General features: G+C 69.9%; 213 protein-coding genes and 2 pseudogenes (2 of these 215 cut by a window edge). 114 read left to right on the forward strand and 101 right to left on the reverse strand.

Features of this window, described 5'->3' with window-relative positions:
* The 4 genes in view from BUB75_RS21250 to BUB75_RS21265 are tightly spaced (each overlapping or abutting the next) and all read right to left on the reverse strand, a layout consistent with a single transcriptional unit that may run on beyond the window.
* Window positions 1–1,015, reverse strand: partial view of a Dyp-type peroxidase gene (locus BUB75_RS21250; protein ID WP_073259438.1) — the 5' portion only. It extends 602 nt beyond the left edge of the window; 1,015 of the gene's 1,617 nt are visible here — the first part of the coding sequence; its start codon is at window positions 1,013–1,015; the stop codon falls past the left edge of the window.
* Window positions 1,012–2,181 (reverse strand): hypothetical protein, encoded by a 1,170-nt coding sequence (locus BUB75_RS21255; protein WP_143175338.1) that lies wholly within the window; start codon window positions 2,179–2,181, stop codon window positions 1,012–1,014. Before BUB75_RS21255 ends, BUB75_RS21250 begins: the two co-directional genes overlap by 4 nt.
* On the reverse strand, window positions 2,132–4,330 hold the full coding sequence (locus tag BUB75_RS21260) for an NACHT domain-containing protein (protein WP_073259442.1): 2,199 nt from the start codon (window positions 4,328–4,330) through the stop codon (window positions 2,132–2,134). Before BUB75_RS21260 ends, BUB75_RS21255 begins: the two co-directional genes overlap by 50 nt.
* On the reverse strand, window positions 4,327–4,650 hold the full coding sequence (locus BUB75_RS21265; RefSeq protein WP_073259444.1) for a hypothetical protein: 324 nt from the start codon (window positions 4,648–4,650) through the stop codon (window positions 4,327–4,329). Before BUB75_RS21265 ends, BUB75_RS21260 begins: the two co-directional genes overlap by 4 nt.
* Window positions 4,651–4,751: 101 nt before the next feature.
* Between BUB75_RS21265 and BUB75_RS21270 the strand changes: the two genes are divergently transcribed.
* The 5 genes from BUB75_RS21270 (at window position 4,752) to BUB75_RS21290 (ending at window position 11,448) form a co-directional block, all read left to right on the forward strand.
* Window positions 4,752–6,293, forward strand: a complete 1,542-nt coding sequence (locus tag BUB75_RS21270; RefSeq protein ID WP_073259446.1) for a peroxidase family protein — start codon at window positions 4,752–4,754, stop codon at window positions 6,291–6,293.
* Between the two features lie 79 nt (window positions 6,294–6,372).
* A complete protein-coding gene (locus tag BUB75_RS21275; protein WP_218617683.1) occupies window positions 6,373–7,257 on the forward strand; it encodes a gluconate 2-dehydrogenase subunit 3 family protein in 885 nt (294 codons plus the stop codon).
* A gap of 3 nt (window positions 7,258–7,260) precedes the next feature.
* Window positions 7,261–9,054 (forward strand): GMC oxidoreductase, encoded by a 1,794-nt coding sequence (locus BUB75_RS21280; RefSeq protein WP_073259450.1) that lies wholly within the window; start codon window positions 7,261–7,263, stop codon window positions 9,052–9,054.
* Window positions 9,055–9,057: 3 nt separating this feature from the next.
* The gene (locus BUB75_RS21285; RefSeq protein ID WP_073259452.1) at window positions 9,058–10,200 is read left to right on the forward strand and encodes a cupin domain-containing protein; all 1,143 of its coding nucleotides are present in this window, start codon (window positions 9,058–9,060) and stop codon (window positions 10,198–10,200) included.
* A gap of 12 nt (window positions 10,201–10,212) precedes the next feature.
* On the forward strand, window positions 10,213–11,448 hold the full coding sequence (locus BUB75_RS21290) for a cupin domain-containing protein (RefSeq protein WP_073259454.1): 1,236 nt from the start codon (window positions 10,213–10,215) through the stop codon (window positions 11,446–11,448).
* A gap of 3 nt (window positions 11,449–11,451) precedes the next feature.
* Here the strand turns inward: BUB75_RS21290 and BUB75_RS21295 are convergent, their stop codons facing one another.
* The 3 genes from BUB75_RS21295 to BUB75_RS21305 are packed head-to-tail and all read right to left on the reverse strand — an operon-like array spanning window position 11,452 to window position 14,808.
* The gene (locus BUB75_RS21295) at window positions 11,452–12,492 is read right to left on the reverse strand and encodes a hypothetical protein (RefSeq protein ID WP_073259456.1); all 1,041 of its coding nucleotides are present in this window, start codon (window positions 12,490–12,492) and stop codon (window positions 11,452–11,454) included.
* 2 nt (window positions 12,493–12,494) lie between these two features.
* Window positions 12,495–13,400, reverse strand: coding sequence for a carboxymuconolactone decarboxylase family protein (locus BUB75_RS21300; RefSeq protein ID WP_073259458.1), 906 nt, complete (start codon window positions 13,398–13,400; stop codon window positions 12,495–12,497).
* Window positions 13,401–13,443: 43 nt separating this feature from the next.
* Window positions 13,444–14,808 (reverse strand): (5-formylfuran-3-yl)methyl phosphate synthase, encoded by a 1,365-nt coding sequence (locus BUB75_RS21305; RefSeq protein WP_073259460.1) that lies wholly within the window; start codon window positions 14,806–14,808, stop codon window positions 13,444–13,446.
* A 171-nt stretch (window positions 14,809–14,979) separates the two neighbouring features.
* Between BUB75_RS21305 and BUB75_RS21310 the strand changes: the two genes are divergently transcribed.
* From BUB75_RS21310 to BUB75_RS21320, 3 genes are read left to right on the forward strand one after another with little or no spacing between them, the layout of a single operon-like run.
* Window positions 14,980–15,597 (forward strand): RNA polymerase sigma factor, encoded by a 618-nt coding sequence (locus BUB75_RS21310; RefSeq protein ID WP_218617684.1) that lies wholly within the window; start codon window positions 14,980–14,982, stop codon window positions 15,595–15,597.
* Window positions 15,594–16,514 carry a maleylpyruvate isomerase family mycothiol-dependent enzyme gene (locus BUB75_RS21315; protein WP_073259462.1) on the forward strand — a complete coding sequence of 307 codons (921 nt, stop codon included), beginning with the start codon at window positions 15,594–15,596 and terminating at the stop codon, window positions 16,512–16,514. Before BUB75_RS21310 ends, BUB75_RS21315 begins: the two co-directional genes overlap by 4 nt.
* Before the next feature lie 9 nt (window positions 16,515–16,523).
* The gene (locus tag BUB75_RS21320; protein ID WP_073259463.1) at window positions 16,524–16,922 is read left to right on the forward strand and encodes a YchJ family protein; all 399 of its coding nucleotides are present in this window, start codon (window positions 16,524–16,526) and stop codon (window positions 16,920–16,922) included.
* 10 nt (window positions 16,923–16,932) lie between these two features.
* Here the strand turns inward: BUB75_RS21320 and BUB75_RS21325 are convergent, their stop codons facing one another.
* A complete protein-coding gene (locus BUB75_RS21325; RefSeq protein WP_218617685.1) occupies window positions 16,933–17,808 on the reverse strand; it encodes a YihY/virulence factor BrkB family protein in 876 nt (291 codons plus the stop codon).
* A gap of 203 nt (window positions 17,809–18,011) precedes the next feature.
* Window positions 18,012–19,784 carry a flavin-containing monooxygenase gene (locus tag BUB75_RS21330; RefSeq protein ID WP_084741559.1) on the reverse strand — a complete coding sequence of 591 codons (1,773 nt, stop codon included), beginning with the start codon at window positions 19,782–19,784 and terminating at the stop codon, window positions 18,012–18,014.
* A gap of 107 nt (window positions 19,785–19,891) precedes the next feature.
* On the opposite strand from BUB75_RS21330, the gene BUB75_RS21335 reads away from it, so the two are divergent.
* The 4 genes from BUB75_RS21335 (at window position 19,892) to BUB75_RS21345 (ending at window position 24,061) form a co-directional block, all read left to right on the forward strand.
* The gene (locus tag BUB75_RS21335) at window positions 19,892–20,593 is read left to right on the forward strand and encodes a phosphatase PAP2 family protein (protein ID WP_073259469.1); all 702 of its coding nucleotides are present in this window, start codon (window positions 19,892–19,894) and stop codon (window positions 20,591–20,593) included.
* 56 nt (window positions 20,594–20,649) lie between these two features.
* The gene (locus BUB75_RS48180; RefSeq protein ID WP_281248344.1) at window positions 20,650–20,781 is read left to right on the forward strand and encodes a hypothetical protein; all 132 of its coding nucleotides are present in this window, start codon (window positions 20,650–20,652) and stop codon (window positions 20,779–20,781) included.
* A 144-nt stretch (window positions 20,782–20,925) separates the two neighbouring features.
* Window positions 20,926–21,108: a hypothetical protein gene (locus tag BUB75_RS21340; protein WP_073259471.1), complete on the forward strand. Its 183-nt coding sequence runs from the start codon at window positions 20,926–20,928 to the stop codon at window positions 21,106–21,108.
* Between the two features lie 178 nt (window positions 21,109–21,286).
* Window positions 21,287–24,061 (forward strand): helix-turn-helix transcriptional regulator, encoded by a 2,775-nt coding sequence (locus BUB75_RS21345; protein ID WP_178379945.1) that lies wholly within the window; start codon window positions 21,287–21,289, stop codon window positions 24,059–24,061.
* 6 nt (window positions 24,062–24,067) lie between these two features.
* On the opposite strand, the gene BUB75_RS21350 is transcribed toward BUB75_RS21345, so the two are convergent.
* Complete coding sequence (locus tag BUB75_RS21350) at window positions 24,068–25,759, reverse strand: ABC transporter substrate-binding protein (RefSeq protein ID WP_073259475.1); 1,692 nt, start codon at window positions 25,757–25,759, stop codon at window positions 24,068–24,070.
* Window positions 25,760–26,072: 313 nt separating this feature from the next.
* Between BUB75_RS21350 and BUB75_RS21355 the strand changes: the two genes are divergently transcribed.
* Together BUB75_RS21355 and BUB75_RS21360 are read left to right on the forward strand one after the other, a co-directional pair.
* Window positions 26,073–26,579, forward strand: a complete 507-nt coding sequence (locus tag BUB75_RS21355) for a SigE family RNA polymerase sigma factor (protein WP_073259476.1) — start codon at window positions 26,073–26,075, stop codon at window positions 26,577–26,579.
* An 11-nt stretch (window positions 26,580–26,590) separates the two neighbouring features.
* On the forward strand, window positions 26,591–27,664 hold the full coding sequence (locus tag BUB75_RS21360; protein WP_073259478.1) for a hypothetical protein: 1,074 nt from the start codon (window positions 26,591–26,593) through the stop codon (window positions 27,662–27,664).
* 12 nt (window positions 27,665–27,676) lie between these two features.
* On the opposite strand, the pseudogene BUB75_RS21365 reads toward BUB75_RS21360, so the two are convergent.
* The 5 genes and pseudogenes from BUB75_RS21365 to BUB75_RS21380 all read right to left on the reverse strand — a co-directional run bounded on the left by BUB75_RS21365 (window position 27,677) and on the right by BUB75_RS21380 (window position 30,008).
* Window positions 27,677–28,281 (reverse strand): annotated as a pseudogene (locus tag BUB75_RS21365) (phosphotransferase).
* An 81-nt stretch (window positions 28,282–28,362) separates the two neighbouring features.
* Entirely contained in the window at window positions 28,363–28,944 is a 582-nt protein-coding gene (locus BUB75_RS21370) for a GNAT family N-acetyltransferase (RefSeq protein ID WP_073259480.1), read from the reverse strand.
* Between the two features lie 31 nt (window positions 28,945–28,975).
* Complete coding sequence (locus tag BUB75_RS21375; protein ID WP_073259481.1) at window positions 28,976–29,464, reverse strand: hypothetical protein; 489 nt, start codon at window positions 29,462–29,464, stop codon at window positions 28,976–28,978.
* 1 nt (window position 29,465) lies between these two features.
* Entirely contained in the window at window positions 29,466–29,639 is a 174-nt protein-coding gene (locus BUB75_RS46390) for a hypothetical protein (RefSeq protein ID WP_178379946.1), read from the reverse strand.
* A 63-nt stretch (window positions 29,640–29,702) separates the two neighbouring features.
* Window positions 29,703–30,008, reverse strand: coding sequence for a hypothetical protein (locus BUB75_RS21380; protein WP_073259483.1), 306 nt, complete (start codon window positions 30,006–30,008; stop codon window positions 29,703–29,705).
* Between the two features lie 200 nt (window positions 30,009–30,208).
* Here BUB75_RS21380 and BUB75_RS21385 point away from each other — a divergent pair, with 200 nt between their 5' ends.
* The 3 genes from BUB75_RS21385 to BUB75_RS21395 are packed head-to-tail and all read left to right on the forward strand — an operon-like array spanning window position 30,209 to window position 33,487.
* Window positions 30,209–30,748: a DUF1269 domain-containing protein gene (locus BUB75_RS21385; protein WP_073259485.1), complete on the forward strand. Its 540-nt coding sequence runs from the start codon at window positions 30,209–30,211 to the stop codon at window positions 30,746–30,748.
* A gap of 34 nt (window positions 30,749–30,782) precedes the next feature.
* Window positions 30,783–31,472 (forward strand): CPBP family intramembrane glutamic endopeptidase, encoded by a 690-nt coding sequence (locus BUB75_RS21390; protein ID WP_084741561.1) that lies wholly within the window; start codon window positions 30,783–30,785, stop codon window positions 31,470–31,472.
* Window positions 31,472–33,487 carry an alpha/beta-hydrolase family protein gene (locus BUB75_RS21395; RefSeq protein ID WP_073259487.1) on the forward strand — a complete coding sequence of 672 codons (2,016 nt, stop codon included), beginning with the start codon at window positions 31,472–31,474 and terminating at the stop codon, window positions 33,485–33,487. The genes BUB75_RS21390 and BUB75_RS21395 overlap by 1 nt, the downstream gene beginning before the upstream one ends.
* Window positions 33,488–33,508: 21 nt before the next feature.
* Here BUB75_RS21395 and BUB75_RS21400 read toward each other — a convergent pair whose 3' ends face one another.
* The 3 genes from BUB75_RS21400 to BUB75_RS21410 are packed head-to-tail and all read right to left on the reverse strand — an operon-like array spanning window position 33,509 to window position 35,673.
* Window positions 33,509–33,832 (reverse strand): DUF4190 domain-containing protein, encoded by a 324-nt coding sequence (locus tag BUB75_RS21400; protein WP_073259488.1) that lies wholly within the window; start codon window positions 33,830–33,832, stop codon window positions 33,509–33,511.
* Window positions 33,833–33,862: 30 nt separating this feature from the next.
* Complete coding sequence (locus BUB75_RS21405; RefSeq protein WP_073259489.1) at window positions 33,863–34,510, reverse strand: response regulator transcription factor; 648 nt, start codon at window positions 34,508–34,510, stop codon at window positions 33,863–33,865.
* Window positions 34,507–35,673, reverse strand: a complete 1,167-nt coding sequence (locus BUB75_RS21410; RefSeq protein WP_073259491.1) for a sensor histidine kinase — start codon at window positions 35,671–35,673, stop codon at window positions 34,507–34,509. The genes BUB75_RS21405 and BUB75_RS21410 overlap by 4 nt, the downstream gene beginning before the upstream one ends.
* 38 nt (window positions 35,674–35,711) lie before the next feature.
* Here BUB75_RS21410 and BUB75_RS21415 point away from each other — a divergent pair, with 38 nt between their 5' ends.
* On the forward strand, window positions 35,712–36,296 hold the full coding sequence (locus BUB75_RS21415) for a CDP-alcohol phosphatidyltransferase family protein (protein WP_073259493.1): 585 nt from the start codon (window positions 35,712–35,714) through the stop codon (window positions 36,294–36,296).
* Entirely contained in the window at window positions 36,293–36,763 is a 471-nt protein-coding gene (locus tag BUB75_RS21420; RefSeq protein ID WP_073259495.1) for a VTT domain-containing protein, read from the forward strand. The genes BUB75_RS21415 and BUB75_RS21420 overlap by 4 nt, the downstream gene beginning before the upstream one ends.
* A 9-nt stretch (window positions 36,764–36,772) precedes the next feature.
* On the opposite strand, the gene BUB75_RS21425 is transcribed toward BUB75_RS21420, so the two are convergent.
* A complete protein-coding gene (locus BUB75_RS21425) occupies window positions 36,773–38,170 on the reverse strand; it encodes a hypothetical protein (RefSeq protein WP_073259496.1) in 1,398 nt (465 codons plus the stop codon).
* A 328-nt stretch (window positions 38,171–38,498) separates the two neighbouring features.
* Between BUB75_RS21425 and BUB75_RS21430 the strand changes: the two genes are divergently transcribed.
* From BUB75_RS21430 to BUB75_RS21450, 5 genes are all read left to right on the forward strand, one after another.
* Entirely contained in the window at window positions 38,499–38,894 is a 396-nt protein-coding gene (locus BUB75_RS21430) for a hypothetical protein (RefSeq protein WP_073259498.1), read from the forward strand.
* Window positions 38,895–39,049: 155 nt separating this feature from the next.
* Complete coding sequence (locus tag BUB75_RS21435) at window positions 39,050–39,958, forward strand: ABC transporter ATP-binding protein (protein WP_073259500.1); 909 nt, start codon at window positions 39,050–39,052, stop codon at window positions 39,956–39,958.
* 11 nt (window positions 39,959–39,969) lie between these two features.
* A complete protein-coding gene (locus BUB75_RS21440; RefSeq protein ID WP_073259502.1) occupies window positions 39,970–40,710 on the forward strand; it encodes an ABC transporter permease in 741 nt (246 codons plus the stop codon).
* 3 nt (window positions 40,711–40,713) lie between these two features.
* Window positions 40,714–41,994 (forward strand): sensor histidine kinase, encoded by a 1,281-nt coding sequence (locus BUB75_RS21445; RefSeq protein ID WP_073259503.1) that lies wholly within the window; start codon window positions 40,714–40,716, stop codon window positions 41,992–41,994.
* Window positions 41,991–42,620, forward strand: coding sequence for a response regulator (locus BUB75_RS21450; RefSeq protein WP_073259505.1), 630 nt, complete (start codon window positions 41,991–41,993; stop codon window positions 42,618–42,620). The genes BUB75_RS21445 and BUB75_RS21450 overlap by 4 nt, the downstream gene beginning before the upstream one ends.
* 10 nt (window positions 42,621–42,630) lie before the next feature.
* On the opposite strand, the gene BUB75_RS21455 is transcribed toward BUB75_RS21450, so the two are convergent.
* Window positions 42,631–43,293, reverse strand: coding sequence for a TetR/AcrR family transcriptional regulator (locus BUB75_RS21455; RefSeq protein WP_073259507.1), 663 nt, complete (start codon window positions 43,291–43,293; stop codon window positions 42,631–42,633).
* Between the two features lie 100 nt (window positions 43,294–43,393).
* Here BUB75_RS21455 and BUB75_RS21460 point away from each other — a divergent pair, with 100 nt between their 5' ends.
* Entirely contained in the window at window positions 43,394–44,665 is a 1,272-nt protein-coding gene (locus tag BUB75_RS21460; protein ID WP_084741562.1) for a DUF4386 domain-containing protein, read from the forward strand.
* Between the two features lie 21 nt (window positions 44,666–44,686).
* On the opposite strand, the gene BUB75_RS21465 is transcribed toward BUB75_RS21460, so the two are convergent.
* Together BUB75_RS21465 and BUB75_RS21470 are read right to left on the reverse strand one after the other, a co-directional pair.
* Window positions 44,687–45,553, reverse strand: a complete 867-nt coding sequence (locus tag BUB75_RS21465) for an ABC transporter permease (protein WP_073259511.1) — start codon at window positions 45,551–45,553, stop codon at window positions 44,687–44,689.
* A complete protein-coding gene (locus BUB75_RS21470) occupies window positions 45,550–46,506 on the reverse strand; it encodes an ABC transporter ATP-binding protein (protein WP_073259514.1) in 957 nt (318 codons plus the stop codon). Before BUB75_RS21470 ends, BUB75_RS21465 begins: the two co-directional genes overlap by 4 nt.
* Before the next feature lie 132 nt (window positions 46,507–46,638).
* Between BUB75_RS21470 and BUB75_RS21475 the strand changes: the two genes are divergently transcribed.
* The gene (locus BUB75_RS21475) at window positions 46,639–46,869 is read left to right on the forward strand and encodes a DUF5708 family protein (RefSeq protein ID WP_073259516.1); all 231 of its coding nucleotides are present in this window, start codon (window positions 46,639–46,641) and stop codon (window positions 46,867–46,869) included.
* Between the two features lie 136 nt (window positions 46,870–47,005).
* Window positions 47,006–48,388: a flavin monoamine oxidase family protein gene (locus BUB75_RS21480; RefSeq protein ID WP_073259518.1), complete on the forward strand. Its 1,383-nt coding sequence runs from the start codon at window positions 47,006–47,008 to the stop codon at window positions 48,386–48,388.
* A gap of 131 nt (window positions 48,389–48,519) precedes the next feature.
* Here the strand turns inward: BUB75_RS21480 and BUB75_RS21485 are convergent, their stop codons facing one another.
* From BUB75_RS21485 to BUB75_RS21500, 4 genes are all read right to left on the reverse strand, one after another.
* Window positions 48,520–49,158 (reverse strand): flavodoxin, encoded by a 639-nt coding sequence (locus tag BUB75_RS21485; RefSeq protein ID WP_084741602.1) that lies wholly within the window; start codon window positions 49,156–49,158, stop codon window positions 48,520–48,522.
* A gap of 39 nt (window positions 49,159–49,197) precedes the next feature.
* On the reverse strand, window positions 49,198–49,779 hold the full coding sequence (locus BUB75_RS21490) for a dihydrofolate reductase family protein (RefSeq protein ID WP_073259520.1): 582 nt from the start codon (window positions 49,777–49,779) through the stop codon (window positions 49,198–49,200).
* 66 nt (window positions 49,780–49,845) lie between these two features.
* The gene (locus tag BUB75_RS21495) at window positions 49,846–50,691 is read right to left on the reverse strand and encodes a helix-turn-helix domain-containing protein (protein ID WP_073259522.1); all 846 of its coding nucleotides are present in this window, start codon (window positions 50,689–50,691) and stop codon (window positions 49,846–49,848) included.
* 36 nt (window positions 50,692–50,727) lie between these two features.
* Window positions 50,728–51,357 carry a TetR/AcrR family transcriptional regulator gene (locus BUB75_RS21500; protein WP_073259524.1) on the reverse strand — a complete coding sequence of 210 codons (630 nt, stop codon included), beginning with the start codon at window positions 51,355–51,357 and terminating at the stop codon, window positions 50,728–50,730.
* A gap of 81 nt (window positions 51,358–51,438) precedes the next feature.
* Here BUB75_RS21500 and BUB75_RS21505 point away from each other — a divergent pair, with 81 nt between their 5' ends.
* Window positions 51,439–51,999 (forward strand): anthrone oxygenase family protein, encoded by a 561-nt coding sequence (locus BUB75_RS21505; RefSeq protein ID WP_084741563.1) that lies wholly within the window; start codon window positions 51,439–51,441, stop codon window positions 51,997–51,999.
* Window positions 52,000–52,060: 61 nt separating this feature from the next.
* Here BUB75_RS21505 and BUB75_RS21510 read toward each other — a convergent pair whose 3' ends face one another.
* Entirely contained in the window at window positions 52,061–53,287 is a 1,227-nt protein-coding gene (locus BUB75_RS21510) for a cytochrome P450 (RefSeq protein ID WP_073259526.1), read from the reverse strand.
* Between the two features lie 213 nt (window positions 53,288–53,500).
* Between BUB75_RS21510 and BUB75_RS21515 the strand changes: the two genes are divergently transcribed.
* The 7 genes from BUB75_RS21515 (at window position 53,501) to BUB75_RS21545 (ending at window position 61,577) form a co-directional block, all read left to right on the forward strand.
* The gene (locus BUB75_RS21515) at window positions 53,501–54,682 is read left to right on the forward strand and encodes an ABC transporter ATP-binding protein (RefSeq protein WP_073259528.1); all 1,182 of its coding nucleotides are present in this window, start codon (window positions 53,501–53,503) and stop codon (window positions 54,680–54,682) included.
* Window positions 54,679–56,463, forward strand: coding sequence for an ABC transporter permease (locus BUB75_RS21520; RefSeq protein WP_073259530.1), 1,785 nt, complete (start codon window positions 54,679–54,681; stop codon window positions 56,461–56,463). Before BUB75_RS21515 ends, BUB75_RS21520 begins: the two co-directional genes overlap by 4 nt.
* A complete protein-coding gene (locus tag BUB75_RS21525) occupies window positions 56,463–57,386 on the forward strand; it encodes a PaaX family transcriptional regulator (protein ID WP_073259532.1) in 924 nt (307 codons plus the stop codon). The genes BUB75_RS21520 and BUB75_RS21525 overlap by 1 nt, the downstream gene beginning before the upstream one ends.
* Window positions 57,383–58,579: a cytochrome P450 gene (locus tag BUB75_RS21530; RefSeq protein WP_073259534.1), complete on the forward strand. Its 1,197-nt coding sequence runs from the start codon at window positions 57,383–57,385 to the stop codon at window positions 58,577–58,579. The genes BUB75_RS21525 and BUB75_RS21530 overlap by 4 nt, the downstream gene beginning before the upstream one ends.
* Window positions 58,580–58,627: 48 nt before the next feature.
* Window positions 58,628–59,668, forward strand: a complete 1,041-nt coding sequence (locus BUB75_RS21535; protein ID WP_073259536.1) for an ABC transporter substrate-binding protein — start codon at window positions 58,628–58,630, stop codon at window positions 59,666–59,668.
* 196 nt (window positions 59,669–59,864) lie between these two features.
* Complete coding sequence (locus BUB75_RS21540; protein ID WP_143175339.1) at window positions 59,865–60,719, forward strand: PaaX family transcriptional regulator; 855 nt, start codon at window positions 59,865–59,867, stop codon at window positions 60,717–60,719.
* A 117-nt stretch (window positions 60,720–60,836) separates the two neighbouring features.
* Complete coding sequence (locus BUB75_RS21545) at window positions 60,837–61,577, forward strand: hypothetical protein (RefSeq protein WP_143175340.1); 741 nt, start codon at window positions 60,837–60,839, stop codon at window positions 61,575–61,577.
* Here BUB75_RS21545 and BUB75_RS21550 read toward each other — a convergent pair.
* Window positions 61,574–62,503 (reverse strand): LysR family transcriptional regulator, encoded by a 930-nt coding sequence (locus BUB75_RS21550; protein WP_073259539.1) that lies wholly within the window; start codon window positions 62,501–62,503, stop codon window positions 61,574–61,576. The genes BUB75_RS21545 and BUB75_RS21550 overlap by 4 nt on opposite strands.
* A gap of 72 nt (window positions 62,504–62,575) precedes the next feature.
* Between BUB75_RS21550 and BUB75_RS21555 the strand changes: the two genes are divergently transcribed.
* The 4 genes from BUB75_RS21555 to BUB75_RS21570 all read left to right on the forward strand — a co-directional run bounded on the left by BUB75_RS21555 (window position 62,576) and on the right by BUB75_RS21570 (window position 68,513).
* Complete coding sequence (locus tag BUB75_RS21555) at window positions 62,576–63,589, forward strand: DMT family transporter (protein WP_084741565.1); 1,014 nt, start codon at window positions 62,576–62,578, stop codon at window positions 63,587–63,589.
* 105 nt (window positions 63,590–63,694) lie between these two features.
* Window positions 63,695–63,853, forward strand: coding sequence for a hypothetical protein (locus tag BUB75_RS46395; protein WP_178379947.1), 159 nt, complete (start codon window positions 63,695–63,697; stop codon window positions 63,851–63,853).
* Window positions 63,854–64,726: 873 nt separating this feature from the next.
* Entirely contained in the window at window positions 64,727–68,008 is a 3,282-nt protein-coding gene (locus BUB75_RS21565) for an NACHT domain-containing protein (RefSeq protein WP_425430896.1), read from the forward strand.
* 52 nt (window positions 68,009–68,060) lie between these two features.
* A complete protein-coding gene (locus BUB75_RS21570; RefSeq protein ID WP_218617691.1) occupies window positions 68,061–68,513 on the forward strand; it encodes a hypothetical protein in 453 nt (150 codons plus the stop codon).
* 42 nt (window positions 68,514–68,555) lie between these two features.
* Here BUB75_RS21570 and BUB75_RS21575 read toward each other — a convergent pair whose 3' ends face one another.
* On the reverse strand, window positions 68,556–71,603 hold the full coding sequence (locus tag BUB75_RS21575; RefSeq protein WP_073259542.1) for an NACHT domain-containing protein: 3,048 nt from the start codon (window positions 71,601–71,603) through the stop codon (window positions 68,556–68,558).
* A gap of 174 nt (window positions 71,604–71,777) precedes the next feature.
* On the opposite strand from BUB75_RS21575, the gene BUB75_RS21580 reads away from it, so the two are divergent.
* Entirely contained in the window at window positions 71,778–71,975 is a 198-nt protein-coding gene (locus BUB75_RS21580) for a hypothetical protein (RefSeq protein WP_073259544.1), read from the forward strand.
* A gap of 142 nt (window positions 71,976–72,117) precedes the next feature.
* Here the strand turns inward: BUB75_RS21580 and BUB75_RS21585 are convergent, their stop codons facing one another.
* The gene (locus BUB75_RS21585; RefSeq protein ID WP_073259546.1) at window positions 72,118–73,044 is read right to left on the reverse strand and encodes a quinone oxidoreductase family protein; all 927 of its coding nucleotides are present in this window, start codon (window positions 73,042–73,044) and stop codon (window positions 72,118–72,120) included.
* Between the two features lie 83 nt (window positions 73,045–73,127).
* On the opposite strand from BUB75_RS21585, the gene BUB75_RS21590 reads away from it, so the two are divergent.
* Entirely contained in the window at window positions 73,128–73,568 is a 441-nt protein-coding gene (locus tag BUB75_RS21590; RefSeq protein WP_073259548.1) for a MarR family winged helix-turn-helix transcriptional regulator, read from the forward strand.
* 52 nt (window positions 73,569–73,620) lie between these two features.
* Entirely contained in the window at window positions 73,621–75,132 is a 1,512-nt protein-coding gene (locus tag BUB75_RS21595; protein WP_073259550.1) for an Hsp70 family protein, read from the forward strand.
* Window positions 75,133–75,175: 43 nt separating this feature from the next.
* Here BUB75_RS21595 and BUB75_RS21600 read toward each other — a convergent pair whose 3' ends face one another.
* Window positions 75,176–75,604 (reverse strand): DUF4259 domain-containing protein, encoded by a 429-nt coding sequence (locus BUB75_RS21600; RefSeq protein WP_073259552.1) that lies wholly within the window; start codon window positions 75,602–75,604, stop codon window positions 75,176–75,178.
* Window positions 75,605–75,666: 62 nt separating this feature from the next.
* On the opposite strand from BUB75_RS21600, the gene BUB75_RS21605 reads away from it, so the two are divergent.
* Window positions 75,667–76,461: a maleylpyruvate isomerase family mycothiol-dependent enzyme gene (locus BUB75_RS21605; RefSeq protein ID WP_073259554.1), complete on the forward strand. Its 795-nt coding sequence runs from the start codon at window positions 75,667–75,669 to the stop codon at window positions 76,459–76,461.
* Here the strand turns inward: BUB75_RS21605 and BUB75_RS45370 are convergent.
* Together BUB75_RS45370 and BUB75_RS21615 are read right to left on the reverse strand one after the other, a co-directional pair.
* Complete coding sequence (locus BUB75_RS45370) at window positions 76,394–76,774, reverse strand: MFS transporter (protein WP_143175341.1); 381 nt, start codon at window positions 76,772–76,774, stop codon at window positions 76,394–76,396. The two genes, BUB75_RS21605 and BUB75_RS45370, sit on opposite strands and share 68 nt — an antisense overlap.
* Window positions 76,771–77,007 carry a hypothetical protein gene (locus BUB75_RS21615; protein WP_073259558.1) on the reverse strand — a complete coding sequence of 79 codons (237 nt, stop codon included), beginning with the start codon at window positions 77,005–77,007 and terminating at the stop codon, window positions 76,771–76,773. The genes BUB75_RS45370 and BUB75_RS21615 overlap by 4 nt, the downstream gene beginning before the upstream one ends.
* A 194-nt stretch (window positions 77,008–77,201) precedes the next feature.
* Between BUB75_RS21615 and BUB75_RS21620 the strand changes: the two genes are divergently transcribed.
* Window positions 77,202–78,692 (forward strand): alpha/beta hydrolase, encoded by a 1,491-nt coding sequence (locus BUB75_RS21620; RefSeq protein ID WP_073259560.1) that lies wholly within the window; start codon window positions 77,202–77,204, stop codon window positions 78,690–78,692.
* Window positions 78,693–78,735: 43 nt separating this feature from the next.
* Here the strand turns inward: BUB75_RS21620 and BUB75_RS46400 are convergent, their stop codons facing one another.
* Window positions 78,736–79,086, reverse strand: a complete 351-nt coding sequence (locus BUB75_RS46400; RefSeq protein ID WP_178379948.1) for a bifunctional nuclease family protein — start codon at window positions 79,084–79,086, stop codon at window positions 78,736–78,738.
* A 138-nt stretch (window positions 79,087–79,224) separates the two neighbouring features.
* Between BUB75_RS46400 and BUB75_RS21630 the strand changes: the two genes are divergently transcribed.
* Window positions 79,225–82,833 (forward strand): serine/threonine-protein kinase, encoded by a 3,609-nt coding sequence (locus BUB75_RS21630; RefSeq protein ID WP_073259564.1) that lies wholly within the window; start codon window positions 79,225–79,227, stop codon window positions 82,831–82,833.
* A gap of 4 nt (window positions 82,834–82,837) precedes the next feature.
* On the opposite strand, the gene BUB75_RS21635 is transcribed toward BUB75_RS21630, so the two are convergent.
* The 6 genes from BUB75_RS21635 to BUB75_RS48185 are packed head-to-tail and all read right to left on the reverse strand — an operon-like array spanning window position 82,838 to window position 88,575.
* Window positions 82,838–84,031: a sensor histidine kinase gene (locus BUB75_RS21635; RefSeq protein WP_073259566.1), complete on the reverse strand. Its 1,194-nt coding sequence runs from the start codon at window positions 84,029–84,031 to the stop codon at window positions 82,838–82,840.
* The gene (locus tag BUB75_RS21640) at window positions 84,031–84,711 is read right to left on the reverse strand and encodes a response regulator transcription factor (protein ID WP_073259568.1); all 681 of its coding nucleotides are present in this window, start codon (window positions 84,709–84,711) and stop codon (window positions 84,031–84,033) included. Before BUB75_RS21640 ends, BUB75_RS21635 begins: the two co-directional genes overlap by 1 nt.
* Window positions 84,712–84,717: 6 nt before the next feature.
* Complete coding sequence (locus BUB75_RS21645) at window positions 84,718–85,596, reverse strand: S1C family serine protease (RefSeq protein ID WP_073259803.1); 879 nt, start codon at window positions 85,594–85,596, stop codon at window positions 84,718–84,720.
* Between the two features lie 11 nt (window positions 85,597–85,607).
* Window positions 85,608–86,582: a VWA domain-containing protein gene (locus tag BUB75_RS21650; protein WP_073259570.1), complete on the reverse strand. Its 975-nt coding sequence runs from the start codon at window positions 86,580–86,582 to the stop codon at window positions 85,608–85,610.
* Entirely contained in the window at window positions 86,579–87,559 is a 981-nt protein-coding gene (locus tag BUB75_RS21655) for a DUF58 domain-containing protein (protein ID WP_073259572.1), read from the reverse strand. Before BUB75_RS21655 ends, BUB75_RS21650 begins: the two co-directional genes overlap by 4 nt.
* A complete protein-coding gene (locus BUB75_RS48185; protein ID WP_073259574.1) occupies window positions 87,556–88,575 on the reverse strand; it encodes an AAA family ATPase in 1,020 nt (339 codons plus the stop codon). The genes BUB75_RS21655 and BUB75_RS48185 overlap by 4 nt, the downstream gene beginning before the upstream one ends.
* A 221-nt stretch (window positions 88,576–88,796) precedes the next feature.
* On the opposite strand from BUB75_RS48185, the gene BUB75_RS21665 reads away from it, so the two are divergent.
* Together BUB75_RS21665 and BUB75_RS21670 are read left to right on the forward strand one after the other, a co-directional pair.
* The gene (locus BUB75_RS21665; protein WP_073259576.1) at window positions 88,797–89,828 is read left to right on the forward strand and encodes a Gfo/Idh/MocA family protein; all 1,032 of its coding nucleotides are present in this window, start codon (window positions 88,797–88,799) and stop codon (window positions 89,826–89,828) included.
* Entirely contained in the window at window positions 89,825–90,310 is a 486-nt protein-coding gene (locus BUB75_RS21670; protein WP_073259578.1) for a heme-degrading domain-containing protein, read from the forward strand. Before BUB75_RS21665 ends, BUB75_RS21670 begins: the two co-directional genes overlap by 4 nt.
* Window positions 90,311–90,335: 25 nt before the next feature.
* On the opposite strand, the gene BUB75_RS21675 is transcribed toward BUB75_RS21670, so the two are convergent.
* A complete protein-coding gene (locus tag BUB75_RS21675; protein ID WP_073259580.1) occupies window positions 90,336–91,826 on the reverse strand; it encodes an MDR family MFS transporter in 1,491 nt (496 codons plus the stop codon).
* A 78-nt stretch (window positions 91,827–91,904) separates the two neighbouring features.
* Here BUB75_RS21675 and BUB75_RS21680 point away from each other — a divergent pair, with 78 nt between their 5' ends.
* Window positions 91,905–92,558: a TetR family transcriptional regulator gene (locus tag BUB75_RS21680; protein WP_245806294.1), complete on the forward strand. Its 654-nt coding sequence runs from the start codon at window positions 91,905–91,907 to the stop codon at window positions 92,556–92,558.
* A 42-nt stretch (window positions 92,559–92,600) separates the two neighbouring features.
* Here BUB75_RS21680 and BUB75_RS21685 read toward each other — a convergent pair whose 3' ends face one another.
* On the reverse strand, window positions 92,601–93,380 hold the full coding sequence (locus tag BUB75_RS21685) for a SigB/SigF/SigG family RNA polymerase sigma factor (RefSeq protein WP_073259584.1): 780 nt from the start codon (window positions 93,378–93,380) through the stop codon (window positions 92,601–92,603).
* A 47-nt stretch (window positions 93,381–93,427) separates the two neighbouring features.
* Here BUB75_RS21685 and BUB75_RS48880 point away from each other — a divergent pair, with 47 nt between their 5' ends.
* A complete protein-coding gene (locus BUB75_RS48880) occupies window positions 93,428–93,793 on the forward strand; it encodes an MmyB family transcriptional regulator (protein ID WP_178379957.1) in 366 nt (121 codons plus the stop codon).
* A gap of 61 nt (window positions 93,794–93,854) precedes the next feature.
* On the opposite strand, the gene BUB75_RS21695 is transcribed toward BUB75_RS48880, so the two are convergent.
* Window positions 93,855–94,253: a cupin gene (locus BUB75_RS21695; protein WP_073259588.1), complete on the reverse strand. Its 399-nt coding sequence runs from the start codon at window positions 94,251–94,253 to the stop codon at window positions 93,855–93,857.
* Window positions 94,254–94,320: 67 nt separating this feature from the next.
* On the opposite strand from BUB75_RS21695, the gene BUB75_RS21700 reads away from it, so the two are divergent.
* Entirely contained in the window at window positions 94,321–94,968 is a 648-nt protein-coding gene (locus BUB75_RS21700; protein WP_073259590.1) for a TetR/AcrR family transcriptional regulator, read from the forward strand.
* Window positions 94,969–95,086: 118 nt separating this feature from the next.
* On the forward strand, window positions 95,087–95,821 hold the full coding sequence (locus BUB75_RS21705) for a DUF4386 domain-containing protein (protein ID WP_084741569.1): 735 nt from the start codon (window positions 95,087–95,089) through the stop codon (window positions 95,819–95,821).
* Here BUB75_RS21705 and BUB75_RS21710 read toward each other — a convergent pair.
* The 4 genes from BUB75_RS21710 to BUB75_RS21725 form a co-directional block, all read right to left on the reverse strand.
* Entirely contained in the window at window positions 95,779–96,390 is a 612-nt protein-coding gene (locus BUB75_RS21710; RefSeq protein ID WP_073259804.1) for a YdeI/OmpD-associated family protein, read from the reverse strand. The genes BUB75_RS21705 and BUB75_RS21710 overlap by 43 nt on opposite strands.
* A gap of 61 nt (window positions 96,391–96,451) precedes the next feature.
* Window positions 96,452–97,063 (reverse strand): FMN-binding negative transcriptional regulator, encoded by a 612-nt coding sequence (locus tag BUB75_RS21715; protein ID WP_073259592.1) that lies wholly within the window; start codon window positions 97,061–97,063, stop codon window positions 96,452–96,454.
* 214 nt (window positions 97,064–97,277) lie between these two features.
* Window positions 97,278–98,234: an SDR family NAD(P)-dependent oxidoreductase gene (locus BUB75_RS48885; RefSeq protein ID WP_218617693.1), complete on the reverse strand. Its 957-nt coding sequence runs from the start codon at window positions 98,232–98,234 to the stop codon at window positions 97,278–97,280.
* Entirely contained in the window at window positions 98,234–98,989 is a 756-nt protein-coding gene (locus BUB75_RS21725) for a zinc-binding dehydrogenase (protein WP_073259594.1), read from the reverse strand. Before BUB75_RS21725 ends, BUB75_RS48885 begins: the two co-directional genes overlap by 1 nt.
* A gap of 619 nt (window positions 98,990–99,608) precedes the next feature.
* On the opposite strand from BUB75_RS21725, the gene BUB75_RS21730 reads away from it, so the two are divergent.
* The gene (locus BUB75_RS21730; protein ID WP_073259596.1) at window positions 99,609–101,978 is read left to right on the forward strand and encodes an Hsp70 family protein; all 2,370 of its coding nucleotides are present in this window, start codon (window positions 99,609–99,611) and stop codon (window positions 101,976–101,978) included.
* 99 nt (window positions 101,979–102,077) lie between these two features.
* Here the strand turns inward: BUB75_RS21730 and BUB75_RS21735 are convergent, their stop codons facing one another.
* Window positions 102,078–103,400, reverse strand: a complete 1,323-nt coding sequence (locus BUB75_RS21735) for an erythromycin esterase family protein (RefSeq protein ID WP_073259597.1) — start codon at window positions 103,398–103,400, stop codon at window positions 102,078–102,080.
* Window positions 103,401–103,769: 369 nt separating this feature from the next.
* Between BUB75_RS21735 and BUB75_RS21740 the strand changes: the two genes are divergently transcribed.
* The 5 genes from BUB75_RS21740 (at window position 103,770) to BUB75_RS21765 (ending at window position 106,990) form a co-directional block, all read left to right on the forward strand.
* Complete coding sequence (locus BUB75_RS21740) at window positions 103,770–104,597, forward strand: FAD-dependent oxidoreductase (RefSeq protein WP_073259598.1); 828 nt, start codon at window positions 103,770–103,772, stop codon at window positions 104,595–104,597.
* 14 nt (window positions 104,598–104,611) lie between these two features.
* On the forward strand, window positions 104,612–104,902 hold the full coding sequence (locus tag BUB75_RS46410) for a hypothetical protein (RefSeq protein WP_178379938.1): 291 nt from the start codon (window positions 104,612–104,614) through the stop codon (window positions 104,900–104,902).
* 546 nt (window positions 104,903–105,448) lie between these two features.
* Window positions 105,449–105,664 (forward strand): hypothetical protein, encoded by a 216-nt coding sequence (locus BUB75_RS21750; protein WP_073259600.1) that lies wholly within the window; start codon window positions 105,449–105,451, stop codon window positions 105,662–105,664.
* An 862-nt stretch (window positions 105,665–106,526) separates the two neighbouring features.
* Window positions 106,527–106,763, forward strand: a complete 237-nt coding sequence (locus tag BUB75_RS21760) for a hypothetical protein (protein ID WP_143175343.1) — start codon at window positions 106,527–106,529, stop codon at window positions 106,761–106,763.
* Window positions 106,760–106,990 (forward strand): hypothetical protein, encoded by a 231-nt coding sequence (locus BUB75_RS21765; RefSeq protein ID WP_143175344.1) that lies wholly within the window; start codon window positions 106,760–106,762, stop codon window positions 106,988–106,990. The genes BUB75_RS21760 and BUB75_RS21765 overlap by 4 nt, the downstream gene beginning before the upstream one ends.
* 163 nt (window positions 106,991–107,153) lie before the next feature.
* On the opposite strand, the gene BUB75_RS21770 is transcribed toward BUB75_RS21765, so the two are convergent.
* Window positions 107,154–107,789 carry a TetR/AcrR family transcriptional regulator gene (locus tag BUB75_RS21770; protein WP_084741571.1) on the reverse strand — a complete coding sequence of 212 codons (636 nt, stop codon included), beginning with the start codon at window positions 107,787–107,789 and terminating at the stop codon, window positions 107,154–107,156.
* Window positions 107,790–107,924: 135 nt separating this feature from the next.
* On the opposite strand from BUB75_RS21770, the gene BUB75_RS21775 reads away from it, so the two are divergent.
* The 6 genes from BUB75_RS21775 to BUB75_RS21800 all read left to right on the forward strand — a co-directional run bounded on the left by BUB75_RS21775 (window position 107,925) and on the right by BUB75_RS21800 (window position 114,919).
* Window positions 107,925–109,139: an amidohydrolase family protein gene (locus BUB75_RS21775; RefSeq protein ID WP_073259604.1), complete on the forward strand. Its 1,215-nt coding sequence runs from the start codon at window positions 107,925–107,927 to the stop codon at window positions 109,137–109,139.
* On the forward strand, window positions 109,140–109,982 hold the full coding sequence (locus BUB75_RS21780; RefSeq protein ID WP_073259605.1) for an amidohydrolase family protein: 843 nt from the start codon (window positions 109,140–109,142) through the stop codon (window positions 109,980–109,982).
* Window positions 109,979–110,764: an enoyl-CoA hydratase/isomerase family protein gene (locus BUB75_RS21785; protein WP_073259606.1), complete on the forward strand. Its 786-nt coding sequence runs from the start codon at window positions 109,979–109,981 to the stop codon at window positions 110,762–110,764. The genes BUB75_RS21780 and BUB75_RS21785 overlap by 4 nt, the downstream gene beginning before the upstream one ends.
* 4 nt (window positions 110,765–110,768) lie before the next feature.
* Window positions 110,769–111,836 carry an acyl-CoA dehydrogenase family protein gene (locus tag BUB75_RS21790; RefSeq protein WP_073259607.1) on the forward strand — a complete coding sequence of 356 codons (1,068 nt, stop codon included), beginning with the start codon at window positions 110,769–110,771 and terminating at the stop codon, window positions 111,834–111,836.
* Window positions 111,833–113,089 (forward strand): acyl-CoA dehydrogenase family protein, encoded by a 1,257-nt coding sequence (locus BUB75_RS21795; protein ID WP_073259608.1) that lies wholly within the window; start codon window positions 111,833–111,835, stop codon window positions 113,087–113,089. Before BUB75_RS21790 ends, BUB75_RS21795 begins: the two co-directional genes overlap by 4 nt.
* A gap of 105 nt (window positions 113,090–113,194) precedes the next feature.
* Entirely contained in the window at window positions 113,195–114,919 is a 1,725-nt protein-coding gene (locus tag BUB75_RS21800) for a class I adenylate-forming enzyme family protein (RefSeq protein ID WP_178379949.1), read from the forward strand.
* A 36-nt stretch (window positions 114,920–114,955) separates the two neighbouring features.
* Here the strand turns inward: BUB75_RS21800 and BUB75_RS21805 are convergent, their stop codons facing one another.
* Complete coding sequence (locus BUB75_RS21805; RefSeq protein WP_178379939.1) at window positions 114,956–115,204, reverse strand: hypothetical protein; 249 nt, start codon at window positions 115,202–115,204, stop codon at window positions 114,956–114,958.
* Window positions 115,205–115,265: 61 nt separating this feature from the next.
* Here BUB75_RS21805 and BUB75_RS48555 point away from each other — a divergent pair.
* From BUB75_RS48555 to BUB75_RS21820, 4 genes and pseudogenes are all read left to right on the forward strand, one after another.
* Window positions 115,266–115,337, forward strand: a pseudogene (locus BUB75_RS48555) (recombinase family protein); the annotation flags it as partial.
* A gap of 385 nt (window positions 115,338–115,722) precedes the next feature.
* Window positions 115,723–115,998 (forward strand): DUF6247 family protein, encoded by a 276-nt coding sequence (locus tag BUB75_RS21810; protein WP_084741573.1) that lies wholly within the window; start codon window positions 115,723–115,725, stop codon window positions 115,996–115,998.
* Window positions 115,999–116,259, forward strand: a complete 261-nt coding sequence (locus tag BUB75_RS21815) for a hypothetical protein (RefSeq protein WP_073259611.1) — start codon at window positions 115,999–116,001, stop codon at window positions 116,257–116,259.
* 208 nt (window positions 116,260–116,467) lie between these two features.
* Window positions 116,468–117,133 (forward strand): response regulator, encoded by a 666-nt coding sequence (locus tag BUB75_RS21820; protein ID WP_073259612.1) that lies wholly within the window; start codon window positions 116,468–116,470, stop codon window positions 117,131–117,133.
* Between the two features lie 48 nt (window positions 117,134–117,181).
* Here BUB75_RS21820 and BUB75_RS21825 read toward each other — a convergent pair whose 3' ends face one another.
* Window positions 117,182–118,342 carry a monooxygenase gene (locus tag BUB75_RS21825; RefSeq protein WP_073259613.1) on the reverse strand — a complete coding sequence of 387 codons (1,161 nt, stop codon included), beginning with the start codon at window positions 118,340–118,342 and terminating at the stop codon, window positions 117,182–117,184.
* Between the two features lie 305 nt (window positions 118,343–118,647).
* Here BUB75_RS21825 and BUB75_RS21830 point away from each other — a divergent pair, with 305 nt between their 5' ends.
* A complete protein-coding gene (locus tag BUB75_RS21830; RefSeq protein WP_073259614.1) occupies window positions 118,648–120,780 on the forward strand; it encodes an MMPL family transporter in 2,133 nt (710 codons plus the stop codon).
* 99 nt (window positions 120,781–120,879) lie between these two features.
* Here BUB75_RS21830 and BUB75_RS21835 read toward each other — a convergent pair whose 3' ends face one another.
* The 9 genes from BUB75_RS21835 to BUB75_RS21875 all read right to left on the reverse strand — a co-directional run bounded on the left by BUB75_RS21835 (window position 120,880) and on the right by BUB75_RS21875 (window position 131,952).
* Window positions 120,880–122,331: a HAMP domain-containing sensor histidine kinase gene (locus tag BUB75_RS21835; RefSeq protein ID WP_073259615.1), complete on the reverse strand. Its 1,452-nt coding sequence runs from the start codon at window positions 122,329–122,331 to the stop codon at window positions 120,880–120,882.
* Window positions 122,328–123,020 (reverse strand): response regulator, encoded by a 693-nt coding sequence (locus BUB75_RS21840; RefSeq protein WP_073259616.1) that lies wholly within the window; start codon window positions 123,018–123,020, stop codon window positions 122,328–122,330. The genes BUB75_RS21835 and BUB75_RS21840 overlap by 4 nt, the downstream gene beginning before the upstream one ends.
* 181 nt (window positions 123,021–123,201) lie before the next feature.
* Entirely contained in the window at window positions 123,202–124,509 is a 1,308-nt protein-coding gene (locus tag BUB75_RS21845; protein WP_073259617.1) for a C-glycoside deglycosidase beta subunit domain-containing protein, read from the reverse strand.
* Window positions 124,510–124,513: 4 nt separating this feature from the next.
* Window positions 124,514–126,052 carry a GMC oxidoreductase gene (locus BUB75_RS21850; RefSeq protein ID WP_073259618.1) on the reverse strand — a complete coding sequence of 513 codons (1,539 nt, stop codon included), beginning with the start codon at window positions 126,050–126,052 and terminating at the stop codon, window positions 124,514–124,516.
* On the reverse strand, window positions 126,049–126,786 hold the full coding sequence (locus BUB75_RS21855) for an ABC transporter ATP-binding protein (protein WP_073259619.1): 738 nt from the start codon (window positions 126,784–126,786) through the stop codon (window positions 126,049–126,051). Before BUB75_RS21855 ends, BUB75_RS21850 begins: the two co-directional genes overlap by 4 nt.
* A complete protein-coding gene (locus BUB75_RS21860) occupies window positions 126,783–127,532 on the reverse strand; it encodes an ABC transporter ATP-binding protein (RefSeq protein ID WP_073259620.1) in 750 nt (249 codons plus the stop codon). Before BUB75_RS21860 ends, BUB75_RS21855 begins: the two co-directional genes overlap by 4 nt.
* The gene (locus BUB75_RS21865) at window positions 127,529–129,541 is read right to left on the reverse strand and encodes an ABC transporter permease (protein ID WP_073259621.1); all 2,013 of its coding nucleotides are present in this window, start codon (window positions 129,539–129,541) and stop codon (window positions 127,529–127,531) included. The genes BUB75_RS21860 and BUB75_RS21865 overlap by 4 nt, the downstream gene beginning before the upstream one ends.
* A gap of 27 nt (window positions 129,542–129,568) precedes the next feature.
* Window positions 129,569–130,843, reverse strand: coding sequence for an ABC transporter substrate-binding protein (locus tag BUB75_RS21870; protein ID WP_084741574.1), 1,275 nt, complete (start codon window positions 130,841–130,843; stop codon window positions 129,569–129,571).
* A gap of 44 nt (window positions 130,844–130,887) precedes the next feature.
* Window positions 130,888–131,952: a Gfo/Idh/MocA family protein gene (locus tag BUB75_RS21875; protein WP_073259623.1), complete on the reverse strand. Its 1,065-nt coding sequence runs from the start codon at window positions 131,950–131,952 to the stop codon at window positions 130,888–130,890.
* 221 nt (window positions 131,953–132,173) lie between these two features.
* On the opposite strand from BUB75_RS21875, the gene BUB75_RS21880 reads away from it, so the two are divergent.
* Entirely contained in the window at window positions 132,174–133,448 is a 1,275-nt protein-coding gene (locus tag BUB75_RS21880) for an ROK family transcriptional regulator (RefSeq protein WP_218617695.1), read from the forward strand.
* Between the two features lie 44 nt (window positions 133,449–133,492).
* Window positions 133,493–133,678: a hypothetical protein gene (locus BUB75_RS21885; RefSeq protein ID WP_073259625.1), complete on the forward strand. Its 186-nt coding sequence runs from the start codon at window positions 133,493–133,495 to the stop codon at window positions 133,676–133,678.
* A gap of 381 nt (window positions 133,679–134,059) precedes the next feature.
* On the opposite strand, the gene BUB75_RS45390 is transcribed toward BUB75_RS21885, so the two are convergent.
* From BUB75_RS45390 to BUB75_RS21915, 6 genes are all read right to left on the reverse strand, one after another.
* Complete coding sequence (locus tag BUB75_RS45390; protein WP_143175346.1) at window positions 134,060–134,557, reverse strand: hypothetical protein; 498 nt, start codon at window positions 134,555–134,557, stop codon at window positions 134,060–134,062.
* A 243-nt stretch (window positions 134,558–134,800) separates the two neighbouring features.
* Window positions 134,801–134,956 (reverse strand): hypothetical protein, encoded by a 156-nt coding sequence (locus BUB75_RS21890; RefSeq protein ID WP_218617696.1) that lies wholly within the window; start codon window positions 134,954–134,956, stop codon window positions 134,801–134,803.
* A gap of 38 nt (window positions 134,957–134,994) precedes the next feature.
* A complete protein-coding gene (locus BUB75_RS21895; RefSeq protein ID WP_073259626.1) occupies window positions 134,995–135,597 on the reverse strand; it encodes a TetR/AcrR family transcriptional regulator in 603 nt (200 codons plus the stop codon).
* 6 nt (window positions 135,598–135,603) lie between these two features.
* The gene (locus BUB75_RS21900) at window positions 135,604–136,734 is read right to left on the reverse strand and encodes a hypothetical protein (protein ID WP_073259627.1); all 1,131 of its coding nucleotides are present in this window, start codon (window positions 136,732–136,734) and stop codon (window positions 135,604–135,606) included.
* Window positions 136,731–138,233: an FAD-dependent oxidoreductase gene (locus BUB75_RS21905; RefSeq protein WP_073259628.1), complete on the reverse strand. Its 1,503-nt coding sequence runs from the start codon at window positions 138,231–138,233 to the stop codon at window positions 136,731–136,733. Before BUB75_RS21905 ends, BUB75_RS21900 begins: the two co-directional genes overlap by 4 nt.
* Before the next feature lie 441 nt (window positions 138,234–138,674).
* Complete coding sequence (locus tag BUB75_RS21915; RefSeq protein WP_073259630.1) at window positions 138,675–139,943, reverse strand: hypothetical protein; 1,269 nt, start codon at window positions 139,941–139,943, stop codon at window positions 138,675–138,677.
* 144 nt (window positions 139,944–140,087) lie between these two features.
* Between BUB75_RS21915 and BUB75_RS21920 the strand changes: the two genes are divergently transcribed.
* Window positions 140,088–143,567, forward strand: coding sequence for a WD40 repeat domain-containing serine/threonine protein kinase (locus tag BUB75_RS21920; protein WP_073259631.1), 3,480 nt, complete (start codon window positions 140,088–140,090; stop codon window positions 143,565–143,567).
* A 422-nt stretch (window positions 143,568–143,989) separates the two neighbouring features.
* Here BUB75_RS21920 and BUB75_RS21925 read toward each other — a convergent pair whose 3' ends face one another.
* The gene (locus BUB75_RS21925) at window positions 143,990–145,126 is read right to left on the reverse strand and encodes a serine hydrolase domain-containing protein (RefSeq protein WP_218617697.1); all 1,137 of its coding nucleotides are present in this window, start codon (window positions 145,124–145,126) and stop codon (window positions 143,990–143,992) included.
* A 394-nt stretch (window positions 145,127–145,520) separates the two neighbouring features.
* Here BUB75_RS21925 and BUB75_RS21930 point away from each other — a divergent pair, with 394 nt between their 5' ends.
* The 8 genes from BUB75_RS21930 (at window position 145,521) to BUB75_RS44355 (ending at window position 157,187) form a co-directional block, all read left to right on the forward strand.
* Window positions 145,521–146,291: a recombinase family protein gene (locus BUB75_RS21930; protein ID WP_073259633.1), complete on the forward strand. Its 771-nt coding sequence runs from the start codon at window positions 145,521–145,523 to the stop codon at window positions 146,289–146,291.
* 32 nt (window positions 146,292–146,323) lie between these two features.
* Window positions 146,324–147,907: an APC family permease gene (locus BUB75_RS21935; protein WP_073259634.1), complete on the forward strand. Its 1,584-nt coding sequence runs from the start codon at window positions 146,324–146,326 to the stop codon at window positions 147,905–147,907.
* Entirely contained in the window at window positions 147,904–148,749 is an 846-nt protein-coding gene (locus BUB75_RS21940; protein WP_073259635.1) for an urea amidolyase associated protein UAAP1, read from the forward strand. The genes BUB75_RS21935 and BUB75_RS21940 overlap by 4 nt, the downstream gene beginning before the upstream one ends.
* The gene (locus tag BUB75_RS21945; RefSeq protein ID WP_073259636.1) at window positions 148,746–149,411 is read left to right on the forward strand and encodes an urea amidolyase associated protein UAAP2; all 666 of its coding nucleotides are present in this window, start codon (window positions 148,746–148,748) and stop codon (window positions 149,409–149,411) included. Before BUB75_RS21940 ends, BUB75_RS21945 begins: the two co-directional genes overlap by 4 nt.
* 68 nt (window positions 149,412–149,479) lie before the next feature.
* Window positions 149,480–153,067: an urea carboxylase gene (uca, locus tag BUB75_RS21950; RefSeq protein ID WP_073259637.1), complete on the forward strand. Its 3,588-nt coding sequence runs from the start codon at window positions 149,480–149,482 to the stop codon at window positions 153,065–153,067.
* Window positions 153,064–154,725, forward strand: a complete 1,662-nt coding sequence (locus BUB75_RS21955; RefSeq protein WP_073259638.1) for an allophanate hydrolase — start codon at window positions 153,064–153,066, stop codon at window positions 154,723–154,725. The genes uca and BUB75_RS21955 overlap by 4 nt, the downstream gene beginning before the upstream one ends.
* Window positions 154,726–154,745: 20 nt before the next feature.
* Window positions 154,746–155,450, forward strand: a complete 705-nt coding sequence (locus BUB75_RS21960; protein WP_073259639.1) for a TetR/AcrR family transcriptional regulator — start codon at window positions 154,746–154,748, stop codon at window positions 155,448–155,450.
* An 825-nt stretch (window positions 155,451–156,275) separates the two neighbouring features.
* Entirely contained in the window at window positions 156,276–157,187 is a 912-nt protein-coding gene (locus BUB75_RS44355; RefSeq protein ID WP_178379950.1) for a DUF6518 family protein, read from the forward strand.
* A 77-nt stretch (window positions 157,188–157,264) separates the two neighbouring features.
* Here BUB75_RS44355 and BUB75_RS21970 read toward each other — a convergent pair whose 3' ends face one another.
* The 5 genes from BUB75_RS21970 to BUB75_RS44360 form a co-directional block, all read right to left on the reverse strand.
* Window positions 157,265–157,684 carry a hypothetical protein gene (locus BUB75_RS21970; RefSeq protein ID WP_073259641.1) on the reverse strand — a complete coding sequence of 140 codons (420 nt, stop codon included), beginning with the start codon at window positions 157,682–157,684 and terminating at the stop codon, window positions 157,265–157,267.
* 62 nt (window positions 157,685–157,746) lie between these two features.
* Window positions 157,747–158,154 (reverse strand): (R)-mandelonitrile lyase, encoded by a 408-nt coding sequence (locus BUB75_RS21975; protein ID WP_073259642.1) that lies wholly within the window; start codon window positions 158,152–158,154, stop codon window positions 157,747–157,749.
* A 9-nt stretch (window positions 158,155–158,163) separates the two neighbouring features.
* A complete protein-coding gene (locus BUB75_RS21980) occupies window positions 158,164–158,544 on the reverse strand; it encodes a DUF2255 family protein (RefSeq protein WP_073259643.1) in 381 nt (126 codons plus the stop codon).
* Window positions 158,541–159,788 carry a multidrug effflux MFS transporter gene (locus tag BUB75_RS21985; RefSeq protein ID WP_073259644.1) on the reverse strand — a complete coding sequence of 416 codons (1,248 nt, stop codon included), beginning with the start codon at window positions 159,786–159,788 and terminating at the stop codon, window positions 158,541–158,543. Before BUB75_RS21985 ends, BUB75_RS21980 begins: the two co-directional genes overlap by 4 nt.
* On the reverse strand, window positions 159,788–160,129 hold the full coding sequence (locus BUB75_RS44360) for a cyclophilin-like fold protein (protein ID WP_143175348.1): 342 nt from the start codon (window positions 160,127–160,129) through the stop codon (window positions 159,788–159,790). Before BUB75_RS44360 ends, BUB75_RS21985 begins: the two co-directional genes overlap by 1 nt.
* 275 nt (window positions 160,130–160,404) lie before the next feature.
* Between BUB75_RS44360 and BUB75_RS21995 the strand changes: the two genes are divergently transcribed.
* Complete coding sequence (locus tag BUB75_RS21995) at window positions 160,405–161,271, forward strand: helix-turn-helix transcriptional regulator (protein WP_073259645.1); 867 nt, start codon at window positions 160,405–160,407, stop codon at window positions 161,269–161,271.
* 21 nt (window positions 161,272–161,292) lie between these two features.
* The gene (locus BUB75_RS22000; protein WP_073259646.1) at window positions 161,293–162,315 is read left to right on the forward strand and encodes a zinc-dependent alcohol dehydrogenase family protein; all 1,023 of its coding nucleotides are present in this window, start codon (window positions 161,293–161,295) and stop codon (window positions 162,313–162,315) included.
* A gap of 3 nt (window positions 162,316–162,318) precedes the next feature.
* Here the strand turns inward: BUB75_RS22000 and BUB75_RS22005 are convergent, their stop codons facing one another.
* Window positions 162,319–163,266, reverse strand: a complete 948-nt coding sequence (locus BUB75_RS22005) for an NADP-dependent oxidoreductase (protein ID WP_073259647.1) — start codon at window positions 163,264–163,266, stop codon at window positions 162,319–162,321.
* The gene (locus BUB75_RS22010) at window positions 163,263–163,655 is read right to left on the reverse strand and encodes a nuclear transport factor 2 family protein (protein WP_073259648.1); all 393 of its coding nucleotides are present in this window, start codon (window positions 163,653–163,655) and stop codon (window positions 163,263–163,265) included. Before BUB75_RS22010 ends, BUB75_RS22005 begins: the two co-directional genes overlap by 4 nt.
* A 164-nt stretch (window positions 163,656–163,819) precedes the next feature.
* Between BUB75_RS22010 and BUB75_RS22015 the strand changes: the two genes are divergently transcribed.
* A complete protein-coding gene (locus BUB75_RS22015) occupies window positions 163,820–164,719 on the forward strand; it encodes a helix-turn-helix transcriptional regulator (RefSeq protein ID WP_073259649.1) in 900 nt (299 codons plus the stop codon).
* A gap of 20 nt (window positions 164,720–164,739) precedes the next feature.
* Window positions 164,740–165,768, forward strand: coding sequence for a zinc-dependent alcohol dehydrogenase family protein (locus tag BUB75_RS22020; protein ID WP_073259650.1), 1,029 nt, complete (start codon window positions 164,740–164,742; stop codon window positions 165,766–165,768).
* Window positions 165,769–165,821: 53 nt separating this feature from the next.
* Here the strand turns inward: BUB75_RS22020 and BUB75_RS22025 are convergent, their stop codons facing one another.
* Complete coding sequence (locus BUB75_RS22025; protein ID WP_073259651.1) at window positions 165,822–168,281, reverse strand: glycoside hydrolase family 2 TIM barrel-domain containing protein; 2,460 nt, start codon at window positions 168,279–168,281, stop codon at window positions 165,822–165,824.
* 84 nt (window positions 168,282–168,365) lie between these two features.
* On the opposite strand from BUB75_RS22025, the gene BUB75_RS22030 reads away from it, so the two are divergent.
* A complete protein-coding gene (locus BUB75_RS22030) occupies window positions 168,366–169,037 on the forward strand; it encodes a TetR/AcrR family transcriptional regulator C-terminal domain-containing protein (RefSeq protein ID WP_073259652.1) in 672 nt (223 codons plus the stop codon).
* 32 nt (window positions 169,038–169,069) lie between these two features.
* Here BUB75_RS22030 and BUB75_RS22035 read toward each other — a convergent pair whose 3' ends face one another.
* Window positions 169,070–170,308 (reverse strand): PucR family transcriptional regulator, encoded by a 1,239-nt coding sequence (locus tag BUB75_RS22035; RefSeq protein ID WP_073259653.1) that lies wholly within the window; start codon window positions 170,306–170,308, stop codon window positions 169,070–169,072.
* A 140-nt stretch (window positions 170,309–170,448) separates the two neighbouring features.
* Here BUB75_RS22035 and BUB75_RS22040 point away from each other — a divergent pair, with 140 nt between their 5' ends.
* From BUB75_RS22040 to BUB75_RS22075, 8 genes are all read left to right on the forward strand, one after another.
* On the forward strand, window positions 170,449–171,738 hold the full coding sequence (locus tag BUB75_RS22040; protein WP_073259654.1) for an ABC transporter substrate-binding protein: 1,290 nt from the start codon (window positions 170,449–170,451) through the stop codon (window positions 171,736–171,738).
* A complete protein-coding gene (locus tag BUB75_RS22045) occupies window positions 171,739–172,683 on the forward strand; it encodes a carbohydrate ABC transporter permease (protein ID WP_073259655.1) in 945 nt (314 codons plus the stop codon).
* Entirely contained in the window at window positions 172,680–173,477 is a 798-nt protein-coding gene (locus tag BUB75_RS22050; RefSeq protein ID WP_073259656.1) for a carbohydrate ABC transporter permease, read from the forward strand. The genes BUB75_RS22045 and BUB75_RS22050 overlap by 4 nt, the downstream gene beginning before the upstream one ends.
* Complete coding sequence (locus tag BUB75_RS22055; protein WP_073259657.1) at window positions 173,455–174,849, forward strand: GH1 family beta-glucosidase; 1,395 nt, start codon at window positions 173,455–173,457, stop codon at window positions 174,847–174,849. Before BUB75_RS22050 ends, BUB75_RS22055 begins: the two co-directional genes overlap by 23 nt.
* Window positions 174,850–174,942: 93 nt before the next feature.
* A complete protein-coding gene (locus BUB75_RS22060; protein WP_073259658.1) occupies window positions 174,943–175,401 on the forward strand; it encodes a MarR family winged helix-turn-helix transcriptional regulator in 459 nt (152 codons plus the stop codon).
* Window positions 175,394–176,782: an MFS transporter gene (locus BUB75_RS22065; protein ID WP_218617698.1), complete on the forward strand. Its 1,389-nt coding sequence runs from the start codon at window positions 175,394–175,396 to the stop codon at window positions 176,780–176,782. The genes BUB75_RS22060 and BUB75_RS22065 overlap by 8 nt, the downstream gene beginning before the upstream one ends.
* 31 nt (window positions 176,783–176,813) lie before the next feature.
* Window positions 176,814–177,509: a GntR family transcriptional regulator gene (locus BUB75_RS22070; protein ID WP_073259659.1), complete on the forward strand. Its 696-nt coding sequence runs from the start codon at window positions 176,814–176,816 to the stop codon at window positions 177,507–177,509.
* A 7-nt stretch (window positions 177,510–177,516) separates the two neighbouring features.
* A complete protein-coding gene (locus tag BUB75_RS22075) occupies window positions 177,517–178,260 on the forward strand; it encodes an SDR family oxidoreductase (RefSeq protein WP_073259660.1) in 744 nt (247 codons plus the stop codon).
* Here BUB75_RS22075 and BUB75_RS22080 read toward each other — a convergent pair.
* From BUB75_RS22080 to BUB75_RS22115, 8 genes are read right to left on the reverse strand one after another with little or no spacing between them, the layout of a single operon-like run.
* A complete protein-coding gene (locus BUB75_RS22080) occupies window positions 178,241–179,626 on the reverse strand; it encodes a CoA-binding protein (protein ID WP_073259661.1) in 1,386 nt (461 codons plus the stop codon). The two genes, BUB75_RS22075 and BUB75_RS22080, sit on opposite strands and share 20 nt — an antisense overlap.
* A complete protein-coding gene (locus BUB75_RS22085; protein WP_073259809.1) occupies window positions 179,623–180,426 on the reverse strand; it encodes an enoyl-CoA hydratase/isomerase family protein in 804 nt (267 codons plus the stop codon). Before BUB75_RS22085 ends, BUB75_RS22080 begins: the two co-directional genes overlap by 4 nt.
* A gap of 27 nt (window positions 180,427–180,453) precedes the next feature.
* Window positions 180,454–181,200, reverse strand: coding sequence for an SDR family oxidoreductase (locus BUB75_RS22090; protein WP_073259662.1), 747 nt, complete (start codon window positions 181,198–181,200; stop codon window positions 180,454–180,456).
* Window positions 181,197–182,411: an acetyl-CoA C-acetyltransferase gene (locus BUB75_RS22095; RefSeq protein WP_073259663.1), complete on the reverse strand. Its 1,215-nt coding sequence runs from the start codon at window positions 182,409–182,411 to the stop codon at window positions 181,197–181,199. The genes BUB75_RS22090 and BUB75_RS22095 overlap by 4 nt, the downstream gene beginning before the upstream one ends.
* A complete protein-coding gene (locus BUB75_RS22100) occupies window positions 182,411–183,574 on the reverse strand; it encodes an acyl-CoA dehydrogenase family protein (protein ID WP_073259664.1) in 1,164 nt (387 codons plus the stop codon). Before BUB75_RS22100 ends, BUB75_RS22095 begins: the two co-directional genes overlap by 1 nt.
* The gene (locus tag BUB75_RS22105; RefSeq protein WP_073259665.1) at window positions 183,567–185,498 is read right to left on the reverse strand and encodes an AMP-binding protein; all 1,932 of its coding nucleotides are present in this window, start codon (window positions 185,496–185,498) and stop codon (window positions 183,567–183,569) included. The genes BUB75_RS22100 and BUB75_RS22105 overlap by 8 nt, the downstream gene beginning before the upstream one ends.
* Window positions 185,495–185,965: a MaoC family dehydratase gene (locus BUB75_RS22110; RefSeq protein WP_073259666.1), complete on the reverse strand. Its 471-nt coding sequence runs from the start codon at window positions 185,963–185,965 to the stop codon at window positions 185,495–185,497. Before BUB75_RS22110 ends, BUB75_RS22105 begins: the two co-directional genes overlap by 4 nt.
* Before the next feature lie 11 nt (window positions 185,966–185,976).
* Window positions 185,977–186,861: an HpcH/HpaI aldolase/citrate lyase family protein gene (locus tag BUB75_RS22115; protein WP_073259667.1), complete on the reverse strand. Its 885-nt coding sequence runs from the start codon at window positions 186,859–186,861 to the stop codon at window positions 185,977–185,979.
* Window positions 186,862–186,972: 111 nt separating this feature from the next.
* Between BUB75_RS22115 and BUB75_RS22120 the strand changes: the two genes are divergently transcribed.
* Complete coding sequence (locus BUB75_RS22120) at window positions 186,973–188,151, forward strand: CaiB/BaiF CoA transferase family protein (protein WP_073259668.1); 1,179 nt, start codon at window positions 186,973–186,975, stop codon at window positions 188,149–188,151.
* Here BUB75_RS22120 and BUB75_RS22125 read toward each other — a convergent pair.
* Complete coding sequence (locus BUB75_RS22125) at window positions 188,111–189,535, reverse strand: MmgE/PrpD family protein (RefSeq protein WP_073259669.1); 1,425 nt, start codon at window positions 189,533–189,535, stop codon at window positions 188,111–188,113. The genes BUB75_RS22120 and BUB75_RS22125 overlap by 41 nt on opposite strands.
* A gap of 53 nt (window positions 189,536–189,588) precedes the next feature.
* Here BUB75_RS22125 and BUB75_RS22130 point away from each other — a divergent pair, with 53 nt between their 5' ends.
* Both BUB75_RS22130 and BUB75_RS22135 read left to right on the forward strand, forming a co-directional pair.
* On the forward strand, window positions 189,589–191,076 hold the full coding sequence (locus BUB75_RS22130; RefSeq protein WP_218617701.1) for an aldehyde dehydrogenase: 1,488 nt from the start codon (window positions 189,589–189,591) through the stop codon (window positions 191,074–191,076).
* On the forward strand, window positions 191,073–191,390 hold the full coding sequence (locus BUB75_RS22135) for a carboxymuconolactone decarboxylase family protein (protein WP_073259670.1): 318 nt from the start codon (window positions 191,073–191,075) through the stop codon (window positions 191,388–191,390). The genes BUB75_RS22130 and BUB75_RS22135 overlap by 4 nt, the downstream gene beginning before the upstream one ends.
* On the opposite strand, the gene BUB75_RS22140 is transcribed toward BUB75_RS22135, so the two are convergent.
* The 10 genes from BUB75_RS22140 to BUB75_RS22185 form a co-directional block, all read right to left on the reverse strand.
* The gene (locus tag BUB75_RS22140) at window positions 191,371–192,201 is read right to left on the reverse strand and encodes an LLM class flavin-dependent oxidoreductase (protein WP_073259671.1); all 831 of its coding nucleotides are present in this window, start codon (window positions 192,199–192,201) and stop codon (window positions 191,371–191,373) included. The genes BUB75_RS22135 and BUB75_RS22140 overlap by 20 nt on opposite strands.
* A gap of 3 nt (window positions 192,202–192,204) precedes the next feature.
* Complete coding sequence (locus BUB75_RS22145; protein WP_073259672.1) at window positions 192,205–192,960, reverse strand: enoyl-CoA hydratase family protein; 756 nt, start codon at window positions 192,958–192,960, stop codon at window positions 192,205–192,207.
* The gene (locus BUB75_RS22150) at window positions 192,957–193,709 is read right to left on the reverse strand and encodes an SDR family NAD(P)-dependent oxidoreductase (protein WP_073259673.1); all 753 of its coding nucleotides are present in this window, start codon (window positions 193,707–193,709) and stop codon (window positions 192,957–192,959) included. The genes BUB75_RS22145 and BUB75_RS22150 overlap by 4 nt, the downstream gene beginning before the upstream one ends.
* Window position 193,710: 1 nt before the next feature.
* Window positions 193,711–194,277 carry a cupin domain-containing protein gene (locus tag BUB75_RS22155; RefSeq protein ID WP_073259674.1) on the reverse strand — a complete coding sequence of 189 codons (567 nt, stop codon included), beginning with the start codon at window positions 194,275–194,277 and terminating at the stop codon, window positions 193,711–193,713.
* Between the two features lie 21 nt (window positions 194,278–194,298).
* The gene (locus tag BUB75_RS22160) at window positions 194,299–195,345 is read right to left on the reverse strand and encodes an ABC transporter permease (RefSeq protein WP_073259675.1); all 1,047 of its coding nucleotides are present in this window, start codon (window positions 195,343–195,345) and stop codon (window positions 194,299–194,301) included.
* On the reverse strand, window positions 195,342–196,883 hold the full coding sequence (locus BUB75_RS22165) for a sugar ABC transporter ATP-binding protein (protein ID WP_073259676.1): 1,542 nt from the start codon (window positions 196,881–196,883) through the stop codon (window positions 195,342–195,344). Before BUB75_RS22165 ends, BUB75_RS22160 begins: the two co-directional genes overlap by 4 nt.
* 2 nt (window positions 196,884–196,885) lie before the next feature.
* Window positions 196,886–198,010: a sugar ABC transporter substrate-binding protein gene (locus tag BUB75_RS22170; RefSeq protein ID WP_178379951.1), complete on the reverse strand. Its 1,125-nt coding sequence runs from the start codon at window positions 198,008–198,010 to the stop codon at window positions 196,886–196,888.
* A gap of 125 nt (window positions 198,011–198,135) precedes the next feature.
* Window positions 198,136–199,317: a CaiB/BaiF CoA transferase family protein gene (locus tag BUB75_RS22175; protein WP_084741578.1), complete on the reverse strand. Its 1,182-nt coding sequence runs from the start codon at window positions 199,315–199,317 to the stop codon at window positions 198,136–198,138.
* Complete coding sequence (locus tag BUB75_RS22180) at window positions 199,305–200,141, reverse strand: enoyl-CoA hydratase/isomerase family protein (RefSeq protein WP_073259678.1); 837 nt, start codon at window positions 200,139–200,141, stop codon at window positions 199,305–199,307. The genes BUB75_RS22175 and BUB75_RS22180 overlap by 13 nt, the downstream gene beginning before the upstream one ends.
* A gap of 174 nt (window positions 200,142–200,315) precedes the next feature.
* A complete protein-coding gene (locus BUB75_RS22185) occupies window positions 200,316–201,065 on the reverse strand; it encodes a FadR/GntR family transcriptional regulator (protein ID WP_073259679.1) in 750 nt (249 codons plus the stop codon).
* A 191-nt stretch (window positions 201,066–201,256) separates the two neighbouring features.
* On the opposite strand from BUB75_RS22185, the gene BUB75_RS22190 reads away from it, so the two are divergent.
* The 6 genes from BUB75_RS22190 (at window position 201,257) to acs (ending at window position 209,107) form a co-directional block, all read left to right on the forward strand.
* Window positions 201,257–203,041, forward strand: a complete 1,785-nt coding sequence (locus BUB75_RS22190; RefSeq protein WP_073259680.1) for an acyclic terpene utilization AtuA family protein — start codon at window positions 201,257–201,259, stop codon at window positions 203,039–203,041.
* Window positions 203,041–204,222 (forward strand): acyl-CoA dehydrogenase family protein, encoded by a 1,182-nt coding sequence (locus tag BUB75_RS22195; protein WP_073259681.1) that lies wholly within the window; start codon window positions 203,041–203,043, stop codon window positions 204,220–204,222. Before BUB75_RS22190 ends, BUB75_RS22195 begins: the two co-directional genes overlap by 1 nt.
* Window positions 204,222–205,448, forward strand: coding sequence for an acetyl-CoA hydrolase/transferase family protein (locus BUB75_RS22200; protein WP_073259682.1), 1,227 nt, complete (start codon window positions 204,222–204,224; stop codon window positions 205,446–205,448). Before BUB75_RS22195 ends, BUB75_RS22200 begins: the two co-directional genes overlap by 1 nt.
* 58 nt (window positions 205,449–205,506) lie before the next feature.
* Entirely contained in the window at window positions 205,507–205,983 is a 477-nt protein-coding gene (locus tag BUB75_RS22205; protein ID WP_143175350.1) for a lipocalin-like domain-containing protein, read from the forward strand.
* Between the two features lie 37 nt (window positions 205,984–206,020).
* On the forward strand, window positions 206,021–207,049 hold the full coding sequence (locus tag BUB75_RS22210; RefSeq protein ID WP_073259684.1) for an alpha/beta hydrolase: 1,029 nt from the start codon (window positions 206,021–206,023) through the stop codon (window positions 207,047–207,049).
* 120 nt (window positions 207,050–207,169) lie between these two features.
* The gene (gene acs, locus BUB75_RS22215) at window positions 207,170–209,107 is read left to right on the forward strand and encodes an acetate--CoA ligase (protein ID WP_073259685.1); all 1,938 of its coding nucleotides are present in this window, start codon (window positions 207,170–207,172) and stop codon (window positions 209,105–209,107) included.
* Here the strand turns inward: acs and BUB75_RS22220 are convergent.
* The 4 genes from BUB75_RS22220 to BUB75_RS22235 form a co-directional block, all read right to left on the reverse strand.
* Window positions 209,062–209,760 carry a response regulator transcription factor gene (locus BUB75_RS22220; RefSeq protein WP_143175352.1) on the reverse strand — a complete coding sequence of 233 codons (699 nt, stop codon included), beginning with the start codon at window positions 209,758–209,760 and terminating at the stop codon, window positions 209,062–209,064. The genes acs and BUB75_RS22220 overlap by 46 nt on opposite strands.
* A gap of 132 nt (window positions 209,761–209,892) precedes the next feature.
* Window positions 209,893–210,921, reverse strand: coding sequence for a helix-turn-helix domain-containing protein (locus tag BUB75_RS22225; protein WP_073259687.1), 1,029 nt, complete (start codon window positions 210,919–210,921; stop codon window positions 209,893–209,895).
* Between the two features lie 87 nt (window positions 210,922–211,008).
* Window positions 211,009–212,031, reverse strand: coding sequence for an alpha/beta hydrolase (locus BUB75_RS22230; RefSeq protein WP_073259688.1), 1,023 nt, complete (start codon window positions 212,029–212,031; stop codon window positions 211,009–211,011).
* Between the two features lie 123 nt (window positions 212,032–212,154).
* Window positions 212,155–212,754, reverse strand: coding sequence for a TetR family transcriptional regulator (locus BUB75_RS22235; RefSeq protein ID WP_084741580.1), 600 nt, complete (start codon window positions 212,752–212,754; stop codon window positions 212,155–212,157).
* Between the two features lie 98 nt (window positions 212,755–212,852).
* Between BUB75_RS22235 and BUB75_RS22240 the strand changes: the two genes are divergently transcribed.
* The 6 genes from BUB75_RS22240 (at window position 212,853) to BUB75_RS22265 (ending at window position 218,713) form a co-directional block, all read left to right on the forward strand.
* Complete coding sequence (locus BUB75_RS22240; RefSeq protein WP_073259690.1) at window positions 212,853–213,770, forward strand: SDR family NAD(P)-dependent oxidoreductase; 918 nt, start codon at window positions 212,853–212,855, stop codon at window positions 213,768–213,770.
* Window positions 213,767–214,624: an SDR family NAD(P)-dependent oxidoreductase gene (locus tag BUB75_RS22245; protein WP_218617703.1), complete on the forward strand. Its 858-nt coding sequence runs from the start codon at window positions 213,767–213,769 to the stop codon at window positions 214,622–214,624. The genes BUB75_RS22240 and BUB75_RS22245 overlap by 4 nt, the downstream gene beginning before the upstream one ends.
* The gene (locus tag BUB75_RS22250) at window positions 214,621–215,295 is read left to right on the forward strand and encodes an NAD-dependent epimerase/dehydratase family protein (protein WP_073259691.1); all 675 of its coding nucleotides are present in this window, start codon (window positions 214,621–214,623) and stop codon (window positions 215,293–215,295) included. The genes BUB75_RS22245 and BUB75_RS22250 overlap by 4 nt, the downstream gene beginning before the upstream one ends.
* A gap of 99 nt (window positions 215,296–215,394) precedes the next feature.
* Complete coding sequence (locus BUB75_RS22255) at window positions 215,395–216,813, forward strand: sensor domain-containing diguanylate cyclase (protein WP_073259692.1); 1,419 nt, start codon at window positions 215,395–215,397, stop codon at window positions 216,811–216,813.
* A gap of 79 nt (window positions 216,814–216,892) precedes the next feature.
* On the forward strand, window positions 216,893–217,738 hold the full coding sequence (locus BUB75_RS22260) for an SDR family NAD(P)-dependent oxidoreductase (RefSeq protein WP_073259693.1): 846 nt from the start codon (window positions 216,893–216,895) through the stop codon (window positions 217,736–217,738).
* A 75-nt stretch (window positions 217,739–217,813) separates the two neighbouring features.
* The gene (locus BUB75_RS22265) at window positions 217,814–218,713 is read left to right on the forward strand and encodes an NAD-dependent epimerase/dehydratase family protein (protein WP_073259694.1); all 900 of its coding nucleotides are present in this window, start codon (window positions 217,814–217,816) and stop codon (window positions 218,711–218,713) included.
* Window positions 218,714–218,760: 47 nt separating this feature from the next.
* On the opposite strand, the gene BUB75_RS22270 is transcribed toward BUB75_RS22265, so the two are convergent.
* Together BUB75_RS22270 and BUB75_RS22275 are read right to left on the reverse strand one after the other, a co-directional pair.
* Entirely contained in the window at window positions 218,761–219,276 is a 516-nt protein-coding gene (locus tag BUB75_RS22270) for a nuclear transport factor 2 family protein (protein ID WP_073259695.1), read from the reverse strand.
* 84 nt (window positions 219,277–219,360) lie between these two features.
* Window positions 219,361–219,609, reverse strand: coding sequence for a ferredoxin (locus BUB75_RS22275; RefSeq protein WP_073259696.1), 249 nt, complete (start codon window positions 219,607–219,609; stop codon window positions 219,361–219,363).
* 259 nt (window positions 219,610–219,868) lie between these two features.
* On the opposite strand from BUB75_RS22275, the gene BUB75_RS22280 reads away from it, so the two are divergent.
* The 7 genes from BUB75_RS22280 to BUB75_RS22310 form a co-directional block, all read left to right on the forward strand.
* On the forward strand, window positions 219,869–221,116 hold the full coding sequence (locus BUB75_RS22280; protein ID WP_073259697.1) for a cytochrome P450: 1,248 nt from the start codon (window positions 219,869–219,871) through the stop codon (window positions 221,114–221,116).
* A gap of 104 nt (window positions 221,117–221,220) precedes the next feature.
* Window positions 221,221–222,696, forward strand: coding sequence for a FadR/GntR family transcriptional regulator (locus BUB75_RS22285; protein WP_073259698.1), 1,476 nt, complete (start codon window positions 221,221–221,223; stop codon window positions 222,694–222,696).
* Window positions 222,697–222,742: 46 nt separating this feature from the next.
* Window positions 222,743–223,894, forward strand: a complete 1,152-nt coding sequence (locus tag BUB75_RS22290) for an acyl-CoA dehydrogenase family protein (protein WP_073259813.1) — start codon at window positions 222,743–222,745, stop codon at window positions 223,892–223,894.
* Complete coding sequence (locus tag BUB75_RS22295) at window positions 223,891–225,999, forward strand: acetate--CoA ligase family protein (protein WP_073259699.1); 2,109 nt, start codon at window positions 223,891–223,893, stop codon at window positions 225,997–225,999. Before BUB75_RS22290 ends, BUB75_RS22295 begins: the two co-directional genes overlap by 4 nt.
* Window positions 225,996–226,355, forward strand: a complete 360-nt coding sequence (locus tag BUB75_RS22300; protein WP_073259700.1) for an SCP2 sterol-binding domain-containing protein — start codon at window positions 225,996–225,998, stop codon at window positions 226,353–226,355. Before BUB75_RS22295 ends, BUB75_RS22300 begins: the two co-directional genes overlap by 4 nt.
* Window positions 226,352–227,203, forward strand: coding sequence for an alpha/beta fold hydrolase (locus tag BUB75_RS22305; RefSeq protein WP_073259701.1), 852 nt, complete (start codon window positions 226,352–226,354; stop codon window positions 227,201–227,203). The genes BUB75_RS22300 and BUB75_RS22305 overlap by 4 nt, the downstream gene beginning before the upstream one ends.
* Window positions 227,200–228,562, forward strand: partial view of an NAD-dependent succinate-semialdehyde dehydrogenase gene (locus BUB75_RS22310; RefSeq protein WP_073259702.1) — the 5' portion only. It continues 59 nt past the right edge of the window; only the first 1,363 of its 1,422 coding nucleotides appear in the window; the start codon lies at window positions 227,200–227,202; its stop codon lies beyond the right edge, outside the window. Before BUB75_RS22305 ends, BUB75_RS22310 begins: the two co-directional genes overlap by 4 nt.

The following is a 228,562-nucleotide window of genomic DNA, read 5'->3' on the forward strand; positions in this document are numbered from 1 at the left end:
CGCGCCCCAGCGCCGGGTCGTCGGCCTCGGGACTGCGGCTGATCGGGGCACCCGACGGCCAGCGGCCGACGAGCAGCGCCGCGAGCCGCTCCGACGAAACCCCCGGCATCGCGAGCGCGGCTGCCGATTCGCGGCAGAAACGACGGAACGCGTCGACGTCCTGGGACAGCCGCCGGATCACCAGAAACGAGCCGTTCACCGCCCAGGACGGCCCCGTGCGCCAGGCCGGGGCAGGCTCCCCCACCCGGGCCGGCGATTGGCGCGGCAGACCGAGGACGAACTCCCCCGGCCAGACCAGGGGCGAGCCGGGGCGCGCGAACGCTTCCGCGCGCGGGTCGTCGGGATCGAGATAGCGCGGTGAGATCAGCGCACCGCTCGACAGGCGGCCGCGCGGTGCCGGCTGGGAGATGCCGTCCCGGAACCCGAAGTGCTCGTGGCCCGGCTGCTCGCGGCGGGTCGCACACGGCTGGTCGTGCACAAGGGTCCACCCACCGGGCCGGGCGGTCAGCAGCGCGTCGACGTATTCGTGGGTGGCGCTGAGCACGCGCGGGTCGTCGGCGGCGATCGTCACGACCGCGTCGACCGGGCGGCCGCCGCCGAAGAGCCACCGGTTCGGGTGGCCCGGCGCGGCGGTGTCCTCGGCGTCACCCAGCGACCTCGACTGCTTCCGCATGCCTGCCTTGAACGCGCTGTCCGCGAACGCGTCGACGTCGGGCTCACCGGCCAGGGCCGCCAACCCGGTCCGGGAGAACGCGACGTTGATCCAGACGGCGGTCATCGCACCGGCCGGTTCGCCGCGGCGCGACCGGGCACGCCGGAACGCCTCGTTGAACGCCGCGACGTCGGCCAGCGGCGAGATCCGCGGCAGCAGCGCGGCCAGCGACGCCTTCGCCGCGGCTACCGCCTCCAGGCGATAGAACAGGTACCGCGCGTGATCCTTCCGGAACCCCGCCAGGACGTCGCCCTGGATGTCGCCGTCGGGCAGCAGCGGCTCCTCGGTCACCGGGGCGTTCAAGCGCGGGTCGGGATGCCGGGCCAGCTCGGGATCCGGTCGGCCCCGGAGGGCGCGGCGAAGCTCGCGAAGCCGCGGCAGCCGATCGGCGGCGCCGGACGGAACCCCGGGACCGCGCTGGCGTAGAGCTTCATCGTGATGTGCTCGGCGATCTGGCCGGCGTACTCGATCGGGACCCCGGCGATCTCCACGTCGCTGACCGTCCAACGGCTGCCGGCCGGCGGCGCGAACCGCGCTCGCAGAATCATCTCCGGCGTGCCGCGCTCGATCCGCCACCACGCGGGATCCAGCGCCTGCCCGTCCGGCGTGGTCCAGCCGTCGAGGTTCACCGAGTCGATGTAGAGCCCGACCGGCGCACGCAGCGTGACCGCGTTCCCCTCCCGGACGGCGGCGTTCACGGTCGCGCCGATGTTCGGATCGCTCGACCGGCCCGGGTCGCCGTACCCGGCGCAGTTGATCAGGTCGACGGAGTCGGTCAGCAGGTTCCCGTTCCGCTGACGCAGGATGCTGGCGCGGGCGGCGAGGTTGACCTCGGCACCGAGGGTGTTGGCCGGATGCGTGAGGTGCATCGCGCCTCCGCTGACGTTCCACTCGTTGGACGGGTCGTAGACGCCGTCGACGAGCAGGTCGTCCAGCTGCACCTCCGGGCTGACGTATCGCCGGTAGAGCCGCAACAGGACGTCGTGACTCCCGCGGGCCGGCGGGAGGTCCAGGCCCGCCTCGCGGATCCGGTACGGATATCCCTCCGCCAGCGCTTCCCAGTACTCGGGGCCCTCGCAGGTGAAATCGACAGCGTGGACGACGCCCTCGGGATCGCGCGTGGTGTGCCACTCGAGATACTCGTCCTGCTCGCGCCACCGCCGTCCGGAGGCCTCCTCGATGCGCTCGGCCTCCTGATACCGCTCCTCGCCACCGAACGCGTCGGCGATGCGCTTCGGGAAGCCGTTCCACGGGATCATGACCGTCGCCGCGCCGGCGAGCGGTCGCGCGGAGAACGCGTTGGGACGGCCGGGCCCGCCGAGCTCCTCCTGCACCAGCTGCGTTTGCCTGCTCATAACGGCCTGCATGAACGCGTCCCACGCGGCTAGCTGCCCCGGGATCTCCCGGAAGTCCGGGGCCTCACCCGGTGGGCCGAAGACCCGCAGCCCCGCCCGGCTCTCGGTGGTCACGCTCGTCATCATTCGTCCCTCTCCCGTTGGCTGCTCCGGCCTGACCCGGTCGGGCCGGCCGTGTCGTCCAGGACCACACCCGGGGAGCAGGCGCTGCAGCCGGCAGCCCCGGGCGGGTCAGGTACTTGACCAGGCAGGCGTGCCGGAACTCGTAGACACCCCCGACTTGGCGGAGGACGCCGCGGCGGCGGGCGTCTTCGAGCAGGGTCAGCACCTTGAGCGGCGCCAGCCCTCGAGCGGCGAGCCAGAGCCGGGTCGGGCCGAGCAGACCCCACTCGCTGCACGCGAGGCCGACGGTTGCCCCCGCGGCGACCGCCGGGACGAGGTAGAGGCTCCACGCGGCGGCAGACGGCAGCCCACCGGCGGGCTCGTCGAGCCCGGCCAGCTCGAGCAGGCCGCCGACCGCGGCCGCGAGGGCCGCGGTGACTACACCGGCGAGCGCAGCGGCCACCACGCCGACCAACTGGCCGCGGCGGCGGTCGCCGATCAACGTGGCGCGCGGCGTGGTCACCGCGGTCGGTAGCACCGGCTGTCCCAGCCCGCTGACGATCGTCAGCAGCACACCGATCACGATGCCGGCGGCGAGGACCTCACCCTCGAAGCGCAACAGCAGCCCGGCGACGATCGTCGCCACCGCGAGCGCGGCCACGGCCGCCGCCGGTCGCCACCGCAAACGCAGACCGAGGTGCCGAGGGCGGCATCCGGCCGCCACCACACGGAGGCTGAGCCAGCAGGCCAGTCCGACCGTCGTCCCGATCGCGACGCCGAACGCGAGGCCGTATCCCAGCCCGAGTCCGATGCCGTGGCGGTCCGCGGTGGCCCACCCGATGAGCACGCCGTGGCAGAGCGCGGCGACCAGACCGACCGCGGCGGCCAGCGTCGGCAGCAGCCGCGGCACGGCGGCCCGGAGCCGCCACCAGGCGATCGCCCCGTTCTGACTGCTGGCGTGCACGGCGAGGAAGCGCAGCCACGGCGTGACGACCGGGGCCGTCCACGGGCTCTCGTCGCCGGCGACGCGCCGGTAGGCCGCTGGCAGGAAGGCCTCCAGCAGGTGCGCCTCGATGCTGACCGTCGTCGGGAATCGTTCGCTGTCGAGCAGGTCGCCGGGGTCGGCTCGGGTGTCGCTGTACGCCACCCGCGCGAGCCCGATCATCAGCGGCGTTCGCAGTACCTGTGCCACTCGGCCGGCCGCGGTCTCCTGCTCGGGCTCTTGCTCCGGGTCCGCGGCCCGGATCGCCTCCAGCGCCGGTGTCCACTTCGATGTCAGGTCCGCCGCGGTACCGGTGGTCCGCGGCAGGTAGTCGACCAGGTCGTCGACCGTGACGTCCCGGAGCTGGACACAGATCGCGCGGAGCAGCGGGCCCGTGCTCTCGACCGTCTCGGCATAGGCTTCGGGCCGGCAGGTGAGTACGACCGGGCAGGGCCCCTCCAGCTCGCGCAGCGCGGCGACGCGGTGGGCCGGTGGCAGCTCGTCGAGGCCGTCGAGTACCGGCAGGATCCAGTTCCCCTCGACCAGCCGCCGGGCGCCGGAGGGCTGGTTGTTCCCCGACGTGAGCGCGAGGAACGGGTAGTCGAACGACAGCCGGCGGATCAACCAGCGGGTCAGGGTCTCCTGCTCGGGATTCCAGCCGGAGAGCGTGAGCAGTACCGGCACGCGCCGCGGGTGCCCGTCGTCGTGCTCGGCGTCCGTCGTCCACCAGCGGTCGATCAGATCGAGGGTGAGCCGCAGGACCATCACGGTCTTGCCGGAGCCGGGTTTGCCGAGCAGGACGGCGCGGCCGGTCGACAGGGCCGCGTAGCGCTCGACGATGTCGTCCAGGCACCCGTCGACCAGCGGATGCTCGTCGCCCCCGTCGCGGCGGATGTTCGCCCAGCGGTCGCACAGCCGCGGGTCGGCGGCGGCCCAGCGCAGCTCGAGCGGCCGGGGAGCCCGGATGCGCCGGAGCCGCTCCTCCTCTGTCCACTGGGTGCGGACGGCACGGGCCAGCTCAGCGGCCAGCTTCGCCGCGTCGTCCGAGCCGCCCTGGCGGCGGGAGCGCAGGAACATCCAGACACCGAGCGTGGTCGTGACGAACGTCAGCAACGTGCCGACCACGCCGAGGATCTCCTTGACCCCCAGACCCGCGACGGCCGGTTCGGCGCTCGTCATTTCTTGCCGTGCGTGATCCCGCAACGGTGGAGGAACTTGTGTTGCCAGCCCTGTCCCTTCTTGTGCTTGCTGTCGTTGAAAGACCTCAGGGTCCGGCCGAAGGCGTCGCGATCACGCGCGTCCATCGTGTGCTGCTCCTCCTCCTCGAAGCGGGGCCGGCAGTCGTTGAATGCTTGGCGCAGCACCTCCGGGCCGGGAGGCGTCGAGGGCAGCAGATGCTCGTCCGGATCGTCGGACAGCGCGACGACGGCGCGAACCTCGCGTTCGTAGAGCGCGAGGAGGTCCTCGTCGCTCGGATTCTCGGGCAGCTGGTCGCTCATCGTCCCCTCCGTTCGTCAACCTCCTGCATTAGACCATTTTGGCCTATTTCATGCTATCTGTAACAAAGTTACTTTCCGACGGGACTTGCCGGGAGGCACGCATGACCGACGTCTCGAGCCGCGAGCGTGCCGCGCCACCACCGCCCGTGGACACCGACACCGCAGCAGCCGCCGTCCCCCGCGACACCTCCCGCGACGGACAGCTCCAGCGGATCGAGGCCTACGCCCTCTCGCACGGCGCGCCTCTCTGGAACGCCCTCCGGCGGGTGCCCCCGCTGAACGCCGTGGTCAACCGCGCGCTGATCAACCGCGCGATCCTCACGATCCCGCCGCGCCCCAACCCGCTGAGCACGATGGCGTCCTACACGTCCTGGCCGTCGCTGACCGACCGCACCTTCGACAGCCGGCACCTGCCGCCGTCCCCCGCCCCCTCTGCCCTTCCCGACCTGGGGGCGGCCACCGCGCTGTTCGCACGCACCGCCACCCGGCCGTGCCCCAAATCCACGGTGTTCTTCGCGTACTTCGCGCAGTGGCTCACCGACGGCTTCCTGCGCAGCGACCGCGGCGACCCGCCCGACCCGCGCAAGAACACGTCCAACCACGAGATCGACCTGTGTCAGGTCTACGGGCTGACCGAGTCGGTGACCCGGCTGCTGCGCTCCGGCGACGGCGGGCTGCTGAAGGCTCAGGACATCGACGGTGAGGAGTACCCGCCGTTCCTCTGCTCCGGCGGGGTCGTCCGGCCGGAGTTCCGCGGGCTGTCGGTGGTGGGTTTCGACGAGCTGACCGCCTCCCAGCGCGACCGGTTGTTCGCCCTCGGCGGCGACCGGTCCAACTCCCAGCTGGGCTACACCGCGATCAGCGTGCTGTTCCTCCGCGAGCACAACCGCATCGCGCGGCTCCTCGCCGCGGAGTACCCGCGCTGGGACGACGAACGGCTGTTCCAGACCGCCCGCAACGTCCTGACGATCCTCCTGATCCGGATCATCATCGAGGAGTACGTCAACCACATCACGCCCTACCACTTCCGGTTCCGGCTCGACCCGACGGTAGGGCGGGGCAGCCACGGCATGGGCCGGATCCTCGTCGAGGCGTCCGGCCAGCGCGCCGGGCGCATCGCGCTGCACAACACCGCCCCGGAGCTGCTCCACCTCGAGCGCGCCAGCCTCCAGCAGGCGAGGACCGTCGAGCTGGCCCCCTACAACGCCTACCGCGCGATGATCGGCGTTCCGCGTGCGACCTCCTTCGCGCAGCTCACCGCCGATCGCACGATCCAGCGGCAACTGCGCGAGCTCTACGGGCACGTCGATCGCCTGGAGTACTTCGTCGGCCTGTTCGCCGAGGACCTGCGACCGAACTCAGCGCTACCGAACCTCGTCGGGCGGCTGGTGGCCGCCGACGCGTTCTCCCAGGTGCTGACCAACCCGCTGCTGGCTCCCCGCGTCTTCACCGAGCGGACGTTCTCCCCGCTCGGCATGCGGCTCCTGCGCCAGCCCTGCACGCTGGGCGAACTCGTCCGGCGCAACGTCGGCCGCACCGAAGCGCAAGCCCTGCGTACCGGCACGATCACGATGACCTGGGCCGGCTGGCGCCGCCAGGCCGAGACGGGGGTGACTCGTGGCGGACGTCGTCCCGACGCGTGACGATCAGTACGTTTTGAACCACTGCACGAGATTTCTCGCGAGGGACGTCGGAGTACCGTCCGAACCGTTTCACTTCCCGGTGATCGACGCTCACTGGGACGGGCAGTCGTATCAGTTCAACGACGTGACGTTCGTGTACGACGCCCGCGCGGACCCCGCCCGCTCGGTGGGCGTCCTCGGGACGTTCGCCGAGCTCTACGCGCCGGTGCCGCTGCGCGAGGTGGCGTTTCTCGGTGAGCCGACCGGTCTGTGGGCCGTCACCATCCGGGTCCCGAAAGGACAGACGCATGTCTACCGCTACACGGTCGACGGCACGCTGCGAACCGACCCGATCAATCCGCAACGCGAACTCCGCGACAACGGCGCCGAATGGTCGCGGTTCTTCACCGACGGGTGCGCGATCCCGATCCTGTTCGAACGCTGGGAGTGGCAACTCCTCGAACGGCTGATCAACACGCTGCTCCCGTTCCAGGTCGCCGAGAACCGTCGATTCCTCGCCGAGACGTACAACCGGCTCGACCGGTCGGCGCGCGACGGCCAGTTCCCGTTCGCCTACCGGCTCGACGAGGCGATCGGCACCGTGAATTTCATCGACAAACTCCTGGCCCGCCGGGAGGCGCACAATCTGTCGAGCTACCGGGTCTGCCTCCGCCAGATCGACCGGATCCTGCGCGATCGTCACCCCGATCAGGAGCCGTCCGAGCTCGGGCGTCAGGTGTACGTCGACCTGTACGACGAGCTGGCCGCCAACGCGGTCGCCGGGTGGGATCACAGCGCCTACGCCGATCCGTCCTACTTCCTGCTGCTGCTGCGGCGTCACGCGATGACGGGCGCGTTCGCCCACCCCAAGCACGGCGGCAACGCGGGCGCGGCCGGCTGGGCGTACCTGAGCGAGCGGTTCCCGTTCGACTGGGCCAACGCGGTCGAAGCACCGCTCGGCCGCAACACCGACTACCGGGGCTGATCGATGGCAGACGAGACGTTCGACGCCGTCGTCATCGGCAGCGGGGCGGGCGGCGCACCGGTGGCGCACGCGCTGGTCAAGGCAGGCAAGCGAGTACTGGTCCTGGAGAAAGGACCGTTGTTCCAGCCGCAGTACAGCAGCCCCAGCGGGCTGAGCGACTTCAAACGCGACGAGGAGTTCGCGACCGGCCCGGAGAAGAAGCTCACGGTGCCCGGGGTGGCCAACACCGGTAGCTCGTTCTACTCCAGCCACGTCGAGCCGGACCTCAACGACGAGCCGCACGTCTATCGCAACACCGACGGCCTTGACTACGTCACGATCGAGGGTTACACCGCGCAGGTCGTCGGCGGCGGAACGCAGCTCTACGGCGGGGTGTCGTTGCGCTACCCGCCGTCCGACCTGCGGCTGGCGTCGGCCAACGCAGGGCGCACCGACCTGCGCGCCGACCCCGCCGGTGACGTTCGGCGCGAGGCCCGCGACTGGCCCGTCCGGTACGAGGACCTGGAGCCCTACTACACCCGCGCGGAGGAGCTCGTCGGCCTCAACGGCACCAGGGACGGGCAGCTCAAACCCGCCAGCCGGGATCACTACCAGCCGCCACTGGAACCCAACTCGATCAGCGAGCACGTCAAGACCGGCCTGGAGGCGCTCGGTTACGCGTACTACCGGACGCCGCTGGCCGTCATCACCCGCGACCACGGTCCGAGCGGCCGGACCGTGCCCGCCGACCACGAGTCGATCCGCACCGCGTTCGTCAACCGGTACGGCGACCCGCTCGGCTTGAAGTCGAACACCTGGGTGTCGCTCCTGCAGCCGATCAGCACGTCGTCGAACTTCGAACTGCGTGCGAACTGCGTGGTGACGCACCTGTCCGCGACCGGCTCGCGGCTGTCCACCGTCCACTATCGCGATCCGGTCGGTCGCGCCCGCACGGTGAGCGGGACCGTGGTGGTCGTCGCGTGCAGCGCGATCGAGACGGTTCGGCTCCTGCAGCTCTCGGCCGCTGCCGACGACGCGCTCGCCGCGCGTCTCAACGGAAACGACCTGCTCGGCCGGTACTTCCTCACGCACTGCTTCGGCGGCGCCTCGGCACGGGTGCCCGGGCGGCACGACAAGTCACGGACGCTCGACTCCGACTACGCCACCGACGCCTGCGCCGGCGACGACTTCGTCCGGGCGAACGGTCTGTGGGCCGGTGGCGCGATCTACAACAACACGTCCGACGCCGCCCTCCCGATCAGCATGGCGCGCACCTGGGCGGCCAACGACATGGACACGATCTGGAAGGGTTACCTCTACGACCCGGAGATCCGTGGCAGGTCGTTCGAGGAGTACCTCACCCGCAACTTCGGACGCTTGCTGTCGGTGGCGTTCATGGCCAACCAGGTTCCGCTCCCCACCAACCGGATCAGCCTGCACCCGACGGTCCGCGACAAGTGGAACCGGCCGGTCGCGTACATCACCAAAGGCTGGCACAGCCACGATCTCGCGGTGATGGACACGCTCGCCGCCCAGTGCCTGGCCATCCTCGAGCGGGGCGGTCCGGGCATCGAGATCGTGGGATCCGGGCACGTGGGGAACGACGTCCGCCGCATCGCGAACCACGTTCTCGGCGGCGCGCGGTTCGGCACCGATCCCGCCGACTCGGTGCTCGACCCCGACTGCCGGGCGTGGAACTTCGACAACCTCTACGTCACGGACGGGTCGTTCATGCCGACGTCCGGCGGTGCGAACCCGACCCTGACCATTCAGGCCAACGCCTTCCGCGTCGGCGAGTTGCTCACCGCGAGGGTGTGACCGATGGATCCGGCATTCGACGACATCCAGACGCAACCGGAGAACGAGATCTTCCGCGTGGTGTTCTTCCCCGACCGCATCTACCACGCCCGCTACCTCTCCGCGACGCGCAGCCCGCGGTACCGGTACGACGTCGACGAGGTGCGCAACGGTCCGGACATCCTCGCGGCGAAGGGCAGCGTTTATCTCGACGGGCGGCGGTTCGCCGGGGTGTTGCGAGTGGAGTACCGGGCCGGGCGGTTGGTGGAGCTGGCCCGGGAACGCGGGCGCACGCTCGGCATGTCGATCAACGTCTGGACGAGGGTCCACCCCGCCGACACGAGCCTGACCGCCGACGCCACGGTCACGGCCCGGTACGACCCGCTGGTGGACGCCTACGCCGTCGAGATGTGGGACACGCTCGAACCGCCCGACGGCACCTCCCACGACCATCGTGTCCTTCCGCTGATGGGCGCGAACGCACCGATCACCAGGCCGCCCGCCCTCGCGCCCGCGCTGGCCGACATCCGCGGCGTGCGCCGGCTGGAGCTGGCGTTCAGCGAGGTGGGCCGGGCGAGCCCCACCGGCGCTCTGCTACCCGACGTGCAGTGGGACAACAACTTCCTGCGGTCGTACCAGGCGCCGAACACCCCGGAGCCCAGCTCGTCCCAGAACACCGTGTCGGTGCTCAACTACCTGCTCGACTATCAGCGCGCGTTCTTCTTTCCGAACGCGTCCGACACCCTCCCGGTGCGGTACCGCAACGCGATGATGGACGAGGACAACCCCGACGCCGTGCCCGGCGACGCCAACGTGCTGGAGATGCGCTGGCTCCTCCAGCGGGAGCTCGGCGGGGACCTGGTGTTCTTCCACGAGGTGACGATTCCGCCCGGCGTGGTGGAAGGCACCCACCGGCACATCGGCTCGGAGGAGCTGTACTACGTGGTCTCCGGGAGAGGCCGCGTCTACCTGGGCGTCGACGACGATCCGACGCTCGCGTCCGCACCCACCGTGACGAAGCAGATCTACGGGATCGGGTCCCGGCCGTGCCGCGAGGTCAGCGTCGGACCCGGCAGCACGCTGCTCACGAAGAGCGGTGGCATCCACGGAATCCGGAACGACGGGGACGAGCCGCTGAAGTTCGTCGCCTTCCTCTACCAACCCTAGGGGCCCAGCAGTATGCAGATTGTGCACTCCGACGCGGTGTACCGGGTCGAACCGGGCACGGTGCCGGCGTACTCGTCCAACAATCCGATCGAGCGGCTCCTCACGGTCGCGCAGTCGGTCCGGCTCGCCGCCGACCGCGAGCAGTACGCCCCCGCCGCGCTCCAGTACCTGCTGCCGCACAGCTGGCTCGCCCTGTACGGCCCGAGCGCCCCCAACTCGGACGTGTCGGACCCGGCCGCGCAGGACTTCAAGACCGACTTCCAGAAACAGAACCTCGCCGACTTCCGCCTGGCCGACACCCAGGCCGTTCGTGGTTGGGCGCTCGCGCAGGACTGGACCGGTCCGTTCCTGCACGTCTCCTACCGCGGCGGTCCCGACAGCACGCTGTCCGCCGCGACCGGTCACCGCCTCGGCGATCGGCTCGTGCTGCGGCTGGCGATCGAGAACGGCGGCGCGGCGGACGTGCCGGCGATCTACGATCCGGCGAGCGACCGCTACGTGGCGGAGCTGTGGGGCTACCGCGGCGACGGTCTCGTCGACCGGCTCGGGCCGCGGGGCCGGGAATCGTTCGAACGCGGGGTGCTCCAGGCGCGGCCCGACCTCGCGCGCGGTGAGGCGATCACGTTCGCCCGGGAGAACCTGCTAGGGCAGGACGTCCGGACCGTCGCCACCGATCACCTCCTCCACCCGCTGCGTCCGCTGCGGTTCACCGTGCAGTGGCGCACGCCGGACGGCGCCGCCGCCGACCCGCCGCTGCAGCTCGCTTTCGAGATGGTCGTCCGCGGCTGGGACAGCTACCTCGAGGTGGGGCGGAGCCCCAATCCGCACGGCGGTGTCGGTGCTCTCGAGTATCGGAACCTGCTGTCGAACTACTTCCGCTACGCGGGCTCGGACGAGTTGGGACGCCACCTCGAGACCCACAATCTGGACGCGTTCGGCCGCCGCGCCGCCGCCGGAGCCTCCGAGCCGTTCCTCGCGGTCGACTACCTGGACCTCCACGTCATGGACCCGGGTTCCGGCATCGGGCTGCACCGCCACCGCGACAACTCCGAGGCGTTCCTGATGCTCGACGGCGAGGGCTGGATGGTGATCGGCGACTGGGCCGACAGCGGTCGCCGGGCCCGTTCGTTCGAGGTTCGGATGCTGCAGTCGGGGCATCTGGCGCTGCTGAAGGGCGGCAGCTTCCACGGGCTGACCAACCCGATGGCCCGGCCGGCGTCGCTGTTCATGTTCGGCGGGTACGACTGACGCTCAGGCGTCCACCTCGGCTGCCCGCTGCCCGGCGGTGGCGGGCATTCCGTTCGGCGAGACGGGCACGGCCGCGACCTCGTACCCGATCGACGTCTCGGCTTCGGCCTCGGCCAGGCCGCAGGGCCCGGCGGCGAAGTACGCGGCGATCTGCTCACCCGGCCCGTACGCGGGGTCGGCGACCCGGGCCCGGTTCAGCCGCGCCATGAGGTTCCACTCGTCGTGGCTGCCGAGGCTGTACGCGGCGCCGGCCCGAACCGTGTAGTAGCGGACGAACTCCTTGCGGCGGGCCTCCCACAGCCGGGCGTCGGAGGGGTTGGTGAGGTCGAGCAGCCGGGTGGCGCCGTCGCTGTCGGGGCCGGCCGCGAAACTCACGAAGAACTCCGGGTCGATCGCGTACTTGCGGGCGAAGTACTCCTCCACCTTGGACGCCAGCGTGCCACCGTCGGCGCTGCCGCCGCCGGTCCTCCCGCCGGAGGTCCGGCCGCCCGCGCCGAAGAACTCGTGCATGTCGTCCGGCCCGAGGAAGTAGTACGCGTCGAACAACCCGCCGAGATGCCGCCCGCTCCGGGAGCGCCCCGGCGGGTCGGCGAGGTACCCGTCCTCGACCAGTACCCGGGTCCACATCCGCATGTAGTCCCCGCCGCCCGGCTCTGCCTGCGCCCGCAGTCCGTCCAGGGTCAGCTCCCGGCCGGTCTCGCGGGCCAGGTCGGCGATGTGCCGGACGATCAGCCCGGTGCCCTCCTTCGACTCCAGCTGGTACGCGGCCGGGTTGACGACGAAGAACCGCTCGCCCCACTGGCTGGCCAACCGGCGCGCGACGAAGTTCGCGATCTCGATGTTGGTGCCGAAGTGGCCACCGCCCCGGGAGCTGATCGGGCAGCTCAGGTAGACGACGATGCGGTCCTCGGCCTGGGCGCGGGCGATGTCCGACTGGATCAGCGCGACGTGCCGCTCGAAGATCTCGAACCAGTCCCCCGCGTGCCAGCGGAACCGCATGATCGGGCGAGCGGGGACCGGGTAGCCGGTGGTGAGGTCGTCCATGTTCACCGTCCCCAGCCGGTCGTGCCGAGCACGGCGTTGTTGCGGACCTTGATCCGCTCCGGGACCTCGCGGTTGTACGTCTCGACGAAGTTCACTCCGTCGGCGTCCACATCGATCTCGTCCATCACCCGCAGCACGGTGAACCACGTGTTGAGCAGGCCGTCGAAGTGGGCGATGCACCAGGTCAGCTCGGTGAGCATGCCGTTGACGTACGCGTCGAGATACGCCGGTGTGCCGGCGTCGGGCGTCTTGGCCAGCGGACCGGTCGTGATCGCCCGATCGGCCTCGCCGCGCAGCACCTCACGCAGCTCGGCGAACTGCGCGTCGGTGACCGCGTGCGGGTCGTCGTGGATCGTCTCGGCCAGCCGCAGGCTCAGCAGCTGCACCTCGGTGTAGAGCGGCTCCCCGGCCTCGCCGTACGTCCGGCGCTCGTAGGCGGGGCGGCCCTCCGCGTCCACCAGCCGCAGCAGCATCTCCTCGGCCCGCAGGGCCCGCTCGGCCGGATCAGGGTGCGGCAGGTCCCGGCAGAGCGTCGTGTACCCGATGAACGCGTGGTGGGTGAGCGAGTACCGGCTCCGGTTGAGCAGGCTGACCAGGTTGATCACCAGTTCCTTGGTGACCCGATCGAGGAACCCGGTCTGCGGGAACAGCACACAGCCCGCGACCGGGTCGCCGTCCGGCTGCGGCCGGTTGCCGTAACTGACCGGGTCGAAGATGAACGAGTTCGCGTAGTCGACAAGGGTCCGGGCCAGCCCGGGCTGCCAGGCCGTGGTCCGGATGAGGTTGTTCGGGATGCCCCAGGTCCGCACGCTCTTGTCGTACGCGGCGAGCACGTACGGGTCGGCGCGCTCGGGCGGGAGCGGAGGCACCCGGGAGCCGGGCACGCTGGGCAGGATCAGATCAGACATGAGGGATCTCCCCGGAGGCAAGTGAATCAGTGCGGCCGGATGCTCAGCTGACCGGCGTGAGGCGGCCGTGCTTGTCGGCCCAGAAGCAGGCCAGCCCGGGATAGCGGGCGAGCGCCTGGTCGACGGCCTCGACGGCAGTGCGCTTCATCTCCTCCGGCAGCCAGAGGTAGCCGTCCTGCTCCGGCGGGAGGAGGCCGCCGACCAGGGCGCGCTTGATCACGCGGTCACGGCGCGAGTCCTCGCCGACGTCGTTCGGCCGCGCCGGGTCCGACGTGACCGCCGAGGCGCCGCCGCGGGTGGAGACCTGGTCGACCTCGGGCACCAGCCGCCAGATCTGCTGGGCGTGATAACTGGTGAACGAGCCCGCCAGGTTCGCCTCCAGCCCCCGGTAGTGGCAGTACTCCACGAAGAACCGGATCTCGTCGAGGGAGAGCACGCCGCGCCGCTCCAGCCCGGTGACCTCGTCGATGTCGAGCGAGTTGAAGTCGATCATCTGCGGGCTGCGCTCGGTGGCGACCAGGCTGACCCGGGAGACCTTGAGCAGGACGCTGGTGTCGAGCATGATCGCGTCCGCGCCGGCCCGCGCGGTCGCGTCGACCATGTTCTTGATGACCTCGCGGTCGGTGCGCCGGGACCGCGGATCGCTGGTCAGCCCGAAACTCGCGTGCGGAAACAGGTCGTTGAGCGCGATCCGGGTGTGCCGCGCGTCGTCGGGCAGGACGCCATTTTCGATCAGCGACTCCAGGCTGACCTCACCCGGGTCGGTGAACAGCAACCGGCCGTCCTCGCCGCGCAGTGTCCCCACCGCGTACTCGGTCAGGTCGAAGTCCTGCTCGCCGCCGCCGTCGCTGGTGTGGAACTCGCGCAGGCTGACCAGTGCCCGACGGACGTCCGGCCGGGACCGGCGCTGCTCCCACAGATCCAGGTCCTGGGCGAAGAGCACCGACATGACCTGGGTGTGCGAGAACTGCTCGGTGCGGTCGAGGGTCTGGACGCACTCGCGCAGCACGTCGGTCAGGATGTCCAGCGGCATGCCGTCCAGGCCGACCTTCACGATCGTGCAGGGGTGCACCCGGTTGCCCATCGCGACCGCGACGCCGAGCGCCGCCTGCGCGGCCTTGCCGGCGATCTCGTAGGGCGACTTCTGGATCGCCTGGCCGTTGGCCGAGCGGTCGAACAGGAGTTGATCCTCGCCGATGTTCGTGGAGAGCTGGACCTCCAGGTCCCGCCGGTAGTTCAGGACGGCATCGCTGATCGCCATGATCTGCTGGGGCTTGATGTTGCCGAGCGCGCTACGAGGATCCTCGCTGTCGACGATGCGCGCACCGCCGAGTACTGCTTCTCGCGCTTCTTGGGCGTTGAACACGCTGACCAAGAGTTTGTGATTGTTCGTCCGGTCAGCAGGCATGAGGCTCCCCTGTGGCTCGTCGGCGCGCTAGTCGCCACCACCACCAGGTTGCGCGTTTAGTTCGTTAATGTCCAATATGTTGCTGTTGCGCTATGGTGAAACCTTTTCCAGTTCGAACTCCCCACAACCGGCGTAGTCGAGGGCTCCCGGTTGAACGGGCGGGCGAGGATGATGTCAGCCGCATGGTCGTGGACCCGGAAGGACGTCATGGGAGCCGAGGTCGAGGATCGCCAACGCACGGGCCTGGCCGACGACAGGAGCATCGCCGAGCGGCTGGTCGCCGGGGACGAGTCGGCCCTGGACGAGGTCTACGACCTGTACTCGGCGCTCGTCCACGGCGTCGCGCTCCGCACGACGCGCGACCGGATCGCCGCCGAGGACGTGACCCAGGAGGTCTTCGTACAGGTCTGGGAGAAGATCGATCGGTTCGACGCCGAGCGCGGCTCCTTACGGGCCTGGATCGCCACGATCGCTCACCGGCGGTCCGTCGACCACGTACGCCGCGAGACCGCCCGCACACGCGTCGCCGTCACGGCCGTCGGCAGCACGCACCCCAGCGCGGAGGACGAGGCTGTCGTCGTCATGCTCGCCGACCGGGTCCGCGCCGCGGTCGACCTGCTACCCGAGGCACAGCGGGAGGTCGTACGGCTGGCTTATTATGAAGACCACTCGCTTGTGCAGGCGGCCGTCAAGCTCGGCATCCCGGAAGGTACGGCCAAGTCGAGGATGCGTCACGCGCTCATGCGCTTGTCGGACTCGCTCACCGGCGAAGGGATGAGGTCCAATTGAACGACCATCTCGACGCCGACGGCAGCCTCCGCCTGCTGAGCGACGTGGCGGAGCTAGCCGCCGAACGTCCGGCGCCCCGGGTCCGTCAGGGCGTGCTCGCCCGGATCCGCGCGCTGACCGCCGAGCTGCCGGTGCCGTCGGAGGCGCCCACCGCTGCCGAGCCCTACGCCGCCCAGGTGGCCGGCCTCGACGCGCTGCTCGCCCGGGCCCCGGAGGAGCAGTGGCGCACCCCGACCGTGACGGGCTGGGACGTGGCCGGCCTGGTCGCCCACCTCACCGCCGTGGACGCGATCGCCGCCGAAACCCTCGGGTTGCCGATCCCACCCGAGCTCGGCGCGGGGCCCGACGTCGAACTGCGCACTCAGGTGGTCCAGCGCGCCTACGCCGACCGCCCACCGGCTGACCTGCATCGCGCCTGGCGTGGCCAGGCGATCACGCTCCTGCGCTGGGCCAGCGCGAACGCCGACCGGCTCGAGACCACCGTCCCCTACTTCGGTCTGCCGCTGACCCGGGCGGAGGTGCTCGCCGACCGCGGCGTCGAGACGTGGATCCACGCCGAGGACGTACGGACCGCGTGGGGCACCTCCCTGCTGCCGCCGACCGGGGCTCAGGTGTCGGTCCTGACCGGCGCCGGCATGCGTGTGCTCGCCACGGTCTGGGGCGGCCTGAACGTCTCGGACGGGGTTCTCGTCCACCTCACCGGGGCGGGCGGAGGCGACTGGCTCCTCGACCCGGGGGGAACCGCCGCGCCCGCCGGCCACGGCCCCTTCGGGGCCGAGATCAGCCTCGACGCCCTCGAGTTCTGCTACCTCGTCGTGGGCCGACGCTCCGCGGACGACGTCGCCCACGCCGCCGACGGTGACCGCGCTCTCGCTGCCTCGGTGCTGACGACCGCCGCTCTCCTCGCGCGCCTGTAGCGTCCTCGCATGAGCGTCGACGATCGGTGTCCGTGCGGCTCCCGCCGGGGGTACGGGGAGTGCTGCGAACCGTTCCATCTCGGAGCCGCGGCACCGACCGCCGAAGCGCTCATGCGATCCCGCTACAGCGCCTTCGCCCGCGGGCTGGCGCCGTACCTGCTGCGCACGTGGCATCCCTCGACGCGCCCTGCTCGCCTGGACCTGGACGCCGGCCTGACCTGGCGCGCCCTGCAGATCGTCGACACCGTGAGCGGCGGACCGGACGACGACACCGGCGTCGTGGAGTTTCGCGCGATCGCGCGCTCGGCGGAGGGCGAACGCCAGGTGCAGCACGAGCGCAGCACGTTCACCCGCGTCGACGGCCACTGGCTCTATGTGGACGGCGGGACAGGACCGCTCGTCCGGTGATCGCAGGGCGCTAGGCCGAGCCGGTGGCGGGCCCGACCTCGTCGGCCTTCTGTGCACCGCGTTGACCGATCGGCTGGCCGGGACCGGTGGTGGTGTCCTTGCGGGTCTGCGCCTCGAGCTCGGCGTTGAGCTCCGCGCCGAATAGGATCACCAGGCACGAGAGGTAGAGCCACAGGTTCAGCACGATGACGCCGGCCAGCGCGCCGTAGGTCTTGTTGTAACTGCCGAAGTTGTTGACGTAGAACGAGAACCCGGCCGACGCGGCCAGCCAGAGCAGGGTCGCGATCACCGCACCCCACGACACCCACTGGATCCGCGGGTTGTCGCGGTCCGGCGCGTACCGGTAGAGGATCGCCAACCCGGACATCATCAGCAGCGCCAGCAGCACCCAGCGGGCGATACCCGCGACGGTCGTGGCGACCGAGCCGAGGTTGAGCGCCTCCAGCGCCGGCGGCAGCACCGCGACGAGCAGAATCGCCACCACGAACGCGACGATCGCGCCGAGCGTCAGCAGGATCGCCAGACCGCGCTTCTTGACGAAGTTCCGGTCGTCACCCTCGTCGTAGGCCGTGTTGACGGCCTGGATCATGCCGTTCATGCCACCCGACGCGCTCCACAGCACGGCGGCCAGCGAAATGATCAAGCCGATCGACAGGCCCCGGCCGCCGGCGTTGGTCGCGGAGCTGATCGGGTCGGTGATCACCGACTTCACGTCCGCGGACAGGCTCGCGGTGAGCTCGTCGATCTGGTTGGCGATCTGGTCCGGGCTGGCGACCAGGCCGTACATCGTGATCGCACCGATCGCCGCGGGGATCAGCGCCAGCCAGGCGTAGAACGCCGCCGCGGCCGCCGCGGTCGGGATGTCGTCGTCCTTGAATTCCTTCACCGTCCGGACCAGGACGTCCTTCCATCCCCGCGCGGGGATCTGCCGAGGAGTACTCGCTTCTCGTCCTCTACTTGCAGCCGCGGTCATTCCGGTCTCCCCTCGACGGATCAGCTCGCCGGGCGGTACCCGTCCGCCACTGTGAGTAATCCCGCGGTGCCGGAATATCCCGAGAACGCCTCAGCGAGCTGCGCCGTCGTCCGCGATCAGGACGTGTGGTGCACCTCCTGGAGCGCGTAGACGGGCGTCGGGATGCCCACCTGCCGGGCCTTGAGCTGCAACGCGAGGTAGAGCGAGTAGTAGCGCGACTGGTGCAGGTTGCCCCCGTGGAACCACAGTCCTTCCTGCTGGGTGGGCTTCCACATGTTGCGCTCCTCGCCCTCCCAGGGCCCCGGGTCCTTGGTGGTGTCCGAGCCGAGTCCCCACACCTTGCCGACCTTGTCCGCGATCGGCTGCCCGACGACGTCCGCGGCCAGGCCGTTCATCGAGCTGTAGCCGGTGGCGTAGACGACGACGTCGGCCGGTAACTCCTGACCGGTGTCGAGCTTCACGGAGCCTTCCGTCAGCTCGACGACCTGGCCCTGCGCCAGCTTGACCTCGCCGTCGGCCACGAGGTCCGCAGCGCCGACGTCGATGTAGTAGCCCGATCCGCGGCGCAGATACTTCAGGAACAGCCCGGACCCGTCGTCACCCCAGTCGTGGCGGAAACCGGACTTCTCCAGGCGGGCGTAGAAGTCCTTGTCGTGCTCGGCGATCGCCTCGTAGGTCGGGATCTGGACGGTCGGCAAGATCCGGTACGGCAGCGAAGCGAAGATCGTGTCGGCCTTGTGCGTGGTGACGCCCGCGGCCACGGCGCGCTCGGAGTAGAGGTCCCCGAGCGCGAACTCCATCAACGACTCGGACCGCACGATGTGCGTCGAGCTGCGCTGCACCATCGTGACGTCCGCCCCGGCCTCCCACAGCGCGCCGCAGATGTCGAACGCCGAATTGTTCGACCCGATGACGACGATTGTGGAGTTCCGGTAGGCGTCCGGGCCGGGGTGTTGCGCGCTGTGGTGCTGCTCGCCGGCGAACACGTCCTGCCCGGGGATGACCGGAACGTTGGGCTTGCCCGAGACGCCGAGGGCGAAGACGAGCTGCTGGGGACGCAGCACGACGTCCTCACCCGCGCGGTCCAGAGTGACCGTCCACTCCTTGTCGACGTCGTCCCACGTCGCGCTCTTCGCGGTGGTGGAGCCCCAGTAGTTGACCTCCATCACGGCTGCGTACATCTCCAGCCAGTCGCCGATCTTGTCCTTCGGCGCGAACACCGGCCAGTTCTTCGGGAACGGGAGGTAGGGCAGGTGGTCGTACCAGACCGGGTCGTGCAGGCACAGCGACTTGTAGCGGCTACGCCACTGGTCACCGGGTCGCTCGTGCTTGTCGACGACCACATGGGCGACGCCGAGCTGGCGCAGCCGCGCCCCCAGCGCGATGCCGCCCTGCCCGCCGCCGATCACCACGACGTAGGGGCGGGGATCCTCGATCTCGGCGGCACGCTGCTCTTTCCAGGTGACGCGGTCCTTGCGGGCGCCGTGCCCCACGCCCTTGGGGCGGCTCTCCTCGTAGCCTTTCAGCTCGTCGAGGGTGGTGAGCACCGTGAACGCGCCCTCGCCGGTGAGCCGTAACAGGCCGGAGCCCCGCCCGACCGCGGTCTCGAACGTGAAGTAGGCCGTGGTGACGCCGTCGGCCTCGTCAGGTTCTTCGCCCTCGGCGAGGCGGAAGTTCGACGCGTCGGTGGTTTCCGCGGTCGCGGCCACCAGGTCCCGCACGCCGTCGGGGTTCTCGACCGTCGTGATGTTCCAGGTGAACGCGGTGAGGTCGCGCCAGAAACTGGTCGGCGCGAACAGCTGCGCCGCCCGTTCCGCGTCTCGAGCGGCGAGCGCGGCTTCGAAGTTCTCGAGCCATTGGGTGGTCTTTTCGGACGCCGTTCGAGACATGAGACTCCCTTGTTTCATGCGCTCAGTTGCCTGTCGGGCCGTCTCTCGACGTTCGTCCTTCGACGCGGATTGGTCAACGGGCGAGCCGGCGGCGGTAGTTTCGGCCGATGCCGCCCTCCGCCGCCGCACCGCAGCGCGGTTTGACGCCGCCCCGGCCCGTGCCGCCCGGCTGGTGGGTGGAAGGGCTCCTGCTCGCCGGCTTCGTCGCGCTCACCGCCGCCCTCGTCTGGTGGCCACCGCTGCTGGACGTCGACCGCGCCGTCCGGGATTGGTGCGACGCGCACCGGCCGCCCTGGCTGCACACGGTCGCCGTGGGGTTCGACCTGCTCGGTCAGCGCGGCCTGCTGCTGCCGCTGGTCCTGGTCGTGGCGATCGTGCTGGCGGTCCGGTGGCGCACGGTCCGCCCCGTCCTGCTGGCCGTCACGGCCGCGACCGTCAACAGCGTGGTGGTCGAGGTGCTGAAGCAGTGGACGTCGCGCGGCGCACCGCACCACGGATCGATCTACATGTTCAGTGGTGACCCGGCGGTGGAGTATCCATCCGGGCACGTCAGCAACAGCCTCGTCTACTACGCGGTGCTGGCCTTCCTCCTCGTCGGCTCCCTGCGCCCGGCCGTCCGCAGGCTGCTGCGGTGGGCGCCCAGCGTCCTCGTCTTCTTCGCGACCGTTTACCTGGGCTGGCACTGGCTGACCGACAGCATCGGCGGGTACCTGCTCGGCGTGCTTCTGGTCCGCTTGCTGTCCCGGTTGCCCTGGGCCACGATGCCGCTCCCCCGGTGGCTACCGGACACGAATCGGCATTTCGTCTGATATCTATTTTCAAACCACGGCCCAGCGGCTCTGGGCCGAGGCCCGACGGGCAGATCATGCGGGACGCGGCGGTGGTGCCGCTGGTCTTTCCGCGGACGACGTACCTGGCGGGAAGCCAGGTCGGGAACTTCTCCACGCACTTCGGCGCGCTCAACTATCTCGCCAGGACCGGGGCATGGACCGAGTGAACTGCGTGACCGGGCCGGGTACCCCAAAACTCCGCGATCAAAGGGATGAATCCTAGGTTTTTCCCCGATTCGTCCGCGCCCGCCGTCGGCGTTCACTTCGGCTGGTCAGCTACCCGACCAGGGACCCGAGAAAAGAGAATCGTCATGAAGAAATACCTGTTTGCGCTGATGGCGGCCGCGCTGTTCACGCTGGGCCCCGCGGCGGGCGCCAGCGCGTCGACGACGGCGACGTCCGGAGCCGAGGTGCGTGCGTCGGCCACCAACCCCGACCACGACCGCGAAGAAGCCATCGCGGATGAACCCAAGCAGGTGTCCGGGGCATTCTGAGCGGAACCGTGCCGTCATTACCCCTCGGTAGTACCGCGCTCCTCGGTAGTACGGCGGCCCGGCCGGTGCGAAGCACCGGCCGGGCCCTAGATCGGGACAGCCCACCCTCCTACTAAATGGGTAGAATGCCCTATTCTGGGGTTTACCGGACCGGAATCAGGGGAGGGTGACCGAACGAGTGCCAGCCACCTTGCCGACCGCTTCGAGCCGGGGCGCCCTCGTCGGCAGGGCTCGTGAGCGTGAGTGTCTCGAGGAGGCACTGAACGCTCTCCCGACGTCCGGTACGGCGCTCCTGCTTCGCGGCGACTCCGGTGTCGGCAAGACCACTCTGCTCGACTACGTCGCCCGGAAGGCGTCCGAACGCTTCCGGGTACACCGGGTCAGCGGCGTGGAGACCGAAGCGACGCTGCCCTTCGCGGCCCTCGGGGAGCTGGTGATTCCGCTCTCCGACCACCTCCGCGCCTTGCCCGAAGCGCAGCGGGAGAGCCTCGAGGGGGCGCTGGCGCTGGGCAGCCGGCCCGCGTCGGTCAATCCGTACGCGGTGTGCGTCGGCGCCTTGAACCTCCTTTCGTCGGCCGGCCAGCAGACGCACCGCGTCGTCCTCGTCGACGACCTGCACTGGGTGGATCCGGACTCCGAACAGGTGTTCCGGTTCCTCGCCCGGCGGGTCGCCGCGGAGCGCATCATGTTCGTCGCCGCGAGCCGCGAGCCCCTGCGGACGGCACCCGGCATCGCGACGATGGAGGTGGGCGGCCTCCCGGAGAATGACTGCCTGCGGATTCTCGAAGCGCGTGGGCTGGCCCTCGCTCCAGCGGTCTTCGACACGCTGATGGAGATGTCCCGTGGCAATCCGCTGATTCTGCTGGAGACGGCCTCGCGGCTGACCCTGGCGCAGCGGTGCGGAGAGAGCGCGCTGCCGATCTCCCCGGACTTGGGCGGCCAGGCCGAACAGGGGTGGGCGGGCCGGCTGCGGGCCTTGCCCGCCTCGACTCAGCAGGCGCTCGCCGTGGTGGCGGCCGCCGGCGACGTGACGCTCGATGTTCTGGAACGCGCGCTGAAGCACGCCGGCCTCTGCCTCCGCGACCTGATCCCCGCGGAGGAAGCACGGCTGGTCCTCGCCGGCAACCGCGGCTACGAGTTCGTGCATCCGATCCTGCGTGGAGTCGCGCTCAACGGCGTGCCGGTGTCGGTTCGCCGGGACGCCTACCGCGGGTTGGCCGAAGAGTCCACCGGCGGTAGGCGTGCCTGGTATCTGGCCGCCGGCGTGGTGACTCCGGACGAGACCATCGCCCGGGAACTCGCGGAGGCAGCGACGGAGGCCCGGCAGCGCGGCTCGTACCTGGCGGCGGCCCAGGCCTGGCATCGGTCAGCGGAGCTGACCCCGCACCCAGACCTGTCCACGACACGCGTACTCCAAGGTGCGACCGACGCCTTCCGCGGAGGGGCCTGCGACGACGCGGCGCGCTGGTGCGAGGCGGCCCAGCAGACCTCCGAGGACCCACGCCGGCGCGCCGACCTGGCGTTGCTCCGTGGCCGCGCTCTGACGTGGTTGGGGCGAGTCGGCCAGGCACACCGCCTCCTGACCGCGGCGGCGGACGAGGTCGCTGCCACCGATACCGGCCGAGCGCACCTGCTGCTCAGCGAGGCGGCACTACCGGCGGCCATGCATCTTGACCTGGCCGGAGCGATCCGCGCGGCTCGTCGCTGTCAAGAATTCCCACCATCCGACGCCGCCGCCGCCGTCAACGGTCCGCTGTTCCTGTCCTTGACCCTCGCGCTCACCAACGACATTCCCGAAGCCAAGAGCGAAATGCGGCGGGCCCTCGCCATGCTCGCCGACGCGGACCCTCTCGAAACCGTGATGGAACTCGGTCTGCTCGGCCAGGTGTGCAACTTCCTGGAGTTCTACGACGACGCCGCGCGCCTGCTCCACACCGTTCTGGACGGAGCGCGGCGCACCACGAATCCCGCGGCGTTCGCGTACGCCAGCGGTGCCCGCGCCGAGCTCTCGTGGTGGCTCGGGCAGTGGCCTGCCGCATACGCCGACGCGCTGGAATCGGCCGCCAAGGCGAGGGCCCTGCGCCAGCCCGGAACCGCCGCGTTCGCGTTGCTCGCGCTGGCGCGCATCGACGCCGCCCGCGGTGATCGGGCCGCATGCGCGCGGCACGCCGCGGAGGCCGTGGAGGCTGCGGACTTCACCGAGATCCGGTCGATGCCGATCATGCGGGACGCCGCGCTCGGTTTGGACTGTCTGAGCCAGGGCGCGTGTGAGGAGGCGGTGGCCCACCTCGACCAGGCGTTCCTGGCCTTCACCCGCCTGGGACTGGGCAATCCCAACCTCAGTCCGTTCGCAGCCGACCTCGTCGAGGCTCACGTGCGGGCCGGCAATCCGCTGGCCGCCAAGGAGGTTCTCGCCTGGCTGGAGGACGCCGGGAAGCGCACCGGCCTGATGTGGCCGTCGGCCGCGGGTGCCCGGTGCCGTGCCGTGCTGGCCGAGGATCCCGAGGAGGCAGCCGCCGGGTTCGAGGCCGCGCTGATCGAGCACGAGCAGCACCCGGCGGTCTTCGAGCGGGCCCGGACCCTGCTCTGCCAGGGCGAAGCGCTGCGCCGGGCCCGGCGCAAGAGCCGGGCCCGGGCGCCCCTGCTGGCCGCCCATCGGATCTTCACCATGCTCGGGGCGGCCCCCTGGACACAGCGCTGCCTCACCGAACTGGCTGCCACCGGACACCAGGTGCCCGGCGAGGCGCCGCGTGCCGAGGGCCTCGAGCGGCTCAGCCCGCAGGAACTCCAGGTAGCCCGGATGGTGGCGGACGGACTCAACAACGTCGAGGTCGGTGCGGCGCTATTCATCTCCACCAAGACCGTCGAGATTCATTTGACGCACATCTACCGCAAGCTCGGGCTGCGGTCGCGGACTGGTCTGGCGCGGCTCGTGACCGCCGCCGGCCTCTGACGACTCTCATCCCCTAGGATCTCCTGGCCGGACCGAGATCCCGCGGTAGCCGGGAAAGCCGAGGAACGTGGAGAACGCGACCCTGCTCCCGTGGAGATACGAGCGCTTCTCGAACGCCAGCGGCACCCCGGCCGCGTCCCACATGATGCGCCGGTCGACTGCGGTCCACCGCTCTCCGGCCTTCCGCGGATTCATCTCCGCTGCGGCCTGATCGATCATCGCATCGGTCTCCGGGCTCTCGTACCGGGACAGGTTGTAGCCATTGCCCCCGATGGAGCGGGAGTGAAACAGCGGAGCGAGCGTCCCCCCGCCGGACGGGTAGTCGACTCGCCACCAGGCGACCGCAATGTCATAGCCGGGGTTGTCCTCGCTCTGCGAGGCCTTCATCGTCGCCACGTTGACGTATCTCACCGTCACGGTGATGCCCGCGCGTTGCAGGCCCCGCTGGAGCGCGTCGACCTGGGCGCGCCCTGACAGTTGGTACCTCCCGATCGTCGAGTCGTCCAACGCCCACAGCGTGAGCCGCAGCCCAGTCGCACGACCGGCTTGCACGAGTAGCCGCTTGGCCTGCGTCACGTCCCCGGAGCTGCCCGCGCGATAGGGGTCGATCTCTTCCCGCCCGGGAATGCCCGGCGGGTTCAGATTCGTCGCGGGCACCGCGACCTGGTCGCCACCCAGCGCCGTCCGGAACGCGCGCCGGTCGACCGCGTACTGAATCGCCCGCCGCACGGTGACGTCGGTGAGGGCGCCGCGCCGCGTGTTCAGCGCGAGCATCCAGAGGATCGGAACCGGATTGGTGACCAGGCGCGACGCGGCGTCGCGATCACGGTTGACCACCGCGAGCTCCCGAGGGCCCAGCGTCTCGCCGTTGAACGCGAACTTGGCGGCGCCCTCGTCGTCGATCAGCCGCCGGGTCATCGCGGCACGATCGCGGACCTCCTCAAAAACGATCTCGTCCGGTCCTGCGGTCCGCACCGGGTCGGTCTCCGCATTCCAGTGCCGGTTGCGGACCAGCCTCACCGGTCCGCCCGCGGGATTGGACCGCACCTGATACGGCCCGGTTGCGACCGGATTCCTTCCGTAGGCCCGCGGATCACCTTTTCCCTCGGGCACCGGAGCGAACGAACCCAGCCCGGCGATCCAGGGCCACTCGCTGGAGGCTCTGCGCAAATGGAAGATGATCGTCTTGGCATCGGGGGTTTCGACGGACGCAAGCGACTTCCCACCGCTCGGGCCGGTATAGGTGTCCCCGCCGATCAGCAGCCGTTTGTGGAAGTCGGACGAATCGACGAACTGCGGGTCGAAGGAACGCTCGACGGCGTACTTGATGTCGCGCGACGTGACCGGGCTACCGTCCTGGAAAGCGATCCGGTCTTTGAGCCGGTACGTCCAGGTCTTGCCGCCGTCCGTCGTGGTACCGGTGTTCGTGGCCAAATCGGGCACCACGGCCGGCGGCTTCCCGCGTTCGGAGACCCACGTGGTCAACCGCCGAAAGAGCCAGCCGTGCGAACCGGTCGGGTAGATGAAGCCGTTGGACGGTTCGAACAATCCGCTGACCGACCCGGCGTACATCGTCAAGGTTCCGCCGCCGGCACGCACGTTGTCCGCCGACACGCCGCCGACCCCGGCCACCGCACCGCCGGCGAGTCCAACCGTCACCGCGGCCGCGAAGGCGGCCACGCGCAGAGGCCTGTTCATCGGTCGCCACGCTCCTGTCCCGGAGATGTCACTCCCCCGCGTTCGCGCGCGGGTTTGCCCGGCCTCCAGCGAAGTGGACGACCGAGGCCAGGCGGTATCCGGGGAAACCTGTGTGGCACTCGCTCAACGCCCGCCGGATTCGGACGAGCGACCGACCTGACCGCCCTGCGCCCGCCCGGTGTTCTTCGCGCGTGGCGCGTACGCGAATAGGGGGATTCCCCTACCCGCCCGGCCGTCGGCGTTGCTGCACCACTCCACGAATCGCAGTCCGACCGCGTTATAGGGGTGAAGCCGGTCAGACGAGAGGGAGACTGTGCCGAGCAAACCCGACGCCGCGGCGTTCGACGGGTTCGTGGCCGACCACGGAGGCACGTTCCTACGGTTCGCCTACGTGCTGTGCGGCGACTACCACCTGGCGGAGGACCTGGTCCAGGAAGCGCTGGTGCGAGTGCACCCACGCTGGCCGAAGGTGCGACAGCAACAGCCCAGCGCCTACGTCCGAAAAACGATCCTGCGGCAGTACCTGTCGTGGCGTCGACGGCGTGCGTCAGCGGAGGTGCCTGACCTTCCCGACGCCGACGCGAACCAGGACCGCCGCCCCGACCACGCCGACAGGCTGGCCGATCGCGACGCCCTCCGGATCGCGCTCGCCGGTCTGCCCCCACGGCAACGAGCGGTGCTGGTGCTCCGCTTCTACGAAGACCTCGACGACGACGAGATAGCCGAGCTCATCGGCTGTTCGACGACGACCGTCCGGTCGCACGCCAGCCGAGGGCTGGCCCGTTTACGCGGCGACGCCCACGTCGTCCCCATCGCGTGAGGAGGAGCTCTATGAACGACCTCGAAACCGAGATGCGCTCTATTCTGTCGGACCTCGCCGACGAGGCTCCGCCCTCGACCGGCCTGGTCGACGCCGTCCACACCCGGGGACGCCGGAAGCGGCGCCGTCGGCTGACCGTGACCGCCGCCGCGGTAGCGGTAGCGGTGCTGGCCGCCGGCGCCGTCGTCGGCGCCGTCGGGCGCGGTGAGCCGGAGGCCACCCTGCAGGTCGCCGAGCCGCCGCCGAAGACCCATCGTGGATTACCGCCTGCACCGGTGCACCTCGGCACACTGCCGAGCGGTTTCAACAGTCCCAGGGTGACGATCTTCGACTCGGTCGGGTGGGAGATCTGGTCGACTCGCACGAAGCCGGACGCGCAGTTGTCCGTCGGGATCGAACCGACGAAGCCGAGCGGCGGCGGCTGGCCCGGCGTCGTGTCCAAGGACGTGACGTTCAACGGCCGGCCGGCGACCCTCATCACCGCGCCGGTGAATCAAGGCGATTCCCTGGCCACTCTGAGGTTCCAGCGCAAGTCCGATCAGTGGATCTCCGTCACGGTCTTCACCAAGCTCACCAGCGATCCCTTCAGTGTGGTCAGTGAGACCGAGCTCCGCGCCGTCGCCTCCGGCCTCACCGACGAGCCAACTCCCGTGGCGGAACTACTCCGGATCGGGTCGGTTCCCGATTCGCTGGAGGTCTGCGGGAGCCATGACGGGTCCGGCCAGGAATACGACACGTCGCAGATCGCTCTCTGCGACCCAAGTGTGAAAACGATGCCGATACAGCTCAACGGAACCCTGCCCGCCGTGCCGGACAACGCGGCCATCCAGCTGTACTGGCAGCACATCAACGGCAAAATATGGCGCGACCTGAAGAGCGGCACAAACCGGACGCCGTTTGAGGTGGACGGCCGCGAGGGAGAAATCGCCGAAGCCGGTATCGCGTCGCAACGCCGCTGGTACGGGTGGATTCGGCTGACAAACGGCGTCGTCGTGAACCTCGAGATGAGGCAACCGAACCTGTTCACACGGGACCAGGTCATCGAATTCCTTGGCAGCATCAGCCCCGGCGAAGCGCTCAAGTAGCCCGGCTGCGACTCACGGCCGGGATCTCCTCAGCACGGCGATCTCGGGCGACGGGTCGAAACCGTGCTCGACCAGCCAACGGACCGCTAGCAGGCTTCGCAACGACCACCACGCGCGGATCACGTCGAGGTCGACATCGGTGCCGTAACCGGCGATGACGTCCTCGACGTGCTCCTCGTGTCCGAGCGTCAAGCTGGCGAGGTCGTAGAGGGCGTCACCCGGACCTGCCTCGGACCAGTCGAGCACGCCGGTGACCTCGTGACGAGCCACGCGCATTCGGCGTCGAGCGGGGCGGCCCATTCGTCGCGGCTCCGGCCAGGCCACGGTGGCAGCGGTGCGTCGTGCAGCAACCGCGCGGCGGCGCCCGCCGCGGCCCACGCCGCCGCGGACGCGCTCGACGGCTCGCCGAGGCGGCCGAGAGCCGTCCCGGGGAGGGCGGCGAGCGCGAGCACGGGCGGCTTCCGCCACAGGACCGCCGGAGTGGGGATCGGCGCCCTCGCCATCGCCTCGACCTCGACGTCGGTGCGCGTCTGATCGGCGTCGATCTTCAGGAAGACGTCGCCGACCCGCAGGGTCGCCCGCTCCGAATGGGCGACGACGACCTCGAGCTCATCCATGTCGGCGCGCGCTGGACTCACGACCGCGGGATGGCCGCTGCCTGGCGATAGCGGTGGCAGAGCGGTCGATGGCCAACGTCCTCAGTCGGTTCGTGGGGCGCGGGTCATCATCCAGAATTCCGGCAGGCCGGGCGCGGTGACGTGGCCGGCGACGGTGAAGCCGAGCCGCTGGTAGAACGCGAGGTTCCGTTCGCTGAGCGTCTCCAGATAGCACAGGTGACCGGCCGCGTCGGCCTCCGCGAGGACCGGTGCGACGAGCCGAACGCCGACGCCTTGGCCCTGCACGGACGGGTCCACGCCGAGGATGAACAGATGCCAGTACGTGGTCCCGTGCACCGTCGCGGCCGACTTCTCGAACGCGGACGTCAGCCGGGTGAACCGGCCGAACGCGGACGGCCCCAGGCGGATCGGCGCCAGCGCGAGGCCCGAGCGCAGCAGCGCCCCCGGGCCGAGCGACGTCCGGCCGGGCGGCAACCAGATCACCGCCGCACGGCCCGCATCGGTGTCCACTCTGCCCTGCTGGTCACCCAGCCGGAGCGCGGCGCCGAAGAACCACGGCAGCACGCGCCGACGACGATCCGCGGACGGCGCGATGAACGTGAACATCGGATCATCGTGGAAGGCGCGGGCGAGCACCTGCGCCTCGGCTCTCTTCGACGACATGCGCTCATCATCTCCGCTGCGTCGTCCGCGCTCAGTAGCGCGCGTGGATCTGCGTCACCCGATGCCCAAGGACGCTCCCGGCCGCGGCGAGTTCCTCGTCGCTGAGTACCCAGGTGCTCCGGGCCCAGTTCCGGACGCTGACCGCGAAGCGCGCGAATCCGATGGGTGCCTCGAAGCGCAGCTCGGGCAGCGTGAGCGCGGCCCCGCAGCACGGGACCGTCACGTTCAGGTCGTCGAAGATCGGGTCGCCCACAAAGCCCGCGCCGTTCCGTTCCCGCAGCAGGTCCCAGAACCAGTCCAGCCCGATCGAGGCATCACATCGGGGGCAGAACACGTCCTCCATGTAGCTGCCGCCGTCGATCAGCGTGACGCGCTCGTGGAACACCGGCTTGACCTCGTCCGCGGAGTCGCCGGGACCGGCGAAGAGGCTCGCGATGTAGCGCGCTGCACCGGCGGCGGCCTCGGCCGAGGGTTGCCATCCCGGGTCCGTCGGTATCACCTGGATGTAGCGGGCGCTCATTTCACCTCTGGGTTACCTCGGCCACCCAGTAGATCTGCCTGTGGCCGCGCGCCTCGAGCGTCGCCGCGACTTCTTCGGCCTCCGCACGCGAGTCCTTCCGGACGACCTCGTACCGGTTGCCGTTGTCGTCCTGTCGCCAGACGACCCATCGCACGGACGGACCTTCGATGGACACGGGGACATGATGCCCGAACCGCCACGGCCGCGGCACCTGTTCCGCGGAGCGCCGCCGGGCACCTCATCCGCACGCCTCGGGGAGCCGCTCGCCCGGCGCGTAGGTGCGGGCCTCCTCCGCGGTCAGCGACCGGCCGGCGGACCGGCACACCGCCGCGTACGGATCGTCGGGCATCCCGATCTCCCACAGCCAAGCGGACGTATTGACGCTCACCAGCGTCCGGCCGTCGGGGCTGAGCGCCATCGTGTAGGCGGCTGGCCCCGGCTCACCCCGCTGGGACAGCGTGGTGGCGTGGAACAGCGCGTGCCCGGCGTCGTCAGTGGGCGCGACCAGCACCACCGCGGTGACCCACCACGTCCTGCCTCGCATCGGCCCTCCCGGGGGCTCCGCTGGGACCTGAAATGGTGGCCTATCGGGACAAGGGGGTCAGGACGCGAGGTGAGCCGTCGCGGCGACATCCGTCCGCCAGGGATGAGGCGGCGACCGCCGTCGGCGCGCGACGCTACGCGCGCACCTCAGCGCCACGAACCCGAACGGTCCGGATGCGGATGAGCACGAGGAGGACGGAAATGGCTTTCGACACCTTCATCGCCTACGTCGGGGTGTATCGCAAGGTCGAGGACGCCGAGGCGGACTACGACCTGGTGAAGGATCTGCACCACAAAGCGGGCTTGATCGACGCCTATGACGCCGCCGTGGTGGAACGACGCGCCAACGGCAAAACGAAGATCGTCAAGAAGCACGAGACCCCGACCCGCGTCGGCGGGGTGCTGGGCAGCGGCTTCGGCCTCGCCACCGGCCTGGTCGTCGCGCTGTTCCCGTTCGCCGCGATCGGCGGCGGCCTCCTCGCGGCCACCACCGCCGGGGGCGCCGCGCTGGGGGCGCTGGCCGGCCACGCCGCGGCCGGGATGAGTCGCAACGACCTCAAGGAACTCGGCGAACACCTGGACGCCGGAACCGCCGGGCTGGTGGTCATCGCCGTGTCCGACATGGCGTCGAAGGTCGAGCGCGAGATGCGCCGCGCCGAGAAGCTCGAGGCCAAACAGCTCAAGGCCGACACCGCCGAGATCGAGCAGGACGCGAAGGCCGCCGGCGCCGGGCAGGGTTAGCGCAGTGCCCGGCTGGCGACCGGAAGCTATCGCGGTGGCTGTTCTCGCGGCGCACAACGTCGTCGGCCACCGGCTGTTGTCGGCACCGGCCGACGCCGCGTCGAACCTGGCTTCGGCCGCCGGGCTCACCGCTTTCGCCCACCGGAGCGGGTGCAGCCGGGGCGATCTGGGCATCGACCGTGCGGACGTCCGCAGCGGGTTGCGGACGGGCCTCGGCGCGGCCGCGCTGGCGACCGGAATGGTCGCCGCGGCGGTCGCGTTGCCGGCCTTCCGCCGGTTCTTCGACGACGCCCGCGTCCGCGACGTCAGGCGCGCGGAGGCCGCGTACCACCTCGTGGTCCGGATCCCGCTGGCGACCGCGCTCGCCGAGGAGTTGCTGTTCCGCGGAGCGCTGCTCGCGCTGTTCCGGCGACGACGTTCGGACACGGCGGCGGTGGTGTGGACATCGCTGCTGTTCGGCGCCTGGCACGTGCTCCCGACGTTGGACCACTACGACGGCAACGCCGTGAGCGAGACGATCGCCGACCGTGCGCGGGGGCGGCGGCTCGCCGTGGCGGCCACCGGGTTGTCGACCACCGGCGCGGGCGTCGTCTTCGCCGTGTTGCGGCTGCGTTCGCGGAGCGTGCTGGCTCCGGTCCTGACGCACGCGGCGATCAACATCGCGTCCTATCTCGCGGCCCGAACCGTGACCCGGGCCCATGGCTTGACTGACGGGGGCCGGTGATGCGGCGATTCAACGGCAAGCTCGCCGAGGTGAGCTGGGCGGATGGTGCGCGACGCGTGGCGCGGTGGCTCAATCCGCTGGTGGCCTCGCCGGCGGCGCCGCTGGAGACCGTGGCGGCCTTGAACGGCTTGGGTCCTTCGCTCATGCCGCGGACATCGGCGCTCGCGGGTACGGCGATGGGGCTCAGCACGCTCGGGGCGCGGGTGTGCGCTCTGGCCGCCGAGCAGCTTACTCGAGCGGTGGCGCCGGACGACGCCGCGTTCGGCCGGCGGCTGGTGGCACGGGCCGTGATCGGCGCGACGGGGGCGGCGCTGGCGGGGCTGCCGCAGCGAGACGGTCAGCGGCTGTGGGTGGCGTCGCTGCGGTCGGCGGGGTGGCTGCTGGCGGCGGGGGCTGCTGGTGGCGCCGTCCACGACCTCGGCCGACGCGTCCAGGAGGTGTATCCGGCCAGCCGTGCGATCCGGCCGGTGGCCGTCAGCAGCGCCCTCACCGGTGGGCTGCTGTGGTGGGGTACCCGGCGGCTGCGAGCGCGGGAAGCTGCCGTGGCGCATTGGCCGGTCCCGCAGACCACTACCGTCCCGTCGACCGTCGCCAGTTTCCTGGCGGTGACGTCGGTGGCGACCGGCCTGTCCAGAGGATTCCTCTACACCCGTGGCGCGCTGGAGTCGTACTTCGGACCGGAGCCCTCCAAACGAGTCGTGGCCCGCTTGGTCAACGCCGGTCTGTGGACTGCGGGCGCGAGCGCGCTCTACAACGCCGGGGTCGCCTGGGTCGGCCGCGCCAACGAGAAGGTCGAACCGGCCTACGCGACGCCGCCGGGCACCGCGCTGGTGTCCGGCAGTCCCCCCAGCCTGCTGCCGTTCACGGACCTCGGCATGCAGGGCCGCCGCCACGTCACCGACGTGGTCACCCCGACGCTGATCCACGAGGTGATGGGAGAGGAGCCTGCGGCGCACCCGATCCGGGTCTACGTCGGATTCAACAGCGAGCCGCTGTACTCCAGCGGTCGGGCCGAACTGGCCCTGGCCGAGTTGGAGCGGACCGGCGCCTTCGACCGCTCCCACCTGTTGCTGATCTGCCCGACGGGCACCGGGTGGGTCGACCCGACGCTGGTCGAGGCCGCCGAGTTCCTGACCCGCGGCGACCTGGCCACCTGCAGCATCCAGTACGGCCGCTCCCCGTCGTTCGTGTCGATCCAGAAGCTGGCTCTCGGGCGGCATCAGTTCCGCCTGTTGCTGTGGGGAGTCAAACAGCGGCTGGCCGAACGCCCGCCGGAACGGCGTCCCCGGGTGCTGATCTTCGGCGAGAGCCTGGGGGCCTGGGCCAGCTCAGACGTGGTGATGTTCCAGGGTGTCGGCGGTCTCGACCACTACGGGATCGACCGCGCGCTATGGGTGGGCCTGCCGTGGCTGGCCAAGTGGTCCCGCAGCGGCATGATCCGCGGGAGCAGCACGCTGGTGCCGGCCGGAACCGTGGGCGTCTTCGACTGTCACCAGCAGCTCGCCGACCTGGACGACGAGCAGCGCGCCCGCTTGCGGGTGACGATCCTGTCCCACGACAACGATCCGATCGCCGTACTGGGATCCGACCTGCTGGTCGAGCGGCCCTGGTGGCTGGCCGACGGGCAGCGGGGCCGTGGCGTCCCCCAGCAGATGCACTGGCGGCCACTGGTGACGTTCGTGCAGACCGCGGTCGACGCGGCCAACGCGATGGTCTGCGTGCCCGGCGAGTTCGGCTCGTTCGGGCACGACTACCGCGCCGACATGGTCCGCTTCGTTCAGCACGCCTACCAGCTCCGCCCGAGCAGCGAGGAGCAGATCAGCCGGGTCGAACGAGCGCTGCGATCCCTCGACCTGGAACGCGCCCGGCGGATCGACGCCGCCCATCCGCATGCCGCCCCGCTCCCGCCGGTGCGCCGCGCCGCCGATCAGGACGCCCCCGACGGTGTGCCGCTCCGCGCACGCCGCACCCGCGGTGCCCAGTGGCTGGCCGGCCGACGACACGCCCCGGCCTGACGCCCCAGGTGCTGTCGGCGATCAGCGGCCGGACGTCAAGAACCCGACGACGTTGACGACCACGATGATCCCGCAAACGATGCCGAACGAGATCCAGCCGATCTTGATGCCGACCCGCGCGAGGCCGTCGCCGTCCTCCCCGGTCTCACGGATCTGCTTCCGCGCGACGTGGCCGAGTATCGCGCCGACGAAGCCGAACAGGCCCAAGCACATCGTGACCGACACGATCGAGGCGATCAGCGACGCGAGGGCCAGCTTGTTCTTCGGTCTCGGCGCGTAACCCGGAGGCGGATAGCCGGGTGGCGGGGCGTCGCTGGGGTGGCCCGGTGGGGGTTGGTAGGTCACCGCGACTGCATATCACAGCCTGCGGCGGCGTCATCGGGACAAGCCGGCTTTGATCGCGAGGATGGCGGCGCGCACACGATCGCGGCTGCCGGTCTTGGCCAGCACGTTGGCGACGTGAGTCTTGACCGTGCTCATCGACAGGTGGAGCTGCCGGGCGATCTCGTCGTTGTTGAGCCCCGACCCGATCAGGGTGAGCACGTCGGTCTCCCGGGCGGTCAGCCGGTACGGCGTCAGATCGACGCCGGTCGCCGGACCGGTCGAGCGGATCCGCTCCAGCACCGCCCCGGTGACCTCGGCGGAGAGGATCGCCTCGCCGGCCTCGACGGCGCGCACCGCGGCGATCAGGTCACGGGCACTGCAGCGCTTGAGCAGGAACCCGCGCGCGCCCGCGGCGATGGCGTCCAGCACGTACGTGTCGTCGTCGAAGGTGGTGACGATGATGACGTCGGGAGCGTGCGGGATGCCGGCCAGCTCGCGCGTGGCCGCCAAGCCGTCGAGGACCGGCATCCGGATGTCGACGAGGGCAAGGTCGATCCGGGAGTCACGGCGGACGGCGTCGAGGAGCTGCCGGCCGTCGGCGACCTCGGCGGCGACCTGAATGTCCGGCTGGGAGCGCAGGATCAGGCTGAAGCCGTCGCGAACCAGCTCCTGGTCGTCGGCGATCGCGACACGAATCATGATTTCGCCACCGGCAGGCTGACCTCCAGGAGCGTGCCACCCCCGGGCCGCTCGGTCTGTTGCCAGCTACCGCCGAGAGCGCCGACGCGTTCGGAGATGCCGAGCAGACCCGAGCCGCGTGCCGGTGCCTCGGGTGGGCCGACGCCGTCGTCGCTGATCCGCAGGCGGGCGTTGGCGCCGACGCGCACCAGTTCGACCCAGGCAGCGGTGGCGCCGGCGTGCCGGGCGACGTTCGTGAGGGCCTCTTGGGTGATGCGGTACGCGGCCAGCGCGCCGACCTCGTCCAGGCCCGGCTCGGCGTCCAGATGGACGTGCACCGTCACGCCTTGATGCCGTAGCGGCTGAGCGAGCAGTTCGTCGATGTCGGACAGGCGCGGCGGTTGGCTCACCGCGATTGCCGCGCTCGGGTCGCGCAGGTGCACGACCAGCGTGTCGAGGTCTCGCAGTGCGGTGCGGCCGCTGTCCGCGATCCGCTGCAGCGCGACTGCCGGGTCGGAGCTCAGCTGGCCGGCCTCGGCCTGGACGACCATCGCGGTGACGTGGTGGCCGACCACGTCGTGCAACTCACGGGCCAGGTTCGTGCGCTGTTCCAGCCACGCCGCCTGACCGCGCAGCTCGGCCGCTTCCCGGGAGACGGCGTAGCCCCGCGACCACGATCGCAACAGCGTCGCCGCGAGGTAGCCGACCACGACGAAGACGAACGGCTGCTCGTACAGTCCGCGCTGATGAACCATCGCGATGGCGAGCGCACCGGCGGCGCCGGCGAATCCGCCCACCCACCCCAGCCAGGGACGCCGGGCAGGGTCCCGGCCGGTCGACAGGAACACGAAGGCCGCCACCGCCGTGCCCAGCTGCACGGACTCGCCGGTGCTCACGAGGGCCACGAACGCGGCGCAGGCCGCGAAGATCAGCGCCTGGTAGCCGGGGAGCACGGCCACGGCCGCCACGCTGGCGGGTAACACGAGCCACAACCAGACTGTCGGTACCGACACTCCCCCGTCGACGGTCGAGATCACGGCCACGACGATCAGGCCGGCCGCCAGGTAGGCGACCGTGCGTACACGCTCAGGGGTGAGGACCACCCGTTCAGTCTCGGCGATCGGCGCGAGCGTCGACCAGGTACCGGGGTACCGGATCGCGCGGACCGATCGGCACCACAGCACGTTCCCTCCGCACGGCCCGGAGCACGACTGTTCAGAGCATGACTCTTGTCGACGCCCCGTCCCTCCTCCGGGTCGGTCCTCTCCTCACCGTTCCCAACGGCATCACGGTCGTCCGCACGCTGGCCGCCGTGGTTGCCGGTGTCGTCGCCGTCGTCTGCGCCTCGATGACGCTGCTCGTCGTGGCCTACGGCGTCTACTGGCTCGGCGACATGCTCGACGGCTGGGCCGCCCGCCGGCTCGACCAAGAGACCAGGGCGGGCGCTGTCCTCGACATCGTCAGCGACCGCGCGTGCACCGCCGTGCTCTGCGTGGGCCTGGTCGTCCTGGTGCCCAATACGGCGGTCGTCGCTTCGGTGTTCCTGCCCTCGTTCATGGTGCTGGACACCATGCTCTCGCTGGCGTTCCTGTGCTGGCCCGTGGTCAGCCCCAACTACTTCCACCTGGTCGATCGGCGCGTGTGGGCGCTGAACTGGTCGCCGGCGGCGAAGGCCCTCAACACCGCCGGGGTCATCGGCGCGGTCGCAGTCGGGCAGTACCAGTGGGCGCTGGTGCTGGCGCTCGCGGTGCTCGTGGTCAAGCTGTGGTCCGCCGTCGCGGTGGCCAGGCTGCTCGACCGGCCGTGACCGCTCTCCTCGAGGCGATGACGACGCTCGGCTACGGGCTCGCCTCGGCTCTCGTGCCGGTCGTGAACGCCGAGGCCTACGCTGTGCTCGCCGCGCACCACACCGGCCACACCGTCGTCCTCATCGTCGAGCTGGCGTTCGGGCAGACCGCAGGCAAACTGCTGCTGTTCGAAGCCGCGCGGCGCGGAACGGGGCGACTGAACCAGAGGCTCGCGCGGCGGGCCCGATCGGGCCGCGCGCGGGCCCGCGCCGCTCGATGGACCGAACCGCTACGGCGCTGGCTCTCCGGCCGCCGCACCGGCCTACCGACCGTGTTCGTCTCCGCTGCGGTCGGGGTTCCGCCGCTCGCCCTCGTGAGCCTCGCCGCAGGGCCCGCGGGCCTTCGCCGCTGGGAGTTCGCCACCGCGTGCTTCGTGGGACGGGTGATCCGATTCGCCGCCCTCGTCCTGCCCACAACTCTCGTCTGACGCCTGAGGTCAGGGCGCCAGGTCGAGATAGGCCGCGCCGTCGCCGATCAGCCGTCGCAGCGCGTGGAAGCCCGCTGTGGTCAGCAACTGCTCAGGATCCGTGTCCCGCGGGCTCGTGCGCCCGATCCGCTCCAGGTGCCCGCTCAGCGCCGCGACGGCGTCCCACAGGGATCTCCACTGCCCGGCGGCCTGCCAGAACAGGCTGTCGTGCGGGCCGAGCAGCGTGACCTCACGATGCCCCGGCACACCGAGGAGGTACATCAGGCGATCGTTCGGGTAGTCACCCAAGCCGTGCAGGAGCGGCTGCAGCCGATACCGGGCGGCAAACGCGCGGGCCTGCGTCGTGCCGGGCCGCACGTCGAGGATCAGGCCGCGCTCGATCAACGAGTCCAGCGTCCGCCGGGCGTCGGGCACGCCAGCGCCGACCGCCTCCGCGGCCACCGCGTCCGAGGTCAGCAGACGGTGGGAATCGCCGGCCTCGAGGCCCCGGGCGAGATCCCAGAGACGCGCCTCGCCGGGAGTGAGCAGGTGCTCGTCGGCGCCCACCCTGACCTGCCGGCCGAGCAGGTCGTTGCCCGCCGGCCCGTAGAGCGGGCCACCGTCGTGGCCGACCGCGAACAGCCACCCGTGTGCGCCCCGATGGCCGGGATCGGCCACCCACCGGACGACGCCGGCGGTCGGTCCGGTCGGGTCGTCCGGCCGCACCAGAAATCGCAGCACCTCGTGCGGGTCCTCGGCGGTGGCCGGGTCGATCGGCTCGGCCGGCGGCAGCGCTCTCGGTTCCCGCGGCACCACCGCTTCGTCCGTGGCCGGCTGCAGCGCGGCCGACCACGAGCTGATCAACTCGGGTAGCGCCTGGACCGTCATGGCCAGGCGGTGGCCGTCCTCGTACGGGATCACGGCCTCGACCTTCGGCACCGACTGCGGGGCCAGCACCGCCGCGGCCAGCGAGGGGGTAGCGCCCGACCATCGCCAGATCTCGTAGGCGATCGCGGGCACGGTGATCCAGGCCCTGTTCAGGTCGGCGAACAGGCCGATCCGGCCGGGCAGTCCGATCCGGAACTGCGACCACGGGCCGGTCGGCTGGTTGCCGAGGCCGTGCGCCAGCGGCACCAACCGGTGGCGGTAGGCAAAATCCGGATAGTCGGCCGGGTCGGTGGGCAGCGGCACGAGCAGCCCACGCTGCCGCAACCGGTCAACCGCGCGGCCCGCGTCGGGCACCTGCTCAGTAGCGGCCAGCTCGGCTTCGGTGTGCAGGGCGGTGCCGTTGCCGCTAGCGCGGTGGGCGAGCAGCCAGACCGCGTACTCCGCGGCGTCCACCACGACGGTGCTGGTGCCGAGTCGGAGCTGGATGACCGGCTCGGCGCTGTGCAGTGGGCCGTGATGGTGCCCGACCGGCGCCAGCACGGGCTCACGCCCCCCCGTTGTCGGGAATGCGCTCTTCGCGGATCTCCAGGTCGAGGGCCAACCAGGTCTGGAACTCCTCAGCCGAGTGCATCCGCATCCGGTTGAGCAGGTTGCCGGGCATGAGTGACGCTCCTCCGCGATCAGGTACCGCCGGCCGCTCGAGCACGACCGTCCGAACCCTAATCCTCGATCGGCGAGACGGCCGCTCGTCGCACGCTCGCCACCTGAGCCGACGGGCAAGGTTCCCGCAAGGTCGATCGCGCACACTGCGCCCGGCGGAAGCCTCGGCCCTCAGCCCGGAACTCGTCGACCGACCGGAGGACCACCCATGTCACTGCGCAGCAGGATCCTCACCGCGCTCGCCCTCGTCGCCGGCCTCGTCGGGAGCTCACTCCTCGGCTCCCCGGCGTCGGCGGCCCGGGCGGACTGCTACAACTACCCCGGCACGATCTGCCTCACCGAGAACAGCAGCTGGGGAGGTCAGGTCTGGCGGCAGTACCCGTCCCAGATCGTCGGCTGCCGGAGCCTGGCGCCGGACGGATTCAACAACGAGGCCACCCTGGCGGCCAACCTGACCTCCAGCAGCATCGGCCTGTACCTCTACGACAACTCCAACTGCACGGGAGCGAGCCGGTACCTCGCCTCGGGTAGCTCGGCGAATCTGGCCGCCGCTTCGGTGAACTTCAACGACAAGGCCAGCTCGCTCCGCGTCGTCTACTTCTAGACCCTGGGTTTCCCGGGCGGCCAGCCCGTCGCCTACCGGGGCGGCGGGCTGACCCGGCATCCATCAATCGGTTGATCGGCGAGCCCACCTCGCCTCGTGCCGGGCGTAACTGCGTGGTCGATTCGGCGCCGGGCCGTGGACGAGACGCTTCTGGCATGGCAATCATCGAGGTAGACAGCCTCGTCAAGCGCTACGGCGACCACACCGCGGTGGACGGGGTCAGCTTCGCCGTCGAGCAGGGCGAGATCTTCGGCATCCTGGGTCCCAACGGGGCAGGCAAGACCACGACCGTCGAGTGCGTCGAGGGGCTGCGCACCCGGGACGGGGGCGCGATCCGCGTCTGCGGCATCGACCCGCAACGAGACACCGGCGAGCTACGGCAGCTGCTCGGCGCACAGCTCCAGGAGAGCGAGCTGCCCGACAAGCTCACGGTCGGCGAGGCGATGGAGCTGTACAGCTCCTTCTACCGGGAGTCGGCCGACTGGCGGGAACTGCTCGACACCCTGCGCCTCACCGACAAGCTCGGCACCCAGTTCCGCCGTCTCTCCGGCGGGCAGAAGCAGCGGCTGTCGATCGCCCTCGCGCTGATCGGCAATCCGAAGGTCGCGGTGCTCGACGAGCTCACCACCGGCCTCGACCCCCAGGCGCGACGCGACACGTGGGACCTCATCGAGGGCATCCGCGACCACGGCGTGACGATCCTGCTGGTCACGCATTTCATGGAGGAGGCGGAGCGGCTCTGCGACCGGCTCGCCGTGATCGACTCCGGCCGCCTCGTCGCGATCGACTCCCCGGCCGGGCTGGTCGCGAGGGTCGACGACCGGCAGCGGATCCGGTTCCGGCCGTCCGCGCCGCTCGACCACGCCGTACTGGCCGCGTTGCCCGAGGTCACCTCGGTCGCGCGGGCCGGCAGCCAGCTCGTGGTGACCGGCACCGGAAACCTGCTGCTCGCGGTGGTCACCGAGCTTGCCCGTCACCACGTCACCGCCGCCGACCTGCGGGTCGAGCAGACCTCGCTCGACGACGCGTTCGTCGCGCTCACCGGCCGCTCCCTCGACGACTAAAGGAGACCACGATGTCCGCACTGGCCCGACTCACCGCTACCGAGACCAAGCTCTTCTTCCGCGAGCCGATGATCGTGTTCTTCGCGCTCGGTTTCCCACCGATCCTGCTCGTCATCCTCGGTGCGATCCCCGCCTTCCGCGAGCCCGACGATTCCCTCGGCGGTCTGCGGGTCATCGACCTCTACGCGCCGATCATCGTCGCGATGGGCGTCGCGGTGTTCGCGCTCAACACCCTGGCGCAGCTGTTCGCCACCTACCGGGAGAAGGGCGTGCTGCGACGCATGCGGACCACCCCGGTCAAGCCGAGCGTCATGCTCGGCGCGCAGCTGCTGATGTCCACCATGCTGTCCGTGGCCACGATGGTGATCGTGCTCGCCGTCGCACGGCTGGCGTTCGACGTGCGGCTGCCCCGGCAGCTGCCGGCCTACCTGCTGGGCTATCTGCTGACCGCGCTCGCGATGTTCGCGATCGGCCTGCTCGTCGCTTCGATCGCGCCGACCGGCAAGAGCGCCGGCGCGATCGGAACCCTGCTGTTCTTCCCGGTCGTGTTCTTCGCCGGTCTGTGGATCCCCCGCAACAGCATGAACGACGCGCTTCGGACGATCAGCGACTTCACACCGCTGGGCGCCGGAGTGCAGGCGCTCCAGGACGCTACCGCCGGTGACTGGCCACAACCGCTGCATCTGGCTGTCATGCTGGGGTGGACGGTCGTGGCCGGTGGGCTGGCCGCGCGGTATTTCCGCTGGGAGTAGGTCGTGAACATCGAGGCCGAGCTGCGTGCGGAGTCCGATCGCTGGGAGCGCAAGGAGAACGCGGCCCTGCAGGTTCTCCCCTACCTGCTGTTAGCGCTCTGCACGCTCATCGCGGTGCTGCTGCCGCTCTGGGGCGTTTCGCTGCACCTCCCGGCGATCCTCGGGCTCTCGATCGCGGCCACGGTCTGGCTGCTCTCGTTCCACACGTTCAACCCGGAATGGCGCCAGAACGCCCCGTTGATGGGTCTGTACTACACCGGACTGATCGCGTTGGCCGCCGGCCTGGTGGCGACCGCACCCTGGTACGGACTCTTCGCGTTCGCCGGCTACCCCCAAGCCTTCCGGTACCTGAAAGGCCGCTGGCGGTACGTCGGCGCCGCCGCCACGTCGATGGTCATGGCGGTGTCGTACCTCGGTGGCGCGGCCACCCTCGTCGGTGGCTTCTGGTGGGCGTGGGCCGCGATCAGCCTGGTCAGCACCGTGCTGGCCTGGGCGTCCTCGTACCTCGTCGAGATGGCCGACCAGCGCGACGACAAGCAGAAACTGGCCCTCGCCGAGTTGCACGAGGCCAACGTCAAACTCGAGGCGGCACTGGAGGAGAACGCCGGTCTGCACGCTCAGCTGCTGGTCCACGCGCGCGAGGCCGGGGTGATGGACGAGCGGCAACGGATGGCGCGCGAGATCCACGACACCCTGGCACAGGGCCTGGCCGGCATCCTCACCCAGCTTCAAGCCGCCGAGCAGACGCTGGACGAGCCGCCGACGCTGCGCCGTCACCTGACGACCGCGATGAACCTCGCCCGGGAGAGCCTCACCGAGGCCCGCCGCACGGTCCACGCGGTGGAACCGGAGGTGCTCGCCGAGGCCCGGCTCCCGGACGCGATCAGCGACGTGGCGCGGCGCTGGTCGGAGGTCAACCGGATCGACGCGGTGCTGACCACCACCGGGCACGCCCGGCCGATGCACGCTGACGTCGAGGTGACGCTGCTGCGGGCCGCGCAGGAGGCGCTCGCCAACGTGGCCAAGCACGCGAAGGCCAGCCGGGTCGGCCTGACCCTGTCGTACATGGAGGATCTGGTGACGCTGGACGTGCGCGACGACGGGGTGGGCTTCGAGCCCACCGCCAAACGTGTCAACGGTTCCCCCGACGGTGGGTTCGGGCTCGCCGGCATGCGGCAGCGCGTGCAGCGCCTGGCCGGCCGTCTGGACATCGAGTCGGAGCCGGGTGGCGGCACCGCGATCTCGGCCTCGGTGCCGGCGATCCCGGCCGGAGGCGGCCGGTGATCTCCATTCTGATCGTCGACGACCACCCCGTGGTGCGGGACGGGCTGCGGGGGATGTTCAGTGCCGACCCGCGCTTCGAGGTCCTCGGCGAGGCCGACGACGGCGCGGAGGCCATCGTGGCCGGCGAGAAGCTCCGGCCCGACGTGATCCTGATGGATCTGCGGATGCCACGGACCGACGGCGTCACGGCCATCAGGGAACTGGCGAGACGCGGGGTGCCGGCCCGCGTGCTCGTGCTCACCACCTACGACACGGATCAGGACGTGCTCCCCGCCATCCAGGCCGGTGCCACCGGATACCTGCTGAAGGACGCACCGCGGGAAGAGCTGTTCCGGGCGGTGGAGGCGGCCGCGCAGGGGCAGGCGGTCCTCTCACCGGCGGTCGCGGCCACGCTCATGGGGCAGATGCGGCAGCCCGCCTCGGAGCCGCTGTCGCAACGTGAGCTGGAGGTCCTGGAGCTGATCGCCGGCGGCTCGACCAACCGCGAGGCCGCCAAACAGCTGTTCATCAGCGAGGCGACCGTCAAGACACACCTGCTGCACGTGTACGCGAAACTCGGCGTCAACGACCGGGCGGCCGCCGTCGCCACCGCGTTCCACCGCGGCTACCTGTCCCGGCGCGGCTGACGCCCGGGATTCACGACGGACGTGGAACGCCGGCGTGCACGGCCAGCCCGTCGAGAATCAGATCGAGGCCGAACTCGAACTGCCCGCCGAAGTCGTAGCCGGGCTGCTGGACGTGCTGCGTGGCGAACTCGACCAGGTGCGGGTAGTCGCCCGCCGCGAAGGCCTCCATGATCGAGTCCGCGACCGCGCCCGCGGAGCCCGCGCCGTCGAACGGCAGCGACGCCTCCTGCAGCACGAAGCCGTAGACGTAGGCGTCGATCGTCGCGTATGCGTGGGCCGTCATCTCCAGGGAGAAGCCCTCGGCCCGCAGCACGCCCAGCATGGCGTCGTGATGGCGCAGGGTGGCAGGCCCAGGACTGGTCCGGCTCTCGACCAGGGCCAGCGCCCAGGGATGCCGGGCGAGGACCGTCCGGGCTGAGAGAGAGCGCCGACGCACCTCGGCGCGCCAGTCGCCGCCCGCCTGCGGCAGTTCGATCTCGGCGAACACGCCGTCGACGAGGGCGTCGAGCAACTCGTCCTTATTGCGGATGTAGTAGTAGAGCGACATCGGCTTGGTGTGCAGTTCGGCGGCGAGCGACCGCATCGTCAACGCTCCCAGGCCCTGCGCGTCGGCGATGCCGACCGCGGCCTGCAGCACTCGCTCGCGGCTCAGCTGCCGCCCTTGTTCGCCCACCGTTCGGTTCCCGTCTCCTCGGCGCCGCGTTGACCAGCCACCCCATTATGCCTATCGTACTTAGTACCACTTACTTAGTACGAAGGCCGGGAGGCAAACGATGTCCCTCCGCACGAGCGGCAGATACACCGGCGCCATGTTCCTGTTGGCGTTCGTCGCCTACGGCGCAGGCAGCGGGATGGCCGGGCAGTTCCTCGGGTCAGCGCTGGTGGTACTCAACTCCGCGATGGTGGCGGCCATCGGCGTCCTGGCCTTCCGGGCGCTGCGCCGACCGCATCCGGCGATCGCCTGGACGTACCTCGTCGCGCGCGGCGCGGAGGCGTTTCTGCTCACCGCCGGGATCGTTTTGCTGGACGCGTTCGGTGACGGCGCGGCGGATATCGCCTACCAGGCGGCCATGCTGTTGTTGTCGCTGGGCAGCCTGCCGTTCTGCCTGGCCCTCTACCGGCAGCGCTGGGTGCCGGGCTGGCTGGCGATCTGGGGGTTCGCCGGATACGCGTTGCTGGCGACGGGCAGTGTGGCCGAGCTGATGGGGGCCTCGATCGGGCTCGCGCTCGCGATACCGGGCGGCCTGTTCGAGATCGTCTTCGGTCTGCTGTTGCTCACTCGCGGCTTCGCGCCGTCCGGTGCTGCGCGGCCGGAAAACGCTCCCGACGAGGCCGCCGTGGACGGCGACGCCCAGGCTCGAGGTGCGGCGCTGGGTGCCGGTGCCGGTCTTCTCGTCATGGCAGTTCTCGCCGGCCTCGCGAACTTCGGCGTCGTGGAACGGCTGGTCTCCACCGACGCCGCCGAGACCACCACCCGGCTGCTGTCGAATCAGACGGCTTTTGTCCTCGCGATCGTCGCCCTGCTGGCGGTGGCCTTCCTGGACGTGTTGGTCGCCTGGGCGTTGCGGGCGTTCTTCGGCGACGCCCACCGCGCGGTCGCGCGGCTCTCGGCCTGGTGTCGCACTGTGTACGCGGTCGTCTTCGCCGTCGCGATCACCCACCTGATCGCCGCCGCCGGTCTCCTGCACGACGCTGCGGCGACCGACCGGCTCAGCTCCCGCGTGTACGCACAAGTCACTGCGTTCGAGGAGATCTGGAGCCTGGGCCTGATCCTGTTCGGCGTCCACCTGCTGCTGATCGGGTGGCTGGCATGGCGGTCTCGCACGGTGCCGACCTGGCTGGCTGCACTCGTCGCGATCGCCGGGGCGGGTTACCTCGCCGACTCGATCGGCGCGCTGGTCTCGGCCGCGTACACCGTCCAGGTCGCCGCGGTCACGTTCGTCGGTGAGGTGGCCCTCCTCGTGTGGCTGCTCGTGTTCGCGCGGTCGCGCGGCGACCGGCGGACCACCGTGAAGGTCGACGTCCGGCAGAAGCAGCCCGCGTGAGAGCGGGCGGCGCCTACCCGGCTACCGCACCCACTGAACGGCTTCCTGACGAGCGGCCTCCACTTGGGAACCCGACTGCCTCCGGGCCATCCGGCGCAGCACGATCGGGGCGACCAGGACGCCGACGATGGCCCAGGCGCTGAGGACGCCGACCGTCTCCAGCGTGCGCCACGATCCACCGACCTCCAGGGACGCCGCGGATTCCGGCAGGAAGGCGGAGCGCATGCCGAGCCCGAGCCAGTAGATGGGGAAGAGTTGGACGATGACCTGAACCCAGCCCCACAGCATCGTGATCGGGAAAAAGATGCCGGAGAGGCCGGTGAGCACCATGACCGGGAGCATGCCCCAGGTGCTGACCTTCTGGACGTTCGGCACCAGCGAGCCGATGATGATGCCGATCGGCATCGTGGCGAGGAGCCCGAGGAGCAGCACCCAGATCACGGTGAGCCACCCCTCCAGACCACGATGGGCCAGATTGTCGAAGAGCAGGAAGCTCGGGATCAGGATGGTCAGCAGGGACGGGAACAGGTTCAGCGAGTGGTAGAGCACCTGGCCGCTGACGTAGCCGAGGATCCCGCGCGGCACCGCCTTGGCGCGCAGGAGCGTGCCGTCTTCGCGCTCCATGGCGAGCGCGTACGCCGGGCCGATGATCACGCCGAACGCCACCAGCGCGCCGAGGATGCTCGGCATCGCGACCGACGGCAGCAGCAGCGAGGTCCCTTCGACCTCGGTGTCGCGCCGCAGGAACAGGTAGCCGACGATCGCGACCGCCGTGAACAGGTAGAAGCCTTGATCCTGCGGGCTGCGGATGCTCAACATGAACTCGGTCCAGCCGCGGGCGAGGCCGACGCGGACCGCGTGCACCGTGCGGTGCCGGCTGCTGTTCATCGGGCGTCCTCCGTCTCGGCCTCCGCGTCGGCCGGTCCGAACGCCGTCGCCGCTTGGTCGGCGCGGCCGGACTCGTGCTGCTGGACCATCGTGAGGTAGGTGTCCTCGAGGCTGGCCCGCCGCACTTCGAGATCGGTGATCTTCCGGCCGTGGCGGGTGAACAGGTCCCAGACGAACTCGGTGGGCTCTGCTGTGGACTGCACGTGGCGCTGGCCGTCGAAGCTCCACCGCACCTGGCCTTCGGCCGCGACCTGCCTGGCCAGTTCGTCGGCGCTGCCGTCGGCGACGATCCGGCCGCCGGCCAGGATCAGGATGCGATCGGCCAGCTTCTCCGCCTCGCTCAGGTCATGGGTGGTGAGCAGGACCGTCGTTTCTTCGAGCTCGGTCAGGCGCTGGATCAACTCGTGGAACTCGCGACGGGCCTGCGGGTCGAATCCCGCCGTCGGCTCGTCGAGGAAAAGCAGTTCGGGACGGCCGATGATGCCGATCGCGACGTCCAGGCGGCGGCGCTGCCCGCCCGACAGGGTGCGGATCTTCTGGTCCGCCTGTTCGGCCAGCCCGACCATCGCGATCAGTTCCTCGACGCCGTACGGCCGGCTGCGCTCGGGCGTGGAGTACGGCACGTAGTAGCGACCCAGGTGGGCGAGGAGTTTCCGGGGGGTCCAGCGCGCGTGGTCGCGCCAGGACTGCAACACCACACCGGTGCGCGCACGCCAGTCCTCGTCGCCCTTGGCCGGATCGGCTCCCAGTACGGTGACCGTGCCGTCCGAGGGCAGGCGGAACCCTTCGAGGATTTCGATGGTGGTCGTTTTGCCGGCCCCGTTGGGCCCGAGAAGCGTGACGACCTCACCGCTGCGTACGGTGAAATCGACCCCCTTGAGCACATCGGTGGACCCGTAGCGCATCCGCAGACCGCGCACGTCGATGATCGATTCGCCTTCGACCGGCCGCATGGTGCGACTATAAACGCCTCGAACACGCCCCGAGTTTTCTTGGCGATCCTCGCCTCGTGCTCCGAAAGATGTAATCCGGCTTCGTCAGCGCGCAGGACGTGCAGCCGCCGAGCGCCACCTACCGTGGGGCGCATGGACGCTCAGAAACACAGTGGACTCCGGAACGCGCTCCTCACCGAGAAGAAGGCGCTAGTCAGCGGCCTGGTCACGTTCGTGGTCGGCCTTGTGCTGTGGCTGTTCGGCTCCGACAACCACGTCGTCCTCTTCACCCCCTCGAAGGTGGGCATCGTCCTAATGGTCCTCGGAGGGCTGGAGGCCCTGTGGGCTCTGTTCAAAGCCGCGCGCCGACAATCGGCGGCGTGACCGATCGCCGGCAGTTGGATATCGTGGTCGGGCTCGATCGTTCCTAAATTCCCAATCAAGTCGGCGCCGTGGTGGTTGGTGGGTGCGCTGACGAGTTCGCCGTGCGGCGAACGCGTCTACCACCACGGAGAGATTGATGATCCATCAAACGTCCCCTTCCGCCGACGTCGTTGTTGTGGGCGCCGGTCTGGCCGGTTTGTCGTGTGCCCGTGAGCTCCTTCGCGACGGCATTGACGTGCTGGTCTGCGAGGCCCGTACCCGGGTCGGCGGCCGCGTCGAAAATGTTGAGGTCGATGGTGAGGCCGTCGATCTCGGCGGACAATTCCTCGGCCCGGGCCAGGACCGCGCCTATGCGCTGGCCGGCGAATTGGGCGTCCCGGTCTTTCGCATGTACACCAGCGGGACCCACCTCGCCGAGGACCTGTCCGGCCGAATTCGACGTTTCCGGGGCACGGTCCCTCGCCTAAGCCCCGTCGCCCTGCTGGACTTCGCACAGGCCGAGGCGCGCTTCGAGCATCTGGCCCGGACCGTCGACACCGAGGCGCCCTGGCGCACGCGTGACGCGGAGCGGCTGGATACCCAGACGCTGGCCGGGTGGATCCGCCGCACGCTGCGGACCGCGAACGGGCGGCGGTTGTTCGCGCTGGCCGCTCGGGTGCTGTGGGCGTGCGAGCCGAGCGAGCTGTCGCTGCTGCATGCGTTGTTCTACGCCCGCTCGGCCGGCAGCCTGCGGGCGGTGATGGCCACCGAGAACGGTGCGCAGCAGGACCTGCTCGTCGGTGGTGCGCACCAGCTCGCGGCCGGGCTCGCGGATCAGCTCGGCGAGCGCGTCCGGCTGGCGATGCCGATCCGACGCATCGTGCAGCAGGACGACGAGGTGCGCGTCGTCGCCGAGTCCGGGCAGAGCGTCCGGGCGGCGCGGGTGGTTGTGGCCATCCCGCCCACCCTCGCCGGCCGGATCGACTACGACCCTCCGCTGCCGCCCGGCCGGGACGGCCTGACCCAGCGCCTGGCGATGGGCAGCACGATCAAATGCATGATCGTGTATCCCGAGCCGTTCTGGCGAGCGACCGGGCTCAGCGGTCACGCGCTCAGCCTGCGTGGCCCCCTGGCGGCCGTGGCAGACAGCAGTCCGCCGCCGGCTCGGCGGGGTGTGCTGGTCAGCGTGCTGGAAGCTGGTGTGGCGCGACGCCTGGGGACGAACACCGTCTCCGAGCGGCGGGCGCTCGTGCTCGACGAGCTGACCCGGCTGTTCGGTCCGCAGGCCGGCAATCCGTCCGCCTACCTCGAGCGGGACTGGAGCGCCGAGCCGTTCACTCGCGGCGCGTACTCCGCGTTGTTCCCGACCGGCGCGTGGACCCAGTACGGGCCGGCGCTCCGCGCGCCCGTCGGCCGCATCCACTGGGCCGGCAGTGAAACCGCCACGCGATGGTACGGCTACATCGACGGCGCGATCCGCTCCGGCGAAGCCGCCGCCGACGCGGTACGCGCCGACCGAACCGCCCCCCTCACAACCTGACTCCCGCGGAGAACACTCCCCTCATGGCGGCGAGATCGTGCGTGCGGCCCACCGCGAGGTCGCCGGTGGCTGAGGGCGTGGGAATGCGACCCCTAGCCCGGGCACGGAGCGGCCTGTGCACCGGACGGCGGTCATCCGGGTAGCAGGGCGATTCGGCGTAGCCAGGCTTCGATGTCCGGTCCACCCTCGGCGGCTTTCTCGCCTTGCACGGCGAGGCCTTCGCCGAGGGTGGCGCCCCGGCAGGAGGCGGCGTAGTCGCGTTCGGTGTTGCCCAGCCCGCTCATCGCGTGCGTGGTGAACGGGTGGACGGTCTTGCCGGTGAAGTCGAGGCCCTCGGTGAACGTCGTCATGATCATCGGCGCGCGAATATTCCAGATCGGGCTGCCCAGCAGCACGGTCCGGTACTTCTCGATCGACGTCAGAGGATTCGCGATCGCCGGGCGCGCGTCGGCGTTCTGTTCGCGGACGTTGCGTGCCACCGTCGGGTCGTACGCCGACGGGTAGGGATCCTCGGCTTCGATGCGGTGGACGTCGCAGTCGACGAATCCGCTGATCAGGTCCGCGACGACCTGGGTGTTGCCGACCGTCAAGTTCCGGCGTCCGCCGTAGTAGTAGTTCTCGCCCGCGCGGGAGAAGTACGCGACCAGAACCGGCCCGGAGGCAGCGGCGGAGCCGCTGGACGACGCCCGGGGCGCTTCGCGGTCGGAGCCGGACGCGGTGCAGGCGCTGACCAGCGCAGCGGCACCCAGTAGTACGGCGCGGCGAGTGATCACGAGATCTCCTACTCCGACCGGTCCGCCTCGGATCGGTCAACGGCGCACCCGATAGCGCAGGTGAAGCACCCGGTTGCTCTGAATCACCACGTCAGGATCCTCCAACAGGTACTGCGCGTGGACCGACCCGAAGTAGCGCTTGCCGGACCCGAACACGACGGGGACGACGTCCATGCGGACCTCGTCGACCAGGCCGGCGGCAAGCACCTGGCCACCGACGTCGCCGGCGGCGATCTCGACGATGCGGTCACCGGCGAGCTCCTGCGCCTTGGCCACGGCTGCCTCGACGCCGTCGACGAAGTGAAACGGCGCCTCGGGGTCCCAGCCCTCGGGCTTCGGCCGGTGTGTCACGACGACCACGTGGTCGATGCCGCTCGGAGGTTTCCCGTCCCAGCCGTCCGTGATGTCGAAGACGTGGCGGCCGGCGATGGTCGCCCCGATCTGGTCCCAGTAGGGGCGGGTGTAGTCGTAGGAGGTCTGCGACACCTTCACGTAGCCGCTCTCGTCCAACGGGACGTCACCGCTGGTCAACCAGTCGAACAGCGGTCCGGGCTGATCGTTCTCGTCCGCGACGAAGCCGTCCACCGACACCGCGCCGTACATGACCACCTTGCCCACGGGGCTCTCCTCTGCTTCGGGGTGCCCGCAAAGTAGCGCGTCGTGAGCTGTCGCTCTTGTACGAAATCAATCGGCAGGCAACGGCCAGCCGTCGAACACGTGCCCGGGATGTTCGTGCAGGAACCGCCGCCGGACTTCGACGTACCGGGTCGGCGTGAGCCCGGTGAACGCCCGGAACTCGTGGCCGAAGTGGGCCTGGTCGAAGTAGCCGGCGCCACCGGCGAGCTCGCCCCAGTCGATCGGTCCGGCGGGGTTGATCGCGAACACGGTGGCCGCGAAGCGGTGAGTGCGGGCCAGCCGCTTCGGCGGAACGCCGATGAGTTCCTTGAACCGCTGTGCCAGATGAGTGCTGCTGACACCGGCCGCCGCGCTCAGGTCGCCGATCGTCACCGCCCCGCGGGTCGCCGCGATGACGCTGCTCGTGTGGCGGACCAGCCCCAGGCCGGCGGTCTCGCACAGCCGTCGCATCAGCTCCTCCTCGAGCAGCGTCAGCATCTCGTGCGGTCCGTCCGCCGTGGCCAGCCGGTCTCGCAGCTCGGCAACTGCGGCCCGGCCCCAAACCTGCTCCACCGTCACCGGCCGGTCACACAGCTCGGCCGCGGGCATCGGCAGAAACGGCGCCAGCCCCCACGGCTTGACGTGCGCGCCGACGGACCGGGTCCCGAGCGGGTAGCCGAACTCCCACGCGCGGGTCGGCATGGTGACCACGCAGCCGTCGACGTACTCGACCGTCTCGACGTCGGTGCCTGCGCGAATGCGGAACGGCGCCCCGAGGTTGACGATGAGCAACGCCGACGGCGCCGGCGGCAGCGTCAGCCGGGCGTACGGCGGCGCGCCCTCCAGGTAGTAGAGGTCGTCGATCAGCCCGTCCAGCGGCGGTCGCGGCACTCTCGACACGTACTCCACGGCCACAGCATCGCCGACCTCGCGCGCCGGGCCAACCCCCCGTCAAGCGTCACTCTCCGCCGCCCCCACGAGCGTGATCAGCCTCGACACGGCGACGCGGGCCTCGTCGTCGATCTGCTCGATGCCGGGAGGCTCCTCGCCGAGCAGGACACGGATCTGCCAGTCGCGGACCACCAGGCCGTAGAACAGCTGAAAGGTCTCGGCCGGGTCCGACGCCACCAGGAACCCGCGCTGGTGCAGGCTCTCCAGGTAGGCCTCCACCAGCGGGCCGGTGGTGTGCCGCCCATGGCGCAGCAGGAGCGCGGCGAGCTCCGGCGACGACATCGACGCCCGGTTGAGCGCCACCGAGGCCGGACCGACCAGCAGCCGCAGCAGACCGGTCGCGATCGTGGTCAGCGCGGCTACCGGGTCGGCCGGGTCGTCGAGGGCTGATTTGACCGCCGCGTTCGTCGCCGCCGACTGCTGCTCGACGAGTGCGGCCAGCAGGCCCTGCCGATTGCCGAACCAGGTGTAGAGGCTCTCCTTCGAGCTGCCGGCCCTGGCGGCCACCGCCTGCATCGTGGTGCGTTCCAGGCCGCTCTCGGTCAGCTCGGCGAGCGCGGCCTCGAGCACCGCCCGGCGACGCTCGAGGTGTTCACCGGCGCGCGGACGACCCCGCCTGCTGGACGGCATGCATCTCTCCTTCTGGACTCTAATCGAACTTGCCGGTACGGTTTTAATCGTACCCAGCGGTTCGAATATACTGGAGTCCACATGTCGCAGGCCCTGGCTTCCTCCGTCTCACCGGACGACACCCTCACCCCGGACGCCCGACGCCTCTCCCTCGCCCGTGTGTGGTTACTCGGCGCGGCCACGCTGACGACCGGCCTGATCGCCGGGTTCTTCTACGCGTACGCCTGCTCGGTCATGCTCGGACTGGACCGGGTCGACGATCGGACGTTCATCGCGACGATGCAGGCGATCAACGCCACCGTGCGCAACACGTGGTTCGCGCTGAGCTTCTTCGGCGCGCTGCTGCTGACCGCGGCCGCGGCACTCGTCCATCTCGGCCGTTCCGGTCGTCGCGTGCTGCCGTGGGCGGCCGCAGCCTTCGTGCTCTACGCGATCGCCTTCGGCATCACGATGGGGATCAGCGTCCCGCTCAACCAGGAGCTCGCCGACGCGGGCGCCGCGGCGACCCTCACCGACCCGGCCGGCGTCCGCGCCGCTTACGAGGACGACTGGAACAACTGGAACCTCAACCGGACGTTCGCCTCGATCGCCGCCTTCGGCTGCCTGGTCCGCGCCCTGATCGTGAGCCGCCGCCCAGCGTGACGCTAGTGCCGGCTGCGGTTGGCCGTCGCGATCCGCTCCAGGATCCGGCGGCGCGACGAGCTCAGGCGCGGACGAAGTCCAGCGGCACCGAGCGTGTTCCCCACTCGGCCCAGATCGCCATCTCCGGTTCGCCTGCCGGCCGGAACGCGGTGCTGCGCGCGAGGGCCTCCTCCAGCGTGATCCGCATCATCATCCGGGCGAGTGGGGCGCCCGGGCAGCTGTGCGTGCCCCGCCCGAACGAGATGTGCTGCGCGATGTTCGGCCGGTGGAGCACGAAGTTGTCTCCGTCGGGGAAGACCCGCTCGTCGCGGTTGGCCGAGGTGTAGACCAGCGCGATCGGGTCGTCCTTGCGGATCAGCTGTCCCGACAGGACGACGTCCTCGCGCGCGGTGCGGGCCATGCCCCGGTAGGGCGAGTAGAGCCGGAGGAACTCCTCGATCGCGGCCGGAATGAGCTGCGGCTCGGCCCGCAACCGGTCCTGGAGGTCGGTGTCCCGGCTCAGGTGCACGAACATGTTTCCGGTGAACACGCTCGGCGCGACCATCCCGGTGACGATGAGCTGCCGCACGCAGCCCAGCACCATCGCCTCGGGCAGTGGTGCGCCCTGGTACTCGGCGGCGAGCAGGGCCGCGGTGAGGTCGTCGTCCGGGTCGTAGTCGCCGGCGCGTCGATCGTCGATGATGCCCTGGGCGATCTCGTAGAGACGGCGGCTCAGCCGGATGACCACCTCGTGATTCAGCACCTGGATCGCGTCGACGTACTCGCCGCTGACGTCCTTGATCTCCGCGGAGACGGCGACGTCGAGGTTGAAGAAGTGCGCGAACACCGCCGCCGGGAACTTGTGCGCGTACTGCTTGCAGACGTCGACCCAGCGCGCGTCGATCAGGGGGTCGAGCAGGTCGACCGCGACCGCACGCGCCTTCGGCTCCATCGCGCGCATCTTCGGTGGGGTGAAGAACGCGTTGATCACCCGCCGGTAGGCCAGGTGCTCGGGCGGGTCCAGGTGTAACGGCGGCCGGACGCCGGTGAACGCGAACTTCGGGATCGCGTTCTGCTTCGACGTCGTGAAGTGCTCGATGTCGGTGATGACCGAGAGCACCTCGTCGTAGCCCAGAGCCGCCCAGAACCCGCCGTACTCCTGGCTGCGCGCGATCGGGCAGCGGGGACGCAGCTGCGCGAACTCCTCGTGGGCGCTGGTGAACGTCTCCCCCGGGCGGACCGGGTCGAAGTCGTGCGCCGCCCGTCGGTCGTCACCCTCGGGACCGGACTCCGGATGCTGGCGGGTCATGACGGTCCTCCGAGAGCTGACGGGCTGAACGGCACGATCGGACGTTAGCCGAGAGAGGTCAACCTTCGCCAGATCGTTGACGGCAGTAGCGAAGTAGAAGAACATGGGGTCGGCCGATTGACGTGACTCCGGTCACCCGGCTCCTCTCGATCGACGGATCCGCCCTCGAAATGCGAGTTCAGACGTGGTGCGGAGAAAGGCAAGGTCGATGCAATGACGCCCGGCACGCCAACGGATTCGACGACACCGATCATCGAGGTGCGTAACCTCGTCAAGCGCTTCCGCCGCGAGAGCGGCGCGGTGGTCCACGCGATCGACGACGTGTCGTTCACCGTCGGCACCGGTGACTTCGTCGTCCTCCTGGGCCCGAGCGGCTGCGGCAAGACGACGCTGTTGCGCGCGATCGCCGGCCTGGAGACGCCCGATCAGGGCACGATCCGCATCGGCGGCCGCACCCAGTACTCGTCGGCCGAGCGCATCGCGGTCCCGCCGGAGCGCCGCAACATCAGCATGGTCTTCCAGTCCTACGCGCTCTGGCCGCACATGACGGCGTTCGACAACGTCGCGTACCCGCTGCGCAGCCGCCGGGGCCGTCCGGGCAAGCGCGAGATCGCCGAACGGGTCCGCGCCGCGCTCGAGCTCGTCGGGGTCGGCGAGCTGGAGCGCCAGTACCCCGGTCAGCTCAGCGGCGGCCAGCAGCAGCGGATCGCGCTGGCCCGTGCGCTGGTCAGCAACGACGAGCTCGTGCTCTTCGACGAGCCGCTCTCCAATGTCGACGCGAAGGTCCGCGAGCAGCTGCGCTTCGAGCTGTTGTCGATGCAGCGGAAGCTGGGCTTCTCCGCGCTGTTCGTCACCCACGACCAGACCGAGGCGATGGAGCTGGCCCACCGGATCGCCGTGCTCGACAGCGGCCGGATCGTGCAGTTCGGTACCCCGCAGGAGATCTACGCCCGCCCGGCGACGCGCTACGTCGCGAAGTTCATCGGCGCGATCAACGAGTCGCTCGGCACGGTCGCCGTCATCGAGGGGAACGTCGCCACCGTCGACACCGACCTCGGGCGCGTCGTCGGGCGAACCCACGGACGCACCGCCACGGTGGGCGAGCGTGTCGCGGTGATGTGGCGCCCGGAGCGTGCGGTGCTGACCCGCGACGAGCCGTCCACGGTCAACCGATGGCCGGGTTCGGTCACCGCGTCGCTGTTCGTCGGCTCCCACACCGAGTACGTGGTCACGCTCGCCGACGGCGACGCGCGGTTGTGGAGTCCCCGGTCGGACGTGGTCGCACCCGGCTCGTCCGCATGGGTCTCGGTGACCGAGGAGGACGTCCTCGTCCTCCCGGTGGACGACGACGCGCCGGCGCCGGTTCCCGACGCAGTGCTGGAGACGGCGTCGTGACAGCCGCACCCACCACCGACGCCCCCGCCCAGGCCGGTGGCACGGCACCACCCGACCGTCCCGGCCGCGGGGCCCGGCGGCTACCGGGGCCGTTCGACGCGCTGACGCTGCTCCTCGCGGCGGCGCTGATCGGCATCGTGGTCATCCCGCTCGGCCGCGTGCTGGTGGGGATGTTCTGGGTCGACGGTGCGCTCACCCTGGCCCCGGTCCGCCGGACGCTCGCGATCCCGGACCTCGGCAGCCTGCTCCTGGACACGCTCATCCTCGTCGTCGCCAGCGCGGTGCTCGCGTTTGTCATCGGCACGGCACTGGCGTGGCTCAACGAGCGGACGAACGCCCGGATGGGCCTGCTCACCGACGCGCTGCCGCTGCTGCCGTTCCTGCTGCCTCCGGTGGCCGGTGCGGTCGGCTGGACGATGCTGCTCTCCCCCCGCGCCGGTCTGCTCAACAGCTGGATCCGCGACGCACTGGCGCTGTTCGGCGTCGAGATGCGCGAGGGCCCGTTCGACATCAACTCCTGGTACGGGCTGATCATGGTGATGGCGTTCTACGCTGTGCCGTTCGTCTTCCTCAACGCCTCGGCCGGGCTGCGCAACCTCGACCCGGCGCTGGAGGAGGCCTCCCGCCTGTCCGGCGCAGGCACCTTCCGGACGCTACGGAAAGTCACGCTGCCTGCGGTGGCGCCCAGCCTCGGTGCGGGTTTCCTGCTCGCCATCTGGTTCGGCATCGGCATGTTCAGCATTCCGGCGATCATCGGCACGCCCGCCGACATCGACGTGCTCTCGGTCCGGATCGTCGAACTGCTCACGTTCACCTACCCGCCGCGCACGGACCTCGCGATCGGCCTCTCCGGTTTCGTCGTCCTGTTCGTCGGGCTGGCCTACTGGCTCCAGCTGCGGATCCTCCGGCGCGGCCGGTACGCCACCGTCACCGGCAAGGGCGCCCGCGCGACGACGCTCGACCTCGGCGCGGCGAAGTGGCCGGCCCGCGTGTTCGTGCTGGCCTACGTCCTGGTCTCCACCGGGCTGCCGATCGTCGCGCTGGTGCTGGTGTCGCTCAACGGCTACTGGACCCCGAACATCGCCTGGGACAACCTGAGCTTCGCCGCGGTCACCGAGGCGGTGTTCGAAGACCAAGCCACGCTCACGGCGCTCCGCAACAGCCTCGGCCTCGGCGTCGTCGGCGGTTTAGTCGGGATCCTCGGTGCGGCGCTGATCGCGCTCTACGTCGCCCGCCGCCGCACGCTGCTGGCCAAGGGCATCGACGCGGCGGTCAAACTCCCGGCCGCGATCTCGAACATGGTCATCGCCGTCGGCATCCTCCTGCTGCTCGCCGGCGCCCCGTTCCACCTGAGCGGGACGCTGCTGATCCTGCTCATCGGCTACCTCGCGCTCTACCTGCCGCAGGCATCCATCGCGGCCGACGCGGCGGTCAGCGGCGTCGGCGCCGAACTGCCGGAGGCCGCGGCGATCTCCGGGGCGACGCCGTTCCGCACGTTCCGCACCGTCTACCTGCCGCTGATGACGCCCGGGCTGGTCGCCGGCTGGGCGCTGCTGTTCATCCGGATCGTCGGTGACCTCACCGCGTCAGCGATCCTGGCCGGTACCGGCAACCCGGTCGTCGGGTTCCGCATCCTCGAGGTGTTCACCAGCGGCTCGTTCGCGCTGCTCGCGTCCCTCTCGACGGTGCTGGTCGTGATCACCGCCACCGTGCTGATCGCGGTGCTGGCCTACACCCGGCGCGCGTCGAAGCTCGGCGTGAGCGCCCGGATCGGCGCCTGATGGCCGTCCTGCAGGAAGCCGAGGTTCCCCTGGACGGAGGGCTGCGCCCGGAGAGCCTGCTGCTCACGTTCTTCGGTGCGCACGTCCTCGGGCGGCCGCTGCTGGTCGCCTCGACGAGCGTGCTGGACGTCATGCAGCGCGTCGGGGTCTCGCCGCCCGCCACCCGCTCGGCGCTGGCCCGGATGGTGCGCAAGGGCCTGCTCGTCAGCGAGCGGCGGGGACGGCCGGTCTACTTCGGCCTGACGCCACGGTCGGAGGAAGTGCTCAACGACGGCGCGGTGCGCATCTGGCGCAGCGGCGCGGTCAACCGCCACTGGGACGGCCAGTGGACGCTGCTCAGCTTCTCCCTCCCGGAGTCCTGGCAACGCGAACGCCACGACCTCCGCTCCCGGCTCCTCTGGGCGGGGTTCGGCCCGCTCCAGGGCGGCCTGTGGATCGCGTCCGGCACGATCGACGTCGCCCACCTGCTGGACGACCTCCCCGCAGCGCAGCACGTTCGCGCGTACTCGGCGTCGCCGGTCGCGGGTACCGACATCGCCGCGATGGTCGCCGACGCGTGGGATCTGTCGGAGCTCGCTGCGCGCTACGAGACGTTCCTCGAACGGTGGGAGGGCGGCGTCGCCGACCGGGCGTACGTCGATCCGCTCGCCCGCCAGCTGGCGCTGCAGGCCGAGTGGCTGCGCGCGATCCGCACCGACCCGCGCCTGCCGGTCGAGTGGCTTCCCGCGCCCTGGCCGGCCGAGCGGGCGCAGGAGCTGTTCCATCGCCTGCACGCCGAGGTCGAGTCCTCGGCCCGGTCCACCGCCGCCGCCCTGCTCCGGACGATTCCCCAGCCTGCCGGATCCCAGCCTGCCGGATCCCAGCCTGCCGGGGCTCAGCCCGCCGGATCGGCCGCCGACGACGGATCGGCGGTCCTGCGATGACGGCCACGGATGATCGGCCGTTCGCCGACTTCGACCCGCTGGAGTCCGACGCGCCGGACAACGCGCTGGCCACCTACGCGCGGCTCCGCGCGCAGTGTCCGGTGGCCCGGACCGACGCCTACGGCGGGTACTGGGCCCTCACCCGGCACGCCGACGTGACGGCTGCGGCGTCGGACTCCCGGACGTGGATCTCGTCGGTCCGCGCGGTCGTGCCCAGCGATCCGCGCGGACTGCGCCGGCCCCCGCTCAACTTCGACGCGCCCGCCCACACGCCGTACCGGCGGGCCCTCGACCGCACACTCCAACGTGCCCGGATCACCGCGTTGGAGCCGCGGTTACGCGCCCACGCAGCCCGCGAACTCGCTCCGATGCTGGCCCGGGGCGGCGGCGACGTCGCCCAGGAGTTCGGCGCCCGGTTCCCGGCCTGGGTCACGACCGAGTGGCTCAACCTGCCCGACGACGTCGCTCCGCGGCTGGCCGACACCGCCACGGCCTGGGTGCGGGCCTGGCGCCGGATGGACGGCCCGGTCGTCAACGCGATGAGCGAGCGCATGTACACGATCGCCCGCGACCTCGTCCGCGACCGGCGGGCCTCGCCGTTACCGGTCGAGTCCGATCCCGCCAGCTCGCTGCTCGCCGAGCGACACGAGGGCGCCCCGCTCGACGAGGAGCACCTGGTCGGCGCGCTGCGGCAGAGCCTCGTCGTCGGGATGGTCGCGCCGCCGATCCTCCTCGGGTCGATCTGCGTCCACCTCGCCCAGGACCACGACCTGCAGGAACGCCTGCGCGCGGCACCAGAACTCCTGCCCGACGCCATCGAGGAATTCCTCCGGCTCTACACCCCGTACCGCGGCTTCGCCCGCACGGTCGCGCACGACGTCGAACTCCACGGCCGACAGATCCGCCCCGGCGAGCCGGTCACGCTCGTCTACGCCTCCGCCAACCGCGACGCCGAGGTCTTCGACGATCCCGACTCGTTCGTCCTCGGGCGTCCCAACATCGCCGCCCACCTCGGCTTCGGACGCGGCAGGCACCGGTGCGCCGGGGCGCCGCTCGCCCGGTTGGCACTGCGAATCGCGCTCGGTGAGTTACTTGCCGCCACCAGCGGTTTTGTCCTGGACGGACCGCTGGAGGGCGCCCGCATGCCGGAGATCGGCTACGTCTCCGTCCCCCTACGTCTCACCCCCGCTTGAACCCCACCCCGGCTGACCGCGGCCCGCCGCGGAGAGAAAGGACCGGACATGCGCAGACGGAAGAGCATCGTCGCTCTCGGCGCGAGCCTCGCCCTCACCCTGACCCTCGCCGCCTGCGGCGATGGAGGTAGCGACAACCGTGCCGACGTCGCCGCCCCGACTCTCTCGGACTCCCCCGAGCTCCAGCAGCTCGTCGCCGACGCGAAAAAGGACAACTGCCTGACGCTCTACGGCGTCCCGGACGAGTCGACGCTCAAGGCCGTCACCGCCGCGTTCACCAAGGAGTACGACATCCCGGTCTCGTTCACCCGGCTGGTGTCCGCTGACCTGTCCCAGCGTTTCTCGACCGAAGCGGCCTCAGGTGCTCCGGCCGCGGACGTCATCCTGCTGACGCACTCGCCGTTCTACAAAGACGCCCTGGCCAAGGGCTGGCTCAACCCGGTGGACAAGGCAGGCGTACCCGCTTACCCCGGAACGTTCCCCACCGGCTACACCGCCGACGACGGCGCGACCCCCGTCGTCCAGCTGGTAGCGACCAGCCTGGCGTACAACTCCGAGCTGGTGAAGACCGCGCCGGACTCCTGGGAGGACTACGCCGACCCGGCGTACAAGGGCGAGCTGCTGTTCGCCGAGCCGACGTCCTCGCCGGCGAACGTCGCTTTCTGGCAGCTCATGCGCGACACCTACGGCGACGACTTCCTGACCAAGGTCGCCGCGAACAAGCCCAAGTGGTACAACAGCGCGGTTCCGGCGACCCAGGCCGTCGCGGCGGGCGAAGGATCGCTCGCCTTCCCCGGCGTCACGCCGATCGTCAACAGCCTGAAGGGTTCAGGTGCACCGGTCGAGCTCGCCAAGCTCTCGCCGACGACCGGCCCGGAGATCGCCCTGGGTCTGACCGCGAAGAGCAAGTGCCCGAACGCGGCGAAGCTGTTCGCCAACTACCTCCTGACCGAGGAAGGCAACACGTACCTGAACAAGCTCTCCGGCGACATCTCGCCGTTCGCGCCGAACGCCAAGGACTTCGTCCGGCCGAAGCCGGTCCCGGATGCCCAGGCGCAGGAGATCAGCCGCCTGCTCGGCGCGCCGTGATCGTCCTCGCCGTAGCGAAGGACACCGACACGTTCGTCAGCGCACCTGGCCACCGCACGGTCAGCGCCGCGGTGCTGCGGCCCGGTCGCGCCGAGAGGGTGTGTCCCGGACAGCCGTGACGATCGCGTCCGGCGGCGTCGAGCGGCGCCGCCGGGCACCGGGTCCGAACCGTCCGCGCATGGGCGAGGATGTCTGCATGAGCACGCCGAGCGGTGACGAGTCGGACGAGGTCGCGCTCCGTCCGGAGAGCCTGATCCTCACCCTTTTCGGCGCCCACGTATTCGGCCGGCCCGTGCTGCTGGCCGGCACCAGCATCATCGACGCTCTGCAGCGCGTCGGCGTCTCACCGCACGCCACCCGCTCCGCCCTCGCCCGGACGGTGAAGAAGAACCGGCTGACGAGCCGGCGCAAGGGACGCCAGGTCTACTACGGCTTGACTCCGACGTCGATCGAGGCGCTCAACGACGGCTACGTCACCATCTGGCGGAGCGGCGCGGTCAACCGTCACTGGGACGGCCGGTGGACGCTGCTCAGCTTCCGGCTGCCGGAGTCCTGGCAGCGCCAGCGGCACGAGTTGCGGACACGCCTGCTCTGGGCCGGATTCGGACCGCTCCAGGGTGGCCTGTGGATCGCACCCTCCGAGCCGGACCTCGAGCAGATCCTCGCCGGTCTGGAGGCAGCCGAGCACGTGCGCGCCTTCGTCGCCCGGCCGCACTCGGGTCTTGATGTCGCGGCGATGATCCACGACGTCTGGGACATCCCCAACCTGGCGCACCGCTATGAACGCTTCATCCGGCGCTGGGACGGCGGCGTCGCCGACCGGGCACACACCGATCCGCTCGCCCGCCAGCTGGCGCTGCAGGAGGAATGGCGTCTTGCCCTGCGCCAGGATCCGCAGTTGCCGGTCGAGCTGCTCCCCGCGCCCTGGCCGGCCGACGAAGCGCAGCGGCTGTTCCGCCGGTTGCACGCCGAGGTCGAGATACCGGCGCGCGCGGTGGTGACTTCGGCGTTCGACACCATCCCGGCCCCTCTTCCCGATCAGGCGGACTGACGGGCTCGCTTCCACCGCCTCGTCGTCGACCGTGGCGGGGCCTGACGCCGGCACTTGATACCGAATCGACATGCGTACCCACTCCAGCGGACGTTGGCCGTCAGTAACGTGCCGGGCGTGTCCGAAACGCGCGAGAGCCTGCCGCGAGCCGGGCGCCCACCGCGCCGAGCCCTTCGGACGCTCCTCGTCGCTCTGCTTCTCATCGCGCTGTGCGGTAGTTGCTGCGTCGGTTGCCGAGAAGCGTTGGTCGGCGACGTCTTCGTCGCGGGCAGACCGGACCTCGACGACTCCGCGATCAGGACCGCTCACGCCGAGGCGGAGACGCGGATGGACCGGAACCTCGCCCTCGCGAGACCGCCCGGAGTGACCGTGATCGCCGACGCACGGCAAGCGGGGTGTTACCCCGGCGAACAGTCGATCAAGTTCACCACGCCCTACGACAACATCTGCCTGAGCCGTCGCGTCGTCTACCTGGCGGTTCGTGGGACGAAGGCGCTGGAGACGATCCACGGGCAGCTGGCCGATCGGAACTGGACGGCGCAACGGCTCGATGGCAGCGCCGACCGGCTGATTCTGCTCCGCGGCGCCGAGAATGCCGCGATCGACTCCGATCACCCGCTTCACGAAGCCGAGTACACGCGCGACGAGGATCGCTTGAGTTTTCGATTCGGGCCGCCGACCGCCGACGCACTGAACGACGCAGCAGCCTGGCAGGACGTCACGATGTACGCGTTCACCCCGGCGTACTGGTCCGAACAGCACCGGACCACCGCTGCCGAACTCGGTGCTGCCGTGCGCAACGCCGGCGCGGACACCGTGGTCGCGATGGCGAGCGAAGAGACCTGGTTCCGGAACTAGGCGAGCAGCGAAGCGTGCTGACGAGCTTGCTCCGTCACGGCCGCGAGGAACGCCGTGAGCGCGGGAGCTGACGGGCCGTCCCGAAGGACCACCACGAGCCGACGCCCCAGCCGCTGCTCGGCGATGTTCCGGATCACCAGAGCCGGATCCGCCCCGGAGGGCAGCGTCAGAGCAGGCAGCAGAGCCACCGCTCCCGTGCTGCGCACGAACTCGAGCTGCACGTCCGCGTCGCTGGATCGGTGCCGCACGTCCGGCTCGTAGCCGCCGAGGGACCGACAGCTGCCGACCACCATCTCGTGATGGCCGGTCCCCTGGTCCGAGGCCACCCAGACGTCGTCCCGGAGACCGGACAGGGCGACCGGACCGTCGGACCCGGCAAGCCGGTGGCCGGACGGCAGAACCACCTTCAGCGGTTCCACGAGCAGCAGCGTGAACCGCAGTCCGGCCGGACGAGGGCGGGGATGCCCGTCGTACTCGTCGCTGATCACCAGGTCGAGCGATCCGAGCCGCAGCCCCGGCAACGCTTGCTCCAGTTCGAGCTCGCTGACCTCGGTCCGCACCCGGGGATGGTCCGCCATCATCCGTGCCACCGCGGGTATCAACAGCCGGCGCGTGGCCGACTGCAGACCGCTGGCGCGCACCGTGCCTCGCACCTCACCACCCAGCGCGGCCAGGTCGGTGGCGGCGGCCTCGGCCGCTTTCAGCAACACCCCCGCGTGCTGCGCGAGCAACCGGCCGGCGTCGGTGAGCCGTACTCCGCGTCCGGCCTTCTCCAGCAGACGCGCGCCGGTTTCCTTCTCCAAGACGCTCAGCTGCTGGGACACCGAGGAGGGGCTGTAGCCCAAAGCCGAGGCCACCGCGCCCAGGGTCCCCCTCACTTCGAGCTCGCGAAGTAGCCGGAGTCGTCGGAGGTCCAGCTCGATCATTCGGAAAACCTACCCGATTAACCCCAGGAATCGTCGCTAGACGTGAAGTATTCGATCGTCGAAGCTCGAAGCATGGGTGTCGCACTGTGTCTTCTGTCCGCCGCGGGCTTCGGCGCCATGGCGATCTTCGGCAAGTTCGCCTACGCCGCGGACGTCTCGCCCGGAGCGCTGCTCCTGGTGCGCTTCGGTCTCGCCGCCGTCCTGCTCTGGCTGCTGTTGTTCCTGCGGCCCGCGCTGCGCCGGGGCCCGGCGGACGCCGAGCGAGGTGCGGGCGGAATGACGTTCGCGCTCCTGGTGACGGCCCTCGGTCTGGGCGCCGTCGGCTACGCCACCCAGGCGAGCCTGTACTTCTCCGCCTTGGAGATCATGGATGCCTCGGTACTCGCGCTGATCTTCTACACCTACCCGCTGCTGGTCACGCTGGGGGCCGTTCTGCTCGGCCGGGACCGCTTGACACCTGGTCGCTGCGCGGCGCTGATCGCCGCGTCCGGCGGAACGCTGCTCGTTCTCCTCGGCACCGGCGAGGTCGACGTCAACCCGCTCGGCGCGGCCCTGGCGTTCGGCACCGCGGTCAGCTACACCCTCTACATCCTGGTCGCGGACACCGTCGTGCACCGGCTGCCGCCGGTGGTGCTGGCCGCGCTGGTGATGACCGGAGCCACCCTCACGCTGTCCGGACGCGCGTTGATGACCGGCGGAGTGGATCTCGGCTTCGGATGGAGCGGATGGTTCTGGCTCGCGTGCATCGCCGTCGTGTCGACCGTCGTCGCGATGCTGACGTTCTTCGCCGGCCTGCGACGAACCGGCCCGTCGACCGCCGCGATCTCCTCGACGTTCGAGCCGGTCGTGACGACGGCGCTGGCGGCGCTGACGCTCGGCGAGATCCTCACTCCGCTGCAGCTGACGGGCGGGCTGCTGGTCCTCTCGTCCGTCGCCGTCCTGCAACTACGGCGGGGCCGCGCCGAACGTCCGGGCGCTGTTCCGGGGCCGGACGTCGAGCCGCTGCACCAGCCGGTGACGGTCGGTGCTGCGCACGCGCCGATCAACGCGAACGCCTCTCCCCCGGTGGCGCAGAGCCGGTGCTAGCGCGGATGACGCACCCCGCGCTCGTCGTCGCTATCACTGGCGGCGGCGGAGAGCGGCCGTTCGTCATCGCCGCGGGGCTCTAGTGTGTCCGGCGTGGGGAGCCTGGTGTCAGCCCGAAGAACCGAGGAACGCGTCTTTCGCGGGCTGGCCGCGACCCTGCTGGGCGCCGCACAGCCTCACCTCGTGACGTCCCTGGCGTTCTGTTTGGTCGTCGACCTGGCGTCGATCGCGGTGCTTGCCGGCGCGTGGGCGATATCGCGCTGACTGCCGCCGCCAGTCGGCGGGACCGCCGGTCGCGTGGGCGGGGTCATCGGCGGGGACCTGGGCTTCGCACTGACCTTCGGTAAGAACCACGGGGCAGGCGCCGCTAGGCCGGGGTGGGGGTGTCGAGGGCGGTGCCGGCGTCCGGCCGGTCGGGCGTCTCGAGGGCGGTGGCGGCGACCCGGACGAGCGCAGAGTCGGGGCTGTCGCGGCGGGCGGCGTCGAGGTACCGCGCCGCACCGGACCGGCTGCCGTTGGCCGCGCACGCCAGCGCGGCGATCGCGTAAGAATCGGCGCGGTGGCCCGGCGGGTGCCTGCGAGCGGCGCGGACGCTGCGGTTGATCGCCAGGCGCCAGGCGCCGTCGAGGTAAGCGACCTGCGCCGCCAGCGCCTCGGCTAAGCCCGCCGACCGGGCGTAGGCCGCGTTCCTCGGTCACGGTGTACGGCACCGCGCGCACCTCGACGAACCGGCCGGTCGCGAACTGGTGGTACCACATCCGCGGGCCCGCACCGACCACCACTGCGAAGACTGCGCCGCCCGTCAGGGCCCAGACAACGCCGCCGAGCGGTGAAAGGGCCGCGCCCCCGGCCAGCAGTCCGAGCGCAGCACCGACGGTCACGCCCGGGTCACCCTCCGTGGCCTCGAGCAGGCGAGCGATCGCGGCAGCCAACAGGACGAACACGACCGTCATCAGCCAAGGGCGCAGTTTCACGGCGGCAGTATGACCTACTCCCTGAGCTGCACTTACGTCGCAGTCTCACCCGGAGCGCGGTGAATACGCGCCCCCGGCGGTAGGCCGGTGGGACACTGAGGTGACGCCTCTGGTGTCCATCCGTTGACGGGGGTTCGATGCCGTGGAGGCCGTAATCCTGCGGGTGGGCGGCTCCGTTGTCCAGTCCGCAGTCAAGGCATGGCTGTCCGATCGAAAAAGCCGGCGTGAGCGGTCGATGGGCCTCTCTGAGCTGGTGAACGTTCGGTTCGGTGACGACTTCCGACGCAGACGGTTCAGCCGTGAGGTGGAGGCAATGGCCGACGCCGTGGCGCAGCGCCTGCTGCCGTTGTGCAGACAAGAATTGAGCGGCCTCGACGTAGGTGAACGCAACGCGGCTCTCAGTGCCGTAGCGGCGAGTTTTGAGGCGACCGACCTGTCGGATGCTTCACTGTTCGCGATCGATGTCGATGCGATGAAGCTTGCTCAGCGACTGCGGGCTCACCTGCCAAACGCTACCGAAAGCGCTCGCCTGAGTGAGGCGGGGAGCAGGTTCTACGACGTTGTTCTGGACGAGTGTTGTGCCTGTTATGTGGAGTTGATTGTTCACCTGCCGCCGTTCACCGCACGCGCCACGACAGAGGTGCTCGGCCGCATGTCCAGGCTCGCCGAGCAGGTGGACGTGGCGCTGCAGCGGCTACCAGCTCGAACGCTCCTGGCTCCGCACGGCACCGCGCACGACGAGGAGTTCCGACTTCGGTATCTGCGCCTGGTCAGCGAAACTCTGGACGAGATGGAACTGTTCGGGGTGGACATCCGGAGCTACCGCCCGCGAACGACGTTGAGCGTCGCTTACATCAGTTTGTCCGTCACGACTCGGGTGCTGGGCCGACGCATCGATCGGACGAGACCCTACGATTCCGCGCAATGGCGTGCCGGTGCCGCCGCGTCGCCGCGCGATACCACCGTTCGGGTCGAGCAAGCGTTGGGCAGCGCCACCCGCATCCTGGTTCGCGGTGACGCCGGGTCGGGTAAGTCGACCCTACTCAAATGGCTTGCGATCAACTCGGCTCGAGGCACCTTCAGCGGCGATCTCGCGCAGCTCAACGGCCACACTCCCTTCTTGATCAAGCTTCGGAGCTACGCCGGAAGGTCGCTGCCGAAGCCGGAGGAGTTCCTCGACGACCTGGCAGACCCGCTCGCCGCGTTGATGCCAGAGGGGTTCGCGCACCGCCGCCTTGCGGCGGGCACCGCGCTCGTACTCGTCGACGGTATTGATGAGCTTCCGGCCGACGAGCGTCGTCGGGTCCGGGACTGGCTGCGCAAGCTGGTTCGCACTTTCCCCGATAGCCATATCGTGGTCACCTCTCGCCCCGCCGCCGCCGCTGATGCGTGGCTGGAGGCAGAAGGCTTCGGGTCGGCCTTTCTCGAGCGCATCAGCTCCAGCGACATTCGGACGCTCATTCGGCGCTGGCATGACGCCGTGCGCGACGCCGACAGCCTTCCGTGTGACCCACGAGAGCTACCGCGATACGAGGCCGCGTTACTCGGTAGGCTCGACGGAAGCGCCGATCTGAGAGCTCTCGCGACGATTCCACTGCTGTGCGCGATGCTCTGCGCACTCAACCTTGACCGGCGCACCTACCTACCCCGAGACCGGATCGCCATCTACCACGCCGCGCTGACCCTGCTGCTGGACAGGCGTGATGCCGAGCGGCAGATCCCTAGTGCTCGCACACTGGACCTCGGCCCCGAGGACAAACGCCAGCTGCTGCGGCACCTCGCGTGGCGGCTGACGGTGAACGGTCGTTCGGAACTTTCACGATCCGAGGCGGTGCGACGGATCGCCGACAAGTTGGCCGCCTTGCCGCACCTGCGCTGCGACGCCGACGGAGCCCTCGATCACCTGGTTCACCGCAGTGGTGTCCTGCGAGAACCGGCCGCAGATCGCATCGACTTCGCGCATCGCACCTTCCAGGAGTACCTGACTGCGGAGGAGGCCGCAGACCAAGGCGATATCGGTCTCCTCGTTCAGAACGCGCACCTGGATCTCTGGCGCGATGTCGTTGTCATGGCCGCCGGACTTGCGAATTCACCGTTGCGCCACGAACTCATTTCGGGCCTGCTCGATCGCGCTGAAGTCGAGCCACGGAACCGGCGTCGACTGAGACTTCTCGCAGCGTCCTGTCTGGAGACCGCTCCCGCCCTTGCCCGCGAGTTAGCGAACCGCGTGGAAAAATGCATGGCGGAGCTACTACCAGCACGTGCGACCGCCGAAGCCCGTTCTCTGTCCTCAGTAGGCGCCAGCCTACTGCCGCGGATGCTCGTGGAACCTCAGGATCTGAGCGAGGCCGCCGCAGCAGCCACCATCCGCACCGCCGCCCTGATCAACGGGTCAGAAGTGTGGCCCGTATTGGAACGATTCGCCGCAGACCCGCGGCATCGCGTGCAAAGCGAACTCATCTCCGTCTGGGAATACTTCGACCCCGATGAATATGCCGATCGGATATTAGCCGATGCGCCTCTGCTCAACGGCTCCGTAACGATCCTCAATCCAACTCTGCTGACTGCTCTCACCCGGCTGCGCCGGCTCACTGAGCTGCACGTCAGACTGCACGACGTGACAGACTTGGAATCGCTTGCCGGGCTACCACACCTGAGAGGTCTCTTCATTGATGGCGATTTCGAAGACCTGACAGCGCTTGCGCCGCACACAGAACTGGAAAGCGTCCTGGTGGGGACAAAAAGGCGACTGGATCCAGAGCCCCTCACCCGCCTGCCAAAGCTTTCTCGGCTATTCTACTATCCCGGCCACGTGGCAGACCTTGAATTCATCCGCTCCATGGCCCTTACTGTCTTCGCCGTCAGCGAGACCCGCGAGGTAACCGACCTGTCCGCACTCGGAACTCAACAGCGGCTCACCTCCCTCTATCTGTACGGCTACGCAGACAACGTCGATCTCAGTGCGATCCGCGAGCTGTCGGCTCTGCGGAGCCTCGAACTCGGCCGCACAGGAACAGGAAGCGAGCTCAACGCGGTATTGCGTCCTAGGATCGCCCAGCTCGCCGCCCTCGCACCCGCGCTCAACAGCCTGGGCTTCCTTTGCCTATCGATCGCCTCCGAACTGCCGGAATTGGCAAGATTCAAGGAACTCGATTCTCTCTCCATTCGCTCCTGTGATGTCTCGGACTACTCTCCGCTATCGAAAGTTCCTTCGCTGACGAGATTAGAAGTAGCGCCCACCGGTGGCGATCTCTCCTTCCTGGCCGGGCTTCGATCTCTCGACCGCCTGGCCGAGCTGACGATTTTGTCGAGTCCGGACGATGCGTGGAAGGTCGATTTATCGCCACTCGGAAACCGTCCGTTGACAGTCCGTCTTTATCGCGATCTCCACCGAGTCGTCGGAGTCGGCAAGGGTGTGCGCGTGAAATGGATCGACATCGAATAGTCGGGCAACCTGCTCGGTAGTCCGCGTGCGCGAGGCTGCCACACTCGCGAACGTGAACGTCCTCGCGTCGTCGCCGCCCCGTCCACTGCCGACGAAACAGCCGCCGGGCCTCCGGGCGCTGCTCGGTGCGGTGGCCGTCGTGGCGGTGCTGACCGCGGTGGTCGCGCTCTGGTGGCCGCGCTCGTCGGTGGTCGCCGTGCACCGGCAGCCCGCCGACGTCGTCTACGCCGATGGCCACAGCCATGTCGCGGTGCTCCGCCACGTGCGCGCGCCGATCGCCGCGCTGCGGCTGGCCGACGACGCGTCGGTGGCGGAAGACCACTACGTGCTGGTGCTCGGCAGCGATCCCGCCGGCGCGTACGGGCACATGGTGCGCCTCGACGCCGGGACCGCCACCGACGCCGAGCGGCTCACCGTCGTCTGGACGCCGGAGGGCGCGGAGATCACCTACGGCTCCGGCCACCGGCTGTTCGTCCCGGCGGCCCTGTTCACCGGCGGTCGCTGAAGGCTCCTCGGTGGTCCGCCACCCCGATGGAACCGCGCCGCGTCAGCGGAGGTCGAGGTAGTTCCGCACGACTGCGATGAAGTCGGGCGGGAGGCGTGCCTGATCCTCGACGAACATCGTCGTGACCACGTCCCGGAACCGCTGCCCGACGGGAAAGCCGCGCAGCGGGGCATCGTGCGCGAACGGCAGGCATGCGACGTAGGCGGCGATCAGTTCGTCAACCGAAGCGATCTCGCAGCGGACCAGCCACAGCGTGAGCAGCGCGTGGAGACCGGAGACCGGTACCCGTGGTACGCGGACGGCTACCCTCTCCGGAGCCTGCGCGAGGTAGTGCCGGAGCGCGTCCTCCTTCGCGGGGTCGACGAACGTATTGAGCGCCGCGGTGCCGAGCGTGTCGAACAACGGCGCCAGAGCGTGCACCAGCGTGTCCAAGCCCTGGGCGGCGGCGAAGGTGGTTCCGGCCACCACCTCGTCGCTCTGGTAGCCGACGAACCACAAGGCGGTGGTCGACGGACCGAGATCGTGGAACCAGCGTGGATCCAGGATCCAGACGTCGCCGCGATCGGCCGGGTTCGCTCGCGCTCGCACCCGAACCTGGCGACGATCGTCGACCCGGCCCCGCTCCACCGCGAGTGACTCGGCCACCGTGCCCCACAGCCGCACCTGCGACCGCCACAGCAACGCCAGGTCACGCCAGCCGTCCACGGGCGAGTCGCTGTCCGGGAACAGCTCGTCGCTGGTGACCTCACCGGCGGCCAACACGGTGAGCAGCACCAGGTTCGCCGAGTAGGTGGCGCAGCGAGCCGGGAGCGACGCCTGCCACGGCTGATAGTCGCGGTGCCGGTCGTCGTGCCTGGCGTCCAGCGAGCGGCGGAACAGCCCGAGCAGCACGTCGCGAAGCGTCTGCCGGCTCGCGTCGTCCAGCGTCCGCAGCCGCTCGGACACGAAGGCGGCCGTCGTCGCGCGGCTGGTGAGCGGCGCGAACGACAGCAACGCGTAGAGCAGCGCGTCGTCGGCGAGCGGAAAACGGCCGCGGCGCGCGGCGTGCCGGACGGCGTCGATCAGCTCGTCCAACTCGCGGGTGACCAGGCGCGCCACCAGGTATTCGCCGAACGTGGCGTGGAGGAACTCGTACGTGCGCAGCCGGGTGTCGTCGCGGGTGGCGCGGGCCTCATGCACAAAAAAGAACCGCCCGACGACGACGTCGGCCGCGGTCAGCCGGGCCCGTAGACTCCGTCCGGGCACCTCGGCGGACGGCGGTTCCGGCAACAGCGCGGCCAAATCGGCGTCGAGCTCCGCACCGGTCACCCACTGCTGGCCGCGGTTGAACATCGCGAACGCCACCACCGCGAGGCGGGTCAGCTCCTGCTCGATCGCGTGCGAGTCGTCCGGATAGGTACCGGCCTTCTCCAGTTCCCGCTCGACGAACCGGATCAGCAGCCGTTCGTACAGCTCCGCGGTGTGCAATTGGTCGGCGGAGCGCAACGCGTCGCTTTCCGCGTCGTACAACGCGAGCATCAGCAACAGCAGGGGCTGAGAGGCGAGCTCGCCATGCGCGAGCAGTGTCTCCGCCGTCAGCGGTTCACGGTCAGCCAGCGCGAGCGCGTTGTGGCCGTTCCAGATCTCGAGCCAGCGCGCGACCTGACTCTCGCCGAAGGGTTCGAGCCGGACCGCCACCATGCCGGTCACGGGCCGGGCACGGTCGGCCACCGCGGTGCGGGTGGTGACCAACACCGCGACCGGACGTCCTTGATCGGCCTCGCGCTGCTGGAACGCCGCCACTCTCTGCAGGTAGTCGGATTGGCTGACGCCGGTCGCCTGGAGCAGCTCGTCGAACCCGTCGAGGATGACGACGCCGAGTGCGCCGTCGGCGGTGCGGGCCAGCGCGGGCCACGGCAACTCCTCGCCGGTGGCCGCGCGAATAGCGTCCTCGATCTGGGCTTGTAGGTCAGCGTCCGCAGGGACATCGCGTAACACCACCCGGACCACCAGGAATTCGCCCGCGGGAAGGCTCCCGGCCAGCATCCGGGTGAGTACCGACTTACCGGATCCGGGCTGGCCGAGGACCAGCAACGGCGCCTCGGTCGCCGCAGGGGTGGTGAGGAAACCGGCGAGGAAGTCCTCGAAGTCGTTACGGACCGGCACGTCGTCCCACCACGACTCCTGCGCGATCTGGCCGTCGCGCCACGCCCGGACAGCGCGAAATCGCGGGGTGACGTAGCCGGCCAGCAGCGAGGGCAGCCGGAGCCCGTCCGGAATGTCACCGGTGGAGGCGATCGCGCGGTCGAGGTCGGCACGGTAGGCGCGGGTCAGTGCGTCCCGCCGTTCGTCCGGCAGCCGTCCGGTCGCCAGCGCGAGCAGCGTCTGTTCCAGCCGGTCGAAGCCCTGCCTCACCACGACACGGGTGGCCTGGTGGTCGACGAGGTTGAGCCAGAGCCCCACCTCGGGGCAGTCCAGGGCCAGCTGGCGCACACGGTCCTCGTAGCGGACGAGTGCACGCGCCGGGAGCGCATCGGTGAGCTCGGAGGTACACGCCGCTTTTTCGGTGTCGTTCAGGCCGTCCCAGATCGCGAGGCCGCGCACGAATCCGGCGACAGCTCCGGAGAGACTCCGGTAGCAGGCACGGAGGGCCTCGAGCGTTGCCTCGTACGACTGATCCGGGCCGGGAAGCGGAACATCGGCCCGCAGCAGCGCGGCCGCCACGTGGTTGCGCCGGTCGCTGTCGCTCGGGCTGCCGGCCAGGCTCAGCTGGTCCAGCGTGGACAGCCGCATCTCCTCGACCGCGAACGGCATCGGTGCGGCTGCCAGTTCTTCGAAGTACGCGGACAGCACCACGATCGCGTGCGCCGCAGCGAGGCGTTCGCTGCGCTCGAAGCGGCTGAGCCCGCTGACCCGCTCGCTGAGCCCGGTGACCAGCGACCCGCTCAGTCGCGCCAGCTCACCCTTCGCGTCGAACAGGCTCAGCGCGAGCGCCGAGCCGCCGGCTGACGCCGCGAGCAGCGCGCCCCCGGCCAGAGCGTCCAGTGCGGACACGACCTTGCTCTGCCGGCCACCGAGCAACAGCACCGCGTCGGCGTAAGTCAGTCCCAATGCGCCTCCCCGTGGGCCGGGCCAGAGTAGTCCGGTGCGGTACGTGGCGCGAGATCGGCGAGCAGCTCCGCGCCCCGTAGCGGCTGACGACGCCAGCGTGGCTACGCGTCTGCGCAGGTCGGTTTGTTAGGGTCTGACGTGGCACATCCGAACGATTCCCCGCGGGAGCAAGTGATGGCTGACGATACTGAGCCGCAGGACGCGCCTGAGGGTACCGAAGCGGAGCCGGAGCAGTTCCTGAACCGGGCCGCCCGCCGGGCCAAGGGCAAGGGCGCCGCCGCCACGAGTCAGCCGGGCTCCGGCGCGAGCAAGATCGGCAACCGGGGACCCGTCGCCGGCAAACGCCAGTGGGCGAACCGGCGCAGCGGCTGACCTCCGAGCCCAGTACTGCCGGCTTCGCCGGATGACGGGTTCTCGGGCTGTAACAGATGCTTAGAGGCCTGTTTCGCGGGTAGCGGCGTCGAGCTACTGACTCAGGGCGGGTCGGCGCCCGCGGGGTGTCGCCGGTCGAGTACTAGGGAACGAAGACGACGCGCTCGTCCCCGTCGGTGGTCCACGCCTCCGCGATCTGCGCGAGCGGCACGGCACGGGCTCGGACGTCGATCCCGCCCTGGCTGATCACTGACGCCAGCTCCGGTAACTCCGCGACGAAGTCACGCGCGGGAACCGAGCCGATGCCGCTGCCGATGATCGATAGCCGGGCAGCGCGCAGGGCCGCGGACGGGATCGGCGCGGTCTCGCCTGCCATTGATCCGAGCTGGATCCAGGTCAGCGGAGAAGTGCGGTCGGCGCGGGCGGTGAGCAGGGGAATCATGGTGCGGGCCGAGGGCTCCCCCCACACGTAATCGAGGACGACGTCGACGTCGGCCGCGCGTTCGGCCTGGTCGTAGGTGATCGTCTCGTCCGCACCCAGCGCGGGCAGGGCGCTCAGACGGGTCACGTCGCGCCCGGCGGCGATGACGTGGGCGGCGCCGAATCGTTTGGCGATCTGGACCGCCATCCGCCCGGCGTTGCCGGTGGCGCCGAGCACCAGGACGCGCTGGCCCTCGGCCGGCTCGATGCGGCGACGCAGCGCGACCCAGGAGGACATCGCCGGGTTCATCGCGGCGGCGATGTCGACCGGGTCGACGCCGTCCGGCAGGGCCACGCTGCGGCGGAGGTCGATCACGGTGCGCTCGGCGAACGTGCCGAGGTTCGTGTCGTCGAGGACCGCGTACCGGAGCGTGCCGGACTCGTCGCGCACGACACCGTCGACGCCGGGGACGAGCGGGAACGCGCCGGCGCTGCTGTAGTGCGCGCCGTAGGCCTTCGATCGGGTCAGGTGGTGCAGCCCGGCCGCGAGCACCTCGACGACGATCGCGTCCTCGTGTGACTTCACCGGCTCCGGGTGTTCGCGGTAGAGCGGCGGGGTGCCGGGGGCGGTGATGACGGCAGCGCGCATGGCTGTCTCTCCAGACTTTGTTTGTAATACGAACTAACCTCAGGATGGTTTGTAATACGAACCATGTCAAGTAGGATCGCCGCATGACTTCCGACGCCGGACCGGACGCTCTGCTGGACGCGCTCGTCCGGAGCTCGTTCCTGGTGATGGGTGTGCTCACCCGCATCGGCGCGGAACACGACCTGTCGCTGACCCAGCTGCGGGTGCTCGGGATCCTCCGCGATCGCCGGGCTCGGATGAGCGAGCTGGCCGCCTACCTGGGCCTGGACAAGTCGACGATGTCCGGCCTGATCGACCGCGCCGAGCGCCGAGGGCTGCTGGCCCGGGGCAAGAACCCGTCGGACGGCCGGGCGGTCGACGTGTTCATGACGCCGGCCGGGCTCGAGCTCACCGAACGCGTCGAGGACGCCGTCCGACGCGCGCTGGCACCCGCGACCGGCCGGCTCGCTCCACCAGAACGCGATCAGCTCACCCAACTGCTCGAACTCGTCCTACTACCTGCCGCTGACGCCCGGCCGCACTGAGCTTGAGCGTGCCGCGCGCGCCGATCGTCACGGGCAGGAGATACTGCTCCGTGTGTCAGGCTCTAGCGAGCAATCGGCGTTATGCCCCGCCGCGTCCGGGCCGCTTCTCGGTGTCGACGTCGGGCTGACGAACACCGTCGCGCTGCTGCGCAGGCCCGACGGGCGCAGCAGCCCGTTGCTGTTCGACGGCGAACCGGTCCTGCCGTCCGGCGTGCTACTCGACGCCGACGGCACGGTCCTGGTCGGCCGGGAGGCCGAGCGGGCCGCAGCCACCGACCCCCACCACTTCGAGCCCGCGCCGCGGCGGCACATCGCCGAGCAGAAGTTCCGGCTCGGTGAGCGCGACACCACCCCGACCGACCTACTCGCCGGCGTTCTCGGCGCGGTCGCGGCATCCGCCATCGCCACGCTGGGCACTGTGCCTCCCACCGCGCTGACCTACCCGGTGCGGTGGGGAGCGGCCGAGCAGAAGACACTGCGGGACGCTGCCCTGCACGCGGGCTTCACGGACGTCACGCTGATCCCGGAACCCGTCGCGGCGGTCGCCGCGGTCGGCGCGTCAATGGCGGTCGAACGCCGCCTCGCGGTCGTTGACATCGGCGCGCGCGGCTTCGACGTTGCGGTGCTGGCCCCGGTGTCGGGGCGGCTCGCCGTCGTCGCGGTCGGCGGTGACCCCACGATCGGCGGGCGCCGCATCGATGCCGCGATCGCCGCGCACATCGCCGCAGCCGCCGGACGGCAGCGCCGGGACATCTGGCGTGCGATCGACCGCCCCCGTACCGTCGATCAGCGTCGCGCGCAGCGGCAGTTCTGGGCCGACGTCCGCGCGGCGAAAGAGGCGCTCGACGAGGCGGCGTTCGTTCCGGTCTCGGTCCCGGGCACCGCCGACATCGTGCCGCTCGCCCGGGCCGACATGGAGCGCTTCGCGGGACCGGTGGCCGACCGGGTGGCCAGGGTGACCGCACGCGTGCTGCGCGAAGCCGGAGTGAAACCGCAAGAACTGGACGCCGTCGTGCTGGTCGGTGGCTCGGCGCCGCTGCCGACGCTGTGGACGACGATGCGCGACACGCTGGGGGTCGAACCGGTCCAGCCCGAACCGCCGGCGTTCGCGATGGCCGGTGGCGCGCTCGGACGGCTGGCCGCGGACCTCGCGCTGCCGGTCGGTAGCCCGCTGGCGACGGCTGCGATGGGAGTGCCGCACCCACCCCGGGTCGTGCCGCCGCCGCGCCTTCCGGTCGCCGGCGGTGCGTTCACCCGCGTCGCGAAGGCCGCCGCGCGGCTCGTCCGGCGTCCGGTCGCCGAGATCGCCGCGCCGCCCCGACGGGCCGCTCTGCCCGGCCCTCGGCAGCCGGAGGACGGTCTGCCCGGCCTCTCCGCCCTTCCGGCGCCACGCCGGGCGCCGGCTGTCCCTGAGCCGCGCCGAGTACAGCACGTGCCCGCGCACCGCGACCCCTCGCAGCCGTACGAGCGCGCCACCGTGGCCTGGACGCGGTTCGGCTGGGCGCTGGTGCTCGTCGCGATCCTCGCCGTGCTCTGCGTCGCCATGGCTGTTCTGCTGGGGTAGCCGGCTGATAGTCGCTGAGGCCGCATGAGACGCGGTCAGTCGATCACATCTCGAAGAGCGTCTCGGCCTGCGGTGGATCGAGGACCCGGCGAAGGTCGCTGATCGTGCGTCGCCATGCCGCACCGCCGTCCTTCCAACCAGCGGTCATCCAGGACGGCTCGGTGACCAGCCGGTCCAACGCCCGGAGGGCCAGCCGCCGGTAGTCAGCCGGGAAGTCCGGCGTGGGCGCGGTGGGCCCATGAGGCGACGGAACCGGCTTTCCGCCCGGGCACTGCGCCGCGACCAACGCCGCGGCCGCCACGGCTCGCGGCGCATCGATAGGCGACAGGTCATCGGTGAGGCTGCTGGTGGCAACGCGCTCCAGCACGGCGCCGACCATCTCGATACGCGCCTCGCTGTTCGCGTCGTCCAGACCGAGGGCGAAGTCCGCAGCGTCGTCGTTCCCGAACGGACTGGCGTCCCAGAATCCCATTGCCCATCATCCTGTCAAGCGCGGGCGTCCTCCGTGACCCGCCCTCCGGAAAGGACCAGCGAATGACCGACCTGACCGCAGACCATGCCCAGCGAGCGATCGTCGACTACACCGGACGTCTGGCGGAGTCAGCCGCTGCGGCCGGACCCGACGCCGCCGTGCCGACCACCCCGGAGTGGACCGTGACCGACCTGGTGGCACACGTGGGCCAGACCCAGCACTGGATCGCGGAGATCATCGAACGGCGCATCACCGACCCCACCCAGCTGCCCACCGCGATGGCTGTCCTCCCCACCGATCCCCGCGAGTGGCGGGCGTGGCTGTCGGAGTCGGCCCAGCGGGTCGCGAACGCCTGCTCCGACGACGCACTCGACGCGCCGGTGTTCAACGCCGCCGGAGACGAGCGCACCGGTACACGATTCTGGATGATCAACGTCCTCAACGAGACGGTCGTTCACGGCTTCGACGCAGCTACCGCGGCCGACCGACCGACCGACATCGACGCCGACGTCGCCGCCGCGCTCATCAGCCACCACCTCGCGATGCTCACCTCCCCCACGTGGGAGATGCTGCGGTCCGAGTCCGCCCGGGCCCTTCGCGGCACCGGCCAGAGCTTGCAGTGGGTGGCCACCGACACCGAGGGCGCGTGGTTCGTCGAACGGCGTCCCGACCGGGCGACCTGGCGGCTCGGAACCCAGGACGCCGATGTGACGGTGACCGGCCCGGCACAATCGCTGTTGCTGACCCTGACCCGACGGCTCCCGCTCACCGACCGCGGAGCCACCGGCATCACCGTCGACGGCGACGCCGACCTCGCCCAGCACTGGCTCGACCACACCGCCCATGTCGGCGGCTGACCCGGCGTGCCCAATGAATTCCGATACCGCGGAGCACGGTCCCGGCTGCGAACGCGACCGGCAGACCGATGCTCTCCGCCGCGAAGCCGACCATCGGTGGTCCGGTCAGGTACGCGAGGTACCCGACGGCGCTGACCCGTGCGGTCATCGCCGCCGCCGTACCCCCTGACCGCCCGGCGCGATGCACGGCGAGCGGGAACACCGGCCCGAGCGCGAGACCGGTGACACCGATCGCCACGACCATGCCCAGCGCCTCGCCGACGGCGCTCGCCACGGGGACCAGGCAGCACAGCACCACGGCGACGACGGTCAAGACCTGAAGAGCAGCGCCGTCCCCACACAGACCGCACCGGACCGCAGGCTGCGGAGCAGCCGCGCCGTGAGCAGCAACGCGGGGACCGAACCGGCCGCGACGCCGAACAAGGCGAGGCCCAGCGCACTGTCGGTGAGTTGGAGGCGCTCCTGGACGTCCGGGATCCGCGGAGCCCAGCTCGAAAGAACAGCGCCGTTGACGAAGAACACGATCCAGAGCGACGTGACGCGCATGGCGGCCCTCGGGCCGCCCTGACGAGAAGCCGTCTCCGTCCCCGGACGGTCAGGGCGGTGGCCGTTAGTCGTCGCGTCCCACCCTACGGCGTCCCGCCGCGACCCGCCGATGAGAGGCCCGGATGCGACATCGGTGGGATGGAGAACAAGCCCCGACTATGCCTCCGGTCGTACGCGATCGCGACCCGGGACAGATGTGGCGCCGCATGCCCCGCCGTGACGATGAGCGGGTGACCGAGATCATCGCGGGGCCGCACCTGTCCCTTCTGGAATTTCTTGCCGTGCTGGGCGCCATCGCGTTGGTGACTGCGCGCTGGCTTCCGCCCGCGCACCGCCCTCGCGTCACGATCGCGGCGACGACGGTTCTCGTGCTCTCGGTGATCGTGCTGAGTCTGATGGGGATCCGCTGGCAGATGCTGCCGGTACTGGCAGGCGCTGCCCTCGCGTTGCCGTTCGCCCTCTCCCCGCTGCTTCGGCGCCGAACCGGCCGGCCGGCGTGGCGGGCCCGATGGTGGCTGGCGTTGCCGGGCTCGGTGACCTGCGTCGGCCTGATCGCCACGGCTCCGGTGGCCGCCTGGGCCTTTCCGGTACCCGTGTTCCCCGAGCCGTCGGGCCAGTTCGCCGTGGGCACCCGCGTGGTGCAGTGGACCGACCCGCAGCGCTCCGAGACCTTCACCGCCGATCCGCACGACCGGCGCACCGTTGTGGTCCAGCTCTGGTATCCCGCGCAGGAGAGCCCCGCAGGGACGCAGCGAGCCCAGTACCTCGGACGCACGGAGCACGAGGCGCGCACCGTTTCCGCGGCCCTCGCCCGCCAGGTCGGTTTGCCTGGCTTTCTGGTCGACGGCGTCCCGCGTGCCCGCACCCGTTCGGTCGTCAACGCCCCGGTGGCCGGTGGGAGCGGACGGTTTCCGATCGTGCTGTTCTCCCCCGGGTCGGGCGGAGTGCGTACCCAGAACACCGCTTGGGCAGAGGAACTGGCCAGCCACGGCTATGTGGTCGCCGCCCTCGACCACCCGTACGACTCCGCCGCCGTCGTCCTCGCCGACGGCCGAACGATTTACGCCACGATTGCCTCCACCGGAGACCAGGACAAGGACGAGAAGCTGTCGGTCGGCTGGACGGCTGTTCGGGCCGCCGACCTCCGCTTCGTCCTCACCCAGCTGGACCAGCTAGGTCGAGGTGAGACGACCGGCCCGCTGACCGGACGCCTGGACACCAGCCGGGTCGCGGTCACCGGCCACTCCATGGGCGGCGCAGCGGCTCTGCAGGCAGCGCGGCAGGACCGCCGGTTCGACGTCGTCATCGATCTGGACGGCTACCCCCACGGCCCCACATCGCCCTCCCTCCACCAGCCGACGCTCGCGCTCACCCAGGCCCTCACCGCCGGCACCGACCCGCGGTACCTACCCCGCCTCACCGAGGTCCTCGAGCTCAGCACCGCGACGACCTACCGGCTCACCATTCCCGGCGCCGCGCACCTCACGTTCATGGACGGCCCCCTGTACCTGCCGCCGGTGCCCTCGATCGTCGGGTCCCTGGGCCGCACCGAGAGCCCGCGCGTCGTCGCCGCAGCCACTCTCGCCTTTCTGGACACCACCCTGCGGCACGGACCCGGTGACCTGGCCGGTGTGCTGTCGGACTACGGCGACCTCAGCATCTACCGCCCGGACCACAGCCGCTGATCTGTTGCCGCGGCAGGCGGCGCGGCCGCCGGGCGAGGTCGTCTCACTGCAGCGTCGCGCCGGTCCGGTCGAGCAGTTCCGCGCTCGCGTAGATCGGAGTGTCGGTACGCAGCGCCGGCGTGATCGCGTCCGACGGCCGGGCCCGCAGGTCGCCGCCGCCGTCTGAGTTCCGGCCGGTGTCGATCACGGCCTTCTCCACCGGCAGCCGCATTGTCCGCAGCAGGTCGAGGAGCAGCGCGTACGGAGGAAAGCCGGAGTTCTCTCCTCCCATCACCCCGGCCAGCGGGGCGGCCTCGTAGTGCTCGAGGAGGAGCTCCAGTCGCCGGTCTCCGTCGGCCTCCCGGAGCACGACGATCCGCTGATCCTCCTGGCCACCGCCGGGGGTGGTCGTCACCTCGAGCACGGTCAGCCGTCGGTGGGTCGCGAAGTCGCCGACGACATCCAGTCTTCGCTCACGCGCAGCAGAGTAGTCGGCGGTTGGTAGCGTGGCCGGACGCTGGAGCCTGCCGGGACGCGGACGGGAGTATCGCGCGTGGACGACGGCGAGTGGGCGGCCGGTGACACGATCGCCGGACGTTATCGAGTGGTAGCGATCAGCGGCCGGGGTGGGATGGGGCTCGTTTACCGGGTCCACCACCTGGAGTGGGGCGTCGACCTCGCGATGAAGAGCCCGCAGCCGCGTCTGTTCGGCACGCCGGAGGACCGCGAGCGGTTCGTCGTCGAAGCCGAGACCTGGGTGTCGCTGGGTCTCCATCCGAACGTGTGCGCCTGCCACTACGTCCGCACGATCGACGGCATCCCCCGCATCTTCGCCGAGTACCTGCCCGGGGGCAGCCTGCGCGAGTGGATCGACGATCGTCGCCTCTACCGTGGCGACGAGCGCACGAACCTGGCGACGATGCTTCGCATCGCCGTGCAGTTCGCCTGGGGCCTGCACCATGCCCACGAGCATGGGCTGGTGCATCAGGACGTCAAACCCGCCAACGTGCTGATGGACGACGAATCGACGGCGAAGATCACCGACTTCGGGCTGGCCAAAGCGCGGGCGACCGCCCGCGGATCTCGTCCGCTGCGCAGCGACGGCACCGATACCAGCGTGCTGGTGTCCGGCCGGGGGTACACCCCCGCGTACGCCTCGCCGGAGCAGATGGAGCGCCGGCCGCTGGGGCGACGCTCGGACCTCTGGAACTACGCGGCCTCGGTTCTGGAGATGTTCACCGGCGGGGTCTCCTGGTCGGTGGGCCCGGCAGCCGGAGCCGCGCTGGCGCAGTACCGGCACAGCGGACCGCCCCGCCCTGACCTGCCGTCGATGCCGGAGCCCGTCGCCGACGTCCTCGACCGATGCCTGCGCCCGGACCCGGCCGAACGCCCGGCGAACCTCACGGAGGTCGCCGACGTTCTGATCGCCGCCCTGGAGCGGACGACCGGCCGCCCCTCTTCGCGGACGCCACCGCCCGCTGCCGTGCTGCGCGCCGACGGCCTGGTCAACCGCGCGGTCTCACTCTTCGACCTGGAGCGGCCACAGCAGGCGGAGCAGACGCTCAGCGAGGCGCTGAGCGTGGACCCGCACAATCCGCACGCGCTCTACAGCACCGGCTTACTGCGCTGGCGGCGTGGCGAGATCAGCGACACCGACCTGCTCGACTCGCTCGAACACACACGGCCGGGCGTCGCCGACCCGACCGCGGTCGACGCGTTGCTGGTCCCGGTACAGCTCGAGCGCGGCGCGCTGGTCGGGCACGGCGAGGGAACGCGCCCGCCCGACCTCGACGGCGAGTTCGACGGCGAGCTGGATCACTCGCGCCTGATCCGCCTCGTGGGCAGCGGTCCGCTGGCGCTGGTCGGGCCCGCGGTCCACCCCGACGGTAGAAAGAACCGGCTCGACCGGGAGGACGAGACTTTCCAGGTCCGCGATCTGCGGACCGGCACCGTGACCGCGACGCTCGTGGGCCACACCGGAGCGGTCTGGGAGATGGACGCCACGCCCGATGGGCGGTGCGCGGTCTCGCTCGGCCTCGACGAGCAGATCCGCGTCTGGGACTTACCGGCCGGCGAGTGCCGGCACGTGCTGCCCGGCGGGTCTACGTACCAGCCGATTCGGATCAGCGCCGACGGTCGTCGAATCGTGTTTCAGGGCAACGACGGTGTGCTCCGGATCTGGGACGCCGCGAGTGGACACTTGGTCGCACGCTTCGAGAGCGGCTGGGAACACGAGGCGTACACGGACAACCTCGCGGTCAGCGCCGACGGCCGCGTGGTCCTCTCCGCGGCCGTAGCCTTCCGGTCGAGCACTGACCGCGCGGCGCCGTGGGTCGAGTTCCCGGGCGGCGTGCGGCTCTGGGACACCGTCGCGGGCCGGGAGCTCCCGGGCGCACCGCTCGAACACGTCCACAGCGTCGCGGTCAGTGCCGACGGTCGGGTGGCGGCGTGCTACGACAACATCTCGCAGAGCATCCGGGCGTGGCGATTCGACGGGGAGCCCAGCCTCGCCGGCGAGCCGAGCCTGGTACTGCGCACGCCGACGAGCGACCCACAGGGCGCCGTGGGGCATGTGGCGCTCAGCGCGGACGGCCGGTTGCTGGCCTCCGGCACGGAGTTGGGCACGGTGCGCCTCTGGGAGACCGCGACCGGACGCTGCCTGCGCACGTGTGTGCCGCAACCGAGTCCGGACCGAACGACCTTCATGGCCCCCCGGTGGGTGCTGCGTTTCGGCGCCGACGACCGGCAGGTGGTCTACACCGACGTGTGGCACCACCGCTTCTGGGCGGTGCCCACCGGGTACGTCGCGCCGTGGCTCCCCAGCCGGCCGCGGTCGCACGCGTTGCTCCTGGCGGCGGCGGAGCGCGCCCACGACCTGCTGACCGAAGCCGGCCGGGCCTTCACCGAGGAGCGGATGGCCGACTCCCTGGCGCTGCTGAGCCGGGCCCGCTCCGAGCCCGGGCACGAGCGGGACGCCCGCCTGCTGCACGCGTGGCGGCGACTGGCCGAACGGTCGGTCCGAACCGGGGTCCGCGCGATCTGGGCGCTCCCGCCGCTCGTCGGTCATGAGGGCCGGGTCAATCGGTTGGCCGTCGGCCCGGACCCGCGCTGGGCGGTGACCGGCGGAGCGGATGGCACCGTACGACGCTGGGACGTCGAGCGCGGAGAACTCGCGGCGCGCTTGGAGACCGGCGGGCCGGTGCCCGCGGTCGCGATGGGCCAGGGCTCGGACGTCTACTTCCTTCGTGCGGCCGGCCCGGACGGCTCTCCCGGCGAGCAGCAGCTACAACGCTGGCGCTCCAACAACGTCACCGGGTTGATGCGGAAAGTCGACAGGTGCCTGGAGGTGAGTCCGGACGGGCGGGTGGCGGTGATGATGGACCGCGGCGGAGTGCACACGGCCGTGCTTCTCGAGAAGCCGGCCCTGCTCGCGAACCTGGCCTCCGATTCCGAGCCGTCCCAGCCGGTCCGCATTCCGCTGGACGCCAGGATCTCGCTGTCCCTGTACCTGGGGCAGCTGCGGATCCACCACAACGAGACCGGCGCCCGGCTGGGCGAACACAGCGTCGGTGTCGGCATGGCGCTGGCCGTCGCACCGGATTCCGACCACGTCCTCACCATGTACGGAGGGGAGAACGCACTGCGGCTCTGGCGCCTGACGGACAACGCGACGGTGCACCTCCTGCGTTCCGAGGACGACGGCAGGATCCAGGGGGCCGTCTTCGCCCCGGACGGCCGTTTCGCCCTGTCCTGGAGCCGCAACTCGATTCGGGCCTGGAACCTGGAATCTGGAACTTGCCTGCGGACGCTCCACGTCGCTCCGCGTTCGCTCACGAATGCCGTGATCAGCGCCGACAGCCGTTTCATCCTGGCCGGCACCACCGACGGCTCGGTACTGCGCTGGGAGGTGGACTGGGCCCTGGAGGCCCGTGCGCCGGCGAACTGGGACGACGGCGTCGTCGGAATCCTCACCGGCCTGATCGGCGCCGGCGCCGTCAGCGGGGTGCCGCTGACCTATCCGGAGATGCTCCGGTGGATTCGGCGAGCCGGGTACGGCTGGGTGCGACCGGCCGCCATCTTCAGCTGGTTCGACGAACACTGGGCGAAGACGCTCGAGGGGACGTCGTCGACCGCCCCGCGCGGCATCCCGTCCGGCAGCTGAGCGATCAGGGCCACGGAGAAATCGTCGGGGGCGGATCCTCGTTCTCGCGGTCGGCGGCCGGGAGCCAGAGGACGAACGTGCTCCCGATGCCGACGGTGGAGAACACGGCGACCGTACCGCCGTGGGACTCGACGATCTGCCGAACGATCGCCAACCCCAGTCCGGTGCGGCGCTCGCGCGACGTCTGCTGGCCGTTCGGACCGCGCCAGAAGCGATCGAAGACGCGAGGCAGGTCCGCCGGGGCGATTCCCGGGCCCTCGTCGGCCACCGCAACCCAGAGCCACGACCTCGACCGCCCGGTGGCGACCGTCACCGTGGAGTCGTCCGGGGCCAGCCGTAGCGCGTTGGACAGCAGATTGCCGATCGCGCGCCGCAACGCGTCCGCATCGCCGACCAGATGCAGACCCGGCACCGTTGTGCAGCGCACGCCGACCGGACGTTCTGCCAGCGAGGCATCCTCCCCTGCCTCGCGCGCGACAGCGCTCAGGTCGACATCGGTCTCGACCGCCGTGTCCGCTTCTCGGCGTGCCGTCGCCAGCAAGTCCTCGACCAGCCGCGCCATCCGTGCCGTCGCACGATCAACGATCGCGACCGCCCGCTGCCGCTCCTCCGGTGTCGCCTCCGGGTCGGTCAGCGACGCGTCGAGGTGAGTACGGATGATCGCCAGCGGGCTGCGTAGCTCGTGGGAGGCATCGTCGATGAGCTGCCGCTGCGCGGAGAACGCGTCCTCCAGACGGGCGAGCATCGAGTCGATCGTGTCCGCGAGGTCGCGCAGCTCGTCGTGCGGTCCGTGCAGCCGGATGCGGCGGGACAGGTCCGTGGCCTGGATATCCCGCGCGGCATGGGCGATCGCGCCGACCGGCCGCAGCACCCGCCCGGAGAGCACCCAGCCGATGCCCAGGCTGGCCACGAACAGTCCACCGAGGGCGATCAGCGAGTAGGTGCGCAGATTCTGCAGCGTGTTGTAGTTGACCGCTGCCTCGATCTCGCTGACCTCGGCCACGGTGGCAGTTCCGAGAAACTCCCACTCCTCGCCGTAGACCTTCGCGGTCCGCTGGGTGATCGGCTGCGGCTCGGTGGTTTGCGCCACCGCCAGGTAGGTCACGCCCAGGGCGGTGGCGGCCAGGGCGAACAGCAGCGTCGAATACATCACGGTGAGCCGGAAGCGGATCGACCGGAAGACCTCAGGCCGTCGCATCAGGCAGCGTCCCGGAGGCGGTAGCCACGCCCGACCACAGTCTCGATCCATCCGTCGCCGAGCTTGCGCCGCAGCGTCCCGACCGTGACGCGAACGGTCTGGGTGAACGGATCGGCGTTCGCGTCCCAGACGTGTTCGAGCAGTTCCTCGCTGGACACGACGTGTCCCGGCCGAGTCATCAGGTACTCGCACACGCCGAACTCCTTACGGGTCAGCGTCAGCGATTCGCCGCGCAGCATCGCGGAGTGCCGGGCGGTGTCCAGCATCAGCTCCCCGATCGTCAGCGTCGCGGTGTTACCGCTGGTGTCCCTACGCAGGAGCGCCCGGACTCTGGCCTGCAGTTCGGCGAGGTGGAACGGCTTGACCAGGTAGTCGTCCGCACCCTCGTCCAGGCCGCGGACGCGGTCGGGAAGGCCCCCGCGAGCGGTGAGGATCAACACCCGTAGCTCGCCGTCACCCGGCGTGACCACGTCACCGGCGCGGAGGGCCCGGCACAACTCGAGCCCGTTCCCGTCAGGCAGATTCAGGTCGAGCAGCATCAGGTCGTACGCGTGGAGAGTGAGCCGGTCGTACGCCTCGGCGACGTCGGCGGCGACATCCACGGCGTAGCCGGCGCGCGAGAGCCCGACCCGCAAGCCCTCGGCCAGGTCTTCTTCGTCTTCGACGACCAGCAACCGCATGGTCCATCATCCCCCGGCGATGAGCGTGGTGGCGACCTGCCTGACCCGGTCGACCGGGATCGCGAACCCGATACCGATCGAGCCACCGCCCTCCAGCGTCGCGATCGCGGTGTTGACGCCTACCACCGCGCCGGCGGCGTTGACGAGCGGGCCTCCCGAGTTGCCAGGGTTGATCGATGCGTCGGTCTGCACGGCGGTTTGGCGCACCGCACCGCCGAGCCGCACCTGCCGGTCCAGGGCGCTGACGATGCCGGCGGTCACCGTGCCGGACAGCCCCAGCGGTGAACCGACCGCCAGAACCGGTTCTCCGACCCGCGTCCGGTCCAGGTCGGCGAGGTCGAGCGGGCGTAACGCGGACGATGGGTCGACCCGCAGGACGGCGATGTCACTGCTCGGATCCGTGCCGACCACCTCGGCTCGAAGCCGACGTCCGTCGGAGCCGACCACCATCACCGGGCCACCACCTTCAGCGGTGACCACGTGGCTGTTCGTCACGATGTGACCGCGGTCGTCGAAGACGAACCCCGAGCCGGATGCGCCGCCGGATCCGGTGCGCACCTGCACCGACACGACGCCGGGCAGCGCACGGCTCGCGGCAGCAACCAGATCGGACGGAATGCCGGAGGTGGCGGTAGCCCCCGGCGGTGGGCTCCCGTCGTGCCCCGTCAGGTAGCCCGCGGCGCCGCCGGCACCGGCCGAGAGCACGACGACGGTGAGGGCGCCGGTCACCACCAACGGCCATCGACGGCGCCGTCCAACCGGCGCGACCGGCGCGACCGGGCCGACCGGCGGCCACGGGCCGGGCGGCGGGAACGGCCCGAGCGGCGGTGCCTGGAGATGCGGGGAGCGGAACTCCGGTCCCCGCGGGTAACCCAATCCGGACATGAACGGTCCCTTCACGGAAGACGCGCGAACCAGAGCAGCGAGGCCAGCGCCGCCAGAACGGCGAGTACCAGTCCGGCGCCGGTGAACCGTGCCGAGACGTCTTGCAGCTCGATCTCGTAGCCGACCAAGCTGCCGATGTCGGAGTAGGCCTCGCGCAGCTCCTCGGCGTTGCCGGCTTGGTAGTACTGGCCGCCGGTCGCCCCGGCCACGGTCTCCAGCGTCTGCCCGTCGACCGGCACCGGCTGCTGCGCTCCGTAGGTCCCCCCGTTGCCGGCGTCGATCACCCCATCGGACGTACCGAAGGCGATCGTGTCCACCGGAACACCCAGCTGGGAGGCGAGCCGAGCCGCATCCTCGGGGCTCTGGCCTGCGGTGTTCGCGCCGTCGGAGAGAACGACGACCCGCGCGGGCGGCACCTCGTCTTCCGCGTCGCCGGATGCCGATCGGATCTGGTCGAGGGAGGTGGCGATCGCGTCGCCGATCGCGGTGCCGGGCTGGCCGACGCTGCGCTCGGTGAGGCGGCCGATCCCGGCGTCCATCGCGGCCTGGTCAGTCGACGGAGGCACGAGCACCACTGCGCTGCCGGCAAAGCCGATCAGCCCGACGTTGAACTGCTCGGGCAGGCCGGCGACGAATTCGCGAGCCGCGTCCTTCGCTGCGGTCAGCCGGTCCGGCGCGACGTCGGAAGCGAGCATCGAACGAGACACGTCGACGGCGACCAGCACGGTCGCCTGCTCCCGGGGCACCTGCGTCTCGGCCTGCGGCCGGGCGAGACCGACGACGAGCAGCACCAGCATGACGAGGAACAAGCCGGCCGGGACGTGCCGACGCCAGGCCGGGCGCTGCGGCGCGACCCGGTCGAGCAGCCGAAGGTTGGTGAAGCGGACGGCGTACCGGCCGCGGCGTCGCTGCGCGAGCACGTACGCGACGGCCAGCGCGGCGACGCCGAGCAGCAGCCAGAGCCGCTCCGGGGAGAGCCAGTTCATGCGGTGACGCCTCCCTTCAGAACGGGTCGATGGGCGCCGCGGCCGAGGCGACGCTGCGCGTACACGTGCCGCACGATGTCCGCGACCCAATCGCGGTCGGTCCGCAGGACGAGGTGGGCGGATCCGGCCCGCCGCAGCGCCGCGGCGATCGCTGCCTGCTGCTGCCGGGCAGCCTCCGCGTAGCGCTCCCGCAGCCCACGAGCGGCGGTCGCGATCTCCCGCCGGGCTCCGGTCTCGGGGTCGACGACCGGAAGGACGCCGACGTCCGGCAGCTCCAGTTCACGCGGGTCCGTGACGTGCACCGCGAGGACTTGGTGGCGCGCGGCGAGCCGCCGTAGCGGCTGTTCCCAGGCAGGTGGCGCCGGTCCGAGCCCATCCTCGTCGAGGCCGTCGAGGAAGTCGGAGACCACGACCACCAGTCCTCGGCGGCCCGCGGCGCGGTTGAGCTGGACGAGCGCGTCCGGGAAATCGCCCGGATCTCCCGACGCTGGGCACCGGGGTGCGGCCAGCAGCGCCCGCAGGATACCGAGCAGGTGCGTGCGGCCGCTGCGGGCCGGAAAGCGGCGGACGCCGTCCGCGCGCACCAGCGACGCGCCCAGTCGGTTGCCCGCACTGCCGGTGAGGAATCCGACCGCGGCCACCGCGGCGACCGCGAGCTCCCGCTTCTCCAACTCTGCGGTGCCGAAGTCCATGCTCGGAGATCCGTCCGCCAGGACCCAGGTCGTCAGCTCACGGTCGGCATCGACGGTGCGGACGTGCGGCGTCGTGGTGCGGGCGGTCACCGCCCAGTCCATGCGTCGCACCTCGTCCTCACCGGGCCGGTACTCCCGGCTGCCGGCCGGCTCGCTGCCGAGTCCCGGCAGCAGGCCGAGGTAGGAGCCGTGCAGCAGCCCGTCGAGCCGCCGGGTGATCGTCAGCTCGAGGCGGCGAAGCCGTTGCTCCGGGGTCAGTTCGGCCAGCGACGCGCCGGCGGTCACGCGGCCACCCCGAGGCCCGGGCCCTGCGTCTCCTGGGCGGGTGCGATCGTCGGGCGCGGCACCGTGTCGACGATCCGCTGCACGATCGTGTCCGGCGCGACGCCGTCGGCGACCGCGTCGAAGGCCAACACGAGTCGGTGGGACAGCACGTCCGTAGCGACATCGTGGATGTCGCCCGGCAGGACGTAACCGCGGCCCCGCAGCAGCGCCAGCGCACGCCCGGCGGCGACCAGTCCGAGGGTCGCCCGCGGGCTCGCACCGTAGGCCAGCTGCCCCGCCACCTCGGCCAGGCCGAAACGCGCCGGGTCGCGGGTGGCGAACACCAGCCGGACGACGTACTCGGCGAGCGCGTGGTGCACGAACACGTCCCGTGCCCGGGCTTGCAACCGGAGCAGCGTGGCGGTGTCCAGGACCGGCGACGCCACCGGACGGACGCCCCCCATCCGGTAGAGGATCGCCAGCTCCTCCCGCTCGTCCGGATAACCGACGACCACCCGCATCAGGAAGCGGTCGCGCTGGGCCTCCGGAAGCTGGTAGACGCCCTCGCTCTCGATCGGATTCTGGGTGGCCAGTACGAGGAACGGCTGCGGCACCGGGTAGGTGCGGCCGCCGATGGAGACGTGGCCCTCGGCCATCACCTCCAGCAGCGCCGACTGCACCTTCGCCGGCGCGCGGTTGATCTCGTCCGCCAGCACGAGATTCGCCATCACCGGCCCCAGCTCGACATCGAAGGACTCTTGGCTCGGCCGGTAGATCCGAGTGCCGATGAGGTCCGAGGGCACCAGGTCAGGAGTGAACTGGATCCGGCGGAACGACCCGCCGACGGCGACCGCCAGTGTCTCGGCGGCGAGCGTCTTGGCGACTCCGGGCACGCCCTCCAGAAGACAGTGCCCTCCCGCGAGCAACGCGGTCAGCAATCGCTCGACCAGGCGGTCCTGCCCGACAATCACCTTCTTGACCTCGAACAGCGTCTGCTCGAGGAGCCGCGCGTCGGCCTCCGGCGTGTGGTCTGTCATGAAACTCCCTCGCTGCGCTCAGGGTCTGTCTCGGGGCGGACGCCCGACGGAACCGGGCCGACCGGACGCCCGCCTGTCGCCCATGACAGCAACCGGCATCGAAAACCGAGCGAAGGAAACAGACCGACCATCCTCGGGGCGGGCGTCCGCGAGCAGGAAGCGGCTGGTTGGATCATCAGAATGAGAAGCCGGGCCACGTTCGACAGGGCAGAGGTGCGCGCATGACTCCAGTGCGATTCGGTCTTGTCGGGTACGGCTTCGGGGCCCGGTACTTCCACGCCCCGCTGCTCCGCTCCGCGCCGGAGTGCGACCTGATCGCGGTGATGTCCTCCGCACCCGAGCGCCGCGCGCTCGTCAACCGTGAGATCCCCGGCGCCGCGACGGTGGCGAGCTTGACCGAACTGGTCGACCTCGGCGCCGAGGCGGTCGCGATCTCCACGCCGGCCCCAACCCACAGCACACTGACCGAAGAGGCGCTCCGGTTGGGGCTGGCTGTCGTCTGCGACAAACCGTTCGCGCTCGATGCCGAAGCCGCCCGCGCGACGGTCGACCTCAGCGCGCGTCTCGGGCTGGCGCTCAGCCCGTATCAGAATCGCCGGGAGGACTCGGACTTCCGCACGGTCCGGGCCCTGGTCGACAAGGGCACGCTGGGCACCGTCACCCGGCTGGAGTCCCGCTTCGAGCGTTACGCACCGCAGGCGGGCCCCGGACCGGCCGGCGGCGGGACGCTCCTGGACTTCGGCAGCCACCTCGTCGATCAAGCCCTGTTCCTGCTCGGTCCTGTCCACGCCGTGTACGCGGAACTGCGGACCCGCGAATCCGGGCTGGACGACGACGTGTTCGTCGCCCTGACGCACACGTCCGGCGCACGGTCGCAGCTGTGGGGCAGCTGGAGCCAGTCCGCGCCCGGCCCCCGGTGGCGGGTGACCGGCACCGAGGGCACCTATGTCCTGGCCGCCGGAGACAGCCAGGAAGACCAGCTCGTCGCCGGCCACAGCCCGGCCGACCTGGGCGAGGCCTGGGGTGTGGAGCCCGCGGAGAGTTTCGGCACCGTGTATTCCGGCGACTCCGCAGGCCGTCACCCGACCGAGCGCGGCCGCTGGGACCTGTTCTACCCGCGCTTCGCCGCGGCCGTCCGGGGCGAAGGTCCGCCACCGGTCGAGGCGGCCGACGCCGTCGCCACCGCAATCGTGCTGGACGCCGCCCGCACCAGCGCCCGCACCGGGGCGGTCGTCTCGGTGGAGGCACGATGAGCGACGACGAGCAGCTCTCGACGCTCCTGGCCCAGGAGCAGCGCCTGGTCTTCGCCCGCTTCGACGAGCACACCGCCTGGGACCTCGGTAGCGCGCTGCGCTCCGCCGCGGACGCCGAGCGCCTTCCGGTGGCGATCACGATCCGGCGCGGCCGGCAACAGCTGTTCCACACCGCCCTACCCGGCGCGTCGGCAGACAACGACGGATGGCTGGAGCGCAAGGCCGCGGTCGTCGACCGATACGGCCATTCCAGCTACTACGTCGGCTGCCTGTTCCGCGCCGGAGGCGGCGACTTCGACACCGACTCGCGGCTGGACACCGCGCTGTTCGCGGCCCACGGCGGAGCCTTCCCCCTGACCGTCGCGGGCAGCGGCTGCATCGGCTCGATCGCGGTCTCCGGACTCCCCCAGGTCGACGATCATCGCTTCGTGGTCACTCACCTGGAGCACTACCTCCGGCGGAGCGGCCAGCTCTCGGACTGAGCCGCCGAATCCGCACCGCCGCCGGTCAGTGCGTCGGGGCGTGCTCTCCGGCGGGCGCCGCGGTGCGACGGACCAGCAACGCTGCCGCCACTGCGGCGAGCGAGACGATCCCCCCGGCGACGAAGGCCGCTTGCACACCGTCGACATTTGCGGTTGCTTTGTTCGCGCCACCAGCGAGTTCGGAAGCCGTCACCCGGGACAGAACCGTGATGAACAGCGCCGTGCCGGCCGCGCCGGCGAGCTGCTGCAGGGTGCTGATGACCGCACTGCCATGGCCGTAGAGGTCGGCGGGGAGGCTTCCGAGAGCGGAGGTCATCAACGGCGTCACCATCAGCGCCAGTGCCGACATCAGCATGACGTGAAACACCACCACGATCCCGATCGACGTCGTCGGCCCGACGGTGGCGAGCAGCCAGAGCGCGCCGCTGAGCACGACCGCACCCGGGATGACCAACGGCCGCGGTCCGAATCGGTCGAAGAGCCGCCCGACCAGCGGGGACAGCACACCCATGGCGAGACCACCAGGGAGTACCAGCAGGCCCGCGGCGACCGTGCTCACGCCGCGGACGGTCTGCAGGTAGATCGGCATCAAGATCAGACCACCGAACAGCGCGACGAAACCGGCCAGCGTCACGAACGTCGAGACCGTGAAGTCACGCCGGCCGAAGACCCGTAGGTCCAGCAGCGGGCCGCGCCCACGCTGCAGCGCGCGCTGGCGCCAGACGAACAGCCCGAGCGCGACGAGACCGACCAGCACCGGGATCCACGGCGCGACCGGGGCGTGACCACCACTCTCACCGAGGCTGGACAGCCCGTAGATCAAGCCGCCGAAGCCGACCGCGGAGAGCAGCAACGACAGCACGTCGAGATGCGCGTGCCGAGGCGTGGTGACGTTTCGAACCTTCCACACGCCGAGCGCCAAGCTGAACAGGGCGATCGGGAGGACGAGGAGGAACAACCACCGCCAGCTCGCCCGGGACAGGACCAGGCCGGAGACGGTCGGGCCGATCGCCGGTGCCACCGAGATGACGATCGAGATGACGCCCATGACTCGGCCACGGCGGCTCGGCGCGACGAGGCTCATCGCGGTCGTGATCAACAGGGGCAGCATCACCCCGGTGCCCATCGCCTGGACGATGCGGCCGGCGAGCAGTACCGGAAAACCGGGTGCGACAGCGGCGATCAGCGTGCCCGTGCTGAACAGCGTCATCGCGGCCACGAAGACCTGCCGCACGCTGAAGCGCTCCATGATGAAGCCGGTCGCCGGAATGACTACGGCCATCGTGAGAAGGAACCCGGTCGTCACCCACTGAGCCGTTGACGCCGAGATCCCCAGATCGCTCATCAGCCGCGGCAAGGCCAGGGACATGACGGTCTCGTTGAAGATCACGACGAACGTCGAGATGAGCAGCAGGCCGATGAGGGTGTGGTCGGCCCGGGTCAACGGCCGATCGCCGGCGTCAGGTAAGGCTGTCGGTGGTGCCTCGGTCTGCGTGGTGTCGGCTGCGGGGGCCAAAAGAACTCCTCGGTGCTCGTGCTCAGGCTCAGCGTAGTGGCACTCACTGCCATATCGGCACGCGCTAGCATCGATACCGTGAGTGACATCACTGACCTCCGGTGGCGCCGCCGACAGACCACCTCGGCGGAGATTGAGGCTGCCGCGTTCGATCTCTTCACCCGCCACGGGTCGGAGCACACCACCGTGGACGACATCGCCGCCGTCGCCGGGGTCTCCCCACGAACGTTCTTTCGGTACTTCCCGACGAAAGAAGACGCCGTGCTCGGCGTCAAACGCGCCTTCTACGAGACGGTCAGTCAGCACATCCCGCGCGCCGCGCCCGAGGGCGTCACCTTCGGTGACCTCATTCATGCCACCGCACAGGCCCTCGCCGCGTTCAGCGCGGGCGACCGAGCGCCCCTGCACCGAATGATGCGCGTCCGCTGCCTCTGCCGGGACGATGACAACCTTCGTCACGCCTCCTTGCTGCTCGACTCCGAGCAGTGCCGGCTCCGGCAGCACGAGGTCGCGGCCGGCAGCGGCGCGCAGTCGGAACTGCGCGCCAGGATCCTGGTGGAGACCCTCAGCGTCGTGTTGAGCGCAGCGCTCGACGACTGGGCGGCCCGCTGCGCGGCCGGCGAGGACGCCGACTTGGTCGAGATCTTCCGCGGCACCTGCGAGATGCAACGGCGACTGTGCGGGGATACGCCTACCGCCGTCCGCGAGCAGAGCGGCCTGCGGGTGCGGTGAGCCGAGCTCACCGCGGAAGGAACTTCAGCCCGACGCCAGGCCTCATTTCGTCAGGAGCTGGGCTCGTAGCTCGGCCAGGACCTTGCCGAGCAGGCGCGACACCTGCATCTGGGAGACGCCGATCTCGCGCGCGATCTGGCTCTGGGTCTGGTTGTCGAAGAACCGCAGCGCGAGCATCGTCCGCTCCCGGGGACGCAGCGCGGCCAGCGCGGGAAGCACCGCGTGCCAGTCCTCGAGCCGATCCAGCGCGGGATCGTCGGCGCCCAGTGTGTCGACCAGGCGCGGCGACCCGAGGTCCGCGGAGACCGGCGCGTCCAGCGGGACGAAGTGATATGCGTTCGCGGCCTCCAGGCCGATGAGCACGTCGTCCTTGGTCACCCCGAGGTACGTCGCCAACTCGCCGGCCGTCGGCGCCCAGCCCTGCCGGGAGAGCTCGTCGACGGCCGACTTGATCAGCTGGTGCAACTCCATCAGCCGACGCGGAATCCGCACCGCCCAGCCGTGGTCGCGGAAGTGACGGCGGACCTCTCCCATCACGGTCGGCACCGCGAACCCGAGGAATTCGACACCGCGGAACGGGTCGAAGCGGTCGACGGCCCGGATCAACCCCACCGTCGCGACCTGGGTCAGGTCTTCCAGCGGTTCGCCGCGGTTGACGAACCGGCGGGCGATGTTCGCGGCCAGCGGCGCGTGCGCGGTGATGAGCCGTTCACGCAGGACGCCGCGCTCGGGATCGCCGGCGTCGAGACTCGCGTGCCGTTCGAAGAGCGGCGCCACCGTCGAGTAGTCCTCGTAGTCCAGCCGTTCCGCGATGGTTGTCATGACATCGAGCGTGCGGCCCACTCCGCCCGGCTGAATCCGACGAATGACTGCCTAGTCGTGATCGGTCCTGGGCGCGACACGACATCCGGCGCGGCGGCAGCGAGATCAGCCTCATCCGGCATCCTCGCGTCGGCGACCTGCGCCTGCGTCGCGAGAAGCTGGCCATCGTCGGCACCGATCTGCAGATCGTCCTGTACCACGCCGAGCCGAGCACACCGTCGGCCGACGGCCTGACGCTGCTGGCCACCCTGGCGGTCACCGACGACGTGCAGCCTTCCGACGCGTCGCGACCTGATTCGCATCGGGCTGAGACGCACGCTCGGTCTCGCCCCGCGATCGCCGACCACATCTGGAACCTGCGCCGCGACCGGGAGGGCTTCCGGCACTTCCACACGCCCCTGCCCGAGCACTGACCCGCAGAGTGGCCGCGACCTGACGCTGGGTGTCGACGCCTGGCGGGCACAGTTGCGCCCGCTAAGAGGCCTGGTCCACCGGCTGGAACTGGGTGAGCTTGTCGGCGTGTGGCGAGTCGAGCGTCGCTTGCGTCCAATGCGGATACGTGACGTACACCAATTCGGTGTCCTCCTCCGCGACGTACACCAGCGGTGTGCCCGCGTACAGGTAGAGGACTTCACCGGATCCGGCCGACAGTGATCGCTCGGCGGTGCGAACGGTAAAGCGACCCTTGGTGATGATCAACGCCTCGTCGTAGGAGACCGTCCACTCGTTGGACTCGTCCCGCCCGTACCGCGCGAAGCCGACCGTCATCGCCGCGTCGGCGGTGGCATCCACGGCGTCGGCGAGAAAGATGTTCTGCTCGCCGCGCCGATACCAAGCCAGCGTTCCGTCGCTGGTGACCTTCTCAATGCGCACGCGGACCCCCTTGTCACTTAAGCGGAACCAGTTCCGCTTAGAGCCGAGTGTACGGCGGCCGGTCGCGATGCGCGAGGTCAATCGGAACCTGTTCCGGTACGCTCGGTCGGTGGGTTCGCAGCTACCGCTGGTGGGCGCCGTACCGGCGGAACGCGCCGACGCAGCCCGCAACCGCGAAAAAATCCTCAAGGCGGCGGCCCAGCTCATGGCCGAGCACGGGCCCGAAGGCCTGGCGATGGACGACGTGGCCGCTCTCGCCGGGGTCGGCGTCGGCACGATCTACCGCCGCTTCGGTGACCGGGCCGGGCTGGCGCAAGCGCTGCTCGATCGGGCCGAGCAGCGGTTCCAGGCCGGATTTCTGCACGGTCCGCCCCCGTTGGGCCCGGGCGCGCCTGCCGACCAGCGGCTTCGGGCGTTCCTGCACGCCTACGTCGACCGCCTCACGGACGAGGCGCCGCTGCTGCTCATCGCGGAAACGAACACGCCGATGGCCCGCTTCACCAACGGCGCGTACGCGCTGCATCACGCCCATCTGATGGGGCTGATCGCCGAACTGCGGCCGGACGCCGACGCGGTATACCTCGCCGACGCGCTGCTCGCACCGTTGGCCGCCGCCGTCTTCCTCCACCAACGCGCCGGCCACCGGATGCATCCTGAGCGGATCAAGGCGGGAATCGACGGTCTGCTCATCGGGCAGTTGGACCGACTCAGCTAAGAGCCGGCCGTCACGCGATACGCCTTGCCTGCCGCCAGGCTCCCTTGACTCGTGCTCGTACCTTACACAGTATGGTTACCTTACGACGTAAGATGAGTCGGCCTGGTCGAGGCGCACGATGCATCCCCTGATCCGTACCGCTCGCGTGACCGGTCTGCTCTACCTCTGCCTCGCCGTCGCGGGTGGGCTCGGATTCTTGTTCGTCCGGTCCGAACTCTTCGTGGACGGCGACCCCGGCGCGACCCTCGCCAACCTCGTCGAACACGAGTCACTCGCCCGCCTCGGCGTCGCCCTCGAGCTGCTCACCGTGCTCACCAAGGCCCTCGCAGCCGTATGGTTCTACCGGCTCTTCCGCACTGTGGACCAGGTCGCCGCCGCCAGCATCGCCGCATTCGGCCTCGTCAACGCGGTCGTGGTCCTCTGCAGCGCGGCGCTGCTGGGCACCGCCATCGGCCTCGCCGCGGACCCGGTCGGGGACACCGCGTCCGACGTCCAGCTGCTGTACCTGGTCAGCGGTGAACTGTGGAACGTCGGCACGATCTTCTTCGGCCTGTGGCTGATCCCCATGGGATGGTGCGTGCTTCGCTCAGGCTGGATGCCCCGCGCCCTCGGCTGGATCCTCGTCATCGGCGGCGCCTGCTACGTGCTCGGCGCGTTCGCCCTCTACCTCGTCCCGGGCATGCCTGCACTCGCCGACGCGCTGTCCGTCCCGGCGACCGTCGGCGAGCTGTGGATGATCGGCTACCTACTCGTCCGCGGCGTCCGCCGGCACGCCCTCGGTGCATCACGCGGATCCCGGCAGGCACCCGGTCACGACGTCGGCGGGTCCGCCGGCCTGGCTCGCTGCGGGTAGATCGTCTCGTGCCGGGCCAGCATCGCCACGCACTCGGCGATCTTCCGGGTCCGCGTCTCGGCCCGCTTGACCGCATTGACCCGGCCGATGAGGGCGAAGCGGTTGGTCTTGGTGAGCACATCGAACATCGCCTGCGCCGCCGGGTCGGCGGCGATCGCGGCTCGCAGGTCGGCCGGGACCTCCGCTTCCGACGGCGGAGCATAGGCGGCCGCCCACCGCCCGTCGGCCTTCGCGGCGTCCACGGCGGCGCGGCCGGGGGGCAGCATCAGGCCCGCTGCCTCCAACCGGGCCACGTTGGCGACGTTGCGTTGGGACCAGATGCTGCGGGGCCGGCGCGGGGTGAACCGCCTCCAGGAACTTCCCTCGTCGCGCTTGCGGGCCTGGCCGTCGATCCAGCCGAAGCACAGCGCCTCGTCGACCGCCTGCTGCCAGGTCAGCGTGGTGACGGAGCCGCCCTTCCTGGTCAGGGCGAGCCACACGCCAGGCGAGGTGGTGTGATTCTCCACCAGCCACGCGCGCAGCGCCGCGCCGTCAGCCACGATCAACTCGTCCAGTTCGGCTCCGGCCACCACCGCAGGCTAGTCCCGCGATCCGATGCTGCGGACCGTCGGGGTAACCGGCGCGGGGCTCTCAACCGTCGGAGAGGGTTCGCTGCATCTCCGCAGCCAGCCGCGGATTGGAATAGGCCCCTGAAGCGCGGAGCGCGCTGATCACCCGCCGCTGCGTCTCGCGGTCCTTGTCCTGGCTCATCTTGACCTTGCACTCGAAGCGGCTGATCGGCAGCCGGAGCCCGACTGTGCCCCTGGCGATCGGCTTCGCCCACTCGAGATCCAGCAGCATCGGGCTCTCGACGTGACGCTCGAAATGCTCCACCAGCCGCGCCAGCGTCTCCAGGTTCGCCTCCTCGTCGAGGATCTCCGGAACCCCGTAACAGTGGACCGCGGTGAAGTTCCACGTCGGCGCCCGCAGAGCTCCCGGCGCGTACCAACTCGGAGAGACGTAGCCGTGCACACCCTGAACGATGAGCACGACTTCCCGTTGGCCGAAACCGTGGAGCTCCTCATCAGGCCGGCCCACGTGCGTGAAAACCGCGAGCTCGTCACAGTCCTCGTCGAGGATCACCGGATAGTGCGAGGCCACGAGGCCGTGCTGATCGCTCACCAGGATCGCCCACGGGTTCTCCTGGATCAGCCGCCGGACCAACTCGGGATCATCGACGAAGTGGTGCGGGTTGTGACGCATCGGCGTCTCCCTCTCGATCGGAGACGCCCTTACAGCACCCTGCGAGTCCCGAGCGTGGCGGAAGACTCCGTCGCAGCGTCCCTCGGGCCCACAGCGACCGTACAACAGCGCCTCCACGTCACTCGCTCAAGACCTCATCCAGCGGCCATCCGCCGCCGGCAACTCCCTTGGGTCCGCTGACCGCCCGACCTGGCGACCTGCACCCGCGGCAAACTCACCCACCATCGGCAGTCGTGAGCGCCTGCGCAGAGCAGAGATCAACCAGATCGTCAGTGCCCTGACCGACGTCATGCAGGTGATCCGCAATGCCGACGCCCGCGAGGGCTACGGGTGCGGGATGAGCTCGGCATCGTCTATCAGGAGCACGGCGGTCCCCTGCCGAGAATGCCAGGACTACGGGACGCCCGTCACTTACCGGATCGTCGACCCTCTCACCGGCGACGTACCGGCCCCGGTCGCCTCCGGGTGGGGGAAGTACCGGAGGCGAGCCCGGACCGCGGGCCCGCGTCGCGATCTTCCACCATGCGGCGCGCAGCGCCAGCTTCTCGGCGTAGGCGGTTCGGGGCCCCGAGGGGCCCCGACCGGTCACGCTGTGTAGAGGTGCTCGGCTTCCCGCCGCCGGGTGTACAGCTCCCAGTAGGTCTGCGCGATCGCGGCGGGCTCGGCGGCGGCGCAGGGCCGCCGCGGCCGCGTTGACGTTGCCCATCGGCGGGATCGGAGTCACCGAGCCCGCGCCGGTGGTGAACAGGAGCGTGCCGGCGCCCGCCGCGAGCATGGCCGGCAGCACCGCCTTCGCCGCGGTGACCGCCCCGTACAGGTAGTACTCCAGTTGGGGCTGGAGGTTCTCCGGTGTCACGTCGACCACGTCGACCACGTCGGCCATGGCCAGGCTCGGGGAGGCGGTGTGGGGCGCCGGCGAGTACTCCAGCACGTCGATCGTTCCGAACCGCTCGGCCGCGGCGGCGAGCGCGGCGGTCAGCGAGGGCCGGTCGAGGACGTCGGCGGCGAAGCCCGCGGCCCCGATCCCGGCCTCGCTCAACCGGGCCGCGAGTCCGTCGAGTTTCTCCTGGTTCCGCGAGATCAGCGCGACCCGGAATCCGTTGCGGCCGAAAATTTCGGCGATGGAGAGGCCGAGGCCCGGTCCGGCGCCGACGATGGCGAGCGTCGGCATCAGGCGACGTCGATCGCGAGCTTGCCGAGCGCGCCGGCGCCGAAGTCGGCGAACGCGGTCGCCGCGTCGTCGAAGGCGTACCGGCGGGTGACCGGCACGCGCAGCCGTCCCGCGGCGGCGTCGGCGGCCAGCCGGTCGAGTGTCTCCCGGGTCGGCGCGGCCATGACTGCGGTGGCGGTGACCTCCGCCTCGGGCGCGAAGCCCAGCGTCGAGGCCAGCCGACCGCCCTTCTGGAGCAGCGCCGCCAGCGCGGCGCCGTCACCGGCGAAATGCAGCACGACGTCGACGGGCTCGCTGACCTGCGCGGCCAGGTCCGCGGTGTAGTCGACGATCTGCACATCCGTGCCGCCCAGGTCGCGGACGAATTCGGTCTCGGTGCCCGGGCGGGCAGTCGCGATCACCCGCGCACCCGCGGCCACCGCGTACTGCAGCGCGATCGCGCCCACGCCCCCCGTGACGTACTCGCCGTGCGACCCGGTCCCGAGAAAAGACTTCGTGACGACGCCGAAGACCTGGTCACCGACGGCGAAGTCCTCAGCGGCACTCTCCACCACACCCGCGAAGTCTTTGCCGGTCACCAGCGGGAACCGGTGCTCCATCATCCCTTGCACATAACCGGCGGCCGTCGCGGCGTCGAAGCCGTTGATCGACGTCGCGACCACCTTCACCAGCAGCTCACCGGCCTCGGGCTGCGGTGTCGGGAGGTCGGTCAGCACCGGGGTCGCCGGTACGGCGTCCACAGCAAGAGCGCGCACGTCGAGATCCTTTCTCGGGCTTCAAGTGAAGACATGGTCGTCGCCGACACCACCATTCACCACGGGGGCGCCCGGCCCAGCCGACTGGTGCTGCCGATCATCGCGCGCTGACCCACGGCCCCAGGTCCGCGCCCGCTAATCCGGAAGCGGGCCTGGGACCGAACCCGCGGGCGATCAACCACCCAGGCGTCGCCTCAGCGAGCCACGCCCGCGCCCGACGGAGCCAGCGAACCGCAACTGCCAGCGGCAATACCGCCCCACCTAGATCCTCAACCACCTCGACGAGCTCGCTGCACCGGGCGTGACGCTGAACCCGGACGACAACAGCTACGGCACTGCCTCACTGACGGCGGAAGCCCGCCGCCGGTGACCTGAGTACGAACCCCAGCTCGCAGGAATAGAACACCCTGCCAATACCGCTCGCTGCCAACGCGTACGCCGACTACTTCGACGACGCCGAGGGCTGGGAAGTGGGCTGGGGCAGCGGCATCCGGCACCCGCACCCACCTCGGTCGGCCCGGCCCCGCGGCGACGGGTAGGCGGGTATCGCGCGAGCCCAGCGCCGCGGGTCTATCGGTGCGGATGATCGTGCCGGTCGGCGGGACGGTACCTTCCGTGCGTGGCGTACGGGTTGGGGATCGACTACGGCACTTCCCACACGGTCGTCGTCGTGGAGCCGCAGGGCGGTAAACCGGAGCCGATGCTGTTCGACGCGTCGCTGCTCCTTCCGTCCGGTGTGTACGCGCCGGACGCAGGTGGTTTGGTGGTCGGCACGGACGCGGAGCGTGGCGCGCGGATCGACCCCGGCCGGTACGAACCGAATCCCAAGCGGCACATCGACGAACGCGAGTTGCTGCTCGGAACGGCGGAGGTGCCTGTTGCCGCGGCGATCGGCGCGGTACTCGCACGGGCCGCCGGCGAGGCGCAGCGGACGATGGGCGGGCCGCCCACCCGGGTCGTACTGAGCCATCCGGCCGAGTGGAGAACGCACCGGCGGGCCGTACTGCTGGAAGCCGCTGCCAGGGCAGGGCTCGAGGAGCCCGAGCTGGTGCCCGAGCCGGTGGCCGCCGCCGCGCACTTCACCGGGGTTCTCGGTCAGCGGGTCGACCCGGGCTCCACCGTGGTGGTCTATGACTTCGGCGGTGGAACGTTCGACGTGAACGTGCTGCGCCGCCGTCCCGACCAGGGCTGGGAGGTCCTCGCGACGGCGGGCTTGGACGATGTCGGCGGCGTCGATCTGGACGCCGCGCTGGTCGCGCACGTGGGTGCGGTCGCGGCGGCACGGGACGCGGACGGCTGGCGGCGCATCGACCGTCCGGCGACGGCCACCGACCGGAAGTACCGCCGGCTGCTCTGGGCGGACGTCCGGGCGGCGAAAGAGCAGCTCAGCCGCGCCAGCTCGACGCTGATCCCGGTTCCGGTGCTGGAGATCGACGTGCCGGTGACGCGCGAGGAGTTCGAGGCGCTGGCGCGTCCGTGGCTCGATCGGACGGTGGCGCTGACGACGTCGACGCTGTTCGGCGCCGGCGTGAGCGCGAAGAACCTGGCCGGGGTCTTCCTCGTGGGTGGATCCTCGCGGATTCCGCTGGTGGGGACGTTGCTGCACCGGGCGCTGGGGGTGCCGCCGGTCGCGTTGGAGCAGCCGGAGCTCGTGGTGGCGCTGGGGACGCTGCGGGTGGCCGCGGTCCAGGCGGGCGCGCCGTCGCCCCCGACCCCGGCCCCGAGAGGCCCGGTCCCGAGCGTCGCAGGCCCGGTCCCGAGCGTCGCAAGCCCGGCCTCGGGTGCGGCAGCGCCGGTCCCGAATGTGGCAGGCGCGGACCGGGGCGGGGCGTCGTCTGCACGCGCGAGCGCACCCCCCGAAGTGGGGATGCCGACGCACCCGGGGATGACGCACGGCGGGACGGCAGGGCCAGCGCCCGCGGGAACGAGTGCACACGCGGTCGCCGCGGGCGGGGCGGAAGGCCGTCGGGCGCGGCGGCTGATCCCGCACCCGGGGCTGCTCGCGATCGTGGTGCTAGTCCTGGTGGCGGGCGCGGCACAGGCGATCCAGATCGGGCTGCTGTCCGCGCACCAGCTGGCGGCGGACCCCGAGGTGTACGCCCACGGGCTGAGCCTGACCGGGCCAATGCCCTTCTGCGCCCTGTACGCGGCGATCGTGGCGACAGCCGCGCGCCGATGGGTCTGGGCCGGGGTCACGGCGGCCAGCCTGATCGGGCTGGTGCTGCTCCGCGTGCTCTCGAAGCTCGAGCCGGGTCTCACCTCGTGGCCGTGGCTGGGATGGGCGTTCCACGCCGACCGACTCGAATCCCTGACCCGGCCGGCGACCGGATCGTTCTTCGCCCTCGCGTTGGCGGCCCTGCCACTCCTCGCCTTCGCCGTGCGGGGGCCTCGGGCCCCGGTCACGTCCCCGCGGCTCGCGGACGCCCGTCCGGCCCGGGCCCTGCTGACGCTCTCGGCGCTGTGCGTGATCCTCACCGTCGGCGGTGTGCTCTCCCTGGCGTTCCGAGATCGCGGGGCCCGCGCGACGTTCACGTTCCGGCTTTTCCGGTCGGCGGTCGAGCGTGTCGAATCGAACTACACCGAGTACACGCCGACGGTCCCCACCGTCGGGCTCGGCAACCTCGCGTCCTCGTGGGTCACCGACTGGCCTGCCATCAGCTTCTGGAGCGCGGGCTGGATGCTCGGGGTCGGTGTGGCCGTCGTCGCCATGGCCCGTTCGATCGCTTTCGCGCAGCTGCGGTGGACCGCGGTGGTGGGCGCGACCACGGCGCTGTCGCTCGCTGTCGGCGCGGGCCTGGACGCTGCGTCGACGAGTACCGGATCGTTTCCGCTCGCGGGTCTGGCCCTGATGGGCACTGTGCTGGTGGTCGGCCCGATCGCGTACGCCGCGCAGGAACTCTGGAGGACGTCGCGAGCCTCCTCACAGGAGTCCGACGGCGGCCCGAGCCAACCGGCGGACCCCCACCACGCGCAGCATGTTGCCCGGTGATCGGTAATACGTGAGGGAGTCGCGCCTCGACGTCGATGCGCGGTCAGCAGAGGAGGTGGTCAACCACCGCCCTGGCGGGCCAGGGCGGTGGTTGACCAGCTAGCCGGCGCTTACCGGAGTGACGACATGACGGTGAACGACGACGTCGAACCACTGCCGTGGTGTTCCGCCGGACAGGTAGGACGCGAGTCCGTCCTCCGGGACGCCGCGGGTCCGGGTGGGTGCGTCGAGCCACGTGTGTACCGGACCGGGAACGCGCCCCCGCAGGTCGAGGGAGAACTGGTCGGCGCGGACGGCTCGGAACGGGGCTTCCAGCCAGTCGGGCGCAGCCGGCGGCAACGCCACGGCCTGCCCGTCGGGGGCCGCGCTGCCGCGGTCGAGCGTGAAGCCGATCGACAGGTAACGACGCCCGTACCAGTCGCGGATGAAGGAGCCGACGCTGGCGAACTTCGAGGCCAGATACTGCGCGTAGGTCAACTGCAACGCTGCGCCATCGACGGTATGCCCGCTGGCCGCCCAGTAGGCGACCTTGTCGCCGAAGAACTGTTGCGTCCACCGCAGGTTCTTCGCGGCGTGCGCGTCGCGGTAGGCGAGCGGGTTGGAATCCGCGAACTGTTCGTAGAAGCCCACGATCTGCCGGGCGTGCTGCAGGTGTAGTTCGTGCCTACGGTCTCCGGGCTCATGTGGCACCGAGGTGACCAGCCGGTACAAGTCCCGAGCGTGCCGAACGTAGGGCGCCTTGTCGCGGACCTGCTGCGCGTACCACTGCGCATGGACCCGCATGTCGTCGCTCTTCGGCGTCAGCGGCCTCAGGTGGGTGCGTACCTGGGCCAGCCGGTCGGGCGCACGCTCGGCAACGTAAGCCTCCACCAGCTGGTAGACCGCCGGACGGGTCCCGTACCCCTCGACACCCACGAACGTCACGTCGTCGTGGTGACGGACGTTCCAGGCACGGATCCACCGCAGTACGTCCGCGACGTCCGTGGATCGCCAGGCAGTGCTCATTGCGCCCACCAGGCCCGCCAGGTCGCCCTCGCCGGTCCGCAGATACTGATTGATCCGCAGACCGAGGCTCCAGTCCTCCTCCCAGGCGATGGTCCGGTAGCCGAGGCCCTCCACTAGGAGCCGGAGTACTCGGTGCTTCAGCGCCGTGATCTCCGCGGCGCCGTGCACCGCCTCACCGAGCCCGACGATCTTCGCGTCGGCGATCGCACGGCGAAGGTGTCCGAGATCGGTGAGCGGAGCCGCCGGATCGATCGTCGTCAGTGGCCGGGCCGCGTGTTGCGCCCATTGCGCCACCGCGCGGTTGTCATCGCCGGTCCCGGCCTGGGCGGGCAGGGCTCCGACGGAGAGGGTAGCGATCGCGAGGATGCTCGCGAATGCGCGGACCAGAACCGTGCGGCGCTGCCTCCGTGCGTACATAGGAATCCTCCTCGGGTCTCGCCTACACCCTGTCGGTCCGAGAACGCCTCTTCGTCATCCCTGTGACGTCATCCGTCGTACGTCGACGCGCGTATATGGACCCGCCGACGACCCTCGGTAGGCGACGCCCCCGAGACGCCAAAAAGGACCAATCCGAGGCGGACGCGCAGCCCTGCGCCGGTACGCCCGCCGAGCTAGTCACCGGCCGTCGCGGCACGCATCCCGCGCCTACGCACCGACGCGTACGTGCGATGCCGTCGAGCGACTGACGCGCCGGGTGCGCGTGAAGAGGATCGTCGAGTCGCGGAATCGCAGTTCGCGGCGCGCATCCGGTTCGCCGCGATCACGGCCCGGGAATGCGGGGAAATCATGGACGTGCTCGTCGTCGGCGGCGGAATCGGCGGGCTGGCACTGGCTCACGGCCTGCTCATCGACGGTCATCGAGTCACCGTGCTCGAGCGCGGTGACGGCCCGGCAACGGGCGGCGCGGCGGTCAGCATCTTCAGCAACGGGGCGGCGGCGCTGGCCGGGCTGGGCGTGGACGTCTCCGACCTCGGTAGCGAGTTCGAAGTGCTGCGCACGACGAGCGCCTCCGGCCGCCCGATCATGGAGGTGGACCTGGCACCGATGCGCGCACGTACAGGCTTCGGAGTCCGCGCGATCGCCCGGGCCGATCTGATCGGCCGGTTGACCGATGGACTGCCGGCGGAGGTGATCCGCTACGGCGCTCGGGTCGAGTCGGCACGGGTCGACGGGCCGCCCGCGGCCGTGCTGACCGATGGCGAGGCCGTGCGGGCCGATGTCATCGTCGGCGCGGACGGATACCGTTCGGTCGTCCGGCGGAGCGTGCTCGGGCCGCCGGAAGCCAAGCCAGTCGGCTGGGACACCTGGCAGGGCCTCACCCGTATTCTGCCCGGCTTCGCCGCTGGCCGGATCGGACGCATCGTCGTGGGCAGAGCCGGGATGGTCGGCTTGCTGCCTGCCGGTGAGGGGCGATGCCAGTGGTGGTTCGACGTGCGAGTCGGCGACCTCGCACCGGGAACCGGCGTCGCCACCCAGTTACGGAAGTATTCGCCGCCTACACCGAGCCAGTTCCGGAGCTCCTGGACGGGATCCGGGACGCGGACATCGGCCGCTACCCACACCTGCTGCACGAGGTACCCCGGCGCTGGGGCACCGGCACGGTCACGCTGCTAGGGGACGCCGCCCATGTGTTCCCTCCGTCCCAGGCTCAGGGCGCCAACCAGGCGATCGAGGACGCCTGGCTGTTGACGCGCGCCCTGCGTCACGCTGCCGTCGAGCCGGCACTGCGCGGCTACGAGGCCCGGCGCGCCCGCCGGGTGCGCCTGGTCGCCAGGCTGGCCGCCAGCGAGAGCACGAACCGGGTGCCGCCCTCTCCGCTCGCCGCGCTCTCCCGGTCGCTCCGGCCGAGCCTCGCGGGGCGCCTCTACACCCACCTGCTCTACCGGTACAGCAGCGTCCTCCACGACGAGCAACCCTGACGACCGACGTCGGCATCATGCTCAATACGTGGCAGGTGCTGTCCGGCGGACGTGCCGATATGAGGGCGCAACCCGAGATCACTCAGCGTGACCTGCGAACAGATCCGAAGGATAGCCGCGCAGGGTGACGCTGGATGCTCAGGTTGGGGCGAACATGGCCGTGGATGCCGAAGGGGATGCCTCAGCAAAGGTCCGCAAGGTCCCCCGGCGGACGAGCTGAGCTACTACTCGAAACTGCCGAGGGCGTCGTCTACCTGTATGGCGCCGGGCGGGACTGAGGGATTTCGTCGGTGGGGGGTGATCCGACAAGCTGGAGGCCGCCCTCACGCTAAATCCGTTCGGAGACCGCGTCTCCGACGAGCTGTACGCCGGGGCGGCCGTCAACTACGACGATAAGCACCCCGCGGATCCCCGCTCGGCTCGCTCGCCGCCGCGACAGCCAGAACGTTCGCCCGCGAACGCTGGCGACGACGAAGGGCTTCCGCAGCGGCCGCCGCAGCACGCATTCAGGCGTGGCCTGCCGCGCGGACGGGTAAGGGGGCGGACATGAGAACAGAGCACAACGCCGGACAGGTCAACTGGTCCCGTCGGGTCGCGCGAATCACGCTCGGCGCGTTCGTCGGCGCCGTCGCGGGTCTACTCGCCGGCTTGGCTCTGCTCCTGCTGGATGCGACCGACAATCCTTTCTGGACCGCGAGCGTCGGCCTCGGAGTCGGCGCCGTGGCGTCGGCGACCTGGGACCTCTTCGCGACCAAGCCATGACTGCGTTGGGTCACACCTTCGCGCAGCAACCGGCCACTTCTTCCCGCTGACGCATCACGATCGAGCCCGCCCAGCAAGTCCGGTGTGCCACCGACCGCCTTGACCAGGCCGACGGGCCGCCGCGGCCGCCGCCCTCCGCGACGCCGACTGCCGCTACCGCGGCGGAAGCGGCCTTGCGACACGCCGATCAGAGGACAGACGGGATCGATTACGCGCACCGCGACCACGCTGACTCGCGCGTCCCACCTGCAACGGAGCGGCGGTTCGACGGCTATTGCGCCCGGGGAAGCCCTACCGGCAGTTGCGCCTCGCCGCTCGGGTCACCGTACTCCCGCTGGGCGCGACCGCCGGGCAGGAGAATTACAAGACGGTCGGCGGGAGACCTTACGCTGTCGCTGTGGACGTCGCCGAGAGTGTCGCTGTACCTGATGAGGTCCAGCCGGTGACCTGCGACGCTCCAGGTGGTGGCTTGTGAAGGAGTCCTTTGACGACTTCTATCGCAAGCACTTCCGCGCGGTCAGCCGGATGCTCGCCCCGCTTTGGGACCCTCAGCCGGTACCGCGTTTCCGGATCGCCCCGTGGCACATCAACGCGAGGCTCGCCGCGGCGCATGCCCGTATCGCTTCGCTTCTCCAGTGGGTTCGGGTGCGAGGGCTGCGGGCTGCGATAGGTCAGGGCGGGGCCGCACCGCCATCGGAGATGCTCGCCTCCTCCGTCCGGCTGGTGCGCGGACCGACCCCCGTAGGGCGGCTTCAAGGCCCCTACGGGCGTTTCGCGCTGATCTGACGCCGCCGCAGCGCGATTCGTCCTCTCCTCGTCCGAGAGGCAAATCGTGTTCCTCCTTTTGTATGCCCTGACCACCATGTCCACACCGGTCGTCTACTGGGTGTGCGGCGTGACCTTCGTGGCTGCGCTCTTCGTCGGCGTCGCCCTGTGGGTGGCCCTGTTCAGCAAGGACCCGGCGCGGGCGCGCCGGGCGCACTCGCTCGTTCGGGATCTGCTGCGATGGAACCCCGACGGCGAGGCGACCGAGCAGCCGAAGTCGACGCGCCGTCGGCGTCCTGCCCGGCGGCGCCGGTCGTCCGGCGGCTCCAGGTGAGCGGTCGCCGGGCAGGCCGGAAACGGTCCTGCCCGGACGAGGTGGTCCGGAAGGTCGTCGAGCTGCACCGGTCAGGTCTTCGCCCCCAGGCGATCAGTGACGCGATGAACGCCGGCGGCTACCTCACTCCGAGCGGCAAGGGCCGTTGGTCGAGGTCGACCGCGTACCAACTGCTCGGCACTTGGGCCGCGCGTGACCTGCTGAACGGCGACGAGGGCACCGCGTAAGCGGTAGCTCGTTACGAGGTCCCGCACCTGCGTGTTGAGGTGCGGGACCTCTCGGCCGGGCCGTCGGTACGGGAGCGCAGCGAAGACCGTGATCGACCTCATGCGGCACGACGACAACTCGGGGGCAGTAAGGGCAGGAGCGTATCCGCTCCGGTCACCACGGCTAGGTGAGGCCGTCGATCGCGTACCGCTGCACGAACGAGGCAACCGACGCCGGATCGTCCGCCGCATACGCGATCGAAGCCTGGAAGACCGTGAAGGAAAGGATGATCCGGGCCAGCCACTCGCTGGCATCCGCAACGTCGAGATCGGACCGCACCTCGCCGTTCCGGCGCGCGCTCTCCAGGAACGGGCGCAGAAGCCGCGCCGTCCGCACCAGCGCATGCGCGCCCTGGGTGGCGAGCATGCGAACCATGGCCACCCGATTGGCCTCCGGATCGTCGACGTCCGGATGGATCGCCCTCACCATGAGCTCAGACAATGCGCCGAGCCGGGCGGAGAGCGTCGGCTGCGGCTCCATGAGGGCCGCAGCCTCGGCGAAGAACCGGTCCGCGCCGCGGTTGGACAACGCGTCGAGCAGGACTTCTCTCGATTCGAAGTACCGATAGAGGGTGCCGCGCGAGACCCCCGCCCCTCGCGCGACGTCCGCCATGCTCGTTTTGCCCGCACCGATCTGCTGCACGAGCCGGTCGGTCGCGTCGAGCAGTCGATCGCGGATCGCCCCCTCCAGTGGCACGCCACCACCGGTCCCACTGCGCAGCGGAATCACATCGCCGTTCCAGCCGGCGCGGTCGGCCATCCGAGTCCCTCGCTTCACCCGCCGAGATCGTCGGCGCAACCACTGGACACTTGAACAGATTGTGTCTTACCGTTTCGGCGACCGCAACGGCGATCCCGCACGGGGCGAGGGTTGCCGATCCACGGAGGTGTTCCCATGACGTTGACGGCTTCGGAGCAGACGACCAGCACAGTGGTTTATGACCGCCCGTTCGACAGCGACAACCACTACTACGAGACGCTGGACGCGTTCACCCGGCACCTCGACCCGAAGTACAAGGATCGCGGGATCCGCGTGATCCAGCGCGGCAAGCGCACCGAGTTGCTGGCCGGTAGCGAGCTGTTCGAGTTCGTCCCGAACCCGACGTTCGACCCCGTCATCGTTCCCGGCTGCCAGGACCTGCTCTTCCGCGGCCAGATCCCGGAAGGTGTGAGCCCTCGCGACCTGATGAAGGTCGAGCCGCTGAACCCGGCCTACCGCGACCACGACGTACGGCTCAGGATGATCGAGGAGCAGGGGTTGTCCGGCATCCTCATGCTGCCGACACTCGCCTGCGGGGTCGAAGAGGCGCTGAAGAAGGACATCCCCGCACTGATGGCCAGCGCCAGTGCATTCAACCGCTGGCTCGACGAGGACTGGGGTTTCGCCTACCAGGGCCGGATCTTCTCCGCCCCGATGCTCTCGTTCGCCGACCCCGACGCGGCGGTCAAGGAGCTCGATTGGATCATCGAGCGGCGTGCACGCGTCGTCTACGTCCGCCCGGCCCCGATTCCGGCCGGGTACGGCCGCTCGAAGCCGTTCGGCGCGCCGGAGTACGACAAGGTGTGGGCGAAGCTGGCCGAGGCCGGCATCGCGGTCGCCTTCCACCTCAGCGACAGCGGCTACAACACGTTCGCCGCCGCCTGGGGCGGCCCCGAACGGTTCGTGCCGTTCAGGAACCCCAGCCCCCTAGCCAGCGTCCTCGTCTCCGACCGGGCCATCCACGACACGATCGCCAGCGTCATCATCGGCGGTGTCCTGCACCGGCACCCGACGCTGAAGATCGCCAGCATCGAGAACGGCTCGGACTTCATCCACCTGCTGATCAAGCGGCTGCGCAAGCAGGCCAACCAGAGCCCGCACATGTTCCACGAGGACCCCGCCGACACGATCCGCAAACACCTCTGGGTGACTCCGTACTACGAGGAGGACATCCGCAAGCTCGCCGACGTCATCGGCGTCGACAGGGTGCTGTTCGGCTCGGACTGGCCGCACGGCGAGGGGCTCGAGACCCCGACCGACTTCCTCAAGGAACTCCACGCCTTCGACGAGGCGGAGAAGGACCAGATCATGCGCACCAACGTCCTCGACCTGCTCGGCCTGGAGTACTGAATGCCCGACGCTCGCCGGGTCCACGACTGCCTCATCAACGTCCACTTCGGTGATGAGCAGCAGGCCGAGTACATGCACCGCGTGAAGAACGAGTACTTCAAGCGAGCCGACTCCATTTTCGACCCCTGGGACATGGCGTCCGTCCTCGACGAGATGGACGCCAACGGCGTGGAGCGGGCGGTGCTCACCGCCGACGTCCGCAAGCCGGGTGGGTCGCCGTACAAGTTCGTCGAAGCCCGCCCGGACCGGTTCTCGCTCGCGCTGGGCGGTCTGGACCTGCTCAAACCGATGCCGACGCTGCGCACGCTGCAGTCGATGGTCGCCGACTACCCGGTGACCTCGGCCAACGTCGGACCGGCGTTCTGGGGCGACGGCCGGTACAACCCTGAAGACGCCGTGTACTTCCCGCTCTACACGAAGTGTGCCGAGCTGGAACTGCCGCTCTGCATGAACACCGGGCTCCCGGGCCCGCCGATCCCCGGCGAGGCGCAGAACCCGATCTACCTCGACCGCGTCTGCGTCCGCTTCCCGGAACTGAAGCTCTGCATGATCCACGGCGCCGACCCCTGGTGGGACACCGCGATCCGGCTGCTCGGCAAGTACCCCAACCTCCGTCTGATGACGTCGGCCTGGGCACCCAAGTACCTGCCCGAAAGCCTGCTGCACTTCATGCGGACCCGCGGCAAGACCAAGGTCATCTTCGCGTCGGACGCACCGGTGCTTTCGATCACCCGGACCGTCGGCGAGGCGACGAAGCTCTACCTACCGCCTGAGGTCATGGACAACTACCTCTACGGCAACGCCGAGGCGTTCTTCTTCCAGAAGGTAGGGGGCAGCGCATGAGCGAACTCATGGTCGAACGTTCCGACGGGCTGGTCACGGTCACGTTCAACCGGCCGCAGAAGAAGAACGCGATCAACGCCGAGATCTGGAACGCCCTCGACGACGTCCTGACCGAGGTCCAGTACGAGCCGGCCGACCGCGCGCTGCTCCTCACCGGCTCCGGCGGGAACTTCTCGGCCGGCGCGGACCTGGGCGGCAGCCCGAGCGGCACCGGGCTGACCGGCCGCCCGCTCCAGGCGATCGTGCACGAGATGCGCGCCGCCGGCGAGATCATCCATCGCCTGCAGCGTCTGCCGAAGCCGACGATCGCCGCGGTGGACGGCGTCGCGGTTGGGGTGGCCCTGGGCCTCGCGCTGGCCTGCGACCTGATCGTCGCGTCCGACCGGGCCCGCTTCGCCGAGGTCTTCGTCAAACGCGGGCTCGCGCTCGACGGCGGAACGTCGTGGACGCTCCCCCGCCAGATCGGCCTGCGGCGCGCGAAGCAATTGGCGTTCTTCGGGGACTTCCTCGACGCCCGGCAGGCGGAGCAGTGGGGATTGGTCAACAACGTCGTTCCGGCCGACGATCTGGCGAAGACCGCACAGGACTGGGGCCGACGGCTCGCGGCCGGGCCGACCACCGCGCTGAGCCTGATCAAACGCCTGCTGGATGCCGAAGGGAGCTTCGAGCAGGCCCTCGAGAACGAGGCGCGGGCCCAGCACATCGCGTACACCACCGACGACATGAAGGAAGGCATCCAGGCCTTCCTGGAACGTCGCGACCCGAACTTCACCGGTGCGTGAGGCCATGACCGTCGATCTGATCCCGGCTCCCACCGAGGAGCAGACGATGGTGCTCGACGCCACCGTCCGGTTCATCCAGAACGAGTTTCCGCTCAGCAGGGTCCGGGAGCGGGTCGACGGCCGGGAGGGCGTCGACAGCGGATACCGGAAAGGGGCGGCCGGGCTCGGCTGGTTCGGCCTGCTCGCCGACGAAGCGCACGGCGGCGGCAGCGCGTCGGACAACGGTCTGGTCGACGCCGCGATGATCGCCGCGGAACGCGGTGCGGTCCTCCAGCCGGGGCCGTACGTGGGACACAGCGTGGTCGTCCACGCACTGTCCACCGCGGGCGGTGACCCGCGGCTCGCGGACCTCCTGCAGGGCAATGCGTGGGCGACGTGGATTCCCGGCGGCGTCGAACTACGGGGGCAGGCGCTGCACGGCGTCGTCGGGGCGGCGGCCGAGATCGATGACTGCGCCTGGCTGCTGGTCACTGCCCGATCACCGGAGGGGCCCACTCAGCTGCTCGTACCGACCGACGCGCCCGGGATGACGGTCCACCCCCTCCACGGTCTGGATCTGACGCGTCGCTGGTTCCGCGTCGAGTTCGACGGAGTGATACCGGCCGCGGACCCGGTCATCGGCGGTCCCGGTCCGGAGACCGCACGGGCTGTCGCGCGGCAGGAGCAAATTGCCGCTGTGCTCTCGGCTGCCGAAGCCGTCGGCGCGATGCACGCGAATTTCGCGCTCGCCCTGGAGTACGCGAAGTCGCGCATCGCGTTCGGACGGCCCATCGGGTCGTTCCAGGCGATAAAGCATCTGCTAGCCGATACCAGCCTGTGGCTCGAGATGTCGAAGGCGATCGTGGTGGCCGCGGCGGAGGCAGGCGAGGGCCCCTTGGCCCACGCCGCGAAGTCGTTCGTCGGCGAACGTAGCGCCGAGCTGACGCAGAACTGCTTCCAGGTCTTCGGCGGGATCGGCTACACCTGGGAGCACGATCAGCATCTCTACCTGCGTCGGCTCGCCGCCGAGCGGGTCGCGTTCGGCTCACCGTCCTGGCACCGCGAACAACTGCTGAAGCTGGGGAACCTATGAGCGAGGACCTGGATGCCTACCGGGCACGAGCCCGGGAGTGGATCGCCGCCAACCTGGAACGCCGCGCGCCCAGCGGCCGTAACCCGATGTTCGGAAGTGATCACCGCACCGACGCGTACATCGCGCAGCAGCGCGCCCTGCAGCGGCGCCTGTGGGAAGCCGGCTACGCCGGCATCACCTGGCCGACGGAGTACGGCGGGCAAGGGCTGGGGCCGGAGTACCAGCGCGCCTTCGACGAAGAAGCCAAGGGCTACGCTCGCCCCGATTTCGGCGTCATCGGCGGCACCACGTTCGGCGTCTGCGCGACGACCATGCTCGCCCACGGATCACCGGAATTCCTCGAGCGTCACATTCCCCGGGTGCTGGCCGGCGACGAACTCATCGCGCAGTTCTTCTCCGACCCAGAAGCCGGTTCCGATCTCGCCGGCGTGCGCACTCAAGCGGTGAAGGACGGGGAGCGCTGGATCCTCAACGGCTCGAAGATCTGGAGCAGCGGCGCCTACCACGCCGACTACGGCCTCTGCCTGGCCCGTACCAACTGGGACGCACCGAAACACCGCGGCCTGACCTGGTTCGCAGTACCCACGAACGCCAACGGTGTCACCGTCCAGCGGATCAAGCAGATCAACGGCGACGCCGAGTTCTGCCAAGAGTTCTTCGACGACGTCGAACTGACCGATGACGACGTCGTCGGGCAGGTCGACGACGGCTGGACCGTCACGCAAACGATGCTGTTCTTCGAGCGCGGCGGCGGCGGTGGGTCCGCGACGCCGCCCGCGAAGCCCAGCGTGATCGCGCCCGACCTGGTGGACCTCGCCACGGCAGCCGGCCGTCTCGGCGATCCACACGCTCGCGATCTCCTCGCCAAGGCTCACGTCGACGACCTGGTTCGCGCGGCCATGGCGCGCCGGGTGGGCGCGCTCATGGCAACAGATCCCGCCCGGGGCGCCAACATCGCCTCGTACGGCAAGCTCATGTCCGGCGTCTTCGATCCGCGCCGGGCCGCGTTCGCGATGGAGATCGCCACCGACCACGCAGTCGTCTGGGACAGCACCGACTCACCCGCCGCCGATGCCGCCACTGGGCTGCTGAACGGCAGGTTCATGGCGATCGCGGGCGGAACCTGCGAGATGCAACGCAACTCGATCGGCGAACGCGTGCTCGGACTGCCCCGCGAGCCGTCGTTCGACTCCCGCAAGCCATTCCGCGACGTCCTCCGGGACGCCCAGAACTGGTCCGGCCGGGTCGGCTGACCCGAACCCCCCGCCGCTGCCGGCCGCCCTCCGCAGCCGGCAGCGGCTCCTTCGACGTGCTGTCGCTCCCCAATGTCGTCGTGCAGTCAGCGAGGTACCGGACCCATGCCCCTGAACGAATCGAAACCCACAGCCGACGAAACGGTTACCACCCTGCTACGGCAGGCCCGTCAGACGCTCACCGCGCCCGGTGCCCCGTTCGAGATCATGGAAGAGGACGTCCGAGGGAACCCGATGCCGGTGTTCCGCCATCGCATTCCCTCGCTGCGCGACCTATTCCAGACCTCGCGACGCCACGACACCCGCACGTACCTCGTCGATGGCGACGTACGACTCGACTTCCGGACGCACGCGGAGCTGGTCGACGCGCTCGCTGCCGCCCTGCAGACCGAGTTCCGCGTACGGCCCGGAGACCGAGTCGCGCTCTACGCCGCCAACCGCTGGGAGTGGATCGTCTCCTTCTGGGCGATCACCGTCGCGGGCGCACTTCCGACCGCCTTCAACGGATGGTGGACGGTCGACGAGTTCACCGCGGCCGCCCACCTGGTGGAGCCGGTCCTAATGATCGGCGACGGACCTCGTCTCCAACGCGCCGCCGAGTCAGGGCTGGCGCTCCCCATGCTCCGAATGGACGAGGACCTCCCGGCCGTGCTGGATCGGCACCGCCGGCTCAGTCCCGCGCCGACGCCGGTCAGCGAAGACGACCCGGCGATGTTGATCTTCACCAGCGGCACGACCGGCCGGGCGAAAGCGGTCACCGTGCCCCACCGGGCGGTGTCCGGACACCTCCAGCTGGTCGGCCTCGCCGAGACCGCGGCCCGGGTCGCGTTCTTCGGGCAGCCGGTGCCGGCCGCCGACGACCCGGTTCCCGCGAGCGACGACGTCGTCTTGGTGACATCCCCGCTGTTCCACGTCTCGATGTTGTACGGCGCGGTCTTCCCCGCGCTGGCCAAGGGATCCGAGATGGTCCTCGTCCCCGGCCGCTTCGACCCGGAACGCGTCCTCCGCGTGATCGAGCAGGAGCGGGTGACCATGTGGATGGCGCTCGGCAGCGCCGCCCCGCGCCTGTGCGCGTCTCCCGCTCTCGGACGCTCCGACACCAGCAGCGTCCGCGTACTCGGAGTCGGCGGCGCCCCGGTCAGCCCGGCGGTGCAACGCAGCCTGCGGGACGCGTTCCCCAGTGCGTCCCACGCACTGGGCATGGGGTACACCAGCACCGAGGCCGGCGCCACGGTCGCGAGCATCAATGGGCCGGAGTACGCCGCTCATCCCACCTCGACCGGCCGGGTCTTCCCCACCACAACGGTCGAGCTGAGGGATCCCCTCGGCGCACCCGTACCGGAGGGTGAGCTCGGCGAGGTCCACGTCCGCAGCCCGTACCTGATGCTCGGCTACTGGAACGACCCGGCTGCCTCCGCCGCAGTGCTCAAGCCCGGAGGCTGGCTGGCGATGGGCGACATGGCGCGCCTCCGGAGCGGTCTGCTCTACATCGACTCCCGCGCCAGGGACATGATCCTCGTCAGTGCCGAGAACGTGTCCCCCACCGAGGTCGAGTACCGGTTGGACGAGCATCCGGACGTGCTGGAAGCCGCCGTCTTCGCGGTCGACGACGACGTCACCGGCGACGCGGTGTGCGCCGTCGTGGTCACCGAGCCGGCGAGCTCTGTGGGTACCGCAGAGCTGACCGAGTGGTGCCGCAGCGGCCTGGCCCACTACAAGGTGCCGACGCAATGGCACCTCACGTCGGAGCCACTGCCACGGACCGCGAGCGGGAAACTCGTCAAAAGCGTCCTACGGGATCAGGTCACGGACACGACGATCGACAGCTGACCACGGCGGCGGCCCGGCGACGGGTCGCCGCCGGACTCACGCCCCGGTCAGGCCATCGATGGCGTACCGCCGCACGAACGAGCTCACCGACTCGGGATCGTCCGCCTCGTACGCGATCGAGGTCTGGAAAACCGTGAACGACAAGAGCATCCGGGCCAGCCATTCGCTGGCGTCATCGACGTCGAGGGCCGTCCGGACCTCGTCTCGTTCCCGTGCGGCTTGGATGTAGGGCCGCAAGAATTTCGACGTGCGGCGCAGCGCCTGGGGGCTCAGGGTGATCAACATCCGGATCATCGCCGTCCGGCTGCCGAACTGATCCGGAACCGACCGCAATCCTCACCGCGACGGCGGCCCCTGGACGGTGCAGACCGTCGCGAGCATCCTGGCCAACCCCCGGTACACCGGACGGCAGGTCTGACACCGGCAAGGCCGCCACCGCCCTGACCCCGCCGCAGGCGAGCTGGGCGAGCGTCGCCGGAATCCGGCGGAGAATGGACCTTCTGTCCTCACCTCACGCACCCGGGCCGGTCAGCAGAAGCAGTGCATTCCCGCATTAAGCAGGTATACATACGGTTGATATACCGATTCCCAAGCCGTGGCCACTCCCCTTCTGGCTACCGGAGAGCACTCGCAATTCAATAGACGGTGCCGGTGATGAATATCGTCGGATCCCACGCCGTCAGCTCCTGCCAGCCGGACGCTCTGGAACCGTCGTGGCGTCGACAGCGATCGAGTCGGCAGCCGCCTGTCGTGGTTTATCGTGGCGCATGCCCGCACCAGCTCCAGCACCTGACGAGCCGGGAATGCCCGCCGCCAGCCCGAACCCGATCCGGGCCGCGTTGCTTCCAGAGGAAGCCGGTGACTTCGACCGGGAGTACCGCCAGGCGATGAACGAGGCAGTCGAGACCCTGGAGCTCACCGGCGTCCTGGCGCTACTTCGCCGCTGGCAGCGGGTCGCGTGGTCCTCCCGCGACGAACGCGCCCATCGACGGATGCTCGAACGCGCCGAGCAACTGTCAGCCGGTGAGACAGTGGCGACTGAGCCGTGGCCGGTGACCCGCGCGAGGCTCGGCCGGTAGGTGTACGCCGTCGAAACCGACACCGAGGTCGTGGAGCAGATCGCCGCCTTGCCAGCTTCCGCACTGCCGTCTTACGCGGAACTCATGGCGCTGCTCCCCCAGCGTCCCGCCGATCCGGTCGCGCGCCCACCCCACCGTGGCCGCCGCGACCGGGGCGATCCGGAGCCGGTGCGGGGGCCGCCCGGCGATGTGCCGACGGGAGCCAGCGACCTGCGCCGCGCCGCCGACTTCGCCACATACCAGGCACTCAGAGCGGCGTGATAGCGGGCCGATCACCGGATCCCTGGCACGGATCTCGGTCTCCCCGCACGACCCGCGTACGTTTTAACAGTCGTCTCAGGATCGCTCAGTATGAAGTTAGGCATCGCCGGGCGACGCGTCTCGGCATCGCCGAACGCGCCGCGCTTCACAGCGGCACGGTCAGCGCCGGCCCGTACCGGACGGCCGCGCCCCTGAAAGGCAGCCATTCATGATCTCTGTGCTCGTGGCGGACGCCCAGCCGCTGCAGCGCTTCGGCTTCCGCATGCTGCTGGAGCACACCCCCGACACCGAGATCGTCGGCGAGGCCGAGAACGGCGCCGAGGCCGTTCGGCGGATCACCGAACTGCGTCCCGACGTGGTGCTGATGGACATCCGCATGCCGGGCGTCGACGGGATCGAAGCCACCCGGCGCATCGTCGCCACCGGTGGGCGTTCGCGGGTGCTGGTGCTGACCACGTTCGACTCGGATCGGTACGCGTTCGCCGCGCTGCGGGCCGGGGCGAGCGGTTTCCTGCTCAAGGACATCCGCCCGGAGGAACTGCTCGCCGGGATCCGGGCCGTCGCCGCCGGGGACGCGGTGATCGCGCCGGCGCTGACTCGGCGGCTGCTCGACGCGTTCGCCGACCAGCTCGAGGATGACCTCTGCGGGCCCGTGCGGGAGGATCCCCGGCTGGACTTCCTCACCGACCGTGAGCGCGAGGTCCTCGTCGCCATCGGCCACGGCCTCACCAACGGCGAGATCGCGCAACGGTTCACGCTGTCGGAGTCGACGGTGAAGACCCACGTCGGGCGGGTCCTCGCCAAGATCGGCGCACGGGACCGGATCCAGGCCGTCATCCTCGCCTACAACCTGAGACTCACCCGGCCGGTTTAGCATTGCATCTCCCGCGTCCGTCGAAGGCGCGACCGTAGTTCCGCTTCCTCAGGACTTGCGGGGGGAGACCGTCATGATGCCCGTGCACATCTCGTCGCTGGTGCCGTCGCCCCAGACCACGTAGCGCGGCGGCAGCTTCTTCAGCTGCGGCAGCTGTTTGCGCAGCCCTGCGTCGTGCGTACACGTGACCCGCAGCGTGTCCCCCGGACCGACCTCCACCGGCGACGGCAGCGTCATCAGCCGCTGGTTGTCGAAGTCGAACTGCGGCACGTCCAGCACGACCTTGGCCTTCGGGGTGCCTGGGTTGAGTTCGACCTTCAAGGCCCGCCCGAGCATGTGCATGTGGCCGAAACCGGCGAACAGCGTCATCGGCTCCTCCACCGGGTGGTCGCAGGTCTGGGTGTTACCGGGCTTCGGCGTGCCCCCGCTGCACTCCTCCACCTGACGGTCCGCCATTTCGCCGACGTCCGGCCCGAACCGCTTCGTCACGTCGGCGATCGAGGCCGCCCGATCACAGAGCGGACCCGACTCGTCGGCGGCGCAGGGCAGGTCGGTCGGCGCGTCGACCGACCAGGTTTCGAGTTCCCGGGTCTGCGGCGTGCCGTCCGTCAGCCGCAGCCGCACCGCGGAGCGGTCCGACCCGACCGGCTTGCCGTCGGTCGCGAGCAGGTTGTAGTGGATCTGGAGGACGAGCAGGCTGCCCGGCTCCAGCTTGTAGCCGGCGTCCTGGTCGAGCAGCGTCTCCGTGGCGCCCGGCGCCCAAGTGTCCACCCACGCCGCATCTCCCTCTTCGACCTCGGCGCCGGCCACACCGGTCCCGCCGAAACACTGCCAGCCGAGACCAGGGGTCTTCGCGTCCTGCTCGCGCACCGCGGCAGCACCGGCCGGCGGCACCGCGTACACGATGGCGTGGTGCGCGATGGCGACGTTCTCCGGTGCGAATTGGGTCCCGGTCAGGAATGCCGCCTTGGTCAGGCCCGGATCGATCATCTGGCACCGGTACTCGTCCGTGCCGCCCTCCGGCGGCGTGGGCGTGTAGGCCTCGGCCATCGTCAGGTCCAGGAACCGCTCGCCGGCGCGCAGCGGCTGCGGTGGAGCCGACGACACGCCCGTGTGCGTGCTGTGCGGGCCGGCCGCCGGGGGCGACGCACCGTTGTCGGCGTCCGACCCGCACGCGGCGACGGCAGCGAATGCCGCCACCAGCGTCATGGTGACCGCCCCGAGCCTCCACCGTGGACTGTCAGGTTTCCTCATGGCCCGAACGCTAGGACCGATTCCGTCCTGTTTCGTCGTACCGCGGTCGTCATCCTCGGGAAGGCGGTGGTACCGCGGTACCACGCCCGGAGCGCCGCTCGACACCCGCACGAGAGCCGTGCCGCGGTGCTCGTCCGGCACGGCGGCTGTGTCGGCTGGGTCTTGCCAACCGGGCTGAGCGGCGGTTTTAACGGTCGTCCCAGATTCGCTCGGTACGAAATGGCCTCGGACAAGCGCTGAAACTCGTCAGGAGGCTATTGATGTCAGTCAACGTAGCGCCGCCCGGTCGGTTGGCCGGCCGGTGGGTGCCGTGGCTGGTGATCGGCTTGTGGGTGGCGCTGGCGGTGGTGATGGTGCCGTTCAGCGGGAAGTTGAGCTCGGTCACCACCGACAAGGCCGTGGACACCCTGCCGGCCAGCGCCGAGTCCACCAAGGTGGCGGTGCTGGAGGACAGTCTCCCCGGCGGTGAGGACAACACGTTCGCCTTCGTGTACCACCGCGCCGGCGGCTTGACCGACGCCGACCGCGCGACGGTCGAGCGCCACTACGACACCCTGGCCAAGCGGTACCCGCCGAAGACGGCGACGGCCGGCGAGGAAGACGACGGCCCACCGACGAGGCTCTCCACCGACGGCAAGGCGATGGTGTTCACCCTCGACGTGAGCACGACCTACGGCGCACCGGAGGCCCTCGTCGGCCCGTTGCGCGACGCCGCGAAGGACCGCCCCGCGGGCCTGAAACTCGAGGTGACCGGCCCGGCCGCGATCGACGGCGACATGGACGAAGTCTTCGACGGTATCGACCTGCAGGTCCTGCTCACCACCGTCATCGTCGTCACGCTCCTGCTCATCCTCACCTACCGCAGCCCGGTGTTGTGGTTCGTCCCGCTGGTGGCTGTGGGCGCGGCCGCAGTGACCGCGATGGCGACCGTCTACCTGCTCGTCAAGGGCTTCGGCATCGTGGTCAACGACCAGAACTCCGCACTGCTGACGATCCTGGTGTTCGGCGTCGGCACGGACTACGCGCTGTTGCTCATCGCTCGATATCGGGAGACTCTGCACCACCACGAGAACGTCCGGGTCGCGATGGTTCACGCGCTACGCGGGGCGGCGCCGGCCATCGTCGCGTCCGCGGCCACCGTGGTCGCCGGCCTGCTCTGCCTGCTCGCCGCGGACCTGAACAGCACCAGCGGGTTAGGCCCGATCGGTGCAGCCGGCATCCTGTGCGCGCTGGTGGCCATGCTGACGCTGTTCCCGGCGGTGCTCGTGGTGCTCGGCCGGCGGATCTTCTGGCCGGCCATCCCGCGGTTCAGCGCCTCCGTGGTGGAGAAGCCGGGGCTGTGGGGACGGCTCGGCACCGCCATCAACCGCCGCCGGTGGGTGGCGACGCTCGGCTCGCTCGGAATCCTCGGCGTGCTCGTCCTCGGGCTGTCGGGCAACACCGGCGCCCTGCGGGAGCAGGACCAGTTCCTGAACGCGCCGGAGTCGGTCACCGGCTTCACCGTTCTGCGCCAGCACTTCCCGGAGCTCGGTGGTCAGCCGATGACGATCTACGCGCGGCCGGCTCAGCAGCAGCGGGTGCTCGACGTCGTCAAGGGCACTCGCGGCGTGGCCATGGCCGTCCCGGGTCAGGCCAGCGGCGGCTGGACCGAAATCTCGGTGTTCCCGAAGAACGCGCCGGACACCGACGCGGAGTACGACACGATCAAGCGGGTCCGTACTGCCGTGCACGCGGTGGACGGGGCGGAAGCGATCGTCGGCGGGCCGAGTGCGGAGCACCTCGACACCGAGGTGACCACCAGCCGCGACGAGAAGCTGGTGATCCCGCTGGTGCTCGCCGTGGTCCTGATCATCCTCGGGCTGCTGCTGCGGGCGATCGTGGCCCCGCTGGTCCTGATGGCCACCGTGATCATCTCGTTCGCCGCAGCCTTCGGCGGCAGCGTGTTCGTCTTCGACTCGATCCTCGGTTTCCAGGGTGTCGACTATTCGGTGCCGCTGCTGGCATTCCTGTTCCTGGTGGCGCTCGGCGTCGACTACAACATCTTCCTGGCCAGCCGGGCCCGGGAGGAGACCGTACGTCTCGGCACCGAGGAGGGCATGCTCAAAGCTCTTTCCGCCACCGGTGGCGTCATCACCTCGGCCGGCCTGGTCCTGGCGGCGACGTTCGCGGTCCTCGTCTCGCTGCCGCTGGTGATGCTGATCGAGGTCGGGTTCCTGGTCGCGTTCGGCGTGCTGCTCGACGCCCTGCTGGTGCGGTCGGTCCTGGTGCCCGCCCTCACCCTGCTGATCGGACGGCGGATCTGGTGGCCGAGCCGGCTGTCCCGTCCGAGGGCGGAGCCGCCGAACGGGCGACACTCGCGCGCCGACGACCAGGAGCTCACGCTGCACCGGTGAGCGCGGCTGAGATCCGGGACGGGCCCAGGCCCGTCCCGGATCTCGTCGTGGACCCGACCGTCGCCGGCCGGTGGCCCCGCGCCGCGCCGCCCGGCGGGGTCAGCGGGCCGCGGTGTCCTCCCCCGCGGTGCGCCGCGCGATCGGGGCGGGTGGGGTTGCGGCCGGAAGTTCGACCCGGAGCAGCGCGCCACCGCGTGCGGAGCGGCCGACGGTAGCCCGGCCACCGTGGGCGTCGACGACGCGCTGCACGATCGACAGCCCGAGACCGGATCCCGGCAACGCCCGGGCGCTGTCGGCACGGTAGAACCGGTCGAACACCCGGGGTACGTCGGTGGCGTCGATGCCCGGCCCGGCGTCGTCGACCTCGAGCACCGCCGACGCGTCCTCGGCTCGGAGCCGGACGTGGACCGGCTGGTCTGTGGGTGACCATTTGCCGGCGTTGTCGACGAGGTTGAGCACCGCCCGCTGGAGCGCAGCGGGACGCCCGCTCACCCACACCGAGGTCACGTCGAGTGCGACCTCGATGTCGGGCACGCGGGACCGCGCCTGGGTCGCGGCGGCGACCACCACGTCGGCGAGGTCGAGCAGCTCGGTGCTCTCGTCGCTGACGTCACCGCGTGCCAGGTCGGTCAGCTCGGCGGCGAGGGTGCTCAACTCGGCCACCTGGGTACCGAGATCGTTGAGCAGCCGGGTCCGGCTCTCCGCCGAGAGGGCAGTGTCGAGGGTGCCACGCCGGTCGAGCCGGACCAGCAGCTCGATGTTGAGGCGAAGACTGGTGAGCGGGGTCTTGAGCTCGTGCGCGGCGTCCTCGGCGAGCAGCCGCTGGGCCTGCCGGGAGTCCCGGAGCGCGGCGAGCATGTCGTTGATCGCCTGGATCAGCCGCCGGATCTCTCCACCGCCCTCATCCGGGATGTCGGCGTCGAGACTCCGGGTGTGCGCGACACGGACCGCGGCGGCGGTCAGCCGGTCGATCGGTGCCAGCCCGGTCCGCGCCACGGTGCGCCCGACCAGGGCGCCGCCGACCACGCAGAGCAGCCCGATCAGCAGCATGCCGAACCCGAACTGGTTGATCGGGCTGTCGTCGGTGACGCCGGCGACCTGGACCGCGCCGTCGCCCGCCCGCAGCGTGTAGATGCGGTAGCCGTCGTCGTCGCTGTCGTGGGACTCCATCAGGTCGGCCGACGCGCCCCGCGCCACGCGCCCGGCGTGCTCGCTGACGGGGGGCAGCGCGGGTTGGCCGGCCGGCGTCCGGGTCGAGCCGTCGGGCAGGACGACCCGCACCAGCCGACCGGATCCGGTGTACGGCGATAGCTGGATCTTCGCCAGACCGGCGCGCTCCGCGTTCGTCGCCAGGACGCGGGCGTCGGCGCGCAGCTGATTCTCGGCGGTGTCCTGCAGTTCCCGGTCCAGTAGCTCGCTGGCCACCTGGAAAGACACGAACACGCTGACCGCGATGGCCGTCGCCGCGATCACCGTCAGCCTGGTCCGCAGGGACCGCCGGCGCCACCACCGGGTCAGCCGGCGCGGTTCCCGGCGGGCGCGCCTGCTCACGGAGGAGTCTCCCGCAACGTGTATCCCAGGCCGCGCAGCGTGTAGATCAATCGCGGCTCGCCCTCGGCCTCCATCTTGCGGCGCAGGTAGCTCACGTACACCTGAAGGTTGTTGGCGGTGGCGCTCATGTCGAAGCCCCAGATCGCCTCGAACAGCGCGTCGCGGGTCAAGACCCTGGTCGCGTTGCGCATGAGGATCTGAAGGAGGGAGAACTCGGTCCGGGTCAGGTGCAGCGGCCGCCCGCCCCGCGACGCCTCGAACCGGTCGGGATCGAGCCGGACGTCGGCGAAGGACAGGATCTGCGGCTCCTCGTCGGCCGGCGTGCGCCGGCGCAGCAGGGCCCGCACCCGGGCCAGCAACTCCTCGGTGGCGAACGGCTTGGGCAGGTAGTCGTCAGCGCCCGCGTCCAGCCCCGCGACCCGGTCCGAGACCTGGTCACGAGCGGTCAGCATCAGCACCGGCAGATCCCGGCCCGCAGCCCGCAACCGCCGACAGGTCTCCAACCCGCCGAGGCGGGGCATCCTCACGTCGAGGATCAGCAGATCCAGCATGTCACCACCGGCCCCGCCGATCCCGTCGAGCACGGCGAGACCGTTGGCGACGGTGGTGGTGTCGTAACCCTCGACCTGGAGCACCCGCTCCAGCGACTCACGGATGGCCGCCTCGTCATCCGCGATCATGATCCGCACGCGGGCCCACCCCTCCATCGATACTTTGCCGCTCACTCTCCCCGATCAACCTGAAGCCAGTGTTAGAGCCGTCGCCGGTGTGTGCCCGCGGCCGTACTCCAGCCGATGCTCGCACCCTCCCGATCTCCGGCCGAGTAAATGAAACGGCTCGCGCTCGGGTACGGCCGCCGGTCGCAACGCCTCACCGCCCCGCCTCGAGCTCGGTCTGCAGGGATCGCAGCAGCGCGTGCTGCCGCCGCACCTGGTCGCGTCCGCGGTAGGGGTCGCGGCGGCCCTCGTACTCGCTGGAGAGCCAGCCGCTCCATCCGGCGTCGAGCAGCGTGCGGAGGATCTCCCGCCACGGCACGTGCAGATCGACCAGATCGTCGTCGATCTCGAAGAACTTCGCCTGGATGAAGTGGACGTGCGGCAGGATCTCCGCGAGGTCGGCCATCGGAACGGCGAGCGGCTCGAGGAACGCGGGCCGCTTCTTGCCCTTCTCCGCTTGGACGCCCTCGTGGCCGTCGTCCACGGGTGCGGTCTGGAAGATGCCGGTGTCGATCAGCAATTTGAAGTGCTCGCTGCCGGTCTTCTCGATGAAGTCGAGATAACCCTGGGTGACCGGGTGGCGGATCGGTGTCGGGCTGTGGATCTCCGGGCAGATGACGACGTCGAGCTCGGCGGCGAGGTCCAGGCACCGTTCGACCACGCCGGTCCAGATCGGGTGCGGGTCGAGGTCGAAGGACGTGACGCCGAACTTCGGCCGCACCGAGGTGAAGGCCAGGCGGTGCGCCAGCCGCAGATCCCGTGCGAGGTGGGCCGCACCCTCCTCCGCGGTCAGGTCCCGATCGCGCCACATCGCGGTGTCCACCCAGGACCCGTAGTTCGTGGCCGTGAGCCCGTAGGTCTGCAGCAGCCCGTGCCAGCGGTCGATCCAGGCCGGATCCGGGTCGGGGTAGCCGGGGACGTTGCCCTCGCCGAGAATCTCGATGCCGGTGGCGCCGAGGTCAGCGACGTCCGCGAGGGCGTCTTCGAACGTCATCGACGTGTTGAGGTCACCGGAATAGCTGTAGGTCGAGACGGCGTAGCGGAGGCCGCCGTCCGGGGCCGGTGGCACGATCACGGTCCGGGCGGAAGCCGGGAACGCCGACCGCGACACCGCAGGCGGGAAGTACGGGCGGCGCAGGTAGACGACCACCTCGACGTGGTGGACCCCGACCGCGAGCCCGCCCGGCTTCGGCACGGTGATCGTGACGGTCTCGTCCAGCGCCCAGCGGACGTCGGTGGTCGCGCGCAACTGGTCGAGCGTGTAGGTGCGGCCCCGCACGGTCCAGACCGGGACCTCCCCGTCCCACTTCTCGCCGTCGACGACGACGTCCACACCGTCGAGCAGGCTGGCTGCCGTCCCTCGGTAGTTGGGGTTACGGAGCCGGAACTCGAAGCCGGTGACCTCGCCATTTTCGACGACGTTGCGAACGCCCCGGCCCTGGATGACGTTTCTCTCCAGCACGACGTCAGTTCCTTTCCGCGGCGAGAGCGCCGGCGATCGTCCGGGCGCCGGCGACGGCGAGCGCGACGGAGGTGAGCGTGGGGTTGCAGGCGGTGGCGGTGGGGATGACGCCGTTGCCTGCCACGTACAGCCCGGCCACATTCCACACCTCGCTGTTGGGTCCGCAGACCGATGTTCCGTCGTCGGTCTCCCCCATCCGGACCGTGCCCTGGTAGTGCAGGGACGCACCAGGGGGAAACGTCAGCGGTTCGGCGTCCAGCGGGTCACCGAGGGCGTCCGCGGCGCGGCGGACGGCGTCCCGCGCGGCGGCGATCGACGCGTGGTCGGTCTCGGTGAGCCGGTAGTGGATCCGCATCGCGGGCAGGCCGTAGGCGTCCACCTCGACGTCGTCGAACGCGACGCGATCGGATTCCTGGACGTCCTTGGCGCAGAACCATCCGAGGCCGACGATCGTGCCCGGCGCCGGCTCGTCGGCGTCAGCGAGCGGCACGGGCGAGGCGTCGAGCTGCATGACCTGGCCGTGGAACGGCTCGGCATCCGTGAACGGCACCCAGCTGACGCCGCTCTGCGGCACGATCGCCGGCTCGTCGCCGCCGGTCGGCGCAGCACCGGACGCCACGTCCCGCAGGCGCACCGCGAAGACGGTCTGCGGCTGGTCGTTGAGGTAACGACCGAGCGCGGCGGGGCGAATGCCGGAGGCCCAGAGCAGCTGCGGTGTCCGTAGCGCGTCGGCGGCAACGACCACGTGGTGCGCGCGCACCTCGTGCTCCGTGCCGTCTCGCTGATCGCGGATGACCACTCCCTGAACCCGGCCGTCCGCCACCAGGGCCCGGGCCACCAGCGTCTCCGGGAACAACTCGAAGTTCGGATTCGCACGGGTCACGTCGCCGAAGACGACGTCCGCGCCCGACCAGGTCACCCGTCTGTCGGAGTGCGTGACGACGGCGAGGGGCATCGGCCCGACCCGGCGGTCGTCGGGCCGGCCGGGGTCGAGCGCCGCGCCGAGTCGCTTGCGGACCTCACCACTGAACGGCGCGTCGTCGAACGCGTGCGCGTCGACGTGCAGCAGCCGCTCGGCCTCGGTGAGCAGTTCGTCGAGGTCGTTCACGAACGGGATGCGTTCGCTCCCGCCCGGGCGTGGGCAGGCGCCGGTCCAGTGCGCGCCCATGCCACCGACGTTGCTGGACATGGCGGCGCCGGGCAGCCCGTCCTCTCCGGGCTGGCGGTACCCGTCGGGTAGGAGGAACGTGCCCGGCCGGACGAGCCGCGGTGCGGCGTCGGCATACCCGTCGAGGGTGTCGACCGGCGTGTCGTCGGCCGCCGGTCGCGGCCCTTCCGACGCGCGCTGCGCGCGGGCCCGGGCGTCCGGGTCGACGATGTTCTTCACGTGGACGCCGGGCGGGTCGGCGAGCAGCGGACCGACGTCGAACGCGGCGATCGTCGCTCCGGGTGCCTGTTCGCTCAGGATGCGGGCGTAGGCGGCACCGCACGGTCCGGTACCGACGATCGCGACGTCGACCTGCCGGGGGAATGTCCTGCTCATGTGCTCTGTGCCTGTTCGTGGTCGAGGTTCTCGTTGGAGCCGAGGTAGCTCGCGGTCAGCAGGTGGCGGTCCCGGAGCAGCTGCTCGGCGGGTCCTTCGACGACCAGGTCGCCGTGTACCAGCACGGAGCCGCGGTCGGCGATCGAGAGCGCCATCTGCACGTGCTGCTCGATCAGCAGCACACCGGCGTCGGCGTCATCGGCGAAGCGCCGCAGGATCGGCAGCAGGCGCTGGACGATCACCGGCGCCAAGCCGAGGCTCAGCTCGTCGACCATCAGGACCCGCGGCCGCCGGGCGAGGGCCCGTCCGAGGCCGAGCATCTGCTGCTCGCCACCGGAGAGCAGTCCCGCTCGTCGTTTGGCGAGCTTCCGGAGCGCGGGGAAGTAGTCATAGGCGAGGTCTCGGTCGAGCGTCTGCCGCCGGTGGCGGAGCCGGAAGTGCTCCTCGACGGTGAGGCCGCGGAACACACTCCGCGCGTCGGTCATCTGGACGAGCCCGGCGCGGGCCACCTGCACCGGGTTTCGTCCGGCCAGGTCGGCGCCGTCGAACCGGATCGTGCCGGCCATCGGCGTCAGCAGCCCGGAGGCCGCGCGCAGGGTGGTCGTCTTGCCGGCGCCGTTGGGGCCGAGCAGCGCGACGACCTCCCCCGCCTCGACGGCCAGCGACAGGTCGCGTACCACCGGCGACGAGCTGTATCCGAGCGTGACGTGGTCGAACTCCAGCAAGGGCGTCATGCCGGTACCTCCTCGCCGAGATAGGCCTCGATGACCGCCGGTGAGCGGCGGATCTCGTCCGGCGTCCCTTCGGCGATGAGACGGCCGAGGTCGAGGACGTAGACGCGGTCGCAGACGCCGAGCACCAGACCCATGTCGTGGTCGACGAGCAGCAGCGAGGTGCCGCCGTCCACCAACGACCGCAGCCGGTTGCCCAGCTCGAGGCTCTCGTCGGAGTCCAGGCCGGCCGCGGGTTCGTCCAGGCACAGCACCTGGGAGCCGGCGGCCAGCGCCCGGGCTACGTCCACGGTCTTGCGCTGGCCCTGCGACAGGTCCTCGGGGAACGTGTCGAGGACGTCGTCGAGTCCGAGCAGCGTCACCGCGGCGGTCGCGGCCGGTGAGGGGGCCGACCGGCCGGTGAGCAGCTCACGGAAGGATTGGCTCCAGGTGGGCCGGTGCGCTCCGACGTCGAGGTTGTCGCGCACCGTGAGGTCGTCGTAGAGCTCCGCGCCCTGCCAGGTGCGGCCGAGACCGCGGCGGGCGCGCTGGTGCGGCTTGGCGCGGGTCAGGTCGGTGCCGTCGAGCACGACCCGGCCGGTGCTGCGGGTGAAGCCGGTCAGCGCGTCGATAAACGTGGTCTTACCGGCGCCGTTGGGCCCGATCAGGCCGACCAGTTCACCGGCGCCGATCCGCAAGGACACCCCGTCCAGGGCCAGGTTCCCGCCGTAGCGCACGGTCAGGTCGGTGGTGGTGAGGACGTCGTTCACCGGTGCACCTCCACGAGGTCGGGCGCCGGTGCCTGCGCGCCGCGGAGCCGCCGCCACAGCCGGCTGGGCCAGCGCGGTGGCGGTGCGAGCGCGATCCCGTCCGGATTGGTGATGACGGTGACGACGAGCAGGACACCGGCGAGGATGAGCTGGAACGTCACCGAGATGCCCAGGTAGGTGTTGAGGACGTAGCTGAACAGGCCCTGGGTGATGAGCAGGCCCCCGAGCACGGCGCCGCGGACCGTGGTGATGCCGCCGAGGTAGGCGAACGCGACCAGGCTCAGCGTGTTCAGCACGGTGAAGCGGGTCGGGTCCAGCGAGCCGAAGTTGTAGCTGTAGAGAATTCCGGCCAGTGCCATGATCACGGTCGCGAGTGCGAACGTGACGAGCTTGATCCGGGCCGGCGAGATACCGACCGCGGCGGCCGCTCGCTCATTGGAGCGAACGGCGAGCATCCGCTTGCCGAGGCTGCCGCGCCGGATGTTGGCCACCAGCACCGCGCAGGCGATCAGGACCAGCAGGACTCCGGCGCCGAAGAGCGGGCTCGGCCGGGCGCCGTCCAGCCCACGCACCGCCGAGTCGGTTCCGAGGGAGAACCCGAACACGGAGGGCTGCGCGACCGGCGCCCCGGACGCCGGCACACCCCAGGTGGAGTTGCCGAATCCGAAGCTGTTGAGCACCACGGCCCCGGCGAGCGTGAGGATCGCGAGCTGGACGCCGCGGACTCGCAGCGCGGGCAGCGCCATCAGTAGCCCGAGCACCACGGCTCCGACGACGCCGATCAGCGGTGCCCACGGCCAGCCCAGGCCGGTGTGTGCGGTGAGCTTGGACAGGATCAGCCCGGCGACTCCGGCGAGGCCGAACTGGAACAGTGAGACCTGGCCGACCAGGCCGGTCAGCAGTACCAGCGACAGGCACGCGACCGCGCCGATCAGCGACAGGATCAGCGCCTGCCGCAGGTCGTAGGGAAGGACGAACAACGCCACCAATGCGACGCCGCCGGCGAGCACGGTCGGGCGCAGCACCCGCTCGGGCGCCGGTGCCTTCGGGAGCCGCGGTTCGACCAGCGTGCCCCGGTCGGGCAGGCTCTGTCCGCGCCACAGCAGCGCGACGACGATCACCAGGAAGTAGAGCAAGTCGGTGACGCCGGGCCAGGCCACGCCGTCACTGGTCGGGAACCACGAGTACGTCTGCGCGACGGTCACCAACGACGCGAGGATGCCCATCCCGAGGCCCGCCACCGCAGCGATCAGGAAGCTGGTGAACCGGGCGAGCAGTGCGGCGCCGAGCGCTGGGACGACCGCGAGCGCGATCGTGCTCGGGTCCAGCTGCGTCAGCGGAGCGACGAAGATGCCGAGACCGCCGGCGATGACGGCCGAGATCACGGTGTTGGCCAGCGCGAGCCGCCCGGCGTTCAGACCGGACAGCGCCGCCTCCGCCTCGCTTTCCTGCGCCGCGCGGGTCGCCAGCCCGAACCGGGTGTAGCGGTACGCAGCCGCGAGGACGATCGTGAGCACGATGACTAGCGCCAGCAAATGGAGCCGGTTGCTGGGGACGGCACCGCCGAACATCGTCACGGGGGTGGTCGGGAGCACGTCCGGCGCGGGTAGTCCCTGCGAACCGAAGACCAGCAGGACGTACGCCTGGACGATCAGCAGCACGCCGACCGTGGCGACGAGCGTCGCCAGCGGCGCTTGCCGGCGCAACGGCCGGAGTACCAGGTAGTGCAACGCCACCCCGGCCAGAGCGCAGACCACGAGCGTCAGCGCGACGGCCGGGAGCAGCGGCACCACCATCCCCTCTGATCCGGCGATCCGCACCGGAGGGAAGAGGAGGTAGCCCTGGGCGCGCAGGCCGTAGAACACGTACGCCCCGAACATCGCGAGCGCACCGGTGGCGATGTTGATCGTCCCCGACCCGCGGTAGGTCGCGACCAGGGCCAGGGCGAGCCCGCTGATGAGCGCACCGGTGCCCAGGCCGAGCGCGGTGAACAGCAGGATCTGCTGCATGACGGCTACCTCCTCCTCGTCAGCCGATTACTGCGGCAGGCCCTGCCACGGCGTGGACGCCCACTTGCCATCGCCGGAGTAGGTGTAGAAGCGGTCAGCAGTGCCGGACAGCGTCGGCATGCCCCGCTCAGCCATCGAGCCGAAGGCGACCTTCGGCGTGCCGAGCAGGACACCGCCGGTGTAGGCCGCGAGCGCGCTCGACACCGAGGCTGGGGTGACCTTGTCGGGGCCGACCATGTTGAGGACGTTCGCGAGCAGGAACGCGGCACCGAACGCCTGCGGGGCGCTGATACCCAGCTGCGCGTCCTTACCGGCGTACTTGCTCATCACGGCCTTGTAGAAGTCGAGCTGTCCGGTTTCGTCCGGCGCGTACAGCGACAGGACGGTGGACTCGTACGCCCACTTGGGGAAGTCGCCGAGCGCGGTCTTGATCTGGTCGGTGAGGCAGAGCGACGACGCGACGATCGGCACTGTGCTGCCGATCGACTGGAGTGCCTTGGCGGTGGCGGTGCACCCGGCGGTGGTGGTGTCCAGCGGCGCGATCGCGTCCGGCTTCGCCGACAGGGCGGCGGAGTAGGCGCTGGTCAGGTCGGTGCTGCCGCTCGGGTACGTGGTGACCTTCGACGTGATGCCGAAGCCGTTGAGGATTCCCTGCGCGGTCTGGGCGATCGAGAGGCTACCGGCGTCGCTGCCCGAGACGATGCCGATCGACTTGTAGCCCTTGGACTTGGCGTAGGTGGCCAGGCCCGGCAGAGCGGCGATGACGCTGGGGTTGACGGCGAACGCGTTCTTCGCGCTCAGGTCGGTACCCGGGTTGGCGAGCGCGATGACGTCCGGCTTGGCGCCGTTCAGCGTCTGGTGGACCGCGTCGGTGCCGACGTTGAGGCCGCCCTGCATGACGACGTCGATCGAGGAGTCGTTGAGGAACTTCTGCGCGCACTGCTGCGCTGACTCCTCCGACGAGGTGACCTTGCAGACCTCGACCTGGAGCGGGTGGCCGCCGATGCCGCCCTGTTCGGCGTTGATGTACTCGAATGCCGCCCGGACCGCGGCGGACGCCTCCGGGTTGGAGATCGTCCCGCCTTCCTGGTTGATCAGCCCGACCTTGATCGGCGACTGAGAGTCCGATGCCTTACCGGGCTTGCCACCGCTGAACTGCGTGCCGATGGCACTGTCGATCGTCGTCGGGGTGGAGGTCGCGGAGGTCGCGGTCGAGTCGGTGGCGGCCTCGCCGCAGCCGGAGACGAGCAGCGCCAGGGCGGCCGTGACGCCCAGCGATCTCGCCATGAGGGAACGCTTCATGATCACCTCGTTGTGGTCGGAGGGGGTGGGGGTAGAGCGGGGTCTTATCGGGCGACGTCGACCCAGCCGCCGTCGCGAGCGGAGGTCAGTACGGCTTCGGTCAGCCGGGCGGCGCGAACTCCGTCGGCGAAGGTCGGCAATCCGTCGGGCAGTTCGCCCGTGAGCGCGGTGTAGGTGTCCGCCACGAACGCGTCGAAGCAGTCCTGGTAGCCCTGCGGGTGGCCGGGCGGCAGGATCGAGTAGGGCGCCTCGGCGCCTCGGAGTGCGATCCGGTTGACGTCCCGACCGCCGATCCAGAGGCTGTCCGGGTTCTCCTGGTCGAACTGGAGGCTCTCGACACCGGCGTCGATGGAGAACCAGAGCCGGTTCTTGCGGCCCGGACTGACCTGGCTGACGGTCAGGGTCCCGGCCGCGCCGCCGTCGGTCTCGAACAGCAGAAGCGCGGCGTCCTCGGTGCCTACCGGGCGGTCGCCGCGCACCGGGACCGCGGTCACGGTGCGGGCGGTCAACCGGACGATGCGGTGCCCGGTGACGAACTCGACCAGGTCGCACCAGTGCACGCCGATATCGCCGAATGCCCGGGACGGTCCACCTACCGCCGGGTCGACCCGCCAATCGTCGTCGCTCTCGGCGGCCAGCCAGTCCTGCAGGTACGAGCCGTGCAGCAGGCGGATCGGGCCGGTTGACCCGGCGGCGACGCGGGCGCGGGCTTCGCGCACGGTCGGGTAGAAGCGGTAGACGAACGGCACGGTCGCGGTCACGCCCGCAGCGGTGGCCAGGTCGAGCAACTCCTGTGCGTCGGCCGCGCTCACCGCCAGCGGCTTCTCGCACACCACGTGCTTGCCGGCCGCGAGCGCCGCCCGCACCAACGGCGCGTGGGTGACGTTCGGCGTGCAGATGTGGACGACGTCCACGTCGTCGGCGGCCAGCAGTTCCTCGACCGTCTCGGTGGCCAGCTCGGGACGTAGTTTCTCAGCCGCCCGGCGCGAGGAGTCAGGCGAGGCGCCGACGACGCGGCTCAGTACACCGCCGGCCTGACGGATCGCCCGCGTGTGGACGGTGCCCATGAAGCCGACGCCGATGACGCCTGCTCGGATCCGGTCGGTCACGCGTCCTCCTCGACGGCACCATCCTGTAACTGGGACCACATACTTCTGCCGGTGACCGGAAAAGGTCAATGCCTCGCAGACATAAGATCTTGGATGGTCAGCATTCACACCAGTGATAGGCCCGGCATAGCCCCGGAGAACGCATGCGGACTGGCGCGACTTTTGCTTACAGTCGGCAGAAGTTTAGGATGGTCGGACAGGCCCAACACGAGGAGAAGCGCGTGTCGACGGAGCGGATCGAGGGCTTGGCAGCCGTGCTCACGGCCGTGCGCAACAGCGAGGGGATGACTCAGCCGCGCCTGACCCAGCACGTGGGCCTCGGTCGCAGCGTCGTCGCCCAGCGCGTCGCCGAGCTGGAGTCCGCCGGGCTGATCACCGATGACGGCTACGGTCCCTCCACCGGCGGCCGTGCCCCTCGCCGGCTGCGGATCCGCGCGGAGGCCGGCTACGTCGTCGGCGTCGATATCACCGCCCAACGGTTGGTGGTCGGGGTCGCCGACCTCGCCGGGACGCTCCTCGCGCAGTTAGAGGAAGTGGTCGACGTCGCCGACGGGCCCGACGCCGTGCTCACCACGGCCGAACGCCTCATCGACGACCACCTCGAGTCGATCGGACGTATCGCCCGTGTCTGGGCGATCGGTATCGGTGTTCCCGGGCCGGTCGAGTTCCGGACCGGTCAGCCCGTCGCACCGCCGATCATGCCGGGCTGGGATCGCTACCCCGTTCGGGACCGGCTCGCTCAGCGCTACGGCGCGCCGGCCTGGCTCGACAACGACGTCAACCTGCTGGCACTCGCCGAGTTGCGCACCAACCCCGCAGCCTCCGCGGCCCGGAACATGCTCTACATGCGGGCCGATGTCGGCGTCGGCGCGGGTCTCGTCGTCAAGGGTGAGCTCTACCGCGGCGCCAACGGATCAGCCGGGGACATCGGACACGTGGCCATCCCCGAGGGTGGCGACGCGATCTGCCGCTGCGGCAACACCGGGTGCCTCGAGGCCGTGGCCGGCGGCGCCGCCCTCGCCCGCGAGGGTCGTATGCTCGCCGACACCCGGCAGAGCCCCGCGCTGGCCGCGACCCTCGCCGAGACCGGAACCGTCCGCCCTCTCGACGTCACGCTCGCCGCCGAGAAGGGCGACCCTGCCGCCCGCGCTCTGCTGCAGCGGTCGGCGCACCTCCTCGGCGGGATGCTCGCGACGCTGGTCAGCTTCTACAACCCGAACCTGCTCGTCATCGGCGGCGGCATCGTCCGTGCCCGAGCACACGTCCTGGCCGCGATCCGCGAGGCCATCTACCGCCGGTCGCTCCCCCTGGCGACCCAGGACCTCCGCATCGAGATGTCGAGCCTGCCCGACGACCTCGGCGGCGTCACCGGCGCCGTCCACCTCGCCCTCGACGAGGTCTTCTCCCCCGGCCGGCTCGCCCGCTGGCTGGACGCCGGCTCACCCGCCGGCCAGCCCTACATCGCAACCGACGACATGCTCGAACGACCAGCCTGACCACGACGCCGCGAAGTCACTCGGTCTAGTGCTGGCTCGCCGCCATGATCGCCTCCGCCGTCACCGACGCCCACGCGATCGAGCCGGTCGGCGACGTCAACGGGCAGGACCTCGTCCGATACTCCGACGGCTCCTGGACTCTGTATCTGGCCGCGGAAGCGCCGCATGCCCTGGTCTACCTCGAGGGCCCCGTCACACCCGGATCCCGCTCGCGCCCGCCGCCGCGCTGAACCCACCCGACTCGGCTCCGTGCCGCCGGCACCTGGACACTCGGGTACGACACCTCGGCCACCTACCTGTTCGAACTCGACGCCGCAGGCGTGAGACTCGACGCCCCGCCGCACCCGCACCGCTGAAGGTCATCCCGTGGCCAGCACACACGCCGACGCGTTTCCTCCAGCCGCCTCGTCTGTCGCAATGCCGATCAGGCCGCACCCGCGCGGAAGTCACGGAGGCCGGCGCCTGGGTGACGGTGCCGACCACCCCGTGGCGGCCGAGAGTATCGCCGCTGAGCAGGTGCGCCTCGACGACGCGGGCGGCCGCCGCGCAGGCCGCGCGGACGGCGACGGCCAACTCGCAGGCCATCACCAACCGCGGGCCGGTACATTAGCTCACACGCAGTTGCGCGTGCCGCCCTTCACCCGTCGAGGGATCGCGGTGGTGAGGCCGTTGATTGGCTTGTAGATACGAATGCCTAGGCAGTCACCGGCCCGGTCGTACCGATTTGCGGCGAGAGCGAGTATCGCAGCGGAAGGCGCGATTGCCGCACCGCAGACAGGGGCCAGAGGGCCGCTGACGGTCGCACAGCCGCCGCCGATGGCCGCCAGAACTCCTGCGGCATCAGTTGCATCCCGTGTCGTCTGGTGGTTGAAGCGGATGGTGCACGAGAAGCGACCGCAGTCAGCCTGGAACCGCGGTGATGCTTCGGCTGGGGCCCCTCCCAGGAATGTTCCCCCAAGAATCGCCGCGACTACCCCGGTGATCGCCAAACGCTTTGTTTTCACGGTTCCCCCTAATAAGTCACTGACTGTCCAGATCGCCCCTTCGTGCGAGAGGGTTTCTGATTTCCGGCGCGCGTTCAATCCCGCCGAGGAGGGCTCGTGCTTCATGTAGGGGACGCCGGGCGGCGTCGTGTAACGCCGCCCGGCCCGTCACGTAGCTGCCCCGACGCTTCCGCGTGACCTCCACCGCCGCGTCTGCGGCAACTGCCGCACCGCCGATCATGCTGAGCACGTGGCCGACGCTGAACTCGGTCACGAGGGCGCCAGGCGAACGGGAACGTCAGCAGGCTGTGGCCTGCCGGTGCAGCGGTGACCCGCCAGGCCCGGTCGGCGGTCCCCCGTCGAGGGGTGTCACGCGCCGACCGGATAGCTGCCATAGACGCGGCGGGTGCCGGCGCTGACCGCCGCCGACACCACTGGCACGTACTCGGCGAATGTCGGCGCCGGACTGCGCTCCGGCGCCGCGTTCAGCAAGTCCGCAGGCGAGACGCCGAGCCGCTCCAGCAACGGATCGCGATCGTGGCGGCACGCGCCGGAGCCCTACCTCAGCTCGGGGCCGATAGAGCTGGTCCGAGCCACCGGCGCACCAGATCACGCAGTTCGTCCTCAGAACGTGGCGGGTCTGCCGGGTACTGGAGAAACGAGATGAACAACCGGATCAAGATCTCAGCCAGACCTTCGAGCTCGTCGTCGCCGACCCCGATCTCGCTCCAGTCGACCGGGATGCGCCGGAGAATGTCGGCACCCATCGAGAACGCGTCCGCCGACGTGGCGGCACGGCTGAAGACGTCCGTCTCGCCCGCCTGGAAGAGCGCACCGATATACGGCTCCCGAGGGATCGCCTGAACGGCGAACACAATCGACTCGATGGCAGCGTCGGTCGGGGTCGCGCAGGCGGAGAGATGCCGCTCCATCCGTTCCGCGAAGTCATCGACGCCGGCCTGCGCAACCGCGCTGAACAGCTCACCGAGGTTCCCGTAGTAGCGATACACGGTTTGCCGCGTGACCCCGAGCTCGCCGGCCACATCGGAGAGGGTCGTCTTGGTGGGCCCGAACCTCTCGACGCAGGCCGCGGCGGTGGCGATGATGCGCTGGCGTGCCTCGTCCTCTGTCCGCGGCGGGTTGCCGTTCCAACCGTGATGACCCACGTCGGGTCAGCCTACCGGGGCAGGGTTCGCGACCGGTGACCTGCGCCGAGCGGTGTACAGCGCGGCCAAAACCGCGATCGCCGCGGCGAAGCAGGCGATCGTGTACCAGCCGCTCCCGATCGGCGTGCCGTTGCTGGTGACGCCGTCGTCCGCGTCCAGGAACGCCGGAAGCGCGCCCAGCCACAGCACCGCCATGCTCAGCAGGTAGACCACGGGATAGATCCGCGCGAACGGCGTCATCGGCTCGATCTGTTCGACGCCGCGCCGCCGAACGCTGGTGATCAGGATCCAGATTCCGGCCAGCCAGAGCACGCCCAGCTCGACCCCGAGCACCCACGCCTGCGCCGTGACGTTGGGGGTGTCGCCGCCGAAGATCGCCGAGGGGATGCCGAACAGGGCCATCGACAGCGGCGTCAGCACGCCGGCGAGAGCGATCCGCCAGGTCAGCGACCAACCACGGCGGGGCCCACCGTCGGCTGCCTTCGATCCGGCGAGCGTGACGACCAGGAAGGTCATCACACCGAAGGACACCGACGCGAAGAGCAGCATGCTGTTCATCGGCACCGAGGCGAGCGCCGGATGGTTGACGATGTCGTTCGCGTCGTTCCAGGCCCACCACTGCAACTGTGGCCCGAGCTGGTCGAAGATCTCGTAGTACACCTGGCAGACGAACGCCACGGCGATCGATCCGATCAGCGCGCCGCGGTGCCGGAACACTCCGAGCACGCGCACCGACTCGTACGCCAGCTGACTCAACGCCGGGTAGATCGCGATGATGTAGAGCGGCAGCCGGTCCCACATGAACTGCACCGTGAAGATGTTGTGGGCGAAGATGAAGCCGTACCGGTCGTCGAGGCCGAACCATTCGGGGAAGTAGAGCGGCGGCTCGGTGACGAATAGGTAGATCAACGACGCGATCCACAGGGCCAGGTTGACCGGGTCGCCGGCACGGAACCGGCGGACGGCGTGCACGAGGGCGAAGACGGCGCCCGCGATGATCACCAGCTCCAGCACTGGCATCGTCCAGTTGGCGAGGCTGAACGGATCGTTGACCGACACGACCGGGCTGACGTCGTGACAGTCGAAACCGAGGTCGCGGGTGACCTGCTCGGCGGCCTCGTCGCAGGTGGCGCTCATCGCGGCGTCCCCAGTGCCGCGTCCGCCCCGACGGCGCCCGGGGTCCAGTCGGTGCCAGGCGGATCCTGTGTCGGGTCGAACCCGAACGGCACCCTGTTCCGTCCGAGTGCGGCGTTGACCTTGTAACGCAGCAGCCCGGCGAGGACACGTGGGCTCTTCATCATGTCGGCCATCGACTCATCGAGGTTGAAGACACGGGCGAAGTGCTCGTCCACGACCGGATCCTCGCGTGCGGCGCCGATGATCAGATTGAAGGCCGGCCACGTCATCGACGCGAGGATCTTGCGTCGCCACGCCGGTAAGACCTCGGTGCCGGTCGCGCACTCGTAGCCGCGGTCACGCGCCATCGCCATTCCCCACGGCACCCGGAGGGCCGCGCGCTGCTCGACCAGGAACCGTGTGAAAAACCGTTGATCCAGCTGCGTCGCCGACCGCAGCGCCTCCCGCAGGAGCAGCGCGGAACCCGCGGCGGAACTGATGCCCTGGGCGTAGAACGGGTTGAACGCACAGATCGCGTCGCCGATGGAGACGATGCCCGCCGGAGCGTGCGGCAGGAGGTCGTAGCGGCGCCACTTGTTACCCGTCGACCGGGTCAGGTGGACGTCGGAGAGCGGCTCGCACCTCGCCATCGCCGCGGCGAACAGCGGCGTCCGCACCCGCTCGGCCGAGGCGACGAAGTCCTCGGTGGTGCGGGGCATGTCGATTCCCCACGACCCCATGCACGCGATCGTGCGGCCACCTTCGATCGGGAAGAAGTTGACGAGGAACTCGTGCTCCTCGGGGTGCTCGCCCTTGTCCTGGGTCGGCATGATCACCAGGTGCTGCCACCACCACGGCTCGGGACGATCCTCTGGAGCCGGTAGCTCGTACCACCGCGAGGTGTAGGTGACCTTGGCGTCGAGCGTCATCGCCGGTGTCTCCGGCCACCCCGCCGCCACGAGCCAGTCCGAGATCGACGAGCCGCGCCCCATCGCGTCGACGACGAGATCGGCGTCCATCTGCTCGTTGCCTGCGGTTGCCGTGGAGAACGACACCCCGGTGACCCGGCCCTCCGCGGTGCCGCCTGCGACGACGTCGACCCCCCGGACTGAGACTCCCTCCCGGATGGTGACGTTGCTCAGCTGGCGTACTTCGTCGCGCAGCACCCGCTCGATCAGGATGCGCGAGCTATAGACCATCGTCATCGACGACCGCTTACGCGAGGACCAGCCGCTGGCCTCGAGGTACGCCGCGTCCATCGACGGCATCAGATGCAGTCCGCCTGCGGCGATCAGGTCGTCCTCGAAGCCGGCGAAGAGCTCACCGATCGCGCGGCGTCCGGAGTTGAGCAGGAAATGCGGGTGCTTGCTCTGCGGCACCCCGCGCCGATGCTCGGCATCGGCCGGCAGCTCATCTCGCTCCAGGACGAGCACGCGGTCGAAGTACGGAGCTACCGCCCCCGCAGCGCACAAACCCGCCACGCTGCCGCCGAGCACCACTGCTGTTCTGCCGAACCTCATGAGGCGACCCCATTCATTCATACAGAAGATGGATGAATGTATGATCGCCGTCTGGGGATGTCAAGGATGGCTTCAGGCCGGCCCGCTGACCCCCGACCAGCAGCGGCGGCCCGGCTGCGCCCGGCCGCCGCTGCTGGTTGGGGGTTACTTGATCTGGTCGCGCGATCCGAGACGACGGCGATCAGCTGGTCCTTGGTCACGACCTGTCCCTCCGGGTGGAGTGGACCCATCTCCTCCCGGTCGAAGACGTCCTTCCGCAGAGCATGCTCACCTCCCGCGTCCGCTTCGAATGGCCCAGCGTCCAGCCAGCCGGAATGCCGGTGCGATGTAAGGCCGAGGATCAGCTCGCCCAAGCGTGGAGCGAACACTTGGACCGCTTCCGGCCCAGCAGGTAGCGGCCACCGCAATGCAGCCGGACGCTCCTCGGACTCCCAAGAGAGTTCACCGGAGCCACAGCGCCGGATCGACGTCGGCGATGTTCGTGAAATGCCACGCGTAGTAGCTGGCGTTCGCCGACGTATGGGCGTCGACCGGCCTGCCGTCGAGTGCCGCCAGACGGTCGGCCAGTGCCCCCTCGGCGCGGGAGGAAACCCGGATCACACCGGACGCGTCGACCCCGAGGTAACCAAGCTCGAACAGCGCGTCGCATCCGAACACGCACGCCAGCATGGCGATGTTCGCAAGGTCGCGGCGTTCCTCGTCCGAGCAGACGGCACGCCGTTTGATGTGCGCCGCACGGAGAAAAGCCGCAGGGTAGCGGTTCCCACACAACGCGCAGTCGGCGTCGGTGGCTCCACGTAGCAGGTTCGCGCGGAGCCGGGTCTGCTCACCGCGGCTCAGACCGCCGGCCGCACGATTGAGCACACCGGAGAACAGTTCGGTTCCGGTGTGCTCAATCGTGTCCAAGTCGCCCGTTGCGCTGTCGGCTGGCGTGCTCGCGCCTCGTCGAGTCGTGACGGCGGCGGGCGAGCTGCCGCTGATCGTCACGCCGTCCACCGACCGCAGTACCGCGCCGAGGAACGCGGCGCGGTACTGCGCCTCCTGCGGGTCCACGGTCACGGAGCCCTTCGCATACAAACGCACGAGGACCGCCTGAACCCGCGCGATCGGAACGGGTTTCCCTCCCGGCGAACGCCCGCTCCGCACGATCGCGTCCGTGTCGGTAACCTCGACGATCGTGGTGGTACCGCCGTCGGGCGTCCGTAACTCGATGCCGATCAGGCCCTTCAGTAGCCGCGCGGCCTCATCCGGGCCGTCCGGGCCGCGGCTCGCCAGCATCTGCAGGTGGTCTTTCCACAGGACATCGAGGACGCCGTCCGCGGGCGGCTCGACCTCCTGGCCCGAGTTGTAGAGATCGTTCCAGCGGTAGGCCGGCATCGCGTCGAGAAGGTCGACGATCGGTAGCCGATCCCCGAGCGGCAGCACCGTGTCCCACTCGACCTGTGCGTAGTGCTCCGACTTGCCCGGCTGCTGCCAATGAGCCTCCACCATCAACTGCGAGTCCGTCAGCCGACCGCGTCCGACAAGACCACGGTCGGTGCCCGTCCGGAGCAGGTACACCACATCACCTACCTGCAGGCCATGACGTCGCGCGGTGGACCACCGCGCCGGCACGGTGCCGCCCGCCGCTGTCGTCGCGATGTCCGCCGCGTAGGCCGCGGACGGATAAGCCACGTCAGTGCCGCTCCACAGGAAGACGAACGTAGTCATGGGCGGCAGTGTCCCGCACGCCACCGGCGCTCGATGACGGACGGCTACGCGAAAGTCGCCGCTGCCAGACGTCCACTGCGGCCTCTCTCATGGTTGCCCACCGGGACATGCGCGACGGCGTGACGCCGTCGTTACGCTGCCGGAATGTGGCGAACCGGAGATACCGTCCTCGGGCTCTACGACGTGCGTGACGTGGTCGCCAGCGGCGGCATGGGGCTGGTGTACCGCGTCCACCATCGGCAGTGGGGCATCGACCTCGCGCTGAAGATCCCCCGGGAACAGCTCTTCGCTGACGCGGCCGGTCAGCGGGCATTCCAGGCCGAAGCCGAGTCCTGGGTGTCGCTCGGAGCGCACCCCAACATCGTCAACTGTGCCTACGTCCGTCGCATCGATCAGCTTCCCGCGGTCTTCGCCGAATGGGTCGACGGGGGCAGCCTCGCCGATGCGGTGCGCCACCGGCGGCTCTACGACGGCGGGCCGCAGGCGGCGTTACGACGGGCCATCGACGTGGCCGTGCAGATGGCGTGGGGGCTGGACCATGCCCACCGGCTGGGGCTCGTGCATCAGGACGTCAAGCCGGCCAACGTCATGCTCACCGCTGACGGGACCGCCAAGGTGACCGATTTCGGTCTGGCCAAAGCGCGGGCAGCCGCGGGCGAGCTGATCGCCGCCGCACCCGACGCCAGCGTGCTGGTCAGCGCCGGAGGCATGACGCCTGCGTACTGCTCACCGGAACAGGCCGCAGCGCTGGCCGGCGAGCAGATCCGGCTCTCCAGAGCGACCGACGTGTGGTCCTGGGCGTTGAGCGTCCTTGAGCTCTTCGCCGGCGGCCCGCCGGCACGGTACGGCCCGGCGGGAGCGGCGGCCCTCGATGCGTTCCTCGCGGAGAGCATCGACGATCCGGATCTTCCTCCGGTACCCGCGGGCATCGGCGACCTGCTGCACCGCTGCCTGAACGCCGACACGCGGGAGCGTCCGCACGACCTCGCCGCGCTCGCCGACGAGTTGGCCGACATCCACGCGGCCGTCGTCGGAGAACCGTATCCGCGCGCTCGGCCGGAGGCCGCTACGCACCGCGCCGACGGCCTGTCCAACCAGGCGCTGTCGATGCTGGACCTGGGACGCGAGGCCGCGGCCGAGACGCTGTGGCAGCAGGCGCTGGAAGCCGATCCTCACCATGCCCACACGGTATTCAACCGCGGTCTGCGCCGTTGGCGCACCGGCCAGTACACCGACGCGCAGCTCCTAGCCGACCTGCAGGACCTGGGCCCGCGGCCGGGAGAGGAAGGCCTCGGCGAGTACCTCACCGGCCTGGTCCACCTCGAGCGCGGCGACACGGCCGCCGCGTTGCGCGCGCTGGAGGCGGCGCCGGACACACCCGAGGTGCGCGCCGCGCTCGACCGGGCCCGCCGACTCGAACCGGAGCAGCCGCCGGTCGCGCTCAGCGGCCACACCTCCTGGGTGACCCAGGTCGCGTTGAGCCCGGACGGCTCACTGGCCGCCACCGGCAGCGAGAGCAACCGCTGGCCCAAGCTCGAGGGCGACGACGGTGGAACGGTCCGGATCTGGGACACCACGACCGGCGCCTGCATCCGCGAGTTGCAGGCTGACCCGGAAGCCTGCACGGCGCTCGCCTTCAGCCCCGACGGTCGGCGGATCGCCACCGGCGGCAAGGGCGAGCACGCGATCGTCTGGGACGTGGCGACAGGCCGGCCGCTCGCGGACCTGAAGCAGCACCTCGAGCCGCTACAGATCGCTCTGACCCGCGACGGTACCGGGCTGGCTGTCCTGACCCGGGACGGCCGCGTGTCGATGTGGAACCTGCGGAAGGGGAGGATGACGGCGCGGCTCGAGGTGCCGGGCCCCGATCGTGATCACGAGCGCGGTGGCATCGCGTACACGACGGACGACCGGCACCTGTTGAGCTGGGTGTGCGGGACGCCCCGTGCGGGCTGGCTGCGAGCCAGCAAGGCCCGAACCGGACGTACTGTTCACAGCGACCAGATGCGAGGTCCCGCTCTATTCGCCGGCGACGCCATGGTCGTCGTCGAGCCCGACCGCATCACGGCGGCCGACATGGTCAACCTCCGGCTCTCGGTCGTGAACTCCAGCACGTGGCCGGCAGCCACGACATGGACCGGTTGGACGCCGCTCGCGTCGACTCCGGACGGGCGGTGGGCGCTCGCACGGGACGGCCGGTCCGCGGCGCAGTGGGACGTGGCCGCCGGACGATGCGTGCGGACCCATCCTGCCCATGGTCACGACGTGCGGGCGGTGGCGGTGAGCGCTGACGGCCGGCTCGGTCTCAGCGGCAGCACGGACCGCACCGCCTGGGTGTTTCCGCTCGCGGTCACCGGCCCGGAGGCACCGTGGAGCTACGCGCGGCCGCGGGCAGCGTCCGAGCTCGCTTCGTCCGCCGGTCTCGTCGTCGGCGCGATCGCGCGCGCGAAGAAGGCGATAGCCACCGGGCGGTATGCCGACGCCATCGCCGACCTGCGCGCCGCGCGTGCCGAGACCGGGTTCGAACGTCACCCGGAGCTGGTCGAGCTGTGGGCCGAGGCAGGAACACGCGCACGGCGCACCGGGGTGCTCGGCATCCGGGAGACCGCGCGGATGCCGTCGCGCGACCGGCCGTACCTCACCGCCGGCGGCGGTGTCCTGGTCGATCATCCGCGTGGCGGCAAGCAGATCCATGACGTCGCGACCGGCGCGGAACGACACTGGCTCGACGTCTGGGACTTCCAGGTCGCAATCGGAGCCGGCGGACGCGTCGCGGCCGGCCTGACACCGGAGACGCGCGACGACGAGCAGTTCAACACCGTCACGATCTGGAACGTCATCGACGGTCGCCGCCTGCACCGGCTGGAGAAGGGGCCGTACGGGAGTTCTGCGGTCGCCATCGACCCTTCCGGACGCTGGTTCGCGACGGTCGACGAGGACGAAGGCGTGGTGTTCCAGGACCTGGCGGACGGCAGCGTTCTCAGTCTCTCGCAGCACATCGGCGGCCGCATTGTGTCGTTGGTGCCGTCTGCGGACGGACGGTGGCTGCTGGCCACGCAATTCGACAACCCGAGTTGTGTGCTGGATCCAGCGACCGGTGACTGCCGTACTCACGTCACGGACGGGACGGTCTCTCCCGGGCGGGTGGCCGTCCTGGCCGGCGGGCGGACCGTCGCTGTCGGACGATCCGACGACACGACGGTGCGGGTGTGGACCGCGACCGGTGACGAGAGCACGCTCGCCGGGCACAGCGACGCGGTGCGGGTGGTCCTGGCGTCCGCTGGGGACCGGATTCTCTACACCGGCGGTGACGACGGCACCGTCCGGAAATGGGACGTCGCGACCGGCAGCTGTCTTCAGGTGCTCGGCGGTCACGACGGAGCGGTCAGGGCACTCGCCGCGACCGCCGACGGCCGATGCACGTTGTCGCTTGACGAAACGGGCACTCTGCGCGTGTGGGACGACGACACCGGCGAGTGCCTGCGGACCGTGGCCGTGGCCGATCCCGATCCCGAAAGCCAGTTCGTTCTGGAGCTCGCTGCCGACGACTGCACGCTGCTCACGTGGGTCTATCTGCAGCCGGCCCGGTGCTGGCGAATCGATTGGGACTTCGCCGCCGGATGACGTCAGGCTGCGGTGGCCGGTGGCGGCGGCGACCCGGTCCGCTGCCCCTGGCCGCTCGGCCACCACCGCTCAGAGTCGAGCCCGGGACGCCGACCGCAACGACTCTGGCGTAGACCCGGCCGCACTAGTCGGCGCCCCAGGCGCCTTACGCTCTGCTTGGGGTCTGTGCCGCTGGGAGATGCGACGCGGCTGCAACACTTCGTTGACGGTCGGCGCTCCGGTCTCGACGCGGGGCGGAGGACGCTGATGCGGGACGGCCAGTCGGCCGACGCAACGAACGCGGCGCTGACGCCCGCTGTTGGTGGTGCGGGTCGAGTGGATCGAGCCGACCGGCAACGGACGCCACCACAACAAACGCCCTCCGCGCGTTCGAGCTGCTCCCCCTGTCTCGCGGTCACAAGGCGGGTATGACTGGGATCCCTTTATCCGGCGATGAGGTTCCGCTCTTTATTGATAACTGTCTCGATGTCGATCTGGTCGTAGTTGCAGAGGATGATGCCGACCCAGTCCAGGTCGCGGTAGACGGTCCAGTTCGTTGATTCGCCCGCCGCGCCGCCTCCGTGTCCGAAGAGTAGGTGGCCGTTCCATACGGGTGCGGGCGCCCCGTAGGCGGTGAAACTTCGGACGGTGGGGTCGACGGCTCCGCGGGGGCGGTTGGGGAACTTCGGACTCATGAAGAGCTCGGTGTAGGTAGGGCTGAGCAGCTCGCCGCCCTGCAAGGCGCGCGCGAAACGAACCAGATCCCCGGCGGTGGAGAACCCATTGCCGCCTCCGGTTCCGATGAACATGCGCGCCGCACCCTCGCCGGCGCGTAGAGCATCGACACGTCGGCCGGCGGGGTCGACCATGTAGGGGTGGGCGATGCGTTCGTCGGCCAACCATTGCGTTCGCGTGTAATAGTCGGTGCGGGTCATGCCGGCTACCGCGAAGATGTGTTCGCGGACGTAATCGTAGAAAGACTGCCCCGCGACCTGCTCGACGACCGCGCCGAGGACATCGTAGCCGTTGTTGCTGTAGCTGTTCTTGGTGCCCGGACTGAACAGCAGCGGCTCTTTGCGAATGATCTTTATGGTCTCGTTCATGACCTCGGCGGCGCTGGACCAGGTTCCGGCCTCGTCCAGGAACTCCTGGTTCTTGAGGAGATCGCCCATTCCGGAGGTGTGGGTGAGCAGGTGATGGATGGTGACGGTATTCGCGATCTCGGCGGGAAATCCGCTGAGGTACCTGCCGAGTGTCTCGTAAAAGTCGATCTTTCCCTGCTGTGCGAGTTGGAGGATCGCCAGTGCGGTAAACGGCTTGGAGGCCGAGGCGAGCGCGAAAATGGTGTCCGACCGGTTAGGTATCGACTTGACCTTGTCGGCCATGCCGTAGGCCCTAGCCAGGACGGTCCGATCCCTGTACGCGAGAAACACCGTTCCAGAGAATTTGTCCTCAGCGGCAAGTTGGCCGATGAGCCGGTCGTACGCCCCACCGGGTTGTAGGTCTTGCGGTATCCGTTGGGGCTGGAGAGCGAGGTCAGCGCCGGTTGCGGCACGGGCGGTCCTGGAAGGCGCGAGCATGCCACCGGCCGCGATCGGAGCCGCGCCAAGCGCCGCGAGTAGGGCTCGCCGCGTTGGCCGGCGGAGCGGGCGTTGGTCATGGGGCATGGAGATGGATCCCCTTTGGAAGAGAACTACCTGGTCCCGTCCCTTCTACCGACGGTCACGTTTCCCTGGCGTTCTCACTGGCCCCACCGGTCACAGCCGCCGCTGGAGGTTGGCGCATGCTGACGAGGCAGAACGCACGTCCAAGTCACCTGGTTCGGCTGAACGTGAATCACTCCGGCGTGTCAGGACGCTGAGCGCGTTGGCTGTGCTGCTGCAGGCTTCGGCGGCCCCAAGTAGTCGGCAGCGCTAGTCCTCCGTTGTCCCCTACGGTCTCTGCCTGTTGCCCAGCAGAGGAGTAGGTCCCGTAGTGCCTGAGCTCAACCCCACCGACCACGACGGAAGCCCGCTCGGCGCCTGGCTGCAGCACAACCCGACACGGTCACGGCCAACCGCGCCCAGCGGTGGCTCGAGGTCCGCCTTCTACGCGCGCATGTCCACACGGGAGTTCCAGGACCCGGAGTCCTCGACCGGTTGGCAGCGCCAAGTCGCCACCGATCTGATCACCGGCCACGGGCGAATCGCCGCGGAGTTCATCGACGTCGGCTGCTCCCGCCGCCGCTCCTGGACTAGCCGACCGGAAGCAGCCGCGCTGCTCGAATCCCCTGCGAACCCGGACCGGCAGTTCGACGCGGTGGTCGTCGGTGAATACGAGCGGGCATTCTGCGGCCAGCAGTCCGTGACCTTCTGCCGGTGCTCGCCGGCCATCCTCCAGATATGGCTACCGGAGTTTCACGGCCCCGTCGACCCGGCCGACCCCGTCCACCAAGCGCAGCCCGACCCGGAGACCTCGCGGCACGTGCGGCGGATCTTCGCTCAGCAGCTGACCGGGCGGAGTGTCGCGAGCATCGCCCGAGAGCTCAACGAGACCGGCGTGCCGTGTCCCTCCGTCGCCGACCCGGGACGCAACCGCAACCGCCGTGCGCGCCCGTGGACCGTCCGGACCGTGGCGAGCATCCTGACCAATCCCCGCTTCACCGGCAGAGCCGCACGCGGCCGCTCAGGTCATCAGGATTTAACCCGCCGGGACCGCTTCCGGAACACACGGACCCCACTCTCGACGCCATTACCTATCGATTGACAGGTAACCCTGGCCGCTCCGGAGGTGGTGTCATGAGCGCAGCCGAGTCCGCACCCGTCTTAGGGCCGGAACACAGCACGGTCCGCGGTCCCATCGGCTACAAGCAGGAGTTGCACCGCGGAGTGGGGACGTTCGCTTCCTTCGCCGCCGGCTTCTCGTTCGTTTCGATCCTCACGACCGTGTTCCAGCTGTTCGGGCTGGGCTTCCTCCTCGGGGGCGCGTCGTTCTTCTGGACCTGGCCGGTGGTCTTCGCCGGACAGCTCTGCGTCGCCTTTTGCTTCGCCGAGCTCGCCGGTCGCTGGCCGGTGTCGGGCGCGATCTTCCAGTGGTCCAGCCGCCTGGCCGGCACGACGTGGGGCTGGTTCACCGGCTGGATCATGGTCATCGGCCAGATCTTGACGGTGGCGGTGGCCGCGATCGCCATGCAGGCCGTGCTGCCCGCCATCTGGTCGGGTTTCCAGCTCGTGGGCGGCTCCGGCGCCGATCCGTCGATTCTGTCGCCGACCGGCGCGAAGAACGCCGTCATCCTCGGCATCATCGTGCTCGTCTTCACCACCCTGGTGAACATCCTCGGCATCCGCCAGATGGCCGCGACGACCAGCGTCGGCGTCGCCATCGAGATCGTCGGCGTCGTCGTGCTCATCGGCGTGCTGTTCGCGCTCTCCGAGCGCGGCCCGTCCGTGGTGCTGCACAACACCGGTTGGGAGGGCACCGGCCACTACTTCTTCGCCTGGCTGGCGTCCTCGCTCATGGCCGCATACGTGATGGTGGGCTTCGACTCCGCCGGTGAGCTCGCCGAGGAGACCTACGCCCCTCGCAAGACGACGCCGAAGACGATCATCCGCGCCCTGGTCATCTCGGGTATCGGCGGCGGCCTGCTCATCCTGGGTGCGCTGATGGCGGCACCGAGCCTGACCGACGGCAACCTGTCGACGTTCGGCCTCTCGTGGGTCATCACCGAGCGCCTCGGCGACGTACTGGGCCGGCTGCTGCTCTGCTGTGTCGCGGTCGCGGTCTTCGCCTGCACGCTCGCGGTCCAGACGTCCGGCGCGCGGATGATCTACTCGATGTCCCGGGAACGCGCGTTCCCCTTCTCCGCCGCGCTCGGGAAAGTCTCGCCGCGCACCGGCACGCCGGTCGTCACCTCGATCGTGGTCGGTGCCGGCGCCTCGCTCGCCCTCGCGGTCAACATCAACTCGACGACGATCTTCACGGCCCTGTCCAGCATCTGCATCGCGATGCTCTACATCGCCTACCTGGGCGTCACGCTGCCGCTGCTCGTCGTGCGGATCAAGCACCGCGCGACCGACCACTTCCCGGCCGGGCACGACGAGGACGGCGCGCCGCTGTTCTCGATGGGCCGATTCGGCATCGCCGTCAACGTCCTCGCCGTCGTCTACGGCGCGCTCATGGTGGTCAACCTGATGTGGCCGCGGCCGGAGATCTACGACCTCTCGACGAACGGGAACTGGGTGCTCCAGTACAGCGCGCTGCTGCTGGTCGGCCTGACCGTGGCCGTCGGCGCCGGCTACTTCGGCTACCGGCGACTGCACACCCGCATCGACCTGGTCCACGTTCCGCACACGCACATCGCCGCCGAGGGGGCGGACGCGTGACGACCCGCGGCGAGCACCTGACCGACAGCGTCCGCAACGCCCGCGCCGACGCCCGCGCGCAGACCGGCCTGACCAGCGAGTGGATGCCGTACCTGCCGGCGTCCGGCAGCCCGTTCGCGCCGGCCGGCGTGGACCCGGTCGACCTGGTGTGGGCCGAGACCGTGGCCCCGGGCGGCTATGCCCACAAGGTCCTCGCCCGGGGAACCCGCCTGCGCCTCGACGACCCGACCGGCGACGCGTGCGCGCACCTCGTCGTCTACAACGCACTCGAACCCGTCGAACGGCTCAACGTGGCCGACACCGTGAAGATCCCGTGGCAGGCCTACCTCGGCGCAGGACACCCGTTGCTGTCGGGCGAGGGGCGGGTGCTCGCCACGGTCGTGGCCGATACCTCGGCGCACCACGACGCGTTCTGCGGCACCACCACCGAGGCGTGGAACGACCGCAAGTACGGCGACGCCCGCCCGGAGGGACCGTCCCCGGCCGGCCGGAGCCTGTTCGTCAAGGCCGCGGCCAAGCACGGCCTGAGCCGACGGGATCTGCCGCCGAGCGTCTCGTTCTTCCAAGGAGTCCGGGTCGAGGCCGATGGCGGCTTCACGTGGCTCGGCTCGGCCGGCCCCGGCACTTCGGTCGAGCTGGTGGCCGAGCTGCCGCTGCTGGTGCTGCTCGCGAACGTCGCCCACCCGCTCGACCCCCGCCCGGAGTACGTGGTCGGTCCACTGCGAGTGCACGCGTGGCGCGGTCCGGCCACCGGTCCGGGCGACGAGCGGTTCACCGCTACCCCCGAGCGGAACCGCGCGTACCTCAACTCGATCGACTACGCGGAGGCACGAGGCCTGTGACCGTGGAAACCGCCGCACCGGATTCCCGCTTCGACTGGAGCGCACCGCTCGTCCCGGGCACCGTCGCGCTCGACGACCGGGTCGCCCCGAACGCGCCCTGGTCGGGCGTCGTGCTGCGGGGGCAAGTGCTGACGATCGTCGACGTCGGCGGGAATCAGTCCGCCGACTGCCTGATCTACAACGCGCACGACTTCGCCGAGCGCTACAGCGTTCCGGACACCCTCGCCTGGCAGGGCAATGCCTATGTGCGCACCGGCACTGTGCTGCGCAGCAACGAGGGCCGTCCACTGATGACCGTCGTGGCCAACGAGATCGACCGCCAGGACACGATCGGCGGCGCCTGCGGCAAGGAATCCAACACGCTGCGGTACGGCCACCACGTCGGCTACCAGCACGGTTGCCGGGAGAACTTCCTCACCGAGGGGTCCCGGCGCGGTCTCGACGCCCGCGACCTGGTGTCGAACCTCAACTGGTTCATGAACGTCCCGGTCGAGGCGGACGGCGCCCTCGGCATCGTCGACGGCATGTCCGCGCCCGGCAAGCGCGTCGCCGTGCGCGCCGAGATGGACGTGCTCGTGCTCGTCTCCAACTGTCCCCAGATGAACAACCCGTGCAACGACTTCGATCCCACGCCGCTGCGGATGATCGTGGTCGAGCGATGAACTCTTTTCAACCTCAGGTATCCCCGCAGGTCGAGCACCGTCCGCAGGGGTCGGTCGAAAAGAATTCATTGACCACGGTCCTGGTCGCGAACCGCGGTGAGATCGCCCGCCGGATCATTCGGACGGCCCGCGAGCTCGGCATGCGGTCCGTGGCGGTCTTCTCCGACGCCGATCGCGCGGCTCCGCACGTCCGGGAGGCCGATGCCGCGGTCCACCTCGGCCCGGCACCGGCGCGCGAGTCCTACCTGCGCCACGACGTGATCCTCGAGGCGGCCCGGAAGACGAACGCCGACATCATCCATCCCGGATACGGATTCCTCTCGGAGAACGTCGACTTCGCTCACGCGGTGGAGGCGGCCGGGATCCGGTTCGCCGGCCCGGCACCGCACCAGATCACCGCGTTCGGCACGAAGCACACGGCGCGGGCACTGGCCGAGGCCGCCGGCGTGCCGCTGCTCGCGGGTACCGGCCTGCTCTCCTCCGCCGAAGAGGCGGTCGCCGCCGCGGAGGCGATCGGGCTCCCGGTCATGCTGAAGGCCACCGGCGGAGGCGGCGGAATCGGCATGCAGGCGTGCGCCACGGTGGATGACGTCCGGGATGGATACGCACGGGTCGCCGCGCTCGCCGCGGCCAACTTCGGCTCCGCCGGCATCTTCCTCGAGCGACTCGTCCGGCCCGCGCGCCACGTCGAGGTCCAGGTCTTCGGCGACGGCCACGGGCGCATCGCGATCCTCGGGGACCGTGACTGTTCACTCCAACGGCGGAACCAGAAGGTCATCGAAGAGGCGCCCGCACCGGCTCTGCCCGCGCACGTCCGCGCGTCACTGCACGCTGCGGCACGCGACCTGTTGGCCACCGTCGACTACCGGAGCGCCGGCACCGTCGAGTTCGTCTACGACCCGGTTCGCGAGGAAGCCTCGTTCCTGGAGGTCAACACCCGGCTGCAGGTCGAGCACCCGGTCACCGAGGAGGTCTTCGGCGTCGACCTGGTCGCGCTGATGCTGCTCCTGGCCCGCGACGGGGTGGTGGACGAGGACGTCTTCACGCGGCCGTGGACGCCCCGCGGCTTCGCGGTCGAGGCCCGGGTCTACGCCGAGGATCCCGCGAAGGACTCGCTGCCGTCCTCCGGCCTGGTCACCCGGGCGGTGTTCCCTGCGCTGCCCGGCGTGCGGGTGGACGGTTACGTCGAGACCGGCCTGGACGTGTCGCCGTTCTACGACCCGATGCTCGCCAAGGTCATCGCGGTCGGCGATACCCGCGACGACGCCCTCGACCTGCTCGGCGAGGCGTTGGACGCCACCCGCGTCGACGGCATCGTCACCAACCTCGGGTTGCTGCGCGCGCTCACCGATGAGGTCGACCTGCGCGCCGCCGTCCACTCGACCAGCACGCTGACGCACACCACCGATCCCGACCCGCGAATCGATGTGCTGGCGCCCGGCCCCCTCACCACCGTCCAGGACCTCCCCGGACGCCTGGGGTACTGGCATGTCGGCGTCCCGCCGAGCGGCCCGTTCGACCCGGTCTCGTTCGCCGAGGCGAATCTCGCGGTCGGCAACCCCGCGGAGGCGCCCGCGCTCGAGGTCACCGCGGGAGGCCTCACGCTCCGGTTCTCCACGCCGTCGGTCGTCAGCGTCACCGGCGCGGAACTTCCGGTGACCCTGGACGGCGCGGAGGTCGAGCTCTGGACCGCGATCGACGTCCCGGCGGACGGCACCCTCACTCTGGGCACCTCGAACGGCCCCGGCCTACGCAGCTACGTCGCCGTCCGCGGCGGCATCGATGTCCCCACGTACCTCGGCAGCGCCTCGACGTTCACGCTCGGCGCCTTCGGCGGCCACGGGGGCCGGGCGCTGCTCGCCGGCGATGTTCTGCGGCCCGGTTCGCCGGACTCGGCTGACAACGCCGCGCTGGGCCGGGTACCCGGGCCGACGCCGGCCGACCGACGCCCGTTCCTCACGTCCTCCTGGCAGATCGGCGTCACCGAGGGCCCGCACTCGGCACCGGAGTTCTTCACCCGCGACGACATCGACACGCTGTACGCCACGGCCTACGAGGTGCACCACAACTCCGCTCGCACCGGCATCCGGCTGATCGGTCCGAAACCGACCTGGGCTAGGCCGGACGGCGGCGAGGCGGGCCTGCACCCGTCCAACATCCACGACACCCCGTACGCGATCGGCGCGCTGGACTTCACCGGGGACACGCCGATCATCCTGGGCCCGGACGGGCCCTCGCTCGGCGGTTTCGTCTGCCCCGCGGTCGTGGCCAGCGGCGAACTCTGGAAACTCGGACAGCTGCGGCCCGGCGACAGCGTCCGGTTCGTGCCCGTCAAGGAGGTCGACGCCGCCGCGCTCGTCGACGCGCGCAGCGCACCAGCCCTGCTCTCGTCCGGCGGGGACGGTGACGACGGAGTTCTGGCGTGGATCGGGCCCGCCGACGACCGGCCGTCGGTGACCTACCGACGCGACGGCGACGACAACCTGCTCGTCGAGTACGGGCCGATGGCACTCGACCTGGCCCTGCGCATGCGGGTGCACGCGCTGCAGGAGACGCTCGCCCGGCACGCGCCGGACGGCATCCTCGACGTCACCCCCGGCATCCGCTCGCTGCAGATCCACACCGACGCGAGCAAGCTCAAGGCCCGTGACGTCGCGAGCCTCCTGCGGGACCTCGAGGCGGAGGTGCCCCCGACGCACGAGCTGGTCGTGCCCTCCCGCACGGTCCGGCTCCCGTTGAGCTGGGACGATCCCGCCACACGGCTGGCCATCGAGCGGTACATGGCCGGCGTTCGCGACGACGCCCCCTGGTGCCCGTGGAACATCGAGTTCATCCGGCGAATCAACGGCCTGGACACCGCCGACGACGTCTACCGCACGGTCTTCGACGCCAGCTACCTCGTGCTCGGACTGGGCGACGTCTACCTGGGCGCGCCCGTCGCCACGCCGCTGGACCCGCGACACCGCCTGGTCACCACCAAGTACAACCCGGCCCGGACCTGGACGGCCGAGAACTCCGTCGGCATCGGCGGCGCCTACCTGTGCATCTACGGCATGGAGGGCCCCGGCGGCTACCAATTCGTCGGCCGCACCGTGCAGATCTGGAACCGGTTCCGCCGAGGTGGGCTCTTCGGCGAGAACCCGTGGGCGCTGCGGTTCTTCGACCGCATCGAGTGGTACCCCGTCACCGCGGAGGAACTACTGGAGTTGCGCGCCGAGACCGCCGCCGGCCGCGGAAACTTCGCGACGGCCGACGGCAGATTCTCCCTCGCCGACTACCAGGCGTTCCTGACCGAGAACGCCGACTCGATCGCGGAGTTCCGGACCCGCCAGTCGGCCGCCTTCGAGGCCGAGAAGCAACGCTGGCGCGCGTCGGGCGAGTTCGACCGGCGCGACGATCCCGAGCCCGTCGCGGCCGACGCCGTCACCGTGCCGGCCGACGCCACCGCTGTCACCGCGTCCTTCCCGGCGACGGTGTGGCAACTGGCCGCCTCTCCGGGCGACAGCGTCGCGGCCGGCGACACGATCATGTCCTTGGAGGCGATGAAGATGGAGATGACGGTGACCGCACCGATCACCGGCACCCTCGTCGAGCTGTACGTCCGCTCCGGGGAGCAGGTGGCGCCCGGCCAGGTCGTCGCGGCGGTGCGGTCGTGAACGGCACCGTTACCGAGCGGGTCGCGGCCGCGTTCGACCGGATCGAGGCTGCCGACCGGCCCGAGGTGTGGATCTCGGTACGCGACCGCGACGAGGTGCTCCGCGAAGCCGCCTCCGTCGACCCGGCACTGCCGCTGGCCGGCCTGGTATTCGCAGTCAAGGACAACATCGACGTCGCCGGCCTGCCGACCACCGCCGCGTCGGCGTCGTACACCTACCGTCCGGCCGCCGACGCGACCGCGGTCCGGCGGCTCCGCGACGCCGGCGCCCTCGTCGTCGGCAAGACGAACCTCGACCAGTTCGCCACCGGTCTGGTCGGCACCCGCAGCCCCTACGGCGCGGTACGCAACGCGTGGCACCCGGCGCGAATCTCCGGCGGATCGTCGTCCGGCTCCGGGGTCGCCGTGGCGCTCGGCCTGGTCGACTTCGCCCTCGGCACCGACACCGCCGGCTCCGGACGCGTCCCCGCCGCCCTCAACGGCATCGTCGGGATCAAGCCCACCAAGGGACTCGTCCCGGTCACCGGCGTGGTTCCCGCCTGCTACAGCCTCGACTGCGTCACGGTCTTCGCGCGCGACCTCGCACTGGGCCGTGCCGTGGCCGAGATGATGGAGGGAGTCGACCCCGCCGACCCGCTGTCGCGCGTCGCGCAGCCCACCGCTGCGGCACCGGCCCGCCCGCGCCTCGCCGTACCGGCGGCCGAGCACCTCGACGGGCTCGCGCCAGGGTGGAAGGACGCTTTCGCGGCGGCCGTCCGGCGCTTCGCGAGCGTCGGCGCCGAGATCGTCGAGGTCGACATCGCACCGCTGCTCGAAGCAGCGGCACTGCTCTACGGTGGCGCGTTCGTCGCCGAGCGCTACGCCGCGGTGGGCGCGCACCTCGAGAAGCATCCCGAGCTGATCGGGACCGATCTGGACCCGGTCGTCGCGGGCATCGTTCTCGGCGGAAAGGACAAGACGGCTGCCGACTGGGCCGAGGACACCGCCCGGCTGGCCGCGCTCGGCAGCGCCGGCCGGGCCGCGCTCGCAGGCTGCGCCGCCCTTCTCACGCCGACGACGACCTCGCACCCGACGCTGGCCGACGTCGCCGCGGATCCGGTCGGCGCCAACGCGCGCATGGGCCGCTACACGAACTACGCCAACCTCCTGGACATGGCGTCCCTGGCCGTCCCCGCGGGTTTCGTCGACGGGTTGCCGTTCGGCGTCATGCTCACCGGGCCCGCGTTCAGCGACCGCACGTTAGCCGAGCTCGCCGGCCGGTTCGCCAACCCCGGCATCGACGTCTTCGTCGTCGGCGCCCACCTCACCGGCCAGCCTCTCAACGTCGAGCTGGTCACCGCCGGCGGGACCCTCGTCGCGTCGACCACCACCGCGCCGGCGTACGCGCTGCACGCGCTGGCCACCGATCCGCCCAAGCCCGGCCTGGTTCGGGTCGGCAGCGGCGGAAGCAGCATCAAGGGTGAGCTGTGGCGGCTGCCGGCGAGCGGATTCGGAGCATTCGTCGCGACGGTTCCGGCGCCGCTGGCGATCGGTACGGTCGTCCTCGCCGACGGATCCTCGGTCAGCGGCTTCGTCGCCGAACCCGCGGCGCTGGAGAACGCACCCGACATCAGCCACCTCGGCGGGTGGCGCGACTACCTCGCGACGGCCGCCCGGTGACGGCAGCGCGCCGTGGAAGGATGACACCCATGGCGCAGCACGCCCGACCGGGACGGCCGAGGCACACGTCGGCGTCGACCGTCCCGGCCGATGCCTCCTCGGCCGGCACGGCGCGCGAGCAGATCCTCGACGCCGCTGCGGCGCTCTTCGCCGAGCACGGCTTCGCCGCCACCACGACGCGCATGATCGCCGAACGGGTCGGCGTCCGCCAGGCCTCGCTCTACTACCACTTCGCCGGCAAGGACGAGTTGCTCATCGAGCTGCTCACCACGTCGGTGCGGCCGAGCCTGGAAGCCGTCCGGGGCATCGAGTCGCTCGTCCCGGACACCGCGAGCGCCGCCGCGGCGCTCTACCTGCTGGCCAGCGTGGACGTCGAGACCCTCAGCCGCACGCCGCACAACATCGGGACGCTATACCTCCTCCCCGAGGTGCAGCAGGAGCGATACGACTCCTTCCGCATCGAACGCCAGGAGCTGCAGGAGATCTACGGTCGCCTGGGGTTCCGGGCAGCGCGGGCGGAGATCCGTGCCGCTATCGCCGAACCGCGCCTCGGCGAGCTCCTCATCCAAGTCGCCGAGGTGGTCATCCAGATCCGCCGCACGCGCCGTCCGGACGCCCCGGATGCGGACGCCGTCGCCTCCTCCTGCCTGCGGCTGTGCGGCTGCTCCGACGCGGCGATCGACGAGGCGCGGTCGGACGCCCGCTCGCTGCTCGTCGGAGCGTGAGCCGCAACCGTCGTCAGCCGGTCGGGGTGCGACCGATCTCATCGCTCCGCTCCGCCAAATCCCTTCGCCTGCTCGCCGCCACGGACGGCGAGCAGAGTGCGGCCGTCGGCGCTGCGCTCGGATTGCCTACCGGACTTGCGGCTCTCCCACTGCTCAGCGGCGTTGTGTGGGCCACGGCGGGTGTCGCGGTTTACGCCGTGGGAATCGGCGTGGTCCGCGGGTGTGGTACCGCCAGTTCGCGACCGGCCGGTTCGTCCAGGTGTGCGCGCTGCCGTTCACCGTGACCGTCGCGGTTTCGGTCCCGCGCGACGCGGTACCTCGCCACCGCCCGCCGTAACAACCCCGCCGCACGGCTCGTCCGGGTCGCCGCCACCGCCCTCGAGACGCCCGACCGGCCGGACGCAGGCACCACCCTCGAGAGACCTACCCCGGCCTAGCGGCGGAGGCCAGCCCGGGTTCGGAAGGCCCGGCGGACCGTCAGCGTGGCGCACTCAACTCCGAACATCCGACCATGCCGCGCTGGGTCGTCAGGTCAGCCACAGCTCAGGTCGACTCGGTGTCAGCGGGGGCTTGCATCCGCCTCTGCGTCGGCATTCAGGAAGCCAGCCGAGTTCGAGTCGGGCCGGGTGCGCCTCATCATGGCCCGCGGGATTCCGCCGGCACGGCTTGAGGGTTGATGGGACGGAGCCGTCGGGGACGCGCCCGCCCGGTCCTGATCGCTCTCCGGACGCCGGCGAGGGCCGGTCTTCCGGCGGAGAAGGAGCCGGAAGAGATACCTCTTGGGGTAGACGCGCCGGGTCACGCCCGGACGGCACAGTGACAGGTGTGATTAGTGCCGTGCTGCCGCCGGTGATCGGCGGAATCCTGCTGGGTGTTCTGGACTTCGTCTGGATCAAGGTCGTCCCGTTCCCGCTCGGTGGGCTAGGCAACTCCAGCGCGGTGTGGGCGGTCGCAGCCTTCGGCTTCGCCTACCGGCAGCGACGCGGGCGGCGGGCCGGAGTGCTCGGCTCCGTCGTCCTCCTCGTCGTGGCGGTGCCGAGCTACTACCTAGCGGCGGTCGTCGTCCAGGGTGACGACGTCTCGACCCTGTGGGACCCGCTCTGGACCGCGGTCGCGGTGCTGGCCGGCGTCGTCTTCGGCGGCGCCGGGACCGCCGCGCGCACGCCCGGCCGCTGGCGGCTCCCGGCGCTCGCCGTCCCGTCCGCGGTGCTATTCGCGGAGGCGGCGGTGCTGGCGGCGCGGCTGGGCGAGCCGTCCTACGAGACCGGCGACATCCTCGGGCAGGCACTCGTCGAGTTCGCGCTCGGCGTGCTCTTTGTGCTGCTGCTCCGGGTGAAGTGGCGACGGCGGTGGGCGGCGCTGGCAATCGCGGCACCGGTGGCGGTGGCGGGGTTCGGACTGTTCCGGCTCACCGGGTTCGCCCGATCCCTAGTCACCACTGCGGCATCTGCCGCCGGCACATGGAAAGCGCATTGGGCACACTGCCATCCCGGCTACCGATGCCGCCACGGCCACACCAGCGCCCGACGCAAACCCGCCGGACACCCGAAGAACCTCTACCTCCGCCAAGACCACATACTCGATCGCATCGCCGCGTCGCTGCCCAAGTCGCGGCGGAATACCAGCAAGATGTCACCGACCCACACGCCGCTGCGAAATTACTTCGAGCCGCCGGAGCCCGCGTTATCTGTGGTCGGGACCGCGCGTCAATCATCCCGGAGACCTATTCACTCCTGAGCGGAGCGGACGATCGGCCGAACGAATGAGACGCAGCCACCGACGCCGAGCCTCGACGCACTGCGCTCCGCGTGGGCCTACTGGCGACCACGCTGCTCGGACGGGTGTCTGAAGACCAGCCTTCCCACGCGCCGCCGCTGCTCCTCCTCCGCGGCATCCTCCATGGGTTGGAGTTTCTCCTGGATGAAGACGGCGAGCAGTAGGAAGAACTCGGCTCCGATGACGATGAGCGCTATCCACACCGGCACACTCATCCACCAAGGCACCGGCGCCCCCATAGCCAGGGCGATGAAGCAGGACAACTCGCCGATCGCCGTGACGTAGATGGGCACGAACATGTAGATGATCCGGAAGAGGCGGTATTCCGCGACGGCACCTTCGCCACTCGCAGCATCGCCGGTGCTGATCATCAGCCCCAGCACGTTCCCTTCGATAATCATCGCCAGGAGCATCACTGGAATTACCTGTGCCGCGGTCGAAAAGAAGTCGACATCCACAAGGTGACGATCCTATAGCTGGGAGTGTCTGGAAGGCCGCCGCAACAGGATGAGGTCCCGGTCTAGTGCTGGTTGGCCTTCTCGTACTCCTCCTGCGGGAGGGGCTCCAGCCACGTGGTGGGGTCCCCGCCGTCGGGAAGCGCCTCGGTGATCGCGAGGTGGCTCATGAACGTGTCGCTTGTCGCGCCGTGCCAGTGGTCCTCGTCCGGCGGGCAGACGACTGTCTCACCGGCGTGGATGCGCAGCACGCTTCCGTCGCGGATGCCGACCAGGCCGACGCCTTCGGTGACGTGCAGGGTCTGACCCACTCCGTGGCGATGCCAGTTGGTCCGGGCGCCGGGGGTGAAGCGCACCAGCGCGACGGTCAGGTGCGAGGGCAGCGTGCCGAAGAAGATCGGCGTCATGTAGACGTCGCCGGTGAAGTTCGACGCCGGGGTCTTCACAGTGGGACGGACGGGTAGCAGTTCCATCGGTACTCCTCAGCGGGGATCGAGTCGGAGGGTCGTGGCGCGGGCCTGCGGCGCGACCATCGCGTCGACGTAGCCCGGCCCGTAACGGCCGTACTTACTGCGGTAGACCGCGTCGAGGTGGTCCTGTACGGCGTCGTCCTCGAGGACCTCGGTGAACGCCACCTCGGCGTCGACGCCGCCGACGCTGATGCGCCCCTCGTGATGCAACTGGGCACCGCGGTACCAGCCACCCGAGGCTCCACGGTACGAGCGCACGTACAGGCCGTCGCCGTGCCGGACGACCCAGATAGGGACCGGCCGCCGGGGTCTGCCGTCCGACCGTGGCGCGCTGATCTGCAGTTCGTCGGCGTCGCCGATCCGGTCGAGTTGATCGGTGGTCCAGGACGTCACTGTTGGGTCTCCTTCGCGAGCGTGCGGGTCGCAGGGCGGGCGATGACGAGGAGGCCGAGCAGGGACAGGGCTGCTCCGGCGACCACGAGCAGCGCCATCGGCACCGCGGTGTGCTCGCCGCCGAGCCCGGCGATCGGCGCGATCAGCCCGGCCGCGCCCCACTGCACACAGCCGAGTACCGCCGAGCCGGTGCCCGGATGCTCCGGTACCTCGCCCGACGCGAGCGCTCCCCCGTTCGGCACGACCAGGCCCTGCGCGACCATGATCACCAGGAAACAGATGATCGCCACCAGTAGTGGTGTACCGAACCACACCGCGCCGATCAGCATCGCCACACCGGCGGCGGCCAACGCCACCAACCCGACCAGGACGACCTTACGCGTGGCGACCCGGCCGGCCAGCCGAGCCGCGACGAGCGCGGCCACCGTCATACCCGCGGCGTTCGCCGCGAAATCGACCGAGTACGCGGTCGGCGACAGGCCGTTCATCGACTGCAGCACGAACGCCGACGTTGCGACGTAGGCGAACAACGCACCCATCGACGCCCCGGTCACCAGCAGATAGCCCACGTACCGGCGCTGCCCGAGAACCTCCCGCCCGGCCATCGCGAATGCCCGCAGGCCCCCGCTGTGCCGCTTCTCCGGCGGCAGTGACTCCGGCACCGCGGCGAGCACCGCGAGCGTCATCACGACGCCGAGGACCGCGACGGCCCAGAACGAGACCCGCCAGTGCGACAGCTGCAGAATCACCGCGCCGATCAGCGGCCCGACCACCGGAGCGACGCCGCCCACCGCGGCGATCACGTTCAGCACCCGCACCAGACGCACCCCGGTCGCGAGATCGACGATGACTGCCCGGCCGATCACCATCGCCCAGCCACCGCTGAAGCCCTGCACGAACCGCGCCGCCATCATCACCCCGATCGAGGGGGTCAGCGCGCACACCACCGAGGCGACGCTCATCAGCAGCAGGGCGCCGATCAGCGGGAGCCGCCGCCCGCGCTGGTCGGAGACCGGCCCTCCGATCAGCTGGCCCAGCGCCATGCCGACGAAGAACGTCGTCAGCGTCAGCTGCACCTGCGTCGCGGTCGCGGACAGATCATCCGCGACCTGGGGAAACGCCGGAACGTACAGGTCGGTCGCCAGCGGCGCGATCGCGGTCAGGAACACGACCGTGGCGACCAGGCCGGACGTCATCCGGGCTCGACGCGTCGCGAGCCCGGGAGCGGGTGCGCGCACGGACATCAGATCGCCTCGACGGTGACCTGACCCTGCTCGAGGCGATCCAACCGGTCCATGCCGGCTTCGACCGTGCCGAGCGTGATCAGGTTGTCGTCAACGCCGCCGGTGGCGTTGTAGTAGAAGCCGAGGTTGCCCCAGGGCTTGTAGTAGATGAGCGTGCCGTTCCTCGGAGCGCTGCCCGGCGAACCCTCGGTGGTGAGCCGCTCGGGCAGATAGCTGATCTTCTCCCGGCCGCCGAACTCCTCGAAGGTCAGCGTCAGCGGCAGCTTCGAGAGCAGATCCCGGCTCGTCGGGTTGTCGTTCATGCGGACGACGACCTCGGCTCCCCCGCTAGAGAACCGCACCCGACTCGCCGCCACCGGAACCCCCTCAGTCGTCGCTCGCGCCGTCGTGAGTGGTGAACTCGGTCGAGCCGGATCCGACGGACCGGCACAACCGATCACCGCGAGAAGCGAGACTGCACCCAGCACTCCGACGCGTCGCCTTCTCACGGCGAGAACCTCCTTGGATGTCGAACACAGCCGAGTCAACCCGAACGGCGCCCGGGGTGGGAGTCACTGACGAGGGGTGTACTCAGAGGGCATCCCTCCCGCCGATCGACGCCCGTACGGTTGATGACGTGGACAATCGCGCAGAGGTCCGCGAGTTCCTGATCTCTCGCCGGGCCAAGATGACACCGCAGCGTGCGGGCCTGCCCGCCGTCGGCAATCGGCGGGTGCCCGGGTTGCGCCGCAGTGAGGTCGCCGCACTCGCCGGGGTGAGCGTCGAGTACTACGCCAAGCTCGAGCGTGGCGCTCTCGGCGGCGTCTCCGCCTCGGTGCTCGACGCGCTCGCCCGAGCACTGCAACTCGACGACGCCGAACGCGCGCACCTGTTCCGCCTCGCGCACGCCGCCGACGGCACCAGCGCCGGCATGCGGCCGCGGCGGCGTCCCTCGAAGCGCTGGCAGGCGCCTCCCACCCTGCAGTGGGTGCTGGACAGGTTCACGGCTCCAGCGATCGTCCGCAACGGCCGGATGGATCTGCTGGCCGTCAACGAGCTCGGTCGTGCCATGCACTCCGCGCTCTACGAGAGCCAGTCGAGCGAGCAGCCGAACTTCGCCCGCTACACGTTCCTCGACGAGGACTCCCACCGCTTCTACCCGAACTGGGAGACGGCCGCCGACATCTGCGTCACGATCCTGCGCACCGAAGCCGGTCGGGACCCGTTCAACAAAGAACTCCACGACCTCGTCGGCGAGTTGTCCACCCGCAGCGACGACTTCCGCCGCCGGTGGAGCAGCCACGACGTCCGCGCCCACGGCGCCGGCACCAAACAGTTCCACCATCAGGTGGTCGGCGAGCTCGACCTCGCCTACGAGAGCGTCGACATGGTCTCCGAGCCCGGGCTCACGCTCACCCTCTACGCCGCCGAACCCGGCTCTACGTCCGCGCAGAGGCTGGACCTGCTTGCCTCGTGGACGACGCGCTCGGCCGTGCCTTCGTAATTCATCCAAGGAGCAGAACAAATGCGTGGTGCAGTGATGTACGCCCCCGGTGACGTCCGGGTCGAGGACCGCCCGGATCCGCGAATCGAGCAGCCCACCGATGCGATCATCCGGCTGACGGCGACGTGTGTGTGCGGCTCGGACCTGTGGCCCTACCGGGGCGTCGAGAAACTCGAAGGCCCGACGCCGATGGGACACGAGTACGTCGGGATCGTGGAGGAGGTCGGCAACGAGGTCACCGCGCTCAAGCCCGGCCAGTTCGTCGTCGGGTCGTTCTGGGCCTCCGACAACACCTGTGCGAACTGCCGGAACGGGTACCAGTCCGGCTGCATTCACCGCGTCCTGATGGGCACGATCGGCACCCAGTCGGAGTACGCGCGGATCCCCCTCGCGGACGGGACTCTCGTCGCCACGCCCGAGGTTCCGTCCGCGGAGCTGATCCCGTCGTACCTGGCGGCCTCGGATGTCCTGGGCACCGGCTGGTTCGGCGTCGTCGCCGCAGAAGCCGGCCCCGGCAAAACCGTGGCCGTCGTCGGTGACGGCGCGGTCGGCCTGCTCGCGATCCTCGCGGCCAAACAGCTCGGCGCGGAGCGGATCATCGCGTTCAGCCGCCACGCCGACCGGCAGAAACTCGCCACCGAGTTCGGCGCCACCGACATCGTCACCGAACGCGGCGACGAGGGCGTGGCCCGCATCAAGGACCTCACCGACGGGCTCGGCGCCCATTCGGTCGTCGAAGCCGTCGGCACGCAGGAGTCGATGCTGCAGGCCATGCACTCCACCCGCCCCGGTGGGAACGTCGGCTTCGTCGGCGTCGCACACGACGTCAACCTGCCCGGCATGGACCTGTTCATGTCGCTGGTCCGCTTGCACGGCGGGCCCGCCCCGGTCCGACGTTTCCTGCCCGACCTGCTCGACCTGATCGGCAACCGCACGATCGACCCCGGCAAGGTCTTCGACCTCGACCTCCCCCTCGAGCAGGCCGCAGAAGGCTACAAAGCCATGGACGAACGCCGCGCGATCAAGACCCTGCTCCGCCCCTGACCCTCAGAACGTCAGAATCTGGCGGCCGCGCAGTTTTCCCTGCTCGAGCCGTTGGTGGGCGGCCACGGCGTCGTCGGCCGGGTAGACCTCGGCCACACGCGTCGTCAGCTCGCCGCGCTCGACCATCCGCGCCAGTCGCTCGATCGCGTCGTGCCGGGTGGCCGACCTCATGACGTAGGAGTGGAACGGCGTGATCCCGCGGTCCGGCCGGACGTCGGTGGGCAGGTAAAACGCGATCTGCCCGCCGTCCCGGACCGCCGGAAGCACCGCGTCGGTGAGGATCGCGCCGTCCCCGAGGGCGTCGGCCCCGCGGCCGTCAGTGACGTCCAGGACGTCGCCGACGAACTCGGCGCCCCGGCGGACGACGTGCGTCGCTCCGAGACCGCGCACGAGCTTCTCGTCGTCCGCCGCCGCGTCAGCGATGACCACCAGGCCGCGGGCGGCGCCCAGCTCCACCAGATAGCCGCCCACCGCTCCGGCGGCGCCGGTGACGGCGAGCGTCGATCCGGACGGTAGGGCCAGCGCTTCGAGCGTCAGCTCCGCGGTCAGCGCGTTGGACAGGAATGACGCCCCGGCGACGAAATCGACGTTCGAGGGCATCCGAGTGACCGACAGCGAGGGGAGCACGATGTATTCGCTGTATCCGCCGTGGCTGCCGGAGGGCACCACGAACCCGATCACCGCGTCGCCCACCGCGAGGTCGAAGCCGTCGGGCTGGTCGGGCCCGATCGCGTCGATCGTTCCCGCGACGTCCATGCCGGTGACCAGCGGGTGCCGGTCGTCCGCCACCATTCCGTCGAACAACCCGAGGCGGATGATCGCGTCGACCGGGTTGACCGAGGCGGCGCGGACGCGGATGCGCACCTCACCGGCGCCGGCGGTCGGGTCCGGCAGTTCGAGGGTTTCGAGCACCTCGGGCGCTCCGTGGCGGGTGAAGCCGATCGCTTTCATTGCTTCTCCTTCAGCTGCTCCAGGAGCAACGTGTCGGCGGTCTGGTCGAGCCGGGTGATCGTGCCGTCCGCGATGGTCCACAGGTGGGTGAACCGCACGTCGGCGGAGCGTCCGGAGGGGCCGGTGGCGGCATAGTGGCCGAGGACGGTCACGTGGCCCGCACCGTCGGCGAAGAACTGCTCCGGTCGTGCGATGACCGGAGAGAACTCCTGCCCGACCCGGGCGAGGAATTCCAGCACCGCGTCGAGGCCGCGGTAGACGGTGCCGTGGGGCCAGCCGGGTGTGATGTCCCAGACGACGTCCTGGGACATCACCCCGTCGATCACGGCGCGGTCACCGCGGGCGCCGTAGAAGCGCTGTACCAGCGCAATCTCGTCGGAATTGGTCATGGCACCAGCATCGGCACGAGGCGGGCATCGCGGCAGGGGAGGAATTTGTCCTAGTCATCGCGGTGCGGGGGAGAAATTTCTCCCCTGAACGAAGCCGCCCGACGGTGTGAACCTGGGACGTGTCGCACCGGTGTCCGGCAACCCAGAGGAGTGAGGCTGACCGCATGGCTCGCGACACGAACCTGAACGAGTTGGGCGAGTTCCTCCGCGCGCGGCGCGCCGAGGTCTCCCCCGCCGATGCGGGGCTGCCCGACGGCGGTAAGGGGCGCCGGGTCGCCGGACTCCGGCGTGAGGAGGTGGCCGTGCTCTCCGCGATCAGCACCGACTACTACACCCGCATCGAGCAGGGCCGTATCCAGGCCTCCGAACCGGTGCTCGCGGAGATCGCCCGGGTCCTACGGCTCGATGAGGATCAACGCGAGTATCTGTACGAGCTCGCCGGCAAGCAGACCCGGCGGCCACGCCGTCTCACCCGGCAGAGGGTGGATCCGCAGCTGCAGCGACTGCTCGACGACCTGCCGACGACGCCGGCCTTCGTCATCGGACGGCGGACGGACATCCTGGCCTGGAACGCGATGGGCGCCGCGCTCATCACCGACTTCGGCAAGATCCCGGAGAAGCACCGGACGTTCATCCGGCTGCTGTTCACCGACCCGGCGATGCGCCGCCTCTACGCCGACTGGGAAGGCATCACCCGGCTGGCCATAGCCCAGCTGCGCATGCACAGCGTCCACCACCCGGACGACCCTCGCCTGGCCGCCCTGGTCGGCGAGCTGTCCGTCGCCGACCCCCAGTTCCGCCAATGGTGGGCCAGCCATCAGGTGGCCGCGCGCGGCACCGGCGTCAAACACCTGCACCATCCCGTGGTCGGCGATCTGACCCTGGACTGGAACACCCTGACCTGCGCAACCGACCCGGACCAGCAAATCATCGTCTGGACCGCAGAGGCCGGAAGCCCGTCACACGACGGTCTGCGCCTGCTCGCGTCCTGGGCCGCCGACGCGGCCCGGGCGACCGCCGAGCACACCGGAAGCGGCGCCTCACCGAGCGCCGGTATTTCCTGAACACGAGAGAGAACCGAGACATGCGCCAAGCAGTCATGCACGCCCCGGGCGACGTCCGCGTCGAGCAGCGCGACCGGCCCACCATCCTCAAGCCCACCGATGCGGTGATCCGCGTGGCGGCCGCCTGCGTGTGCGGGTCGGACCTGTGGCCCTACCGGGGCATCGAGCCGGTCAACGGGCCCACCGCGATGGGCCACGAATACGTGGGCATCGTCGAGGAGGTGGGCAGCGAGGTCCGGGACATCACACCGGGCCAGTTCGTCGTCGGCTCGTTCTTCACGTCCGACAACACCTGCGAGATCTGCCGGGCCGGCTACCAGAGCCGCTGCCCGCACCTGGAGTTCATCATCGACGAGACCGGCGGCGCACAGGCCGAGTTCCTGCGCGTGCCGTGGGCGGACGGCACGCTGGTCGCCACCCCGGAACTGCCGTCCGACGACCTGATCCCGAGCCTGCTGGCCGCCTCCGACGTCCTCGGCACCGGATGGTTCGGTGCGGTCGCCGCCGAGGTCGGCCCCGGCAAGACGGTGGCCGTCGTCGGTGACGGCGCGGTCGGCCTGCTCGGCGTGCTCGCCGCCAAGCAGCTGGGCGCCGAACGGATCATCGCGATGAGTCGCCACACCGACCGGCAGAAGCTCGCCCTCGAGTTCGGCGCGACCGACATCGTGACCGAGCGCGGTGACGAGGGCGTGGCGAAGATCAAGGAGCTGACCGGCGGGTACGGTGCCCACTCCGTGATCGAAGCGGTCGGCACGCAGGAGTCGATGATGCAGGCGATCCGCTCGGCCCGTCCCGGTGGCCACGTCGGCTACGTCGGCGTCGCGCACGGCGTCGCGCTGCCCGGCGAGGAGCTGTTCTTCTCCGGCGTGCACTTGCACGGCGGTCCGGCCCCCGTCCGGCGGTTCCTGCCCGACCTGATCGACCTGATCGTCAAGCGGGAGATCAACCCGGGCAAGGTCTTCGACCTGGAGCTGTCGCTGGACGAGGCCGCGGAGGGCTACCGGGCGATGGACGAGCGTCGCGCCGTCAAGGCCCTGCTCCGGCCCTGATCCGGCAGCGGGCCGGTGACTCCTCGGGACTACCGGCCCGCCCGAGCCGCAGATCACCGCCCCGGGCGCCGGACGGGAACGGTGACGGAGACCGGATCGCATCCCTGCGCTGTGGCGGTGATGGTGACATCGCCCGGTGCGTGCCCGGCCCGCAGCACGGCGAGCGCGCGTCCTCGATACGTCGAGTGACTGGTGCCGGTGAACGCCTCGGCGGTGATCGGCTGAGCGCTCCCGAAGCCGAGCAGCGTCGCCGCGCCGTCCACGTGCAAATCGACGAGACGGTCAGCGAGCGGCTTCACGCGGCCGTCGTCGTCGGTCAGGCTGATCGGCACGTACAGCAGATCGCTGCCGTCGGCGATCAACCCCTCGGTCTCCGGTTCCAGCCGTAACCGAAGGATTTCCGACGTGCTGCGCAACACGTCCCGGCCGATCTCCGTGCCGGTCTCGTCGTAGGCGATCGCGGCGAGCTCGCCGGGACGGTAAACCACCGTGAACCTCCCGGTGAACGCCTGCTGCGCGCCGATCGATGCGCTACCCACGACAGCACCGTTGAGCACCAGATCGACGCGAGCGGCATCGGCGTAGACCTCGACGGTCGCCGCAGTGCCCTCGAAGCCCTCCCAGCTCCAGCTGTGCACGACGTTGCCGCTCCGCCAGCTGTTACTCACGCGTTTGCGCCCGCTGTGCTGGACTTCGTGGACGGCGATGTAGGGGTCGGTCCGGAGGCGCCAGGCGACCTGATTGAGGTACGCCTGCGGCTGCGCGAACCCGGTGATGTCGATGACCGGCTCACCGGCGAGCAGCGCCGGATAGGGCTTGAACAACCGGCGGGGCTGGTCGTACTCGATAGCCGCGATGCCGGCCTCTCCGACGTAGTCCCAACCGGTCCACGCGAACTCGCCGAGCACCTGGGGAAGCGCCTCGATCTCGCGCCAGACCCGGGCGGTGTCCGGCGGGTTGGTCTCGGTGCCGACGATGAGCCGATCGGGATACCGCTGCGTGTCCTTGCGGTACCGGCCGGCCATGTAGTTGTAGCCGGCGACGTCGAGCGCGGCGAACGCGTCACGAGTCCGCCGGTCGACCCGGGGCAGGCGGACCAGGTGGGGCAACACCTTCTCCAGCACACCCATGACGTGGTTGAGGACGACGATGAGGTTCTTTCCGAAGCTCTCACCCCTCGCGCGTGCCGCCTCCGCCTTCCTGGCCACCTTCTCGTCGTTCATCGACGCGATGAGGTTGAGGAAACCGTTGATGCCGTTGGTCACCAGCCGGGTCGGGTCGAGGTCACGCGCACGGCCGGCCATGGCCTGACTGAGCCGGACGCCCCGGGGCGTCGCCGTCTCCGCGATCTCGTTGCCGATCGAGTACATGATCACGGACGGATGGTTGACGTCTTTCAAGATCATCGCCTCGAGGTCGCGCTCCCACCATTCCTCGAAGTCCAGTCCGTAGTCGAACGGCTGCTTCGTCCGCCACCAGACGTCGGTCAGCTCGTCCATGACTAGGACGCCGAGCCGGTCGCAGGCCCGCAGCGTGGCCCGGGAAACCGGATTGTGGGCGCTACGGATCGCGTTGTAGCCACTCTCCTTGAGGATCCGGACGCGCCGGTGTTCGGCGGCGTCCAGCGTGTGTGCCCCGATCGGGCCGTTGTCGTGGTGGATGCACGCGCCCCGGAGCTTGACCGGAACTCCGTTGAGGCGAAGTCCGTGGCGCGAATCGGCCGTCAGCGTCCGGATCCCGAACTCGGCGGCCGCCTCGTCGAGCAGCTCCTCGCCGCCGAGCAGCCGGACAGTGCCGGTGTGGAGGTGCGGTGTCTCGGGCGACCAGAGCGCGGCGCCCACGATCGCGGCGGTCTGCCGCACGGTCGTCGACTCCCCCGGGGCGAGCCTGATCCGCTCCATGACCGGCCCGACACGGGCGCCGGACGGAAGAACCAGCACGGTCGAGATCGTCACGGAACGCGCTACCGCGCCGTCGTTGACGATGCGCGTCGCGATCCCGACCGTCGCGCTGCCGTCCTGTACGGCCTCGGTCGTGAAGCGCGGACCCTCCGGTGCGATGTGAGCCTGCGGTCCGACGAGGAGGTGCACCGGGCGGTAGATCCCGCTCCCGGAGTACCAGCGACTGTTGGGCAGCCGGTCGTTGTGCGCCACTACCTCCAGCACGTTGTCCGTACCGAACTCCAGACCACCGTGCAGCGGCACGGTGAACTCCGCGTACCCGGACGGCCGCCCGCCGATCAGCCGCCCGTTGAGAAAGACCTCCGAACGGAGGTAGACGCCTTCGAACTCCACTAGGACGTGCTGGTCACGCCACTCCTCCGGCGCGACGAACGTCTTCGAGTACCGATAGACACCGCCCGGGAAGAAGCCCGTGTGGAAACCGTTCGGGGTCCGCGCGTTCCGAGGCTCGAACAGCATGGCGTCGTACGGCACGGTCACCGGACCGACCGGCGCGCCGGAGGAAGCCTCCTCGGCGACGAACCACCCCTCGTTGAACGACGTACGGCGCATGCCTTCTCCATTCCCGGTCGGGAATAATTCCCGACCGGGAATGCTAGATTGGCCTTCGACCGCCGTCAAGGAACGCGAGGCTGAATGGCGACCACCGAACCGACCGCTCGACGCCGCGCCGGATCGCGCGCCGGCTTGGATCGCGAGCGGATCCTGATGGCGGCGCGCGGCATGGATCCCGATTCGCTGACGATGCAGGCAGTCGCCGACCGGCTGGGCGTCGACCGGAAGGCACTGCACTACCACGTGTCCGATCGGGCCGGTCTCCTGCGGCTCGTCGCGGCCGACCGCTTCGAGACCCACTTCCTCGCGGCGGCCGCCGACCTGGCGGGCGAGTGGCGAGAGGCCCTGGTCAGCTACGCGAAGGCCATCCGGACCGGACTGATCGCCATGGGTACGCTCGTGGATTTCTTCCGGTTCGACCCCGCCCCGGATTACCCGTCGTTCGCGCCCGTCGAGACACTCCTCCGCCGGATGATCGACGCGGGGTTCAGCGCACGACAGGCCGGACGGGCGCTGATCCTGGTCACCGGCGTAGCCATGATGAGCGCCCGGGACGAAGTGCTGCAGGCCACCGACGAGGGCCATCCCCAGCTACCCGAACTGCGTAGAGCGCTCGGCACCGACGCGACCACGTCGTACCCGACGCTGCGCGCACTCGCGCAGGAGGAGTCGGGGCTCTACGACGACGGCCAATTCGAGTTCGACCTACGCGTCCTCATCCGCGGTCTGGAGGGCGAAATCGGCCAGGAGTGACCAGGAAGTGGCCACCGGATCCGGACCGCAGCTCAGCTGCGATCCACCCCGAGGTCGAGTGCCAGCTGGAACATGCGCACCGCTAAGTGCAGCCGGAGCGCGGGCTCCGGCTCCTGCCAGTCCTCGCCGATCAGGGTGCCGATCCGGCCCAGCCGCTTCAGCAGGGTATTGGGGTGCACGTGGAGCGCGGCGGATGTCCGGGTGAGGTTGCCGGAGCACTGGAAGTATGCGGCCAGCGTCTTGATCAGTTCGGCATTGCGCGAGGCGTCGTAGTCGATCAGCGCGCCGAGGGTGTCGTCGAGGAACCGGTTGAGATCCGCGGTCCGGTCCGGGTCGAACACCATGCCGTACATCGCGAGGTCCTGCGTCGTCGCCCACCGGTCCCACGACCCGAGCCGCGTCAGGATCTGGGCACAACGCCGCGCGACCGTGAAGGCATGCGCCCATGGCTCGGGCGGAAGGACGTCGGTACCGACGACGAGGGAGCCGATGCCGAGCTCCGCCCTGAGCTGATCATGGATCTCCTTGGTCGCCACCCCCGCGTCGCGCCCTGGCAGAACCAGCGTAGCCATCCCCCGGTGGTCTCCGGCCAGCCCGTGCCACTGCTCCGCCACTCGGTCGAGATGGCGCCGGATTCGGACACGATGCCGCGCCGTCGCCTCGACCACCAGGAGAACAGTGAGCTCGCCGAGGTCCACTCCCCGCGCGCGTGCCCGATCGACGAGATCCTGCGTCGGTCGCTGAGCCGAGGTGAGAAGCGCGGTGAGCAACTCGCCCCGCACCCCTGTTTCCGCCTCCACGACCGCGTCCCGGGTGAGCGTGATCAGGCCGATGATCTGCGCCGCGTGCTCCAAGCAGCGCAGATCGACGGCGGTCAGCGACCGGTCGTGGGCCAGGACCAGGCCGCCGAAGTACGACTGGCACCCCGACACGGCCACGACGCTGGCCCGCCTGCCGTCGCCGAGCCCGGACGTCACGCACCGTCCGGTCCTCCGGGTCTGCTCCATGGCGCAGGCTAGGATTCCCGTGCTGTCGAACCTGGGGGGCGCTGCGCCGTCCGCGCGCGCGAAGTCCGCGACGTCGATGTGGCCGCTCACCGCGACCACCTGATCGTCCCGGTCGAGAACGGCGACGCCCATGCCCAGTTCGGCGGCGAGCATCTCGGCGGCGGCGCTCGTGTCCCCGCCCGACAGGACCAGCCGCGTCAGCGATTCGTGCAGGGAGGCCGACCGCTCCATGGCCCGCAGCGTCTCGACCGGGTCTTCGTCCATGAACGCTCTTTTCGACCACCGACGCTGGTGTGGAAAACCACCACCACTATGGCCGAGCCGGTGAAGTTTTCGCTGCTTGTTGGCCCTACTCGCCGTCGATAACTTCCGTGTCGACGGCCAACGTAGGTCAGGGAGCGAACATGTCATCACCATTGTCCCGACGGCGCTTACTCGTGCTGGGCGGGTCCCTGGCCGGCGGCAGCGTGCTCGCCGCGTGCACGCGCGGAGAAGGTAGTTCCTCGGCCGGCTCGAACGGCGGCCCGCTGAAGTTCTGGGACATGCTGTGGGGCACCGGAACGGCGTACCGCAATGAGGCGCAGCGTCTGGTCGGTACTTACCAGGGCGACGCGAAGGTCACCTACCAGTCCCTTCCGTGGGCCAACTTCGTGCAGACCTTCTCGTCGGCGATCGCCTCCAACACCGGTCCCGCCGTGAGCTCCGGCGGTGGCTTCCAGGCGCTGCAGTTTTTCACCCAGGACGCGATCGCCCCCGCGGACAACCTGGTGAAGAAGCTCAAGACCCAGGACTTCATCCCGGAGACCATCGAGTTCCTGAAGTACCAGGGCACCTATTTCGCGGTTCCCTGGTTCATCGACGCCCGGGTGCTCTTCTACCGCAAAGCACTGCTGGAGAAGGCGGGCGCCGCGGTACCGACCGACTGGCCGAGCCTGCGGACGGCGTGCGTCGCCCTCCGCCGCATCGGCGTCTCCGGCTTCGGCATGGCCGCCAGTCCCACGGTGACGACGGGATCGCAACAGATCCTGTCGCTGATGTTCAACAACGGCGGTCACTTGTTCACCGCCGACGGCAAGCCGGACGTCGTCACCGACCGCAACATCGAGACGGTGGAGTTCCTCAAGGAACTGGTGTCCATCGGCGCGATCGACAAGCGCTACGTCAGCTACACCAACGACAACCTCCAGGGCGACATCGCCTCTGGGAAGGTCGGCATGCTGTTCGCGCCACCCAGCTGGCAGGCCCAGTTCCCGGACGCCGTCCGCAGCGACATGCTGGTCGCCAGCCCGCTCACCGCTCCGCACGGCGACAAGGGCACCTGGTACGCCATCAACAACCTGATGATGTACAAGAACACGCCGGACCAGGAGGAATCCGAGGAGTTCCTCGGCTGGTACCTGGACAACATCAAGACGTACTGGCAGAACGGCGTCCTCCCGGCTGTGCCGGTCCGGCAGAGCATCGTCGACCTGGCCGAGTACCAGGGCAACGCGAACAACCTGAAGATCTCCAAGGAGTGGGTGCCGGTCGGCAAGACCTATGCCGCCGACTCGAAGGAACCCTTCCCCCAGCTGAACGCCGTCGACGGTGGGCAGGCGCTCTCACGGTTCGCGCAGCAGGTAGTGCAGGGAACGGGGAACGCACGGGCTCTCCTCACGACCCTGCAGCAGGGTTTGGAAGAGGTCGTCAAATAGATGGCGGAGCACACGGCGCTCGCGGCCGCCCCCCGAGCCGCGGTCCGACGCGCACCATCACCCGGCGGGCGACGTGGCCGCGGCCGCGGCCGCGAGCGGGGGCTGACGTTCACCGCCATGCTCGCGCCCTCGCTGATCCTGGTCGGACTGATCAACGCGTACCCGCTCGTCTACGGAGCGATCGAGTCGACGCACGCCGGGACGCTGATCGCCGGTGGACCGTACGTCGGTATCGACAACTACACCCAGGTGCTCTCCGACCCCCGGTTCTGGGCAGCAGCCCGTTTCACGGCGCTCTTCACGGTGGTCGGGGTGCTCGGCAGCTGGGCCGTCGGCCTCGGCCTCGCGCTGCTGCTCCGCAGTGATGTCCCGGGCCGGTCGTACTTCCGGGTGCTTCTCCTGCTGCCCTGGGTGGTCCCGGTGGTGGTGTCGTCGATGAGCTGGATCTGGCTGTCGAACACCTACGACAGCCCACTACCGACGCTCGCCCGAGCGCTCGGCTTCGGGGACGTCCTGTTCCTGAGCGATCCGACGCTGGCGGTGGTCACCGTCTTCGCGTTCAAGATCTGGATCAGCTTCCCGTTCATGATGATGACCTCCGGCGCGTCGCTGGAGGCCGTGGACCACACGCTCTACGAGGCGGCCAGCGTCGACGGCGCCTCGAAGTTCCAGCAGTTCGTTCACATCACGCTGCCGATGATCGCGAAGACCACGTTCGTCAGCTGGGTACTGATGACGATCTTCTGCGTCAACGACTTCCCGACGATCTTCCTGCTGACCGGCGGGGGCCCGGTGGACGCGACCACCTCGCTGATCGTCTACGCGTACCGGCTGACGTTCCAGAACTTCCAGCTGGGCCCCGGCCTCGCCGTCGCGCTCCTGATGACCGCCGCGCTGACGGTGGTCTCGGTGATCCTCTACCGCCAGATCCGGAGGGCCCAATGATCCGCTGGGTGCGATTCGGGGCGCTGACCGTCATCACCGCCGTCGTGCTGGTGCCGCTCGTCGCCGTCGTCGCCCTGGCGCTGCAGCCACGGACCGGCGTGGGGCACGGAGGGCTGACGCTAGACTCGATGCGTTACGTCCTCGCCGAGACCGCGTCGTTGACCTGGCTGCGCAACAGTCTGGTCGCGGCCGGGCTCACGACGCTCGCGGCCGTGCTCGTCGCGGCGCCCGCCGGGTACGTGCTCTCCCGTGGGCGCGGCAAGGTGGTCTCCGGCTACTCCCTGCTGCTGTTCAGCATCCAGTCGTTCCCGCACGTCATCCTCGTCATCCCGCTCTTCGTCATGTTCGCCTCGCTCGGGCTGATCGACTCGGTCACGGGGCTGACCCTGGTGTACATCGCGGCGGCGCTTCCGGTGGCCTGTTGGATGATGGCCGCCTACATCGACAGCATTCCCGTCTCCCTGGAGGAGGCCGCCTGGATCGACGGGTGCTCGGTCTTCGGCAGCTTCTGGCGGGTGGTCGTCCGCAACTCGCTGCCCGGGCTCCTGTCCACGGCGATCTTCAGCTTCCTGATCGCTTGGAACGACTACCTGGTCGCGCTGGTCTTCCTCCGCAGCAGCGATTCGATGACGCTGCCGATCGGGCTCCAGTCCTTCTTCCAGCAGGACACCACGAACTGGGGACCGGTCATGAGCGTCGCGGTGATCATGCTGCTGCCACCGGTCCTGGTCTTCGCGGCGCTCAACCGGTACTTCAGCGTGGGGGGCATCGGTGGCGCGCTCGCCGGCCAGTAGTGACATCACCTTCCCGCCCGGCTTTGTCTGGGGCGCCGCGACCGCGTCCTACCAGATCGAGGGCGCCGCTCACGAGGACGGCCGCGGCCCCTCGATCTGGGACACCTTCAGCCACACGCCGGGAGCGGTCGTCGACGGGCACACCGGCGACGTGGCCTGCGACCACTACCACCGGTACTCCGACGACGTGGCGTTGATGGCCGAGGTCGGCCTGCAGGCCTACCGGTTCTCGGTGGCCTGGCCCCGCATCCAGCCGGACGGATCCGGCCCGATCAACCCGGCCGGGCTGGACTTCTACGACCGACTCGTGGACGAGCTCCGCGGCCACGACATCGAACCGGTGATCACGCTCTATCACTGGGACCTTCCGCAGGCACTCGAAGACCGTGGCGGGTGGACCGACCGGGACACGGCCCACCGCCTGGCCGAGTACGCCGAAGCGGTCCACGCGCGCCTCGGCGACCGCGTCGACGTCTGGACCACGCTGAACGAACCGTGGTGCGCGGCGTTCCTCGGCTACGCCGCCGGCGTGCACGCTCCTGGACGCACCGATCCGGCGGCGGCTTTCGCCGCCGCCCACCACCTCAACCTGGGGCACGGTCTCACCGTGCGCGCGCTGCGCGCAGCCGGCGCGTCCACGCTCGGCGTCACGGTCAACCCCGCGCTCGTGCTCCCCACCGAGCCGGCCGACGCCGGGCACGCCGACGCTGTGCGCCTCGTTGACGGCTTGCGCAACCGCATCTTCCTCGACCCGATGCTGCGCGGTGAGTACTCCGAGGACGTGCTCGAGCACATCGAGCGGTTCACCGAGCCCACGTTCATCCACGACGGTGACGCCGCGACCATCGGTGCGCCGATCGAACTGCTCGGCGTCAACTACTACCGCCCCACCCACGTCGCCGCTGGCGCCGCCGGCCCGGCAAGCCCTGCCTACCCCGGCACCGAGCGGGTGGAGTTCCGGCCCGACGCCGCGCCCCATACGGACATGGGCTGGGCGATCGAGCCCGACGGTCTACGTCAACTGCTGGAGAAGCTGAGCCGCGACTACCCCGGCACGCCGCTCTACGTCACCGAGAACGGTGCGGCCTACCCGACCGGGCCGGATGCCGATTCCCGTGTTCCCGACGCCGAACGGATCCGCTACCTCGACGCGCACCTCCGGGCCGCCCACCAGGCCCTCACCAACGGCGTCGACCTGCGCGGCTACTTCGTGTGGTCGCTGCTGGACAACTTCGAGTGGGCGGAGGGCTACTCGAAGCGCTTCGGCCTGGTCTACGTCGACTACCGCACCCAACGCCGGGTGCTGAAGGACAGCGCGCTGTGGTACGAGCAGGTCGTTCGTCGGAACGGGCTCCCGAAATTAGCCACCTAGCCTGTCTACTTCCTCACGATTCGGATGCTCTCACCACTCAACTACCCGGATAGAATGACAGCCAGACTGTCTTTTGAATGAGGGTGGAGCGAAGTGGATCCCCGCGTCGACCAACTGCGTCATGACCTCGCACTGTTCGCCAGAGGGATCCGCGGCCACCGGGAAGGCCACCAGCTCACTGCCTCTCAGCTGCAGGTGCTCGGCCTCCTCGACGCGTACGGTCCGCTGAACGCCCGCGACCTGGCCGCGCGGGAGCGGGTCGCACCGCAATCCATGGCGAAGACCGTCAAGAGTCTCGAGGCGGCGAGCCTGGTCACGCGATGCCTCGATCCGGCCGATGCGCGCGCTTTCCTGATCGAGATCACCGACGAAGGCCGGACGACCCTCGTCAACGACCGTGTGGTCCGGAACCGGTGGCTGGAAGCGGCGCTGGCGGAGCGTTGTACCGAGGCCGAGCGCGAGGTCCTCTACATCGCCGGACGACTGTTGCGCTCGCTGTCCGAGTCACCGGTCCGGGCCGACGCGCGCGCGGAGGCCGACACCCGTGGCTGACACGATGACCCGCCCGGGTGACACGCGACTGCCGTGGCGCACTGGTGGGGCTCTGGTCTCGGGCAGCGTCCTGCAACCCTTGAACTCGTCGATGATCGCGCTGGCGATCGTGAGCCTGACGGCCGACTTCGGGGCGTCGGACCTCATGCCGTGGGTCATCGCGGCGATGTACATCGCGACCGCGGTCGCCGCCCCCGTCTCCGGGCGGTTGGGAGCGCTGCTCGGGCCGCGGCGCGTCTACCTGGCTGGGCTCGGCCTGATCCTGGCCGGATCGGCACTCGGCCTGCTCGCACCGAGCCTGGCTTGGGTGGTCGTCTCCCGGGTGATCGTCGGGCTGGGCACGGCCACGCAGTACCCCAACGCCGTCGCACTGGTGCGCCGCTACGCCCGCAGGCGCCACGTCCGGACCGGCGGGATTCTGGGCCTGCTCGCCATCGGCGCGCAGGTGACCGTGGCCTTCGGTCCGACGCTGGGTGGCCTGCTGGTCGGCCTGCTCGGCTGGCAAGCGGTGATGTGGATCAACGTTCCCGTCGTAGTCGCCAGCGCGCTGCTCGTCGGAGTGTTCGTGGACCGGGACGACCCCGTCACCGTCACCCGTCGCGAGCTGCCTCCCGCCTTCGATCTGCCCGGCATCGGGCTGTTCCTCGGGTGGGTCGTCTCGTTGATGATGTTCCTGCTGTCCGCGGTGGACGAACCGCAGTGGTGGCTGCTCGGCGTCTTCGTCGTCTGTGCCGTCCTGTTCGTCCAGCGGGAGCGGCACACCGCCAGCCCGTTCCTCGACGTATCCGCGCTGGTCCGCAACCGGGCGCTCTTCGCAACGCTGATCCGCACTCTGCTCACGTACGTAGCGTTCTACGCCGTCTACTTCGGCTTCCCGCAGTGGATGCAGGCCGCGCGCGGTCTCAGTCCGGCGCAGGCCGGGCTGATGATGTTCCCGCTCGCCGCCATCGGTGTGGTCTGCAGCCTGGTCGCCACCCGGACCTGCCGGATCGCGGGCCCACGCCGGGTACTGGTCGGCGGCACGGCGGCGATGATCGCCGGAGGTGTCATCATCGCCTTCGCCGCCGGCTCGCGCGTTCCCGCGCTGCTCGTGCTCGTGGCCGTCGTGGCGGGCATTCCGAGCGGCTTCAACAACATCGGCAACCAGACCGTCGTCGACCGGGCGACCCCCGACGGCGACGTCGGAACCGCGATGGGGCTGTATCGCACGACGCAATTCATCGGGGCCAACTTCGCCGCTGTCGCCCTCGACGTTCTCGTCGGCCCCGATGCCACCGACGCGGGCTTCGAACGGCTCGGTTGGTTCACCGCGGCCCTCGGCGTCCTGCTGCTCGCGGTGACGGTCGCGGCACGCAGCCTTCGTCCCGAACATCCCATATAATATTTTGGTCGACGGATATTCAGGAGGTCAGGTGACGTCAGCCAGCATCGTCGGACGCGCCGGTTCGCGGCGTCAGGGGCTTCCCGACGAGGTAGCGACGTACGTCCGCGAGCTCATCCTCTCCGGCCAGGTCCGTCCGGGCGAGTTCATCCGGATGGACGGGATCGCCGAGGCCGTCGGCGTGAGCAACACCCCAGTGCGGGAAGGGCTGCTCAAGCTGTCCAATGAGGGGTGGCTCGTCCTCGAGCCTCGCCGCGGCTTCGTCGTCGCCGAGTTCTCCGCTCAGGACGTCCAAGACCTGTTCTGGGCCCAAGCCCAGCTCGCGGGAGAGCTGGCCGCGCGCACCGCGAAGGCGATCACACCGGATCGGCTCGAGCGCCTGAGCGAGCTGATCGAGCGACACGAGCAGGCCGTCACGTCTAACCAGGGCCCGGAAACGATCGACGCCCTGAATCACGCGTTCCACCGCGAGGTGAACCTGGGCGCGAACTCGCCCTACCTAGCACGGCTGCTGTCCTCGGTCGCTCAGAACTTCCCCAATCGCTTCTACTCCGAGATCGAGGGCCAGGTCCAGGCGTGCCGGGTCGAGCACCCGCTGATTCTGGACGCCTTGCGCCGGCGGAAGGCGCGAACGGCCCGCCAGATCATGCAGCAGCACATTCTGTCGCGTGGCACCTCGCTCGTCGCGATGCTCGAAGAACGCGGCATCTTCACCGCCGAACAGTAGGGCCGACGTGGATCTCGGTATCTCCGGCAAACGTGCGGTGGTCATCGGCGGCAGCGCCGGACTCGGTCTGAGCTGCGCCCGAGCGTTGGCTGCCGAGGGCGTCGGCCTGGTGCTGTTCGCCCGGAGCCGCGAACGCCTCGAACAGGTGCGCGCGGAACTCGGCGCGGCGGATGTCGTCGCCGGTGACCTGACCGTTCGAGCCGACGTGGCGCGGCTGGGCGACCACCTCCGCGCCACCGGTGGCTTCGACATCCTCGTGCTGAACACGCCGCGGCCACCGAGCCCGATGCGCGACTTCCTGGCCGAAGACGACGACAGCCGCTGGGACGAGGCCTATGTAAACCAGTTACAGGGGGCGCTCAACGTCTTGCGCGCGCTGGCTCCGCTGCTGGTCGGTCGCGGCTGGGGTCGGATCGTCGCCATCACGTCGGCGAGCGTCAAGCAACCGATGCCACGGCACGCGCTGTCCTCGATCTTCCGTGCCGGTGTGCAGGCGGCGCTCAAGCATCTCGTCGACGAGCTCGGCGCCCACGGCGTCACCGTGAACTCGGTGGCGCCGGCCACGGTCGTCACGCCGACGTTCGCCTCGTTCCACAACCTGGACGAGCGCATCCGCCAAACGCCGATGCAGCGCTCCGGCCGCCCGGAGGAGGTCGCGGCCACGGTGGCGTTCCTTGCCTCGGAGCCGGCCGGCTTCATCACCGGCCAGGTCGTGGCCGTGGACGGCGGAATCACCCGCTCACTGGTATGAGCGAAAAGTTCACCAGCCGGGCCATGGCCCGGACCGCCCGAACCGGCTCGGAGTAGGCCGGGACACCGGCCGCCAGCAGATCGCGGCGCGCCTGGCCGGTACCTCCCGTCCACACCACGAAAACCGGTTTGTCGGTGCTTTCGTGGAACCGGCGTAGTGCGGCGACGACCTCCTCGGCGACCTTGTCCGCGTTGCCGAAGACCGCGAGCACCGCGTCGGTCTCCTCGGAGTCACCCACCACCGTCAGCGTCCTGGACAGGATGGCGACGTCGTTGATCATCGCGCCGGTCACATCGATCGGATTGGCCGTGGAGCCGAAGTAGGGAAGGTTCTCCCCCACGATCGCGCGAGCGTCCTCCCGCCACGGTTCCACGACGAGACCCTCGTCCACGGCGGCATCGCACGCGAGCGCACCGGCTCCCCCGCTCAGCGTGACGATCGTGACGCGCCGTCCACGGGGCCGGCGACCGCGAGTCAGGGCCAGGGCGACGTCGGTCATGTCCTCCATGCTGGTGGCCCGGATCGCTCCGTGACGGGCCAGGACCTCCTCGAACTGCGGGTCGTCGCCCGGCGTGCTCGCCGTGTGGGCGGCGACAGCGCGAGCACCCGCCGCGGTACGCCCCGCCTTCAGCAGGACGAGGGGCTTGCCGGCGTCCGCGGCACGGCGGGCCAGTGCCTCGAGCGCACCCGCCTCGACAAGCCCCTCCAGGTGGCCGAGCAAGACGTCGACGTCATCGTGGCCGGCCAACGTGGTCAAGATCTCGACGACGCTGACGTCGGCCTGGTTGCCGGTGTTGGCGAAGTAGCGGACGCCCAAGCCAAGGCTCGTCATCGCGCTGTACGTGAAGGTCCCGACCGCACCGCTCTGGGACGCCAGCGCGATCGGTGCGTCGGGCCGTTCACCCTCCACGTCGAAGGCGGTCGAGAACGTGGCGAAGGCCCGGTCGGCCTCGGAGAACGAGCCCAGGCAGTTCGGGCCGATCAGCCGCAGCCCGGACCGAGCCGCGATCGCGACGAGCCGGTCCTGCAGCGCGACGCGTTCCGGGAGGCGCGTCTCGGCGAAGCCCGAGGCGAAGATGATCGCCGCTCCGGCGCCCGCCTCCGCGCATTCCGTTACTGCGGCCTCCACCGACTCGGCCGGAACCACGATCACGACGAGATCGATCGGGCCGGGCACCTCGCTCAGGGACGCGTGCGACGGCACGCCCTGCACCACGCTTCGCCGCGGGTTGATGGCGTGGATGCGGCCGGTGTAGCCGTAGCGCTTCAGGTAGTCCAGCGGGCGCCCCGACAGCTTGTCCGGATCGGACGAGGCGCCGTAAACCACCACGCTGCGCGGTGAGAAGAGCAATTCGTCGAGCGTCATGAGTCGCCGGTGGTGCGGAACTCGGGCTTGCGGCGCTCCCGGTGGGAGGCGACGCCTTCGACGACGTCCGGTCCGCTGAACCCGAGGAACTCCAGTCCGAGTGAGGCGTCGAACATCGCGCCGTTCTGGCGGTACCACTGGTTCAAGGAGTACTTGGTCCAGCGGATCGCGTCCTGCGCACCGGAGGCGAGCCCGGCGGCGATCTCGCGGGCGGTGTTCAGCAGTTCGTCCTTCGGTACTGAGAGCGAGACCAGCCCGGCCTGCTCGGCGTCGCGTCCGGAGATCTCTTTGCAGGTGAGAAGCCAGTACTTGGCCTTCGCCATGCCGCACAGCAGCGGCCAGATGACCGCGTGGTCGCCGGAGGCAACCCCGAGCCGGGTGTGCCCGTCGATGATCCGGGCGTCGTGGGCGGCGACGGAGATGTCCGCCATCAGTCCGACGACCAGCCCTGCCCCGACCGCGGGACCGTGGATGGCGGACACGATCGGCGTGTTGCAGTTGATCAGGTTGTAGAAGAGGTCCCGGGACTCCTTCATGATCCGCATGCGCAGGGCGTAGTCGGTGATCTGCCCCTCGATGATCTCGAAGCTGCCGCCGGCCGAGAACGCCTTGCCCTCGCCACGCACGACGACCGCCCGCACGTCGGGATCGCGGTCGATCACCGGCCAGATCGCCGGGATCTGCGCGTGGGTCTCGACGTCCACCGCGTTCAAGTTCGGTCCGTCGAACACCACCTCGAGCACGCCCGGAGCGGAGGACCCGAACGTCAGGCGGGTGAATTCCTTCTGGTATCGCTCGATCACAACTGCTCCTTGATCGTTGAGAGGTCAGAGCGTCGTCGCGTGGCCGCCGTCGACCGGCAGGACCGCCCCGGTGACGAACGCCCCGGCGCGCGAAGCCAGGTAGAGCGCGGCGCCGGCCATGTCCGCGCCCTCGGCGAAGCGCTGGAGCGGGATGGGTTCCAGCAGCGATTCGGCGCCCTCGGCGTCGATCGTGTTCTGCAGCATCCGACTCGGAAACCGCCCGGGCGCGAGCACGTTCACCGTGATCGAGTCCGCGGCGAGCGTCGCGGCGAGGTGGCGACTGAGCTGATGGACGGCCGCCTTGGAGGCGGAGTACGCGTAGGTCTCGTGGTCGGGGACGTGGAAGGCATCGATCGAGCCGACGTTGATGACCCGGGCCGGGTCCTCCCGGGTGGCCGCCGTGCGAAGCAGCGGCAGCAGGGCTTGGGTCAGGAAGAACACGCCCTTGACGTTGAGGTCGAAAACCTTGTCCCAACCGCTCTCCGGGTAGCTGTCGAGCTTCTCCGCCCAGAGCGCTCCGGCGTTGTTGATCAGCACGTCGACCCGGGTCTCCCGCGCGCCCAACTCGTCCGCGAGCAACCGGCAGCCCTCGACGGTGCCGAGGTCGGCCGCGATGGCCGTGCAGCCCTCCGGCGTCGCGGCGAGCCGCCGGGAACTGATGTAGACGCGCGCCCCGGCCGCGACGAAGCTCTCGGCGATCGCATAGCCGATACCCCGGCTTCCGCCGGTCACGACGACGACCTTCCCCGCGACGTCGAACAGGTCGGTCATGACGCCACCCGCTCGAACACGGCCGTGAGCCCCTGGCCACCGCCGATGCACATGGTCTCCAGGGCGTACCGGCCGTCGCGCCGCTCCAGCTCGCGGAGCATCGTGGTCAGGATGCGCACGCCGGTGGCGCCGACCGGATGGCCGAGCGAGATCCCCGAGCCGTTGACGTTGAACCGGTCGAAGTCGCCCCCGCCGAACTGCCACTCGCGGGTGACGGCCAGGGCCTGCGCCGCGAACGCCTCGTTCAGCTCGATGAGGTCCATGTCGGCCAGCGTCAGCTTGGCCCGTTGCAGCGCGCGCTGGGTGGAGGGCACCGGTCCGATCCCCATCCGGTGTGGCTCGACCCCGGCCACACCCCAGGCGACCAGCCGGCCCAGCGGACGGAGGCCGAGTTCCTCGGCCTTCTCCCTGGTGGTGACGACGCACGCCGCGGCGCCGTCGTTCTGCCCGCTCGCGTTGCCTGCGGTGACCGTGGCCTCCGGATCCTTGCCCGAGCGCACCGGACGCAACCCCGCGAGGGCCTCGAGCGAGACGTCGGTCCGGGGATGTTCGTCGGTCTCGACGATCGTCTCGCCGCGCCGGGATCGCACCACGACCGGGACGATCTCGTCGGTGAAGCGGCCCTCGCGTTGCGCGGCGACCGCACGTTCGTGCGAGCGCAGAGCGAACTGGTCCTGCACCTCCCGCGGGATCGCGTACTCGCGGCGCAGGTTCTCGGCGGTCTCGATCATGCCGCCCTCGACCGGGTAGTTCTTGCCGCCCGACGTGATGCGTCCGCGAGCGATCCGGTCCCAGAGCTGGACGGAATCCCCGCGGAAGCCGAACCGTCCTCCGAGGGCGTAGTGCTCGGCCTGGCTCATACTCTCCGCGCCCCCGGCGATGAGCAGGTCGGCGACGCCGGTCTGCACCCGCATCGCCGCGTCGAGTACGGCCTGCAGGCCCGAGCCGCACCGGCGGTCGAGCTGCTGGCCGGGCACGGTGACGGGGAAGCCGGCGTCGAGCGCGGCGACCCGGCCGATGGCCGGCGCCTCACCGTTCGGGTAGCACTGGCCGAAGATCACGTCGTCCACGGCCGCGGGGTCGATGCCGGTCCGCTGGACGAGCGCGGTGAGCACCGTGGCCGCCAACTCTGCCGCCGGCACATCTTTGAAAGCTCCTCCGTACCGGCCGACCGGGGTGCGCACTGGTTCGCAGATGACCGCGTCCGGCATCAGTACGACCTCGGCAGGCCGAGAACCTTGGTGGAGATGAAGTTGAGCACCATCTCCTGGGAGACCGGTGCCACCTTCAGCAGCCGTGACTCCCGCCAGAACCGCTCCACGTGGTACTCCTTCGCGTACGAGTAGCCCCCGAGCGTCTGCATGGCCCGGTCACACGCCTGGAAGCCGGCCTCGCTGCCCAGGAACTTGGCCGCGTTCGCCTCCGGGCCGCACGGCAAGTGGCGGTCGTAGAGGTCGGCCGCGTGCATGGCGACGTGCTCCGCGGCGGTCAGCCGGATCCAGGAGTCGGCCAGCGGGTGCGCGACGGCCTGGTTCTTGCCGATCGGCCGGTCGAAGACGACGCGATCCTTGGCATACTGCGTCGCGATCTCCAGCGCCGCCCGCCCCAGCCCGACCTGGGCGGTCGCGACGACGATGCGCTCCGGATTCAGCCCGTCGAGCAGATACGAGAAACCCTTGCCGACCTCGCCCACGACGTCTTCATCGGGGACTTCGAGGTTGTCGATGAACAGCTCGTTCGAGTCGATGGCCGCACGGCCCAGCTTCTCGATCTCGCGCACCGCGATCCGGTCCCGGTTCAGATCGGTGAAGAACAGCGTCATGCCATCGAACGGCCGCTCCTCCGTCCGGGGTGACGTGCGGGCGAGCAGCAGGATCCGCTGGGCGTTCTGGGCGTTGGTGATCCACACCTTCTGCCCGTTGACCAGCCACCCGCCGCTCGTCCTCTCCGCGCGGGTCGTGATCCGCGAGGTGTCGACGCCGGCCGTCGGCTCGGTGACGCCGAACGCCATCAGCAGGTCACCGCTGGCGACCAGGGGCAGGTACTTGCGCTTCATCTCCTCCGAGCCGTGCCGGATGATCGGCCCCGGCGGAAAGATGTAGAAGTGGACCGCGGACGCGCCGCTGGTACCGGCACCCGAGGCGGCGATCTCGTGCAGCATCACCGCCGACTCGGACAGACCCAGCCCGAGCCCGCCGTACTCCTCCGGGATCATCGCGCCCAGCCAGCCACCCGCAGCGAACGCCTTCACGAACTCCCACGGGTACTCGGCCTTCTTGTCCTTCTCCCGCCAGTACTCGAGACCGAACTTGCGGGCCAGTTCGCCGGTGGCCGTCCGGATGAGATCGAGATCCCGTTCATCGTCGCTACTCATGCACCTGCTCCAGCTCCGTGGGGATGTCTTCGAGGGGCGTGGCGGGATCCAGCGAAGAGAGATCTCCCGGCGGCAGACCGAGATAGCGAGCGCGGATCGCGCGGCGCAGGATCTTGCCGTTCTTCGTCTTCGGGATGGCGCCGACCACGACGAGCGCCGGTGCGAACGACTTGCCGGTGTTGCGAATCGCGGCGTCGCGCACGTCGTCGTCAGGGTGGCCGCACAGCACGACGAAGGCCACGACGCGCTGTCCGCGGGCCGGGTCCGGCACGCCCACCACCGCCGCCTCGGCGATGCGCGGATCACGCAGTAGCGCGGTCTCGATCTCGGCCGGTCCGACGCGTCGGCCGGAGATCTTGATCGTGTCGTCGGAGCGGCCGTGCAGCCGCCACTCCCCCTCGTCGCTCACCGAAGCCAGGTCTCCGTGCACCCAGACGTCATCGAAGCGCGACCAGTACGTCTCCAGATAGCGCGGCTCGTCGCGCCAGAACGCGTGGGTCATGCCGGGCCACGTGTTGCGGACCGCGAGCTCCCCCACCTCGCCGACGACCGGCGCGCCGCTCTGGTCCAGCACGGTCACGTCCATGCCGGGCAACGGTCCGTTGAACGCCGTCGGCCGGATCGGGAGGAACGGGTAGGCGATCAGAATGCCGCCGCCGGTCTCGGTGCCGCCGCTGTAGTTGACGATCGGGCGCGTCCAGCCTCCGACGGTGGAGAACATCCAGTGCCAGCTCGGCTCGTCCCAGGACTCGCCGGTCGAGGCGAAGGAACGCACGGTGGGCAGCGTGCTGTCCGGTTCGCCGCCGGCCATCATGATCGCGCGCGCCGCGGTCGGCGCGATGCCCAGCAGCGTGACGGCATTGCGGTCGGCGACCTCCCAGAGTCGCCGCGGATGGGGATGGACCGGGACGCCCTCGACGAGCACGAGCGTGGCGCCGAGTTGCAGGCCACCCAGGATCAGCAACGGGCCGAGCATCCAGCCCATGTCCGCGATCCAGCCGATGACGTCGTCGTCGTGGACGTCGAAGCCGTAAGCGAAGTCGACCGCGGCTTTCACGCTGAAGCCGGCGTGCGAATGCACGATGCCCTTCGGACGCCCGGTCGTGCCCGAGGTGTAGATGATCGTCAGCGGGTCGTTGGACTCGGTCGAGGCGGTCTCCACCGGCGGCGCCTCGGGCAGCTCGTCCCAGTAGACGTCCCGTCCGGACTGCATCGGCACGTTGTGCCCGAGGTGACGCACGACCACCACGCGCACGCCGACCGGCACGGCTTCGTCGCAGGTGGTCTTCAGCTCGACCCGACGGCTCCGGCGCGTCGTGCCGTCCGCGGTGACGACGACCTTCGCCCCTGAGTCGGCGATCCTGGTCGCCAGCGCGTCCGTCCCGAAACCGCTGAACGCCGGCACCGACACCGCGCCGAGCATCGCGCAGGCAAGGAACGCGACGACAGCCTCCGGCACCACCGGCAGGAACAACACGACCCGGTCTGCGGGGCCGACCCCCATAGCGGCCAGCTGCGCGGCGAAGCGCCGGACCTGCTCGTCCAGCTGTCCGTAGGTCAGCGTGCGACGCTGACCCAAGTCGCCCTCGTAGACGACGGCGAGCTTGTCGCGGAGGGCCGAGACCGCGTGCCGGTGCGCGCACAGGTGGGCGGCGTTGATCCTGCCCCCGACGAACCAGCTCGGCAACGCATGCCCGCGACTGTCGTCGCGCACGGCAAAGAACGGTGTGGAGAACTCGACATCGAGGTCGTCGACCACCGCGCCCCAGAACCATTCCGGATCCTCGATCGCCCCCGCGTGGAACCGCGGGAGGTCGTCGCCGAATCCCCAGCGCCGCAGCGCGGCCAGCAGCCGGCTCCGTTCCCGGCGCTCGGCGTCCGGCACCCAACCAGCCCCTCCTTTGGTGTCGAACAGCGCTGTCATGGTGTGGCCGCCGCAGCGGCCGGGCGCTTGAGCATCAGCCCGGCGCGTTTGCAGTCGCAGACGAGCTCGTCGCGCTGGTTGAGGCCGTAGTGGCGGAAGAACACGATGCCCGAGTCGCTGCGGCTGCGGGATTCTCGCCGGTCCACGATCTCGGTGCGGACGTGGATCGTGTCGCCGTGGAACACCGGCTTGGGGAACTTCACGTCCTCGAAGCCCAGGTTCCCCAGCGTGGTGCCCTGCGTGGTGTCGGGCACGGTGATGCCGGTGATCAGCCCCAGGATGAAGAGGCTGTTGACCAGGCGCTGACCGTAGATGCTCTGCTTGGCGTACTCCTCGTCCAGGTGCAGCGGCGCGAGGTTGAGCGTCAGCGAGCAGAACAGCACGTTGTCGGTCTCGGTGACCGTGCGCCGAGTCGCGTGCTCGATGACCGTGCCGATCTCGAGCTCCTCGAAGTACAGGCCGGGCATGGTTTCCCCCGTCAGTCGCGGGTGTGCATAGAGGCGAGGACTTCGCGGGCCGTCTTCACGTGGGCGTAGTCGATGTGCATGTCCTCGTAACGGACAGCGGCCGCGCCGGACGCCTCGGCCTTCTCGAAGGCCTCGACCATGCCCCGGTAGAACGCGATCTCGGCGGCGGAGGGCTGGAACACCTCGTTGGCCATCGCGACGTGCGAGGGATGGATGAGCACCTGGCCGCGGAACCCGAGCTCGCGGTTCTGCTCCGCGAAGCGGCGCGCGCCGTCGGGGTCCCCGAGGTCCTGCCAGATACCGCTGAGCGGGAAGTCCAGCCCGTTCGCGCGGCAGGCGAGAACCGCGCGGCTCCGGAGGTAGAGAGTCTCCAGGCCGCCGGGGGTGAACGTGAAGCCGATGGACCGGGACACGTCGGCGTCCCGGGCGGTGCCGGCGAACAGCGTCGCCACCCGGGGTGACGCCGTGACAAGCTGCTCGCAGGTGGCGTAGGCCTGCGCGGTTTCGAGGTTGAGGATGAACTCGATCGTTCCGGCCGGTACGCCGTTACGGGCCTCGTAGTGCGTCACCAGCGCGTCGTACCGGATGACGTCGCCGGGACCCAACAACTTGGGCAGCGCGAAGCCGTCCAGGCCGGGGACGGCGACCGCTTCGATGTCGTCACCCGATAATCCGGTGTCCAGCGGATTCAGGCGGACGTAGACGCCGATCCCGGCGTCGGTCTCGCGAAGCCGGGTGATCGACCGGGCCACCTCTTGCCGGGCCTGGTCCTTGAGGTGAGCGGGGACCGCGTCCTCCAGGTCGAGGATGATCCCGTCGACGCCGGACCGGACGGCCTTGTCGACCCAGTCGGCCCGGTGACCGGGAACGAACAGCAGCGAGCGCATCGGCCACATCGAGGCCTCCTTCCAAGCCAACATAATATATTATGCTTGAGATGAGGCGTCCAGCCCTGGTACCTTCGGCGAGAGAATCGGCTGGTCACGGCTCCGGGGAGTTGAGCACCGATGCACACCCTGCCTTTAGCGGGAATTCGGATCCTCGAATTCGGCGGCTACATCGCAGTCCCCTACGCCGGCTCGATCCTCGGCTCGCTCGGGGCCGACGTCATCAAGATCGAGCGCCCGGACACCGGCGACGAGTTCCGCAGGCGGCAGGACGACCAGAGCCTCTACTTCCGCCAGTACAACGCGGGCAAGCGCAGCCTGGCCGTCGATCTCAAGGCGCCGGCCGGAGCCGACCTCGTCTGCCGGCTCTTACCCACGGTCGACATCGTCATCGAGAACTTCCGCCCCGGGAAGATGGACCGGCTGGGGTTAGGGCGCGAGCACTGCGTCGCCGTACGACCGGATCTCCTCTACATGTCGGTCACCGGCTTCGGTGAGAGCGGCCCGATGGCGTTACGCCCGGCCTACGACATGATCGGCCAGGCCTTCGGCGGCCTTCTCGCGACGCTGAGCGACCGCGACGCCGCCCAGCTCACCGGCACCTGCCTCGCCGACCTCGTCACCGGGCTGTCCTGCGCGACCGGCATCCTCGCCGGGCTGGTGGGTCGCGCCGCGTCCGGGAGCGCACCGCGGATCGACACGTCGATCACCGAGGCGATCAGCACGCTCACGATCGACGCGATGACGCAGCTGTTCGACAGCGGCTCCGCTCCGCACCGGCAGAGCCGCCATCCCCAAGCCCAGAACTTCTGCCTGAAGACGTCGACCGGCGACTTCGTCACGCTGCACCTGTCGTCGTCGCAGAAGTTCTGGGAATCGCTGATCGACACCGTGGGGCGGCCCGAGCTGCTCACCGACGAGCGGTTCGCCACGTACCCCGATCGGGTGCGCAACTACGCCGACCTGGCGAAGATCCTCGAGGGAGAATTCCTGCTCCGGCCGTTCGACGCATGGGAGACGGCCCTCATCGAGCGCGACGTGCCGTTCGCGCCGGTGCTCGACGTAGCCGACTACCGCGACCACCCGCAGGTGGAAGCACTGGGGGTGATCGCACCGGAGGTCGACGGCTTAGCCCTGGTCCGCGTTCCCTGGCGCTTCGACGGTGGGCGACCGGACCGCGCGCCGCGGACGCCCCGGGTCGGCGAGCACTCGCTCGACGTCGCCGCCGAGGTGTGCGACGACGCCGAACTCCGCGAGCTCACCGCCGCGGGGGTGCTGTTCTCGCCAGCAACGCGCTGACGTTCTCGACCTTCTCCAGGTTCAGGATGCCGTCGAGGAGGTCGTCGATCCGGCCCGCGGGCAGCACGCCGTCGGCGTTCGCCCGGAACTTCTCGACCAGCTCGTCGGTACTCAGGCGGATCGAGGGGTCGGCCGACGGGGTGCCCTTCGGGTGCGTGCGGCTCGCGCTGAAAGTGGTTCCCCGGGCGTCGACCTCGACTCTTGTCGGGCGGGCGGACGGATCGGCGCTCAGTGTGGCCACGTAGTCGGGGTGCGGCGCGAAGCTCACCTTTTCCATCAGCCCCACCACCGACGGGTTCCGCAGCGTCTCGGGCAGCTGCCAGGCCTTCCCCGGCGGGATCCGGTGCGCGCTGACGGCCAGGCCGTGCCGGATGCTGAACTGCGCCTGGTGCGGCCGGTCGACGGTGGTGCTGAGCCACACCGGCAGCTCGACCCACGCTTCGCCCCAGCAGCGGATCGCGTCGATCTCGTCCGGCCGGAGGTCGTTCGCCGTGACGATCTCGGTGAGCGCGTCGAACGGGCCGTGTGTGACCCGGCAGTGCGGGTACGGCTTGTAGCTGTGGTGGGCCGGGAACAGCCAGTCGACGCCGAGCCCTTCGGTGAGAGCCCCCGGTTCCCAGCGCTCGCTCCCGATGAAGCGACGGTAGCCGTACTCGGCGTCGTCGAGGATCGTCCGGTCGCCGGTGTGCCCGTCCTCGGCCGAGAACGCCGCCGTCATCCCGGCCTGCGCCACCGGCCCGGCCATCGAGTACTTGATCGTCGAGTTGGGGACGTTCATCATCCACGTCCGGTAGGAGTTCACCGGCGTGATCGCGCCGGCGATGCCGATCGCGTCGGCCAGCACCTCGCGGTCCTGGCCCAGGATCAGCCCGGCTGCCGCGGCCGCGCCGAAGACCGCGGAGGTGAACCCGAGCACCGTCGCCACCTGGATCTCGGTGCCGGTCACGGTGCGGGTGTAGTCCATGGCGCGGCTGAAGCGGTAGCTCATCTCGTGCGATACGGCGATCGCCTCGAGCACCCGGGCACCGCTCGCGCCCCGCTCCTCGGCCAGCGCCAGGGCGCCGGGAAGCACATACGGCGCGACGTGCCCGGGCGGCAACACCGCGTCGAAGTCGAGCGCGTTGATGCTCTCGGCGTTGGCGAACGCCGCGGCGAACGGGGTGGTGCGGTCCGCGACGCCGAAGATCGTGGCGTCACCTCGACCGCCCATCCGCCGGGCAACCTTGATACCGATCCTGCCCTTGTCGACGTCGATGCCTGCGAGGGCACAGCCCACCGAGTCGAGTAGCACTCGTTTGCTGTCCTCGACGACGTCCGGGGGTGGTGCTTCGAGACTGACGTCAGCGGCGAAATCAGCCAGCTGTTCGACCGTCGTTCGCGCCATGAGGGCACCTCCCAAGCACTAAGCTTAATATATTATGTTGGAAAGAGTCGACGGTGGCCGAGGTGCTCATGGTCTGGACTGGTCAATTCGACAAGCTCTTCCTCGGGGGCGAGTGGGTCGCCCCGAACGGCGACGACCGAATCGACGTGCGGTTCCCGGGCACCGAAGAGGTATTCGCCACCGTCCCGTCGGCGACACGCGGCGACGTCGACCGCGCGGTCGCCGCCGCCCGCGCGGCGTTCGACACCGGCCCGTGGCCCAAGCTATCGGTGGGTGAGCGGCTCGGCGTCCTCCACAGGTTCCGCGAGCTCTACACCGCGCATCTCGACACGATGGCGGAGCTCATCACCGAGGAGATGGGCTGTCCGAGCCGGACCGCTCGTGCCGTTCAGGCGCAGGCTCCACAGCTTCTTCTCGAGGGCTACCTCGAGGTGGCCGAGAGCTACCCGTTCCGTGACCTGCGCGTGGCGAGCACCGGCACCGCGCTGGTCACCCGCGAACCGGTCGGCGTCGTCGCCGCGATCGTGCCGTGGAACGTGCCGCAGAGCGTCATCATGCAGAAGCTCGCGCCGTCCTTGATCACCGGCTGCACGGTCGTTCTCAAGCCCGCACCCGAGACTCCCCTGGACTCCTATTTGCTGGCGGAGCTGCTCCAGCAGGCCGGCGTCCCGGACGGTGTGGTCAACGTCGTCCCCGCCGACCGGGAGGTCAGCGAGTATCTCGTCGCGCACCGCGGCGTCGACAAAGTGTCGTTCACCGGTTCCACCGCGGCCGGCCGGCGCATCGCCGCCGTCTGCGGCGGCGACCTCCGCCGGGTGACGCTCGAGCTCGGAGGGAAGTCCGCCGCGGTGTTCCTCGACGACGCCGACCTCGACACCGCAGTCGAATCGCTGCGGCTGCTCTCGTTCCGCAACAGCGGCCAGGTCTGCAGCCTCAAGACGCGGCTCGTCGTCTCCCGCCGCCGCGAACCGGAGCTCCTCGAACGGCTGGCCGCCCTGGTCGAGTCGATGCCGGTCGGCGACCCGCACGACCCCGAGACCCAGATCGGGCCGATGGTCAACGCCCGTCAGCGCGACATCGTCAACAACTACATCGCGGTCGGTCAGCAGCAGGGCGCCCGGGCCGTCGTCGGCGGGGGCACCGCGGACTTCGACCGGGGCTACTTCGTCCAGCCGACGGTCTTCACCGACGTCCGTCCCGAACACCGCATCGCCCAAGAGGAGATCTTCGGCCCGGTGCTGGCGGTCCTCCGCTACGACACCGAAGACGAGGCGATCGCGATCGCGAACGACTCGCCGTACGGGCTCAGCGGTGCGGTGTTCACCACCGATCTCGAGCACGGCCTGGCTGTCGCCGGCCGGATCCGCACCGGCACGGTCGAACTGAACGGCAGCCCGATCGGCACCCATGCGCCGGTCGGCGGCTTCAAGAGCAGCGGCATCGGACGCGAACAGGGCTACGAAGGGTTCGACTCCTACACCGAGACCCGCTCGATCGGGCTGCCGCCCACCTTCGCCGACACCACTCTGGAGACTCGATGACGCAGGATCACCCGCGCAGCTACGCCGAGAACGTGCCCAAGCTGGCCGAACTCGGCCGGGACGTGCTCTTCGGCGACGTCTGGGAGCGGCCTGAGCTGAGCAAGCGCGACCGCAGCCTGATCACGGTCGCTGCCTTGGTCGCCCTGTGCCGGCCCCAGCAGATGCCGTTCCACCTGGGGCGGGCGCTCGACAACGGCGTGACCCCGACCGAGCTCGCGGAGCTGATCACCCACCTGGCGTTCTACGCCGGTTGGCCGAGCGCGGTCACCGCGGCCGACGTGCTGGGCGAGGTCTTCACAGAGCGCGGGATCTGATCTCCGCGAGCGCCTCGACCTGTGCGGGGTCCAGGGCGTAGCAGTAGAGCACCAGCTCGTCGGCGCCGAAGTCGCGATAAGCGGCGACGGTGTCGATGAGTTCGGCCGGGTCGCTCACCGGATCGCCCATCCCCGGGCGGCCGGTGAACGCGTAGTAGTCCGCCACGGCTCGCCGCGCCGCGTCGACCGTCTCCGGTGGGCCGATCGCGACGTTGAGCTGGCACACCAGCCGGGGCTGCCCATCCCGCCCTGCGGCGGCCCACTCCTCGTGCACCGCCGCCACCAGCCTGGCAGCCGACGCGAGCGGCACCGAGCAGACGTACCCGTCGGCGTGCTGCGCCACCCGGCGCAGCGCCGGCCGCGCGAAGCCGCCGAGGAGGATCGACGGGCCGCCGGCCGTACGGGGCCGAGGCCCGACGGTGGTGCCCCGCCATGCCTCCCGCAACGCGCGGAGTTGCTCGTCGAACCGGATTCCCCGCTGCCTGATCGGTGTACCGGCTGCCTCGTGGTCGTCTTCACGGCTCCCGAGGCCGAGGCCGAGGACGAAGCGACCCCCGGACATCCGATCGAGCGTGGCGACCTGCTTGGCGAGCAGCGCGGTCTGCCGGAGAGGACCGAGCAGCACCTGGGTCTGCAACCGGATGGCCGTGGTGGCCCCCGCGAGGACCGCCAGCGCAGTCAACGGCTCGGGGTTGTCGAACGCGAGACGATCCAGCAAGGCCAGGCTGGCGAAGCGATGAGTTTCCGCCGCCCGCGCCCAGTCGAGCAGCCGCGCCGGGTCACCGAGGGGCAGGCCGAGTCCGATGTCCATGGGTCAGCACACCCAGCGGGCAGGACGTTTCTCCCGGAAAGACGCGATGCCTTCCTGCGCCTCCTCGGACGCGAACAACCGGGCCGACAGCCGCTGCATGTCCTCGCCGTCGGCATCGAGACGTCGCAGGACGGGGCGGGTGATCAGTGACTTGGTGGCGGCCAAGGCCTGCGGCGAGGCGTGGCGCAGCGAGTCCGCGATCGCGGTGATCTCGCGCTCCAGATCGTCCGTCGCGGCCGTGATGAGACCGCTCGTCGCGGCGACGGAGGCGTCGAAGAGATCGCCGGTGAGGAGGTAGCGGGCAGCGTCTCGTTCGCTCATCCGGGTGAGCGTGGTCATCGAGATGAGTGCGGCGGCGACACCCAGCCGTACCTCGGTGAAGGCGAACGTGGCCTTCGAACTCACGATCACGATGTCGCACGCCCCGACGATGCCGATCCCGCCCGCTCGGACGTGGCCGTCGATCCGCGCGACCACCGGTTTCGGTATCTCGACGAGTTGGCGTAGCAGCGCGAGCAGACGCTCGCTCCCTGCCTGCGGCCCGCCCTCCGACGCCTGCTCCTTCAGGTCGGCGCCGGCGCAGAACGTCGACCCGGCGTGGGTCAGGACGAGAGCACGGACCTCCGGGTCGGCGCGGGCTCGCTTTAGGTGTGTGCTGAGCTCGTGGACCACCTGGGCCGAGAGTGCGTTGCGGTTGGCCGGCGAGTTGAGCGTGATCGTCGCGATCGCACGGTCGAATCGGTAGTCGACCAGGCTCACTGCCGGCCGCCGAACGACGGGATGCCGACGGTGTTGCCGCCGTCGACCGGCAGCACCGCTCCGACGACGAAGCTGGCGTCCTCCGAGAGCAGGAAGGCGATGGCCGCGGCGATCTCGTGCGGTTCTCCCTCGCGGCCGATCGGGTGCGACGCCCGGATCGCCTCGACGTTCGCCGGGTCTTCGAACATCGGCGCCGTCATCGGCGTGCGGATCATGCCGGGCGCCACCGCGTTGACCCGGATCCCGCGCGGAGCGACCTCGAGGGCCATCGTCTGGGTCACCCCGACCACCCCGAACTTCGAGGCGACGTAGGCGAGCCGGTTGGGTACCGCGCGAATGCCGGCCGCCGAGGCCACGTTGACGATCGCACCTTGGCGGACGGTGCGCACGAACGCCTGGCACGTGTTGAGCGTCCCGGCGAGGTTGACCGACAGCACCCGTTCCAGCTCGGCCGGCTCCAGATCGAAGATGCTGCTGACACCGCGGATCCCGGCGCTGTTCACCAGCCCGTACAGGTTGCCCAGCCGCTCGGCGGCCGCGATCAGCTCGGTCGCCTGGGACCGGTCAGCCACGTCGGTGGGGACGGCGTGCACCTGGTCGAGGTCGCCGACCGCCGCCTTCAAGCCCTCGGCACTCAGATCCGCGGCCACAACCGTGGCACCTTCATCGTGCAGCCGTCGCACGGTGGCGGCACCGATGCCGCTGGCCGCGCCGGTGACGATGATCGTCTTGTCTCCGAACCGTTCCACGTCAGCTCCTCCGTTCGGCGGCCAGCATCGTCGAGACGAGCGTGCAGGGGCGGTCGGAGCGATTGCTCCACGCGTGCCGGGTGCCGCGTTGCACGATGCAGTCCCCGGTCCGCAGCAGCGTCTCGCCCTCGTCCATCACCATCCAGATCTCCCCGTCGAGGACCGTGACGACGTCGACGGTGTCGGTGCGGTGCATCCCGGGCACGGCCCGGGCGGGAGCCCCGTCGCCCGGGCCGTCGTCGCCCTGCTCCCCGTAGATCGCCGTCGCCGCGGCCTCGTACTCGGCCGTGGCGGCGGCGTCGACGTCCTTGTCCGGCGGGAAGATCGCGACCCGGACGCACACTCCGCCACCGACCGGCGGACGCAACGACTCGTCGCCGTCGTCGTGCGAGTCGTCATCCACCTGCGCGGGTAGCGACTTCGTCTGCCACAGGTCCATGATCACGGTCCCGGTGGGACGGCGAACCCACGTGGGAGTCGGGGTGTCGCTCACGATCACCGATCGGTTCTGCTCGTCGGTGCCGGTGACGATGAGGCGTGCCAGCTGAGGCGGATCTTCGGGTGGCATGGCGGCCTTTCGAAAAGGAACTCAGGCGTTACGGAGGCTTTCTAGCTGGATGGCGCGGGCTTTTCGCTCCCGCGCGCGGGTGCTGAACGTCGCGATCGCGACGCTGATGATCAGGGCCGCGCCGTTGAACATCTGGGTGACGCTGGCGGCGGCGCCCAGGAGCGTGAAGCCGTTGACGGCCACCGCGACGAGGAACAGGCCGAACATGGTTCCCCACACGTTGTAGTGCCCGGGGTTGATCGCGGTGCTTCCGAGGAACACCGCGGCGAGCGCCGGGAACAGGTACGAGATGGCGCTGGTGGAGTCGCCGCCGCCGTTGGACGACGTGAGCAACGCGCCGGCTATGCCCGCTAGCAGGCCCGAGAGCAAATAGGTGATCCCCACCGCACGCCGGGTACGGATGCCCGCCAGCTTCGCCGCGTTCTCGTTACTGCCGATGGCGGCCAGTTTGCGCCCGAACGGCGTCTGCGTGATGAAGTACCAGACGACCAGTGCCACGGCGAGCAGCAGCCAGAACGGCGCGGGGATACCGATGAACTTGTTGGTGATCCAGAGTGAGAAGTCCAGCGGAATGCCGTTGGCGATGGTCTCCCCCTCGGTATACAGGGCGAGCGCACCGGACCAGAAGATGTAGGTGCCCAGCGTCGCGATGAACGCGTCGAGGTTCAGCACCGCGATGAGGAAGGTGTTGACCGCGCCGGCGAGCACGCCCACGACCACCCCGATCACGAGGCTGAGCGCCACCGATTGGCCGTGCTCGGAGATCAGGCTGGCCACGGTCACGTTCGACACCCCGGCGATCGCCGCGACCGACAGGTCGAAGTATCCGGCGATCAGCGGGATCACCATCGCCAGCGCGATCAGTCCGGTGACCGACTGGTTGGCCAGCACGTTCTGCAGGTTGACGAGCGTCCGGAAGTGCTCGCCGATGCCGGGCGTCACGAGGAACACGGCGATGAGCAGCACCAGGAAGATCGGTAGACCCGCGCGCTCGAGGTATCCCAACCGGGACTTGTGCGCGACCGCGGGGGGAGGTTGCTGTTCGGTCTGGACGACGGTGTCGGTCATGATGGCTTCCCGCTCTGCGTGTGGACCAGTTCGTTGAGGCGGTGGGCGGTGAGCTCCTCGCCGGATACCTGGGCGATCAATCGCCCGTTGCGCAGCACGATCGCGCGGTCGACGAACTGCGCGAGCTCCTCTAGGTCGGAGGTGACCACCACGGCGGCGCCTCCGGCGACGGTCATGGTGCGGATGGCGCCGTAGATATCGGCTCTGGCGCCGACGTCCACACCTTGGCTGGGCTCGTCCAGCAGCAGCACCGACGCGTCCCGGCGCAGCCAGCGCGCGAGGATCGTCTTCTGCTGGTTCCCGCCGGAGAGCGTGCGCATCTCGACCGAACCCGACGGCGCCTTGATCCCGAAGCGGGCCCGGAGCGCGTCGCCGTCCTGGCGCATCTGCGCCCGGCGGAACCGCAGTCCGCGCCAGTACCGGTTGAGCACGCCGATATCCATGTTGTCGTCCACGGTCATGTCCAGGAACGCGGCACCGCGGGCGCGGTCCTCAGGGATCATGACCACCCCGGCCTCGATCGTCGGGCCCATACCGCCGCGGAGTGGCCGGCCCGCGAGCGTCACCTCACCGGCGCTTCGCTCGAGGCCGCCGTAGATCGCGGTCAGCAGCTCGGTCCGTCCGGACCCGAGTAGCCCGGCCACTCCGAGGATCTCGCCGGCGCGAACCTCGAAACTCACGTCGATGACCGGGCCGGCGCTCAGCCCGGACACGGCCAGGATCGGTTCCCCGGCCGTGACCGTGGCTCGCTGTCCCCGGATCTCGTCCGCACGTCGGCCCAGGATCGACTCGATAAGCACCGCTTCGGTCAGCTCCGAGGTGCGGTGCTCGGCAAACACTTGCCCATCGCGCATCACGGTGACCCGGTCGGCCGCCGCCATGACCTCGTCCAGGCGGTGGCTGATGAAGACGATCGCGTGTCCCATCTCCGCGAGCCGGCGAGCAGTGGAGAGCAACAACCCCACTTCCGCCGCCGGAAGCGCGGCGGTCGGCTCGTCCAGCGCGACGATGCATCGATCGTCCTTGACGTCCTGCAACGCGGTCGCGATCGCAACCTGCGTCCGGACCGAGACCGGCAGATCACGCACCAGCGTGCCCGGGTCGACGTCGATCCGGAACCGCTCGATCAACTCTGACGCTCGGCGGCGGACCTCTCCCCACGCGATCCGCGTCGACTTGGCGGTGGGGTAGTGGCCGCCCAGAGCGATGTTCTCCGCGACGCTCAGATCCGGGTACAGCGGCGGATCCTGATGCACGACCCGGAAACCCAGCTCGTACGCGGCCCTCGCCGTCAACTCGGCGGCCGGGAGCTGACGCCCGTTGAACGTCAGCTCCCCCGCGTCCGCGGGCACGACCCCTGAGAGGATCTTGATCAGCGTCGACTTGCCGCACCCGTTCCCGCCGACCAGCGCGTGCACTTCCCCGAACCGGACCGTCAGGTCCACGTCCTTGAGCGCCTGCGTTCCGGGGAACACCTTCCGCAATGCCTGCACGGACAAGGCGGTAGCGGACTCGGTCTCGGTTCGGACAGCGCTCATCGTCAGCCCACTCCCCAGGCCTTCTTGTACAGGCTCCGGAAGTCCACCTTGCTGGTGAACGGCTTGCCCGGCTCACTCGGCAGGTTGTGGTCCTTGTCGATCGATACATAGCCGATGCCCTGCGGAACCGACGGCTGCTTGTTGAAGTGCCGGTTGAGCTGATCGATCGCCGCCCACGAGAACCACGCGGAGTCGGAGGCGACGCCCTCGGCGTAGATCTGTCCGGCACGGACCAGGTCCAGCCCCGGCGCGGTACCGATCCCGGAAATCACCTTCGCATCGCTCCCGGACTGCAGCACGGCCTTCGCGCCACCGGCGTCGACGGCGTTGGTATCGAACGGCCAGGCCACGTAGTCCGCGTCCGGATGCTTCGTCAACGCGTTACGCAGCGCGTTGACCCACGGCCCGTTCGGCGCCAGGTCTGTGGTCGTCCACGGCACCTCGGCGACGACCTCACAGTCGGCGCACTCACCGATCGCCTTATCGAAGCCGTCTTTCAGGAACTTGAACTGGGGATCTCCCTGGCCGAACGCCGTGATGATCTTGGCCTTGCCGCCCGAGTCAGCCGTGATGAACTCACCGAGATGCGCACCCCAGCCGGTCCAGAACGCCTTGTTGTCCGGAATTTCCTCGCTGTAGATCATCGGCACCGTGAACAACGACGGGCCGACGCCCGCGTCGTTGCAGTCCACCGTCCGGACCCCGATCACCGGGATGCCCAGCTGCTTGGCCTGTTGCAGCTCCGGCTGGACGGTCGAGCAGGAGAACGAACTCTCGACGATGGCGTCCGGACGCGCGGCCAGCGCGGTTCGCATCGCGGTGGCGTAGCCGTTCGCCTCGTTCAAGTTGCCGTCGATGACGTGCAGGTTCCAGCCCATCGCCTTGGCGGCTTCCTGGCCGGCGGCCGCATACCCCTTGCACGCTTGCGTTCGCTGCCCGCAGGAGATCCACCAGACCTCCTTGCCCTTCGCCGGCGGCGGAGACGTCGCCGGCGGAACGCCCTCGGTTCCCTTGAAGAGCTCGTTCACCGCCTCGGTGTCCGCGCTCGAGCTGGTACTCGCCGAGTCGCTCGCGCCACCGCTACAGGCGCTGAGCAGAAGTGCTGCCAGCACTAAGCCGAGTGCCACCGCGCCCGTCCATGGCCGTCTGAAACGCATCGAAACCCTCCGTTGGGTGAGGCGGATCGCAAACATAATATATGATGCATGAGGTTGAAACGGATCAGCGAGTTCGAAAAGCCCTGCTGAGCGCGTCAATCGGCCGGATCGGCCAACCAGTCCCGCAGAACGGTCTCCGTATCGGCGCCGAGCTCCGGAGCCGGCACGAGCGGCATCTTCTCCATCAACGAGGAGTGCAGCGGGTTCCCGGCCATCCGAACCGAACCCCACACGGGGTCGTCGACGGTGGTCACCATGCCGCGCTTGCGGAGATTTTCGAGCTCGATGACCTCGTTGATGTCGAGTACGGGTGAGGCCGGGACGTCGTAGGCCCGAAGCTGCTGGAGGACCTCGTCAGTGCTCTTCCGACCCAGCCAGTTCGTGATGTGCGCGTCCAGCACCTCCCGGTTCTGGTGGCGCAGGCGACCGCTACCGAACTCCGGGAGGTTCGCGATGTCGGGACGGCCCATGGCGTCGGTGAACCGCCGCCAGACCGGCTCCCCGAGCACCGCGATGACGATGTGGCCGTTGGCCGTCGGGTAGGAGCCGAACGGCGCCGATAGACCGTGCATGCCACGGGCGGCAACCTCGTTCAGGGCGCCGTACATGATCAGCGCCAGCTCGTTGAACGCGACGACACCGTCGAGCATCGAGATGTCGATGCAGGCACCCTCGCCGGTGCGTTCCCGGTGATAAAGGGCTTGGTAGATCGACGACTGGAGGTTCGCGGACGCGAAGATGTCGGCGAGCGGGAAGCCGGCGTACACCGGGGTGTCCTGCGCGCCCTCCGGGCGGAAGAGCAGTCCGCCCATGGCCTGCGCGACGACGTCGAAGGCGGGCCAGAACGGCAGGTCGCCCTCGTTGAACTCCGGCAGGCCGAAGCCGGAGATCGCGCCGTAGATGATCTTCGGATTGATCCGGCGGACGTCGTCGTAGGTCAGCCCGAGCGCCTTCAACGCGGTGGGCCGCAGGTTCTCGACCAGGACGTCGGCCTTCGCCAGGAGCGCTTGGAACTGCTCGCGCCCCGCCGGATCCTTCAGGTCGAGTTCGATGCTGCGCTTGTTGCGGTTGGCGCGGATGAACGAGAGACTGCGCCGCTCACCGTCGCGCTCGCGAATCGGCTGCACACTGCGCGACGTGTCCCCCGCGCCCGGGATCTCGACCTTCACGACGTCGGCACCGGCGTCCGCTAACCACATCGTGGCGATCGGCGCCGAGATGAAGTTCTCGATCGTCAGCACGCGGACCCCGGCCAGCGGCCCCATCAGGACCGCCACTGCGGTGCGTCACCGGTCGGCCAGTGTGCGCTCAAGCCGAGCGCCTCCGGGCCGCCCTCGTTGCGTCCGAACACCGCCGGACGCTTCTCGGCGAAGGCCGAGAAGCCCTCCAGGGCATCCGGGGTTCGGTAGCCCTCCTCGGTGATCCGCTCTTCCCACTCGAGCGCTTCGTCCCAAGTCAGGTCGATGCTGTCGTACGCGATCCGCTTGGTCGCCGCGACCCCCTCGGGGCTGAACTGAGCGATCACCGCTGCGAGTTCCAACGCTGCGGCGACGGCCTGTCCGGCCGGCACGACCCGCTGCACGAGTCCGATGCGGTAGGCCTTGTCCGCATGCATGTACTCGGAGGTCAACAAACTCTCCAACGCGTTGCCGAGGCCGACGATCCGCACTAACCGGGTGGTGCACCCGGCTCCGTTGACCAGTCCGCGCTTCAGGCCCGAGGCACCGATCCGAACGGTGTCCGATGCCACCCGCAGGTCGCACGCGACGGCCAGCGCGAAGCCGCCGCCGACGCAGTAGCCCTCGATCGCGGCGATGAACGGGGTGGAGATCCGCCACGGCTTGGGCAGCACCGTTCTGCGGCCGGTGCCTTCGGCGCCGACCACGGTCTCCACGTAGTCCGGGACGTAACCGCCGGCGCTGAACGACTCCCCTCCTGCGCCGCTGATGACCGCCGCCCGGATGTGCCGGTTGACGTCGATCTCGTCGTAGATCGCCTCGAGCTGCTTCGCCATGGTCGAGGTGACCGCGTTCCGCTTCTCGGGGTTGTTGATGATGATGTGCCCGACGTGGTCGGCCACCTGGAAGTCGACGCTCGCCATCGCCCCTCCGCCTGTGTCGCGGGCGCTCCGCCTCCCCTCGCCGCGCTGGCTCATCCGATAGCTCGGAGAGCGCGACGGGAAGTCACGGAGTTGAGTGGGTCACACGATCTATCATAATGATTAGGGTCGTCAAGAGAACCGAGCGAAGTCGCCGAAACGTGTTCGTGACGAAGGTCAGGAGATCAACCAGGACACCGCGCGGTCGATGAGCGTGGGGTTCTCCCGGGCGAAGGTGTCGGCACTCTGCTCCATGTGGAGCTCCATGAGCAGCGCCGCCTTCGCCGAGTCGCGCCGCTCGATCGCATCGGTGATCCGCTCGTGCACCCGTACCGTCTCGCGCATGACGTCCAGGTCACGCCCGCGCCGCTGGTAGATGTCGAAGATGCCGTGCAGTGAGGAGGTCATCAGCGACAACGCCTTGTTGTTGTTGCCGGCCATGTCGGCAACGATCGAGTGGAACGCGTGGGCATGGACCATCAGATCGTCGACGTTCCGGGCCTCGCCGTGGGCCTGCAAATTGGCGCGGAGAGCGGAGACCTGATCAGCGCTTCCGTTCACCGCGGCCAGCTCGGCCATCCGGGGTTCAAGCACGATCCGGGCCTCCAGTAGCTGCCGGAACGTGACACCGGTGGCCTGGAAGTGCAGCGTGGCCATGCGCGCGAAGTCCTCGTGGTCCATCTCGGCCAACACCGGACCACCGCCTGGCCCGGACTTGATCGTGATCAGGCCGTGCACTTCCAGGATTCGCAGAGCCTCCCGCAGTGTGCCCCGGCTGACTCCGTGAGCCTGGGCCATCACGGCCTCGGCGGGTAGGCGCTGGCCGGGGGCCATGCCCGCTTTCTCGATGTCTTGAAGGATCGCTTGGGCGACTTGCTCGGCCAGCTTGACCGGCCGGCGATTCTTGGCCCGCTGCGGACCGCCCATCCGTTCCCGCCTCCCTGGTCCGCCTGCCGGTGAAAGACACCGTTCGGCGTCCGTCCGCCTCACGATCACACGTCCGCCGGTCCGGTCGACGATACGTCCCGTCACACCCCTTGACGCAGTCAAGGCCCACACCTAGTTTCTGCCCTAATCATTATCAGGGATTAGCCGGGCGCACTGGCGCGGAGGCGCAGATGGTGGAACGAGCAGGCAGCGACCCGACCACGCGCGGCGTGCGCGTCGGCAACTTCTCCGGCTTCTACGGCGATCGGCTCGACTCGATCGACGAGCTGCTGACCGCGGGCGTCGACTACCTCACCGGTGACTACCTCGCCGAACTCACGATGCTCATCCTGCGGAAGAACCAGAAAGCCGGCCGCCCCGGCTACGCGGCCGGGTTCCTCGGCCAGCTGCGCCCCGTGCTGGCCCGGATCGCGGCGTCGAAGACCAAGGTGGTCTGCAACGCCGGCGGTCTCGACCCGCTCGGCTGCGCCGAGGCGGTCCGCGAACTCTGCCGCGAGCAGGGATTGTCGCTGAACGTCACGGCCATTTCCGGTGACGACGTCCTCCCGCAGTTGTCGGCGCTGCAGCCCGAGCTCTTACGCAATCTGGACACGGGCGAGGCACTCGTCGTGGCCCCGGAGCGCGTCCTTACCACCAACGCGTACCTCGGGGCATGGCCGATCGTCGAGGCCTTGGAACGCGGCGCGGACATCGTCATCTGTCCCCGCGTCACGGATGCCTCCCTGGTCATCGGCCCCGCCGCGTTCCACTTCGGGTGGAAGGCCACCGACTTCGATCGGCTCGCCGGCGCCCTGTGGGCCGGCCACGCGATCGAGTGCGGTGGTCAGGTGACCGGCGGGAACTACTCGTTCTTCTCCGAGCACGAGCCGCTCGGCATCCCGCCGATGCCGATCGCCGAGATCTTCGACGACGGCAGCGCGGTCCTCACCAAGTCCGTCGCCGACCAGGGGTGTCTCACCGTCGACACGGTGAAGGCCCAGCTGCTCTACGAGGTCGGCGGACCTCTCTACCACAACCCCGACGTCGTCGGCGATCTGCGCACGGTGCAGGTCAGCGACGCCGGCGACGGAGCGGTCCGGATCTCGCGCGCGGTGGGGTACGCGCCCACGTCGACGGCCAAACTGTCGATCTGTTACGACAGCGGCTACCGCAACAGCTTCACAATCGGCCTCACCGGCTCCCACATCCCCGAGAAGATCGCCTGGCTCCGCCACCAGGTCGACCAGGTACTCACCGGCGCGGACCGCTTCGACGGCTACCGATGGACGGTGATCGGGCCGGCCGACTCCGGAGGATCACTCGCGGAGGCCACGGCCTGGGTCGTCATCACGGCTCGCTCCCCCGATGCCGACGCCGTGGGACGGCGCGCGTTCTCCGGAGCGATCACCCAGCTCGGCATCTCCAGTATCCCCGGGTGCTACTTCGTCGGCAGCCCTTCGTCCGAGAAGTCGACGGCCGTCCAGTGGCCGTGCCTGATCGAGAAGAGCCGGGTCGTCGCCCGGGTCCATCCGCAGGACGCCGAGCCGTTCGACGTCGCCTGGCCCGAGCTGGCCTACGAACTCACCGTCGAGGACCCGCCCGACGACCCGCCGCCGGCCTTCGAGGACGAGCTGGTCCAGGTCGAGCTGGGCCGGTACTTCGGCACGCGATCCGGTGACAAGGCGGGCCTGGCCAACGTCGGTGTGTGGGCCAGAGACCCCGAGAGTTACGCCTGGATCAGGTCGTATCTCACTCCGTCGCGCTTCAAGCAACTGGTCGCGGAGGCCGCCGCACTGCCCGTGCAGCGGTACGAGCTACCCGGGATCCTCGGCCTGAACTTCGTCGTGAACGGCTTCCTCGAGGACGGGACGGCCTCCAGCATCGCGATCGACACCCAAGCGAAAGGGCTGGGCGAGTACCTCGGCTCACGCGTCATCGAGTTACCCGCCCACCTGGCGTCACGGGGAGACATCTGATGCAGAGCACTGCTTTCCCGCACTTGGAAGCACGCAAGGACGTCCGCGAAGCGGTGCGAGCACTGTGTGCCAAGTTCCCGGCCTCGTACTGGGAACAGCACGACCGTGAGCACGAGTACGCCCGGGATTTCGTCGAGGCGTTCGCCGCCGCGGGCTTCCTCGGCATCCTCATTCCCGAGGAGTACGGAGGAGGCGGCGGCACGATCGCCGATTTCTGCGCCGCACTCGAAGAGGTCGGCGCGAGCGGCGGCGGGCTCAACGCCTGCTCCAGCGTGCACGCTCCCCTGCTCTGCGTGCCCTCGCTGCTCGCTTTCGGCACCGAGGAGCAGCGCCGTACGTTACTGCCGCGGATCGCGTCCGGCGACCTGCTGATCACGTTCGGAGTCACCGAGCCGGACGCCGGCACGGATACCACCCGGATCAGCGTGTCGGCGACCCGCCGAGGTGACTCCTGGTTACTCAACGGGCAAAAGACCTGGAACTCCGGCGCGCCGTACGCGCAGAAGGTCATGGTGCTGGCCCGCACCAGCGAGCCCGGGCCGACCGACCGCCGCGGCGACGGCCTCACGCTGTTCCTCGCCGACTTCGATCGGCCGACGGTCGAGGTGCAGCCCATCCCCAAGATCGGCCGCAACGCGTTCGCGTCCGCCGACGTGTACTTCGACGATCACGTCGTCGGCTCCGCGGACGTGCTCGGCGAGGTGGGCCAGGGCTTCTACCACCTCCTGCACAGCCTGAACGCCGAGCGCCTGTACCTGTCCGCGGTGGCGATGGGCATCGGCCGGTGGTGCCTGGAGGCAGGCACCCGCTATGCGTCGGAACGGGTCGTCTTCGACCGGCCGATCGGGAAGAACCAGTCGGTACAGCATCCGCTGGCCGCCGACTACCTGCATCTTCTGGCGGCCGGACAGGTCTTGCAGACGGCGATCGCGGCCTGCGAGGAGCACGGCGCCGCCGCGATCGGCTCGCTGGCCAACTCGGCCAAGTACCTGACGACCGAGGCGGCGTGGAAAACGGCCGACGACGTCATGCAGACGTTCGGCGGCTACTCGTTCGCCCGCGAGTACCACATCGGACGCCACTGGACCGAGGTGCGGCTCCAGCGGATCGCGCCGGTCAACAACCAGATGGTGCTCAACTACATCGCCCAGCGGGTTCTCGACCTGCCGAAGAGCTACTGATGACGACGCCCGACGAAGCACTCTCCGTCGTCCGGCCGGGCATGACCGTAGCCTGCGGCAGCCTCAGCGCCGAACCTGTCGTCCTGCTCGAAGCGCTGGCCCGCCGGGTCGCGGACGCAGGCCCGGTCACGCTCCTGTCCGGGATGCTCCTGGACGGCTATCAGGCGCTCACACCGCATCTGGGCAACGAGCTGAAACTGATCACCTGGTTCATGCCGCAGACCCTGCTCGGCGACGTCGGGCTGGGGCCGAACGTCGACTTCCTGCCGCTGACCTGGGTGCAGACCTACCGTTACGTGCAGAACCGCACGCTCGACGTGTGCCTGCTCCAAGTCTCCGAGCCGGACGAGCGCGGCTACCACAGCGTCGGCGTCAGCGCGAGCCTCAACCGTCTGCTGGCCCAGCGCGCCGACGTGGTGATCGCGCAGGTCAACCCGCACATGCCGTTCGTACTCGGCGACACGCTGCTGCACGAATCCGAACTCGACCACGTCGTCCACGCCGCTCGTCCATTGCGTGCCTTCCCACACCGGGAGCCCGACGAGCGCGACGCAGCCGTCGCCGGGCACGTGGCGTCGCTGATCCCGGACGGGGCCACCGTGCAGTCCGGGATCGGGACGATCCCCGAGTCCGTGTTACGCGCACTCGTCGGTCGCCGAGAACTCCTGCTCACGTCGCAGCTCACCGATGCGGGTCGCACACTGATCGAATCGGGCGCATGCGTCTCGGACGGACCGGCCGCCATCGTCGGCGAGGTACTGGGCAGCACGGACCTCTACAAGTGGGTCGAGCGCAACCCACGTGTGGAGCTACGGCACGCGCTGGACACCCATGGCCTCGAAGCCGTCAGGAGGCGAAGCAACTTCGTGTCGATCAACTCGACGCTGGAGGTAGACCTCTTCGGCCAGATCAACTCCGAGGTGATCGCCCGCGGGCAGGCCGGCGGTATCGGCGGCAGCGTCGACTTCGCGATCGCGTCCATGCTCCCGGGCGCCCGCAGCATCGTGGCACTGCCCTCCACGACCGGGCGTGGGCGCTCCCGGATCGTCCCGGTCATCGACCGTGGTCTGGTGACGGTGCCGCGGACGCTGACCCAATTCGTGGTCACCGAGTTCGGAATCGCCGATCTGCGCGGCCGCGCAGTCCGCGAGCGCGCCCGCGCACTTGCCGCAATCAGCCATCCCGACCACCGCGATGAACTCGCGGCGGTCGCGGTGGCGCTGTGACGCAGGGGTGTACTCCCAGTAAGTCCCTAATTAGCTCGATTCTGCCTAGCGTAGGAGCATGACGAAGCGCAGGAATATGCCGTTCGCTCTGGTCGTCGCCGTAGTGCTCGCGCTCGGACTCGTGGCGTCCGCGCCCGCGCTCGCACGGTCCGACACCGCCGGTCACGGCACATCTTCCCTCGTCGGCGCCTGGCGGATGACGACGCTGGAGGTCGGTACGGGGGGCAATCTCGCTCCGGTGCCCTACTCCGGCCAGATCATCTTCACCAAGTCCGGGAACGTGTCGGTGCAGGCCATGAACCCCGATCCCGACGCGGCGGACACGGCATACACGGTGAACGGATACGAAGCCTTCTATGGGCAGTACACCGTCGACAAAAAGGCGAAGACGTTTCAGGTGACGGTCCAGTCAGCAGCCGTACGCACTCTCATCGGCCAGCGCCTGACCCGCGTTTTTGTCGTATCCCGCGACACGCTCGTCCTGACACCGGCCGATCCCGCGGAAGGCTGGCGCGTCACCTACGAGCGCCTCTGACGGTTAGCGATCGTTTGTTGAGATGCGGAGGTCTCCGATGAGAGCGACGAATCACCGCTGGTTAGGCACGCTCGCCGTGGCGCTGATCCTTCTCGGCGCGGCAGCTCTCCCGGTCCCGGCGTCCGCGTCGGCGATACGGGTTCTCACCGGCATCGCCTACGCGGCCCCGCAACCGGCGACGAGTCAGGGCCATTTCCTCGACTTGTACCTTCCGACGCACTCCCGGCAGCCGACTCCGCTGATCATCTGGGTGCACGGCTCGGGGTGGATGGCCGAGAACGGTCGCGAGAGCGCGGACGTCGTGGCCTCTCACTTCGTTCCGCGCGGCTACGCGGTCGCCGGTGTGTCGATCCGATCGAGCGGCTTCGCGCAGTTCCCCGGCCAGCTGTACGACATCAAGGCAGCGATCCGGTTCCTCCGCGCCAACGCCGCTCGCTACCACCTCGATCCGCACCGGTTCGGGATCATCGGTGAGTCCTCCGGCGGGTGGACCGCCGCCATGGCTGCCGTGACCGGCGACGTGCCACGGCTAGAGGGGAACGTCGGCGTGCGGGGCCCGTCCAGCCGGGTGCAGGCGGCGGCACCGTTCTATCCGCCGACGGATTTCCTGCAGATGGACCCGTTCATGCCGCAGGACTGCGTTCCGTTCAACGAAGACTTCGACCTGACCGCCTGCCACGCCGATCCCCGATCACCCGAATCACGGCTCCTCGGCTGCGCCATCGAGGCCTGCCCGCAGGCCGTCACCCGCGCCGACCCCTCGACGTACGTCAGCCGAAACGACCCGCCGATGCTCCTCGTCCACGGGCAGCAGGATCTCTACGTGCCGTGGCAGCAGAGCCTGCTGCTCTACCGGGCCGCAGCGCGCGCCTGCGCCGACGCGGCGCTCGTGCTACTACCCCGGGGCGAGCACGGCCAGTGGAACGAGTTCCTCACCGATCCGGCGGTCCGGACCGGCGCCCGGATACAGCGGACGGACGACTGCCGGCAGACGCGCCCTCGACCGGTGCAGCCGAGCTGGAACTCCCTGATCCAGTTCTTCGACCGGAGCCTGAACCACCGCTAGCCGGCAGCCGGTCCGTCGCTCGCCGAGCGTACGACGACTATCCACTTTCGCGGCTATTCGCGGATCGGAATCGCTCTTAGGCTGCTGTCTCTCGTTGCCGGATTACGTTGGAGTACTCCGTTGGACACAGCCTCGACCGAGCGTTTCCTCCCGCCGGACACGCTGCGCAGCACCGCGAACCTGACCGCCGCCGCCTTCGACGAGGCCGCCGACGACCGGCTGGCGTTCTGGGCCAGGCAGGCCGACCGTCTGCACTGGGACGCGCCGTTCCGGCAGGTGCTGGACTGGAGCGACGCTCCGTTCGCGCGGTGGTTCGTCGACGGACGGCTCAACGTCGCCTACAACTGCGTCGACCGTCACGTCGAGAACGGCCACGGCGACCGGGTCGCGTTACGGTTCGTGGGCGAACCCGGCGACGAGCAGGCGATCACCTACCGCGATCTCCAGGAGCAGGTCAGCCGCGCGGCCGACGCCCTCGAACGCCGCGGCGTCCGGGCCGGTGACCCGGTCGCGATCTACCTGCCGATGATTCCCGAAGCCGTGGTCGCGATGCTGGCGTGTGCCCGCATCGGCGCGCCGCACACCGTCGTGTTCGGCGGTTTCAGCGCCGACGCGCTCAGCAGCCGCATCCTCGACTTCAGGGCCAGGACCGTCATCACCGCCGACGGCGGGTTCCGGCGTGGTGCCCCGTCGGCGCTCAAACCCGCGGTGGACGCCGCGCTGGAAAAGTGCCCGGACGTCACGACGGTGCTCGTCGTCCGGCGTACCGGCCAGGACATCGGCTGGGTCGAGGATCGGGACGAGTGGTGGCACGACGCTCTGGCCGGGGCCTCGGCGAAGCACACACCGCAGTCGTTCGACAGCGAACAGCCGCTGTTCGTCATGTACACCTCGGGTACGACCGGCAAGCCCAAGGGCATCCTGCACACCTCCGGCGGCTACCTCACCCAGGCCGCGTACACCTTCTGGGGCGTGTTCGACCACCAGCCCGACGACGTGTATTGGTGCACCGCCGACGTCGGCTGGATCACCGGGCACTCCTACCTGGTGTACGGACCGCTCGCGGTCGGCGCCACCCAGGTGATCTACGAAGGCACCCCGGACACTCCGCACCGCGGCCGGTGGTGGGAAATCATCGAGCGTCACCGCGTCACGCTGTTCTACACCGCGCCCACGGCGATCCGGACGTGCATGAAGTGGGGTGACGACCTCCCGGCCCGCTACGACCTGTCCAGCCTGCGGATCCTCGGCACGGTCGGCGAGTCGATCAACCCCGAGGCCTACCGCTGGTACCGCCGGAACATCGGCGGCGACCGCACCCCGATCGTCGACACCTGGTGGCAGACCGAGACCGGCGCCCACATGCTCAGCCCACTGCCGGGCGTCACTGCGGCCAAGCCCGGGGCCGCCATGGGCCCGATCCCCGGCATCAGCGCTGACGTCGTCGACGACGACGGCAACCCCGTACTGCCCGGCGAGAGCGGCTACCTGGTTCTGACTGAACCGTGGCCGGCGATGGTCCGCACGATCTGGGGTGACCCCGACCGGTTCCGGGAGACCTACTGGTCCCGGTGGCCCGGCTACTACTTCGCCGGCGACGGCGCCCGCCGCGACCTCGACGGCGACATCTGGCTCCTCGGCCGGGTGGACGACGTCATGAATGTCTCCGGGCACCGCCTCTCGACCGTGGAGATCGAATCCGCCCTCGTGTCGCATCCGCGGGTGGCTGAAGCGGCGGTTGTCGGAGCCGCCGACGACACCACCGGCCAAGCGGTCGTCGCCTATGTCATCCTCCGCGAGGCGGCCGGTAGGGACGAGCCTGATCTCGCCGAGGAGTTGCGCCGGCACGTCGCCGTCGAGATCGGGCCGATCGCCAAGCCGCGGCACATCCTCCTCGTGCCCGAGCTACCCAAGACCCGTTCGGGCAAGATCATGCGGCGGCTCCTCCGTGACGTCGCGGAGAACCGCGAGGTCGGCGACGCCACGACGCTGGCCGACGCAGGCGTGATGGATCAGATCCGTTCCGGCATGGCCGCCGCCCGGCCGGAGGACGACTGAGACCGGTACCGGTAGACCGCCTCTTGGCGTGAGCGGGCGCCCAGTCGCGCCATCAGCGCACGCATATAGGTCTTCACGGTCTGCTCGCTCAGGCCGAGTCGCGCGCCGATCTCCGCGTTACGCAGGCCGAGCTCAGCCAGTTCGAGGACGTCGCGCTGGCGAGGCGTCAGCGCGTCGAGGCCGGGCGGCCTCGGGTCGGACCCGGAGAGCAGGTCCAATAGTGCTGTCCGGGTCACCGGATCCCGGGTAGTCCGCGCGATGGACCGAAGCCGCTCAGCAGCCGACGTGAGCACCGGTTCGGCAGATCGCAGTCGTCGTTCGACCTCGTCGCGCACCGACATCTCGACGGACACCGCATGTGCCTCGGCGGCGAGCGAGGACATCATCGCGAGCGTGAGGGCCGCGCGTTCGCGGGTCGCGGCGTAGAGGAGGCCCCGCACACCGGGACCGCTCATCAGCGGTACGACGGCCAGGCCGACGACGCCCTCCCCGAGGACGGGACCGTCATAGTCATGCGTGATCCCTGGCGCCTGGTCGTAGTGCGGAACCGCCAGCATCTGCTTGCGGAGAAGTGCCTGCCCGCCCAACCCTCGTGTCGGCCGGATCACCATCGAGGTGAGTGCGGAGGTGCGCGCGCCCACGCACACCGTCACCGGAACCTCCCCGTTGCCGATCCCGCCGAATACCAGTGCTACGTCCGGACGACAGGACAGCTTGTGCGCGGCACGGGTGAGTAGGGCGCTGTCCGCGGGCCTCGCGTGCGTGTCGGGCACAGTGACCTCCGGTCAGGGACAGGGATCGAGCGGGATGCGGTGGAGGCGCCGCAGCACGAGCGCCAGCTGCAGTCGGAGGCCACCGTGCGCGTCGGTGAGCGACCAGCCGAGGAGACGCTCGGCGTGGGTGATGCGTTTCTGGAGCGTCGAGTGGTGCAGGCGCAACCGGGTCGCAGCGCCTCGCAGGCTGGAACTCGCGCTGACCGCTTCCAGCGTCGCGAGGATCCACGGGGCTGTCCGCGCGGCTCGTTCGAGCGCGGCGACGTCCTCGATCTCCGGGGTACCTGGTCCGACCGTTCGCGCCAGCACAAGGAGGCCGCCCGCCTCTTCGGCGTGGACGATCCTGGGACCAGGATCGGCGGGAGTGCCGGCGGCGGTGAGGCGCAGCGCGAGCCGCGCCTGTGCCCAGGAGGCAGGCAGGTCGTCAACGGCGACCAGCGGGCCGATGCCCGCACGGACGGTGCTGGGCGGCGAGCTCTCGCGCTCGGAGGGTACGTCCTCGGACTCCCCGTAGATCCGTGCCCCACCGTCGGCGAAGGCAGCCGCCCTGGCCCGTTTCCAAGCTGCCATGCCCAGCCGTTGTGCTGCCATGGCCCGGGTGTCAGGTGCGGCCTCGGCGTCGAGGAGAACCTCGATCGAGGCCGGATCGTGCGGACGACGACGGCCGCTGCCCCGGGTCCGGTCCAGGACCGTGGCGGCCACTGCGGCCGCGCGCTCCAAGACGATCGCATCGATGGGGCGCGGGGAGCCCGAGCGCTCCAGCCACAGAACGGCGTCTCCGGAACCCACCGAGATGTGCGGCCAGCGCGGATCGGGGCTTTCGGCAGGCCTGCCGGTCCGTCCGTCCGCGTCGACCCTGATGTGTACCTGGCGGACGTGGTCGACCAGAGCGACAGGGCCTGCGGTCAGCATGGCCGCTCCCCTGACGATGGACTGGATTCCCGCCCCGTGGGCGAGGAGATCGTCGAAGTAGGTGACGACGCGCAGGGCCGCTCCGGCCTCCGGGTCCAGGGCGTCGAGCCGGACGGTCAACTCACGCACCGCTCAACCCCCTGACGGGTCGCCGGGCCGGGCCGGAGTTCCGGACCCGGCCCGGCGCCATCGACGCTTCACAAGCCTTGACCCAATTTAGGCGACTGAAAGAACCCTGCGCAGCCACAGCACGCGGGCGGCGCGGGCATCCTGCGAGATCACCGCCGGCCGCACCATCAGATCGAACCCGTGGAACGCACCGGGCCAGACGTGCAGTTCGGCGCTTCCCCCGGCTTGCCAGATACGGCTCGCGTACGCCACGGCCTCGTCCCGGAACGTCTCGTTGGTTCCGACGTCGATGAACGCAGGCGGGAGCCCGGACAGATCAGTGGCCCGTGCCGGAGCGGCATACGGCGACACGTCGGCGGTCCCCCGAGCCTCGCCCAGCAGCGAAGTCCAGCCGAACTCGTTGGACACCCGGTCCCACACACCCAAGCCGGTCATCTGGCGGGCCGAGGGCGTGTCGTTGTGATCGTCGAGCATCGGGCACATCAACAGCTGAGCGAACAAGGAAGGTCCGCCGCGATCACGAGCCATGAGCGCCAGGGCCGCTGCCAGGCCCCCTCCCGCGCTGGAGCCGGCGACGAGAATCCGCTCCGCGTCGTAGCCCAGCTCTTCGGCGTGTGCGGCGGTCCATAGCAAACCGGCATAACAGTCGGCGACCGGGCCGGGATGCGGCGTCTCCGGCGCGAGCCGGTACTCCACCGACACGACAGCCATGGCGGTACCCAGGTCCTGGATAGTGTCCAGGAGCTCGGGCACCTGGCTTCGCTTGTCGCCGAGCACCATGCCGCCGCCGTGCATGTGATAGATCACCGGGACAGGCGCGGTCGTTCCGGTCGGGCTGAGAATCAGCAGAGTGATGTCCGGGGCACCCTCCGGTCCCGGCACCGTACGCTCTTCTAGCGTGAAAGCGCCTCCCCGGGTGAGTTCCTCGTCCGAGGCGGGCTCGGCGCCCGGACCGCCCTGACGCAGGGCCGCGAAGATCGCCGGGTTGGCGAATCCGTCCGGTGGTAGCGACTCGTTGATCACACGCAGGGCCGCCGCGAGTTCCGGGTCGAACGGTGGCGGCGGCCCGACCGGTACGGCGGAGGATTCTTCAGCAGACGTCGTCGTCATACCTGCTCCCAGGCTGGGGATGAGGGTCACATCATCGGTCGTGGCGTTCACCACGATCGACCGCCGCGCGGCGGAATCTGACCGCCAACTGGCGGCCTGCGACGCAGGGACTCGGCCGGCCCGTCAGGTGGGACGAAGCGCGGCCATCGCCTGGTCGAGGAGTTCGCCGAACGGCTGGGTGTGACCGCCACCGGTCCATGCGTTCTTGGCCGCGATCAGGCAGGACAGCGCGGCACCGGCGATGGCCGCCGGACGGGGATCGTCGGCTGATCGCTGGTCGAGGCGCGCACCGATCTGCTCCGCGAGCTGATTCTGGACCCGCGAGATGCGTTCCAACTCCCCCGCGACGAGCGCGGGATTGCTGTGGATGACCTTCTCCATCGCGAGGGTGCGCGAAAGCTCCGCCTCATCGTCGAAGTAATCGACGACGACGTCGAAGGTCCGTCGGAGCGAGTCCCACAGCGGCTCGTCGGCCGGACGGGCAGCGAACGCCTCGAGGAGCCTCTCGGCCCAGACGTCGTGCTTGCCAAGGACCAGCTCTTCTTTTGAGGTGAAATAGCGGAAGAATGTCCGTTTCGACATGCCCGCCGCCGCGACCAGGTCCTCGATCGTGGTCCGTTCGTAGCCCTGGGCGGCGAACAGATCCTGCGCGAGCGTCACCAGTTCGGCGCGCACTGCGCGACGGGCGCGTTCACGGACGGGGAGGGGGCGGTGCTGCGGCATGCAACCAGTTTACAACCCGGAGGCGCACTTGGCACTCGGTGGCATGTTTGACGTACAGTGGCTCTCGTAGCCCAGCGATCACTCGAGCCGGAGGCACCATGGGCACCAAATGGAACGAGCGCGCAGTCCCACGCCTAGACGACCGAGTCGCCGTCGTCACCGGCGCCAACAGCGGTCTGGGCTTCGAAACGGCACGTGTGCTCGCCGACCGGGGCGCGACCGTGATCCTCGCGGTCCGCGATACCGACAAGGGCCGGCAGGCCGCCGACCGCATCACGGCGCGCGTCCCTGGTGCCCGGCTGACCGTCCAGCGGCTGGACCTGGCCTCTCTGGAGTCCGTCCGCGAGGCCGCCGCCGAACTCCGCGCGGCGCATCCGACGATCGATCTGCTGATCAACAACGCCGGACTGATGTACACGCCTCGGCAGAAGACCAGCGACGGCTTCGACCTGCAGTTCGGCGTCAACCACCTCGGGCACTTCGCGCTCACCGGGCTGCTGCTCGACCGGCTGCTGCCCGTGCCGGGCTCCCGGGTGGTGACCGTCAGCAGCGTCGGACACAAGATCCAGGCCGACATCCACTTCGACGACCTGCAGTTCGACCGCTCCTACAACCGGGTCGCCGCCTACGGCCAGGCCAAGCTCGCGAACCTGATGTTCACCTACGAGTTGCAGCGCCGTCTGACCCAGCACGGCAGTACCACCATCGCCCTCGCGGCGCACCCCGGCAACGCCCAGACCGAGCTCGGTCGTAACACCCCGGCCCCGGTGCGCGCGGCGATGACAGTTGCCATGCCCCTCATCGCCCAGAAGGCGTCGATGGGCGCGCTACCCACCCTGCGCGCCGCCACCGACCCCGCCGTGCTCGGCGGCCAGTACTACGGGCCCGACGGAGTGGGCGAGGTTCGCGGGCACCCCCACGTCGTGACCTCCAGCGACAAGTCCTACGACGTGGCCGTCCAGCAACGTCTGTGGGCGGTGTCGGAACAACTCACCAACGTCAAGTTCCCCGTATGAGCGACACCGAGAAGGACATCATGAAGACGATCATCATCACTGGTGCCAGCGACGGCATCGGCGCGGCGTCCGCCCGCCAGCTGGCGACCGCGGGTCACGACGTCGTCCTCGTGGGCCGCTCGCCGCAGAAGACGGCCGCGGTAGCGAAGCAGATCAACGCGCCCTACCACGTGGCCGACTTCACCGATCTGGCCCAGGTGCGCCGACTCGCCGACGAGCTGCTGGCCGCCCACCCCCAGATCGACGTCCTGGCGAACAACGCCGGCGGCCTCTTCGGTCACGAGACCACCACCGACGGGTTCGACAAGACCTTCCAGGTCAATCACCTGGCACCGTTCCTGCTCACCAACCTCCTGATGGATCGGCTCCTCACGTCCAGGGCCGCGCTGATCCAGACCTCCAGCGTCGGCGCCAAGGCGTTCGGCAACCTGGATCTCGACGACCTGAACAACACCAAGAAATGGGGCGCCAACAAGGCCTACGGCGACGGCAAGCTGGCCAACATCCTGTTCACGCAGGAGCTGCACCGCCGCTACCACGACCGCGGTCTCAGCGCCGTCGCCTTCCACCCCGGAAACGTGGCCACGAACTTCGCGAGCGACACGTCCAGCCCCATCCGCTGGCTGTACCGCACGCCCCTCTCTCGGCTGATCCTCGTCGACGCCGGCAAAGGTGGAGCGGCGCTCACCTGGCTGGCCGCAGGGACACCGGGCGTGACCTGGCAGTCCGGCGCCTACTACGAGAAGAACAAGCCCGTCCCGGAGAAGAAGCTGCACGCGCAGGCCCGCGACGCGTCCGTCGCCCGTGGGCTGTGGGAGCGTAGCGAGGCGCTGTTGCAGAAGGCCGGCGCATGAGCACCCGACGCGTCATCGTCTTCGGCGCCACCGGCATGGTGGGCCAGGGAGTACTGGAAGCCTGCCTGCGCGACGACACGATCACCGAAGTCCTCGTCATCGGCCGCTCCTCCACCGGGCGCACCCACCCGAAGCTCCGCGAGCTCCACCACGAAGATTTCACTGACTTCACGCCCATCCAGGATCAGCTCTCCGGTTATGACGCCTGCTTCTTCTGCCTGGGCGTCTCGGCCCTGGGAATGACCGAAGCCGCGTACCGCGCGATCACCGTCGACTTCACGCTGGCGGCCGCGAAGACCCTGCTGGCGGTCAACCCCGACCTGGCCTTCTGTTACGTCTCCGGCGCGGGCACCGACGGCACCGGCAAGACCCGGATGATGTGGGCGCGAGTCAAGGGCGAGCTGGAGAACACGCTGCTGGCGATGACACCCCGGGCCTACATGTTCCGCCCCGCGTTCATCCTTCCGCTGCCGGGGGGCAAGGCGAAAACCAAGTCGTACGTTCTCCTCTACCGCGTCGTAACACCGCTCTACCCCGCCCTGCGACGCCTCGCGCCGCGGATCGTCACCACGAGCCTGCTGCTGGGACAGGCCATGATCGCGGTCACCCGCACTGGCCGGACCAACCGCGTCCTGGCCACCGGCGACATCAACGAGGTAGCCGCTCGGTAGCACCCGAACACTGACCGAACGGGTCTCAAGCCCCCGGCTTCGGCGCCGATGCTGCACGAGGACGGCAGCACCCGGCGGCCGAGACAGGGGGCCCGTGCTGTGCTGACGTCAGCCTCGCTGCGCGCTGTGCGCGGCACGCTGCGCACCTTCCTCGATGCGCTCTGCGTCATCGCGGCCTACCTCGGGCTACTGACGCTCGGTTACGGTGGCGACGCACCCTGGGTGTGCCTGACCCTGGGCGCGCTCGGGTGCGCTCAACAGCATCCCGGCCTCCAGCGTTTCCTGGCCGGGGGCGATCTGCGGCGGCGACCGATCCTGCGGATGGCACTGCTGATGGCCACCGGAGCGGCGTTCGTCTACGCCACGGGGTGGGGGCCAGTTCTTCTCTCCGGGCTCGCCCTCGTCGTCGCCCTGCACATGCGCCTCTCCGGATCCCGTATGTGGCGGCCCGGGCTCGCTCTCGCGGTGGCGGGCGCGGGCGCGGGCCAGGTGGCGATCGCGCTCGGCGCCGCGCCCAGCTACCTCCCGGTCGCGCAAGCGCACGCCGTCGCCCTCGCGGCGATGGTCATCTCCACACTGATCATCCGCACGATCGGTCTGGCCGCCGCGGAGCGTGACGAAGCCAACGAAGCCACGCTGGCGAGCGAGCGCCGGTTCCGCGCGCTCGTCCAGGACTCGGGCGACGCCCTCGCCGTCAGCGACGCCGATGGGGTGATCACGTACGTCAGCCCGGCGGTGCGCAGGGTGATCGGGATCGAACCGGACACGCTGATCGGTTCGTCGATCGTCCCGTTGATCCACGTGGACGATCTGCCCGCCGTGCGTGACCTGTTCGCGGCGGCCGCGAGCAGGCCCGGCCACATCAGCCGCGCCGAGATCCGTGCACGCCACGTGGACGGTACGCACGTCTGGGTCGAAGCCTGTATGCGTGACCTGACGGCAGATCCCGACGTCCGCGGCTACATCGCCACGGTCCGCGACATCACCGTTCGGAAGGCCCACGAGCAGCAACTGGCCTACGCGGCCAGTCATGATTCGCTCACCGGGCTGGTCAACCGCGCCGAGTTCGGCCGCGGGCTGGACGTGGCCTGCGAGACCGGCCGCGCGGCCGTGCTCTTCGTCGACCTCGACGGATTCAAGCAGGTCAACGATCGATACGGCCACGACGTCGGCGATGCCCTGCTTCTCGGGGCTGCCGAGCTGATGCGTACCGCCGCGCCCGCGGGCAGCGTAGTGGGCCGGTTCGGCGGCGACGAATTCGGCCTTGTTCTCCCGGGCGACACGGCCGACGGCGCGATCGCCCTCGCCGAGCGGATCCTCGACCGCATGAACACGCCGGTGCGCACCAGCGCCGGTCCCCTGCTCCTGCGCGCCAGCATCGGCGTCGCGATGCTCCCCGACTGCCGGTCGGCCGGCGCGAGTGGACTGCTCCGCGCCGCCGACCTCGCGATGTACGACGCCAAACGCAGCGGTACTCACCGGTTCCAGGTGGCCTCGCCGACACAGGTCGCTGCCTGATGTCAGCGGGTCGCCTCCTCGCAGAATCTGGACGGGTCTATGTTTAGATTCATCGAATGAGTGACCGGAAAGGCTTTTCATGACCGAGCAGCGAACGATAGTCATCACAGGCGCCAGTCATGGCATCGGCGCCGCCTCCGCCCGGCAACTGGCGGCCACCGGGGCACGCGTCGTGCTCGTGGGCCGCGAGTCGGAGGAGACCGCCGCGGTGGCGAACGAGATCGACGCGCCATACCACGCCGCCGACTTCACTGATCTCAGCCAGGTCAACCGGCTCGCTGACGAGCTGCTCGCCGCCTACCCCCGGATCGACGTGCTGGCCAACAACGCCGGAGGCCTCTTCAAGCACGACACCACCAAGGACGGCTTCGAAAAGACCGTCCAGGTCAACTACCTGGCCCCGTTCCTGCTGACCACCCGGCTGGTGGACCGGCTCATCGAGTCCGAGGCCTCGCTGATCCAGACCGCGAGCATCGGCCACCGGATGTACGGGAACCTCGACCTCGACGACCTGAACAACGAGAAGAAGTGGAGCGCCACGAAGGCATACGGGGACAGCAAAGTGGCCCTGATTCTCTTCAGCATGGAGCTGCACCGCCGGTATCACGCCCGCGGCATCAACACCGTCGCCTTCCACCCCGGGAACGTCTCGACCAGCTTCGGCACCGACACGGCCCTGCTTTTCCGGCTCTTCTACCGCAGCCCTATCGTCCAGCGCCTTCTCCTGATCAGCGCTGACAAGGGTGGCGCGGCACTGACGCGTTTCATCGACGGCACCCCGGGCGTCACCTGGCAGTCCGGCGAGTACTACGAGGACAACAAGATCGCCCCGGCCAAGAAGCGCAATCCGCAGATCGACGACAAGACCCTGGGCCGGCAGCTGTGGGAGCGCAGCGAAGCCCTGCTGGGCATCAGCGCCGCCTAAACAGGATCCTTAATTACGGAAACCTGATAACTTTCCCCTGTAGCCGCAGCCGGAGCAGACCAGGGGTCGAGTGAGATGAAGGTGCTGATCGTCGGAGCGTCCGGGTTCGTCGGCTCGGGGGTGACACGACACCTCGCCGACACGCACGAGGTGCTCGGCCTGGCCCGCAGCGAGGAGTCGGCCGACCGGATCGCGTCCCTCGGCGCCGAGCCGGTTCGGGGCAGCGTCGACGACCTGGACGGGCTCCTCGGGCACGCCGCCGCCGCCGACGCGACCGTCTTCGTCCCGCAACTGCTCCAGGACCTGGAGCACACCACGGTGTCCGCGCTGCTGCGCAGCTACGCGGGCACCGGCAAGACCTTCGTGTTCACGTCCGGAACCGGCGTCCTCGGACAGCGCACGTTCGGGGAGTGGAGCGAGGACACCTTCGCCGAGGATGACGAGTTCGTGACGTCGAAGTACCTCGTCCAGCGGCGGCACACGGAGCTGGTCACTCGAGCCGCGTCTCAGAACGGCGTACGAGCCGTCGTGGTCCGGCCGCCGGCCATCTGGGGTGACGGATTCCACCCCTTCGTGGGGGACATCCTGACGTCGGTGGACAAGACCGGATCGGCCTGTTACATCGGCCGCGGGCTGAACCTGTACACGCACGTCTCGCTCGACGACCTCGCCGAGCTCTACCGGCTCGTGCTCGACCGCGGCGTGGCCGGCGCCCTCTACCACGCGGCCGGGGGCGAGCTGAACAACCGCACCCTGGCCGAGTGCGTCGCCCGCGTCCACGGCGTGCAGACACGCAGCGTCTCCATCGAGGAGGCATTCGAGATCTGGGGCAAGTTCACGCCGCTGGTGACCCTTGGAGTGTCCAGCAGGTCCCGAAGCCCGCGTTCGCGTCGCGAACTCGGCTGGTCACCGCAGCGTACGGACGTCGCGCAGGCGATCCTGGACGGCGAACTGAACGGCAAGCGGCGGTCCTGACAGCAGGTGGGGAGCGTGCCCGTCGGGCCACGCTCCCCACCTGTCAGTCATCCCGCGACGACATCTCCTGCGTTGTGCTCGGACTCGGCCGGCATGCCGAAGTCAATCGCGGTGCCCCGCGCCTCGAACTGGAAACTCGCTCCGTGAGGGATGTTGGGATCGCCCGGGCCGACCAGGCTCGAGATCCGCCACTCGCCCTGCTCACGGCGGAACCGGACGTCGTAGGTCGCGTCGACCACGACGACCTTCGTGGCGCCGTCACTCTGCGGGAGAACCAGATGGGCGATGCCATGGACGAAGCCGGCCGCCTCATCGCCGTCGACCTCGATGTTGACTCCGCCGAAGCTCGTCGGGTTCTCGGCGATCGGCCTCATCATCGCGAAGAACCCGTCGGCCTGGGCGGTGATCGCGTCCCGGCCGACCGCCGCACCCCACCGACCGTCCTCGGTGAAGAGGGCAGTGAGCCCTGCCGCGTCACGCCGACTCTCGGTCCACCAGTACTTCTCGATCAGCCGGCGACACGCGAACTCGTCGAGAAGGTTCTGCGTGTAGGGATCCACCATGGTCTGCCTCCACTGTCGATCGAGGCACCGCTGCCTCGTCTCGGGCTGAACAGTAATGAGTATCAGGAATCGATGCGGCCGCGCTCAGCCGCTGACCTCGATCGCCGCCCACGGGCAGGCATCCGCGGCGCTCTTCACCGTGGCGCCGTCGACCTGGTCCCATGCCACGTCGGCGCGCACATAGGACTTGCCCGTCTCCGCCTGCACGTCGCCGAGGATGACGAACACGTCGCTCGCCCGCCGCGCGCAGGCGCCGGTCCCATAGCACAGTTCGTGATCGATCGTGATCGTGACGCCGGCTCCAGACGCCGTCCGGGTGCCCGTGTCGGTCATAAGTCCTCCTGGTGAGCGGGAGCGATCAGAGGATGGGGCGCCCCACGGAGTCAGGCGATGACACCCCGTTGAACGAATCCCTCGCCCGCGCCGAGGTTCCGGCCGCGGGGCACTTCGAGACAGAAGGCCCATCGCCGGTAAAGCGTAGCCGGATTGGCGCTGGACCAGCCGTCCAGGACGCTATACGGTGACCTCGGCCACTGCAATTCGTATACGGAATTGGGGTCTAGACAACGATGTTAGACGTGCGGAGGGCGCCATGACCGCGACACCGACTGTGACCGCCATCGACGTGGACGAACGCGGCATCCCCAGCATCGACCCGGAGCTGATGCCGCGGGTGGTCCGCGGCGTCGACTGGCGCGCGCAGATGGACGCGCTGCGCGAGGCGTTCCCCTACTTCCGGGTGGGCACCGACAAGACGATCTGGGTGACGCGCTGGGAAGCCGCGCGTGACGTGTTCGCCGACCAGGAGACGTACTACGAACCGAACTGGGTCGAGGCGTTCGGCAGCCACGACGCCTTGCTCGACGGCTCCGGGTTCCAGTTCCGCGACGGATTCGATCCCGCTGCCGGCTTGAAGCGACAGCTCCGCCTGCGCCAGGCCGTCATGGAGCACTTCTCGCCGAAGTACATCCAGGCCTGGCAGTCCACGATGCACGAGATCGCCACCGACCTGCTGGCACGGTTCAGCGACCGGGGAGAGTGCGACTTCGTCAACGAGTTCTCGAAGTTCTACTTCCCCTACGTGTCGGCCCGCTGGCTGGGAGCACCGCAGGAGGACTGGGACACGCTGGTCCACTGGCAGCACGAGATCTTCCAGCTGAAGCAGTCCTCGGGTGACGACCGCATGCTGCACATGTCGGGCGAGGCCATGAACGGTGTGCTCGGCTACATCAACAAGCTCATGGACGACAAGCGCGCCAAGCCGGACGAGAGCTTCACGAGCTACGTGTTGCAAGCGTCGATCGACGGGCGGCAGCTCACCGAGGAAGAGGCGCGGGGCGTTCTCACGATCACCGTGCTGGGCAGCGGCCACACGGTGACGTCCCACCTCGGCGAGACGTTCCGGCATTTGGCCACCCACCCGCCCCTGCAGCAGATGATCGCCGCCCACCCGGACTCCATCGATCAGCTGGCCGAAGAGATGCTCCGCCTGTACTCGCCGTTCGGCCACAGCCGCACCGTGACCCGGGACGTCGAGCTGCACGGGCTCCAGCTGCACCGCGGCGATCAGGTGTTCATGATGTACACGATGGCCAACCGGGACCCTCGCTGCCCCGGCTTCGGCAGCGTCGACGTCGAACGCAAGCCGAATCCGCACCTGGCGTTCAACTTCGGCCCGCGGCGGTGCATCGGGATCCACTGGGCACGCATCAGCCGGAACATCGCGATCGAGGAGTGGCACCGGCGGATCCCGAGCTACCGGATCAAGGACGGCGTCGAGCTCACCGAGCAGATCTACGCGGGTACGGGATTCCCCAGCCTGCCGTTGGTCTGGGGGTAATAGGCCGGATCGATCCGGATTGATCCGCACCCGGGGCGCCGAGGGCACATGCCGCGCTCCCAGCCCAGCATGTGCCCGTCCATCCGCCGACGAGGAGGCCGCCCATGACCGTTGCCGCCGACGCCGACTCGACAGCCGAGGACCCCGACCCAGGTCGGGCCGGAGAGCCCGGCATCGGAAGGCTGGCCGTCCAGGTGGCGCGGCGCATCGAGGCGGATGTCGTCCGGCGTGGCTGGCCGGTGGGCGAGTCGCTGGGTTCCGAGCCTGAGCTACGGCAACGTCACGAGGTGAGTCGGTCGGTGCTCCGCGAGGCCGTCCGGCTCGTCGAACACCACCAGGTGGCGCGGATGCGTCGGGGGCCCAACGGCGGGCTCTTCGTGAAGGCCCCCGACGCCGGCCCCGCGGCCCGGGCGATCGTCATCTACCTGGAGTACGTCGGAACCACCGTCGCCGATCTGATGGAAGCGCGCCGATTGCTCGAGCCGGTGGCTGCCGTCCTGGCGGCCCAAAACCTCACCGAGGACGGCATCACCCTGGTCCGCGGCGCCGTCGACGCCGGGTCGATCATCGACCCACCGGAGCCCGGCAGCGCCGAGACGCTCCACGTCGTGCTCGGCCGGCTGTCGGCCAATCCGGCACTCCAGCTGTTCATCGACGTGCTGATCCGACTCACCACCCGCTTCGCGGTGCCCGTCAAGGCCTCCCCCCGAGAGCTTCGCCAGGCGCGCGCGGAGGCAATCCGCCGCCACGCCGACATCGCCGACGCTGTGATCGCAGGCAACGGCGGAAAGGCGGAGGCCAGGCTGGCCGCTTACCTCGACGGCGTCTCGTCCTGGATGCGCACCAACAGCCTCGGCGCGGCGCACGGACGCACCGTACCCGTGGTCGGCCGCGTGCGGACGGGCGAGCCGAAAGCGAAGCTCGCCGAGGTGGTGGCCGAACAGCTGCGTGAGGAGATCGCGGCGAGCGGCTGGCCGGTCGGATCCGTCCTCGGCTCGGAGACCGACCTGCTGTCCCGCTACCGGATCAGCCGCGCGGTCCTGCGCGAGGCCGTGCGGCTGCTGGAGTGCCATTCGGTAGCGCGGATGCGGCGCGGGCCGGGCGGAGGCCTTGTCGTCGGGGTCCCCGACCCGCAGGCCAGCATCGACTCGATAGCGCTCTACCTGGAGTTCAAGAGGGTCTCCGGTGCCGATCTGGTCGCCGTCCGCGACGCGATCGAGCTGGGCATCGTCACGCGAGTGGTCGAACGGCACGACCAATCCGGGATCACCGAGCGACTCGAACGGGCGGTGCGGTGGATCAGCGAAGGCCCGGACGACGACCAGGACAACGCCGACCACTTCCACACCGTGCTGGCCGAGGTCGCCGGGAATCCGGTCCTCCTCCTGTTCCTGCGTGTCCTCACCCAGCTCTGGCGTCGGCACTCCGGTACCGAACGGGCCGACACCGGCCCGGCCACACGCGCCGGGGTCGAACACGTGCACCGGAGGATCGCCGAGGCGGTTCTTGCCGGGGACGAGGCGCTCGCCCGCCACCGAATGCGCCGCCACCTCGCCGTACTCACCGAATGGTGGCACTGACACCGACGCCGCCGTTCCCGATTCGATCAACCATCAGGAGGTGCCGGTGCTTGCCGAGCTCGATGAGCCCCAGCGGGAGTTCGCGGAGGCGGTACGCGGCTTCGCCCACAAACACCTGGCCGAGGGAGCGCACGCCCGGGCACACGATCCGGAGGTCCCCTGGGACGTCGCGGAACTGCTGGCGGGACAGGGCCTGCTCGGCCTGACCGTTCCGGAGGCCGACGGCGGGCAAGGCGCGAGCTTGCTCGACGCCGTCATCGCGATCCAGGAGGTCGGCGCCGTCTGCCCCAAGAGCGCCGACCTCGTCCAGGCAGGCAACTTCGGTCCGCTCCGGACCGTCGCCGAGTACGCGACCCCGGAGCAGAAGCAGCGTTGGCTGCCCGACGTGCTCGCCGGGCGCGCGCTGATCTCGCTCGGCATGAGCGAGCCGGAGGCTGGCTCCGCGGTCACCGACCTCGCCACGTCGGCGACCGAGGACGGCGACGGCTTCCGGATCAACGGAACCAAGATCTGGGGTACGCACAGCGTCGACGCGAACCTCTTCCTCGTTTACGTCCGCTTCGGGCCGGGCGTCGGTGGCATCGGATCGGTGCTGGTGGAACGCGGCACGCCCGGCTTCACCCAGGGCCGGCCGTCGGACTACATGAGCGGCGAACGCTGGGCTCCCCTGCACTTCGACGACTGTTGGATCCCGAAGGAGAACGTGCTGCTCGGGGCCGGTGGGTTCAAAAGGCAGATCAGCGGGTTCAACGTCGAACGGCTCGGCAACGCTGCCCGCTCGCTCGCCGTCGGCCGGCTGGCGTTCGAGACCGCGAAGGCGCACATCCTCGAGCGTGAGCAGTTCGGCAGGCCACTGGCGGAATTCCAGGGCCTGCAGTGGAAGGTCGCCGAAGTCGCCGTGGCCCTCGAGTCAGCCCAGCTACTGCTGTTCCGTGCCGCGCAGCCCGCTCCCGGGACGCTGCCGGACGCCTACGCCACGTCGGTCGCGAAGCTCGCGGCGAACGAGGCGGGCTTCCGGGCCGCGAACGAGGCGATGCAGATGATGGGCGCGATGGGGTACAGCCAGGAGAGCCTGGTCGAGTACTGCTTGCGCCGCACCCGTGGCTGGATGATCGCGGGCGGGTCGCTGGAGATCCTCAAGAACCGCATCGCCGAGGAGGTTCTCGGACGGCGGTTCAACCAGCGGGCGTCACGATGACGGTCGCGCCTCCCCTCTCCGGCGCAGAACTCGCCCGTGCGTTGTTCGCACCGCGCAGCGTCGCTCTGATCGGCGCGAGTTCGGATCCGGTGAAGGCATCCTCCCGGCCGCTCCGCTACCTGCGGCGGGACGGGTTCGCCGGCGCGGTGTACCCGGTGAATCGGCGGGGTGGGGTGATCGGCGGCGAGCCCGTCCACCGCACGCTGGCCGAATTACCGGAGGTCCCCGAGCACGCATTCCTCATGACCCCCACCGCGGCGACCGTGGCAGCCGTCCGCGAGTGCGGCGAGGCCGGGGTCCGGCTCGCCACCGTGCTCAGTGGTGGCTTCGGGGAGAACGGCCCTACCGGTCGGGAACGCGAGCGCGCCTTGCGCGAGACCGCGGCGGCATACGGGGTACGGCTGCTCGGCCCGAACAGCCTGGGCGTGGTCAACCCCCGCCGCAGGCTGGCTCTCACCGCGAACGCCGCGTTCAGCGAGCCGGACCTGCCGGTGGGCGGGACCATGGTGGCGTCCCAGTCGGGGAGCCTGCTGGGTGCGCTGATGTCCCGGAGTCGTGGACGGGGCACCGGTTTCTCCCGGATGGTGTCCGTCGGCGCCGAAGCCGACCTGTCGCTCGGCGAGATCTGCGCCGCGACTGTTGCCGACGACGACGTCACGGGTTACCTGCTGTTCCTCGAATCGTTGCGGCATGCCGATCGGTTGCGCGCGTTCGCGATCGCCGCAGCCGCCGAGGGCAAACCCGTGGTGGCGTACAAGCTGGGCCGGTCGCGGGTGGGTGCCGAGCTCGCGCTGTCCCACACCGGCGCTCTCGCCGGGGAGGACGACGTGGCTACGGCGTTCCTCGCCGACTGCGGCATCGCCCGGATCAGCACTCTCGACGGACTGTTGGAGGCACTGCCGCTGCTCGACGCCGTGCCGGCCCGCCGGGCCGGTGAACGGCCCCGGCGGGTCGGAGTGGTCACGACGACCGGCGGCGGCGCGGCCATGGTCGTCGACCAGATCGGCGTCCGCGGCGTGCCCCTGGCCACCGTGAGCGCCGCGACCCACGCCCGGCTCACCGCCGCCGGGGTGGCCGCCGAGCCCGGCCCGATCGTGGATCTCACGCTGGCCGGAACCCGGCCCGAAATCATGGGGGCAGCGCTGGACGTGCTGCGCACCGCCCCCGAGATCGACCTGCTCGTCGCGGTGATCGGCAGTTCGGCGCGTTCTCAGCCGGAGCTCGCCACCACCCCGCTGGTGGATCGCGCGGGCCGGCCGGGCTGCCCGCTCGCCGTGTTCGTCGTCCCCGAGGCACCGGACGCCTCGGCGATGCTCGCGGCGACGGGCCTGCCGGTGTCCCGCACACCGGAGTCGTGCGCGGACGTGGTCGCGGCCGCGCTGGGGCGCACGGCGCCGACGCCCCGCACAGTGCCGACCGCGGCGGTCCCCGGTCCGGCGAGGCTGCTGGACGAAGCCGCATCGTATGCCCGGATCGCCGCGCTGGGCGTCCCGGTGGCGCCGTTCCGCGTGGTGCCGGTCGGTGCTGTCGCACCGGAGGATCTGGCCTTCCCCGTCGCGGTCAAGGCGCTGTCCGCGGCGCTACCGCACAAGTCGGACGTCGGCGGAGTCGTGCTGGGAGTCGGTTCGCCCGCCGACGTGAGGACGGCGTCGCGGCGAGTCGCGGCGGACGTCGCCGCCGGCGCCGGCGTCCAGATCCACGAGGTGCTGGTGCAGGAGATGCGCCCGGCGCTGGGTGAGGTACTCGTCGGCTACCGGGTCGATCCGGAGGCGGGCCCGATGGTGCTCGTCGCCGCCGGCGGAGTGCTGGCCGAACTCCTGCGCGACCGCGCCGTCCGGATGGCCCCGGTGGACCGGGAGACCGCCCTGGAAATGCTGGACGAGGTGGTGTCCCTGGGTGTGCTGCGGGGGTTCCGTGGTGCGCCGCGTGGGGACCTCGGGGCGCTCGCCGACGTCGTCGTCGCGTTGTCCCGGCTGGCCGAGGACGCCGGCGTGGTCACCGCTGAGCTGAATCCGGTCCTCGTCGGGGCCACGGGCGTCACCGCGGTGGACGCTGTCGTCCACTGCGTCGACGACAGCAGCAACGACCGGCAGGAGGACCGATGACCCCCGAGACACTGAAGCGACTGTCCGACGCGGATCCTGCCCTGGCCCGCCGCGGCGCCCTGGTGGACGGGGTGATCCAGGTGGATGTCGGTGCGGAGCCCTGGTACCTCACGGTCGAACGGGGAGCGATACGGGCGGCTGGGACGCGGCCACCCGCCGGGCCGGTGCGGTTGCGCCTCTCCGCACCGCGCGCGGAGTGGGAAGCGTTCTGGGAGCCGCGCCCGAGACCCGGCCACCACGACGTGATGGCTCTGATGCGCCGGCGCGTGCTGACCGTGGAGGGCGACCTGCACTTGTTCATGGCCCATCTGCGCTACGTGAAGGATCTGCTGGAGAAACCCCGGAGCGCCGCATGACCGCCCGCGTCGAGCCGATCGTCGGCCGCTATCTCCACGTCGACCTGCCGACCGGCCGCGCGCGGCTCTACGTCGAGGAGGCGGGGACCGGCGCGATCCCGCTGTTGTGCCTGCACACCGCGGGCTCGGACGGCCGCCAGTACCGGCACCTGCTCAACGACGAGGGCCTCCTGGAGCGCTTCCGGGTCGTCACCTTCGACCTGCCCTGGCACGGCCGATCGTCGGTGCCCGCTGACTGGCGGGACCGCGAGTACGTGCTGACCTCGGACGACTACGTCGGGATCGTGCTCGCCGTCGTCGACGCTCTGGGGCTGGACCGACCCGTGGTGATGGGCTGCTCCATCGGCGGACGACTGGTACTGCGGCTCGCCGTGGACCACCCTGATCGCTTCCGGGCGCTCATCGGACTCCAGGCCGGGGCCGCCGTCGCCCCGTACTACGACCGGGAGTACCTGCATCGCCCGGACGTCCACGGTGGAGAGCTGTGTGCGGCGCTGATGTCCGGTCTGGTCGGCCCGGACGCCCCGGCGGCGGACCGCGCCGAGACGCTGTGGCACTACGCGCAGGGTGGGCCCGGCGTGTTCAAGGGCGACCTGCACTTCTACAAGGACGAGTCGGTCAGCCCCGAGCAACTGGCCACGATCGACACCGGCCGCTGCCCGCTGTACCTGCTCAGCGGCGAATACGACTACTCGTGCCTGCCCGAGGACACGATGGCCGTCGCGAAGGCCGTTCCCGGGGCCGTGGTGACGATCATGGAAGGACTGGGACACTTCCCGATGAGCGAGAACCACGCCGCCTTCATGGCCCACCTCGGTCCGGTGCTCGACCGGATCGCCGCGTCGTGAGCGAGCTCGGCTCGTTCATCGACGGCAAGTGGAGCCGAGGTGGCGGCGGCAGCATCCCCGTGTGGAACCCGGCCACCGGCACACAGCTCGCTGAGCTCCCACTGGTCGCCGCGGACGATCTCGAGCAGGCGCTCGCGGCCGCGGATGCGGCGTTCCCCTCCTGGCGGGCCACCTCGGCGCTACGCCGCGAGGAGATTCTGCGCACCGCGGCCGGGCTCGTCCGGGAACGCTCCGAGTCGATCGCGGCCGCGATCGCCCGCGAGCTGGGCAAGCCGCTGCGCGAGGCACGCGTGGAGGTACGCACCGCCTGCGAGCACATCGAGTGGGCCGCCGGGGAAGGCAGGCGGGCCTACGGCCGGGTGATCCCTGGCCGCGAGCCCGGCGTGCACGCGAGCACGCGGATCGAGCCGCTCGGACCGATCGCCGCGTTCGCCCCCTGGAACGCCCCCCTCATCACTCCGGCCCGCAAGATCGCGGGGGCACTGGCTGCGGGGTGCACGGTCGTGCTCAAGCCCGCCGAGGAGACCCCGACCGCCGCCTGCGAGCTGGTGCGGGCGTTCGACGAGGCCGGTACCCCGCCCGGGGTGCTCAACGTCGTCTTCGGCGAGCCCGCCGACGTCGGGGCGCGGCTGATCGGTTCCCCGCTGACGAAGGGCGCCACGTTCACCGGCTCGACAGCGGTGGGCAAGCAGCTGCTGGCGCAGGCCGCGCCGACGGTGACCGTGACGACGATGGAGCTCGGCGGGTACGCACCGGTGTTCGTGCTCCCGGATGCCGATCCGGAGGCCGTGGCGGACACCGCGGTCACCGCCGCGATGCGCAACTCCGGCCAGGTCTGCACCTCCCCCACGCGGTTCTACGTGCACGCCGACCTGCACGATCGGTTCGTCGCGCGGTTCGCTGAGCGGGCGGACGCGCTGCGGCTCGGGGACCCGTTCGACGACGCCACGGACATGGGCCCGGTCGCCACCCCGCGCCGGCTCGCCGCCATGGCGGAGCTGACCGCGGACGCCCGGGACCACGTCGTCGCCGGCGGTTATCAGGAGGATCGGCCCGGGTGGTTCTGGCGCCCGACGCTGCTCGCCGACCTGGGTGACGACGCCCGTGCCGCGACCGTCGAACCGTTCGGGCCGATGGCTCTCACCACCGCTTACACCGACCTCGACGCCGCGCTGCGCTCAGCGAACCGGCTCGGGCTCGGGCTGGCGGCGTACGTCTGGTCCTCCGCGCTGACCGCGATCGACCACGTGACGACCGGCCTGGAGGCCGGCGCCATCGCAGTGAACAGTTGGCAGGTCTCGCTGGCCGAGACCCCTTTCGGAGGAGTCGGGGAGAGCGGAGTGGGTTACGAAGGCGGCA

The organism is Cryptosporangium aurantiacum, assembly GCF_900143005.1.
Classification (GTDB): Bacteria; Actinomycetota; Actinomycetes; order Mycobacteriales; family Cryptosporangiaceae; genus Cryptosporangium; species Cryptosporangium aurantiacum.

Coding starts and splice junctions, on each gene's coding strand:
- BUB75_RS21705 (WP_084741569.1), top strand. CDS start 95,087: ATGCATCCCCTGATCCGTACCGCTCGCGTGACCGGTCTGCTCTACCTC.
- BUB75_RS21480 (WP_073259518.1), top strand. CDS start 47,006: ATGATCCATCAAACGTCCCCTTCCGCCGACGTCGTTGTTGTGGGCGCC.
- BUB75_RS21855 (WP_073259619.1), bottom strand. CDS start 126,786: ATGACGCCCTTGCTGGAGTTCGACCACGTCACGCTCGGATACAGCTCG.
- BUB75_RS21380 (WP_073259483.1), bottom strand. CDS start 30,008: ATGCGAGGCAGGACGTGGTGGGTCACCGCGGTGGTGCTGGTCGCGCCC.
- BUB75_RS21750 (WP_073259600.1), top strand. CDS start 105,449: ATGAGAACAGAGCACAACGCCGGACAGGTCAACTGGTCCCGTCGGGTC.
- BUB75_RS22040 (WP_073259654.1), top strand. CDS start 170,449: ATGTCATCACCATTGTCCCGACGGCGCTTACTCGTGCTGGGCGGGTCC.
- BUB75_RS21805 (WP_178379939.1), bottom strand. CDS start 115,204: ATGTTGATCACCCTGAGCCCCCAGGCGCTGCGCCGCACGTCGAAATTC.
- BUB75_RS21935 (WP_073259634.1), top strand. CDS start 146,324: ATGAGCGCAGCCGAGTCCGCACCCGTCTTAGGGCCGGAACACAGCACG.
- BUB75_RS22200 (WP_073259682.1), top strand. CDS start 204,222: ATGACGACGCCCGACGAAGCACTCTCCGTCGTCCGGCCGGGCATGACC.
- BUB75_RS21600 (WP_073259552.1), bottom strand. CDS start 75,604: ATGGGATTCTGGGACGCCAGTCCGTTCGGGAACGACGACGCTGCGGAC.
- BUB75_RS21440 (WP_073259502.1), top strand. CDS start 39,970: ATGTCCGCACTGGCCCGACTCACCGCTACCGAGACCAAGCTCTTCTTC.
- BUB75_RS21925 (WP_218617697.1), bottom strand. CDS start 145,126: ATGCTCGCGCCTTCCAGGACCGCCCGTGCCGCAACCGGCGCTGACCTC.
- BUB75_RS21505 (WP_084741563.1), top strand. CDS start 51,439: ATGTCGCAGGCCCTGGCTTCCTCCGTCTCACCGGACGACACCCTCACC.
- BUB75_RS22120 (WP_073259668.1), top strand. CDS start 186,973: ATGCACACCCTGCCTTTAGCGGGAATTCGGATCCTCGAATTCGGCGGC.
- BUB75_RS22305 (WP_073259701.1), top strand. CDS start 226,352: ATGACCGCCCGCGTCGAGCCGATCGTCGGCCGCTATCTCCACGTCGAC.
- BUB75_RS21645 (WP_073259803.1), bottom strand. CDS start 85,596: ATGTCCGGATTGGGTTACCCGCGGGGACCGGAGTTCCGCTCCCCGCAT.
- BUB75_RS21960 (WP_073259639.1), top strand. CDS start 154,746: ATGACACCCATGGCGCAGCACGCCCGACCGGGACGGCCGAGGCACACG.
- BUB75_RS21665 (WP_073259576.1), top strand. CDS start 88,797: ATGACTCCAGTGCGATTCGGTCTTGTCGGGTACGGCTTCGGGGCCCGG.
- BUB75_RS21510 (WP_073259526.1), bottom strand. CDS start 53,287: ATGACCCGCCAGCATCCGGAGTCCGGTCCCGAGGGTGACGACCGACGG.
- BUB75_RS21850 (WP_073259618.1), bottom strand. CDS start 126,052: ATGAGCAGGACATTCCCCCGGCAGGTCGACGTCGCGATCGTCGGTACC.
- BUB75_RS21770 (WP_084741571.1), bottom strand. CDS start 107,789: ATGGCCGACCGCGCCGGCTGGAACGGCGATGTGATTCCGCTGCGCAGT.
- BUB75_RS21540 (WP_143175339.1), top strand. CDS start 59,865: ATGAGCACGCCGAGCGGTGACGAGTCGGACGAGGTCGCGCTCCGTCCG.
- BUB75_RS22045 (WP_073259655.1), top strand. CDS start 171,739: ATGGCGGAGCACACGGCGCTCGCGGCCGCCCCCCGAGCCGCGGTCCGA.
- BUB75_RS21460 (WP_084741562.1), top strand. CDS start 43,394: ATGTCCCTCCGCACGAGCGGCAGATACACCGGCGCCATGTTCCTGTTG.
- BUB75_RS21640 (WP_073259568.1), bottom strand. CDS start 84,711: ATGCGGTTGCTGGTCGTCGAAGACGAAGAAGACCTGGCCGAGGGCTTG.
- BUB75_RS22245 (WP_218617703.1), top strand. CDS start 213,767: ATGAGCGACACCGAGAAGGACATCATGAAGACGATCATCATCACTGGT.
- BUB75_RS21300 (WP_073259458.1), bottom strand. CDS start 13,400: ATGTCTGATCTGATCCTGCCCAGCGTGCCCGGCTCCCGGGTGCCTCCG.
- BUB75_RS21715 (WP_073259592.1), bottom strand. CDS start 97,063: ATGCGTCACAACCCGCACCACTTCGTCGATGATCCCGAGTTGGTCCGG.
- BUB75_RS22025 (WP_073259651.1), bottom strand. CDS start 168,281: ATGCGCCGTACGTCGTTCAACGAGGGGTGGTTCGTCGCCGAGGAGGCT.
- BUB75_RS21280 (WP_073259450.1), top strand. CDS start 7,261: ATGGCAGACGAGACGTTCGACGCCGTCGTCATCGGCAGCGGGGCGGGC.
- BUB75_RS21550 (WP_073259539.1), bottom strand. CDS start 62,503: ATGATCGAGCTGGACCTCCGACGACTCCGGCTACTTCGCGAGCTCGAA.
- BUB75_RS22235 (WP_084741580.1), bottom strand. CDS start 212,754: ATGCCGCAGCACCGCCCCCTCCCCGTCCGTGAACGCGCCCGTCGCGCA.
- BUB75_RS21780 (WP_073259605.1), top strand. CDS start 109,140: ATGCCCGACGCTCGCCGGGTCCACGACTGCCTCATCAACGTCCACTTC.
- BUB75_RS21915 (WP_073259630.1), bottom strand. CDS start 139,943: ATGACTACGTTCGTCTTCCTGTGGAGCGGCACTGACGTGGCTTATCCG.
- BUB75_RS21435 (WP_073259500.1), top strand. CDS start 39,050: ATGGCAATCATCGAGGTAGACAGCCTCGTCAAGCGCTACGGCGACCAC.
- BUB75_RS21515 (WP_073259528.1), top strand. CDS start 53,501: ATGACGCCCGGCACGCCAACGGATTCGACGACACCGATCATCGAGGTG.
- BUB75_RS21470 (WP_073259514.1), bottom strand. CDS start 46,506: ATGCGGCCGGTCGAAGGCGAATCGATCATCGACGTGCGCGGTCTGCGG.
- BUB75_RS21475 (WP_073259516.1), top strand. CDS start 46,639: ATGGACGCTCAGAAACACAGTGGACTCCGGAACGCGCTCCTCACCGAG.
- BUB75_RS22050 (WP_073259656.1), top strand. CDS start 172,680: ATGATCCGCTGGGTGCGATTCGGGGCGCTGACCGTCATCACCGCCGTC.
- BUB75_RS21285 (WP_073259452.1), top strand. CDS start 9,058: ATGGATCCGGCATTCGACGACATCCAGACGCAACCGGAGAACGAGATC.
- BUB75_RS22090 (WP_073259662.1), bottom strand. CDS start 181,200: ATGACCGACCTGTTCGACGTCGCGGGGAAGGTCGTCGTCGTGACCGGC.
- BUB75_RS22270 (WP_073259695.1), bottom strand. CDS start 219,276: ATGGTGGATCCCTACACGCAGAACCTTCTCGACGAGTTCGCGTGTCGC.
- BUB75_RS48185 (WP_073259574.1), bottom strand. CDS start 88,575: ATGACAGACCACACGCCGGAGGCCGACGCGCGGCTCCTCGAGCAGACG.
- BUB75_RS21405 (WP_073259489.1), bottom strand. CDS start 34,510: ATGATTCGTGTCGCGATCGCCGACGACCAGGAGCTGGTTCGCGACGGC.
- BUB75_RS22155 (WP_073259674.1), bottom strand. CDS start 194,277: ATGCCACCCGAAGATCCGCCTCAGCTGGCACGCCTCATCGTCACCGGC.
- BUB75_RS22185 (WP_073259679.1), bottom strand. CDS start 201,065: ATGGGCGGTCCGCAGCGGGCCAAGAATCGCCGGCCGGTCAAGCTGGCC.
- BUB75_RS21320 (WP_073259463.1), top strand. CDS start 16,524: ATGAGCGTCGACGATCGGTGTCCGTGCGGCTCCCGCCGGGGGTACGGG.
- BUB75_RS21395 (WP_073259487.1), top strand. CDS start 31,472: ATGCGGCGATTCAACGGCAAGCTCGCCGAGGTGAGCTGGGCGGATGGT.
- BUB75_RS21785 (WP_073259606.1), top strand. CDS start 109,979: ATGAGCGAACTCATGGTCGAACGTTCCGACGGGCTGGTCACGGTCACG.
- BUB75_RS21795 (WP_073259608.1), top strand. CDS start 111,833: ATGAGCGAGGACCTGGATGCCTACCGGGCACGAGCCCGGGAGTGGATC.
- BUB75_RS22295 (WP_073259699.1), top strand. CDS start 223,891: ATGACGGTCGCGCCTCCCCTCTCCGGCGCAGAACTCGCCCGTGCGTTG.
- BUB75_RS21900 (WP_073259627.1), bottom strand. CDS start 136,734: ATGAGCGCCACCTGCGACGAGGCCGCCGAGCAGGTCACCCGCGACCTC.
- BUB75_RS22300 (WP_073259700.1), top strand. CDS start 225,996: ATGACCCCCGAGACACTGAAGCGACTGTCCGACGCGGATCCTGCCCTG.
- BUB75_RS21385 (WP_073259485.1), top strand. CDS start 30,209: ATGGCTTTCGACACCTTCATCGCCTACGTCGGGGTGTATCGCAAGGTC.
- BUB75_RS22160 (WP_073259675.1), bottom strand. CDS start 195,345: ATGACCGACACCGTCGTCCAGACCGAACAGCAACCTCCCCCCGCGGTC.
- BUB75_RS21465 (WP_073259511.1), bottom strand. CDS start 45,553: ATGAACAGCAGCCGGCACCGCACGGTGCACGCGGTCCGCGTCGGCCTC.
- BUB75_RS21310 (WP_218617684.1), top strand. CDS start 14,980: ATGTCAGCCGCATGGTCGTGGACCCGGAAGGACGTCATGGGAGCCGAG.
- BUB75_RS21810 (WP_084741573.1), top strand. CDS start 115,723: ATGCCCGCCGCCAGCCCGAACCCGATCCGGGCCGCGTTGCTTCCAGAG.
- BUB75_RS21305 (WP_073259460.1), bottom strand. CDS start 14,808: ATGCCTGCTGACCGGACGAACAATCACAAACTCTTGGTCAGCGTGTTC.
- BUB75_RS22010 (WP_073259648.1), bottom strand. CDS start 163,655: ATGACCAATTCCGACGAGATTGCGCTGGTACAGCGCTTCTACGGCGCC.
- BUB75_RS22100 (WP_073259664.1), bottom strand. CDS start 183,574: ATGAGTAGCGACGATGAACGGGATCTCGATCTCATCCGGACGGCCACC.
- BUB75_RS22125 (WP_073259669.1), bottom strand. CDS start 189,535: ATGGCGCGAACGACGGTCGAACAGCTGGCTGATTTCGCCGCTGACGTC.
- BUB75_RS22030 (WP_073259652.1), top strand. CDS start 168,366: ATGGCGACCACCGAACCGACCGCTCGACGCCGCGCCGGATCGCGCGCC.
- BUB75_RS22250 (WP_073259691.1), top strand. CDS start 214,621: ATGAGCACCCGACGCGTCATCGTCTTCGGCGCCACCGGCATGGTGGGC.
- BUB75_RS45390 (WP_143175346.1), bottom strand. CDS start 134,557: ATGAAGCACGAGCCCTCCTCGGCGGGATTGAACGCGCGCCGGAAATCA.
- BUB75_RS22080 (WP_073259661.1), bottom strand. CDS start 179,626: ATGACGCTCGACGAATTGCTCTTCTCACCGCGCAGCGTGGTGGTTTAC.
- BUB75_RS22210 (WP_073259684.1), top strand. CDS start 206,021: ATGAGAGCGACGAATCACCGCTGGTTAGGCACGCTCGCCGTGGCGCTG.
- BUB75_RS22035 (WP_073259653.1), bottom strand. CDS start 170,308: ATGGACGAAGACCCGGTCGAGACGCTGCGGGCCATGGAGCGGTCGGCC.
- BUB75_RS22135 (WP_073259670.1), top strand. CDS start 191,073: ATGACGCAGGATCACCCGCGCAGCTACGCCGAGAACGTGCCCAAGCTG.
- BUB75_RS21740 (WP_073259598.1), top strand. CDS start 103,770: ATGGACGTGCTCGTCGTCGGCGGCGGAATCGGCGGGCTGGCACTGGCT.
- BUB75_RS21265 (WP_073259444.1), bottom strand. CDS start 4,650: ATGAGCGACCAGCTGCCCGAGAATCCGAGCGACGAGGACCTCCTCGCG.
- BUB75_RS21375 (WP_073259481.1), bottom strand. CDS start 29,464: ATGAGCGCCCGCTACATCCAGGTGATACCGACGGACCCGGGATGGCAA.
- BUB75_RS21580 (WP_073259544.1), top strand. CDS start 71,778: ATGGCTGACGATACTGAGCCGCAGGACGCGCCTGAGGGTACCGAAGCG.
- BUB75_RS21905 (WP_073259628.1), bottom strand. CDS start 138,233: ATGAGGTTCGGCAGAACAGCAGTGGTGCTCGGCGGCAGCGTGGCGGGT.
- BUB75_RS22110 (WP_073259666.1), bottom strand. CDS start 185,965: ATGCCCGGCCTGTACTTCGAGGAGCTCGAGATCGGCACGGTCATCGAG.
- BUB75_RS22230 (WP_073259688.1), bottom strand. CDS start 212,031: ATGACGACGACGTCTGCTGAAGAATCCTCCGCCGTACCGGTCGGGCCG.
- BUB75_RS21825 (WP_073259613.1), bottom strand. CDS start 118,342: ATGACGCTGGTGGCGGCATTCGCTGCCGTCGCCGCGTGCGGGTCGGAC.
- BUB75_RS21685 (WP_073259584.1), bottom strand. CDS start 93,380: ATGACAACCATCGCGGAACGGCTGGACTACGAGGACTACTCGACGGTG.
- BUB75_RS21760 (WP_143175343.1), top strand. CDS start 106,527: ATGTCCACACCGGTCGTCTACTGGGTGTGCGGCGTGACCTTCGTGGCT.
- BUB75_RS21330 (WP_084741559.1), bottom strand. CDS start 19,784: ATGTCTCGAACGGCGTCCGAAAAGACCACCCAATGGCTCGAGAACTTC.
- BUB75_RS21270 (WP_073259446.1), top strand. CDS start 4,752: ATGACCGACGTCTCGAGCCGCGAGCGTGCCGCGCCACCACCGCCCGTG.
- BUB75_RS22020 (WP_073259650.1), top strand. CDS start 164,740: ATGCGCCAAGCAGTCATGCACGCCCCGGGCGACGTCCGCGTCGAGCAG.
- BUB75_RS21260 (WP_073259442.1), bottom strand. CDS start 4,330: ATGACGAGCGCCGAACCGGCCGTCGCGGGTCTGGGGGTCAAGGAGATC.
- BUB75_RS22095 (WP_073259663.1), bottom strand. CDS start 182,411: ATGCCGGACGCGGTCATCTGCGAACCAGTGCGCACCCCGGTCGGCCGG.
- BUB75_RS22190 (WP_073259680.1), top strand. CDS start 201,257: ATGGTGGAACGAGCAGGCAGCGACCCGACCACGCGCGGCGTGCGCGTC.
- BUB75_RS21650 (WP_073259570.1), bottom strand. CDS start 86,582: ATGAACTGGCTCTCCCCGGAGCGGCTCTGGCTGCTGCTCGGCGTCGCC.
- BUB75_RS21735 (WP_073259597.1), bottom strand. CDS start 103,400: ATGTACGCACGGAGGCAGCGCCGCACGGTTCTGGTCCGCGCATTCGCG.
- BUB75_RS22265 (WP_073259694.1), top strand. CDS start 217,814: ATGAAGGTGCTGATCGTCGGAGCGTCCGGGTTCGTCGGCTCGGGGGTG.
- BUB75_RS21775 (WP_073259604.1), top strand. CDS start 107,925: ATGACGTTGACGGCTTCGGAGCAGACGACCAGCACAGTGGTTTATGAC.
- BUB75_RS21865 (WP_073259621.1), bottom strand. CDS start 129,541: ATGCAGCAGATCCTGCTGTTCACCGCGCTCGGCCTGGGCACCGGTGCG.
- BUB75_RS21830 (WP_073259614.1), top strand. CDS start 118,648: ATGTCAGTCAACGTAGCGCCGCCCGGTCGGTTGGCCGGCCGGTGGGTG.
- BUB75_RS21870 (WP_084741574.1), bottom strand. CDS start 130,843: ATGAAGCGTTCCCTCATGGCGAGATCGCTGGGCGTCACGGCCGCCCTG.
- BUB75_RS22140 (WP_073259671.1), bottom strand. CDS start 192,201: ATGGACATCGGACTCGGCCTGCCCCTCGGTGACCCGGCGCGGCTGCTC.
- BUB75_RS21500 (WP_073259524.1), bottom strand. CDS start 51,357: ATGCCGTCCAGCAGGCGGGGTCGTCCGCGCGCCGGTGAACACCTCGAG.
- BUB75_RS21790 (WP_073259607.1), top strand. CDS start 110,769: ATGACCGTCGATCTGATCCCGGCTCCCACCGAGGAGCAGACGATGGTG.
- BUB75_RS21370 (WP_073259480.1), bottom strand. CDS start 28,944: ATGTCGTCGAAGAGAGCCGAGGCGCAGGTGCTCGCCCGCGCCTTCCAC.
- BUB75_RS21975 (WP_073259642.1), bottom strand. CDS start 158,154: ATGGAACTGCTACCCGTCCGTCCCACTGTGAAGACCCCGGCGTCGAAC.
- BUB75_RS21360 (WP_073259478.1), top strand. CDS start 26,591: ATGAACGACCTCGAAACCGAGATGCGCTCTATTCTGTCGGACCTCGCC.
- BUB75_RS21340 (WP_073259471.1), top strand. CDS start 20,926: ATGAAGAAATACCTGTTTGCGCTGATGGCGGCCGCGCTGTTCACGCTG.
- BUB75_RS21670 (WP_073259578.1), top strand. CDS start 89,825: ATGAGCGACGACGAGCAGCTCTCGACGCTCCTGGCCCAGGAGCAGCGC.
- BUB75_RS22115 (WP_073259667.1), bottom strand. CDS start 186,861: ATGTGGCCGATGCGCTCGCTGCTGTTCGTTCCCGGTCACCGGGCCGAC.
- BUB75_RS21290 (WP_073259454.1), top strand. CDS start 10,213: ATGCAGATTGTGCACTCCGACGCGGTGTACCGGGTCGAACCGGGCACG.
- BUB75_RS22285 (WP_073259698.1), top strand. CDS start 221,221: ATGACCGTTGCCGCCGACGCCGACTCGACAGCCGAGGACCCCGACCCA.
- BUB75_RS22260 (WP_073259693.1), top strand. CDS start 216,893: ATGACCGAGCAGCGAACGATAGTCATCACAGGCGCCAGTCATGGCATC.
- BUB75_RS21605 (WP_073259554.1), top strand. CDS start 75,667: ATGACCGACCTGACCGCAGACCATGCCCAGCGAGCGATCGTCGACTAC.
- BUB75_RS21585 (WP_073259546.1), bottom strand. CDS start 73,044: ATGCGCGCTGCCGTCATCACCGCCCCCGGCACCCCGCCGCTCTACCGC.
- BUB75_RS21350 (WP_073259475.1), bottom strand. CDS start 25,759: ATGAACAGGCCTCTGCGCGTGGCCGCCTTCGCGGCCGCGGTGACGGTT.
- BUB75_RS22205 (WP_143175350.1), top strand. CDS start 205,507: ATGACGAAGCGCAGGAATATGCCGTTCGCTCTGGTCGTCGCCGTAGTG.
- BUB75_RS48180 (WP_281248344.1), top strand. CDS start 20,650: ATGCGGGACGCGGCGGTGGTGCCGCTGGTCTTTCCGCGGACGACGTAC.
- BUB75_RS22000 (WP_073259646.1), top strand. CDS start 161,293: ATGCGTGGTGCAGTGATGTACGCCCCCGGTGACGTCCGGGTCGAGGAC.
- BUB75_RS21615 (WP_073259558.1), bottom strand. CDS start 77,007: ATGCGCGTCACGTCGCTCTGGATCGTGTTCTTCGTCAACGGCGCTGTT.
- BUB75_RS22280 (WP_073259697.1), top strand. CDS start 219,869: ATGACCGCGACACCGACTGTGACCGCCATCGACGTGGACGAACGCGGC.
- BUB75_RS21700 (WP_073259590.1), top strand. CDS start 94,321: ATGCGCGAGGTCAATCGGAACCTGTTCCGGTACGCTCGGTCGGTGGGT.
- BUB75_RS22105 (WP_073259665.1), bottom strand. CDS start 185,498: ATGACAGCGCTGTTCGACACCAAAGGAGGGGCTGGTTGGGTGCCGGAC.
- BUB75_RS22005 (WP_073259647.1), bottom strand. CDS start 163,266: ATGAAAGCGATCGGCTTCACCCGCCACGGAGCGCCCGAGGTGCTCGAA.
- BUB75_RS22015 (WP_073259649.1), top strand. CDS start 163,820: ATGGCTCGCGACACGAACCTGAACGAGTTGGGCGAGTTCCTCCGCGCG.
- BUB75_RS48885 (WP_218617693.1), bottom strand. CDS start 98,234: ATGCCGACGCTCGCCATCGTCGGCGCCGGACCGGGCCTCGGCCTCTCC.
- BUB75_RS22165 (WP_073259676.1), bottom strand. CDS start 196,883: ATGAGCGCTGTCCGAACCGAGACCGAGTCCGCTACCGCCTTGTCCGTG.
- BUB75_RS21800 (WP_178379949.1), top strand. CDS start 113,195: ATGCCCCTGAACGAATCGAAACCCACAGCCGACGAAACGGTTACCACC.
- BUB75_RS21555 (WP_084741565.1), top strand. CDS start 62,576: ATGGGTGTCGCACTGTGTCTTCTGTCCGCCGCGGGCTTCGGCGCCATG.
- BUB75_RS21820 (WP_073259612.1), top strand. CDS start 116,468: ATGATCTCTGTGCTCGTGGCGGACGCCCAGCCGCTGCAGCGCTTCGGC.
- BUB75_RS21415 (WP_073259493.1), top strand. CDS start 35,712: ATGACTCTTGTCGACGCCCCGTCCCTCCTCCGGGTCGGTCCTCTCCTC.
- BUB75_RS22195 (WP_073259681.1), top strand. CDS start 203,041: ATGCAGAGCACTGCTTTCCCGCACTTGGAAGCACGCAAGGACGTCCGC.
- BUB75_RS21635 (WP_073259566.1), bottom strand. CDS start 84,031: ATGCGACGGCCTGAGGTCTTCCGGTCGATCCGCTTCCGGCTCACCGTG.
- BUB75_RS22180 (WP_073259678.1), bottom strand. CDS start 200,141: ATGGCGAGCGTCGACTTCCAGGTGGCCGACCACGTCGGGCACATCATC.
- BUB75_RS21430 (WP_073259498.1), top strand. CDS start 38,499: ATGTCACTGCGCAGCAGGATCCTCACCGCGCTCGCCCTCGTCGCCGGC.
- BUB75_RS22275 (WP_073259696.1), bottom strand. CDS start 219,609: ATGACCGACACGGGCACCCGGACGGCGTCTGGAGCCGGCGTCACGATC.
- BUB75_RS21335 (WP_073259469.1), top strand. CDS start 19,892: ATGCCGCCCTCCGCCGCCGCACCGCAGCGCGGTTTGACGCCGCCCCGG.
- BUB75_RS21590 (WP_073259548.1), top strand. CDS start 73,128: ATGACTTCCGACGCCGGACCGGACGCTCTGCTGGACGCGCTCGTCCGG.
- BUB75_RS22240 (WP_073259690.1), top strand. CDS start 212,853: ATGGGCACCAAATGGAACGAGCGCGCAGTCCCACGCCTAGACGACCGA.
- BUB75_RS21885 (WP_073259625.1), top strand. CDS start 133,493: ATGATCGCCTCCGCCGTCACCGACGCCCACGCGATCGAGCCGGTCGGC.
- BUB75_RS21920 (WP_073259631.1), top strand. CDS start 140,088: ATGTGGCGAACCGGAGATACCGTCCTCGGGCTCTACGACGTGCGTGAC.
- BUB75_RS21525 (WP_073259532.1), top strand. CDS start 56,463: ATGGCCGTCCTGCAGGAAGCCGAGGTTCCCCTGGACGGAGGGCTGCGC.
- BUB75_RS21295 (WP_073259456.1), bottom strand. CDS start 12,492: ATGGACGACCTCACCACCGGCTACCCGGTCCCCGCTCGCCCGATCATG.
- BUB75_RS21620 (WP_073259560.1), top strand. CDS start 77,202: ATGTGGCGCCGCATGCCCCGCCGTGACGATGAGCGGGTGACCGAGATC.
- BUB75_RS21535 (WP_073259536.1), top strand. CDS start 58,628: ATGCGCAGACGGAAGAGCATCGTCGCTCTCGGCGCGAGCCTCGCCCTC.
- BUB75_RS21530 (WP_073259534.1), top strand. CDS start 57,383: ATGACGGCCACGGATGATCGGCCGTTCGCCGACTTCGACCCGCTGGAG.
- BUB75_RS21985 (WP_073259644.1), bottom strand. CDS start 159,788: ATGTCCGTGCGCGCACCCGCTCCCGGGCTCGCGACGCGTCGAGCCCGG.